Genomic DNA, 230,686 nt, shown 5'->3' on the forward strand with positions numbered 1-230,686 from the left:
CCTCTCGGCCGGCCTCGGCTTCTCCCGCGAGGACCGCAACACCAATGTGCAGCGCATCGGCCTCGTCTCCGAGGTGCTCGCCCGCAACGGCGTGCTCTCCGTCGTCCCGGTCATCGCCCCGTACGCCGACAGCCGCGAGGCCGTCCGCAAGCGCCACGAGGCGAGCGGGACGCCGTACATCGAGGTGCATGTCGCGACGCCCGTGGAGGTGTGCAGCGAGCGCGACGTCAAGGGGCTCTACGCCCGCCAGGCCGCGGGCGCGCTGACCGGTCTCACCGGCGTCGACGACCCGTACGAGCCGCCCACGGACCCGGCGCTCACGCTGCCGACGCAGACGCAGAGCCCGCAGGAGTCGGCGGACGCGGTGTACGCGGTGCTGGCCGAGCGGGGGCTGCTGTGACCTTCACGCTCTCGCACCTGGACGCTCTGGAGTCCGAGGCGGTGCACATCTTCCGTGAGGTGGCGGGTGAGTTCGAGCGGCCGGTGATTCTCTTCTCCGGCGGCAAGGACTCGATCGTCATGCTGCACCTGGCGCTGAAGGCGTTCGCTCCGGCGCCCGTTCCCTTCTCCCTGCTGCACGTGGACACCGGACACAACTTCCCCGAGGTCCTTGAGTACCGCGACCGTGTGGTCGCCGCACATGGGCTGCGCCTCCATGTGGCCTCCGTACAGGACTACATCGACCGCGGTGTGCTCCGCGAACGGCCCGACGGGACCCGCAACCCGCTCCAGACCCTGCCGTTGACGGAGAAGATCCAAGGCGAGCGCTTCGACGCGGTCTTCGGTGGTGGGCGGCGCGACGAGGAGAAGGCCAGGGCGAAGGAGCGGGTGTTCTCCCTCCGGGACGAGTTCTCCCAGTGGGACCCGCGCAGGCAGCGGCCCGAGCTGTGGAACCTCTACAACGGGCGGCACGCACCCGGCGAGCACGTCCGGGTGTTCCCGCTGTCCAACTGGACCGAGCTGGACGTCTGGCAGTACATCGCCCGCGAGGGCATCGAGCTGCCCGACATCTACTTCGCGCACTACCGCGAGGTCTTCAACCGGGGCGGTATGTGGCTGACCGCTGGTGAGTGGGGCGGGCCCAAGGCGGACGAGACCGTCGAGAAACGCCAGGTCCGGTACCGAACTGTCGGTGACATGTCGTGCACGGGTGCCGTCGATTCCGGGGCCGCCACGCTCGACGACGTGATCGCCGAGATAGCGGCCTCCCGGCTCACCGAGCGGGGCGCCACGCGTGCCGACGACAAGCTGTCCGAGGCCGCGATGGAAGACCGCAAGCGCGAGGGGTACTTCTAACCATGAGCACGACCACCATCGACACGCTGCGGTTCGCGACGGCCGGTTCGGTCGACGACGGCAAGTCCACGCTCGTAGGACGGCTGTTGCACGACTCCAAGTCGGTCCTCACCGACCAACTCGAAGCCGTACAGCGGGTGTCGGCCGACCGCGGCCAGGACGCACCCGACCTCGCCCTCCTCACCGACGGCCTGCGCGCCGAACGCGAACAGGGCATCACCATCGACGTGGCGTACCGCTACTTCGCCACCCCCCGGCGCCGGTTCATCCTCGCCGACACCCCGGGGCATGTGCAGTACACCCGCAACATGGTCACCGGTGCCTCCACCGCCGAGCTGGCGATCGTGCTGATCGACGCGCGCAACGGTGTCGTGGAACAGACGCTGCGGCATGCCGCCGTGGCCGCGCTGTTGCGGGTGCCGCACGTGGTGCTCGCCGTCAACAAGATGGACCTGGTCGGGTACGAGCAGGCGGTGTTCGAGCGGATCGTGGAGGAATTCGCGGGCCACGCGGCCGAGTTGGGGCTGCCGTCCTTCACACCGATCCCGGTGTCGGCGCTGGTCGGCGACAACGTGGTGGACCGTTCCAGGCACATGGACTGGTACGAGGGACCGGCCCTGCTGGAGTTCCTGGAGAACGTCCCGGTGGGCGCCGATCCGTCCGACGCGCCGGCCCGTTTCCCCGTGCAGTACGTGATCCGGGACGGTGAAGTCCGTTGGTACGCGGGGCAGTTGGTGTCCGGCTCGCTGCGGGTCGGGGACCGGGTGACGGTGCATCCGTCCGGTGAGACCTCCGAGATCACCGGCATCTCCGTGCTCGGTACCGGCTCCGAAGCGGCCCATGCGCCCCAGTCGGTGAGTCTGCGGCTCGCCGACCAACGAGACGTGTCGCGCGGCGACATGATCACCGCGGAGGTCGACGCGCCCGTGCTCACCCAGGACGTCCGGGCCGCCGTGTGCCATCTGGCCGACCGGCCGCTGCGGGTCGGCGACCGGGTGCTGCTGCGGCACACGACGCGGACGGTGAAGGCCGTCGTACGCGATCTCGGCGGTGCCGCCGAGCTGACCGCGAACGACCTGGGCCGGATCACCCTGCGCACCGCCGAGCCGCTCGCGCTCGACGACTACGCGGTCTCCCGCCGCACGGGTGCGTTCCTGGTGATCGACCCGGCGGACGGCGCGACGCTCACGGCGGGGATGGCCGATCTGGCCTGATCCCCTCTCGCGAAGAACGCCCTCGGGCCCCGTTTCGGACGGGGCCCGAGGGCGTTGTTGTCACGAGATGTCAATAGCGCGGTAACAAGGGGAGCTGTCGTGCGAGGGCGGGCGTTTTACCGGGTATGCCGCTCGGTACCGGGACGAAGGTCCCGTACGGCGCCCGCCGAGAGACCCTGACAAAGGGCGCCGTACCATTCATATAGTTGAAAGCAGGACAGCCTGCTCCATGAACGGACCCGCCTTGCAAGAACGCCCCTCCGCCTCCGCCTCCTGGCGCATCGCACTGCCGCACACCGCCGCGGCCGTGCCGGTGGCCCGCGCACTGGTCCGTACGGCTCTCTCCGAGGTGAAGCACGCGGCCGACAGTGACACCGCGGAGCTGCTGACGGCGGAGCTGGTCGCGAACGCGGTGGAGCACACCGCCGGTGACGCCCCCATAGAGCTCGTGGTCGAGCTGCTGCCCTCCGGCTGCCGGGTCGAGGTGCACGACCCCGACCCGGAGCCGCCCGTGAGTCTGACCAAGCCCGCCGACGAGGAGCCCGACCCCTGGCAGGAGCACGGGCGCGGCCTGCTGCTGATCCGCGCGCTCAGCTCGTCCTGCGGCCACCGCCCCACCGAGTCGGGCAAGGCGGTGTGGTTCCGGCTGCCCGTCGTACCGGCGCAGTGGCGTCCGGCGGGATAGCCGTACCGCGTTTCAAGGACTGATCAGGCGAGCGTCGCCACCAGGACCGCCTTGATCGTGTGCAGCCGGTTCTCCGCCTGGTCGAAGACGACCGAGTGGGCCGACTCGAAGACCTCGTCCGTGACCTCCAGCGAGTCCAGGCCGTGGGTCTCGTATATCTCGCGGCCGACCTTGGTGCCGAGGTCGTGGAAGGCCGGCAGGCAGTGCAGGAACTTGACGTCCGGGTTGCCGGTGGCCCGCAGGACGTCCATGGTCACGGCGTACGGCGCGAGGGCCGCGATCCGCTCGTCCCAGACCTGCTTGGGCTCGCCCATCGAGACCCACACGTCGGTGACGACGAAGTCGGCGCCCGCCACCCCGTCCTCGACCCCCTCGGTGAGCGTGAGGCGCGCTCCGCTCCGCTCGGCGAGCGCGCGGGCCGCGGTGACGATCTCCTCGGCGGGCCAGTAGGACTTCGGGGCGACGATCCGTACGTCCATGCCGAGCAGCGCGCCGGTGACCAGGTAGGAGTTGCCCATGTTGAAGCGGGCGTCGCCGAGGTAGGCGAAGGCGATCTCCTTCAGGGGCCTGTCGCTGTGCTCGGTCATGGTGAGCACGTCGGCGAGCATCTGGGTGGGGTGCCAGTCGTCGGTGAGCCCGTTGAAGACCGGGACGCCCGCGTACGCGCCCAGCTCCTCCACGGCGGCCTGGCTGTCCCCGCGGTACTCGATGCCGTCGTACATCCGGCCGAGCACGCGCGCGGTGTCCTTGACGGACTCCTTGTGCCCGATCTGCGAGCCCGACGGGTCGAGGTAGGTGGTCGAGGCGCCCTGGTCGGCCGCGGCGACCTCGAACGCGCAGCGGGTGCGCGTCGAGGTCTTCTCGAAGATCAGCGCGATGTTCTTCCCCGACAGGTACCGCGTCTCGCCCCCGGCCTTCTTGGCGGCCTTCAGCTCGGCGGCCAGCTCGATCAGGCCGCGGAACTCCTCCTCGGAGAAGTCCAGCTCCTTGAGGAAGTGGCGGCCGGCGAGGGCGGTCGGGACTGTCGCCATGGGGGCGCTCCATCGGTGCGGGTACAGGGGTACACAAGAACAGGGACTATTGGAATTCTATACGATACCTCGAATTTCTATACGGCCTCACGTTCGACCGGGCAGCTCATGCAGCGCGGCCCGCCCCGGCCCCTGCCCAGTTCGCTGCCCGGGATCTCGATCACCTCGATGCCCTGCTTGCGCAGGAACGTGTTGGTGGTGGCGTTGCGCTCGTAGGCGACGACGACTCCCGGCTCGACGGCGAGGACGTTGCAGCCGTCGTCCCACTGCTCGCGCGCGGCGGCGTGCACGTCCTGGGTGGCGGTCAGGACCCGGATCCCGTCCAGCCCGAGGGCGGCGGCGATGGCCCGGTGCATGTGCTCCGGCGGGTGGTCGGTGACCTTCAACTCCTTGTCGCCGACGCCCGGTTCGATGGTGTACGACCGCAGCATGCCGAGCCCCGCGTACTGGGTGAAGGTGTCGCCGTCGACCATCGTCATCACCGTGTCGAGGTGCATGAAGGCGCGCTGCTTGGGGATGTCGAGCGCCACGATCGTGCGTGCGGAACCCTCGGCGAACAGCTTGTGCGCGAGCATCTCGACGGCCTGCGGGGTGGTGCGCTCGCTCATGCCGATGAGCACAGCGCCGTTGCCGATGACGAGGACATCCCCGCCCTCGATGGTGGACGGGTAGTCGGCCTGCCCCTCGGACCAGACGTGGAACTTCTCGGTACGGAAGAGCGGGTGGTGCCGGTAGATCGCCTCGAAGTGGACGGTCTCGCGCTGCCGGGCCGGCCAGCGCATCGCGTTGACGGAGACGCCGTCGTAGATCCAGGCGGAGGTGTCGCGCGTGAAGAGGTGGTTGGGGAGGGGGGCGAGGAGGAAGTCGTCGAGGTCCATGACGTGGAAGCGGACGGAGGTCGGCTCCGCATGGGCCTCCAGGAACTCGCGCTTGGTCATGCCGCCGACCAGCGCCTCGGCCAGTTCGGGCGCGGGCAGCGCCTCGAAGGCGGCGCGGAGGTGGTCGGTGGCGAGGGGGCCGTACTCCTTCTCGTCGAAGACGCGGTCCAGGACCAGTGACCGGGCCGCCGGGATCGCCAGGGCCTCGGCGAGCAGGTCGCCGAAGAGGTGGACCGCGACGCCGCGGTCGCGCAGCACGTCCGCGAAGCCGTCATGCTCGGCGCGCGCCCGGCGCACCCAGAGCACGTCGTCGAAGAGGAGGGCGTCCTTGTTGCTGGGGGTGAGCCTTTTGAGCTCGAGATCCGGCCGGTGCAGGATGACGCGGCGCAGCCGCCCGGTCTCGGAGTCGACATGGAGTGCCATGTCTCCATCCTGACCATCTCCGACCGAGTTCACCCCCTACTTGTCGTACTGCCACTTGTTCTCGTCCTCTTGACGACAAGTGCGCCGGGCGATTATCGTCTTACTGACGAGATCGATGCGGGATCCCACGGGATCTTCTGACCGGATCTGAGGGACTCTGATGGCCGACATCACCCGGCGCCTGGGCTGGCGCCACCTGCGCGGGGCTCCGACGGCGCACATCCGCCACCACCGCTCGGGCAAGTTGCTGCACGACGGGCCCGGACTCAGCTTCTGGTTCCGGGCGTTGACCGCCGCGCTCTCCGAAGTACCGGTCGACGACCGGGAGTTGGCCATGACCTTCCACGCCCGTACGTCCGACTTCCAGGACGTGGCGGTCCAGGCGACCGTCACCTACCGCATCAGCGACCCGGCCCTCGCCTCCGCACGGCTCGACTTCTCGGTCGACCCGGACACGGGGGTGTGGAGAGGCGCGCCCCTGGAACAGCTGGGCACCCTGCTGACCGAGACGGCCCAGCAGCACGCGCTGGCGGTGCTGGCCCGGACGCCGTTGGCGTCCGCACTCGTCGACGGGGTGACAGCGGTACGGGAACGGATCGCGGCCGGGCTCGGCACCGAACCCAGGTTGCCCGCGACCGGCATCGAGGTGGTCGCCGTCCGCGTGATGGCGCTGCGGCCCGAGCCCGAGGTGGAGCGGGCGCTGCGCACCCCGGCCCGCGAGCAGATCCAGCAGGAGGCGGACAAGGCGACCTACGAGCGGCGCGCGGTGGCCGTCGAGCGCGAACGCGCGATCGCCGAGAACGAGCTCGACAGCCAGATCGAACTCGCCCGCCGCGAGGAGCAGTTGGTCGACCAGCGCGGCACCAACGCCCGCCGCGAGGCCGAGGAGCACGCGGCGGCCGACGGGGTCCGCGCGGAGGCGGAGGCGACCCGTACGGTACGGCTGGCCGACGCCGAGGCGGCGCGTTCCGTACGGCTGGCCCGTGCCGAGGCGGAGGGTTCGCGCGAGGTGGGCGACGCGCGGGCGTACGCCCAGGCGGCCTGGCTGCGGGTGCACGCCGACGTCGACGTCGCCACTCTTCACGCGCTCACCGGAACGCGGCTCGCGGAGAACCTGCCGAACATCGACAGCGTCACGATCTCGCCGGACGTGCTGACGGGGCTGCTCGCCAGGCTCGGTGCCGGTGGCGGCGAGGCCGGCGCGTGAGCCTCGCACCGCGGGTCGTCCTCGTCCACCGGACCACGGAGTACGAGGAGTTGGTGGCCCGGCACGGGACGCACGGCCAGGCCGCGTACTTCCTGCGGTCGCGCGGCCGGGACATCGAGGAGGTCGCCGAACGGCACCGCCGGACGCGCCGGGCGCTGGCCGAGGTCTCGTCGTCAGTACCGCTGACGTGGCGTCAGACGCAGGTGGAACGGGCCGACCTGGACCGGTTCCTCTTCGCGCCGGAGGACGTGGTGGTCGTGGTCGGGCAGGACGGGCTGGTGGCGAATGTCGCCAAGTACCTCACCGGGCAACCGGTGTTGGGCTTCGACACGGATCCCGGGCGCAACCCGGGGGTCCTGGTGCGGCACCGGCCGTCGGACGCGGGCGTCCTGCTGGCGTCCGCCGGTGCGGCCCGTACGGGGGTGGACGAACTGACCATGGTCGAGGCCGTCGCCGACGACACGCAGCGGCTGGTCGCGCTCAACGAGATCTATCTGGGAGCCGTCGGTCATCAGACGGCCCGATACCGCCTGGGTCTGGAGGGCGACGGGGGTGTCGTCGAGACCCAGGCATCCTCCGGGGTGCTCGTGGGAACGGGCACCGGGGCCACGGGGTGGCTCCGGTCGGTGTGGCAGGAGCGGGGCAGTGCCCTCGCCCTGCCACACCCCTCGGAGGACCGGCTGGTGTGGTTCGTACGGGAGGCTTGGCCTTCGCCGGCGACGGGGACGTCGCTGGTCGCCGGCGAGCTGTCCGGGTCCGCTTCGCTTCAACTCACTGTGGAGTCGGAGCAGTTGATTGTGTTCGGGGACGGGATGGAGGGGGATGCGGTGGAGTTGACGTGGGGGCAGGTGGTGGGGGTCGGGGTTTGTGGGGAGCGGTTGCGGTTGGTGGGTTGAAAGACCTTTCCCACCCACCCACCCGTTTGCTGTCTCTTAAAGAGTGACCGTCAAAACGGCCGAGTCGGGTGGGTCGGAAGCGGAGGGGCTGGGGGCGGAGCCCCCAGCGGCTACAGCCTCGGGTCCACCGGCTCCGACTCCAGCGCCAATACCCCGAACACCGCCTCATGCACCCGCCACAGCGGCTCGCCCTCCGCCAGTCGGTCGAGGGCCTCCAGACCGAGTGCGTACTCCCGGATCGCCAGCGAGCGCTTGTGGTTCAGGAAACGTCCGCGCAGGCGGGTGAGGTTGTCGGGGCGGGTGTACTCGGGGCCGTAGATGATCCGCAGGTACTCGCGGCCACGGCACTTGATGCCCGGTTGGACCAGGCGGCCCGATGCGTCGCGTACCACCGCGCCCACCGGCTTGACGACCATGCCCTCGCCGCCCCGGCCGGTCATCTCCAGCCACCAGTCGACGCCCGCCTGGATCGACTCGGGGTCGCCGGTGTCGACGTACAGGCGGCGGGTGGTCTGGAGCAGGCCGGTGCTGTCGTGTTCCACCAGCCGGTCCAGCAGGGCGAGTTGTTCGTCGTGCGGGAGTGCGGCGAGGCTGCGGCCCTGGACCGCGAGGAGCTGGAACGGGGCCAGGCGGACACCGTCGAGGCCCTCGGTCGGCCAGCAGTAGCGGCGGTACGCGTCCGTGAACGCCGATGCGTCGGCGGCCCGTTCGCGCTGCCGGGAGAGGAGGTCCGTGACGTCCACGCCCCGTCCGGCGGCACCCTCCAGCGCGGCCAGCGCGCCCGGGAACACCGCCCCGGCCGCCGCGCCGACCGCCGCGTACTGACCGCGCAGCAGCCCGGACGCCTTCAGCGACCACGGCATCAACTCCGCGTCCAGCAGCACCCAGTCGGTGTCGAGAGCCGTCCAGAGGTCTGCCGCGTCCAGCGCCGCCCGCAGTCGGCCGAGGATCTCCTCCGTGACCGTCGGGTCGTCGAAGAAGGGGCGGCCCGTGCGGGTGTGGAGCGAGCCCGTCGGGCCGCCCTCGACACCGAACCGCTTCGCCGCCGTCTCCGCGTCCCGGCACACCAGCGTCACCGCCCGCGAGCCCATGTGCTTCTCCTCGCACACGACCCGCGTCACCCCGTCCTCCGCGTACTGCGCGAACGCCTCCGCCGGGTGCTCCAAGTAGCCGTCGACACGCGAGGTCGCCGTCGGCGCCATCGTCGGCGGCAGGTACGGCAGCAGGCGCGGGTCGATCGCGAAGCGGCTCATGACCTCCAGGGCCGCCGCCGCGTTCTCCTCGCGGACCGACACCCGGCCGGCGTGCCGGGTCTCCACCACTCGTCGGCCGTGCACGTCCGCCAGGTCGAGCGGGCGGCCGTCGTGGCCGCCGGGGGCCTCCGAGCGCAGCGGGCGGGTCGGCTCGTACCAGACCTGCTCGGCCGGTACGTCGACCAGCTCCCGCTCCGGCCAGCGCAGCGCGGTGAGCTTGCCGCCGAAGACGGCGCCCGTGTCGAGGCAGATGGTGTTGTTGAGCCAGGTGGCCTCGGGGACCGGGGTGTGGCCGTAGACGACGGCCGCGCGGCCCCGGTAGTCCTCGGCCCACGGGTAGCGCACGGGCAGGCCGAACTCGTCGGTCTCGCCGGTCGTGTCGCCGTACAGCGCGTGCGAGCGGACCCGGCCGGAGGTGCGGCCGTGGTACTTCTCGGGCAGACCGGCGTGGCAGACCACCAGTCGGCCGCCGTCGAGGACGTAGTGGCTGACGAGTCCGTCGATGAACTCCCTCACCTGGGAACGGAATGCGTCGGTCTCCTCCTCCATCTGCTCGATCGTCTCGGCGAGGCCGTGGGTGTGCTGGACCTTGCGGCCCTTGAGGTGGCGGCCGTACTTGTTCTCGTGGTTGCCCGGTACGCACAGCGCGTTGCCCGACCCGACCATGGACATCACGCGGCGCAGTACGCCGGGCGAGTCGGGGCCGCGGTCGACGAGGTCGCCGACGAAGACGGCCGTACGGCCCGCCGGGTGGACGCCGTCGTCGTAGCCCAACTTGCCGAGCAGGGTCTCCAGTTCGGCGGCGCAGCCGTGGATGTCGCCGATAATGTCGAAGGGGCCGGTGAGGTGGGTCAGGTCGTTGAAGCGCTTCTCGGTGACGATCGTGGCGTTCTCGATGTCCTCGACACCGCGCAGGACGTGCACCTTGCGGAAGCCCTCGCGCTCCAAGCCCCGCAGGGAGCGGCGGAGTTCGCGGGTGTGGCGGGTGATGACGCGGCGCGGCATGTCGGCGCGGTCGGAGCGCGTGGCGTTGCGCTCGGCGCACACCTCCTCCGGCACGTCGAGCACGATGGCGATGGGCAGGACGTCGAACTGCTTTGCCAGATCGATCAGTTGGCGCCGGCTGTCCTGCTGCACGCTGGTCGCGTCGACGACCGTGCGGCGGCCGGCGGCGAGGCGCTTGCCCGCGATGTAGTGCAGGACGTCGAAGGCGTCCCGGGTGGCGCTCTGGTCGTTCTCGTCGTCGGAGACCAGGCCGCGGCAGAAGTCCGAGGAGATGATCTCGGTGGGCTTGAAGTGGCGGTGCGCGAAGGTGGACTTGCCGGAGCCGGAGGCACCGATCAGGACCACGAGGGAGAGGTCGGTGACGGGCAGGACCCGCCCCCGCTTCTCGTTCTTCGAAACCTGTGTCTCGGTCATGCCGCCTTCGCCTCCTTCGTGATCGTCTGCTGCTTGAAGACCGCCATCTGGGTGGGCGGTCCGACTTCGGGGTCGTCGGGTCCGACGGGTACGAACTCGACCTCGTAGCCGTGCCGTTGGCCCACCTTCGCCGCCCACTCCGCGAACTCCGCGCGCGTCCACTCGAAGCGGTGGTCGCCGTGCCGGACGTGTCCGGCCGGGAGGGTCTCCCAGCGGACGTTGTACTCGACGTTCGGGGTGGTGACGACGACCGTCCTGGGGCGGGCGGCGCCGAACACCGCGTACTCCAGTGCCGGCAGCCGGGGCAGGTCGAGGTGCTCGATCACCTCGCTGAGCACGGCGGCGTCGTACCCCTTGAGACGGTTGTCGGTGTAGGCGAGCGAACTCTGGAAGAGCTGGACGCGCGAGGACTGCCGCTCCCCCATGCGGTCGAGCTTGAGGCGGCGGCTCGCGATGGTGAGCGCGCGCATCGACACGTCGGTGCCGACGATCTCCGTGAACCGGGTGTCCTTGAGCAGCGCCTGCACCAACTGGCCCTGCCCGCAGCCGAGATCGAGCACGCGGCCGGCGCCGGACGCCTTGAGCGCCTCGACGATCGCGTCCCGGCGCTGCACGGCGAGCGGTGTCGGCTTCTCCTCGGTCTCGGTCTCCGGCGCGACGGCGTTGTCGATCTCCTCGACCCCGCTGTCGTCGGCCTCGGCGAGCCGTACCAGTTCCAGCCGCTCCATGGCCTCCCGGGTGAGGGACCAACGGCGGGACAGATAACGGCTGGTGATCAGCTTCTGCTCGGGGTGCGCGGGCAGCCAGCCCTCGCCGGCGCGCAGCAGTTTGTCGACCTCGTCGGGGGCCACCCAGTAGTGCTTGGCGTCGTCGAGGACCGGGAGCAGGACGTAGAGGTGGCGCAGCGCCTCGGCGAGGGTCAGCGTCTGCGACTCCAGTACGAGGCTCACGTACCGCGAGTCGCCCCACTCGGGAAACTCGGCGTCCAGCGCGACCGGTTGGGCGGTGACCGTCCAGCCGAGGGGTGCGAAGAGCTTCCGTACGAGGTCGGCTCCGCCCCTGGCGGGCAGTGCGGGTACCTCGATGCGCAGCGGCAGCGGCCGGGCGGCGCGCTCGGGGCGGGCGTTGCACACCCCGCGCATGGCGCTGGAGAAGACCGCGCTGAGGGCGACGGCGAGCAGTGAAGAGGCCGCGTACGGGCGGTCGTTGACGTACTGCGCGAGCGCCGCGTCGGGCGCTCCGCCGCGCCCCTTGCCCTTGCCGCGCCGGACCAGTGCCACCGCGTCGACCTCCAGCAACAGCGCCGCCGTGCAGCGCCCGGCATCCGCCTCGGGGTAGAGGACGTACGCCTGGCCGTAGGACGTGGAGAACGCCTGCGCCTTCTCGGGATGCTTGTGCAGCAGGAACCCGAGGTCGGTGGCGGGGAGTTCGGGGGTGCCGGTGGTACTGATCGTCAGGAACATGCGGAGGACCTCTCCGACGGGTGGATGAGTGCGGTGCCGTGCGTGCGAGAGCCCCCGGGGTCGGTGATCCCGGGGGCTCGGCAGGACGACCGTTCCACCTTCGCACAGGGTGGGCGAGCTGTGCCTTCGGTTATTGCGCGGGGTTCCCCGCCAGCCGTTCCACCGTCGTGACCGTCTGCTCGACGATCGTGTCGAAGAGGCGGGCGTGGGCGGCGGGGAGGCCGGCGAGGAGGGGGCGGAGGGCGTCCGTCGCGGGGTCGGGGGCGTCGTCGAGGAGGGCGGTCATCTCCTCGTCGGGTCTGCGGTAGCCCTCGTAGACGGCGTGGCCGGTCATCGTCGAGCAGATGAGGGTGACGGCCAGCGCCAGGTCCCCGGCGGAGAGGCCGGCCGGCGTGAGGATCTCGCGCAGGCGGGTCAGCCCGGGGATCCAGGCGGGGTGCCGGGTCGTCGTCATGTACGGCATGAGCTGGGGGTAGGGGCGGAGGTTGGCCTGCCCGGCGCGCATCCAGGCGCGGAGGCGGTCGGGCCAGGGGCCCTCGGGGATGGGGTCGCGGCGCATGGCTTCGAGGACGTGGTCGGCTGCCGCCTGGAGGAGGGCGTCGCGGTCCGGGAAGTAGCGGTAGAGGGCCATGGGGGCGGCGCCGACGGCGTCGGCGACCCGCTTGATGGTGAGGGAGACGGCCGGTTCGGCGAGCAGTACCTCGACCGCGCCCTCGACGATCCGCTCCCGTGACAGCCGGGGCGGGCGCCCCCTGCCCCGGCGGCCGGAACCCGTCGCCACCTGCGTCATCCGTTGCGCCTCTCCGTCCGCGACAGCCGTGCCCGGACAGGGGAAGGCTACCGCTCCGGCACTTTCCGGGCCTGGCTCCCATTATTTTGCGTATGGCGTACGAAAAACATGCCAGACTCGTTTCGTTCAGCCCCGTGTCTCGCACGCATCAGCCGGAGGCTTCGCCATGTCCGCGTCCGCCATCCCCACCCCGACCGCCGAGGGGGCCGGGCGCTCCGGCGCCGTCGTCTGGGTCCTGGCCCTCGGTGGGATCACCGTCTCGCTGATGCAGACGCTGATCATCCCGATCGTGCCCGAACTGCCGAAGCTGCTGAACTCCTCGCCGTCCGACGCCACTTGGGCGATCACCGCGACCCTGCTGGCCGGTGCGGTCGCCAACCCGGTGGTCGGGCGGCTCGGGGACATGTACGGCAAGCGGCGGATGCTGCTGCTCAACCTCGTGCTGCTGATAGCGGGTTCGGTGGTCGGCGCGCTCAGCGACTCGCTCGCGCCGATGATCGTCGGACGGGCGCTCCAGGGCTTCTCGATGGCGGTCATCCCGCTCGGCATCAGCATCATGCGCGACGAACTCCCGCCCGAGCGGCTGGGATCGGCGACCGCGCTGATGAGCGCCTCGCTCGGGGTGGGCGGCGCGCTGGGGCTGCCGACGGCCGCGTTCATCGCCGAGAAGGCGGACTGGCACGTGCTGTTCTGGACGGCGGCGGTGCTGGGCGCCGTCGTGACCGCGCTCGTCGTGACGCTCGTACCGGAGTCGGCGGTGCGCAGCGGCGGCCGGTTCGACGTCGTGGGCGGCGTCGGGATGTCGATCGGTCTGGTGTGTCTGCTGCTCGCCGTCTCCAAGGGGGCGGACTGGGGCTGGGGCAGCGGGACGACGACCGGCCTGTTCGTGGTGGCCGTCGTCGTGCTGCTGGTGTGGGGCTGGTGGGAGCTGCGCACCGATCGGCCGCTGGTCGATCTGCGGACCAGCGCGCGGCGCCAGGTGCTGCTGACGAACCTAGCGTCCGTGGTGTTCGGCTTCGCCATGTTCGCCATGTCGCTGGCCGTGCCGCAGCTGCTCCAACTGCCCACGCTCACCGGCTACGGCCTCGGCCAGACCGTGCTCGCGGCGGGCCTCACGCTCGGCCCCTCCGGCCTGGTCATGATGGCCACGGCACCGCTGTCCGCCCGGATCTCGGCGGCGGCCGGGCCCCGGGTCACCCTCATGCTGGGCGCGCTGATCGTGGCCGCGGGTTACGGCCTCGGCGTCGTCATGCTGGCCGCGGTCTGGCAGGTCGTCGTGGTGTGCTGCGTGATCTCCGCCGGGGTCGGTCTCGCCTACGGCGCGATGCCCGCGCTCATCATGGGGGCCGTGCCGCTGTCGGAGACGGCCGCCGCGAACAGCCTCAACAGCCTGATGCGGTCCATCGGTACGTCCGCCTCCAGCGCCGTCGCCGGAGTCGTACTGGCACACATGACGACGACGTTCGGCTCGCTGACGGTCCCCTCCCACGACGGTTTCCGCGTGATCATGGGCATCGGTTCGGCGGCGGCCCTGGCGGCCCTGGCCCTGGCCGCGTTCCTCCCGGGCCGGCGGCCGGCCGTCGGCGCGGGGGTGCCGGCGGCGGCCTCCGCCGAGGTGGGGGCGAGGTAGGGGTACTGAAAAAGTGTGTCACTTTGCCCTGAAAGTGACACACTTTTTCGGAGGTGGTACCCCCTGCCCCGCCCTCGCGGTGCTACGACAGCTGCGACTGCACCTGGGACGAGATCAGCTCCAGGTGGTCCAGGTCGTCGAGGTCGAGGACCTGGAGGTAGACGCGCCGGGAGCCGGTCTCGGCGTAGCGGCCGATCTTGTCGACGACCTCGGACGGGGAGCCCGCCAGGCCGTTGGCCTTGAGCTCGTCGACCTCGCGGCCGATCACGGCGGCGCGGCGGGCGACCTCCTGGTCGTCCTTGCCGACGCAGACGACGAGGGCGTTGGAGTAGATCAGGTCGTCCGCCTTGCGGCCGGCCGCCTCGGCGGCGGCGCGGACCCGGCCGAACTGCCGCTCGCTGTCCTCGATCGAGGCGAACGGCATGTTGAACTCGTCGGCGTACCGCGCGGCCAGCTTCGGGGTACGGCTCGCGCCGTGGCCGCCGATCAGCACGGGGATCCGGGACTGCGCGGGCTTGGGCAGCGCGGGCGAGTCGGTCAGGTCGTAGTAGGTGCCGTGGTAGTCGAAGGTGTCGCCGGGCTTGGTCTCCCAGAGGCCGGTGACGATCGCGAGCTGCTCCTCAAGGCGGGCGAACTTCTCCTTGGGGAAGGGGATGCCGTACGCCTTGTGCTCCTGCTCGAACCAGCCCGCGCCCAGGCCGAGTTCGACCCGGCCGCCCGACATCTGGTCGACCTGCGCGACCTGGATGGCGAGGACGCCGGGGAGGCGGAAGGTGCCGGCCGTCATCAGGGTGCCGAGGCGGATCCGCTTGGTCTCGCGGGCGAGGCCGGCCAGGGTGAGCCAGGCGTCGGTGGGGCCGGGGAGGCCGTCCCCCGACCCCATGCTCAGAAAATGATCAGACCGAAAAAAGGCGTCGAAGCCCAGATCCTCGGTGGCCTTGGCCACGGCGAGCAGGGTGTCGTAGGTGGCCCCCTGCTGGGGCTCGGTGAAGATACGGAGATCCATGTCTCCATCCTGCACTCCGGGGTGCCGGTCAACCCCACCGGTCCCCGCGGCCCCACTCCTGCCCGGTCGGGTGAAATTGCGTCAACCGTGCGCACGGGGACTGCCCGTGCCAGTGACCCGCCCCGGTGATGATCGTTGGCTCGGGCGGAGCCGGACCGCCCGGATTCCCGCACCGGCAAGGCGACGTCGGGGCGTCACCCGCATCGGCCTCCGCTCTCGGAGGCCACGGGCCGAGGAGGCCGTCATGTCCGAAGAAGCCGTGCCGCAGCAGGGCGGGCCCGCACAACCGAAGGGGTTGTTGCAGCAGATGGAGGAGCTGATGGCGTCACTGAACGCGGACCTGTCCGCCCTCGACGCGGATCTGCAGTCGGCCGGAAGCACGGGGTCGGTGTCCGCCGAGGAGGGCGGCGCGACCGTCTGACGCTTCTGCGGCGCCGGAGGCGGACGTCTCTCTCACCCCGCCTCCCGCTCCGGTATCTCCGCCGGCTCCGCCCGCTCCCGGTCCGCCAGTCTTCGCAGCATCTCCAGGACCCGGTCCCGCGACTCGTCGGCCGCGTCGATCGCCTCCATGCACTGCCAGTACGTGCCCTCGTCGTCCGCCGCGCAGGCGATGCCGACCAGGGCGATGCCGACCTCGCCGAGCAGGCCGCCGAGGCAGAGGAGAGCGAGCCGGGCATCGCCCAACTCGGTGAGCTGCGCCGCCCGTAAGTCCTCTATCGCCAGCACTGGCGTGTCGAGGACGCCGCAGCCCCGGCCCGCCAGCTCGGTCAACCCCAGCGCCTCACCGCGCAGTTCGGGCGGGCCGAAGACCGCGAGGCGGCTGCCGATCGCCTGGGCGAGGGCCTGCGCCTGCCACACCTCGGTCATGGTCCCCGGCACGTCCCCGCTTCCGGCCAGGGCGCGCCTGCTCGTCACGATGAGCCGCATCGCGTCCATGCACTGCCCCCGTCATATCCCGACGCGCTGTTCGCACGTCCGCCCGAACTCCCTTGTCCACTACCCAGAGTGAGAGTCACTGAGACGAAAAGCCAGAGGAAGGCGGAAATCTGTGGACAACAAATCGGTTGCGGACAGATGAATGACTCCGGAGAGTGAAAATGGACGCGCCCGCTCCCCCAACTTGTCCATTACGGCCGTCACGGCCGGGGGAACCGGTCCTCGTTCCGGTCGATCTTCGCCTCCAGCGCGGCGAGCGGGTCGATGCCGAGCACCTCGCACAACTGAAGCAAGTAGGCGAGTACGTCGGCGACTTCGTCCCGCACCCGGTGCGCGCTGTCCGGGTCGTCCATGACCCGCGCGGACTCCTCGGGGGTCAACCACTGGAAGATCTCGACCAGTTCGGAGGCCTCCACGCTGAGCGCGGCGACGAGGTTCTTGGGGGTGTGGTAGGGCTGCCAGTTCCGTGCGGCGGCGAACTCCGCCAGTCTGCGCTGCAGTTTCGCCACGTCGAGATGTTCTGTCACGGCACCAGGTGTACCACCGTGACCCCCTCGACCCGCTCGGCCCAGGACGCGTCGCTCACCGCGCCGACCAGCCGGATGTGGCCGCGCTCGCACATCCGGGCGGCGAGCCGCAGCAGTTCGGCCCGTTGCCGTACGTCCAGTGCGCGGTCGAGTCCGTCGGCGAGGACGGTGAGGGTCTGCATCGCGGCCGGGACCTCGCCGGGCGGGTCCACCTCCAGGACGCCGGGGCCGGTGAGGAGTACCAACGCGAGGGCCGCGTAACGGAGTTCACCGTCGCCGAGCCGGCCGAAGCCGGTGCGGCCGCGGTCGCCCCGGTCGAGCACGGCCCCGACCAGGCCGTCGCCCAGCGGTTCCGCGAGCACGTCCGCGACGGTTCCGGCGCATCCGGTGCGGACGGCAGCGACGAGTTGGGCGTGCCGTCGTCCGCACTCGCTCCGGGTGCGCCACAGCACGTCGGCGAGGTTGGCGCAGTCCCGCAGCAGCCGGCCGTCGCCGATCGGCACGGGTGCGCGCATCCGCTCGGGCACCGGGTCGCAGGCGAAGACGGAGCGCAGGGCGACCACCATCTGCTCGGCGGCGGCGAGGACTTGGCGCTGCCCGTCCGTCTTGCCCGCGACGCGCAAGGGCAGCAGGGCGGTACCGAGCCGGTCGTCGGGCAGCGGGGCGCGGGTGACCGGTGACGAACCCGCCGTGTGCCAGGCGGCCTGCACCGAGCGGCGGGTGGGATCACGCAGGGCGGTCTCCAGGAGGACCAGCCCGCCGGACGTCAACCGCTCGCCCACGATGCGGAGTTCGGGCTCGGCCTGGACGGCGACGTCGAGCCGTACCGGGCCCTCGGGTCCGTCCGCCGTGCAGCCGATGCGGAAGCCGCGCCGGCGCTGGGCGTCGGGCCGGGCGCGGTCCGGGACGCAGGCGACCGGGTCCGGGAACACCTCCCCCACCTCGCCTCCGCCGCCGAGCCGCGCGAGTGCCTCGTAGGCCCGCAGCGCGCTCGTCTTGCCGCAGCCGCTGGGCCCGGCGAAGAGGGTGAGGGGCCCGAGCGGGAACCCGACGCCCCGGTGCGTGGCGAACGCCGACAGGCGCAGCTCGGTGAGGTGCGGCCGGCCGGGGTGGGTCTCGGTGCGACCGGGGTCCGCCGGAGCAGGCGCGTTCGCCGACGGCGGGGCGACGCGGGCCGACGGCTTTGGCGAAGGCCGAGCCCGGGGCGAGGCCGCTTCCGGCGACCGCCCCTGCGGCGGCACGGACTCGGGCGAGCGGGAGTACTCCGGCGGCAGAGAGGACTCGGACGACTGGGGCGACTGGGGCATATCCGGACCGTAGGCCTCCGCTGCGAGGCGAACCGTTCCGTCCCGGGGACCTTCCTACGATCGGGGGACCGCCCCCACCACTCCCGCCGCCGCGCGGCTCACACGCCCGGAACCCCCGCCCCCTCCATCAGCCCCCGCACTTCCGTCCCAGGTGGTGTGAGCAGGAACACATTCCGGTCGACGCGAGTCATCCCGCTCGACAGGCCGAAGACGACGCCCGTGCTGAAGTCGAGCACCCGCTTGGCGACCTCGGTCTCCGCGCCGGTCAGGTCGAGGAGCACGGGTATGCCCGCCATCAGGGTCTCCGCGACCTCGCGGGCGTCCCCGAACACGTTCACGCGCAGGACGACGAAGCGGCGGCGCGGCTCGGTCTCGGCCTCGGGTATCGCACGGTGGCTCACGGCGGACGGCCAGGCGTCCCGGCCCCGCAGCGGCACTACCTGCGCGAGCCCCTCCCACTGTTCGTCGGTGACATCGTGGCTGTTCACCGGCATGCTCCGTCCTGGGTCGCGCTGGCAGTCTGCATCCGGCAATTGTTGCGCACTGTCACCCGTTCGGCCCAACAGCGACACACTCCGCGACAAGATCGGCCGCATCTCACACCGGCCCCGAGCCGGTTGTGCAGCGCGCGTAACCCCTCATGATCGAGCCGCGTGACATCGGCGTAACGGGCAATTCGTACGGTCTACGGCATGACGACGAGCCTCCGCACACAGCAGGTACGAACGGTCTGCTCGTACTGCGGTGTGGGCTGCGGCATGCTGCTCGACGTCGGGGCGGGTCCCGACGGCAGGCGTACGGTCCTCAAGGCATCCGGCGACAAGGCGCACCCGGCGAACGCGGGACGGCTCTGCACCAAGGGCGCGACCACGGCGGAGATGCTCGCCGCGCCGGGCCGGCTGACCGGCGCGCTGGTCCGGGACGACCGGGGCGCGGAGCCGACGCCCGCGCCCGTCGCGGACGCCGTCGCCGAGACCGCGCGCCGGCTGCGGAGCATCGTCGACGAGCACGGGCCGGACGCGGTCGCCTTCTACGTCTCCGGGCAGATGAGCCTGGAGGCGCAGTACTTGGCGAACAAGCTGGCCAAGGGGTTCGTGCGGACGAACCAGATCGAGTCCAACTCCCGGCTGTGCATGGCGAGTGCGGGTGCCGGCTACAAGTCGTCGCTGGGCGCGGACGGGCCGCCCGGCTCGTACGAGGACTTCGAGCGGGCGGATGCGTTCCTGGTCATCGGCTCGAACATGGCCGACTGTCATCCGATCCTGTTCCTGCGGATGATGGAACGGGTCAAGGCGGGCGCCAAGCTGATCGTCGTCGATCCGCGCCGGACCGCCACGGCGGCGAAGGCGGATCTCTTCCTCCAGATCGCGCCGGGCACCGATCTCGCCCTGCTCAACGGCCTGTTGCGGCTGCTGCACGAGAACGGGCACACCGACCCGGAGTTCATCGCCGCGCACACCGAGGGCTGGGAGGCGCTGCCCGAGTTCCTCGCCGACTACGCGCCGGACTCCGTCGCCGCCCTCACCGGTCTCGCCGAGGACGACATCCGTACGGCGGCCCGGCTGATCGGCGAGGCGGGCGAGTGGATGAGCTGCTGGACGATGGGGCTCAACCAGTCCACGCACGGCACCTGGAACACCAACGCCCTGGTCAACCTGCATCTCGCGACGGGCGCCATCTGCCGCCCCGGCAGCGGGCCGTTCTCCCTCACCGGCCAGCCGAACGCGATGGGCGGCCGTGAAATGGGCTACATGGGACCGGGGTTGCCCGGCCAGCGGTCCGTACTGGTCGACGCGGAACGGGAGTTCACCGAGGAGGTGTGGGGTCTGCCGCCCGACACCCTCCGCGCGGACGGCGTCGGCCGGGGCACCGTCGAGATGTTCCAGAAGATGGCCGACGGCGACATCAAGGCCTGCTGGATCATCTGCACCAACCCGGTCGCCTCCGTCGCCAACCGGCGCACCGTCATCGAGGGCCTGGAGGCAGCCGAGTTCGTCGTCACCCAGGACGTCTTCACCGACACCGAGACCAACGCCTACGCCGACGTCGTCCTCCCCGGCGCCCTGTGGACCGAGTCCGAGGGCGTCCTCGTCAACAGCGAACGCACCCTCACCCTGGCCCGCCCGGTCGTCGACCCGCCCGGCGAGGCCACGTCCGACTGGCGGCTCATCGCGGCCGTCGCGTGCGCGATGGGCTACGAGAAGGGCTTCTCCTACGACAGCGCGGAGGAGGTCTTCGAGGAGATACGGCAGTTCTACAACCCGGTGACCGGGTGGGACCTGCGCGGGGTGACCTACGAGCGGCTGCGCGCCACGCCGGTGCAGTGGCCGGCGGCGGAGGAGGACGGGCCGGACCGCAATCCCATCCGGTATGTGGGCGGCGGTGAGCTGCGCTTCCCAACTCCCAGTGGGCGTGCGGTCTTTCACGCCCGGCCGCACATGCCGGCCGCCGAACTGCCCGACGACGACTACCCGTTCGTGCTCAACACGGGACGCCTTCAGCACCAGTGGCACACGCTGACGAAGACGGGAAAGGTCGCCAAGCTCAACAAGCTGAACCCCGGGCCCTTCGTCGAGCTGCATCCGCAGGACGCACGGGAGTTGGGGATCGCGGAGGGCGACTCGGTGGAGGTCGCGTCGCGGCGGGGGCGGGCGGTGCTGCCGGCCGTGGTGACCGACCGGGTACGGCCCGGGAACTGTTTCGCGCCGTTCCACTGGAACGACCTCTTCGGCGAGTATCTGAGCGTCAACGCGGTGACGAGCGACGCGGTCGATCCGGTGTCGTTCCAGCCGGAGTTCAAGGTGTGCGCGGTGTCGCTGGCGAAGGTGGCGAGCGCGCCGCCGAGTCCGGCAGACGTACAGCCCAGGGCACTTGAGCCGACCTCCGTGGCCCCGGGCGCGAATCCCTTCGGGCTCGACCCCGCCCCGCCGCCCGTGCTCACCGCGCAGGAACGCGTCTATCTGACCGGCTTCCTCGCGGGCATCGAGTCCGGTGCCCCGGGTGTGCCGACGCTTCCGCCGGACGCGCCCTTCAGCGCCGAACACGCCTTGTGGGTCAACGGTGTTCTGGCCGGGATGTATTCGAGGTCGACGGCCGCTCCCCCGCAGGAAGGGCGGCAACAGCCGCAGGCCGGGCGGCAGATCGTCGTGCTGTGGGCCTCGCAGACCGGCAATGCCGAGGAGTTGGCGACGGCCGCCGCCGAGCGTCTCGGCTCGGCCGGACACCGGGCGAGTCTGCTGGGCATGGACCAGGCCGACGTCGGCACGCTTCCGGCCGACGCCGATCTCCTCTTCATCACCAGCACGTTCGGCGACGGCGACGCCCCCGACAACGGCTCCGGCTTCTGGGACGCGCTCGCCGGCGAGCAGGCGCCCCGGCTGGACGGAGTGCGGTTCGCGGTGCTGGCCCTGGGCGACTCGTCGTACGACGACTTCTGCGGGCACGGGCGCCGACTGGACGCGCGGCTCGACGAGTTGGGCGGGGTGCGGCTGACTCCACGCACGGACTGCGAGCCGGACTTCGAGCCGTCGGCGGACGCGTGGCTGGGCCAGGTGATCACCGCGCTCGGCAGCGAGCCTGCCGCGGAAACGGCCGTCACGGAGCCGGCCGCCCCGAAACCGCCCGCCCGCGCCCCGAAGCCCGCCCCCGCGCTCGCCCGGCTGGTCGGCAACCGGCTGCTCAGCCGGCCCGGTGCGGGCAAGGAGGTGCGGCGGTTCACCTTCGACACCAGCGGGATCGACCTCACGTACGAGGCCGGTGACGCGCTCGGTGTACGGCCGGTCAACTCGCCCGGCCTGGTGGAGGAGTGGCTGACCGTCACCGGTGCCGATGCCGGGGCGGTCGTAGAGGTGGCGGGTGTCGGCGAGTTCCCTTTCGCCGAGGCGTTGCACCGGCAGCTGGACATCACCCGCATCACCCCGGACCTGCTCCGCTTCGTGGCCGAACGGGCGCGGGACGACCGGGAGTTGCGCAGGCTGCTGCGGCCCGACAACAAGGACCGGCTGGCGCAGTGGAGTTGGGGGCGGCAGGCGGTGGACGTGCTCGCCGAGTATCCGGTGAAGGCGGGCGCCAAGGACTGGGCCGGGGTGCTCAAGAGGCTTCAGCCGCGCCTGTACTCGATCAGCTCCAGCCCGCTCGTCGACCCGCACAGTGTGTCGCTGACGGTGTCGGTGGTGCGTTACGAGAACCTCGCGGGCCGTCCGCGCGGCGGGGTCTGCTCGCCGTTCCTGGCCGATGCCGAGGCGGGCACGGAGGTACCGGTGTTCGTGCAGCGGTCGCCGCACTTCCGGCCGCCCACCGACGCGGCGACGCCGATGGTGATGGTCGGGCCGGGGACGGGGGTCGCGCCGTTCGTCGGGTTCCTCCAGGAGCGGCGCGCGCTCGGGCACCCGGCGCCGAACTGGCTGTTCTTCGGCGAGCAGCACCGGGCGACGGACTTCTACTACGCGGAGGAACTCGCCGAGTTGGTCGACGAGGGCACGCTCGCCCGGCTCGACACCGCCTTCTCCCGGGACCAGCGGGCCAAGGTGTACGTGCAGGACCGGATGCGTGAGCACGGGCCGGAGTTGTGGCACTGGTTGCAGGAGGGCGCCCACTTCTATGTGTGCGGTGACGCCTCGCGGATGGCGAAGGACGTGGACCGGGCGCTGCGTGACATCGCGGTCGCGCACGGCGGTCTCGACGAGGCCGAGGCGGCTTCGTACGTGAAGCAACTGGCGGCGGCGAAACGGTATGTGCGCGATGTTTACTGAATGAACCGTTGGCTTCGGCCAGTTGAACAATGACGTTCGCTTTTGCTGCTTTCCCGCCACAAAACCGGACTTCTTACCACCCTCACACCCGACTCTTCACGATGCGCGACACCCCGCTCACCAGGGCCGAATAGCCTCCTGTGTCGTGCACTTGGCAGAAACACCACAGGTGGCACCCGGTCGGCGGACACAGTCGGCGGTGTCCGCCCCGGAACCTCCCGCGCAGTGGCACCGCATCCTCACCCTGCTCGCCGACATCAGTCTGTTCATCGGTGTCCGCCCGGTGTGGACGCAGGCCGCCAGCCACCGGCTCGTCGTGGCCGCGGCCGTGTCCCTCTGCTACGTCTCGATCCTGGTGTGCGGGGTGCTGGCCCTGGTGGTGCGCAGGGCACGGTCGCTGGCCCGGATCGACCTCGCCGTGCTGGTGACGGCGGTCCTGCTGACGCTGGCGGCGTGGTCCGTGTTCCACAACGGCGGTGACGAGGCGGTCCTCACCACCCAGGCCGCCAAGGAACTGGTCGCCGGGCACCCGATCTACGGGCAGCCTTGGCCGTGGCTCTTCCACTCCGGTGGCGTCGCGCTGACCCCGACCGTGACCGGCGGCTACGACTACACCTACGGATATCCGCCGCTGGAAACGCTGTTGACGGCGCCCCTGCTGTGGATCGGCCACGGCGGTGCCCCCGCGACGGCCGTCGCCACCGCCGCGCTCATCGCGGGCGCGGTCCTCATGTGGCGGCTGCTGCCCACCCAGTGGCGCTCGGCGGCCACCATCGCGTGCCTGGGCCTCGGCCTGCTGCCGACCTACGGCCGGCAGGGCTATCCCGCCGTCCTGGCCATGGCGTTGCTGATCCCGGTGGTGGTCCGCTGGCCCCGGATCGGCAGGGGCGGGCGGCTCGGCCCCGCCGGTATCGCCCAGGCCGCGTGCCTGGGCGCGGCCTGCGCGGCGCAGCAACTCCCCTGGTTCCTCACGCCGTTCCTGCTCGCCGGGATCTACGCCGTGCGGCGCGGCGAACTCGGCGCCAGGCAGGCCGCGTTGGTGCTGCTGCGGATCATCGGGGTCGCGCTCACCGTGTGGCTGCTGATCAACACGTACTTCATCGTGCACGAGCCGGGCACCTGGATCGCGGGCATCGCGCTGCCGCTGACCCAGGGCGCCGTGGTGCACGGCCAGGGCCTGGTGGACATCTCGCTGTACTTCACGAACGGCAGCGACCGGCTCGACTGGTACTCCCACGCGAGCATGCTGCTGGCGGCGGGACTGCTCGCCGTGTTCGTGCTGTTCGTACGGCGGCTCGGCCCGGCGGCGACCGTCCTGCCCTGGTGCGCCTTCTATCTGGCGACCCGCTCGCAGGACGGCTACTACCTGATGATGACCCCGCTGTGGCTGGCGGCGGCAGTCACCACACCGCTCTCGGAGTTCCGGGAGGCGTGGCAGCCGCGCCCCCGGGCGCTGTCCGGCCCGAACCGGCGCCGGGCCAGGGTCGCGGCGGCCGTGCTGCTGCTCACGCCCGCGCTGGCGAGCGCCGCCGTGGCGGCGACCGGAGCGCCGCCGATGAGCATGAGGCTCGCCGGGGTGCGGCGCGCGGCGCCGACCGTCGTGACCCGGCTGACCGTCGAGGTCACCAACTCGTCCGGCAGCGCCCTCTCGCCCCACTACATGCTCACCACGGGTCAGGGCATGAGCAGGTTCTGGTCCCAGGTGGGCGGTCCGACGACGCTGCCCGCCCACAGCACCGAGCGCGTCGAACTCGAGCCGGCCGGGGGGAAGTTCGTCCTCCCCCACAAGTCGGTCCGGATCCGGGTGCGCGCGTTCACCGCGACCCCGCAGACGCTGTCCAGCTCGGACGTCCAGTTGCAGCCCGCCGGTTGACGTCGCGTCAGGCGGCGGCGCGCAGGAAGCGCAGCGTGGTGGTCACGGTGGTCAGGCCGCGCAGCATGCCCATCTGATTCCAGCCCAGGCCGAACTGGTCGCGGTCCACGGTGAATTCGGCGTCCAGGGTGAGCGCCTCGGCGCTCGCGTCCTTGAGCTTGGCGGTGAAGGTCTGCGGGCGGCTGATGCCGTGGACGGTCAGCTGGCCGACGACGTGCACGGTGTCGCCGGTCAGCTCGGCGCTGCGCACCGCGAAGGTGATCTCCGGGAACTTCTCCACGTCGAAGAGGTCGGCGGAGCGCAGGTGCTTGTCGCGCTTGGCGTTCTTGGTGTCCAGGGAGGCGGCGGCCAGGGTCAGCGTGCCGATCGCGGACCCGTCGGGCCGGACCTCGCCCTGACCGGTGACGGTGCCGAAGGTGCCCTTCACGTTGACCAGGCCCCACATCGTCCTGTGGCTGATGCCCACGGTGGAGGCGGCCTGGTCGAGCTGCCACACCCCGGTTTCGACGGCGACGGTCATGATCTCTCCCGCTGGTTCCAGTAGTCCAAATTTGAATGAGCCTCACGCTAGCCCATTATCCAAATCTGAACAACCATCTCCTCCAAAATTGGACAACAGGTAGACTCGGAGTCATGGCCGACCCTGCTGAGCACCCTGCCGACCAGCCCGGATGTCCCTCCTCACAGGACGGCGGACTGCTCCCGCCCGAGCTGCGGGCCTGGATGCTGCTGCTGGCGGCGACCGGCGCGGTGGAGCAGGAGCTGCGCTCGGTCGTGAAGGGGAACCTCGACGTCTCGCACGACGAGTTCCTGGTCCTGTGCCTGCTCGCCGAGCAGCCCGAGGGGCTGCGCATGACCCGCGTCGCCGAGCTGCTCGGCCGCCCCAAGACCCGGCTGACGTATCAGATCGCCTGCCTCCAGCACGCGGGCCTGGTCACCCGCAAGTCGGTCTGCGGTGACAAGCGCGGCGTCGAGGTCGCCCTCACGGAGAAGGCCCGCCGCCTGCTGACCGAGGCGTCGGAAACCCTCTCCGAGACGGTCAAGCGCGCCCTCACCCAGTTCGTCGGCCCGGCCCAGCGCGAGGCGATGTGCGCGCTGTTGCCGGAGCTGGCGGCGGATCCGGAGGGGTCGTCGGCGACGGCCTGAGGGGGGCGAGTCGTGAGAGGTGATGGCGTGGACGAGACGGAGAAGCCGCGGCGCCCGGTCGGAGTGGGGGCGCCGCGGCCATGGACGCGGGCTGTGCGGTGGGACGGGCAGCAGTCGTGGCGGAGCTGTCAGTCGTGTGGCGACGGCCCGTAGCGCGGAACGCGGCGCGTTCGCCATACGTCGGCCGCAGGCCGTGGAGGAGGGCGGCGAGCACCGCACAACGGACCGTCCTACTCCTCGATGACCAGGCCCTTAGCCGCCAGTACCGGGGCGAGGCCGCACATCTCGATCACCGTTCTGCCTGCGCGGTACGCGGCGATGAAGCCCGCCTCGGCGTCGATCCGTTCCTGTGAGGCGGCGGCTGCCTCGGCGGCGTCCTCGCGGCGGACGACGACCACGCCGTCGGCGTCGGCGCGCATGATGTCGCCGGGGCGGACGAGTACGCCGCCGACGGTGATCGGTTCGCACATGGGGCCGACGGTCTCCTTGACCGTGCCCTTGATGGAGACGCTGCGGGAGAAGACCGGGAAGCCCAGGGCGCGCAGGTCCTCGGTGTCGCGGACGCCCGTGTCGGTGATCAGACCGGCGAGGCCCTTGGACTGGCAGGCGTTGGCGAGGACGTCGCCGAAGGAGCCCGCCTCCTCGTAGTTGCCGGCGGACACCACCACGACGTCGCCGGGGCGGGCGTAGGCGATGGCGGTCTGGAGCATGAGGTTGTCGCGCGGGGCGCACTGGACGGTGAAGGCGGGACCGCACAGGGACATCGTGTGGTCGACCGGCTTGATGGCCGAGTCCAGTGCGCCGAGGCGGCCCTGTGCCTCGTGGATCGTGGCCGAGGAGAAGGCACTCAGCTGCTTGACCAGGGCATCGTCCGGACGGTCGAACTTCGTGCTGACGCGGATCATGACGGCCTTTCAGACGGAGGGGCGTCGGTCAGTGCGGCGCAGGCCGTCGCGATGCGTTCGCAGGCCTCGGTGAGGACGTCCGTCGACGTCGCGAAGGAGATACGGAAGTAGCCGGGCGCGCCGTACGCGGCTCCGTGGATCACCGCCACCTGCCGGCTGTCGAGGAGGTGGAGGGCGAAGTCCTCGTCGTTCTCGATCCGGGTGCCGGTGGGCGTGAACTGCCCTATCGCCGCACGGCAGTTCACCAGGAGGTAGAAGCCGCCGTCAGGGATCGTGCAGCTGAGCTGTGGCACGTCGTTGACGAGCTTCACCGTCTCGTCGCGACGCGCGCGGTAGACCCGCACGGTGTCCTGGACGAAGTCCTGCGGTCCGGTGAGCGCGGCGGCCGCGGCGGCCTGGCTCACCGAGGAGGGGCACGAAGAGGTCTGCGACTGGAGGGTGTTGATCGCGGTGACCAGGTCCGCCGGTCCGACGCCGTAGCCGATGCGCCAGCCCGTCATCGCGTACGTCTTGGAGACGCCGTTGGTGAGGAACACCCGGTCGGCCAGGGCCGGTTCGACGGCCGCGAGGGACGGGGCCTCCTGGTCGCCGTACCAGATCTCGTCGTAGATCTCGTCGGTGAGGACGCCGACGTGCGGGTGGGCCAGCAACACCTGGGCGAGGGCGCGGAGTTCGGCGGTGGTGTAAGCGGATCCGGTGGGGTTTCCCGGGGTGTTGAGGACTACCCAGCGGGTGCGTTCGGTGAGGGCCGCGGTGAGGCGCTCCGGGGTCAGCTTGAAGCCGTCCGCCTCGGGGCAGTCGACGATCACCGGGGTGCCGTCGTTGGCGCGGACCATGTCCGGGTACGACACCCAGTACGGGGCGGGGACCACGACCTCGTCGCCCTCGTCCAAAGTGGCCATCAGGGCAAGGAAGATGACCTGCTTCGCGCCGCCGCCGACGGTGATCCGGGAGTCGGTGACCTCCAGGCCGTGGCGCTCGCGCAGCTTGCCGGCGATGGCCGCGCGCAGGGCCGAAGTGCCGTTCACCGGCGTGTACTTGGTCTCGCCCGCCTCGATGGCCTTGATCGCGGCGGCCTTGACGTGGTCGGGGGTGTCGAAGTCGGGCTCGCCCACGGTGAGGTCGAGGATGGTGAGGCCCTGTGCCTTCAGTTCGCGGACGCGCTGGGCCGCCGCCGTGCTGGGTGAGGGCTTGATGCGGCGGAGTCGCTGTGCCGTCTTCATGCGATCAGCCCTCCCTGCGCTCGAAGTTGAGGCCGCCGGGCACCTGGAAGGTGGGGAGGATCTCGATGTGGCCGATGTTGACGTGCCGGGGCGCGTCGACCGCGAACTCGATGGCGTCGGCGATGTCCTCGGGCTTCAGGGACTCGTAGCCGTCGTAGAACTCGCGCTGGGCGGCCTCCATGTCGCCGAGGAGGCGGCCGAAGATCTCCGTCTCGACGCGGCCGGGGCAGATCTCGCTGACGCGGACGCGGCGGCCGTAGCCGTCGACGCGGAGCTGGCGCGAGAGGGTGTGCACGGCGGCCTTGGTGGCGTGGTAGATCGTGTTGCCGCCGAAGTTGTAGACCCCGGCTATGGAGCTGATGTTGACGATGTGGCCGAGGTCGCGCTCGACCATGCCGGGCATCAGCAGGCGGACCAGGTGCAGGACGGCCTGGATGTTGACGGCGATCTGCTCGTCGACGGCGAACTCGTCGGCGGTGAGGATGTTGCCGGTCCGGGAGACGCCCGCGTTGTTGACAAGGACGTCGATCTCCAGGCCGTCGAGGACGGCGGTGAGCGCCTCGGTGTCGGTGATGTCGACGGCGTGGGGAATGCAACCGGTCTCGTCGGCAAGGGTGTTGAGCCGGTCGGCGTTGCGGGCCACGGCGTGGACCTCCAGGCCGCGCTTGGCGAGCCGTTCGACGACCACGGCTCCGATGCCGGTCGACGCTCCGGTGACGAGGGCCGTCCTGTAGTCGGAGATGGGCATGCTGAGGTGCTCCTTGTTGTGCGGGGTGGGGGGTGAACGGGCGTGCGGGTGCCGGGAGTTCGTGGGGCTGTCAGGCGTCGCGCAGGGGCAGGTGGGCGCGGTCCTTCACCTTGGACACGGCGAGGAGCGTGCCCAGGGCCGTGAGCACGGCGTAGAAGGCCGGCATGTTGACGTTGCCCGTGCGGTCGATGAGGTAAGTCATCAGGAGCGGGGCGGTGCCGCCGAAGAGGGCGGAGGAGACGTTGTAGCCGAGGCCGTAGGCGGAGTAGCGCACCCGGGTCGGGAAGAGTTCGACCAGGAGGATGTGGATGACGCCCGTGTGGCCGGCGAACACAACCGCCATGATGCAGGCGCCGATCACGGCGAGGCCGACGTTGCCGGTGCCGATCAGCAGGTAGCAGGGGATGCCGACGACCGCCATCGCGACGGCTGCTCCGGCGAGGACCTTCTTGCGGCCGACGCGGTCGGAGAGGCGGCCCATGTAGGGGATGGCGATACAGATCGCGACCAGGCTGGAGGCGGTGACGAGGAGGCCCTGCACCTTGCTGAAGTTCAGCTCGCTGCTCATGAAGGTGGGCATGTAGCTGAACAGGACGTAGTAACCGGAGCCGTTCATCAGGGGGATGAACAGCGCCAGCAGCATCGCGCGGCGGTGCTCGGCGGACGCGAAGGCCTCCTTGAGCGGGTTCTTGGAGAGGCCGTCCTCTTCTTTCAGGCGCGTGAAGTTGGGGGTGTCGCTGATGCGCTTGCGGATGTAGATGCCGGCGATGCCGAGCGGCACGGCGAGCAGGAACGGGATGCGCCAACCCCACGACTCCATACGGTCGTTGCCGAGTCCGCTGGTCATCGCGGCGGCGACCAGGGTGCCGGTGAGGAGCGCGAGGAACGAGGCGATCTGCGCGTAGCTGGTGTAGAGCCCGCGCTTGCCCTCAGGGGCGTGCTCGGCGAGGAAGCTCATCGCGCCGGATGCCTCGCCGCCGACGGAGAAGCCCTGCGCGACGCGGAGCAGGATCAGCAGGGCGGGGGCGGCCACTCCGATGCCGGCGTAGCTCGGCAGTACGCCGATCGCCGCGGTCGCGGCGCTGATCAGGAGGATGACGAAGACCAGCATCCGCTGGCGGCCGATGCGGTCGCCGAGGTGGCCGCAGATGACCGCGCCGAGCGGGCGGAAGAAGAAGGAGACGGCGTAGCCGAGGAAGACGAGCTGGACGGCGTTGTCGGAGCCGGGGAAGAAGACGGCGGCGAGCGAGCCGGCCATGAAGCCGAAGATGCCGTTGTCGTAGAGCTCGGCGAAGATTCCTACGCAACCCGCGAGGGTTACCTTGCGGGCGGTTCTGGGGTCGACCGTGTTGGGGACGGGTTGAGCGGCCACGGTACTCATGGCGTCTCCTGATCTGTGCAGCAGGCGGGGATGAGGGGTGTTGCGGCTCCGTGCGGGTGCTTCTTCTGGGGGTTGGTCAGTGGTGCGGGTCGGTGGAGGCCAGGTGCGCGGTTCCCCGCGCCCCTTGAAGGCGGGCCAGTGTCAAGAAGGTGCGGGTGCCCTGATGCGCAAGGCCTCGAAAGCCGTGCGCACCCTGGATCTCAGGGCGTCAATCGCCTGGCGTTGGGCTCGGTGGGCGGTGATGGCCTGGTCGAGGGTGCGGTGGCGGAAGTGGATGGACTGGCCGGGGCGGACCTGGCCGAGGGCGGACAGGCCGGTGGCGGTGACTACGGCGAGGACGGGGTAGCCGGCCGTGACACCGCGGCCGCGGTGCAGGACGAGGAGTTCGTCCCCTGCGGGGACTTCTACGGCCCCGATGGGGACGCCTCGGGAGAGGACCTCGCCCTTCGTGACTCGGCGGGGTACTCGGTCGCCTTGAAGGCGCAGGCCGATGTGGTTGCTTCGCGGGGCGACCGTGAAGGGGGCGTCGAACAGGCGCCGGGCCGTGTCGCCGAACTCGGCCCGGTCGGGGCCGTCGGTGACGTCGATGGTCCAGCTGGTGGGGAACGGGGGGACCGGCGCGTTCAGACGGAACAGGGGGATGCGGGAGAACGGGTGGTCTATGGGCGGACAGGCCGTGCGCAGGGCGAGTTCGTCGCCCGCGCGGAGGGGCGGGCCGAAGCCCAGGATCGTGTCGGGGGCGCAGCTGCCCTGGAGACGCTCCGCCTCGAACGAGCCGAGTACGGCGAGGTAGACGCGGAGGCCCCGGTTGATGCCGGTGACGCGGACGGTTTCGCCGGCCCTGACCGGGAGCGGTTCCCACTGGGGGCGTACGACTCCTTCGACGCTCACCTGGGCGGGGGCGCCCGTGACCGCGATGAGGACGTCGCCGGAGGGGACGCACGCGAAGTCGAGGGCGGTGATCTCCAGCAGCGGGGCGCGGTCGTCGTTGCCGCAGAGGACGTTGGCGACGCGCGCCGAGTGCTGGTCGGCGGCTCCGTTGGCGGGCAGGCCGTAGCGGGAGCGGCCGACGCGGCCGAGGTCCTGCACGGTGACGAGGCCGGCGGTGCGGATGGCGAGGGTGTCAGCCATGGCAGTCCGCCAGGCTCAAGTCGGCATATTCGTCCCACTGTTGGGGCCCGATGGGCCGGAAGCGGAAGGTGTCGCCGGGCCGGTACGCGGTGATCGGGTCGCTGTGGAGGTCGAGGACGCGTACCGGGGTGCGGCCCAGGAGCGGCCAGCCGCCGGGCGAGGGCATCGGGCAGATGACCGCCTGTCGGCCCGCTACGGCGACCGAGCCGGGGGCGACCTTCGTGCGCGGCGAGGCAAGACGCGGTACCGGCTTCGGGAACGGCGGGCCGTCCGTCATCGGGGCTCCGGCGGGTGCGCCGAGGCAGCGGACGGTGAGGTCGGTTCCGGAGTGCAGGGCGACGATCTCGCCCTCGGACAGGCCGAGTTGGGCGGCCACCTCCGGCAGGTCCGGTCCGTACTCGCCGCCGTAGACGACGGGGACGACGAAGCGGCGCGAGGGTGTCGCGGGCGCGGGGTGCGGGCCGAGGCGGGCCGCCTCGTGGGCCAGGACGCGGCGGACGGTGGTGTGGTCGGTGGTGGCGCAGTCGAACTCGACGAGGAGGGCGTCGTAGGTGGGCACCACGTCGTGGACGCCGGTGAGTCGGACCGCGTCGAGGGCGTCGGCGAGGGCGTGGACGAGCCGCCAGGCGGGTTCGGCGTCGAGGCCGACGGCCTTGGCGACGAGGGCGGAGTCGCCGCAGTCGGCGATGGTGACGTTGGCGTTCGTGTCAAGACCCGTCATCTCAACCGTCCTTGCCGGTCAGGACTTTGTCGAGCGAGGTGATCTCGACGCCCGCGGCGAGGAGTTGCTCGCGGATGCGGCCGGCCAGGGCGATGGCGCCGGGGCTGTCGCCGTGCAACAGGACGGTGTCGCAGGCGACTTGGACGTCCGTGCCGTCGACGCTGCGGATGACGCCCTCGGTGACCATGCGCAGGGTGCGGCGGGCGACCTCGTCCGGGTCGTGGATCACCGCGCCGGGCTCGGAGCGGGGCACGAGGGTTCCGTCGGCGCGGTAGGCGCGGTCGGCGATGCCCACGATGCCGACCCGCAGGCCCCGGGCGCGGGCCGCGTCGGCCAGCTCGCCGTCCTGCGCGAGGACGATCAGCGACGCGTCGAGGGCGGCCACGGCGTCCACGACGGCGCGGGCGTAGTCGGCGCGGACGGCGACCAGGTTGCCGAGGCGGCCGTGCGGGGCGACGTGGTGCACCCGGGTGCCGTGGGCGACGGCGAAGGCCTGGAGGGCGCCGATCTGGTAGAGCACGTCGGTGCGGACCTCGTCCGGGGTGAGGTCCATCGCGCGGCGGCCGAAGCCGACCAGGTCGGGGAAGCTGGGGTGGGCGCCCACGGCGACCTGCTGCTCCACGCAGGTGCGCACGGTCGCGTCCATGATGCGGGGATCGCCGGCGTGGAATCCGCAGGCGACGTTGGCGGAGGTGAGCATCTCCAGAAGGGCCGCGTCGTCGCCCATCGTGTAGGCGCCGAATCCCTCGCCGAGATCGGCGACGAGATCAACCATGGGGGTCATGACGTCCTCCGGGAGAGAATGCGGGAGCAGGGAAAAGGGAACGCGGGAAAGGGGAACTCCGGGAAAGGGAATTCCGGGGAGGCGATGTCATCACGTCTTCGTGACACCGGACCGGAGAATGTTCCCGGCTGGATGTTCCGCACAACTTATTCCGCCCGTCGCGTGATCGCCAATATCCGTTCGGTCTGGCGTTATCGCGAACCGCTATGACTCCCCCCACACCCTCCACTCGCCGGGGCTGTGCTTCGGGGTGATCCCTCCCTACGATGAGGCTTCGCTCCACCCGGAAGGCCCCGCGCATGGACACCAGACGTCTGTACTCGTTCATCAAGATCATCGACGCGGGGAGCATCACGCGCGCGGCCGACATCCTGCACATCGCCCAGCCGGCGCTGAGCCAGCAACTGTCCGCCCTGGAGGCGCAGTTCGGGCAGCAGCTGCTGATCCGCAGCAAGCGCGGGGTCGCCCCGACAGAGGCGGGCCGCGCGCTGTACCGGCACGCCCAGCTCATCCTGCGGCAGGTGGACCTCGCGCAGGCGGCCGTCGACGTCTCCGGCCGGGCCCCCGCGGGCAGCGTGTCGGTGGGCCTCGCGCCGTACAGCCTGGGCGCGGCCCTCGCGCTGCCGCTGCTCAAGAGCGTGCGCGAGCGCTACCCGGACATCCTGCTGCACATCAACGAGAACTTCGGCGGGGTGATCAGCGAGGCGATCATGACCGGCCGGATGGACATGGCGTTCATCTACGGCGCCGGGCCGCTGCGGGGTGTGCAGTTCGAGCCGGTCCGCACCGAGGACCTCTACCTCATCGAGGCGCCCGGCGACACCGCACCGCAGGGGAAGGGCGAGGTGCGCCTGGCGGAGCTGGCGAGCCTGCCGCTGCTGCTGCCCAGCCGGATCCACACGATCCGGCAGGTGGTGGACGCGGCCTTCCAGCAGGCGTCGCTGCGGCTGAACGTGGTGGGCGAGGTGGAGTCGGCGCTGACCCTGGTCAACGCGGTGGACGCGGGCCTCGGGGCGACGGTCCTGCCGTGGTCGGCCGCGCGGGCCATTCTCGATGTCCGCGCCCTGTCCGTACGGCGGATCGTGGACCCGGTCATCCAGGTCAAACTGTCCGTGGTCACGTCGGACAATCAGCCGCTCTCGGAGCCGGCCCTCGCGGTGCACGATCTCTTCCTGGAACTGATCGCGGGCGACAAGAATAACGACGACGAATAGCGTCAGACGAATCCGCTATTTGTTTCCGGTGACCACCGCGGCTAGGTTTCTCGGAAACACCTTCGCAACCACTGCGAAATTATTCGCCCGGTCGGCAATACACGGCTCGTCACTGGAGAAGCACATGAAGAAGCGTGTCCTCGCCACCCGTGAAAACCTGCCCGGCCGAGGTCTGGACCGTCTCTCCGGGAGCGCGGAACTGGTGGCCTGGCCCGGTGCCGGCAAGCCCGGCCCGTCCGACCTCGCGGCCCTCGCCCCCGGGGTGAGCGGCGTACTGGCCCTCGGCAACGACCCGGTGGACGCCGCCCTGATGGACGCGGCGGGCCCCTCGCTGCGTGTGATCGCCCTGGCCAGCATGGGCTTCGACAACGTCGACCGCGCCGCCGCCGCGGAACGCGGCATCGTCGTCACGCACACGCCCCGCGTGCTCGCGGAGACCACCGCCGACCTCACCTTCGCGCTGATCCTCGCCGCCCGGCGCAGGCTCGGCGCGGCCGGGGCGAGCCTCGCGGAGGGCTCCTGGGAACTGTTCCGGATGCACGACTATCTCGGCCTGGACGTCCACGGCGCCACCCTCGGCCTGATCGGCTACGGCCAGATCGGCCGCGCGGTGGCCCGCCGCGCCCACGGTTTCGGCATGCGCGTGATCCACCACGACCCCTACGCCCCCGACGACGACCTCTCGACCTCGGTCGGCCTGGCCGAGCTGCTGGCCGACGCCGACGTCGTGTCGCTGCACGTACCGCTCACCGAGGAGACCCGCCATCTGATCTCGGCCCGCGAACTGGCCGCGATGAAGCCCACGGCCACGCTGGTCAGCACCTCGCGCGGCGGGGTCGTCGACGAGGCGGCCCTGCTCGACGCGGTCCGCGGGGGACGGCTGCACTCCGCCGGGCTCGACGTCTTCGAACGCGAGCCGATGGGAAGGGAGTTGTCCCCGCTGGTCGCCGAGCCGAACGTCATCGCACTCCCCCACATCGGCTCGGCCACCGAGGCGACCCGCGCCGCGATGGTCGACCTGGCCGTCGACAACATCCTCGACGTGCTGGCCGAACGGCCCGCGCGTACGCCCCTCCCGGGCAGTGCGGCGGTGGCGGGCGCGCCGGTCGGCGGCTGAACCCCCGCCGCTCACCCCGCCCGTGTGCCGGCGAGGCTCGCCCACTGCAACAGGAACCGCAGCGCCTCCCGCGAGGGCGAGTCCGGCGGCGCGGTGTAGGCGACGAGCAGCTGCTCGGGGTGGGTGTCGACGGTGAACTGCTGGACGTCGAGGGTGAGTTCACCGGCGACCGGATGGACGTAGGTCTTGGTGAGCTGCCGCGGTCCGCGCACCTGGTGGCCGGCCCACCAGGTGCGGAAGTCCGGGTCGCGGGCGCCGAGTTCGGCGACCAGGGCGGTCAGCGCGGGGTCGTGCGGGGTGCGGCCCGCCTCCATGCGCAGGACGGCGACGCACTCGCGGGCGGCCCGGGGCCAGTCGGCGTACAGGGCCCGGAAGTCGGCGTCGAGGAAGGTGAGCCGGATCAGGTTGCGCTCGGCCGGGGGCAGTGCGCCGAAGTCGGTGAGGAGTGCCGAGGCCGCGCGGTTCCAGGCGAGGACGTCCATGCCCCGGTGCAGCACCATCGCCGGGACGTCGTGCATCGTGTCCAGCAACTGCCGTAGCCGGGGCGCCACTTCGGGACGTCCGGCCGGCCGGGCGACCGGGCCGGGGGCGACCTCGGCCAGGGTGAAGAGGTAGGCGCGCTCGTCCGGTGCGAGGTGCAGCGCGTCGGCGAGCGCGTCCAGGACGGCGCGGGAGCCCCGGCGGGTGCGGCCCTGTTCCAGGCGGACCACGTAGTCGACGCTCACGTGCGCGAGCTGGGCGAGTTCCTCCCTGCGCAGCCCCGGTACGCGGCGCAGCCGGCCGTCGTCGGGGAAACCCGCCTCGTGCGGGTCGCGTTCCGCGCGGCGGGCGCGCAGGAAGTCGCCCAGTTCGTTGCCGGAGAGGGAGGCGTCGGGGTCTGTCATGCCTCCAGTGTCGTCGGGGCCGTGCGCACGTGCCTGGTACAGAACCGCATAGGCAGAGCCGTCCCTGGTGGCGGCGGGGCGGGTTGGCCGACGGTGGGGGCACGGCCGTAGAACGGCTTCCCTCTTCTCCCACCGGAGTGCTTTCCCATGCGTAGTGACGTCGTCTTTCCCAGTGCCGGCCTGAAGCTCGCCGGTCAGCTGTACCGTCCGGACGGGGTTCCGCGGGCCGCGATCGTGGTCGGTCATCCCGGGGGTGGGGTGAAGGAGCAGGCCGCCGGGCTGTACGCGCGGCGGCTGGCCGGGCGGGGGTTCGTGACGCTGGCCTTCGACGCCGCGTACCAGGGTGAGAGCGAGGGTGAGCCGCGCGGCCTGGAGGACCCCGGCCAGCGGGTCGAGGACCTGAAGGCCGCGGTCTCCTACCTCGGCGCTCTCGACGGGGTCGACGCCGAGCGCATCGGGGTGCTGGGCATCTGCGCCTCCGGCGGGTACGCCCTGGCGGCGACCGCGACCGACCCGCGTGTTCGGGCCGTGGCCACGGTGAGCGCTGTCGACATCTCGCGGCAGTTCCGGCTCGGCGCGGACGGCGCCCAGGACCCGGCCGTCGTACGGGGCCTGCTGGCCGCGGCGGCGGAGGCGCGTGGTGCGGACGTCCAGCGCTTCCCGCTCTTCCCGGCCACCGAGGAGGAGGCGCGCGGGCGGTCCGCATGTCCACGAGGGCTGGGAGTACTACCGCACTCCGCGCGCGCGGCACCCCCGCTCGGCGAAGTCCCTGACCTGGTCGAGCGTCGACCGTATCGCCGGCTTCGACGCGTTCTCCGCCCTGGAGCTGATCGCGCCGCGTCCCGTGCTGCTGATCGCCGGGCGGGCCGCCGTGACCTCCTGGATGAGTGTGGAGGCGTATCAAAAGGCTTATGGGGACAAGGAGTTGGCCTGGATCGAGGGTGCCTCGCACGTGGCTCTCTACGACCGGGACGAGTACGTCACGCCCGCCGTCGAGAAGCTGAGCGGCTTCTTCGGCACGCGGTTGGGGGTGTGAGCCGGCAGACAGCCAAAACTGCACAAGTAACTTGGCAAAGTTACTTGTGCAGTTTTACGGTGGGGTCATGAACACGAACCCCGAGCAGCCGCCGACCGTCGCCACCGCGCAGCGGCTCAGCGACGCGATCATCCGGGTGCGGGCACGGCTGCGCACCGAGTCGGGGCAGCACGCGACCGGCCTCACGCCCACGCAGCTCGCCGTGCTGGGGAGCGTCGTACGGGACGGGCCCGTCACGGCGGCGCGGCTGGCCGCTCTCCAGCGGGTCAGCGCGCAGTCCATCGCGCAGAGTCTGGCCGTGCTGAAGGCCGCCGGGCTGGTGCACAGCGAGCCCGACGCGCGGGACGGCCGCAAGAAGCTGATGAGCGCCGACCCGTCCGCCGCCGAGCTGATCGACAAGCTGCTGCGGGGCCGCGCCACCTTCCTGGCCAGGGCCATCGACCAGCTGGTCGCCCCGGAGGAGCGGAAGGACGTGGACAAGGCCATCGAGCTGCTGGAGCGTCTGGCCGGGGCCGAGCTGGACGACGGCCGCATATGAGCGCCGACGCCGCCAAGGCCGTCGCCGCGGCGCGCGACCTCGCGCGCAAGCCGTTCACCTGGACGTTCACGACCCCGCTCTATGTGGGCGCGAGCCTCAACCCGGTCAACAGTTCCATCATCGCGACCGCGCTGGTGCCGATCGCCACCGATCTGCGTGTCCCGGTCGGCAGCACCGCCGTACTGGTCTCCTCGCTGTATCTGGCCAGCGCGATAGCGCAGCCCACCGCGGGCAAGCTGGCGGAGGTGCTCGGGGCGCGCCGGATCTTCCTGGCCGGGATCGTGCTGGTGCTGCTCGGCGGGGTCGTCGGGGGGCTCGGCCAGAACCTGGCGATGCTGACCGTCGCCCGTGTCCTGGTCGGCGTCGGGACCTCGGCCGCGTTCCCCTGCGCGATGGTGCTGATCCGGCGCCGTGCCGAGGACGCCGGGCTCGACGGGCCGCCGGGCGGAGTGCTCGGCGGGATCGCGATCGCGGGCATGGCCACCGCCGCCGTCGGGCCGCCGATCGGCGGGCTGCTGGTCGGCGCGGCCGGCTGGCGCTGGGCGTTCCTGATCAACATCCCGGTCACCGCGATGGCGATGGTGATGGCGGTGCGCTGGCTGCCCAAGGACCCGGTCCTCGACCGCGCGGACCGGCGGTTCCGCAGGATCGCCGACCGGATCGACCTGACCGGCATCCTCGGTTTCGCCGTGACGATGAGCGCGCTGGTCATCTTCCTGACGGCCCTCCCCCGGCCCGACTGGATCGCCCTCGCCGTCTTCGCGCTGGCCGCCGTCCCCACCGTCCGGTGGGAGCTGCGCAGAACCGCGCCGTTCTTCGACTTCCGCGGTCTCGCCGCCAACGGCGCCCTGACCCGCACCTATCTGCGCCAGGGGCTCACCCTGCTCGGCACCTACTCGGTGATGTACGGCATGACGCAGTGGATGGAGGCCGCGCACGGGTACTCGACCGTCACGGCGGGACTCCTGCTGCTGCCGATGGGCGCCGTCTCCGCGCTGCTCTCGCGCCCGCTGGCCAGCCGCAACCTGGTGCGCGGCCCGCTGATCGCCTCGGCGGTGACCATGCTGATCGGCTCGGCCGGGATCATGCTGCTCACCTCGGACAGCCCGGCGATCGCCCTCGTGCTGGTCTCGCTGGTCTTCGGCGTCACCTCGGCCGCCACGACCGTGGGCAACCAGACCGCCCTCTACCTCGCCGCACCGCCCGACCAGATCGGCACCGCCTCCGGGCTGTTCCGCACCTTCGGCTACCTCGGCACCATCACGTCCGCCGTGATCGGCGGAATCGTCTTCCGCGACGGCGCGAGCGACCACGGCCTGCACATCCTCGGCCTCGTCCTGGTCGGGGCGGGCGTCGTGGTCCTCCTGCTGACCGTCCTGGACCGCCGGCTGATGGGCCGCGGCACGACCACCCCCATGAAGAACGCAACCAAGGAGAACGTCTCGTGAGCACCACCCCCCTCGCCACGATCGACCCCGCGCGCACCGCCCTGCTGGTCATGGACTTCCAGAACGGGATCGTCCCCGCCGTCCCCGACTCCGACGCCCTCGTCGAGCGGGTCAAGGACTCCATCGCCGACGTCCGCGCGGCCGGCGGCACCATCGGCTACGTCCGCGTGGCCTTCACCGAGGACGACTGGACAGCCGTCCCCGGGCACAACCCGACCTTCAGCGCCGTCGCCGGCGCGAAGATGCTGCACCACGAGGACGCCTCGACCCGGATCGACGAGCGCCTCACACCCGAGGACGGCGACGTCGTCGTCCGCAAGATCCGCTACGGCTCCGCCTCCACCACCGATCTCCACCAGCAGCTGGCCGACCGCGGCATCGACACCCTGGTGCTCGCCGGGATCAGCACCAGCGGTGTCGTCCTGTCCACCGTCATGGACGCCGCCGACCGCGACTACCGCGTCCTGGTCCTGTCCGACGGCGTCGCCGACCCCGACGCCGAGACCCACCGGGTCCTGGTCGAGAAGGTGTTCCCGTCCCGGTCCCAGGTCATCGACACGACGGCGCTACGAGGGCTGCTGCGCGCCGCCTGACAGGGCCCCCGGGAAGACCACCCGGAGCTTCCGCACCCACCCGTCCTGCCGGAACATCAGCCAGGCAAGACTGGGCGGGCAGGGATTGGAGATGCCGGCGGGATTGACCGCCTCCATCTCCCGGATGGCGATGTCACGGCTGGCCACGACATGGCGCGGATGCTCGGTCACGCCCTTGGTCCTGGTCCCCCGCATGGCCGGGAAGGGATGGACGCGTCCGCCCTCCTTGTTGAGGACGCCGACCAGTTCGGTCTCCGCCGGCCACAACTCCACTATCTTGCCGGGCAGTTGGCCGCGCATGGCGCCGTCCAGCGTGACCTCGGCCTCCTGCCGGCTGCCCTCGGTGATCGCGGCGGCGTCCTCGTGACCCTGCGTCCGGGTGGACAACAGCACCTTGGCCATCTTCGCCCTGGCCTGGTTGAGCCGGCTGCGCACGGTGCCGACCGGCACCTCGCAGGCCTCGGCGATCTCCTGGTACGAGGTGATCCCGCTGAAGTTCCGCAGCGTCAGCATCAGCACCAGCCGCTGCTGCTACGGCGGTTCCTCCACCGCGTCCCAGATCCAGTCCCTCATGGCGTGCTGCTCGATCACCGCTCGGGGTGCGAGGACCCGTCGTCCCGCAGCCGCAACTGCTCCGACCCGTCGCGCCCGGGCAGCTCCCGGTCGGCCCGCAGCCGCATCCGCGCGGAGTTCCGCACGATCGCCCGCAGCCACGCCCCCACGGCCGCGGGCTCCCGCACGTCACCGATGCGCCGCAGCGCGGTCAACGCGGTCAACGCGGCATCCTGTACGGCGTCCTCGGCGTCGGGGCCGTAGCCGAGCAGGCTCAACGCGACCGCGCGCATGGGCGCCTGATGGCGCGTCAGCAACAACCGCAGGGCGCCGGTGTCGCCCGCCTGGGCCCTGCGGGTGAGTTCCTCGACACCAGCGCTGATCCCGGTGAACCCGGCATCGATCAAGGCCGTGGTCCAGCCCCGCTCCTCAACCCACCGACCCGCCGACCGGGATGCCGAGTCGGGCGGCGACCGTCGTCAGGGCCGTTCCCAGCGGCAGGGTGATCCGGGTGTGGGCGTGCGGGTCGCCTCGGGTGGGGTCGCGGTTGACGATCAGTACCGGCTTGTCCTCCCGCGACGCCTGGCGGACGAAACGCAGGCCGGACATCACCGTCAGCGAGGAGCCGAGGACCAGCAGGGCGGTCGACTCATGGACCAGCCGCCGGCAGTGCTCGACGCGCTGCGGCGGAACCGTCTCGCCGAAGAACACCACGTCGGGTTTGAGGACGCCGCCGCAGTCGGCGCACGGGACGACGCGGAAGTCGCCCACCTGCGCGTCGGTGAGGTCCGCGTCGCCGTCGGGGTTGATCGCGGCGGCGATCGGGTCGAAGCCCGGGTTCTCCGCCTCCAGGCGCCGGGTGAGTTCGCCGCGCGGGCTGGCGGCGCGGCAGGAGAGGCAGACGACCCGGTCCAGGCTGCCGTGGAGTTCCACGACGCCCTCGCTGCCTGCGGCCTGGTGCAGGCCGTCGACGTTCTGGGTGATCACGCCCGAGACGCGGGCGTCCCGGGCGAAGGCGGCCACGGCCAGATGCCCCGCGTTGGGGCGGGCCCGCGCGAAGGTGCGCCGGCCGAGGTGGCTGCGCGCCCAGTATCGGCGCCGTGCCTGCGCGCTCGCGGTGAAGTCCTGGTAGGTCATCGGGGTGTGCCTGCTCAGGCTCCCGCCCTCGCCCCGGTAGTCGGGGATGCCCGACTCCGTGGAGATGCCCGCCCCGCTGAGCACCAGCACCCCGCCGGCGCTCAGCGCGTCGACGACCGGCTCCAGGTCGGTGGTGCCCGGCAGCAGGTCCGCCGCCGTGGGGGTCCAGCTCAGGGTGGGGCGCATGCGCATGCCGCAAGGGTACGGAATCGGCGGCGGCCCCCGGCGGGCACGGACGGCCGCTGAGGAACGGGCCGCCGTCCACCGCGGGCAAACCGGCGCCCGGCGCACCTGGCGGGCTCGTGGGCGCGCAGACACCCGCCGCGGTGAGCGCGAGCGCCGTTGCGGGGCGGCCGGCGGCGGAAAGCATGTCCTCAGCACTGCGAGTGAGGAGACCTGTGATGTCCAGCGAGTTCCAGCGGACCAAGCTCCAGGCCATGTTCAAGGCGTTCGACGCGGACGGCAACGGCTATCTGGAGGAAGCCGACTTCGTGGCCCTCGCGGATCGCTGGGGGCGACTGCCGCGCGACCGACCCGATGGGCACCGGCCCACATTCCCGGAGCGGCGGAGCGGCGGAGCGGCGGAGCGGATACGGACGTAAAGATCGCGTCGACCGCCCCGGCGCGGTCCGCGTGGGGGCGGTGACTCCGAGGACCGCTGTCCCAGCCCTTCACATCACGTGAGGCTCCTTCGCGCGGGACAGCTGGGGCGAGTCCCCGATCCGGTCCGGGCCGCGGTTCGACGACAGCGTCTCGCGCCGATCCCGGTCCGTCCCACTGCGACGCACCGGCACCCGGCGCCTTCGCACGGCGCCCGGTCGCGCGCCGTGCGCTCGCCGCCCCTCGGGAGGATCCTGGTCCCAGCTCCGGATGCGACGGGCACCCGGCGGGACGACGAGGCGGCGGTGCGATGGCCATCGACGGGTCCGCGCGACCGGTGATCCCCGTTCCGCCGGAACAGGTGGCGGCGGACACCATGCACTTGGCTTCCGCGTAGACGCCGAGGGCACCCGCACGGCGGACTTCCCGGGCCGATGCCCCTGCACGTCACCCACACCTGGGACTCGGGCCCACCGGCACGGAATGAGAGATTCCCATGGCATACGACGAAGGGCTGGCCGAGCGCGTGCGCGAACGGCTGGGCGTGCGTCAGGACGTCACCGAGAAGCGGATGTTCGGCGGGATCGCCTTCCTGTACCGAGGGAACATGGCCGTGGGCATCAGCGGCAGCGACCTCATGGTGCGCGTCGGGCCCGAGCACACCGACTCGGCCCTGGCCCGGCCCGGCACCCGCGTCTTCGACATGACCGGCCGCCCGATGCGCGGCTGGATCCTGGTCGACTCCTCCGTACTGACCGAGGACGACGCGCTCGGCCAATGGGTCGACGAGGGGCACGCCTTCGCCGCGACCCTGCCACCCAAGTAAGCGGACCCGGACCACCTCCGTGCCCGGCTCTGGGCGCTGGGCTCTGGGCTCTGGCACGTGCCGTACACCGGCCAACACCGAGGGCCCCTCACCAGAAACCCGCAGGTCAGGAAGGCTTGGCCACCGGCTCCAGAATCGCCACGCACTCCACATGATGAGTCATCGGAAACAGATCGAACGCCCGCAACGTCCGCACCCGATACCCCCCGTCCCGGAAGTACCCCAGGTCCCGAGCCAGCGCCGCCGGATCGCACGCCACGTACGCGATCTTCCGCGCCCCCAGTGACGACAGGTGCTCCACCGTCTTCTTGCCGGCCCCCGAGCGAGGCGGGTCGAGGACGATCAGGTCGACCTCGCTGATCCCCGTTTTCGGGAGCACGCTCTCGACCTTGCCCTGCTCGATGCGCACGCGCTCGAACCCGGCGAGATTGTGCCGCGCGTCCTCGACCGCGCGCTTGCCGGACTCGATGCCGAGGACCGCGCCCTTGTCGCCGAGGCGGTCGGCGAGGGCGCCGGCGAAGAGGCCGACGCCGCAGTACAGGTCCAACGCCATGTCGCCCTTGCGCGGGAGCAGGCCCTGCATGACGGCCTTGACGAGGGTGTCCGCGGCCATCGGGTGGACCTGCCAGAAACCGCCGCTGCCGACACGGTACGTGCGGCCGTCGGCCCGCTCGCGGACGAACGCGCGGCCGTGGACGCGGTGGATGCCGCCGTCGTGCTCCTCGACGCGCATGACGGAGACCGGGCGGTCGAGTTCGACCAGGGGCAGGCGGGCGCCCGGGCGCGGCTCCAGGATGACCATGCGGTCCTGGGACCCCGTCGCCGCGATCGCGTCGACAGACGCCATGCCGGACCAGTCGCGCTCCTCGATGCCCAGTTCGCTGACGCCCGGCGCCGCGATCATGCAGTGCTCGACCGGCTCGACCTCGTGCGAGCGATGCTTGCGCAGACCGGCGTTGCCGTCGACGTCGACCGCGTACTGGACGCGGGTGCGCCACTGCGGGACCTGCCCGGCGGGCAGCTTGTCGCCCTCGGCCGGCATGACCGTGCCGTCCCAGCCGGCCTCCTCGGGCGTGAGGCCCGCGAGCCGCTGCAACTGCTCGGCGATGACCTCGCCCTTGAGGCGGCGCTGCGCGCCGGGCTTGGCGTGCTGCCAGTCGCAGCCGCCGCAGCGGCCGGGGCCCGCGTAGGGACAGGGCGCCTCGACGCGGTCCTTGGACTCCTCCAGGATCGTCACGGCGTCGGCCCGCAGGAACCGCGCGCCCTCCTCGCCGTCGGTGACCCGCGCGATCACGCGCTCACCGGGCAGCGTGTGCCGGACGAACAGCACCTGGCCCTCGGCCGTACGGGCGATGCAGTGCCCGCCATGGGCGACGGGGCCGACCTCGACCTCGTACTCCTCCCCCACCAGCGATTTCTTCGGTTCTGCCTGCATGGCGGGGTGACTCCACAACGTCAAAGGGGGAACGGCCGGACAACAGCCCACCAGTCTACGTGGGCCCTGCCCGACCGCTCACCACAAAGCCGTCGTAGCTACAGCTTGGACTTCGAGGACTCGCTGTGCCGCTCCTCCGCCGGCCCCCGCCGCACCGCGCCCGGCGCGCTCCACTCCTGCCGCTTCCGGGCCCGGATCTTCGCCGCCTCGGAGGACTCCAGCTGGTAGGGCACCGACGTCACCATCACGCCCGGCGTGAACAGCAGCCGGCCCTTCAGCCGGAGCGCGCTCTGGTTGTGGAGCAGGTGCTCGTACCAGTGGCCGACGACGTACTCGGGGATGATCACGGAGACCGCGTCGCGCGGCGACTCCTTCCGCAGGCCCTTCACGTACTCGATGATCGGCCGCGTGATCTCGCGGTACGGCGAGTCGAGCACCTTCAGCGGTACGTCGATCCCGCGCCGCTCCCACTCCTCGCGCAGCGCCTTGGTCTCGGCCGGGTCCACGTTGACGCTGAGCGCCTCCAGGGTGTCCGAGCGCATCAGCTTGGCGTAGGCCAGGGCGCGCAGAGCCGGGCGGTGGATCTTGGAGATCAGGACGACCGAGTGGACACGGGACGGGCGGAGGCTGTCGTCGCTGGGGCCCTCGGGGGCGGCGATCTCCTCGGCGACCCGGTCGTAGTGCTTACGGATCGCGGTCATCGTGGCGTAGAAGATGCACATCCCGAGCAGCGCCACCCAGGCGCCGTGCGTGAACTTCGTGACCAGGACGACGACCAGGACGAGACCCGTGAAGAACGCGCCGAAGGCGTTGATCGCCCGCGAGCGGACCATGTGGCGGCGCTTGGCCTGGTCCTTCTCGGTGGCGAGGTGGCGGTTCCAGTGCCGGACCATGCCGGTCTGGCTGAGAGTGAAGGAGACGAACACGCCGACGATGTACAGCTGGATCAGGCGGGTCGAGTCGGCGCCGTAGATCGCGATCAGCAGGGTGGCGGTGCCGGCGAGCAGCACGATGCCGTTGGAGAAGGCCAGGCGGTCGCCGCGGGTGTGCAGCTGGCGCGGGAGGTAGCGGTCCTGGGCGAGGATCGAGCCGAGGAGCGGGAAGCCGTTGTACGCCGTGTTGGCGGCCAGGAACAGGACCAGCGCGGTGGCGGCGGCCAGGACCACGAACAGGAAGCTGCCCTTGCCGAAGACGGCCTCGGCCACCTGGGAGATCACCGGGTTCTGGACATAGCCGGAGCCAATGGCGACGCCGTTGTGGATCAGGTCGGTGGCCGGGTTCTCGGCCATGCGGACCTTGGTCGTCATGGCGAGGGCGATGATCCCGCAGAACATGGTGACGGCCAGCAGGCCCATCGCCGCGAGGGTGGTCGCCGCGTTCTTCGACTTGGGCTTGCGGAAGGCCGGGACGCCGTTGGAGATCGCCTCGACGCCGGTGAGGGCGGCGCAGCCGGAGGAGAAGGCGCGCAGCATCAGGAAGACCAGCGCGAAGCCCGCGAGCCCCTGGTGCTCGGCCTTGATGTGGTAGCTCGCGGTCGGCGCGCGCATGGTGTCGCCGAGGACCAGGCCCCTGAAGGCGCCCCACGCGATCATGACGAAGACGCCCGCGACGAAGACGTAGGTCGGGATCGCGAACAGCGAGCCGGACTCCTTCACGCCGCGCAGGTTCATCAGCGTGAGAAGGACCACGACGGCGATGGCGCAGATCACCTTGTGCTCGACCACGAACGGGATCGCGGAGCCGAGGTTCTCGATGCCGGAGGCGATCGAGACGGCGACGGTGAGGACGTAGTCGACGAGCAGGGCGCTGGCGACGGTAAGGCCGGCCTTGGGGCCGAGGTTGGTGGTGGCCACCTCGTAGTCGCCGCCGCCGCTGGGGTAGGCGTGGACGTTCTGCCGGTAGGAGGCGACCACGGTGAACATCAGCACCACGACCGCGACGGCGATCCAGGGGCTGAAGTGGTAGGCCGACACGCCCGCGATGGAGAGGACCAGCAGCACCTCGCCGGGCGCGTACGCGACGGAGGACAGCGGGTCGGAAGCGAAGACGGGGAGTGCGATGCGCTTCGGCAGGAGCGTTTCGCCCAACCGGTCGCTGCGCAGTGCGCGCCCGATGAGGATGCGCTTGGGCACGTCGGTCAGTTTGGACACAACAGAGGATCGTAGGCCTTCGAACAGGCGATCCTCTACTCGCCACCTGCCTGAGCCATGTCATCTGCCTCTCATCTGCCTCACGGGTGAAATCGGTGACGAGTGGAGTTGCGGATTCCGTCGGGAGTGGCGACTCCGTGTCTATATGACAAAACCCCGCTCCCGCCCGCCTCCTGGAGGTTCCATGCCCTCGACCGCAGAGCTGATCGGTGCCCTCGCCGCCCTGGCCGGCCTCGGAATCCTCACCCTGGCCAGTGTGCGCAGCATCGGGCGCCGCTGACGCACAGGGGTGCCCCGGAAGGGCCGGACGTGTGTACTTTGGCCTCGGTCTGAGACCCTGATGGGGCTGAGCATTGATTTCAGGACACCGGAAGGACGGTCGTGCACATCGTCATCATGGGCTGCGGCAGAGTGGGTTCCGCTCTTGCCCAGACCCTGGAGCAACAGGGGCACACGGTCGCCGTGATCGACCAGGACCCCACCGCCTTCCGTCGGCTGGGCCCGGGATTCGGCGGTCGCCGGGTCACCGGGGTCGGCTTCGACCAGGACACGCTGCGCGAAGCGGGCATCGAGGAGGCGGGCGCGTTCGCGGCCGTCTCCAGCGGTGACAACTCGAACATCATCTCCGCGCGGGTGGCCCGCGAGATGTTCGGCGTCGAGAACGTCGCGGCCCGTATCTACGACCCCCGCCGTGCCGAGGTCTACCAGCGCCTGGGCATCCCCACCGTCGCCACGGTCCGCTGGACCGCCGACCAGATGCTGCGCCGGCTGCTGCCCTCGGGCGCGGAGCCGCTGTGGCGGGACCCCACCGGCGGTGTCCAGCTCGCCGAGGTGCACGCCTCGGCGGCCTGGGTCGGCCACAAGATCAGCAAGCTGCAGGAGGAGACGGGCGTCCGCGTGGCGTTCCTCACCCGTCTCGGCGAGGCGATGCTGCCCTCTTCGCAGACCGTGCTGCAGGAGGGCGACCTCGTGCACGTGATGATGCGCACGGACGAGGTCGACAAGGTCGAGGCGGCGTTCGCCAAGGGTCCCGAAGAGGAGGGCGGTCACTGATGAGGGTCGCCATTGCCGGAGCCGGCGCGGTCGGACGTTCGATCGCCGGTGAGCTGCTGGAGAACGGTCACGAGATCCTTCTCATCGACAAGGCCCCGACCGCGATCTCGGTCGAGCGGGTCCCCCAGGCGGAGTGGCTGCTGGCCGACGCCTGCGAGATCACGTCCCTGGACGAGGCGGCGCTCCAGCGCTGCAACGTCGTGATCGCCGCGACCGGCGACGACAAGGTCAACCTGGTCGTCTCCCTCCTCGCGAAGACGGAGTACGGCGTCCCGCGCGTCGTCGCCCGCGTCAACAACCCGAAGAACGAGTGGCTCTTCAACGAGTCCTGGGGCGTCGACGTGGCCGTCTCCACCCCCCGCCTGATGTCGGCCCTGGTCGAGGAAGCGGTCTCGGTCGGCGACCTGGTCCGCCTCCTCCGCTTCAGCCACGGCGACGCGAACCTGGTGGAACTGACCCTCCCCGAGGAGTCCGCCCTCGCGGGCACCCAGGTCGGCGACGTGGAGTGGCCCGAGGACACCTCCCTGGTCACGATCATCCGAGGCACCCGCGTCCTGACCCCGTCCCGCGAGGACTCCCTGGAGGCGGGCGACGAGCTGCTGTTCGTCGCGGCCCAGGCGCGCGAGGAGCAGCTGGAGGACCTGCTGTCGGTGCGCCGGGAGGACGCGGCGAGCTAGTCCGGTGTTACGACGAAGAGGGCGCCCCGAGATGTCGGGGCGCCCTCTTCGTCGTAACGGAACCTATGCGTCTCGCCGGTGGCGGCCCTCCGCCGTGGCAGCCGCCGCCTTGCGTTCCTTCTCGGCCTGTTCCTCGGCTTCCATCTCCGCGAACACGTCGATGGGAGCGGGTGCCTTCGCCAGGAAGACCCAGGTCAGCCAGACGGCCAGCAGGAACGGCGGGATCTTCAACGCGACCAGGACCCAGCCGAGTTGGGCGGTGTTGGCCCACCAGTAGAGCGGGAAGAGGATCGCGCACTTGGCGAGCAGGATCAGGCCCCAGGCCCAACTGGCCTTGGCGTACGCCGTCTTGCGGCCGGGGTTGCGGGTGCGCCAGGAGAGGTTCTCCTTGAAGACCGGGCCGAGGATCAGGCCGATCAGCGGGACGCCCGCGAGGGTCGTGATGATGTAGGCGAGCGCCAGGCCCAGCGTGTAGAGCATGCCGGGGAGGTAGAAGTTCTTGGCGTTGCCGGTCATCATCGCGAAGACGACACCGAAGGCGACGCCGAAGACACCGCTGAAGGCGTGCTTGACGGTGTCGCGCTTCACCAGGCGGACCACGACCAGGACCAGGGACACGGCGAGGGCGGCGATCGCCGACCAGTGCAGGTCCTTGTTGATCGTGAAGATGGTGACGAAGAGGAGGCCGGGCAGGACCGTTTCGATCATGCCGCGCAGCCCGCCGAACGCCTCGAAGAGGGCCGCCTCGGTCACCGCCCGGACATCCTGCTCGCTGTCTTCGGCGTCCACGGTCTCTGTGGTCGGCTTGTCGAGCGACGTCACCGGCTACTCCCGTCCGAGGGGTCTCAGTTCGTATTTCGGGTTGAAGAGCACCCGGCGGCCTCTGCTCATGGAGATCCGGCCGGACGCGATCAGCTTGCGTCCCGGTTCTATGCCCACGATGGAACGCCTGCCGAGCCACACCACGTCCAGGGCGGCCGAGCCGTCGAACAGTTCGGCCTCCAGCGCGGGAACTCCCGCCCGGGGGCGCAGCGTGACCGTGCGCAAGGTACCAGTAACCGTCACGATCTGTCGGTCGTGGCAGTCGCCGATCCGGACACAGCCCTCGGTCTCGGAGTCCTCACGCAGCTCCTCGGACTCCAGGTCCTCCTGCGAGGAGGACAGCCGGTCGAGCATGCGCCGGAACCGGCCGGCCGGCTTTTCGGAACGGGAGACAGCGCTCATATCTGAAGCGTACCGGGGTCCACCGACAGTGACGTACCCGCGTCGTCAGCGCTCGAACCGGTAGCCCATCCCGGGCTCCGTGATGAAGTGCTTCGGGTGCGCGGGGTCCGTCTCCAGCTTGCGCCGCAGCTGAGCCATGTAGACGCGGAGGTAGTTCGTCTCGGTCCCGTAGGACGGCCCCCACACCTCCTGCAACAGCTGTTTCTGGCTGACCAGCCGCCCGGTATTGCGCACCAGCACCTCCAGCAGATGCCACTCCGTGGGGGTCAGCCGTACGTCCCTGCCGTCGCGCTGGACCTTCTTGGCGGCCAGGTCGACGGTGAACTCCTCGGTCTCGACCAGGACGTCGTCCTCGCCGCCGCCGGTGGGCTCGGCCCGGCGCACGGCGGCCCGCAGCCGGGCCAGCAGTTCGTCCATGCCGAAGGGCTTGGTGACGTAGTCGTCGGCGCCCGCGTCCAGCGCCTCGACCTTCTCGTCCGAGGAGTGCCGGGCGGACAGCACCAGGATCGGCACCCGGGTCCAGCCCCGCAGGCCCTTGATCACCTCGACGCCGTCCATGTCGGGCAGCCCCAGGTCGAGGACGACCACGTCGGGGTGGCGGGAGGCGGCGAGATCGAGCGCGGTCTTCCCGTCGGCCGCCGCGTCGACCTCGTACTTCCGCGCCTTGAGGTTGATCACGAGGGCCCGCACGATCTGCGGCTCATCCTCGACCACGAGGACCCTGGTCATGAGACCTGCCTTTCCGGTTGTACGTCGTACATGTCATGCCCGTCGTGCGCGTCTTCCACGACGCCTTTCGCCGCGCGGAGCGTGAGGACCATGGTGAGGCCGCCGCCGGGTGTGTCCTCGGCGTTCAGGGTGCCGTTCATGGCCTCGGTGAAGCCACGCGCCACGGCGAGGCCGAGCCCGACTCCGGCACCGCGCGGGGCGTCGCCGTAGCGCTGGAAGGGCTCAAAAATGCGGTCCTTGGCCTCGTCCGGGACCCCCGGGCCCCGGTCGACCACCCGGACCTCCACGCGGTCGGCGATGGCGCTGGCGGACACCAGGACGGGTCGGTCCGGCGGGCTGTACTTGACCGCGTTCTCGACCAGGTTGGCCACCGCCCGCTCCAGCAGCCCCGGGTCCACGGCCACCATGGGCAGCGTCTCCGGGATGTCGAGTTCCGCGCTGCCCTCGGGGACCCCGACCAGCGCCATGGGCACCACCTCGTCGAGGTCGATCTCCCGGACGATCGGCGTGACCGTGCCGGTCTGGAGGCGGGACATGTCGAGGAGGTTGCCCACGAGGTGGTCGAGCCGGTCGGCGCCGGCCTCGATGCCCTCCAGTAGCTCGGCCTGGTCCTCCTCGGACCACGCCACGTCGTCCGAGCGCAGACTCGAAACGGCTGCCTTGATGCCGGCCAGCGGGGTCCGCAGATCGTGGCTCACGGCCGCCAGGAGGGCCGTACGGATGCGGTTGCCCTCGGCGAGGGCGCGGGCCTGGTCGGCCTCCTCGCGCAGGCGTCTGCGGTCCAGTACGACGGCGGCCTGCGCGGCGAAGGCGGCGAGCACCCGGCGGTCGGAGGCGGGCAGCACCCGGCCGGTCAGCGCGAGGGCCATGTGGTCGCCGACCGGCATGTCCACATCGCCGTCCTCGGGCCGCTCCAGCGGCACCCCGACGCCGACCCGGCCGGCGCAGGTCCAGGGGTCGACGTCGCTCTTGCGTTCCAGCAGCGCCACGGACTCCATGCCGAAGGTCTCCCGGACCCGCTCCAGGAGCGCTTCGAGGCTGGTCTCGCCGCGCAGCACGCTCCCCGCGAGGAAGGACAGGATCTCCGACTCGGCGCGCAGTCTGGCGGCCTGCTGGGTGCGCCGCGCGGCGAGGTCGACGACGGAGGCCACGGACACGGCAACGCCTACGAAGATCGCGATGGCGACGATGTTCTTGGGGTCGGCGATGGTCAGCCGGTGCAGCGGGGGCGTGTAGTAGTAGTTCAGCAGGAACGACCCGAAGGCAGCCGACACCAGCGCCGGCAGCAGCCCGCCGAGCAGCGCCGCGGCGACGGTCAGCGACAGGAACAGCAGCATGTCGTTGGCGAGCCCGAGATGGATCGCGTTCAACAGGAGCGCGAGGCCCACCGGCCCGACGACACCGACCACCCAGCCCGAGACGATCCGGGCCCGCCCGAGCCGCGCGCCCCGGGCCACCGGCAGTCCGCGCCCCTTGGCGACCTCTCCGTGCGTGACGATGTGGACGTCCAGGTCGGGCCCGGACTCGCGGGCCACCGTGGTGCCGACGCCGGGCCCGAAGACGTACTGCCAGGTCTTGCGGCGCGAGGAGCCGAGGACGATCTGGGTGGCGTTGACCCCGCGCGCGAAGTCGAGCAGCGCGGCCGGGATGTCGTCGCCCACTACGTGGTGGAAGGTGCCGCCGAGGTCCTCGATCAGGGTGCGCTGCTGCGCCAGTTCCTTCGGGGAGGCGGAGGTCAGGCCGTCGCTGCGGGAGATGTAGACGGCCAGCACCTCACCGCCGGCCCCCTTCTCCGCGAGCCGCGCGGCCCGCCGTATCAGCGTCCGCCCTTCGGGACCGCCGGTCAGTCCTACGACGATCCGCTCGCGCGAACCCCAGATCGCCGACACCTGGTGCTCGCTGCGGTACTCCTGGAGGTATTCGTCGACCCGGTCTGCCACCCACAGGAGGGCCAGTTCCCGCAGGGCGGTGAGGTTGCCGGGGCGGAAGTAGTTGGAGAGGGCCGCGTCGACCTTGTCGGGCTGGTAGATGTTGCCGTGCGCCATCCGCCGCCGCAGCGCCTGTGGCGACATGTCGACCAGCTCGATCTGGTCGGCCCGGCGGACGACCTCGTCCGGCACGGTCTCCTGCTGGCGCACCCCGGTGATCGACTCGACGACGTCGCCGAGGGACTCCAGGTGCTGGATGTTGACGGTCGACACCACGTCGATGCCGGCCGCGAGCAGTTCCTCGATGTCCTGCCAGCGTTTGGTGTTGCGGGAGCCCGGGATGTTGGTGTGGGCGAGTTCGTCCACCAGGGCGACGGCGGGGGCCCGGCGCAGTACGGCGTCGACGTCCATCTCGGTGAAGACGGTGCCCCGGTAGGCCAGCTCCGCGCGCGGGACCTGCTCCAGGCCGTGCAGCATCACCTCGGTGCGGGCCCGGCCGTGGTGCTCCACGAAGGCGACCACGCAGTCGGTGCCCCGCTCCACCCTGCGGTGGGCCTCGGACAGCATGGCGTACGTCTTGCCGACGCCCGGTGCCGCACCGAGGTAGATCCGAAGCTTGCCGCGTCCCATGGCCCCATTGTCTTCCCGTCACACCCGTGTACGCAGCGTCGACTTTACGGCCAATAAGTCCGACAAAAGGGGTGGCGAGCCTGGTCCTGGACGTCTTTGACACAACCCTGATGCCCGTACGGCACGGTACGGGCATCAGGGCGCGACGGTACTCAGTTGGGGTTGTCGCCGTGGGTGAGGGTCTCCCAGGCCACGAAGAGGTTGTTGGTGCCGGCCGGGCGGTTGTCGAGGGTCAGTGTCTGGGTGTTGGTCATGGCGATGCCCAGGCGGTTGTGCAGCGCGTTGTAGCCGACCTCGGTGACCGGCCCGAGCCCGAGGGTCAGCGACCCGCCGCACAGCCAGCTCGGCACGGCCGTCCCCAGCTGGTACTTGGCCTGGAACCCGAGCGCCTGCCGCAGCCGCTCGCCGACGTCGGTGCCGTAGAGGTCGGCGCCCTGGATCCGGCTGGTCTCGGCGACGTGCGAGATCGAGGAGAGGCCGTACCCGGTGTGGGTGAAGTCGCGGCACGTCTCCTGGGTGAGCCCGGTGACGAAGGTCGACTGGCCCTGCCAGTAGGCGACGATCTTCGCCGTGGTGTTGAGGTTCTGGCTCGGCACGGTCTTCGGCACGCTGCCGTCCGAGGCGAGGTAGATGTACGCGGCCGTGCGCGTCCGGAAGAGCGCCATGGCCTTGTCGTACGACGTCCTGTCCTCCAGGAAGACGGAGATGCCGACGGCGGCATCCATCATCGTCAGCTCCCAGTTCCCGTTGGAATTGGAGCCGTTGATGATCTCGGGCAGGTAGACGTTGCGGAGCATGGTCGCGAAGCGGGCCGAGTTGGTCCACGTCCCGGTGTACGTGTACTTGATGATCTCGGCGGCCTTGGGCCAGGAGGCACCGGCCCAGCCGGTCTGGAGGGGCGCGTTGCTGTTGGTGTGACTGGTGATCGTGGCCGACCAGGCGTCCATGATCTCGATGGACTTCTGGGCGTAGCGCGCGTCCTTGGTGATGTACCAGGCGAGCGCGTCGGTGTAGGCCGCTATCGCGTCCTCGCGTTCGTCGGTGCAGCCGTAGTTGGGGTTGGAGTACGAGCCGCACTCGACGACGGCTCTGGGCTTGGGGGTCCGGCTCAGACTGGCGTAGGAGCTGGCCATCATCTGGTCGTAGGCGCCCTTCCAGGGCTGGGCGCCGGCGAGGACCTCTGTGCGGGCGAAGTCCAGCTGGCTTCTGGAGACGTCGACTCCGGGGTGGACGAAGGCGGCGGGGGCCGCCTCGGCGGTGACGGTGGCGCCGGGCTGAGCGAAGAAGCCCAGGACCAGCGCGGTGACGACGGAGAGCAGGGCAGCACGGCGCACGGTGACTCCGTTCTCGTATGTGAACACAGAGCACCCTGATGAACTCGGGCGTTGAGCCGAGACCATAGGTACAGACCAATACGCCGTCAAGGGTGCGCACACGCCGAAGGGCCGCACCCCCGGAGGGGTACGGCCCTTTCGTGGCTGTCTGTTCCCGCTAGCGGACCTCGGTGATCTCCGGTCCGCGCTGCAACTGGCCCATGCCGCCGGAGAAGCGGGAACCCGCCTCCTCCTGCTGGACGCCCTCGGGAACCATCTGAGCGTCGTTCGGCAGCTTCAGGACGATCGGGTCGCGGGGCGCCATCGGGCCCTCGCCGCGCACGACGACCGTGTCCCGGAAGATCTGCTCCAGCAGACCGGCCGCCTGCGGCTGCACCGCGCCCTGCCCGGAGATCACCCCGCGCAGGAACCAGCGCGAACCGTCCACACCGACGAACCGCACCACCTGGAAACCGCCCGTGCCGTCCGGCAGTTGCACCGGAACCTGCGCGCGCAGCTCCCAGCCCAGCGGCCCCTCGACCTCGTCGACGATTCCGCCCTGCTGGGTGATGCCGCTGGCGATCTCCTCGCGGACCTCACCCCAGATGCCCTCGCGCTTGGGGGCGGCGAAGGCCTGCAACTGGATGGCACTGTCCTTGAGGACCACGGTGGCGGCGACGATCGCGTCACCCGCGACCTCGACCCGCAACTCCATGCCGTCGACTCCCGGCACGAACAGACCGCCCAGGTCCACCCGGCCCTCGGCGGGATCGCCGACCTCCGAGTCGTCCCAGGGTCCGTCGGGGCGGGGCTCCGGTTCGAGCCTCACGCGCTCCACCGCGTCCGCCTCAGTGTCGACGTCGTCGACGACCTGCTCGGCCTCGCTCGCCGCGTCCTCGGCGGCAGTGCCCTTCTTGCGACGTCCGAACACGTCACTGTCCTTCCCGGTCGGATACGACCGAAGCGTATCGATTCCCACCCGTGGTGCCGCCCACGGCGGCGTGACCGCCGGTGGACCCGAAGCCCCCCTCGGCCCGCGCCGAATCGGGAAGTTCCGCGACCTCCTGGAAGCGGACCCTCTCGACCTGCTGGACGACCAGCTGGGCGATCCGGTCGAAGCGCTCGAACCGTACCGACTCGTACGGGTCGAGATTCACCACGATCACCTTGATCTCCCCACGGTACCCGGCATCAACCGTCCCCGGGGCATTCACTAGGGCGACACCGCAGCGGGCGGCGAGCCCCGAACGGGGGTGCACGAAGGCCGCGTACCCCTCCGGGAGCGCGACAGACACCCCCGTGGGCAGTACGGCCCGTTCACCCGGCTTGAGTTCCCGGCCCTCGGTGGTCCGCAGATCCGCGCCCGCGTCACCGGGGTGCTCGTACGACGGAAGCGGTACGTCGGGGTCGACGCGCCGGATCAGTACGTCCAGGGGACTGCGGTCACTGCTCACGGGTTCACCTCGAAGGCACGGGTACGCCGGACCTGGTCCGGGTCGTCCATGGCGGCCCGGATCTCCTGCGGGCGGCCGTTTTCGATGAAGTGGTCGACCTTCACCTCGACGAAGAGGGCGTCGGCGCGCACGGCGACCGGCCCGTCGGGAGCGCCGATGCGTCCCGTGGCGGTCGAGTAGATCTTCCGGCCGGCCACGGCCGTGACCTCGGCCTCCAGATACAGCACCGTGTCCACGGGCACGGGCCGTACGAAGTCGGTCTCCAGGCGGCCGGTCACCGCGATCGTCCGCAGCAGCCAGTTCAGCGAGCCGAGGGTCTCGTCCAGCGCGCTGGCGAGCACTCCGCCGTGCGCGAGGCCCGGGGCGCCCTGGTGGGCGGCCCGCACGGTGAACTCGGCGGTGATGGTCACACCCTCGCCGGCCCGCGCCGCCAGATGCAGCCCGTGCGGCTGGTCGCCGCCACACCCGAAACACTGTTCGTAGTGGGCACCCAGCAACTCACCGGGCGCGGGCGCGTCGGGGTGCCGCACCGGTTTCACGGCGTCGGACGGAGGCTTAAGAGCTGGAGAAGTACCACCCACAGCCGCAGACCTTACCCGCGCGTCCGTATGTTCCGGACACCGTGCCAAGCTTGGCTCCATGCAGCTTTCCGCCTCCCCCTACGACGAGCGCCTCACCGCCCCCCGTTCGTGGTGGTTCATCTCGTTCCTGGTGGGCGTCTCCTTCGCCCTGATCCTGCTGCCCTTCGGCACTCTGCCGCTGCTCGGCGGCCTGGTCGGCGGCACCGCGTTCGCGGCGGTCACGGCCAGCTCCTACGGCTCGCTCCGGATCCGGATCGTGGGCGGCTCGCTGATCGCCGGCGAGGCGAAGATCCCGGTGACGGCCCTGGGCGAGGCGGAGATCCTGGACCCGGAGGAGGCGCGCGCCTGGCGCACCTACAAGGCCGACACCCGGGCCTTCCTGCTGCTGCGCTCCTACATCCCCACGGCACTGCGCGTGGAGGTCACCGACCCGGCCGACCCGACGCCGTACCTGTACCTGTCGACCCGCGAGCCGGAGCGGCTGGCGGAGGCCCTGAAGGCGGCACAGGCGGCAGCGCTCTAGGACCGGCCCTAGCGGCCGAGTTCCCTGGGGATCTCGCCCATTCTGAGCGGGTCCGGCGGGGTCTCCAGGGGCGGGAGCTCGGGCAGCGCGTCCCAGGGCACCTGGGCCTTGCGCAGGTCCTTGCGGATGCGCTCGGCGAGCTTCTTGGTGTCCCGGCGGTTCATGACCGCTCCGACGGCGGCGCCGACCATGAAGGGCATCAGGTTCGGCAGGTCGCGGACCATGCGCTTCATGATCTGCTGGCGCAGTTCGCGCTTCATGTGGCCGTTCAGCGCGGCGCTCATGGTCGACGGCTTGGTCACGTCGATACCGCGCTCCCCGGACCAGGAGTTCAGATACGCGGTGCTGCGCTGCCTCAGGTCGCCGGGCGGACGGACGCCGTAGACCTCGTACAGCTCGGCGATCAGCTTCAGCTCGATCGCGGCGACGCCGGTGATCTCGGCGGCCAGTTCGGTGGGCATCGCGGGTGGCACGGGCAGCATCGCCGCGGCACCGATGCCCGCGCCGACGGTCGACGTGGCGTTCGCAGCGCCCGCCACCAGCTTGTCGGCGAGCTGCTCGGGCCCGAGGCCCGGGAACTGCCGCCGAAGCGCCTCGAGGTCCCGTACGGGGATCCTGGGGGCGATGTCGATGATTCGGTCGGCGAGGTACGCCAGACCCGCTCTGGCCCGGCTGCCGCCCTTACGGACGCCTTCCCTGGCCTTGTCCCGGATCACCGCCGCCCGTCGTTTGGCGACGGGGGCGGCTGCGGGAACGTCGGCGGGCACCAGGAGGTCAGCCCGGTCGGCCGCCGGTTCGAGCGAGGCTGATCCCTGTTCGGATGAGCCCCGCTCGTCGTCACGCGCGCCATGAGGGCCGTCGGCCGGCCCTTCGTCCGCTCCCTGCTCGAGGGAGCGGCGCTTCCAGGGTGGGGTCGAGCCAGTCACGGCCGACCCCTCCTCAGTCGCAGTCGCGGCAGATCGGCTGGCCGTTCTTCTCGCGGGCCAGCTGGCTGCGGTGGTGCACCAGGAAGCAGCTCATGCAGGTGAACTCGTCCTGCTGCTTGGGCAGCACCCGGACGGCCAGCTCTTCGTTCGAGAGGTCCGCTCCGGGCAGTTCGAGGCCCTCGGCCGCCTCGAATTCGTCGACGTCCACTGCGGAAGTCGACTTGTCGTTCCTACGCGCCTTGAGCTCTTCAAGGCTGTCCGAGTCGACGTCGTCGTCGGTCTTGCGTGGGGTGTCGTAATCCGTTGCCATGTCGCGCTCTCCCCCTCTGGGTGTCTGCGGTGTCTCCAGCGCACGTAACGCGTGAGAGGCCGGACTTGTGCCCGACCTGAGGCGGAGATTTTGCCTCACATCAAGGTCTGTTACTCAATCGACACCCAACCGGACCCCTCAAGAGTGATCGGCTTGGATGGCGAAGGGGACCGTACACGGTCCCAATGCCGCTCTTCAAAGGCACCTCACCGTGTACTTCCCGTGATCAAGACCCCTGAAAACCCGGATTTTCCCGGCTTTCCGACAGGGTGCATGATCACGGAGAGTAGATGCCCCGAAAATCGTGCTTGTGATCGATCACACACAAGAGTGCCGAAGACACGGCCAGAAAATTCCGCGCAAAGCGAACATCCTCGTGTGTCGGCGACATGATCTCAGATGGGCAGGGTGACTCGCATCACGAGCCCACCCCCCTCACGAGGCTGGGCCGAAATATGGCCACCGTGCGCCCGCGCCACAGAGCGCGCGATCGACAGACCGAGGCCCACACCCTTGTCGCTGCCCGTTCGCTCCGTACGGAGCCGTCTGAAGGGCTCGAAGAGGTTGTCGATCTCGTACGCCGGGACCACCGGACCCGTGTTCGAGACGATCAGCACCGCGTTGCCGTGCTGAACCTCGGTGGTGACCTCGACCCAGCCGTCCTCCGGCACGTTGTACCGCACCGCGTTCTGCACCAGGTTCAGGGCGATCCGCTCCAGGAGGACGCCGTTGCCCTGGACGACGGAGGGCTTGCGCTCGCCGCGGATGACCACGTTCTTCGCGCTCGCCTCCGCGTGCACCTGGTCGACCGCCTGCTCGGCGACCTCGGCGAGGTCCACAGGCTTGCGCTCGACTATCTGGTTGTCGCTGCGGGCCAGCAGCAGCAGGCCCTCCACGAGCTGCTCGCTGCGCTCGTTGGTGGCCAGCAGCGTCTTGCCGAGCTGCTGGAGCTCGACCGGGGCACCGGGATCGGACAGATGCACTTCCAGGAGCGTGCGGTTGATCGCCAGGGGGGTGCGCAGCTCGTGCGACGCGTTCCCCACGAAGCGCTGCTGGGCGGTGAAGGCCCGCTGCAGCCGGTCCAGCATCTCGTCGAAGGTGTCCGCGAGTTCCTTCAGCTCGTCGTCCGGGCCGTCCAGCTCGATCCGCCGGGACAGGTCCGAGCCGGCCACCGCGCGGGCGGTCCGGGTGATCCGGCCCAGCGGGGACAGCACCCGGCCCGCCATCGCGTACCCGAAGGCGAAGGCGATGATCGCGAGGCCGAGCAGGGTCAGCAGGGAGCGGCTGAGCAGGTCGTCCAGGGCGTGCTGACGCTGTTCGTTGACGCACTGGTTCATCGCGTTGTTCAGCTCGCTCGCCAACGGCTCGGACGGGAAGTTGCAGCTGCTGCTGCTGACCGAGCCGGAGATGACCTTGAAGGGCAGCTCACTGCCCACGTTCAGCGCGTGCGCGGCGAGCAGGTAGATGATCGACAGCAGCAGGATGCCGGCGATCAGGAACATGCCGCCGTACAGCAGCGTGAGCCTTATGCGGATCGTGGGACGCAGCCAGGGGAACGGCGGTTCGGGCCTTCTGGGGTCCCAGGTGGGCTTCGGGGGCGCCTGGGGAGGCGCGGGAGTGGTTGCCACCGTGCACTCAGATCCGGTAACCGGAGCCGGGCACGGTGACGATGACCGGCGGCTCGCCGAGCTTGCGGCGCAGCGTCATGACCGTCACCCGCACGACGTTGGTGAACGGGTCCGTGTTCTCGTCCCAGGCCTTCTCCAGGAGCTGCTCCGCGGAGACGACGGCGCCCTCGCTGCGCAGCAGCACCTCCAGGACGGCGAACTCCTTGGGCGCCAGCTGGACTTCCTTGCCGTCGCGGAACACCTCGCGGCGGTTCGGGTCGAGCTTGATGCCGGCGCGCTCCAGGACGGGCGGCAGCGGCACGCTCGTACGGCGGCCGAGGGCACGCACGCGTGCCGTCAGCTCGCTGAACGCGAAGGGCTTGGGCAGATAGTCGTCGGCGCCGATCTCCAGGCCCTCGACACGGTCGCTGACGTCGCCGGACGCCGTGAGCATCAGCACGCGGGTGGGCATGCCGAGCTCGACGATCTTGCGGCAGACGTCGTCGCCGTGCACGAGCGGGAGGTCGCGGTCGAGGACGACCACGTCGTAGTCGTTGACGCCGATGCGCTCCAGGGCGGCCGCACCGTCGTACACGACGTCGACGGCCATGGCCTCCCGGCGCAGTCCGGTGGCCACCGCATCGGCGAGCAGCTGCTCGTCCTCGACGACGAGTACGCGCACGTCGCTTGTCCTTCCTCTGTCCACCCGCGTAGCGCGTCTCGGCGCACGCGGGCAGGGTCTTCGTGGCTGTGTGACCTCCATCCTGCCCTTTTCGGCCATAAGTCGGCTGTAAGGCGGCGGGGCGCAAGATGAAGGTCGGGTATGAGGCCCGGGAATGCGGGATTTTCTCGATGGGTTGAGGTTTCCACCGGAGGGACTGCGGGGAGGACGGCTTTACACCCCGCGATCACGCTCTGCATGTGGCAAGCCACCTTGTGGTACGTCCAACGCTTCCGCAGAGCGGGCGTGGGTGTCCGGCACCGTCGCCGCCCAGCCAGGGCAGCGCTGGGCACCCGCATCCGCAGACGTGATCGCCCCTTCCGAACGGCACACCCCCGTGCCACCCGACCCACGACCCAGGACGAGGGGGCGCAGCATGGACGCATTCACCGCAGGACTTCTGCAGCGCATAAGGGCGACCGAGACCGACCTGACGCGGGCTCGCGACGAGGGCGACGACTTCCTCGTCGAGGTGGAACAGGCCGAGCTCGACGACCTGCGCCGCCTGGCCGCCGACCACGGTGTGGAGGTCAGCGCGACGAGCGTCTGATCAGCGCAAACAGCAGAAAAGCGGGACCCCGGCGAATCCAGCGCCGGGGTCCTGCTCCTTTTTTGCTCGTTCGCCTGCGGGGTGCTTCAAGCCGGTGTCGAGAGCCCGACCGTGCTCGGCGCTACGCGCCTCCGCGCGCTCGGGCTCTCGACACCGGCGCACCCCTACGGCTCTCTCGGGCCGACGCGTGGGGACAGCAGGAGTGGGTGGGCCCTCACCGTTGGCCTCCGCTTGCGCCCTTGGTTTCCTGAGCGTCAGTCGTGCCAGGCCCCAAAGTCCTCCAGCAGCCCCTGAAGCGGCTCGAACACCCCCGGGCTCCCCACCACCGCCAGATCCCGCCCCGGCCGCTCTCCGGGCCGCCCACCGCTCAGAGCGCCCGCTTCCCGGGCGATCAGGTCCCCGGCGCCGAGGTCCCACGGGTTCAGCCCCCGCTCGTAGAAACCGTCCAGCCTCCCCGCGGCCACGTCGCACAGATCAACGGCCGCCGAGCCGCCCCGCCGGATGTCCCGCAGCAGCGGGATCAACTTCTGCGCCACATCGGCCTGGTGGACCCGGACCTCGGTGACGTAGTTGAAGCCCGTCGACACCAACGCCTGCTCCAGCGGCGGCGCGGGCCGGCACGTGAGCCTGCGTTCGCCCTCCCACGCGCCCGTGGCCCACGCCCCGCCGCCGAGCACCGCGTGGAACGTCTCGCCGCGCATCGGGATAGCGACGACCCCGGCGACGGTCTCGCCGTCCAGCTCGGCCGCGATGGAGACGGACCAAGTGGGCAGTCCGTAGAGGTAGTTGACCGTGCCGTCGAGCGGGTCGACGACCCAGCGGACACCACTGGTGCCGGTGACGGAGGCGCCCTCCTCGCCCAGGAACCCGTCGTCGGGCCGCTGTTCGGAGATCAGGTCGGTGATCAGCTTCTCGGCCGCGATGTCCATCTCGGTGACGACGTCGATCGGGCTGGACTTGGTGGCGGCGACCGCGAGGTCGGCCGGACGGCCGTCCCGCAGCAGCTCGCCGGCCTTGTGGGCGGCTTCCTGGGCGAGTGCCAGCAGTTCCTGGTGCAGGGGGTCGGTCACGGCGCTCCTCATGCGTAGGGGCTGTCGGCGCCCGCGGCGGCGGGACGCGGGGCGCGGGCCGGGCAGCAGCCCACCGGGCAGAGGTTGTGGCTCGCGCCGAGCGCGCCCAGGGCGCAGGGCGTGACCTGTTGCCCGCTCTCCACGGCGGCGCGTTCCAGGACGAGTTCGCGGACGGCGGCGGCGAAGCGCGGATCGGCTCCCACGGTGGCCGACCGGCGTACGGGCAGGCCCAGTTCCTCGGCCTTGGCCGTGGCCTCCGTGTCGAGGTCGTAGAGGACTTCCATGTGGTCGGAGACGAAGCCGATGGGTGCCATGACGACCGCGGGGACACCGGCCTTGTGGCGCTCCTCCAGGTGGTCGCAGATGTCGGGCTCCAGCCAGGGGATGTGCGGGGCGCCGGAGCGGGACTGGTAGACGAGCTGCCAAGGGTGGTCGATCCCGGTGCGCTCGCGGACCGCGTCGGCGATCAGCCGGGCCACGTCCAGGTGCTCGTCGACGTACGCCCCGCCGTCTCCGTGGCCCTCGGCCGGGCCGGAGCTGTCGGCGGCGGCGGTCGGGATGGAATGGGTCGAGAAGGCGAGGTGGGCGCCGTCCCGGACGTCCTCGGGGAGGTCGGCGAGGGATTCGAGCACCCCGTCGATCATCGGCTCCAGGAAGCCGGGGTGGTTGAAGTAGTGGCGCAGTTTGTCGACCTTTGGCACCTGGAGCCCCTCGGCCTCCAAGGCCGCCAGGGAGTCGGCGAGGTTCTCCCGGTACTGGCGGCAGCCCGAGTACGAGGCGTAGGCGCTGGTGGCCAGGACGAGGACGCGGCGGCGGCCGTCGGCGACCATCTCGCGCAGGGTGTCCGTGAGGTACGGGGCCCAGTTGCGGTTGCCCCAGTAGACCGGCAGGTCCAGGCCGTGGTCCGCGAAGTCCTTGCGGAGGGCGTCCAGGAGGGCGCGGTTCTGGTCGTTGATGGGGCTGATCCCGCCGAACAGGAAGTAGTGCTGGCCCACTTCCTTGAGGCGTTCCTTGGGGATGCCTCGCCCGCGCGTCACGTTCTCCAGGAACGGAACCACCTCGTCCGGGCCCTCGGGGCCGCCGAACGAGAGCAGGAGCAGGGCGTCGTAGGGAGTGGCGTCGAGCACGTCTGGCATGTCTCCGATCCTGCCACCCGCCACTGACAGCCGGGAAACGGAGGGGTGCCGGGCCGCGAACCGGGGGCTTCCTGGGAGGTGCATCGGGCGCGGCACGGGCGGGTGCAACGGGCCCCACCTGCTCGTAAGCTGTATCAGCCGCATTCGCACCTTACTGAGCCGTCATCACATCGCCACCCCGCACCACCGAGCCGCCACCGCGCCCTTTCGACCGGAGTCACCCGTGCCCAGCCCCTATCGCGCCCTGTTCGCCGCCCCCGGCTCCAAGGGCTTCTCCGCCGCGGGGTTCCTCGGCCGGATGCCCCTGTCGATGATGGGCATCGGCGTGGTCACGATGATCTCCCAGATCAACGGGCGCTACGGCCTCGCGGGCGCGCTGTCGGCCACCATCGCGCTGGCCGCCGCCGCGATCGGGCCGCGGATCTCTCGGTGGGTCGACCAGTACGGGCAGCGGCGGGTGCTGCGTCCGGCGACGCTCGTGGCGCTGGCCGCGGCGGCCGGGCTGCTGCTGGCGGCCCGCTTCGGGTGGCCGGACTGGGTGCTGTTCGTGTGTGCCGCCGGTATCGGCTCGGTGCCGAGTCTGGGCGCGATGGTCCGGGCGCGCTGGGCGGCCGTCTACCGGGGCACCCCGCAGCTGCACACGGCGTACTCCTTCGAGTCCGTGGTAGACGAGGTGTGCTTCATCTTCGGGCCGATCATCTCGATCGGGCTGTCCACGGTGTGGTTCCCGGAGGCGGGACCCCTGCTGGCCGCCGGCTTCCTGGCGGTCGGTGTCTTCTGGCTGACGGCCCAGCGCGCCACCGAGCCCGCGCCGCACCCGCGCGTGAAGGGTGCCGAGGGCGGCGGCTCGGCGCTGCGGGCGGCCGGCCTCCAGGTGCTGGTGGCCACTTTCGTGGCGACCGGGGCGATCTTCGGGGCGGTCGACGTGGTCACCGTCGCGTTCGCCGACGAACGGGGTCACAAGAGCGGCGCCAGTGTGGTGCTCGCTCTGTACGCGGCGGGGTCCTGTGTGGCCGGAGTCGTGTTCGGGCTGCTGCGCTTCCGGGGAGCGCCCGAACGCCGGTGGCTGCTGGGCATATGCACGATGGCCGTGAGTATGATCCCCCTCCTACTGGTCGGAAACTTGCCGCTTCTGGCCGTGGCGCTGTTCCTTGCGGGACTGTCCATCGCACCCACGATGATCACGACGATGTCCCTCATAGAAGAGCACGTACCTCGCGCGAAGCTCACCGAAGGCATGACCTGGGTGAGCACCGGCCTGGCGGTCGGGGTGGCGCTCGGTTCCTCGGCCGCCGGCTGGGTGATCGACGCAGCCGACGCGCGGGCCGGGTACGGGGTTCCGGTGGTCGCCGGAGCCGTCGCGGTCGCGGTCGGTTTCCTCGGGTACCGCCGGCTCAGCAGACCGGCACCGGGTCGGGGAGGCACCGTTGTTGGGCACCACAGCGAGCGCGAAGAACGGCACGTGGCGTAACTGGGGCGGAACAGTCGCGTCCCGGCCCGCGCGGGAGGTCACACCCGCCTCCGTCGAGGAACTGGCCGCGGCCGTCCGCAGGGCCGGCGAGGACGGTCTGACGGTGAAGGCCGTCGGCAGCGGGCACTCCTTCACATCGATCGCCGCCACGGACGGTGTGTTGATCCGCCCTCAACTGTTGACCGGCATCCGCAACATTGATCGCGATGCCTTGACTGTCACGGTCGAGGCGGGCACCCCGCTCAAGAGACTCAACATGGCTCTCGCGCGCGAGGGTCTGTCGCTCACGAACATGGGCGACATCATGGAGCAGACGGTCTCCGGGGCGACCAGCACCGGCACCCACGGCACCGGACGCGAGTCGGCCTCCATAGCCGCCCAGATCAGGGGTCTTGAGCTGGTGACGGCGGACGGCTCGGTGCTCACCTGCTCCGAGAAGGAGAACCCGGACGTCTTCGCGGCGGCCCGGATCGGCCTCGGCGCCCTGGGCGTCGTCACCGCGATCACCTTCGCCGTGGAGCCCGTCTTCCTGCTCACGGCCCGCGAGGAGCCGATGACCTTCGACGAGGTCACCGGACGCTTCGACGAACTCTGGGCCGAGAACGAACACTTCGAGTTCTACTGGTTCCCGCACACCGGCAACACCAACACCAAGCGCAACAACCGCAGCGCCGGCCCGGAGAAGCCCGTGAGCCCGGTCGCCGGCTGGTTCGAGGACGAGTTCCTCTCCAACGGGGTGTTCCAGGTGGCCCAGTGGGTCGGCCGCGCGGCGCCCGGGACGGTGCCAACGATCGCTCAGGTCTCCAGCAAGGCGCTGTCCGCGCGGACCTACACCGACATCCCGTACAAGGTCTTCACCTCTCCCAGGCGGGTCCGCTTCGTGGAGATGGAGTACGCCGTACCGCGCGAGGCCCTCGTCGAGACCCTGCGCGAGTTGAAGGCCATGGTCGACCGTTCGGACCTGAGAATCAGCTTCCCCGTCGAGGTGCGCACCGCCCCGGCGGACGACATCGCCCTGTCCACCGCCTCCGGCCGGGACAGCGCCTACATCGCCGTACACATGTACAAGGGCACGCCGTATCAGGCGTACTTCACCGCCGCCGAGCGCATCCTCACCGCGCACGAGGGCCGGCCGCACTGGGGCAAGGTGCACACCCGGGACGCCGAGTACTTCGCCGGGGTCTATCCGCGCTTCGGCGAGTTCACGGCGCTGCGGGACCGGCTGGATCCTGAACGGCGGTTCCAGAACGACTACTTGCGAAGGGTGCTGGGTCAGTAGCCGACGAACCGTCGGGCGGGGAATCGGCCGGACCCGGTTCCCCGCGACGGGCGGGACGCTCGGACGGTTCCGTTTCGGGCCGTTACGTGAAGTACGCCACTTTCAAGATCGCCCGAACCCCGTTCCGGACCGTCAAGTCCCACCCCCCGCAGGAAGTTGGGTGGCGTGCCAATCCACGCACGTGGTCCAAATGGAGTACTGTTGCGAGCCCTGGGTGCGGTCTCCTGCCAGGGCGTCCGCGGCCTCATGGACCGCCCAGAGGGGGCCAGTTGCACAGGGTGATGTAGTTGGTCACTTAGCGTTGCGAATAGGTAACCGTGCCATAACGGCGAGTCCGGGCCCGTGCCCGACACGCCGGGCAACTCGGCAAGGTTGTGGCAGGCTGCACCCGGGCAGGCCACACTCGACTAGCGGAAGCAGCGACGCACGTGACGTCGGCAGGCACCACCCGGGAGGTCCCCATGCCCGAACTGCGTGTCGTGGCCGTCTCTAACGACGGCACACGGCTGGTGCTGAAGGCTGCGGACAGCACGGAGTACACGCTTCCGATTGATGAGCGTCTGCGCGCCGCCGTACGCGGCGACCGTCCCCGCCTCGGCCAGATCGAGATCGAGGTGGAGAGCCATCTCCGCCCCCGAGACATCCAGGCACGTATACGTGCCGGCGCCTCCGCGGAGGAGGTCGCGCAACTCGCAGGCATCCCCGTGGACCGGGTGCGCCGCTTCGAGGGTCCCGTGCTCGCCGAGCGTGCCTTCATGGCCGAGCGTGCCCGGAAGACCCCTGTCCGCCGCCCCGGTGAGAACGCCGGACCCCAGCTCGGCGAGGCCGTGCAGGAGCGGCTGACGCTGCGCGGTGCCGAGAAGGACACCGTGCAGTGGGACTCCTGGCGCCGCGACGACGGCACCTGGGAGGTCCTGCTGGTCTACCGGGTCGCGGGCGAACCGCACTCGGCGAGCTGGACGTACGACCCGCCCCGGCGGCTCGTCCAGGCCGTCGACGACGAGGCGCGCTCGCTGATCGGCGAGTCCGACGACCTCGCCGCTCCCGAGCCCAGCTTCCCGTTCGTCCCGCGGATCGCCCGGCTGCCCCGCGACCGTCCGCTGGACCGTGCCCTGGAGCGCCCGGAGCGTCCCGCGCTGCCGTCTCCCGAGCCGGTCGAGGAGAGCGAGCGCGACTCGCTGACCAGCCTCCTGGAGGCGGTACCGAGCTTCCGTGGCGACATGGTGGTCCCCGAGCGCCCCTCGGAGACCCCGGAGGAGCCCGTGGAGGAACCGGAGGCGGAGGAGCCCCCGGCACCCGCGGCCTCGGCCGGTTCGGCCTACGCGGACGTCCTCATGCCCCGCTCCGTCGGTGCCCACCGCGACCGGCTCATCGGCTCCACCGACCGTCAGGCCGAGGCCGACGGCGTCCGCCCGGGCCGCAGAGCGGCGGTCCCGAGCTGGGACGAGATCGTCTTCGGCACGCGGAGAAAAAAGCAGGAGTAGTCCGCCGCAAGGAAGTTCGGCCACGACGAAGAGGGCCCGCGCCGGTTTCGGCGCGGGCCCTCTTCGTCCTCCTACGGCCGCTACTGCGGGTCGGGGCCGACGGCGACCGGGCGCTCCGGGTCCGCCGACCACTCCGACCAGGAGCCGACGTACAGGGCGGCCGGGATGCCCGCCACCGCCAGGGCCAGGACCTCGTGGGCGCCCGAGACTCCGGAGCCGCAGTAGACGCCGACGCCCGTCCCCTCCGTGGCGCCCAGGGACTTGAAGCGGGCGGCCAGTTCCTCCGCCGGGAGGAAGCGGCCGTCGGTGCCCACGTTCTCGTTGGTCGGCGCGGACACGGCGCCCGGGATGTGGCCGCCGATCCGGTCGATCGGCTCCACCTCGCCCCGGTAACGCTCCCCCGCGCGGGCGTCGAACAGGACCCCGCTGCGGGCCAGCGCGGCGGCCCCGTCCGCGTCCAGGAGCTGCACGGCCCCCGGCTCGGGCGTGAAGTCGCCCTCGGCCGGCGTCGGCGTATCCGTCTCCGAAGGACCCTCCCAAGAGGGAAGGCCGCCGTCGAGGACCCGCACGTCCGGGTGACCCGCCCAGCGCAGCAGCCACCACGCGCGGGCCGCCGCCCAGCCCTGGCCGCCGTCGTACACGACGACCGCGCGGTCGTCCGATACGCCCGCCCGGCGCATCGCGGCGCCGAAGCGCGCGGTGTCGGGGAGGGGGTGCCGGCCGCGGGCGCCGGGGGCCGAGGCCAGTTCCTGGTCGAGGTCTACGTAGACAGCGCTTGGGATGTGCCCGGCCTCGTACTCGGCACGCCCGTCGAAGGGCGGTTCACCTGCGGCCTTCGCGACGCTGAGCTGCCAGCGGATGTCGAGGAGGACCGGCGGGTTCGTCCCGGCCAGATCGCTCGCCAGTTCGGGTGCGGAGATGATGGCGTTCATGGCCACCATCCTCGCGCAAGGGGTGGCCGACGCGGCCGGGTCCGACTACTCTGCCCGCCGGACAGTCTCGATCACGAGGCGTACGGGATCGAGCACATGGTGTACAACCGATGGACACCCCACGGCAATCAACCAGAAACGGACGAGGGGCCACAGACCGGGCATCCTCCGTACGTGAGCCGCCCGTCGACGGCGCGGCCGGGGCGCGCGGCGCCGCAGGGGGTGCGAGCATCGGCTCGGGGCGTGACGCGGTTGCGGCACGCGGATCCGCAGTGCGGAAGAAACGGCCACCGCGAGGGGCCGAGGAGAAGGTGACGATGACCGAGGCACGGGGGTCGGCCGGCCTGAACGGCGACACGCACACTCGGCGTACGCAGGGCACACCCTGCTGGGTGAGTCTGATGGTGCACGGCATGACCACGACTCAGGACTTCTACGGGGAGCTGTTCGGTTGGGAATTCCAACCCGGTCCCCATCAGCTCGGCCCCTACGTGCGGGCCCTGCTCGACGGGCAGGAGGTGGCCGGCATCGGCCAGCTGCCGCCGGACCGGCATCTGCCCATCGCCTGGACGCCGTATCTCGCCTCGGACGACGTGGACCAGACGGCCGAGACGGTACGGATGTGCGGCGGCACGGTGGGGGTGGGCCCCCTGGACGCGGCCGAGGCCGGCCGCCTGGCCATCGGCTCCGACCCGTCGGGGGCGGTGTTCGGCATCTGGCAGGTCGCGGAACACCTCGGTACGTCCATCACGGGCGTCCCCGGCACCCCCGCCTGGAACGAGCTGCTGACCTTCGAGACCGCGAGCGTCGCCAAGTTCTACGAGGCGGTCTTCGGCTACGAGGAGGTCCCGGTCGAGTCCGCCGACCTGGACTACGTCACCCTGCACCTGGACGGCACCCCGGTGGCCGGCGTCCACGGCGTCGGCACGGCCCTCCCCCGCGACCGGGGCCCGCACTGGATGACGTACTTCGAGGTGGCCGACACGGACGAGGCCCTCCGCCGCGTCGCAGACCTCGGCGGCCACACCCTCGAACCGCCCCACGACAGCCCCCACGGCCGCGTGGCGACGGTGGCCGACCCCGAGGGCGCGATGTTCTCGGTGATCCAGGGGCCTCGGTAGAACCCTAGGCCGACGTCATCGGCAGTACATCCGGTGACAGCGCCGCCGCCCGTGCCGTGGCCGACGTCATGCGGCGGCGGTGGTGGCGGCGGCACAGGACCTCGTAGCCGATGGCTTCCGACTGGTTGACGTCGCCGACCACGACCTGGGCGCCCTCGACGACCATCTCGCCGCCTATCGTGCGGGCGTTGTGGGTGGCGCGGGCGCCGCACCAGCAGAGTGCCTCCACCTGGAGGACCTCGACGCGGTCGGCGAGTTCGACCAGGCGCTGGGAGCCGGGGAAGAGCTTGGAGCGGAAGTCCGTCGTGATGCCGAAGGCGTAGACGTCCAGGCTCAGGTCGTCGACCACGCGGGCGAGTTGGTCGATCTGGACGGGTGCCAGGAACTGTGCCTCGTCGGCGATGACGTAGTCCGCGCGGCCGCCCTGGGACAGGTGGTCGACGAGATACGCGTACAGGTCCTGCTCGTCCTCGACCTCCACCGCGTCGGTGACCAGGCCGAGGCGTGAGGAAAGCTTTCCCTCGCCGGCGCGGTCGTCCCGCGTGAAGATCACCCCTGCCAGGCCGCGCGCCGAGCGGTTGTGCTCGATCTGGAGCGCCAGGGTCGACTTCCCGCAGTCCATCGTTCCGGAGAAGAACACCAGCTCGGGCATGGGGAGTTGAGCACCTTTCGGCAAACAGGAGGACGGTGGGGCTTCAGGAGCGTACTTCGAGCAGGGGGACCAGCTGTTCGGCAGGGGTCATGGAGCCGTGGTTGCCGACCATCGCCGACTCCTTCGGCTCCCGCTCGGACGCGATGACCAGGACGTCGTCCCGGGCCGCCACGATCACGTCGCCGAGGCGGTCGTGGACGCGCTGGTCGATCGTCGGGCCGAACCAGCCCGCCGCGATCGCCTCGTCCCGCGACGCCACCCAGAACTGTTCGCCGAGCACCTCGCGCCAGCACGTCAGTACGTCGTTCTCGGCGCCCCGTACCGCGTAGACATGGCGTGCGCGGCCCTCGCCGCCGAGCAGGGCGACCCCGGCGCGCAACTCCCAGTCCGCGTCGAAGTCGATGCGGTGCTCCTCGTCGAAGGGCACGTCGATCATGCCGTGGTCGGCGGTGACGTACAGCGCGCTGCGCGGCGGCAGTTGCTCGGCGAGGCGCTGGACGAGCCGGTCGACGTACATGAGTTGGCCGCGCCAGGTGTCGGAGGCGACGCCGTAGCGGTGGCCCGCGCCATCGAGTTCGGCGTAGTACGTGTACACCAGGGAGCGGTCCCCGGCGGCCAGTTGCTCGGCCGCGAGGTCCATGCGCTCCTCGCCGGTCAGCCGCCCGAGGAACGTTCCGCCACTGAGCGCGACCTTCGTCAGCGGGGTGTTCTGGAAGGTGGGCGACGACACCTGGGCGGCGTGCACGCCCGCGTCCTGGGCGAGTTGGAAGACCGTGGGGTACGGCTGCCAGGGCTTCGGCGACGTCCACGGCTGCCAGCGCAGCTGGTTCATCAGCGCGCCGGTGTCCGGGTTGCGCACGGTGTAGCCGGGCAGGCCGTGCGCGCCGGGCGGCAGGCCGGTGCCGACGGAGGCCAGCGAGGTCGCGGTGGTCGCCGGGTAGCCGGCCGTGAGCGGACGTCCCGTGCCGCCGCGCGAGCTGCCGAGGAGCGCGTGCAGATACGGCGCCTCGTCGGCGTGGTCCTTGATCTGCTCCCAGCCGAGGCCGTCGACCAGGAAGACGCAGTTGCGGTCGGCCGGGGTCAGTTCCGGGATCGCCGCGGCCATGCCGGGTACGCCCATGCCGGCGGCCAGCGTGGGCAGCAGGTCGGCGAGGGAGCCGGAGCCGTACTCGGGGACGGGCGCGGAGGCTACGGCGAGGGGTTCGGGGTGGTCCCAGGTTGCGGGCTGCGCCATCAGCGGGGTACGTCCGCGGTCGCCTCGGACAGCGCCTGCGCGAAGGCGAGGGTCTGCTGCACGGTCTCCGGGCCGTCCCCGGCCTCGCTGACGCGCAGGCTCAGGTCGTCCGCCGTCGAGTTGCCCGTGTAGCCGTGGTCGGCCTCGCAGTTGGGGTCGCCGCAGGCGGCCGGCTCCAGGTCGATCCGGGAGACGGCACCCCAGCCGATGGTCAGCACGACCTCGCGGGGCGGTGTGCCCGGCTTGTACGACTCCGGGTTGGCGACCACGCGGCTCAGCACCACCGACGAGATCCGGCCGATCTTCACGGACTCCGTGGACGTCGTGGCGTAGGGCGTCGGGGAGGTGCTGTCGGCGGCCTGCTCGTCGGTGTGGCTGACGATGAAGCGGTTGCCGGTGAGGACCAGCACGGTCACGTGCCGGCGCACCTCGTTCTGGTCGAACGTGGTCTCCTGGTGGACCAGGAACGACCGGATCGGCTCGCCGCCGACGGCGGCCTCCACCGCCTCGGCCACGAGGGCCGGGTAGTAGCCGCTGCGCTCGATCGCCGCACGCAGCCCCTGGGTCGTCGTACTGGTCTTGGCCATGACGTCCATCCTACGGTGGCCCACTGACTGCGAGGCACCGCAGAGCACGGTCTTGTCACAGCCGTCTCAGTACACGGGACCAGCACCCGGAAGCGGCCGTCCGCGCGCGGGAGGTCCATCAGTACACGGGAAGCGTCCTCGGGCCGAGGTCGTCGCGGACCGGCGGCGGGGCCAGGCGGACGGAGGCGCCGAGCACGCTCAGGCCGTGCGCGGCGACGACGACCGGCTCCAGGGTGACCGCGACGACCTCGGGGTGGTCGTCGACCAGTCGCGACACCCGCAGCAGCAGTTCCTCCAGGGCAGGCGTGTCGACGGGCGTCGATCCGCGCCAGCCGAACAGGAGGGGTGCCGTCCGGATCGACCGGATCAGCGAGGCGGCCTCCCGGTCCGTGACCGGAACCAGCCGGTGCGCGGTGTCCCCGAGCAGCTGCGAGGCGGCTCCGGCGAGTCCGAACGACAGCACGGCGCCCGCCGCCGGATCGATGACGGCCCGTACGACGGTGTCGACCCCGCGCGGCGCCATCCGCTGCACCACCGGCCGCAGTTCCTCCGGCCTGCCGAAGAGCTCGCCCAACTCGGCGTACGCGCGCCGCAGTTGGTCTTCGTCCGCGAGATCCAGGCGTACGCCGCCCAGGTCCGCGCGGTGGCGCAGGTGCGGGGCGGTGGCCTTGAGGGCGACCGGGTAGCCGAGGGTGCGGGCGGCCTCGGCGGCGGCATCGGGGGTGGGCGCGGGCAGCGCGCGGTGCACGTCGACGCCGTACATCCCTAGGAGTTCGCAGGTCTCGTCGACGCCGAGCGTGAGGCCCTGCCCGCGCGCGAGGAGCCCGCCGATCAGCCCGGCGGCCCCCTTCTCGTCGATGTCCTCGTACTCGGGCACCCGGCCGGGGTCGACGGCCTCGCGCCGCCACTGGGCGTACTTCACGGCTTCGGCGAGAGCGCGGACCGCGCGTTCGGCGGCGGGGTAGGCGGGGATGAGGCCGACGCCTTCGGAGGCCTGCACCGCGCTGGGCGGCCGCTCCTCGGAGCGCTGGGAGTCCTCCCGCCTCGAAACGGCCCGCGGTGCCGTACTGGTCGCGGCCGACAGCGCCGCCGCGAGCCCTCCGAGCTCCACATGGACCACCAGCACGGGCTTCCCGGGGACGGTCTCGGCCGCCGACCGCAACGCCTCGGCCAGCGCCGCGTCCTCCGCAGGACCCTCTCCCACCGCCGGTATCGCGGTCACCACGACCGCGTCGCACGCCTCGTCGGCCAGCGCGTCCGACAGCGCCCGGTGGAAGTCCGCCGCGGTGGCCGCCGTGGTGAGATCCAGCGGAGGGAGCGGGCGCAGCCCCTCGGAGAGGCACGCGTCGTACGTCAGGAGTCCCAGTGACTCGGAGTTCCCGAGGATCGCCACCCGGGCCCCGCCGGGCAGCGGCTGGCGCGCGAGCAGCAGTCCCGTGTCGACGAGTTCGGTGATCGTCTCGACGCGGATCACGCCGGCCTGCCGCAGCAGCGCGGACACCGTGGCGTGCGGCAGGCGTGTCGCGCGTACGGCGTGTCCCTGGGGGGCGGATCCCGCGCCCTGGACCACTACGAGCGGCTTCGCCGCCGCTGTGCGCCGGGCGAGGCGGGTGAACTTGCGGGGGTTGCCGATGGACTCCAGGTACATGAGGGCGACGTCGGTGTCGGGATCGTCGTACCAGTACTGGAGGACGTCGTTGCCGGAGACGTCCGCGCGATTGCCGGACGACACGAAGGTGGAAACGCCGGTGACACCGGTGACGCCGCCGCCGCGCCGGTGCAGGCGGGAGAGGAGGGCGATGCCGATGGCGCCGGACTGGGCGAACAGGCCGATGCGTCCGGGGCGGGGCATCTCGGGGGCCAGAGACGCGTTCAGGCGTACGTCGGCTGCGGTGTTGATGACCCCGAAGGCGTTCGGCCCGATGATCCGCATGCCGTACGTGCGCGCGTGCCGGACGAGTTCGCGCTGGCGCTCGCGTCCCTCGGGGCCGCTCTCGGCGTAGCCGGCGGTGACCACGACGAGTCCCTGCACCCCGTGTTCGCCGCACTCGGTGACGACCTGGGGGACGTGTTCGACAGGGACCGCGACGACCGCGAGGTCCACGGGGCCCTCGATGTCACGCACCGAGCGGTGGGCCGGTACCCCGTCGAGTTCCTTCTGCCCTTCGGGGAAGGCCTTGTTGACGGCGTACAGGTCGCCGGTGAATCCGGCGTCCCTGATGTTGTCGAGAACGCTGCGGCCCACCCCTCCGGGGGTACGTCCGACACCGATGACGGCGACCGAGCCGGGCACCAGCAGCCGTCGTACCGACCGCGCTTCGGCGCGCTGTTCCCGCGCACGCTGCACGGCGAGGGACCTGTCGGTGGGTTCGAGATCAAACTCCAGGCGTACGACGCCGTCCTCGAAGCTGCGCTTCTGGGTGTAGCCGGCGTCCGTGAACACCTTGATCATCTTGTTGTTCGCGGGCAACACCTCGGCGGCGAAGCGGCGGATGCCGCGCTCGCGGGCGACGGCCGCGATGTGCTCCAGGAGGGCGGAGGCGACGCCCCTGCCCTGGTGCGCGTCCTGCACCAGGAAGGCGACCTCGGCCTCGTCGGCGGGGGCGGAGGCCGGACGCCCGTCGGCACTAATGCGGTCATAGCGTACGGTGGCGATGAACTCGCCGCCTACGGTGGCCGCGAGTCCCACCCGGTCCACAAAGTCGTGGTGCGTGAAGCGGTGGACATCCTTGGCGGACAGGCGAGGATACGGCGCGAAGAAGCGGTAGTACTTCGACTCGTCGGAGACCTGCTCGTAGAAGCTGACCAGGCGATCGGCGTCGTCGACGGTGATGGGCCTGACGCGCGCGGTACCCCCGTCGCGCAGCACGACGTCGGCTTCCCAGTGGGCGGGGTACTCGTGCCGGTCCGACGAGGTCTGCTGCATGGGGCCCAGCGTACGGCTCGCGTCCGACAACGGCGCGAGGCAGTCTGTGGGTGAAAGCAGCGAGGAGACGAGGGGAAGTGGGGCCGAGGCCGCGGTCCGACACCCCTTTCCGGACGGTCCGCGGGGCCGCTCCGGGCTCGCTTCACGTGTGGGAAACTGGTCTAGACAACCCTGAGACTCTGAAGGGCAGCATCACATGGCTGAGCGCCGCGTCAACGTCGGCTGGGCGGAGGGCCTTCACGCCCGTCCCGCCTCCATCTTCGTCCGGGCCACCACGGCCGCAGGTATCCCCGTGACGATCGCCAAGGCCGACGGCAACCCCGTCAACGCGGCCTCCATGCTCGCGGTCCTGGGCCTGGGTGCCCAGGGCGGCGAGGAGATCGTCCTCGCGTCGGACGCCGAGGGCGCGGACGCCGCCCTCGACCGGCTGGCGAAGCTGGTCGCGGAGGGTCTCGAGGAGCTCCCCGAGACCGTCTGAGTTACCCGCAATTGATGGTTGCGGTGATTTCGCCGCAAAACCGATGCACCGCAACCTCGAAGGGCTCGCCCGAATTACCGGGCGAGCCCTTCGCAATTCCACTTGCGGGCAGCAGAAATAATCCCCCGCGAATTATCCCCTCTTTGTATACGGCGCCCGTGTTAATGCCGGAGGCCCGACATGTTTACGGGAGGTTGCGAAGTCCTCACACGGTCCGTGCCGTTCGCCCCGCCGGGAAAGCGCAGCCGGTGCGCGCTGCCCGCGCGCTCGGTGTGCAGGGCGGTGATCGCCCGCGCGCGCTCCCCGTCGCCGCGCGCCACGGCGTCCACGATGGCCCCGTGCTCCGCCCAGGACTCCACGGGGTTGGCCGGTGCCTCCACCGCGTACATCCAGGCGATCTTGTGCCGCAGTTGGGTCAGCATCGAGGTCAGGGCGGGGCTCCCGGAGGCCTGGGCCAGCGTCTCGTGGAACCAGCTGCCCAGGGAGCGCAGATCCTCGCTGTTGCCCCTCCTGGCGCGCTCCTGGCCCAGCCTGACGAGTCCGCGCAGCACCTTGAGGTGGGCCTCGGTGCGCCGCTGGGCGGCCCGCGAGGCGCCGAGCGGCTCCAGCAGCATCCGCATCTCCAGCAGGTCGGCGGCCTCCTGCTCGGTCGGTTCCGCGACGCACGCGCCCGCGTGCCGCCGGGTCACCACGAACCCCTCCGCCTCCAGCGTGCGCAGCGCCTCCCGCACGGGGACGCGCGAGACGCCGTACCGGCGCGCGAGGAGTTCCTCCGTGAGCCGGCCGCCGCGCTCGTAGACACCGGCGACGATGTCGTCCCGGATCGCCGTGCATACCGAGTGCGCCGGAATACGCATGTCCGACCTCCGCCTTAATCCCCGTGAAACGTCGACGATTGACGTGTGTTCCGTGACTCTATTGCAATCAGCGGGAATTTCCGATGGCGGACCGGAATCCATGGATATTTTTTGGACAGGAGGGGTCCGGAAACGCCGAAAGCCCCGGCCGACGGGCCGGGGCTCCGGGAAGTGCGGTGGTGCGTCGTCAGACGTTGACGCCGTGCTTGCGGAGGTAGGCGACGGGGTCGACGTCGGAGCCGTACTCGGCGGTCGTACGGGCCTCGAAGTGGAGGTGCGGTCCGGTGACGTTGCCGGTCGCCCCGGAGAGACCGATCTGCTGGCCCGGGGTGACCTTCTGGCCGACCGAGACGCCGATGGACGACAGGTGGCCGTACATGGTGTACATGCCGTCGGCCATCCTGATCACGACCTCGTTGCCGTACGAGCCGCCCCAGCCTGCCTCGACGACGGTGCCGGAGCCCACCGCGTGGACGCTGGTGCCGGTCGAGGCGTGGAAGTCGATGCCCGTGTGGGCGCCGGAGGACCACAGGGAGCCGCCGGTCTTGTAGCCGGTGGACACATAGGAGTTGGCGACCGGCGCGACGAAGGTGTTGAGCCTCTTGCGCTCGGCCTCGCGGGCGGCGCGTGCCTGGGCCTCGCGGGCCGCCTCGGCCTGGGCGGCGGCCTTGGCGCGGGCGGTCTCCTCGGCCAGCGTCTCGGCGGCGGCCTGCCGCTGGGCGACGGCCTGGGCGTCGATCTTCTCGGCCACGGAGTCGCCGATGGCGACGACGGGGGTGAGGCCGGTCTGTTCGGGGGTGGGCTCCGCGGCGAACGCCGGGGCGGCGGCCAGGGTGCCCACTACCCCGGAGGTGGCGAGAGCCGCGACGCTCGCGGCACGAACGGTGGTGCGGTGGGTCCGGCTCGGGCGACGGTGCTTCCCGGTGGCGCGGGTGAACGCCATGAAGTGGCTGGTCCTTTCCTTCCTTCTCGCCTACCGGGTTAGCTGACGGGTTCGGAGCAGGAAGGTCTCCTACGGACTCCCCCGCTGTGCGCGCGGGCGTCCGATTCACCCCAGGGACTCATGTGGGTCCCCGGCTCCCCTGGCTCGCGCCGTACGGGGACTCGGCGATGACTGTCCGGTGCCGCGAGTGCGGCGCGGTGCCTGACGGACAGCCGGACCGACGCTAAGGGGGGCCACTTTCAATCCCCAAACGGATCACGGTTTTTGTAGCGCACGCCACAGGGCAGACAGGCAACCTCTCCCCCAATTCGGACAATAGGGAGCCCTGACGGCCGTTCAGTCATCAGGGCTCCCCCACGCGCGCGTGCCGCTCTGCGTCTACTCCGCTGGAACGACGGTCACTTCGCCGATACCGAGGGCCTCGACGGGCTCCTTGATCTGCTCCGCGTCGCCCACGAGGATCGTCACCAGACGGTCCACCGGGAAGGCGTTGACGACCGCCGCGGTGGCCTCCACGGTGCCGGTCGCGGCGAGCTGCCGGTACAGCGTCGCCTGGTAGTCGTCGGGCAGGTGCTGCTCGACCTGGTCGGCCAGCGTGCTCGCCACGGCGGCGGCGGTCTCGTACTTGAGCGGCGCCACCCCGACGAGGTTCTGTACGGCGATGTCCCGCTCGGCGTCGGTGAGTCCGCCCTCGGCGAGCTTGCGGAGCACCGTCCACAGGTCGTCCAGGGCCGGACCGGTGTTCGGGGTGTCCACGGAGCCGCTGATCGCCAGCATCGAGACGCCCGTGCCGTCGGGTGCCGAACGCAGCACCTGGCCGAAGGCCCGCACACCGTAGGTGTAGCCCTTCTCCTCGCGCAGGACGCGGTCCAGGCGGGAGGTGAGGGTGCCGCCGAGGCAGTACGTGCCGAGCACCTGTGCGGGCCACACGCGGTCGTGCCGGTCGGCTCCGACGCGGCCGATGAGCAGCTGCGTCTGCACGGCGCCGGGCCGGTGCACGATCACGACCCGCCCGGTGTCGTCGGCGGTCACCGCCGGCACGGGGCGCGGCTGGCCGGCGGGCCCGGTCCACGAGCCCAGGGTGTCGGCGAGCAGCGCGTCCAGGTCGATGCCGGTCAGGTCGCCGACGACCACGGCGGTGGCGGTCGCGGGGCGGACGTGCCGGTCGTAGAAGGCGCGTACGGCCGTGGAGTCGATCTTCTGGACGGTCTCCTCGGTGCCCTGGCGCGGGCGCGACATGCGCGAGCTCGCCGGGAACAGCTCCTTGGAGAGCTCCTTGGCCGCGCGGCGGGACGGGTTGGCCGTCTCGTGCGGGATCTCGTCGAGGCGGTTGCGGACCAGCCGCTCGACCTCGCTGTCCGCGAAGGCGGGTGCCCTGAGGGCGTCCGACAGCAGGCCGAGGCCCTTGGCCAGGCGAGAGGCCGGGACCTCCAGGCTCAGGCGCAGCCCCGGGTGGTCGGCGTGCGCGTCGAGGGTGGCGCCGGAGCGCTCCAGCTCGGCGGCGAACTCCTCCGCGGAGTGCTTGTCGGTGCCCTCGGAGAAGGCCCGCGCGGTGATCGTGGCGACACCGTCCAGGCCGGCCGGTTCGGCCTCCAGGGGTGCGTCGAGGAGCACCTCGACGGCGACGACCTGCTGACCTGGGCGGTGGCAGCGCAGGACCGTCAGGCCGTTGCCGAGCGTCCCTCGCTCGGGCGCCGGGAAGGCCCACGGCCGGGCCTCGCCGGCCTGGGGCTGCGGGTGGAATTCCATCGTGGCGAGCTCGGTCACTTGGCCGCCTCCTCGTTCTCGTCGCCGGCCTCGGCCGCTGCTTCGTCGTCGGCGTCATCCTCGTCCGCGATCGGCTCGTAGACGAGCACCGCGCGGTTGTCGGGCCGCAGGCGCGCCTTGGCGACCTCCTGGACCTCCTCCGCCGTCACGTCCAGGACGCGCTGTACAGCGGTCAGGGCGAGCTGCGGGTCGCCGAACAGGACGGCGTAGCGGCACAGTTCGTCCGCGCGGCCCGCGACCGTGCCGAGCCGGTCCAGCCACTCGCGCTCCAACTGGGCCTGGGCGCGCTCCATTTCCTCGGCGGTGGGACCCTCCGCGGCGAACCGGGCGAGCTCCTCGTCGATGGCGGCCTCGATGACGGGCACCTCGACGTCACCGGACGTCTTGACGTCCAGCCACCCCAGGGAGGGCGCTCCGGCCAGCCGCAGCAGACCGAAGCCGGCCGCGACGGCCGTACGGTCGCGTCGTACGAGGCGGTTGTAGAGGAGCGAGGACTCGCCGCCGCCCAGGATGGTGAGGGCGAGGTCGGCCGCGTCGGACGCGCGCGTGCCGTCCTCCGGGAGCCGGTAGGCGCACATCAGGGCGCGCGCCGGGACCTCTTCCTCGACGACCTCGCGCAGTTCACCGCCCATGGTGTCGGGCAGTGCGCCGTCACGGGGCGCGGGCTTGCCGTCGTGCGAGGCGATGGACCCGAAGTACTTCTCGATCCAGGCGAGCGTCTGCTCGGGATCGATGTCGCCGACCACGGACAGGACGGCGTTGTTGGGCGCGTAGTAGGTGCGGAAGAACGCGCGGGCGTCCTCCAGGGTGGCCGCGTCCAGGTCCGCCATCGAGCCGATGGGCGTGTGGTGGTAGGGGTGGCCCTCCGGGTAGGCGAGGGCGGTCAGCTTCTCGAACGCCGTCCCGTAGGGCACGTTGTCGTAGCGCTGGCGGCGCTCGTTCTTGACGACGTCGCGCTGGTTCTCCATGGACTCGTCGTCAAGGGCGGCCAGCAGGGAGCCCATGCGGTCGGCTTCGAGCCAGAGGGCGAGCTCCAACTGGTGGGTGGGCATGGTCTCGAAGTAGTTGGTGCGCTCGAAACTGGTGGTGCCGTTGAGCGAACCGCCCGCGCCCTGCACCAGTTCGAAGTGGCCGTTGCCCTTCACCTGTCCGGAGCCCTGGAACATCAGGTGCTCGAAGAGGTGAGCCAGGCCGGTACGCCCCTTGACCTCGTGGCGGGAACCGACGTCGTACCAGAGGCACACCGCCGCGACCGGGGTCAGGTGGTCCTCGGAGAGCACCACACGCAGACCGTTGGCCAAACGGTGTTCGGTCGCTGTCAGACCGCCGGACCCTGCCTCGGCGGTGGCCGTGTGACCCATGGGCATGTACGTCCCTTCGATCGCGGATTATCTGGCTGGAACCGCAGAAATCCTGCTCGTCCCGCCACTGTATGCAAGCGTGCGGACCGTCGGCGAAGTTCCCGGCGGACGTACGCCGAGAGCGAGATCGCGTAGCCTGCGGGCAGTCGCACACGTGGACCCACGCGGCAGCCGTCGGTGACGGAGCCGAACGGCCAACGCCGGGTCCTGGTCCGCGTTGTCAGTGCCGCGGTCCACAATGGTTCACGTCAAGACCCCGTTCACGCTTCAGCAAGAGTGAGCCGAAGGGGAGCGACCCCCAGGCGAGCGACCAGAAAAGAGGAGCCGGCAGCGATGGCCCGCCGCAGCACGAAGACCCCGCCGCCCGACGACTCGTTCGAGGAGCGGATCCTCGACATCGACGTCGTCGACGAGATGCAGGGCTCCTACCTTGAGTACGCGTACTCGGTCATCTACTCCCGCGCCCTGCCGGACGCCCGGGACGGCCTGAAGCCGGTCCACCGCCGGATCGTCTACCAGATGGACGAGATGGGCCTGCGCCCCGACCGCGGCTATGTGAAGTGCGCGCGTGTCGTCGGCGAGGTCATGGGCAAGCTGCACCCGCACGGCGACGCGTCGATCTACGACGCCCTGGTGCGCATGGCGCAGCCCTTCTCCATGCGCGTCCCGTTGGCCGACGGCCACGGCAACTTCGGCTCGCTGGGCAACGACGACCCGCCCGCCGCCATGCGGTACACCGAGTGCCGGCCGTCCGAGGCCGCGAACCTGATGACCGAGTCGATCGACGAGGACACGGTCGACTTCGCCCCGAACTACGACGGCCAGGAGCGGGAGCCGGTGGCCCTGCCCGCCGCCTTCCCGAACCTGTTGGTGAACGGCTCGTCGGGCATCGCGGTAGGCATGGCCACCAACATGCCGCCGCACAACCTGGGCGAAGTCATCGCGGCGGCCCGCCATCTGATCCGCTATCCGAACGCGGACCTCGACACCCTGATGCGCCACGTCCCCGGCCCCGACCTGCCGACGGGCGGCCGGATCGTCGGCCTCAGCGGCATCCGCGACGCATACGAGACGGGCCGCGGCACCTTCAAGATCCGCGCCACGGTCGCCGTGGACAACGTGACGGCGCGCCGCAAGGGCCTCGTCGTCACCGAACTGCCCTTCTCCGTGGGCCCGGAGAAGGTGATCGCCAAGATCAAGGACCTGGTCGGCGCGAAGAAGCTCCAGGGCATCGCCGACGTCAAGGACCTCACCGACCGCGCGCACGGCCTGCGCCTGGTCATCGAGATCAAGAACGGCTTCGTGCCGGAAGCGGTCCTGGAGCAGCTCTACAAACTGACGCCGATGGAGGAGTCCTTCGGCATCAACAACGTCGCCCTGGTGGACGGCCAGCCCCTCACCCTGGGCCTCAAGGAACTCCTTGAGGTCTATCTCGACCACCGCTTCGACGTCGTACGGCGGCGCAGCGAGTTCCGCCGCACCAAGCGGCGCGACCGCCTGCACCTCGTAGAGGGTCTGCTCACCGCGCTCGTCGACATCGACGAGGTCATCCGGATCATCCGCTCCAGCGACAACTCCGCGCAGGCGAAGCAGAGTCTGATGGAGCGCTTCTCCCTGTCGGACATCCAGACGCAGTACATCCTGGACACGCCGCTGCGCCGCCTCACCCGGTTCGACCGGATCGAGCTGGAGTCGGAGATGGAGCGCCTTACGGCGGAGATCGCCGAGCTGAGCCGCATCCTGGAGTCGGACACCGAGCTGCGCAAGCTGGTCTCGACCGAACTGGCCGCGGTGGCAAAGAAGTTCGGCACCGACCGGCGTACGGTCCTGCTGGAGTCGGCGGGCGCCCCCGACGCCACCGTGCCGCTCCAGGTCGCCGACGACCCGTGCCGGGTGCTGCTCTCCTCGACGGGCCTGCTGGCCCGTACGGCGAACGGCGAGCCCTTCCCGGAGGACGCCGACGCCCGGCGCGTCAAGCACGACGTGATCGTCTCGGCGGTCCCGGCGACGGCCCGCGGCGAGCTGGGCGCGGTCACCTCGACCGGCCGCCTGCTGCGCATCAACGTCGTCGACCTCCCGCAGCTCCCGGAGACGGCGTCCGCGCCTAACCTCTCCGGCGGCGCGCCGGTCTCGGAGTTCGTCTCGCTGGAGGACGGCGAGACGGTCGTCTGCCTGACCACCCTCGACGAGTCCTCCCCGGGTCTGGCCATCGGCACCGAGCAGGGCGTCGTCAAGCGCGTGGTCCCCGACTACCCCACGAACAAGGAGGAGTTGGAGGTCATCACGCTCAAGGACGGTGACCGGATCGTCGGCGCGATCGAACTGCGCACCGGCGAGGAGGACCTCGTCTTCATCACGGACGACGCCCAACTCCTGCGCTACCAGGCCTCCCAGGTGCGTCCCCAGGGCCGCCCGGCCGGCGGCATGGCGGGCATCAAGCTCACCGACGGCGCGAAGGTCATCTCGTTCACGGCAGTCGACCCCGCCGTGGACGCGGTCGTCTTCACGGTCGCGGGCTCGCGCGGCACGCTGGACGACTCCGTCCAGACGACGGCCAAGCTCACCCCGTTCGACCAGTACCCCCGCAAGGGCCGCGCCACCGGCGGCGTCCGCTGCCAGCGCTTCCTGAAGGGCGAGGACTGCCTGTCCCTGGCCTGGGCAGGCGCCGTACCGGCCAGGGCCGCACAGCGCGACGGCACCCCGGCCGAACTCCCGGAGATGGACCCGCGCCGCGACGGCTCGGGCGTGTCCCTGCCGAAGACGGTGTCGGTGGTGGCGGGCCCGGTGTAGCCCCGTCAGGCTTACAGTTCCGGCTCGAACTCCGGTTCTTGGTCCGGTTCCTGTACGTAACGCAGGACGCCCCACATGCCGTGCTCGTCGGCGTGTGGGGCGTCGCCGTCCCGGCACGCCTCCAACTCCTTGCCGAGCGCGGCCGGTTCGAACCCGGTACCGATGAGCACGAGCTGCGTGAGCCGGGCGTCCCCGCCCGCCCAGGGCTCGGGATAGAACCGCAGGAAGCGTCCTACGGCGTGCACGGCGTACCGGTTGCGTGGATCGTGGACGCCGAAATCGACGTACCCCTTGATCCGGTAGAGCCCCTCGGGCCTGCTGTCCAGGAACCCCATCAGCCGGCGCGGGTCCATGGGCACGTCGGAGGCGAAGGAGAGGCTGTCGTAGGCGGTATGCAGATGGTCGGCGTGCTCGTGCTCGTCGCCGGTCCGCTCGTCCAGATCGTCCAGATCGTCCAGATCGTCGAAGGTCAGCTGCCCCACGCGCTCCTCGCTGGGCCGGCAGTCGAAGAGGAACTCCGGGTCGATACGGCCGTAGGTGGCGGGCACCACGGCGGCCCGGTCGGTGAGGGAGCCGACGAGTGCGAGAACGCGCGGGGCATCGGCTGCCGCCCGGTCGAGTTTGTTGACGACGACCAGGTCGGCGAGGGAGAGATGCCGGTCGATCTCGGGGTGCTTCGCGCGCGTGTCGTCGAACTCGGCGGCGTCGACGACCTCGACGAGTCCGCCGTAGACGATCCCCGGGTGTTCGCTGGCGAGCAGCATGCGCACCAGTTCCTCCGGTTCGGCGAGTCCGCTGGCCTCGATGACGATGACGTCGATACCGGTGGAGGGCCTGGCCAACCGCTCCAGATAGACGTCGAGTTCACTGGCGTCGACGGCACAGCACAGGCACCCGTTGCCGAGCGAGACGGTCGAGTCCCCGAGGGCCCCGGCCACGGCGAGCGCGTCGATCTCGATCGCCCCGAAGTCGTTGACGACGGCGCCGATACGGCTGCCGCCGCTGCGGTGCAGGAGGTGGTTGAGCAGGGTCGTCTTGCCGGAACCCAGGAATCCGGCGAGTACGACGACGGGGATCTGCGGGCGACTTGAAACCGGCGCCCCGCTCTCGCGCGGGCTCGGGTGTGCGCTCGGGTTCTGCGAGCTCAACGTGCGACCTCTTTCACGCCGACGCGTGCACCGGATCGCGGTCGGGTGCACGTACGGAGGTTGAATGCCGCCCCAGGATACGAGCCGGAAGAATCGCCGCGAAGTGAACGATTGTTAGCAGTCCTTGCGGGGCACACGTTGGGGAAGGCGCCGGTTCGTGCGACCCTCGCTTCCCTCCGTGCGCCTCCTCTCCGCCTCCCTGCCGATCAGAGCCGCTCGGCACTCTGGGAGACGGCAAGCGCCGCCCATCGCTCGCCGGTCCCCATCAGTCGACCCGCACCCCGACGACCGGCGGACGGCCGCCTGATTCGGGGGTTGTTGACATGGCCACACGGAACGTGGGGATACGAGGGCTCGGCTCAGCCGTCAGAGCTTGGGTCGCGGCCGTCGCCGCGCCCCTAGCCGGGCCGGTCACACGCCGTCGGCACAAAGCGGCCCTCGCCGAACAGCACCGACTCCATTTCGCCCTGCTGTGCAAAGCCATGGACGACCCCGCCCTGGCCAGCGTCCTCGACACGTACGAGACCCCGGTGCCGCCCGAGAAGCAGCGTCAGTACCTCTTCGCGAACGCCCTCTACGTGAACGCGCTGCACTACCACCGGATCGGCGCCCTGTCCCTGGCCGAGTTGCACGGCCACTTCCGAGTCATGTGCCAGAACCCGGTCTTCCGGGAGTACTGGGCAGCCACCGAGCACCATCGGAAGAGCCTGCCCGACGCCTCCGAGGAGGCCGGGCTCGGCCACGTCATGGACGAACTCATCCAGGAACTCGACGACTCGGACACCGACGAGTGGTGGGTGGTCGGGGAGACGCCGGGCGATTCACCCTGACCCCAGGCGGGCTCCGACGCCCCGAAAAGCACTCCGTCAAGAGCAGGCGGCAGAGTTCACCGGAATGCTTGCCCGTAACCGGCCCACCGCGAGTGGCGGAATGGTCTACCTTGTCGTCTGGCCCCCTCCGGGCACTCCGACGAACACCCTTCACGCTCGGAGACCTGCGGTTCCGGCGCCACACCTGCCCGGGGTGCCGCACCGCTCGGAGTCTCCATCCCTCCGAGCCACAAGGAGCCGCACTCGGAGAACACTCCGAGTAAGGTTGGTAACTCTACGTGAGAATCGTGCGACGTGTCGGGGCTTCGCCTCGCGAGCGAGGCAGCGCCACTGGCCAGACTTGCCCCGACATCTTCGAGCTCAGTGACGGCGACTTCGCCGTCATCGGGCGCGAAGCGACTGCGGAACTCGACTCCGAGCTCCCTCCTGACGCCGCACGTGCCGACTACGAGCGCATCGTCGTCATCAGTCGCGAGACCCTGGTTCGCGCGAAACGGGACATCCCTGACGCCTGACACCTCCGACCATCAAGGCACGTCTCTACTTCTGTTCACACACAGGACCTGCACATAGAGAACCCGGCACCCTGCGGTGCCGGGCCTCCGGTCACAGCCCTCTTCTTTCATCTGAGCCCTGAGCTTGTTCCGCTTTGACGGACACCATCGGTGTGGTGGTCAGGCTGCGAGTGCGGTCTCATACTCAGCGGGACTGCGGTAGCCGAGGCTGCTGTGGAGCCGGTGCAAGTTGTACCAGCCCTCGATGAAATCGAAGATCGCGGTTCGGGCCGCGGCTCTGCTGGGCCAGGAGCTCGTGGTGAGCAACTCCCTCTTGATGGTGGCGAAGAACGACTCGGCGAGCGCGTTGTCCCAGCACTGTCCGGTGCGGCCGACCGACAGGCGCACGCCCAACTGGTGCGCCAGTGTGGCGAATTGCTGGCTGGTGTACTGACAGCCGCGATCCGAGTGAAAGATCACCGGCCGGGTGGGACGGCGCTTCCGGCAGGCGGCCGTGAGGGCATCGGCGACCAGATCGGTCCGCAGGTGGTCGGCCGTCGCCCAGCCGACCACGCGACGTGAGGCGATGTCGATGACGATGGCCAGATAGAGCCAGCCCTCCTCCGTGGCGATGTAGGTGATGTCGCCGCACCACCGGGCATTCAAGTCGGCGGGGTCGGGCTGGAAGTCCCGGACGACGAGATCGGGCCGAAGAGCAGCCCGTGGATCAGGAATCGTCGTCAGGTGTCGTCGTCTGCGGTGTCGGCCCTCCAGGCCGGCAGCCCGCATCAGCCGCGCGACACGTCGGCGGCCACATCCGGCGCCTGCCCGCTTGAGCACCGCATGGACGCGCGGGGCGCCGTAGGTTCCCCGCGATCTCGTGTGGACGTCGGCGATCTGTTCCGCCAGCTCGGCGTCACGGACCGCGCGGGGACCAGGCTTGGCAGCGCGCCGGGCATAGAAGGCGGTCCGGGAGACCTTCAGCAGCTCACACGCTCGTTTGACGCTGTGACCTGCGCGCTTCTCCGCCTCGATGAACGGGTGCACCGTCACCGGGTCTCCTTCGCGAAGAAAGCCGTCGCACGCTTGAGGACCTCGACGTCCTCACGCAGACGGCGGTTCTCCCGCCGCAACGCGGCCAGCTCCTCGCGTTCACTGCTGGTCAGGCCGTCCCGCTCGCCCGCATCAACCTCGGCCTGCTTCACCCAGTCACGCACCGCGGTCTCGGTCAGATCGAAGTCCTTGGCGATCTGACCGACCGAGCGGTCACCGCGTCGGCACAGCTCGACGATCTCCGCCTTGAACTCCGGCGTGAACGAGCGACGAGGGCGAGGCTTCTTCTTCCCCATGCTCTCCATGATGGACATCCTCTCGGGGCTGAACCCCTGATCTCGGATGTCCGTCAAAGCGGATCAAGCCCAGCCCAACCCGCCAACTCGCCTCTACCCCGCCGGGGTTCACAGCAGCGTCCCTCACGTGAGGACACAGCAGTGCCTCAGCGGCGCGGGACGGCATCCCGCACACCCAGGGCCTTCCGGCCTGGAGGGAGGCGGCCTCGAAGCGCAAGCTGACGGACCGGTGGCGGATCCATGTACGGCAGCACGTCTCATCGGAGCGCGTGTGTGCGGCCTGCGAGATCTTCCTGTGATCGCATGGCTCATCCAGCACTGCCCGTGGGTCTGAAGTGCGTAGGCCCCGGCCGAGGAATCGGCCAGGTCCCACGTCCACACCACCAGGGCCTCGTCCTCAAAGTCCGTCCGTCGGGGCCTAGCCGAGGGGAGCACGGGGCCTTCGTGTGTCTCCGCTTGGATACACGCGCGACGCGACAGGAAGCAACACGGCCCACCGCCGCACCAGAGGCGAACGCAGGTCACCGAGGGAGCCGGCCGTGCCTCAAGTCATCACCGGCACCGCCACCGGCGCCCCCACCCCCACATACCGTGCCACCGGCCGGATGATCTTCGAGTCCTCCGCCTGTTCCACCACATTCGCGCTCCACCCCACCACCCGCGCGGCGGCGAACGTAGGTGTGAACATCTCCCGTGGCAGACCGCAGAGTTCCATCACCAGCCCCGCGTAGAACTCGACGTTCGTGTGCAGTTCGCGGCCCGGCTTGAGTTCGGCGAGGATTGCCTCGACCTGGCGTTCGACCTCGATCGCGAACTCGACGCGGGGGCCGCCGAACTGCTGGGCGACCTCGCGGAGCATCCGGGAGCGCGGGTCCTCCGTGCGGTAGATCGCGTGGCCGAAGCCCATGATGCGGTCGCCGGCGAGAACGCGTTCACGGATCCAGGGGTCGATACGGTCCGGGGTGCCGATCGCGTCCAGGGTGTCCAGGGCGCGGCTGGGAGCGCCGCCGTGCAACGGGCCCGAGAGCGCCCCCACAGCCCCGACCAGGCAGGCCGCCACATCCGCCCCCGTCGACGCGATGACCCGCGCGGTGAAGGTTGACGCGTTGAATCCGTGGTCAATGGTTGAGATCAAGTATTGCTCGATCGCCCTGGCCTGCTGCTTGTCCGGCTCCGAACCCGTCAGCATGTAGAGGTAGTTCGCCGCGTAGGAGAGGTCCTCGCGCGGCTCCACGGGGTCGAGGCCCTGGCCGAGGCGGTACAGCGCCGTCAGCAGCGTCGGTACGGCGGCCGCGGCCACCAGGGTGTCCCTCCGGCGCGCGTCCGCGTCGATGTCGTACACCGGCCGGAAACCCTTCGCGGCGCCGAGCAGCGACAGCGCCGTACGCATGCCGGACAGCGGTCCGGACGTCCCGCTCGCCGCTGCCACGGCGGGCAGCGCGGCCCGCACCTCGTCGGGCAGCCGGCGCAGCGCCGCGGTCTCGGCGGCGAAGGCGGCGCTCTGGTCGGCGTCCGGCAGTTCGCCGTGGGCCAGGAGATGCCAGACGTCCTCGAAGCCGCGGGTCTGCGCGAGCTCGACGGCGGAGTGCTGGCGGTAGTGGTAGAACCCCTCGGTCCCCCGGACGTCACCGATTCGGGTGTCGGTGACGACGACGCCCGCGAGTCCCCGCGGAACCTCGATACGAGTGGCAGCGGCCCTGTTGATGGACATGTTTCCTCCCTGGACTTGATTTCAATGTCCATGGTTGACTCAATCTCTGTCAATATTGATTGAATCAATGTAATGAGAGTGGATACGGTGACCTCCATGCGCGATCAAGAACCCGCTCCCGGTCACCCCGAACGATGGCTGAGCACCAAGGAGACCGCCGAGTTGCTCGGCGTGAAGCCCGAGACCGTGTACGCGTACGTGAGTCGCGGGCAGCTGAGCAGCAGGCGCGAGCCCGGCGGCCGGGGCAGCACCTTCGACGCCAAGGAGGTGGAGGCGCTCGCCCTGCGCAACAGGCGGGAGAGCAGCGGGAGTTCGGGGTCGGGAGGCGAGCTCTCCGTACGGACCCGGATCACGCTCATCGAGAAGGACCGGTACTTCTTCAGGGGCGTCGACGCGACCGAGCTGGCCGCGCGCCACTCCTACGAAGAGATCGCCGAGTGGCTGTGGACCGGGGAGTTGCGTCCCGGGATCACGTTCACCGCGCCGAAGGCGAGCGTCGCCGTCGCGCGCCGCGCGGTGGACGCGCTGCCCGAACACACCGGCCCCACCGACCGGTTGCGGGTCGCGGCCATCGCGGCGGCGACCGCGGACCCGCTGCGCTTCGACCTCTCCGAGGACGCCGTGCTCGGCACGGCGCGCACCCTCATCCCCACCCTCGTCGCCGCCCTGCCACCGGCGCGGCGCGCGCATCGCGACGAGGGTCCGCTCGCCCACCGCCTGTGGGCGCGGCTGAGCGGACAGACAGCTGACGAGGCGTCACTGCGCGCCCTGGACACGGCACTTGGTCTGCTCGTCGACCACGACCTGGCCGCGTCCACCCTTGCGGTGCGGGTCGCCGCCTCGGCCCGCGCGCACGCCTACGCGGCCGTCTCCTCCGGCCTGGGCGTCCTCGAAGGCCCCCTGCACGGCGCGGCCAGCGGCTTGGCTCACCGGATGCTGCTCGACGTGCTCGACCAGGGCAGCGCCGCCCCGGTGGTCGCCGACGAACTGCGGGCCGGCCGCCGTATCCCGGGACTCGGCCACCGGCTCTACCCGGGCGAGGACCCACGCGCGCGTGCCTTGTTCGCCCTCCTGAAGGACGTTTCCGGCGCCGGGCCGGCGCTCGCCGCGGCCCGGGACATCGTCGCCACCACGGCCCGCCACACCCCGCTGCACGCCAACGTCGACCTGGCGCTCGCCGTGCTCACGGTCTCCTCCGGGATGCCCTCCACGGCGGGCGAGACGATCTTCGCGGTCGCCCGTACGGCGGGCTGGATCGCGCACGCCCTGGAGGAGTACGGCGAGCGCCCGCTCCGTATGCGGCCCAGCGGTCACTACGTCGGTCCGAAACCGCCTCAACCACTACCGGAGTAGGACACGGGCCCGGCCGGAAGTCACCCCGGGCCAAGTCAGGTTAGGCTCACCTCTGTGAGTACGTGCGCGACCGTCTCTCGGGACCTCGACGAGCCCATTTCCGGAACCGCGGCCACGGCGACGACGTGGCTGCTGCTGGAACAGCCCGGTCCTTGGGGTGCCAAAGCGCTCACTTCGAGCCACCTGGACCCCGTGCTGGGGCGCGCCCTGGAGACGGCGGCCGTGAACACGGGCGTACGGATCGCGCTCATCCGGCGTCCCGGGCGGCACGCCGACCCCGCGCCGTCACGCGTGCGGCAGGTGTACGCGGCCCACACCGTTCCCGGAAACGCGTGGCTGCACAGCGCCACGACCACCGACCCGCAGGACCTGCTCGCCCTCGATTTCGCGGCCCTCGGCGCGGGCGACCCGCACTCGTTCGGCTCGGCGCTCGGCGGGCGGCCCCACACCGGCGATCCGCTCGCGCTCGTCTGCACCAACGGCAAGCGCGACCGCTGCTGCGCGCTCCTGGGCCGTCCGCTCGCCGCCGAACTGGCGGCCTCCGGGGTCGAGGGCGTCTGGGAGGTCACCCATCTGGGCGGCCACCGTTTCTCGCCCACGGTGCTCGTCCTGCCATACGGCTACGCGTACGGGCGCGTCGGCGCCCACACCGTCAAGGAGATCCTCCAGGGCGCCCAGGAGGGCCGTGTGGTCGTCGAGGGCTGCCGGGGCGGCTCGGCCTGGGAGCGGCCCGGACAGGCGGCGGAGCTGGCCGTGCGGACGGCGGCGCGCGAGCACGCGGCGGACGCGCTGAGTGTCGTACGGACGGACGGCGGCGCGCCCCGCTGGGAGGTGACGGTCGCGCACACCGACGGACGCCACTGGCGCGTGGTCGTCGCCCAGGGCGCCTCGCTGCCGCCCCGGCCGGAGAGCTGCGGGGCGTCGGTCCTCGGGGCGCCGGCGCGGATGGACGTGGTGGCGGTGCGTGAGCTGACGACGGCCCTGGCGGGCTGACCCGCCCGGGACCGGGCCGCCTGGCCGGCTCCAGCGGAAAATCGCCCTCTCCTGGAGGTCACTTTCCCCAAGAATTGGTCAAGAGATCCACGCCACACCCCTGGGGCGGGTCCCGTCCCGGCACGTACCTTCGTGGGTATGAGCCCCACCCCTCTCGCACGCCGCCGTCGCCTCGGGCTGCCGCGGCGGGTGTTCTCGCAGGTGCTGCTGATGCAGCTGGCGATCGCCGCGGGAGTCGCGGTCCTGGCGACCGGGCTGTTCCTCGCGCCGCTGAGCAAGCAGCTGGACCAGGAGGCCATGAACCGCGCCCTGGCCATCGCCCAGACCACCGCGCAGCAGCCGCAGATCATCAAGGACCTCCAGAACACCCCTCCGCGCGCGGACGGCCCCGTGCAGAAGGAGGCGGAGCGGATACGGAAGGCCACGAAGGCCGAGTACGTGGTGGTGATGGACTGGCGGGGCGTGCGCTGGTCGCACACCACTCCGAGCGAGATCGGCCGGTTCGTCTCGACCTCTCCCGGCCAGCCCCTGGCCGGTCAGGAGGTCAAGGAGATCGACAAGGGCACCCTGGGCCGCTCGGCCCGCGGCAAGGTGCCGATGCGCGGTGCCGACGGCACGATCATCGGGGCCGTCTCCGTGGGTATCAAGTACGACAGCGTCCGCGCACAGCTGATCAGCGCGATCCCGGGGCTGCTGGCGTACGCCGGGGGCGCGCTCGCCGTCGGCGCGCTGGCGGCCTGGCTGGTCTCCCGGAGGGTCCAGCGGCAGACCCGGGACCTGGCCTTCTCGGACATCTCGGCGCTGCTCTCGGAGCGCGAGGCGATGCTGCACGGCATCCGGGAGGGCGTCGTAGCCCTGGACCGCGCGGGCCGCATACGGCTCCTGAACGACGAGGCACGGCGGCTGCTGGGCATCGGTGACGAGGCGGTCGGCCGGTCCCTGGACGAGGCGCTCGGCGAGGGACGTACGACCGACGTGCTGGCGGGCCGGGTGACCGGCACCGACCTGCTCGCCGTCCGGGGCCAGCGGGTCCTGGTCACCAACCGGATGCCCACCGACGACGGAGGTGCCGTCGCCACCCTGCGCGACCGCACCGAACTGGAGCAGCTGGGCCGGGAGTTGGACTCGACCCACGGCCTGATCGACGCCCTGCGCGCCCAGGACCACGAGCACGCCAACCGGATGCACACCCTCCTGGGGCTGCTCGAACTGGAGATGTACGACGACGCCGTGGAATTCGTCGGCGAGGTGGTCGGCGATCACCGGGCCACGGCCGAACAGGTCACCGAGAAGATCCAGGACCCCCTCCTCGCCGCCCTGTTGGTGGGCAAGGCGACGGTCGCGGCCGAACGGGGCGTCGCCCTGTGGATCTCCGACCGGACCTGGCTGCCGGACCGGCTGATCGACCCACGGGGGTTGGTCACGGTGGTCGGCAACCTGGTGGACAACGCGCTCGACGCCGTCGGAGGCACACCGCACGCGCGCGTGGAGGTCGAATTGCGGACGGAAGGGCGGACAGCGGTGCTCCGGGTGCGGGACACGGGACCCGGAATCCCGGAGGAACAACGAGAGTTGATCTTCACCGAGGGCTGGTCCACGAAGAAGCCCCCGGCCCACGGCAAACGCGGAATCGGCCTCTCCCTGGTGCGTCGGCTCGCCGAACGGCAGGGCGGCAGCGCGCTGGTGACGGAGGCGCTCGGCGGGGGCGCGGAGTTCGTGGTCGTGCTGCCCGAGGCACTGGCCGAACCGGACCTGGAACCCGCTCTCACCGCCTCCGGGGAGACCGTCACCGAGGAGGACTCCCGATGATCGAGGTCCTGGTCGTCGACGACGACACCCGGGTCGCCCGGGTCAACGCCGCCTACGTCGAGAAGGTGCCCGGCTTCCACGTGGCCGGCGAGGCCCACAACGCGGCCGACGCGCTGCGCCAGTTGGAGACGCTGCCCCGCCTCGACCTGGTCCTCCTCGACCACTACCTGCCCGACGAGACGGGCCTGGCGGTCGTCCAGGAGATGCGCCGACGCGGCCACCAGACCGACGTGATCATGGTGACGGCGGCCCGGGACGTGACGACCGTGCAGGCGGCGATGCGGCAGGGCGCGTTGCAGTACCTGGTGAAGCCGTTCGCCTTCGCGGGGCTGCGGGCCAAGCTGGAGGCGTACGCCGAGCTGCGCCGCACCCTCGACGGCGGCGGCGAGGCCGAACAGGCCGAGGTGGACCGCATCTTCGGCGCCCTGTCCACGCCGTCGGAGCCCGGTCTGCCCAAAGGGCACTCCCCCACCACCGCGGAACTCGTGCGGCAGTCCCTGATGAACGCCGAAGGCCCCCTGTCCGCCCAGGAGATCGCCGACCGCACCGGGGTGAGCCGGCAGACCGCCCAGCGCTATCTGAAGCTCCTGGAGCGCACCGGACGGGCCAGGCTGACGCTCAAGTACGGCGACGCGGGCCGCCCGGAACACCGTTACGTGTGGGCGACCCGCGCCTGAGAGGCACGGCCGGTCAGCCGGTCGCGTTCTTCACGAACTCGGTCGTGTACGTCTTGTCGAGGTCCACGTCGGCGTTCTTGATGGTGGGGTTGAACGCCTTGAGCACCTTCTCGACGGTCTCCGGGCCGTTGGCCGGCATCACGCCGTCCTTGGTGAACATCGGCAGCGTGCTCTTGATCGCGTCGGCGTAGAGGGTCTTGTTGCCCTGGGAGTAGTCGGCGGGCATCTTGTCGGCGATCTCGGTGGCACTGTGTGTGGACATCCACTTGAGCGTCTTGACGAATGCATTGACCATCTTCTGCACAGTTGACTTGTGGCTGTTCACCCAGTCCGTCTGCATGTACAGACTTGACGACGGGTACGGCCCACCGAGCGCCGCCTGCGATCCCTCGGGCGTCCGCATGTCGACGAGGATCGTGCCGGCCTTCTTGTCCAGGATCGTCGCGACGGTCGGGTCGGTCGTCATGCCGGCGTCGATGGAGCCCTGTTGGAGGGCTGCCACGAAGGTCGGTCCCGCCCCCACGGCGACCGGGGTGAACTCGCTGACGTTGACGCCGTTCTTGACGGCGAGGTACTTGGTGAGGAAGTCGGTGGAGGAGCCGAGGCCGGTCACGCCGAGCTTCTTGCCCTTGAAGTCCTTGGCCGACTTGACCTTCCCGGCCGCCTTGGTGGACACGACCTCCACCTCGCCGGGCGCCTGCGAGAACTGCACCACGGACTCGACCGACTTGCCCTTGACCTGGAGGTCGAGCGTGTGGTCGTAGAAGCCGACGGCTCCCTGGACCTGCCCGGAGACGAGCGCGGTCTCGGCCTGGACGCCGGCCGGTTCGCTCAGCAGCTCGACGTCGAGGCCCTCGGCGTCGAAGTAACCGAGCCGCTGGGTGAGCATCGCGGGCAGGTAGATGACCTTGTCCAGGCCACCGACCATGATCTTGACCTTCTCGCCCTTGCCGTCGCCCTTGGCGCCGGAGCCGGTGGAGGCGGTGCTGGCCGCGTCGTTGGCGCAGGCGGTGAGCGAGGAGAGGGCGAGCAGGCCCGAGGCGGCCAGGGCGGCGTATCTGGCGGTCTTGCGCATGGCGGTTCACGTCCTTGTGAGGGTGCGGTGCGGGGAGGCAGCGGGGCTCTTCAACAGGGGCCCCGGGAGGGGCCGTTCAGCTGTCGGAGCCCGACGGCTTCCAGCGGAAGATGCGGTTCTCGGCGAAGGTGAGGAGCCCCTCGGCGACGAGGGCGACGACCGCGAGGATCACCATCGCGGCGTACACACCGGCCGCGTTGAAGGTGCCCTGAGACTGCGCGACGAGCAGGCCGATGCCCTTGGTCGCGCCGATGTACTCGCCGACGATCGCGCCGATGAGGGCGAAGCCGAAGCTGACGTGGAGGCTGGTGAAGATCCAGGAGGTGGCGGACGGGATGACGACCTGGAGGGTCACCCTGCGGTCGCTGGCGCCGAGGATGCGGGCGTTGGCGACCAGGTTGCGGTCGACCTCGCGGGCGCCCTGGAAGGCGTTGAAGAACACCGGGAAGAAGACGAGCACGACGGCCGAGGCGACCTTGGAGGCCGGTCCGAGTCCGAACCAGATCACGAAGATCGGGGCGAGCACGATCCTCGGTATGGAGTTGAGCACCTTGATGTATGGACCAAGGATGTCGGCGAGCAAGGTGATCCGCCCCAGCGCGATACCGAACACGACACCGGCGATCACACCGATGATCCAGCCCAGCAGCGCCTCCTGGAGCGTGAACCAGATCTGCTCCCCCAGAGAGCCGAGCGCGGTCCCGTGCATCACCCAGGTGTAGATCTGGTCCCAGATCTTCGAGGGCATCGAGAAGTTGAACGGATCGATGACCTTGGCCCGGGAGAGCGCCTCCCACAGACCGAGAACGGCGACCAGGAGCAGCACTCTCGCCGCCCCGACACCGAGCTTGCGTTTACGGGCGGCACGCGCGCGTGAATGGGCGCGGTCCGTCTTGCCGCCGGGCTCGGTGACGGCCGTGGCGACCCGGTCCTCGGGTATGACGTCAGGCGACATTGGCCGCACCCCTCTCGCGCGTGATGCGGACCTCTTCGCCGAGGGACTCCCAGATCTCGCGGTAGATCTCGATGAAGCGCGGCTCCAGGCGCACGGATTCGACCTTGCGGGGCCGAGGCAGGTCGATGTCGAAGACCTGCTTCACGGTGGCCGGCCCGGCGGTCATCACGACGACCTTGTCGGCCAGCGCGATGGACTCCTCCAGGTCGTGGGTCACGAAGACGACCGAGGCGCCGGTGCCCTCCCACAGCTCCAGGAGCTCGTCCGACATCAGGGCCCTGGTCTGCACGTCGAGCGCCGAGAACGGCTCGTCCATCAGCAGGATCTCGGGGTCGTTGACGAAGGTCGCGGCGAGCGCGACGCGCTTGCGCATACCGCCGGAGAGCTGGTGCGGATAGCGGTCCTCGAAGGCGGAGAGCCCGACCCGGGCCAGCCACTCGCGCGCCTTCGCCCTGGCCTCCGCCTTCGGTACGCCGCGGAAGCGCGGGCCCGCCATGACGTTGGAGAGGACCGTGCGCCAGGGGAAGGTGGCGTCCTGCTGGAAGACGAAGCCCACCTTGTCGCCGACGCCGGAGACCGGCTCCCCGGCCACCAGCACATCGCCCTCGGAGGGCTCTTCCAGTCCGCTGACGAGGGTCAGCGTGGTCGACTTGCCGCAGCCCGTGGGGCCCACGACCGCCACGAACTCGCCACGTCCTACGGTGAGATCAAGCCCCCGTACGGCCGTGTGCAGACCCCCCGACGGGGTCCTGAAGGTCTTGCTCGCGCCCCGCAGCTCGATGGCGGGGCTGGTGTCTACGCTCATGGCGGGGACCGTAGATGTGGCCCGGACCACGACAGGAGTCTTCTGGGCGCAAGCCGTTCTTTTGCTCGCAAGAGCCTGTTGTGCTCGTTTTGCTCGCGCTACAACTGCGGAGCCGAAACACGGGCTTAACGCTCGCCTGGCCTTGAGGAAAGAGGCCCAATGATTGACGTCATGGTCGTGGACGACGATTTCCGCGTCGCCGAGATCAACGCGAAGTACGTGGGAAAGGTTCCCGGTTTCCGGGTCGCCGCCCGCGCACACAGCGCTGCGCAGGCGCTGGCCACCGTGGAACGCGGAGCCATCGACCTCGTACTGCTCGACCACTACCTGCCCGACCAGACGGGTCTCGAACTCGTCCACCGCATGCGGCAACAGGGCCACACCACCGACGTCATCATGATCACGGCGGCCAGCGATGTGACGACCGTGCAGCGGGCGATGCGCCTCGGCGCCCTGCACTATCTGGTCAAGCCGTTCACCTTCGCCGCGCTGCGCACCCGCCTGGACTCGTACGCCGCCCTGCGCCGCACCGTCGACCGCGTCGGCGGGCGCGGCATCGCCGGCCAGGAGCAGGTCGACCGCATCTTCGGCGCCCTGCGCACGACCACCGCACCGGCCTCCCCCGGTCTGCCGAGCGGCCACTCGGAACCGACCACCGACCTGATCTGCGGCGTCCTGCACCGCGCCGGCCACCCGCTCTCGGCCCACGAGGTCGCCGCCGAGACCGGCCTGAGCCGCTCCACGGCGCAGCGCTACCTCCGCCACCTGGAACAGGCCGGCCGCCTCCGCCTCTCCCTCAAGTACGGCGACACCGGCCGCCCCGAACACCGCTACGCCTGGGTGGCGCCGTAGCCCCGCGGGGTCGGCAGCGGCTCCCGTACGACGGCGGAGGTCGCCCCGGCTACACGGCCCCCGCCCCCGTCAGCGCCCGTACCTCGGTCTCCGCGTGTTTCGCCTCGTCCGGGATCTCCGGCGAGGTGACCGTGCCCAGCCAGCCGGCCAGGAAGCCCAGCGGGATCGAGACGAGGCCGGGGTTCTGGAGCGGGAAGAACTGGAAGTCGACGCCCGGGAACAGTGAATCGGGGCTGCCCGACACGACCGGCGAGAGCAGCACGAGGGCCAGCGCGGGGATCAGTCCGCCGTATACGGCCCAGACGGCACCGCGGGTGGTGAAGCCGCGCCAGAACAGGGAGTAGAGCAGCACCGGAAGGTTCGCGGAGGCGGCGACGGCGAAGGCCAGGCCCACCAGGAAGGCCACGTTGAGGTCCCTGGCGAGCAGGCCCAGCGCGATCGCGATCACCCCGATGCCGACCGCCGCCGTCCGCGCCACCGCGACCTCGCTGTACGGCTTGGCGCGGCGGCGGCGCAGCGACGCGTAGAGGTCGTGGGCCACGGAGGCCGAGGAGGCCAGCGTGATCCCGGCGACCACCGCGAGGATCGTGGCGAAGGCCACGGCGGCGACGATCGCGAACAGGACCGTGCCGCCCGTGGAGTCGGCGCCGCCGCCGAGGTCGAGTGCCAGCAGCGGGACCGCGGTGTTCCCCGCCGCGTTCGACTTCTTGAGGGCCTCCGGTCCGACGACGGCGGCTGCGGCGAAGCCGAGCACGATCATCATCAGGTAGAAGCCGCCGACGAGCCCGATCGACCAGACCACCGAACGGCGTGCGGCCCGCGCGGTCGGCACGGTGTAGAAGCGGGACAGGATGTGCGGCAGTCCGGCCGTACCCAGCACGAGCGCCAGGCCCAGGCTGATGAAGTCGAACCGCGCGGTCCAGTCCCCGCCGTACTTGAGCCCCGGCGCCAGGAACGACAGGCCGTGGCCGCTGCGGTCGGCCGCGGTGAGCAGCAGTTGGTCGATGTTCCCGTGGAAGCGCAGCAGCACCAGCACCGTCAGCGCGACGGTGGTGCTCAGCAGCAGGATCGCCTTGACGATCTGGATCCAGGTGGTGGCCCGCATCCCTCCCAACGACACATAGATCACCATGAGCGCGCCGACGCCGATGACGGTCCACGCCCGCGCGGCCGGGCTGGTCCCGCCCAGCAGCAGTGACACCAGACTGCCCGCGCCCACCATCTGTGCCACCAGATACAGAACGGACACGGCGACCGAGGAAGTTCCCGCCGCGATCCGCACGGGCCGCTCGCTCATCCGCGCGGCGACCACGTCGGCGAGCGTGAACCGCCCACAGTTGCGCACCAGTTCGGCGACCAGGAACAGCACCACGAGCCAGGCGACGAGGAAGCCCACCACGTAGAGCATGCCGTCGTAGCCGTACAGCGCGATGAGTCCGGTGACGCCGAGGAAGGAGGCGGCCGACATGTAGTCGCCCGCGATGGCAAAACCATTCTCCATCGGGGAGAAGAGCCGCCCGCCCGCGTAGAACTCCTCCGCCGAGCCGTGCCGGTTGCGGCTCACCCAGGTCGTGATCCCCAGGGTGACGGCGACGAACCCGCTGAACAGCAGCAACGCCAGCGTCTGATGATTGCCCGTCACAGAACACCGCCTCGGACACCACGCGTCAGTTCCTGGGTGTCCCACCGCAGTTCGAGCGCGGCCCGGTCCCTGCGCAGCCGCGCATGGCGGGCGTACGCCCAGGTCAGCAGGAACGTGGTGAGGAACTGCCCGAGCCCCGCGACCATCCCCACGTTCACGGCGCCGGCCACGGGCCGAGCCATCAGTCCGGGCGCGGTCGTCGCCGCCACCACGTAGGCCACGTACCAGGTGAGGAAGACGATCACGCCCGGCACCACGAACCTCAGATACCGGCTGCGCACCTCCTGGAAGGCCGCGCTGCGCTGCACGTCGAGATACACGTCCCCGGCCCGCAGCGCCGGTCCCCCGTCCTCCCTGCGCGCGGCCGGCACCTCGGGAGCGAGCGCCCCCGTGCCGTCCAGCTCGCCCCAGCCGGACGCGAGTGCGTCGTACCACGGGTCGTGGTACCTCACCTTTCCGGATGCCTCGGCGGGGGTCGGGTCATGACCTTCGTGGTTGTCGGCCGGCCCCTCGTGACCACTCGCGCCACCGCGGGGACGGCCGTTGCTTGACTGCATGCCCAAGGATGGACAGAACGGGAAGATCCCCGACTCTTCTTCTCCCGGGTCTTCACCCCATCAGGTGACTCAACCCGCTGGTGGCCGCACCAGTCCCTTCCCGTAGGCGTAACGCACCGCCTGCGCGCGGTCCTTGAGCCCCGTCTTGGCGAACAGGTTGTTGATGTGGGTCTTCACGGTCGCCGTGGAGACATGCAGTTCGCGGGCGATCTCCTGGTTGGTCAGGCCCTCGGCGATCAGCACCAGCACCTCGGCCTCCCGCGCGGTGAGCCCGTCCGGTGGCTCGGCGGGATCCGGCGAGGGCTGCGGCTCGGGGTCCGACAGGCGTTCCAGCAGCCGCCGTTGGATGCTCGGCGACAGACCCGCGTCCCCGGAGAGCACGCTCTGCACGGCCCGTACGATCTCGTCGCCGCCCGCGTCCTTGGTGAGGTAGCCGCGTGCTCCCGCGCGCAGCGCCGGGAAGAGTGACGCGTCGTCCGCGAAGGTCGTGAGCACCACGACCTGCGTTCCGGGATGTTCCGCGCGGATCCGCCGGGTCGCCTCGACACCGTCGCAGCGGGGCATGCGCAGGTCCATCAGGACGACGTCCGGGGCGAGTTCGGCGACGAGCCGCACCGCCTCGTCCCCGTCGACCGCGGCGCCGACGACCTCGATCCCGGGCAGCAGTCCCAGCAGCATCACGATGCCTTCCCGTACGACGGTCTGGTCGTCCGCGACCACGACCCGCGCGGGTTTCTTCAAGGCCGCCTCCGTCATGCGGGCACCTTCAGCGTCACCACGAATCCCTCCTCCTCCGGCCCGGCCCGCAGTGAACCACCCAGCAACTCGGCTCGTTCCCGCATGCCCAGCAGACCGTACCCACCTCCCGCACCGGTCAGTTCACCGGGCGAACCGCCAAAGTCCCGTACATCCAGCCGCACTTCGTGCTCGCCGTACTCCAGCCGAAGCAGCACCTTGGCGCCCGGGGCATGCTTGCGGACGTTCGTCAGGGCCTCCTGGGCGACCCTGCGCACGGCCTGCGAGGCCTCGGCCGAGAGCTGCCGCCGATCACCCGTAACAGTGACCTCCGCACCGGCCGTCGTAGCGACGATCTCGGTCAGGAAGTCCTCCAGCGGGGTCATCTCGCCCCGCAGGGCGGACAGGGCCTGCCGGGTCTCGGCGAGGCCGTCCCGGGCCATTCCCCGTGCTGCCACGACCCGTTCGAGGATCGTCTGCCGGTCCGCGCCCCGCTCGATCAGCAGCCGGGCAGCCTCCAGGTGCACGAGCTGGGCCGAGAGGCTGTGTGCCAGCACGTCGTGGATCTCCCGGGCTATACGGGCCCGTTCCGCCAGCGCGGCGGACTCCGCCTCGGCCGCGCGGGCCATGCGTTCCTGTGCGAGCAGCCGCTGGGCGTTGCCCCGCGCCTCGGCGTCGAGGCGGAGCGTGTAGCCGGCGAGGGCCAGTCCGGCTGTCGTGACCGCGGTGGTCAGCCATACGTCGTTGTTGACCGCGGCGTAGGTCGCGAGGGAGACCGATGTCACGGGGAGGGCGACCGCGATGGGCAGCCGCTCCAGCGAGGTAACCGCACATCCGCACCAGACGACGAGGGCCGGGACCGTGAAGCCCGCCGCCTGTCCCGCGATCGCGATTCCGATGAGCGCGGCGATGAGGCCCAGCGACGGCCAGAGTCTGTGGGCGAGGGTGGTGCGCCAGAAGCCCCAGGCGAGGGTCGCGGTCACGAGGATCCCGGCAATGCCGCCGGCGAGGGCCCAGCCGTGGAGGTGGTGGCCGGTGTAGGCGCCCCACAAGAGCACGCCGAGCACCAGCAGCCGCACGGCCCAGGCGAGCAGGCGCCGGGGCCGTGAGACTCCCGCCCGTGTCAGCGCCTCCCGCGAGGGCCAGCGCGTCCACGCGTTCTCCGTCACGCGCGCTCCTTCCGGGCGGGCCTCGTCATGCCGAGACCGTACGCCGGGGCGGGTCCGGCCGTCCCGGTGACGGACTGGGCCCGCCAGACCAGGACGCCGGAGCGAACCAGCAGCGTGGCCGCGAGACCGAGCATCAGGGCGGAGCTGTTCTGGTGCACGCCGATCAGCGCGCCAAGGGCGATGAGGCCGACGCGCAGGGCTATGCCGACGATCCAGACGCCTCCGCTCGCCTTGGTGCTCTTGCTCCACACGGAACCGTCCGCCTCCACCCACAGGCGTGTGGTCCAGGCCCAGCCGGCGCCGGTGGCCAGCCCGATGAGCAGCTCGACACCGAGCAGGAGGGCCGACTCGGTGTGGTGGTGCGCGTCGAGTATGCCGGGCTCGCGGAGGGCGACGACGGCGAGGACGGCAGGGAGGAGCCACCAGCGCCGGTCGGTCCCGATCTGGCGGGCGCTGAACTGTCGCGCGATCACCAGGGCGGCGACGGCCACGATCACCAACGCGTTGACGAGCCCGGACATCAGAGCCTCCGTGAGCGGAAGGGGATGTCGGCGGCGAGCGCTGCCGACGCCTTCGAAGCTACGGAAATTCGCAGGTCGGCAGATCGGCGCCAGGGTGGATCGTGGGTGGATCCTCCGACCGCACCGACCTCCACCCACGGGTGGAGCGGACCGACGGCGCCGAGTTTCGGCCGGTGCCTCGGCTCCGGCCCCGGTGCGGTTCCGGGCCGGGGGCCAAGACCGGGATCGGTTTCGGCCCTGGCCCGGGGTTGGGAGCCGACCGGGGATCGGAGTCAGGACCCGCCCCGAGCCGACCCGACCTGGCCGAGACCAGAACCGGACCTCGAATCGGGACCCGAGCCGACGTCCGGCGCCACCGGGCAGACGTTGACCGCCAGGCGGCGACCGTCAGACGTCAAACGCCGGGCACCGGCCGGCCCTCGGTTCCGGGCCCGGATCGGGCTCGGAACGGGACCGGAGCCGATGCCCGGCGCCGCCGGTCAGACGTCGTCTGTCACACGTCGTCTGTCACACGTGGGCGATCACGCGTCGATGCGCGACCGGTCCAGGGTCGCGGCCGAGCTGGAGATGAACTCCTTGCGCGGTGCCACGTCGTTGCCCATCAGCAGATCGAAGACCTGCTCGGCCGCGTCCAGGTCGGAGAGGTTGATCCGGCGCAGGGTGCGGTGACGGGGGTCCATCGTGGTCTCGGCCAGCTGGTCGGCGTCCATCTCGCCGAGACCCTTGTAGCGCTGGATGGAGTCCTTGTACCGGACGCCCTTGCTCTGGAACTCCAGGAGCTTCTCGCGCAGTTCGCGGTCCGAGTACGTGTAGACGTACTTGTCCTGGCCCTTCTTGGGCTGGACGAGTTCGACCCGGTGCAGCGGCGGCACCGCGGCGAACACCCGGCCGGCCTCGACCATGGGCCGCATGTAGCGCTGGAAGAGGGTCAGGAGCAGACAGCGGATGTGGGAGCCGTCCACATCGGCGTCGGTCATCATGATGATCTTGCCGTAGCGGGCCGCGTCGATGTCGAAGGTGCGGCCCGATCCCGCTCCTATGACCTGGATGATGGCGCCGCACTCGACATTCTTCAGCATGTCGGTGACGGACGACTTCTGGACGTTGAGGATCTTGCCGCGGATCGGCAGCAGCGCCTGGAACTCGGAGTTCCGGGCGAGCTTGGCGGTACCGAGCGCGGAGTCTCCCTCGACGATGAACAGTTCGCTGCGCTCGACGTCGTCGCTGCGGCAGTCGGCGAGCTTGGCGGGCAGGGACGAGGACTCCAGGGCCGTCTTGCGGCGCTGCGCGTCCTTGTGCTGCCGGGCCGCGATACGCGTACGGGCAGCGGCGACGGCCTTCTCCATGACCACCCGGGCCTGGGCCGCCGCGTCGCGCTTCGTCGAGGTCAGGAAGTCCTTGAACTCCTTGGTGACCACGTTGGTGACGATACGGCGAGCCGCCGACGTACCGAGCACCTCCTTGGTCTGGCCCTCGAACTGGGGCTCGGCGAGTCGTACGGTGACGACCGCGGTGAGGCCCTCCAGGGCGTCGTCCTTGACGACGTCGTCCTCGGCGACACGCAGCAGCTTCTTGGCGCGCGCCACCTCGTTCATCGTCTTCACGATGGCCTGCTCGAAGCCCGCGACGTGGGTGCCGCCCTTGGGCGTGGCGATGATGTTGACGAACGACTTGAGGGTCGTGTCGTAGCCGGTCCCCCAGCGCAGCGCGATGTCGACACCGAGTTCACGGGTGACCTCGGTGGGTGTCATCTGGCCGTGGTCGTCCAGGACGGGCACCGTCTCCTTGAAGGTGCCCTGACCCGTCAGCCGGAGCACGTCGCAGACCGGCTTGTCGGTCGCCAGGTACTCGCAGAACTCGCTGATGCCGCCGTCGAAGCGGAAGGACTCCTCGCCCTTGCTGCCGCCCTCGCCGAGGCCGTACTCGTCGCGGACGACGATGGTCAGACCGGGCACCAGGAACGCGGTCTGGCGGGCCCGCTGGTGCAGGTTCTCCAGGGAGAGCTTGGCGTCCTTGAGGAAGATCTGGCGGTCCGCCCAGTAGCGCACGCGCGTGCCGGTGCGGGTCTTGGGGACCCGCTTGGTCTTGCGCAGACCACCGGGTTCGAACGCCGCGTCGGGACCGGCGGTGGCGAAGGAGCCGGGCACACCGCGCCGGAAGCTGATGGCATGGGTACTGCCGCCGCGGTCCACCTCTACGTCGAGCCGCGCGGACAGGGCGTTCACCACGGAGGCACCCACGCCGTGCAGACCGCCGGAGGCGGCGTAGGAGCCGCCGCCGAACTTGCCGCCGGCGTGCAGCTTGGTCATGACGACCTCGACACCGGAGAGACCGGTCTTGGGCTCGACGTCGACCGGGATGCCCCGGCCGTTGTCCCGCACCTCCACGGAGGCGTCGTCGTGGAGGATCACCTCGATGTGGTCGCAGTAGCCCCCGAGGGCCTCGTCCACGGAGTTGTCGATGATCTCCCACAGACAGTGCATCAGGCCACGGCTGTCGGTCGACCCGATGTACATGCCCGGGCGCTTGCGTACGGCCTCTAGCCCCTCAAGGACGAGCAGGTGCCGCGCGGTGTAGTTGGAACCGTCCCGGTCTGCTCCTGCCAGCAGCGCTGTCGACGGCACGGACGTTTCGGCGGTCACGCGGTTCGCTCCTCGCTGAATTTCAGATGAGGCCCTTTTGGGTAAGGGCTCGGCTTCGGTTGCCGCTCAGAGGGTACCGAGGCCTGGTAGAGCCGTTGTAACGCCACCCTCGTCTCCTCCTCACAGTAGTCCAGGGTCGTATACCTGTTCGATCCCTCGATGGAGTGAAGTACATATCACGTTCCCTTCGGGGCATGAACCATTTAGGCTCCGGGCACGTCCTCATGAACAACCGGCAACCCAGCCGGGAGGACCGACCCCTGACCCACAGCGCGAACCCGTACAGACACATAGACACGCAATACGGCACATTCGCCGCCAACCGGCAGCAGACAGCAGCCCCGGAAGATTTTTTCGAGGAAAAGCCCAGAGCGGGAACGTTTTCGGGCTGGTTGGATGTTGACCCTGGTACGACAGCTCGTCGAGCTAGAGAAGAGGCGACGTGACTACTGTTCTGACCCCCGCGAGCCCGCTGACGGCCGCCGACCGCTGCGACCGCTGCGGCGCCCAGGCATACCTGCGCGTCGTCCTGCTCAGCGGCGGAGAACTGCTCTTCTGCGCCCACCACGGCCGCAAGTTCGAGCCGGAACTCAAGAAGATCGCCGCTGAGATACAGGACGAGTCGGAGCGACTGACCGCCGCTCCCGCAGCAAGCACTCCTGAAGAAGAGCGCTGACACTTCGCGTCCACGACGAGCCAGCACCGGCACAGGCCGGCGACGGGCGGCCCCGCTCCTGAACCACAGGAGCAGGGCCGCCCGTCCTCGTATCCGCCGATGCCCCTCAGGGGCCGTCAGGCGCCCTTGTGCGGACCCGGTGCGCCGCGGTGGCGGCCGAGGGTCCGCAGGACGTCGGACACCCGGGTGTAGACGCCGGGGCTCCCGGCCCGCCCGCACCCGCTGCCCCACGACACGAGCCCGATCAGCCGGCCCTGCGCGACCAGCGGCCCCCCGCTGTCCCCCTGACAGGCGTCACGGCCCCCCTGGGGCTCCCCTGCGCACAGCATGGCCTCGGGGAGGTAGGTGCCGTCCGCACCGCCCGGATACGCCTCCTCGCAGCGGGCGTCGGGCAGCACGTGGACGCGCGCGGCGTGCAGGCTGCCCGCGTAGTCGCCGCCGCCGCTGAGATCGCCCCAGCCGTAGACCGTGGCGGCCGTGCCCGGCCGGTAGGCCGTGTCCCCCGTGGCCGCCATCCCGATGACCGAGCTCTGCGGCAGCGGCGCGGCGAGGGTGAGCACGGCGAAGTCGCCGGCGTTGCTGACGGTGTCGTAGTCCGGGTTGACCGACACGTCCCGTACGGCGATCGCCTGGCCGCTGCCCGAGAGCAGGTCCGTACGGCCCGCGAGGACCTTGAGGTCGCCCGCGCGGTTTGGCGGCGTACCGACGACGTCGTCGCCCATGCAGTGGGCCGCCGTCAGGACGGTGGTCCGGCCCACCGCCACACCGCCGCAGAACTGCCCCGCCCGGGTACCCCCGAACCGGTCACGGCTGGACAGCGCCACCGTCCACGGGCTCTCGGAGACATCGACCGGGAACCCGCCGACGACGATGCTGTCGGCGGCCACGGGGGCCGCGGAGACCAGCGGTATGGCGGACGCGGCGGCCGCCAGGACCAGCGGCCGGGTCAGCGCCCGGGCAAAGGGACGACGCATGCACGTTCCTCACTCTGGGATGGTGATCGGAGACCCAGAGTGATCCAGCGTGCCGCACCGCGCACCCGCGGCCGACACGAAGGCCCGGCTCCCCGAAAGGAGACCGGGCCTTCCGTGACGTACGACTACGGCCTAGTCGAGGTAGTCGCGCAGCACCTGCGAACGCGACGGGTGGCGCAGCTTCGACATGGTCTTGGACTCGATCTGGCGGATGCGCTCGCGGGTGACCCCGTACACCTTGCCGATCTCGTCGAGGGTCTTCGGCTGACCGTCGGTGAGACCGAAGCGCATCGAGACCACACCGGCCTCGCGCTCGGACAGGGTGTCCAGGACGGAGTGCAGCTGCTCCTGGAGGAGCGTGAAGCTGACCGCGTCGGCCGGGACGACGGCCTCGGAGTCCTCGATGAGGTCACCGAACTCGCTGTCGCCGTCCTCACCCAGGGGGGTGTGCAGGGAGATCGGCTCACGGCCGTACTTCTGGACCTCGATGACCTTCTCCGGGGTCATGTCGAGTTCCTTGGCCAGCTCCTCCGGGGTGGGCTCGCGGCCCAGGTCCTGGAGCATCTGGCGCTGCACGCGCGCGAGCTTGTTGATGACCTCGACCATGTGCACCGGGATACGGATGGTGCGGGCCTGGTCGGCCATCGCGCGGGTGATCGCCTGACGGATCCACCAGGTGGCGTACGTGGAGAACTTGTAGCCCTTGGTGTAGTCGAACTTCTCGACCGCGCGGATGAGACCGAGGTTGCCCTCCTGGATCAGGTCCAGGAACAGCATGCCGCGGCCGGTGTAGCGCTTGGCCAGGGAGACCACCAGACGGAGGTTCGCCTCCAGGAGGTGGTTCTTGGCGCGGCGGCCGTCCTCGGCGATGATCTCCAGCTCGCGCTTGAGCTTGGGGGCGAGCTTGTCGGCGTTGGCCAGCTTGTCCTCGGCGAACAGGCCTGCCTCGATGCGCTTGGCGAGCTCGACCTCCTGCTCCGCGTTGAGGAGCGGGACCTTGCCGATCTGCTTGAGGTAGTCCTTGACGGGGTCGGCGGTGGCACCGGCAGCGGCGACCTGCTGCGCGGGTGCGTCGTCCTCGTCCTCGTCGGAGAGTACGAAGCCGGCGCTCTCGGCGCCCTCGGGCTCGTCCCCGGTCTTGCCGGGGGTCTCCTCGACGGCCTCGTCGTCGACGAGTTCGGCGTCGTCCTTCTTGGCGCTGGTCTTCTTGGCCGCCGCAGCAGTCGTCTTCTTGGCGGCGACCTTCTTGGCCACCGCCTTCTTGGCGGGCGCCGCCTTCTTGGCAACGGCCTTCTGGGCGTCGTCCTCGGCGGGAGCGTCGGCGAGGGGCGCCGCCGGAGTCGCGGTGGCGGTGGCCTTCTTGGCGGTCACCGTCTTCGCGGCGACCGTCTTGGTGGCGGTGCGCTTGGCCGGACTCTTCGCTGCGACGCTCTTTCGGGTGCGCTTGGGCTCCGCGGCACTGACCATCAGCGTCACACCCTCTTCCTCGAGGATCTGGTTGAGGCTGCGCAGTACGTTCTTCCACTGAGTGGCCGGAATCTGGTCAGCTTCGAAGGCCCGACGCACGTCATCGCCGGCGATCTGCCCCTCAGCCTTTCCCCGCTCGATGAGCGCCATGACAGAGACGGACTCGGCGATCTCCGGCGGGAGCGTACGGGATGTGCTGGCCGACACGAACAACCTCTCGGAACGATGGAAAACGGCTTCCGGCCCCGTCCGGTACGGACAGGAACCGACGACCGCCGACTGGGGATGGGCCGACGGCGCGGGCTGGGGCCGGGAAGAATCACAGCGCCTTGAACGGCGTCCGTATTCCCTTCCGCGGCTGTCACCTCTTAGGTCATCGCGCAGTTCCCGCGAGCGTTACGCCCAATCTGCGTGGCCCGAGTCACACCCCGTAAGCGCTCAAAAACGGTCAGACGCGGGCAGAGGAGGTCACCCGGGGCCGCGAGAGGCACTTCTCGGGGCGATCCGGCGCCCGTCGCGCCGCCGGACCCCGCCGGTTCCCTGGAGGATCCTGCGGGGTCCGGCGGAAGACGGCGACCAGGCCGGGCGGCGCCACGGGAGCGCGACGCGCCTCGACCGCGCCTGCCACCCCGCGCGTCAGTGTTCGCGCGGGGCAGGCACCACGCGCTCCACCTCGGGGTGCACGATGAGCAGCTGCCGCATGGCCGCCTCGGCCGCCGCACCGTCGCCGGCCGCGAGGGCGTCGACGATCCGGGCGTGGTGCGCCAGGGAGGCGTCGTTCGGGCGGTCACAGCCCGTGACCGGGCCGCCGGAGACCTGGAGGGCAGAGGAGACGATCCCGGAGAGGTGCTCCAGCATGCGGTTGCCCGCGACCTGGATGAGCAGCGAGTGGAACTCGGCGTCCGCGCGGGAGAAGGTCAACGCGTCGCCCTGCGCCATGGCGTGACCCATGATCTCGACCATGTCGGAGAGGCGCTGCTGGACATCCTCGCGCCCGTGCCCGGCGGCGAGGCGCGCGGCGAGGGGCTCGATCGTCCAGCGCAGCTCGCTCAGCTCGCGGCGCTGGTTGTCGCGCTGCGGGCCGAAGGCGCGCCACTCGATGATGTCCGGGTCGAGGAGGTTCCAGTCGCTGACGGGACGCACGCGCGTGCCGACGTTCGGGCGGGCACTGACCAGGCCCTTGGCCTCCAGGACGCGCAGCGACTCGCGGACGACGGTGCGGGAGACCTCGAAGCGCTGGCCGATCTCCTCGGGCACCAGCGGGCGGTCGGCACCCAGGTCGCCGGAGACGATCATCTGGCCCAGCTGCTGGACGAGTTGGCCGTGCAGTCCGCGTCCGCGGCTGCCCGCGGCACGACGGCCCACGCGGCCCAGCTCGGGGTCGGAACCGTCCCAGGAAGGGGCTCCGAGGCGCTCGGTGACGGGCGCCTCGGCATAGGGGTAGCGGTCGAGTTCGCCCGGGCCGGCGAGACCGGAGTCTGCGGAGCGGGCGGCGGTCATCATGGTGTGCGCAAGGGTACTCACGGATCCTTTGTCGGCGCTGGCTCCAACTCCCTTGAGGTCTTTGGTGAAAAGCACACGAAAGGGTGATCGCTCACCCCGTCGCAATTGACGCCTTATCGGAAAGAAATGGGCTTTCTCCGGGGAGTTGTGCGCAGAGCGGGACCCGAAGGGTGCGCGCGGTCGTCATCGGACCCTGCTACGCAGGGTCGTGAGCAGATACGCGCAGAGCAGTGCGGTCAGCGACAACGCCAGTGCCCCGCCCACGGGTTGGACGACGACTCGTGCCGCCGCGGACAGATACCGCTCACCCCCGAAGGGCCACTGCAGCAGGAACACCTTCCGCAGCCGCAGCGGAAAGCCCGCCGCGGCCCGCACGGCCGGACCTTCCAGCGCCTTGTGCACGAGGGGTACGACGAGAATCGGTACGGCGACCACCGCGGCGAGCCCTGCCGTGGTGGACCGGAAGATGCCCGCGGCCAGCACCCCGGCCCAGGCGCACCCGACGACCAGCCCGGTCCAACTCGCGCTCGCCGAAAGCCAGTCGGTGGGAACCTGCGCGAGCTCCCGTCCGTATACGAGGTAGAGCACTTCGGCGTCGCAGCCCACGGTGAGAAGGCCCAGCAGCAGCGCGGTGGCCGCGGCGACGAGGAGCTTCGCGAGGAGCAGCCCCATCCGCCGGGGGACGGTGCCGCGGTCCGCCGCCAGGGCAGGGTGGCGGAACTCGTCGCCGAAGGCGAACGCCCCTAGCAGTCCCGCGCCGAGCGCCGCGGGCGGCAGAGGCAGTTCGCGTGGCCACGCGGCCAGCAGGCGCGACTGCGGGGTGTGCCCGATGCGGGCCAACAGCAGTGCGGTGAGGGCGGACACGACGAGTACGGCGGCCCCGGTCAGGAACCCGGTGCCGATACCGGTGGCCCGGCGCAGCTCGTAGCGGAGCGGACGCAGCGGGCTGGGGGCGGAGCGGACGGAGATGGGGGGCGGGAGCGGGGGCAGGGCGTCGAGGGTGGCGGCTCGCGAAGGGCGGGGGGCACGCGCGGGGGGCAGGGTGCCGGTCGTCTCTTCGGGGTCGATGAGGGGGACCAGCCGGGAGCGGGTGGGGCTCGGCGCGCGGGGGCCGGGCGTCGCAGGGGAGCTTGTGGTGGTCGGCTGAGCCGCGGGGTCAACGGCGGTGTCCCGCAAGGGGCTGACGGCAGTTGCCCGAGCCTCGTGCGGCGGGTGGACTGCTGCGGCGGGTTCCGGTCCTTCGGCGGCCTCCGAGCGCTCCGCCGAGGGGGCCGGCACGCGCGGCTCGTCACCGGTCTCCGGCCCACCCTTGGGGGACGTACCGGCCCCGGGCCCCATATCGCCGATCTCGTCGGCGAGTTGGTGCACGAGGATGTCGTGCCGGAACGCGGTCTCGCCGACGTCCGCGCACGTACTGCCGTACACGGAAAGGCGGTTTCCCTCCTCCCGTACGACTTCGACGGAGCGGTGCGCGGTGCGGGCCTCCTTGGTGAGGAGGGCGGCGAGGCGGGCGGCGTGCGGGGTGCGGACCGCGACGCGGGGGCGCAGCCGGGTGCGGGCGAAGTCTCCGGCCTCCTGGTCGGCGACGAGTCTGCCCTGTTCGAGGGTGACGACCCGGTCGGCGCTGCGGGCGGCTTCCTTGGGCTGGGCCGTGGTGAACAGGACCGTGCCGCCCTGGGCGGCGTGCGCGCGCAGCATGCCGTGGAGCCAGCGGCTTTCGCGGGCGGAGAGCTCGCCGGCGGGTTCGTCCAGCACCAGTGTGTGCGGGTCGGACAACAGCGCGCAGGCGAGGCCCAGGCGGCGGTCCATGCCGCGGGCGAGGCTGCCGAGGCGTTCGTCGCGCAGGCTCACGAGGCCGACCACTTCGAGGACCTCGTCGGCCCGCCGGGCCGGAACACCCGCCGCGGCGCACAGCATCCGCAGATGGCCGCGGACCGAGCGGGCCGGATGTCCCGGTACATCGCCCAGGAGCACGCCGACCTCGCGCGACGGGTGGGCGATGCGATGCAGGGGGCGGCCCCTGAAGTAGGTGATTCCACGCCCCTGTTGGAGTTCTAGCATGAGCCTGAGCGCGGTCGTCTTTCCCGCACCCGGTGCTCCGAGGAGTGCGGTGACACTGCCCGCACGGGCCTCGAAGGAGACGTCGTCGACGGCGGGCGGATGCTCCTTGCGGGCGTTGCTGGTCAGTCCGAAGGCCTGGATCACCCACAGCAAGATAGCGCGCTATGTCCGTTTTTTCGGGCACCGAACGGCCCGCACCGCAAGGCTTGATCGCCCCGGTCGAGGTGCTACGGCCTCACACCTCGGGGCGCAGCATCGGCGGGTTGAGCAGCGTGGCCCCGCCGGCCCGGAACAGCTGTGCCGGGCGTCCGCCCTGACGCGTCGTCGTACCGCCGGTCGGGACGAGGAAGCCGGGCGTGCCGGTCACCTTGCGGTGGAAGTTGCGCGGGTCGAGCGCCACTCCCCACACCGCCTCGTAGACGCGGCGCAGTTCACCGACGGTGAATTCGGTGGGGCAGAACGCCGTGGCCAGGGACGAGTACTCGATCTTCGAACGGGCGCGCTCCACCCCGTCGGACAGGATCTGCGCGTGGTCGAAGGCCAGCGGCGCCACCGGGTCGCCGTCGCGTCCGAAGCCGCCCTGTTGCAGCAGTTCCTCGACGGGTGCCCAGCGCGCGTTGCTGGCGTCGCCGCCGGCGCGGGGTGCGGGCAGGTCGGGGGCGAGGGCGAGGTGGGCGACGCTGACGACGCGCATCCGCGGGTCGCGCTTGGGGTCGCCGTAGGTCGCGAGCTGCTCCAGATGTGCTCCGTTGTCCTGGGCGGGGACCGCCGGGTCGTGGGCGCGCAGTCCCGTCTCCTCGGCCAGCTCGCGGGCGGCGGCCTGGGCCAGGTCCTCGTCGGCCCGCACGAAGCCGCCTGGCAGCGCCCAGCGTCCCTGAAAGGGCGGCTCACCCCTGCGTACCGCCAGCCCGCACAGAGCATGGCGGCGCACGGTCAGCACGACCAGGTCCACGGTGACGGCGAAGGGCGGATACGCTGACGGGTCGTAGGACATGCGGCGATCATAGTCGTCTGCCTGACGATAAACACTCCCTTCGTCGGTACCGCCGTGACTGATCCACTTCGGTGCGATACGCGGTTCTTCCTCCGCTTCCGGCCGTCGGCCGACAGGGACTCGTACGAGGTCACGCTCCCAATTGCAGTCCGTCGGCCGCCTCCTCGACCATGGCGACACCGAGTCGGCCGACCCGTACGGAGAAGGGGGCGCCCGCGATCCGCAGTCCCGTCAGGCCGATCTCACCCAGGGGCGCGCTGCGGACCGGGCGGAGGGTGACCGTCCCGGCGGGGGCATCGGGGCGGATGCCCGCGAGGGTGGTCAGCAGCAGTACTCCGGCGGCGGCTGCCGTGGCCGCCGGGCGGCAGGCGGCCGGGTGGGGAAGGGGAGAGCTCCCGTCGGTGCGCTGCTCCCCCGCGTACATCTCGGGGAGCCGGTGTCCGAACGCCTCGGCCGCAGCCAGGACGCCGCGCAACAGCGAGGTGGCCTCCTTCTCGTAGCCGCCGGCGGCCAGGCCCGCGACGGCGATGGCCGTCTCCTGCACCCGCACGGCGCCGCTCCGGTGGCCGAACGGGCTGAATCCCGGTTCTTTCGCGCCCAGCCCGCGCAGTCCCCAGCCCGAGTCCATCGCCGGGCTACCGAGCAGCCGGGCGAGTTGTTCCGCCCGCGCCTTGTCGAGCAGACCAGGTGCGTACTCGCCGCCGCCGAGCAGTCCGGTGTCGAGGAGATGGGCCGCGGTCGCGCCGAGGTGCGGCACGAGGCGTCCGTCCGGAAGCCGGGCCGCCGCCGGGCGACCGCCGCCCAGGTCCCCGATCCAGAAGTCCGCGCGGAAGACGGTGCGCAACTCCTGGGCCCATTCCCGGAGTTCGACACCGCCGGGTCTGCCGAACGCGTCCAGCAGATCGGCTCCGAGCAGCGCTGCCCGGTGGGCGTGGGCCTGTGTCTCGCAGCGGACGGGTCCGCCGGGCTGCGGGTCGCGCAGATAGGTACCGCCGCCCACAGTTGTCCGCAACCAGGTCAGACAGCGCTCCGCGGCCGGCAGCAACTCCTGTGTCTCCTGCTCCGGGAGCCCCCAGCGGCGGGCCTCCGCGAGCAGCACCGGGAAGAGCAGGGTCGCCTCCGTCCCCGTGCACCCCGGCGGCAGATGGGCGCCCGCATCGCGGCGCGGTCCCGGGATCATGCCGAACTGGGCTCCGGGGCGCGGGAGTTGGGTCCGGGCCAGGGTCCGCAGTGTGCCCGCGGCGAGCCGCGTGCCGAGGGGCAGCGTCATACGGGCCGCCGTGAGCGACTCCGCCGGGGCCAGACCGCACCGCCAGGGCGCCCCGGCCGCGAGATGCGTGTCGGCGGGGTGTGCGGGGTCGCGCAGCAGCAGTGCCTGGAGATCCTCGACGCTGGTGCGCAGCAGCGCCTGGACTCGGGGGTCGTCACCGGCCGCCCGTGCGGAGGCGAGTGGGCTGGTCGCCGCGTGGCCCACGGCCCGTACCGGTCCCGCGCCGTCCGGCCGCACCCGCAGTTCCACGCTCGCCGTACCGCCCGGTGGCAGTTCGAACTCCCAGCGCAGCAGCCCTGCGGAGGCCAGCGCGTCGGCGGGAGGCGGGTCGGCGGTGACCGTCGAGTTCCCGGTGGAGCCGGACCAGCGCAGCCCGGAGTCGTGCACGGTGGCGGGGAGTTCGGGTCCCGTGCCGCCTGCTGCGATCGCGCCCAGCTCCGCCAGGTCGGCGCCGAGCGCCACCTCGACCGGCAGGCGCAGCGGGCGCCAGGACACGCTGCGCAGGATGATGCGCTCCGTACCGTCGGCGTGCCGGATCCGCTCGACCACGAGGTCTGGGTCCGGGCCGCAGTCGGGGGCCACCCGTACGGTTCCCACGAAGCGGGCGCGGTCGGCCGCCGTCATCCTGGCCTGCACCGCCAGCGGTTCACGTCCGGCCACCCGCACCTGGCAGCGGGAGAGCACCCGCCGGCCCGCGCGGTAGAACCCCTCCAGTCCCCGGCCGTTCAGCTGGCCCTGCTCGGTGGAGACGGCGAGCCCCGGGAGGGCGACGCAGATCAGCGTGTTGTGGGTGGGTGGCAGTTCGACGGATCGGCGGGGCGTCGGACGAGGCGTGCGCGGCACGGGGCTCTGCGGCGGGGAGAGCGAGGAGGACCGGAGCGGGGACGGGGACGGGGATGGGGACAGGGACCGGGACGGGGGTGGCGGTGGACGGCGGATCTGACCGGGCGCCAAGCCACCCGCCGGCCGTTGCGACGGCTGCGACGGCTGCGACGGCTGCGACGGCTGCGACGGCTGCGACGGCTGCGACAAGCTTCCGCCAGGGCGGTCACCGGCATCGGAGGGCGGAGTCGGCTGATGCATGGGCGGCTTCTTCTGCGCTCTGTGCGCCTCGGACGTGTTCGGCGCCGGATGGAGAGTCCCGAGAGGACAAGGGCTGTGCGGCGACACGACCCGATCAGGCGTTCCGCCACTCAGGTGAACGGAGCCGGGCTCCTCCTGGTCACGCCCGCGGCCCGGGAAGCCGACCGAATGGCGGTGGGTCGGGTGAGACGGGCGCTTGGCACCGGTCCTCCACCTTTTGATCACCCGTCCCCCTCGATGCCGTTGCTCCCCTGCAGAGGCAGCTCCTTGCAGGTGTCACGGCGCCGCGAACCGCTCTTTCCCGAGGTGCGCGCACGCGTGCCGCCCGGACGCGCGGTGCCCTGCGCCGGTGTGCGAGGGCGGGAGCCGTCCGGTTCCGCGGAACGGGGGCGGTCCTCGGCTCCGTCGGCGGTACGCGCACGGCGTCGACGGCGTGAAGCCGTGGGCGTCGCCACCGGTGCCTGGACGTCGCCGGAACCGCTCGCTCCCTGGGCTGCGGAACCATCGGTGACCGCCGATTCACCCACCCCAGCTCGCTCCTTCCGCTCCGCCCGCAAGCAGCGGCGGATCGACTCCGGGTCCAGTCCCTCGTTGCAGGCCTGGTGCAGGAGGCGGGCGAACAAGTAGTCGGAGTCGGCGCCCAGGGCCATGGCCAGGGCTTCCCGGGCCTCCAGGTCGTCGCCGGTCGACCATGCGACCCAGCCCGCGAGTGTGAGCGGGGCCGCGGCGTGTTCGCCGTAGGGCCCGACGCAGCGGCGGGCCAGCGCGCGCCAGAGGCGCAGAGCCGGGACCGCCTCGTCGCCCTCCATCCATTCGGCCGCGCGGTCGCGGGTCGTACGGTCCTGGAGGCCGAGGATCAGGGTGGCCGCTTCGTCGTGGGCGAGCAGTTCGTCGTCGCGCAGGTCCGACCGGAGGGCGCCGGACACGGGTGGTGCCGCGACGAACCGGTTCAGGACCAACCGAGCGAGATCCAGTGTCTCGTGCGCCACGTCCGCGCGGTAGGCGTCGTCGAGGAGGCGAGGTACCAGGACCGAACCGGCGGCGTCCAGTGCGGCCTCCTGCTCCAGTGCGGCGGCCGTCTCCCACGGTTGCAGCCTGCTGCGCAACTCGCGCAGTGTGCCGCGCACTTGGAGTCCGGCGTAGGTCGCCGCGGCGGCCAGCACGGAGGTGCCGGGCAGGCCCATCGGGGATCCGTCGACCGGGCAGCATCCCTCGATCGGGCAGCAGTAGGACCAGAAGCGGCCGTCCGAGATGCAGAGTGCCTCGATGACCGTCACATCGAGACGGCCGCACTCGGTGCGCAGCTTCTGCACCAGTGGACGCAGACGCTCCATGACCTGGCGCCCCGACTCGCCGGGCGCCGGCTCCTGGCAGACGTAGGCGATCATCTGCTCGGGCCGGGTGCCCCTGCGCTCGCTGCCGGTCACCAGGCCGTGGGCCAACTGCCGTGCCACGGACGCCCAGTCGTCCGCGCCGGCGGGAATGCCCAGCCGGGCTCGGCCACCGAAGCGGCCTCGACCGCCGCGATCGTGCAGGGCGACGAGGACGATGCTGTCCTCGGGGCGGTATCCGAGAAGGTACGGCAGGGCGTCGGCGAGTTCGGCCGGGGTGCGCAGGGTGACCTGGTGGTCGGCGCCGTGTCGGTCGTACGCGGTGGGCTCGATGTCGCCGTTTTCGGAGGATCCGGTCGTTTCGCTGTGATTCGTCATGCGTTGACGATCTCGCAAATCGCCCCAATCCGCTTGAGCCTGTGGATAAGTCCGGTCAGGGGCACGTCATATGGAGTTCGATGTGGCCAAGTCGGCCCGGGCGACCGTGAGATGCGAACCGGAATCGAACGCTCGGCCGCCCGGCAAGGCGGATCCGGCCACGGAATCTCAGCCCGCCGCAGCAAGGACCAGCGGAAGAACCTGGTCGCTGCCTGCGCGGCGGAGCAGCCGTGCGGCGACCGCCAGGGTCCAGCCGGAGTCGGTGTAGTCGTCCACGAGCAGGACGGGGCCGGGATGGGCGGTCAGGGCGCCGGCCAGTTCCTCGGAGACGGCGAAGGCGTCGGACAACGCCCTGAGGCGTTGGGCGGAGTTGCTGCGGCGGGCCGCGTGCGTGCCGTCCGGGCCGGTGTGCGTCAGGGCGCCCAGGAGGGGGAGGCGGCCGATGGTCGCGATGCCCTGGGCTAGGGACCCGACCAGTTGCGGACGGGCCAGCGACGGTACGGCCACGACTCCCACGGGACGGGCGGAGGGGTCGGTGACGTCCGGCGCCCAACCCCCGGGAGAACGCGCCCAGTCGGCGAGGACCGCCACCGCGGCCTTCAGGACGTCGTCGGGGACCGGGCCGTCAGGTGCGTTCTCGGCCAGCAGCGGGCGCAGCCTGTTGCCCCAGCCGATGTCCGAGAGGCGCCCCAGGGCACGTCCTGTGGAGCACTGGTCCTTGGCGGGGATGCGTCCCTTGAGGTCGACGCCCAGTGCGGCCATCCCGGTCGGCCACATCCGGCGCGGCTCGATCTCCGTGCCCGGGCGGTCGAGTTCCTTCGTCGCCCCTGTCAGCGTCTCCGACGAGACGGAGGAGTCGATCCAGGCGCCCGCGCAGTTGTCGCAACGGCCGCAGGGCACCGCCCCTTCGTCGTCCAGCTGTTGGCGCAGGAACTCCATCCGGCACTGGGACGTACTCACGTAGTCGCGCATGGCCTGCTGTTCGGCCGCTCGCTGTTTGGCCACCCAGGTGTACCGCTCGGCGTCGTACACCCACTCGGCTCCCGTGGCCGCCCAGCCGCCCTTCACGCGCTTGACCGCTCCGTCGACGTCCAGGACCTTCAGCATCGTCTCCAGACGGCTGCGCCGGAGATCCACGGCCGTCTCCAGGGCCGGTACGGACAGCGGCCGTCCCGCGTCGGCGAGGGCCGAGAGGGTCTGGCGGACCTGTGTCTCGGGCGGGAAGGCCGTATCGGCGAAGTAGCGCCAGATGGCCTCGTCCTCCCTGCCCGGCAGGAGCAGTACGTCGGCGTGGGCCACACCGCGCCCCGCGCGGCCCACCTGCTGGTAGTACGCGATCGGTGAGGAGGGCGAGCCGAGGTGGACCACGAAGCCCAGGTCCGGCTTGTCGTAGCCCATGCCCAGGGCCGACGTGGCGACCAGTGCCTTGACCCGGTTCTCCTGGAGGTCGATCTCGGCCTGGAGCCGGTCGGCGTTCTCCGTCTTCCCGGTGTACGAGGCCACCTTGAAGCCGCGCTGCCGCAGGAAGGCGGTCGCCTCCTCGGCGGCGGCCACGGTGAGCGTGTAGATGATCCCCGAGCCCGGCAGCTCGTCCAGGTGCTCGGCGAGCCAGGCCAAGCGGTGTGCCGCGTCCGGGAGTTGGACCACCCCGAGCCGCAGGCTCTCCCGCTCCAGCGGGCCGCGCAGCACCAGGGCCTCACCGGCGCCGGTGCCCAACTGCTCGGCCACGTCGGCGGTCACGCGCGCGTTGGCGGTCGCCGTGGTGGCCAGCACCGGGACCCCTGTGGGCAGTTCGGCCAGCATCGCCCGCAACCGGCGGTAGTCCGGGCGGAAGTCGTGTCCCCAGTCGGAGATGCAGTGGGCCTCGTCGACCACCAACAGGCCGGTCGTGGCCGCCAGTTTGGGCAGCACCTGATCGCGGAAATCCACGGAGTTGAGCCGCTCCGGGCTGACGAGGAGAACGTCGGTCTCGCCCTTTTCGACCTCTCCGTAGATGCTGTCCCACTCCTCCGGGTTGGCCGAGTTGATCGTGTGCGCCCGGATGCCCGCCCGTGCCGCCGACTCGACCTGGTTGCGCATCAGGGCCAGCAGCGGCGAGATGATCACCGTGGGCCCGGAGCCGCGCCGGCGCAGCAGGGCGGTGGCGACGAAGTACACCGCCGACTTTCCCCAGCCGGTGCGCTGCACGACCAGCGCGCGCCGGCGCTCCTCCACGAGGGCGGCCACCGCCTGCCACTGGTCCTCGCGCAGCCGCGCCGTACCGCTCGGATCGCCGACCAGCTCGGCGAGGATGGCGTCGGCTTCGGCACGCAGCTCCTGGTTGCTCATGCCCCCATGCAACCTCACGCCACTGACAACGGCCCAATCCCCCGCCGCGGCGAAGAGACGCTTCCGGCCGTCCTGAGCGCCTGTCCCGGGCGCCCCACGCACCCCGGCCCACCTGCTCCCTCTGGACCTTCCGCACCTCAATGGCGTACGAAAGTGTCGTGCCCGAACGTCCCAGGCGTCGTCGGACGACGCATTGGGTAGGGATATAAGCCACAGACCATCAGATAAGGGGCTGTGGCCCCATTTGCTCGTTGCCGCATCCCAGTTCGACAGCAAGAATTGGAGTCCGCTCCCCGCACGGCTCGTCCGTGATCCGGTAGGGCTCTGCTGCGGTGTGCGCTCCCCCGAAACCGACCTCGCCCGCAGTGTGGGCGCGTAGCCGAAGGGAGGACCGTGACCTTCGGATTCGCTCCGTCCTCCGCGGCATCCACGTCGACGTCAGCCGACCTGTCCGCCGCTTCCGCCAACCCTCTGGCCCGTATGCTCGAACCCTCCGAGTGGGCCGCCGCCGGAATCCCCCTGCTGCGCAATCCCCGCGAGGTCGTCAGCGGGCTGCACTCCCGGCACCGCCCGAGACCGGCGACCGCGATCGTGGCCGTCCTCGACCCGGACGAGCGGCTGCTCGCGAGCGCCTCGTTCGTCCGCCGGTCGGCCCCGGCCGACGGCTGGATGTTCCGCAACGCGCTGCTCGCTCAGCTGCGGCGGGTCATCCCGCACGACCTGCGCCGCCGCACCCCGGTGCGCACCGCCGTGCTGCTCTACTGCCGTGAGGGCGACGCGCGTTGGACGGAGGAGGACGGGGCGTGGATGTGGGGTCTGCGTGACGCCTGCACGCTGCACGGGCTGCGCTGCGGGGCGTACATCACGCTGACCCGTGACGGCTGGCAGGTGCTCGGCGAGGGGCGCGGCGGCCGGCGCCCGAGCGCGGACTCGACGCCGGAACCTTTCGCCATGTCCGAGGCACCGCCTCTGCTGCCCCGCACCGGCGGCGCCGCCTCGGAGGTTCTGCGCCGCGCCGCGGCCCGCTGAAACCGGTCCGGGCTCCGCGCCCGGACCGCACGGCAGTACGAGACCATTACCGAAGAGTCCGTACGACGCCGGGCCGCCCCGCGTGGAGACTTCCGCCCGGCCGGGTCACCGCGCACGGGACGGAACACCGGTGGAAGGCACCCTTCGCCAACCGCGCCCGGTCTTCCGGGCACGGCGAATCGCTTACCGTGCGCAACTGGACGCGACGGCGCCCGAGGTGGCCACCGTCGGTCCCGAGAGCCTTCCGGACGTTCCGGAGACGGCTCTCAGACGCCCGCGCCGAGCACCGAGTTGATCTGCTGCGGGTCGCCGCAGACGATCAGCAGGGCGCCGGCCCGGCCGAGGGCCAGCGGCAGTGCGGTGGCGGCAACGGTGTCGAGGCCTCCGTTGACGGCGACCACGACGACGGGTCGGGACGCCGCCCGGCCCGCGACGGCGGCGTCCGCGTAGAAGACGTCGTCGCGCGCGTCGTGCTGCGCCCAGTAGGACGCTTCGCCGAAGGACAGTTCATGGGCGGCCCACGGGTGCGGTTCGCCGGTGGTGATCACCAGCACGTCACCGGGGGTACGGCCCGACTCCAGGAGCAGGTCGACGGCTTCCTCGGCGGCGTCCAGCGCACCCTCGGCCGAGGCCGGGACGAGTTGGATCTGCGGGGTCGCCACAGCGGTGCCGGAGGCGGCGGGGGCAGCCGGACCGGACGGTCCGGGCTTGACGGCGGCCACGTCGCGCGGCGTGCGTTGCGCCGGCGCCGTGGGCCGCAGAGGGCCGGGGCGACCGGGACGCAAGGGCGCCGCGGGGCGGGGGCCTGGTACGGGACGGGGGGTCGGCGCGACGCGGCCACTGGCCGGAGTGGCGACGGGACCCTGGGCACTCTCGTGAATCTGAGGCTCCTCGGGAATGAGAGGCATGAGCTGATTTTTATCAAACGTTGGCGCCGCTCGCGTCGGCGGGTGGCACATGAGTGCGAGCGGAACGGTCAGAAGTCGAAGCCGAGCTGCCCCTCGATCTCCGGAACGTTTCCCTCCGCCCAACTGCGGGCCTTCTTGAGGTGCCGCCACTGGGGCAGCGCATCAAGATAAGCCCACGACAACCGGTGGTACGGGGTGGGGCCCCGCTCCTCCAGCGCGGCCTTGTGCACGGGTGACGGATACCCGGCGTTGGCCGCAAAAGCGAAGTCTGCATGGTCGATGCCCAGTTCGGCCATCATTTTGTCGCGCTGAACCTTGGCGATCACGGAAGCGGCGGCCACCGCCACGCACGACTGGTCGCCCTTGATCACCGTACGAACCCGCCAAGGGGCCCCGAGGTAATCGTGCTTCCCGTCGAGGATGACCGCGTCGGGGCGAACCGGCAAGGCCTCAAGGGCACGTACCGCGGCGAGCCGCAGCGCGGCCGTCATCCCCAGGTCGTCGATCTCCTCCGGGGAGGAGTGTCCCAGGGCGTGCGCCGTGACCCACTTGCGGAGTTCCTCGGCGAGTTGGGTACGCCGCTTGACCGCGATGAGCTTGGAGTCGGTGAGGCCTTCGGGGGGTCGGCGCAGTCCGGTGACCGCCGCGCAGACGGTGACGGGGCCGGCCCACGCGCCGCGCCCCACCTCGTCGACGCCGGCAATGACCTTGGCTCCGGTCGTGGCGCGGAGTGAGCGCTCGACGGTGTGAGTAGGTGGTTCGTACGGCATGGCGACCTCAGGGTACGCCGCCCGGGACCACCTGCGACACCCCGGCTTCCCCGGGCCCCCTCAAGACCGTCCCGGCCCGGCTTCACGCACCGCCCGGGCGGAGCAGCGGAAGCATCAACTGGTCGAGCATTTCCTCGATCTCCTGATCGCCCCATTCGCTGCCGCATACCTTCGACCTGTACATCATCATCGCCGGGATGGCGTCGAAGACATAACTGTTGGATGCGTCGGGCCGAACCTGACCCCGCTCGATTCCGCGGTCGACGGCGTCGCGGATCAGTCGGAGCGTCGGTTCCACGACCCCTTCGACGATCACGCCGTGGAAGCGCTCCGCCTGCGCCATGTCGCATTCGTGAATCACCGAGCGGAGGGCGGATCCGGGGCGCGAGAACATCGCGTCGCGCGCCCGCGTGCACAGCGCCAGCAGATCCGCGCGCACATCACCGAGGTCGGGCAGTTCTTCCAGACTCGGCAGTCCGGCCTGCAACGCGTCCGCGACGAGGTCTTCCTTGGAGGACCAGCGGCGGTAGACCGCGGCCTTGCCCGTCTGGGCGCCGGCGGCGACGCCCTCCATCGTGAGGGCGTTCCAGCCGACCGTGCTGAGTTGTTCCAGCGCGGCGTCCAGGATCGCGCGTTCGAGCACGGCGCCGCGACGGCGGAGGGAGGTCGCCCGAGCGGGGGCGGCCGTCCAGCCCGAAGTAACCATCTGAGTCTCTCCAGCGAGCAGTGGAATGGGGAATTCCGGGGATGGGGGACACGTCGCGCGGCAGCGACGGGGGACACGTCATGCGCGGGCGAGTTAAGTGAACGCTTGCGTTCACTGTCGGGGACTCACTACCGTTGACGCGGCAGTGAACGCGGGCGTTCACTAACACACTTGTGGGGGACCCATAGTGACAACCTCTCAGTTGACCCAGAAGCCAAAACCAGGAGCGGCCCGCCGGGAGGGGCATCCCGGCATCGCGCTCGCGGTCATCGCGGCCTGCCAACTCATGGTGGTACTCGACGCGACGATTGTGAACATCGCTCTCCCGCACATTCAAGCCGCACTCAGTTTCAGCACCACCGACCTCACTTGGGTCGTCAGCGCCTACACGCTCACCTTCGGCGGCCTGCTGCTTCTCGGCGGCAGGGCGGGCGACATCCTCGGCCGGCGCCGGGTGTTCATCACCGGCATCCTGCTCTTCACCTTCGCCTCGCTGCTCGGCGGACTCGCCCAGGAACCCTGGCAGTTGCTGGCCGCGCGCGTCCTGCAGGGCGTGGGTGGCGCGATCGCGTCGCCCACCTCGCTGGCGCTCATCACCACCACGTTCCCCGAAGGCCCGGAACGCAACAGGGCATTCGGCGTCTTCGCCGCGGTCTCGGCGGGCGGCGGCGCGATCGGCCTGCTCGCGGGCGGCATGCTCACAGAGTGGCTCGACTGGCGCTGGGTGCTCTTCGTCAACGTGCCGATCGGTCTGCTGATCGCCGTACTCACACCGCTGTACATCAACGAGTCCGAACGGCACACCGGCCGGTTCGACATCGCCGGCGCGCTGACCTCGACGGCGGGCATGGCATCCCTCGTCTACGGCTTCATCCGCGCGGCGGACAAGGGGTGGCGCGACACCCTGACCATCGGGTCCTTCGGCGCGGCGGCCGTCCTGCTGGTGGCCTTCGTGATCATCGAGTCCAGGGCCAAGGAACCGATCACCCCGCTCAGGATGTTCGCCGACCGCAACCGCTCGGGCACATACGTGATCATGCTGAGCCTGGCCGCCGCGATGTTCGGCATGTTCTTCTACATCGTGCTCTTCGTGCAGAACGTGCTGGGGTACAGCCCGATCCAGGCGGGTCTCGCCTTCCTGCCGGTGACGGTCGTGATCGCGGCCGGCGCGGGACTGTCCCAGCAGTTCCTGCCGCGGTTCGGACCACGGCCGTTCATGCTCGTCGGCTCCACCCTCGCGGTGATCGGGCTGGCCTGGCAGACCCTCATCAGCTCGGACAGCTCGTACGTCGGCGGAGTGCTCGGCCCCATGCTGGTGTTCGGCTTCGGCATGGGCCTGAACTTCGTGACGCTGACGATCACCGCCGTGTCCGGTGTCGCCCCGCACGAGGCGGGTGCGGCCTCCGCGCTGCTCAACGCCATGCAGCAGGTGGGCGGTTCGCTCGGTCTGTCCATCCTGACCACGGTGTTCGGCTCGGCCAGCAGGGACGAGGCGAAGAAGCAGCTGCCGAAGTTCCTGGCCAATGGATCGGCTGAGCAGAAACAGGAGTTCGCCAAGTCTCATCAGCTGCCCGCGCCTTGGGGGCACGAGGTGCTCGCGCACGGCATCTCGACAGCCTTCATCCCTGCCGCCGCGATGGCCGTACTCGCCCTGATCACCGCCTGGTTGGTGATCAGGGTCCGCAAGAGCGACCTCGACGCCCTCGCGGGCACGGCGGGTCCGGGAATCGGCTGACCGGTCGGGCCCGGCCAGGGCCCGACCGACCGTCAACAGCACCTGCATCCAGATGAGCCAAAACCTCATGACCACCCCCACAGCCGTCGTGTCCTGCCTGTCCTGTGTGGACCCATGTGTCACACAGCGACTGCCGGGACAACGGCCGGGCGGTCACGCAGAGTTCCCGTCGGGCACAGAGAGTTTCGTCGAGTGCGGGTGGCGCTGCCGGGAGGGAAGTCGGAGGCGTCAGACGGCCGTCGGTGCCCAGCCCGGCAGCGCCTCCGTCCGCTCCACCCACTCGGCGGGCGGCGTCCCGGCCTTCCCTCCGGCGATCACGCCGCCCACGATGGCGCAGGTGGTGTCCACGTCGCCACCGACCTGCGCGGTGGTCCAGAACGCCCGCGCGTAGTCGCCGAGGCCGCGAGCGGCCGACCAGAGCGCGAAGGGGACCGTGTCGTGCGCTGTCGTACGACGTCCGCAGCCCAGTACCGCGGCGACCGTGTCGGCATCGGCGTAGTCGAGCATGTCGCGGGCGCGCCGCAGTCCCGTGCCGACCGCGCTCCTCGGAACGAGGGCGATGACGCCGTCGAGGAGCGCCTCGGCGCTGGGCGGCCCACCGGGGGCTGCGGCCAGTGCGGCTGCCGCGGCGACGGCCATGGCGCCGACGACGCCCTCACGGTGCTGGTGCGTGGGGTACGCCGAGATCTCGGCCTGGTGGGTCGCCTGCTCGGGGTCGTCCGCGTACCAGGCGCCCAGGGGTGCGATCCGCATCGCCGCGCCGTTGCCCCACGAGCCCTGTCCGTTGAAGAGCGCGGCGGACAGCTCGCGCCAGTCGCCGCCTTCACGCACGAGGCGCAGCAACCGGTTGACGGCGGGGCCGTAGCCGCGGTCGAAGTCGTGGTGCTGGGCGAAGGAGTGGGCCAGGGCGTCCTGGTCGACGCGGTGGTGGGCGGCGAGGACCGCGACCACGGAGCAGGCCATCTCTGTGTCGTCCGTCCACTGCCAGGGCTCCGGGGGCAGCTCACGGCGCTTGAGGAGCGGGTAGTTCACGGGGACGAAGAACTGGGAGCCCAGCGCGTCGCCCACGGCGAGTCCGCGCAGGCTGGCCAGGGCGCGGCCCAGGCGTCCGCCGGGAGAGTCAGGGGAATCGGAAGGGTTGGAAGGGTTGGAGGAGTCGGAAGAGTTCGAATAGGAGTCGGCTGTCATCGGTCCGTCAGCCTACCCACTGATCCCGTACGGCTCCGGATCCCGCCAGCTGTCGAACGGCCTGTCCAGCGCGTACCGGCCGTCGTCCCCCAGAACGAGCATCCGCATCTCGGCGTTCCCCGGATTGGAGAGCGACTCGAACTCGGCGACCGTCCAGTGGAACCAGCGCATGCAGAAGAGCCGCATCGCCAGGCCGTGCGTCACCAGGAGCACGTTCGGCGGGTGGTCCGGGGCCTCGAAGCTGCGGTACAGGCTCTCCAAGAAGCCACCGACCCGGTCGTAGACGTCGGCGCCGGACTCGCCCTGGGCGAAGCGGTAGAAGAAGTGCCCGTAGGCGTCCCGGTACGCCTTCTGGAGGCGTACGTCGTCCCGGTCCTGCCAGTTCCCCCAGTCCTGTTCGCGGAGCCGGGGCTCCTCGCGTACGCGTACGAGGTCGGGGTCGAGGTGGAAGGCGCGGAAGGTCTCGTGAGTGCGGCGGTAAGGGGAGACGTACACGCTGATGCGCTCGCGGCCGAACACCTCCCGCAGCCGCTTGCCGGTCTCCTCGGCCTGACGCCATCCCTGGTCGGTCAGCGCCAGGGCATGGTCGGGTTCACGCTCGTACACGGTGTCATCAACATTGCCCGTTGACTCGCCGTGCCGGACAAGGACGATGCGCCGTGGTCGTGCCATGCCAAAACCCTAGATCCAGTGGTGGCATATCGAGCACTCGTACGGGCTCCATACGGCGTAGGTCACACGAATTCTGCCCGATGGGCCACATAGGGGCGCACGATTCACACACCGGGACGTCGGTGACGGGACCCCTGTCGGTTCGACTGATGGCATTCCAGTCAGTTCGGAATTCAAACCGTCCAGCTCGGTTCCAGCTCCACGATGTCCCCCGTGAGGGACGCCACGTCCGCCTCGATCTGGGCCCTCAGGGCGAGCCGTTCCACCCGCTCGGTGCGGTATTTGCCGTGTTCGGCGGCCGAGTGCCACATCGAGAGCACCATGAACTCGTGTCCCGGGGCCTCGCCGAACAGCCCGCGGAGCATGCCCGGGGAGCCGGCCATCGCGGGGTTCCACACCTTCTCCTGCATCAGCGTGAAGTGCTCGGCGCGCTCCTCGTGGACACGGCACAGGGCCACCCGCACCAGATCGGCGTCGGTGAAGCGCGGCTCGAAGCCGGTCTTCACGTCAAAACGATGGTCGAACAGCTTGACCTGCGCGTCCTTGAACGTGCCCATCTGAGCCGACGCCAGCCGGTCGTGGGATCGGGCCATGAAGGAGTCGTAGAAGGCACGGCTTTCCCAGAACGCGAAAATGTGTGCCACTCCTGGCCGCGCTCTGCTCCAGCCTCCCCCCTGTCCCCGAAATCCCGGCTCCCCCAGAAGCCCCGCCCACTTTCGCTGCCCGCGCTCGAAGCCGCGGCGGTCCATCACGGTGCAGCGAATCCACTTGACCAGCACCGCGCCATCGTACGGCCCTGGAGCGTGGCGCCGGTCACGCTCCGGCGGAGATCGTCCGCGCATACGCCCCCGCGCGCGTGGCACGATGGACAACGAACGCTGATCGCCCGGCAGTTGGGGCGCGCGATCGAGGCGCACGGGGAAGGGGAACTGTGGTGAACGGCCTCAACAAGGGGATCCGCAAGGCGGAAGTCGGTCTCCAGTGGGATCCGAGTCCCACCGGGCAACCGCCTGTCGATCTGGACATCGTCGCCACCACGTATGTGACGAGTGATCTCTACGGCACTCCCGCGTACGCGGTGTACTTCGACAGCCGGTCCCCCGACGGCACCATCTATCTCAACCGCGACAGCAAGGACGGCAAGGGCTTCGGCTGGGACGAGGTCATGACGCTGGAACTCGACCGGCTCGCCGAGCGGTACGCGCGCGTGGTGGTCGGTGTCGTCATCCAGCAGCGGGTGGCCCACCGCACGTTCGTGAACGTCCTCAATCCGAAGCTGCGTATCCGGGAGGGCTACTCCGTCCTCACCCAGGTGGACTTCGGCGACGTCCTCGGTGCGACGGCGGCGACGGTCGGGGAGTTCACGCGCGACGAGTCCGGAAGCTGGGACTTCCATCCCGGCATCCAGGGCTTCGACGACGACCCGGCGACCTTCACCAGGACGATGGGCAGGGCACAGCAGTCCTGAGCCCTGCCCTCGGGCAGCTCGTCAGCCGGCGGTCCAGCCCGGGACCGTCGGCAGCACCTCCTCCGCGATACGGAACAGCGCCTCGTCGTCTGGCGGCACGTCGTCCTGCCGCCAGATGGATATCTCGAAGGAGTCGCCGCCGTCCTTCGCGCTCGTGGAGACCAGCAGGCTGCGGGCGATGCCTCCGGGGCCCGTGCTGGCCTTGCCGCCGCCGAGGCTGAAGCTGATGGCGACGGTCCGGTCGGAGTAGAGGACCGCCGGGTGTCCCAGGACCTGCTTCACCTGCGAGGTGGAGTCCACGTAGCGGGCCGCCTGGGCGACGGGAATGTCGTCGTAGGACGCCGACAGCCGCACGGAGTACGTCCTGAGGTCTACGTCCGCCTCGGGGCTGGCGATCTTGGTGCCGCCGGCCAGCGTCATCCAGCCCGCGCTGCCCGAGGCGGACACCGCGTGTTCGTCCGGAGTCCCCAGGAGCACCGGAAGGTCCGCGCGGTTCAGCGCGGTGCAGAGCGCTGTCGGCGAGACGTACTTCGCCGGCAGGCTCTTGTCCGTACTCGCCGAGCAGGTCGCCGGCTTGGTGTCCTGTGTCGTCTTCGGCAGGACTCCCCCGAGCCCCCACAGACCACCCACGACACCGCCGACCACCACGATCGCCGCGACTGCCTGGGCCCCCGCCCGCATACCCTTTTCGGGCTCGACGAAATCGTCGGCCATGTCCCCCACCCTCCCCTGTGCGCACGCTATGCGCGCTGAGGGAGATTAACTGCTGATCGTTCTGCTGGGAACCCGGATTCTTCCCGGGGCGGGAAACGCCGAGGGCGGCGAAGCCCGAATTCCGACTCCGCCGCCCTGACCAGCTACTTCACTTCAAGCAGCTGCCCTGGTTCAGCTGCACCCGCTCGTCGACCCGCACCCCTCGCAGATGTAGCAGGAACCGGCCCGCTGCATCTTCGTACCGCAGGAGAAGCAGAGCGGGGCGTCCGCCTGGATGCCCAGTTGCATCTCCACCAGTTCGGCGCTGGTGTGCGCCTGCTGCGGGGCGGGCTTGGCCGCCTCGGTGACGGCCTTCGGGGTGGCCACGGCCTTCAACTCCTGGGCGCGCGGCGCCGACTGGGCCAGGCCCTCGACGTCGACCTCGTCCTCGGTCGGCTCGTACGAACCGGTCTCCAGGTGACGCTGACGCTCCTCGGCGGAGTGGATGCCGAGCGCGGAACGCGTCTCGAAGGGCAGGAAGTCGAGCGCCAGGCGGCGGAAGATGTAGTCGACGATCGACTGCGCCATCCGCACGTCCGGGTCGTCCGTCATGCCGGCCGGCTCGAAGCGCATGTTGGTGAACTTCGAGACGTACGTCTCCAGAGGGACGCCGTACTGAAGGCCCACGGAGACGGCGATCGAGAAGGCGTCCATCATGCCCGCGAGGGTGGAGCCCTGCTTGGACATCTTCAGGAAGACCTCGCCGAGACCGTCGTCCGGGTAGGAGTTGGCGGTCATGTAGCCCTCGGCGCCGCCGACCGTGAAGGAGGTCGTGATGCCCGGGCGGCCCTTGGGAAGACGCTTGCGGACGGGGCGGTACTCGACGACCTTCTCGACCGCGGTGCGGATGGTGTCCTCGGCCTTGGCGGTGACCTCGGCCTTCTCCTTCTCCTTGGTCTTCGCGGAGAGGGGCTGGCCGACCTTGCAGTTGTCGCGGTAGATCGCGAGCGCCTTGACGCCCATCTTCCAGGCCTCGAAGTAGACCTCCTCGACGTCCTCGACGGTCGCCGTCTCCGGCAGGTTGACCGTCTTGGAGAGCGCGCCGGAGATCCAGGGCTGGATGGCGGCCATCATGCGGACGTGGCCCATCGCGGAGATGGAACGCTCGCCCATGGCGCAGTCGAACACCTCGTAGTGCTCGGTCTTGAGGCCCGGGGCGTCGATCACGTTGCCGTTGTCGGCGATGTGGGCGACGATCGCCTCGATCTGCTCCTCCTGGTAGCCCAGGCGGCGCAGGGCCTGCGGGACGGTGCCGTTGACGATCTGCATCGAGCCGCCGCCGACCAGCTTCTTGAACTTGACCAGGGCGAGGTCGGGCTCAAGTCCGGTGGTGTCGCAGGACATCGCGAGACCGATGGTGCCGGTCGGGGCGATGACGGACGCCTGCGAGTTACGGAAACCGTTCTTCTCGCCGAGGCGCAGTGTGTCCTGCCAGGCCTCCGTGGCGGCGGCCCAGATCGGCGTGTCCAGGTCGTCCACGCGCGGGGCCGTGGTGTTGGCGTCGGCGTGCTGCTTCATGACGCGCAGGTGCGGCTGCTCGTTACGGGCGTAGCCGTCGTACGGGCCGACGACCGCGGCGAGTTCGGCGGAGCGCTTGTACGACGTGCCGGTCATCAGGGAGGTGATGGCACCGGCGAGGGCACGGCCGCCGTCGGAGTCGTACGCGTGGCCGGTCGCCATCAGCAGGGCGCCGAGGTTGGCGTAGCCGATGCCGAGCTGGCGGAACGCGCGCGTGTTCTCGCCGATCTTCTGCGTCGGGAAGTCCGCGAAGCAGATGGAGATGTCCATCGCGGTGATGACGAGCTCGACGACCTTGGCGAAGCGCTCGACCTCGAAGGACTGGTTGCCCTTGCCGTCGTCCTTGAGGAACTTCATCAGGTTCAGCGAGGCGAGGTTGCAGGACGTGTTGTCCAGGTGCATGTACTCGCTGCACGGGTTCGAGCCGTTGATACGGCCGGACTCCGGGCACGTGTGCCACTGGTTGATGGTGTCGTCGTACTGGATGCCCGGGTCGGCACAGGCCCAGGCCGCCTCGGCCATCTTGCGGAACAGCTGCTTGGCGTCGACCTCCTCGATGACCTCGCCGGTCATGCGGGACGTCAGGCCGAACTTGTCGCCGTTCTCGACGGCCTTCATGAACGTGTCGTTCACGCGGACCGAGTTGTTGGCGTTCTGGTACTGCACCGACGTGATGTCGTCGCCGCCCAGGTCCATGTCGAAGCCCGCGTCGCGCAGGGCGCGGATCTTCTCCTCTTCCTTGACCTTGGTCTGGATGAAGTCCTCGATGTCGGGGTGGTCGACGTCCAGGATGACCATCTTGGCCGCGCGGCGGGTGGCGCCACCGGACTTGATGGTGCCCGCGGAGGCGTCGGCACCGCGCATGAAGGAGACCGGTCCCGAGGCGTTGCCGCCGGAGGAGAGCAGTTCCTTGGAGGAGCGGATGCGGGACAGGTTCAGGCCGGCGCCGGAACCGCCCTTGAAGATCATGCCCTCTTCCTTGTACCAGTCGAGGATCGACTCCATGGAGTCGTCGACGGCCAGGATGAAGCAGGCCGAGACCTGCTGGGGCTGCGGGGTCCCGACGTTGAACCACACGGGGCTGTTGAAGCTGAAGACCTGGTGCAGGAGGGCGTACGCCAGCTCGTGCTCGAAGATCTCGGCGTCGGCGGGCGAGGCGAAGTACTTGTAGTCCTCGCCGGCCTTCCGGTACGTCTTCACGATGCGGTCGATGAGCTGCTTGAGGCTCACCTCGCGCTGCGGGGTGCCCACGGCACCGCGGAAGTACTTGCTGGTGACGATGTTGACCGCGTTCACCGCCCATTCGGCGGGGAACTCGACGCCACGCTGCTCGAAATTGACCGAGCCGTCGCGCCAGTTGGTCATGACGACGTCACGACGCTCCCACTCCACCTCGTCGTACGGATGCACGCCGGGGGTGGTGTGAATACGCTCGATGCGCAGTCCCTTGGTGACCTTGGTGCCCTTCGCGCGGGAACCTCGTGCCGGACCGCTCGCCGTCTCTGTCATGCCGCCTCCCTGTACAGGCAAAAACGCCCTGAAATGCCACGATGTTCCCGTGGCAGAGTGTTTGTCTGGTGTCACGGCAGCCCACACGCTCATGGCTCCGCGACAAGTCCTGGTCCGCCGCCGTCCGGCCGGATCCGGGGTCTGTGCCCGGTTCCGGCCCGCCGGTCAGTCGGCGGAGTGGGCGGGCACCGGGACCTGAACAGTCCCTCCGGGCCCGCCGTCGTCTTCCTGGCTCCCCGATCCCGCGTCTTCGTCGTCCGCGGCGGGGCCTGGCGTCGCTTCCCTCAGTTCCACGATCGCGGCCTCGAAATCGTCCAACGAGTCGAACGCCCGGTAGACGGAGGCGAATCGCAGATAGGCGACGAGGTCGAGTTCCTGCAACGGGCCGAGTATGGCCAGCCCGACGTCATGGGTGGTCAGTTCGGCGCTTCCGGTGGCGCGCACCGCCTCTTCGACCCGCTGGCCGAGCTGGGCGAGTGCGTCCTCGGTGACAGGCCGTCCCTGGCATGCCTTGCGCACACCGTTGATGACCTTGGTACGGCTGAAAGGCTCGGTGACTCCGGACCGCTTGACCACCATGAGCGAGCACGTCTCCACGGTCGTGAAACGACGGGAGCAGTCAGGGCACTGGCGGCGCCGGCGGATCGACGTGCCGTCGTCCGTCGTACGGCTGTCGACAACACGGCTGTCGGGGTGCCTGCAGAAGGGGCAGTGCATGATCTCCAACCCTCCCTCACAGCAGACTCAATAGCCTCGTAAGACCCCTTGGGCCTCTCGAAGCAGCCCCAAGCATAGGCGATGGCCGAGACGATGGAGACCCGGGGGACCACAACTTCTGGGCTGCTGCCGCAATCCAACCACTAGATGTGGTGATTGGCTTACACAAACACGCCGCACGCGCGTGTCGCGCCCGTATTGGCATGTGCCATACGGCCATACCGTCGCCCGGAACACGCTGGCGCACACCCGTACCGCCAGGGCACTTACGGAGATACCGTGAGCGCGGCACGGAGAAGACGTGGGGCTCCCGCACAGACCCGGACCGGCCCCCGGCCGGCGGGACACCGGGTGGCAGACTGGGGCAACAACCCGCAGGTCACCAACCGGGCGGCGAAGAGTCCGACAACGGGCCCTTTGTCGGCCAGGTGACACGTCGGCCATACACCCAGACACATGATCGCGGCAGGCTATCCGCGTTTTTTCACTCGAACGTGTGTTTGGCGCAACCTTTCGAAAGCAACTACCGTTGTCCAGCAGGGAGAACATCGAGAGGGGCCGACGTGACCACCACCGCAGACAGTGCCACCATCACTGCCCAGGATCGCTCCCAGGGCCGACTCGAGCCGGTGCATGCAATGAACGAAGCCGCGAATGCCGAGGGACACAAGCGCTCCCTGCCGGGCCGACCTCCCGGCATCCGGGCGGACAGCTCGGGGCTCACGGACCGGCAGCGCCGCGTGATCGAGGTCATCAGGGACTCGGTGCAACGACGGGGCTACCCGCCGTCGATGCGCGAGATCGGGCAGGCGGTCGGCCTGTCCAGCACGTCCTCGGTCGCACACCAGCTGATGGCACTGGAGCGCAAGGGCTTCCTGCGCCGCGACCCGCACCGCCCGCGCGCGTACGAGGTCCGCGGCTCCGACCAGTCCTCGTCGGTGCAGCCCACGGACACCGCGGGCAAGCCGGCCGCGTCGTACGTCCCGCTGGTGGGCCGGATCGCCGCCGGTGGCCCGATCCTCGCCGAGGAGTCGGTCGAGGACGTCTTCCCCCTCCCCCGCCAACTGGTCGGTGACGGTGAGCTGTTCGTCCTCAAGGTCGTCGGTGACTCGATGATCGAGGCGGCGATCTGCGACGGCGACTGGGTCACCGTACGCCGCCAACCGGTCGCGGAGAACGGCGACATCGTGGCCGCCATGCTGGAGGGCGAGGCCACCGTCAAGCGTTTCAAGCGCGAGGACGGCCATGTCTGGCTCCTCCCGCACAACTCCGCGTACGAGCCGATCCCCGGCGACGACGCGACGATCCTCGGCAAGGTGGTGGCGGTGCTGCGGCGCATCTGACGCCCGCAGCGGGCGGGGCCGTATCGGCCCGGCCCCCTGACCGGACCCCGGGACCCCTGCGCCGGTTCCGGGGTCCTGTGCTGTCCCGGGTCCGGCGGGAGCCGCTGTCGATCGGCGGGTGCCCTGAGACACCAGGGCACCCGCCGGTCACTCCGTCTCCGCTTCCGCCTCCGCCTGCTTCGCCTTCGCGTCGATCGCCGCCAGCGACCTCCGGGCCTGGTTACGGTCCGTGGTGTACCAGAAGTCGGGCAGTGAAGCCTTGAGATAGCTGCCATAGCGGGCGGTCGCCAGCCGCTGATCCAGTACGGCGACCACACCCCGGTCTCCAGACGCCCGGACGAGACGGCCGGCGCCCTGGGCCATGAGGAGCGCCGCGTGTGTCGCGGCCACCGCCATGAAGCCGTTGCCCCCCGCGTCCTCGACCGCCTTCTGGCGGGCGCTCATCAGCGGGTCGTCCGGACGCGGGAACGGGATCTTGTCCATGACGACCAACTGGCAGCTGGGGCCCGGGACATCGACGCCCTGCCAGAGCGACAGCGTGCCGAAGAGACAGGTCTTCGGGTCGGCCGCGAAGTTCTTGATCAGCTCGCCGAGCGTCTCCTCGCCCTGGAGCAGGATCGGGTACTCGGGGATGCGGGAGCGCAGTTCTTCGGCGGCGAGTTGGGCACCCCGCATCGAGGAGAAGAGGCCCAGGGTGCGACCGCCCGCCGCCTGGATCAACTCGGTCAACTCGTCCAGCATGTCGGCGCGATCGCCGTCCCGCGCGGGGCGCGAGAGGTGCTTGGCGACGTACAGGATGCCCTGCTTCGGATAGTCGAACGGCGAGCCCACGTCGACGCCCTTCCACTGCGGGAGGTCGTCGCCCGCCGTGCCCTCGGGGGCGAGCCCCAGGGACGCTCCTACGCCGTTGAAGTCGCCGCCGAGCTTCAGCGTCGCGGAGGTCAGGGTGACCGAGCGGTCCGCGAAGAGCTTCTCCCGGAGCAGGCCGGACACGGACATCGGGGCGACGCGCAGGGAGGCGCCGAAGCGGTCGTGGCGTTCGTACCAGACGACGTCCCACTCGGAGCCGTTGCTGATCCGCTCCGCCACGTCGTGCACGGACTCCACGGAGGCCAGTGCCTGCTTGCGGACCGCGTCCTCGTCCTGCACGGACTTGTCGCGGGTGGCACCGATCCCGGAGATCACCGTACGGCAGGCGTCGCGCAGTGCCATGAGCGCGTATCCGAGGTCCTCCGGGATCTCCTCCAGGCGGCCCGGCAGCGCGAGCTCCATGAGCCGCTCGAAGCCCTCGGCGGCGGTCTGGAGCTGGTCGGCGGCCTTCTCGTTGACCAGCTTCGCGGCCCGGCGCACCGCTCGGTTGACCTGGCCCGGGGTGAGCTCGCCGGTGGCAACTCCGGTGACCCGCGAGACCAGTTCATGGGCCTCGTCGACAATCAGCACCTCGTGCTGCGGGAGGACGGGGGCGCCCTCGATCGCGTCGATCGCGAGCAGCGCGTGGTTCGTGACGACGACGTCGGCGAGCTTGGCGCGCTCACGGGCCGCCTCGGCGAAACACTCCGCTCCGTAGGCGCACTTCTGGGCGCCCAGGCACTCCCGGGAGGACACCGACACCTGCGCCCAGGCGCGATCAGAGACGCCGGGCGTGAGGTCGTCGCGATCGCCGGTCTCGGTCCCGTCCGTCCAGTCACGCAGCCGCAGCAGGTCCTGGCCCAGCTTGCTGGTGGGGGCCGCCGCCTCGAACTGGTCGAAGAGGCCCTCCTCCTCGTCCTGCGGCACGCCCTCGTGGAGGCGGTGCAGGCACAGGTAGTTCGACCTGCCCTTGAGCATCGCGAACTGGGGGCGGCGGCGCAGCAGGGGATGTAGTGCGTCGACCGTGCGCGGCAGGTCGCGCTCCACCAGCTGGCGCTGGAGCGCGAGGGTGGCGGTCGCGACGACCACACGCTCCCCGTGCGCGAGCGCGGGCACCAGGTAGCCGAGTGACTTTCCGGTACCGGTGCCGGCCTGGACCAGCAGATGGGAGCCGTCGTCGATCGCCTCCGCGACGGCTTCGGCCATGGTCACCTGGCCGGGGCGCTCCGAACCGCCGACGGCAGTGACGGCAGCATGCAGGAGTTCGGGGAGTGAGGGCTTCGTCATAGCGCGACCAACCCTACGGGGCGGGACTGACAACCGGGCGATCAAGGCTGAGGGAGGGGCTGGGGCAGGACCGGTGAGCTTTCGGACGGGGACGGATTTGGTTCCGGTGGGGACTGGTTTCGTTCGGGTGGGGGCGGATGGAGATCAGGTCGGAGCGGACGGGGATCGGGGTGGACCGGACAGAGATCGGGGTGGATCAGACGCGGATTGGTTTGGCTGAGGAGGAACAGGGTCGGTTGGGTTGAGGTGGAACCAGATCGGTTCGGTTGAGGTGGAACCGGATCGGTCCGAGCGGTGTACCAAAAGTGATGGCGCAACCACACGGCGCTAAAGCAGATCGCGCACGGAACGGTCTCGGAGCATGAGTGCGGCCCGCTTGGCCGGCAGGTCCACCTCGGCGGAGAACCGGAAACCGGCGCTCAGGAAGGCGGCTACGGAGGGGGTGTTGCCAATGTCCGGTTCGGCGACGACGCGGGCGCAGGCGGGGCGCTTGTCGAGTACGAGGTCGGCTACGGTCCGGACGAGAGTGCTGCCCACCCCTCGTCCTCGGTCGGCGACGTCACCGATGAGCAGGTGGATACCGGTGTCGTGCGGTCGCGCGGGGTAGTGGCGAGCCAGGGGGTCGAGGTCCGCCCGGTAGATCTCCCAGTAGCTCATCGGGGTGCCGTCCAGCACACCGAGACACGGGACGCTGCGTCCGTCGCCGGCGAGTTGGGCGCGCAGGTGGTTCTCGGTGAGCGTCCGGGGGCCGGCCAGCTCCCAGAATTCCGCGACCGCAGGGTCGTTCATCCAACCGCTGATGAGGGGGAGGTCTCGCTCGCAAAGGACAGGGACGAGGTGGAAGACACCCACGGGGGTACGGATCCGCCCCCAGTCACCGACACGGCCGAGGAGTTCGTCGCGGTCGGCCGCGTCCGCCTCAGCGCAGAGGGCGAGGAACTCCTCGGGCAGGCGAAGGTCGAGGGTGTCCTCGGCGTCCGTGCCGGAACTCCGGCCGATACCGGAGCCCGGAGTGCAGCCGAGGACTGTCGCGGTGTCGGCGCTCGCATCGGTGGGGCGCACGGTGACGCTCCTCTCAAAAGATGGGGTGGATTCAAGAGATGGGGTGGGTCATGTTCCTCAGGGGCGACGGGAGTTGGCGGCGGTCAGAAATGAAGGCGAGTTGGCGGCGATCAGGAGTGAAGGGGGTTGGCGATGGTGACGTAGACGGACTGGGTGTCGACCGGGCCGACGAGTTCGTCGAGGCCGTGCAGTCGGGTCAGCAGGTTGGCCTTGCAGCGCAGGACGGGTGAGTCGAGCAGGCGGGCCGGCAGGGAAGTGCGCAGCCGGGCGGGACCGGAGGCCACATCGCGGAGGAAACGGCGGAAGGCAGAGAGCAACAGGCGTTCGTCGGCGAGACCTTGCGAGCCGAACGCTCCGATGAGACCGAGCACGTTGTTGATCGCGAGGTAGTACGCGAAGCGTTCGTCGGTGACCTCGTCGGAGACGAAGGTGTCACTGTGTTCGCCGATGCCGGGCAAACGGGCGTCGAGTTCCGCGCGCCGGGACGCGCGGAAGTAGTAGCCCTGGTTGTCGCGGTAGCGGCCGCCCGCGGGCCAGCCCGCACCGTCCAGCAGGAGCAGCGTGTTCTGCTGGTGTGCCTCCAGGGCGATGCCTGCCTCGCCGTCCAGCCACAGCACGGGACGGACGACCTGCTCCAGGTAGCGCAGGAACCACTCGGCGGCGACTGTTTCACGGGGCCGGCAGGTCCGCTCGGCGAGGCCGGTGACGACTTCGGCCAGCCGGGACCGCAGCAGGGGCTCATCGGACGCGGGATAGCCGGAGTGGCCGGTCCCCGAAGTCGCCTGCGGTCCGTCGGCGTTGGCCCTCCGACCGGTGTATGGCCGGGGTGAGACGAGCCCGGCGACACAGGAGACGTCGTCGGACGGACTGAACGGGTTGTGCCGGATCACCACGTCGATTCCGGCCAGGGGCACACGCGTACCGCCCGCGCTCCCTTGGCCACGGTCGGCACCGCCCCCGACCGCCGGCGCGTCGACTGCCAGCCACGCCGGGTCGCGGACGATGTCGAAGCCTGGGTGGACGGCCTGCCACTGCTGGGACAGGCCGCTGCGCAGCAGGCGGTGCACTTCTACGCCGCGATGGAGTCCTTTGCGGAGGTTCTCACGACGGGAGTTGGTGATGCGGAGGCCCAGGGACAGCTTGAGCATGGCTAGGGCGCCGGATTGGTGGACGGTGCGCACGGAGGACGTGGGATGCCACGGGGTGCCGTAGGGGCCGAGGTCCTGGAGCGACCCGGTGTCGAGCAGGGCCGCGATGTCGGCACGGTGTCGGATCTCACGCCACTGCCAGGGGTGCAGGGGCAGGGCAGCGTGTCGGTCCGGCAACGGCAGCCCGGGGCCGGCGAGTCGGGCCGTGAGCTGGGCGGCGGAGACAGATCGACCGCCTTCCGTCCAGGCCGAGTCGGTGGCGAGTACGGAGGGGGCGACTGCCAGCCAGTGCAGTGCGAAGGAACCGCGCAACTCCGGTGAGTACAGACGGACTTCGGCCTCTGAGAGACCCTCGCGGCTCTTCGGGGTCGGGTGGAGCGGGTGGCCGAGGAGGAGCGCCTGTTCGGCGGAGAGGAAGAGGTCGGGGCCGTCGGCCGGGTGTGCTCGGCGGTCGGTGACGAACGTGGCGGTGCGTCGGAGGGAGTCGGCCACGCGAGCCACCAGATCGGTGCCGGTGTCGGGTGTCGTCGCACCTGCAACCGCCGCTCCCGGTCCGGAGTCGGCATCACGTGCGGCCGTCTCCCTGGCGAGCAGCGCCGCGACCGTCACCGCGTCGGCCGGTGGCGCACCGTGCGGAGCGTTGGACAAGTGCGCAAGGCCGAAGCGGTGCCAGCCCGTCGGGGACCAGTAGTGGACCTGGGCGTGCAGGGCCGTACCGCTGGCGGGTAGGGGGATGCGTAGGGTGCCGTCGTCGGGAGCGGGGAGGTTCGTTTCGCGCACCCAGCAGCGCAGCAGGTTCTCAACGGCCGCGGCCTGGGCGGCGGTTCCCGGGTCGGGATGCTCCAGGAGGCCGGCACCCGCGCCCCGGGGTCGGCTCACTTCCGGGCTGCGCGGCTGCTGTTGGGGAACCGACTCGGCCGACGCCACTGCCAAGGTGTGCGGGTGGGAGTGGCTGTCGGAGGTGGATGTGGGGTTCAAGACTGTTCCTCGGGATGTGAGATCTCGCGTCGCCCCGGGCACAGCGGACCACTCACCGAACAGCAGCCCCCTCCGCCCCTGCCGAAGCCAACCCCCGTACCGCCCAACGGGTTACGGGTTGCTTCAAGATCCTTGCCGTAGCGAAACCGTTGCCGTTCCGTCGGAAGTCCCCCACAGCGAGCGCATAGTGTGTGATGCCGTTCCCGAAGGTCGTGAGTTCGGCGTGAACTCACCATGAGTTCCGGCTGAGATCACAGCCGTGGCGCACCATCCGTTCACTCCAGGGGGAGTCAAGACCATGCGATCGATACGGCCGTCCTTCACCACCCGGCGTGGGAGGGGTGCGCGTCGCGGAACCACCCCCGTGCTGACCGCCGTTGCCCTCGCCTCGGCGCTCGCGCTCACCGCGACGGCCTGCGGTTCGAGTGACACCAAGGCGGACGGGCAGTCCACGGCGTCGGCGACCAGCGGTGACACCGGCGACGGCAAGATCAAGATCCCGGACGACATCAAGAACAAGCTCAAAGAGCACGGGATCGACATCGACAAGTGGAAGAACGGCGCCTGGAAGAACTGGGACAGGGACGACTGGCTGCGCGAGGCCAACGACTACATCAACCCGATCATCGAGGGGCTGTGGAGTTCCGGCCGGATGCGGGACGCCAACGACCCGGACAAGGGCGTCGACACCAACGACATCTCCGGTGACCAGGGCGTGACCGACCCGACGCCCGCGGTGGTGGACGCGAAGGCCGTGTCGCCTACGTACCACGCCAACGCGGCGACGGCGGGCAAGGTGTTCTTCGATGCCCCCGAGGGCACGATGGTCTGCTCGGCGACGGTCGTGGAGGACCCGGCGCACCCGGGCAAGTCCAACCTGGTGTGGACGGCGGGCCACTGCGTGCACGCCGGCAAGAACGGCGGCTGGTACCGCAACCTCGCGTTCGTGCCGTCGTACAACAACTCGGGTATGAAGACGGCCCAGTTGCAGACGGCCACCCGGGACCAGGTCGCTCCGTACGGGGTCTGGTGGGCCGACTGGGCGCAGACCTCGCAGCAGTGGATCGACCAGGGCGGCGAGACGGGCGGGCAGGGTTCGTCGTACGACTACGCAGTGATCCATGTGACGCCCGAGAAGGGCAGTGGGGGCAAGTCCCTTGAGGAGACGGTCGGTTCGGCGCTGCCGGTGAACTTCGACGCGCCTGCCGTACCGAAGGTGTCGAGCATCACGGCGACCGGCTATCCCGCGGCGAAGCCGTACGACGGTTCGACGCTGTACCAATGCGCGGACAAGCCGGGGCGGCTGTCGATCAACGCCTCGGACCCGACGATGTACCGCATCGGCTGCAGCATGACCGGCGGTTCGTCCGGCGGCGGCTGGGTGGAGACGGGCACGGACGGCAAGCCGGCGCTGGTGTCCAACACCTCGATCGGCCCGGTGACTTCGGGCTGGCTGGCGGGTCCGAGGCTGGGCGATGTGGCCAAGGGCGTGTACGACTCGGTCAGCAAGAAGTTCGCAGGGCAGTAGACACTGCTGAGGCTCGCCCCGGGGGATCCGGGGCGAGCCTCAGGACGTACTGCGCTACGGCCGTCAGGCCAGCGGTGCCGGGACGTACGGCGCGAACTCCGCCGCGAGTTCCTCGTGCACCCGCACCTTGAGCAGGGTGCCCTCCGGGGTGTGCTCCTCGGAGATCACCTCGCCCTCGGAGTGGGCGCGGGCGACCAGCTTGCCGTGGGTGTACGGCACGAGCGCCTCGATCTCGACCGAGGGGCGCGGCAGCTCGTTGTCGATGAGCGCGAGCAGTTCCTCGATGCCCTGACCGGTGCGGGCCGAGACGGCGATGGACCGCTTCTCGTTCCGCATCAGCCGCTGGAGCGTCAGCGGGTCCGCCGCGTCCGCCTTGTTGATGATCACGATCTCGGGCACCTTGGTGGCGCCGACATCCCGGATCACCTCGCGCACGGCGGCCAGCTGCTCCTCCGGGACCGGGTGCGAACCGTCCACCACGTGCAGGATCAGATCGGCGTCGCCGACCTCCTCCATCGTGGAGCGGAAGGCCTCGACCAGGTGGTGCGGCAGGTGCCGGACGAATCCGACGGTGTCGACCAGCGTGTACAGCCGCCCGCCCGGGGTCTGGGCCCGGCGCACGGTCGGGTCGAGGGTCGCGAACAGCGCGTTCTCGACCAGCACGCCCGCGCCCGTGAGGCGGTTGAGCAGGGACGACTTGCCGGCGTTGGTGTAGCCGGCGATCGCGACCGAGGGCACCTTGTGGCGACGGCGCTCCTGGCGCTTGATGTCGCGGCCTGTCTTCATGTCCGCGATCTCCCGGCGCATCTTCGCCATCTTCTCGCGGATACGACGCCGGTCCGTCTCGATCTTGGTCTCACCGGGACCGCGGGTGGCGAGGCCGCCGCCCGAGCCGCCGCCCATCTGACGGGACAGCGACTGGCCCCAGCCACGGAGCCTCGGCAGCATGTACTGCATCTGCGCGAGCGCGACCTGCGCCTTGCCCTCCCGGGACTTGGCGTGCTGGGCGAAGATGTCGAGGATCAGGGCCGTACGGTCGATGACCTTGACCTTGACGACGTCTTCGAGGTGGATCAGCTGGCCGGGGCTCAGCTCACCGTCGCAGATGACGGTGTCGGCGCCGGTCTCCAGGACGATGTCCCGCAGCTCGTTGGCCTTGCCGGAGCCGATGTACGTGGCCGCGTCCGGCTTGTCGCGGCGCTGGACGACGCCGTCGAGCACGAGCGCGCCCGCGGTCTCCGCGAGGGCGGCCAGCTCGGCGAGGGAGTTGTCCGCGTCCTGTGCCGTACCCGTGGTCCAGACGCCGACGAGTACGACGCGCTCCAGACGGAGCTGTCGGTACTCGACCTCGGTGACGTCCTCGAGTTCGGTGGAGAGGCCCGCGACGCGGCGCAGGGCCGCGCGCTCGGAGCGGTCGAACTGGTCGCCGTCCCGGTCTCCGTCGATCTCGTGGCTCCAGGCGACGTCCTCTTCCATCAGGGCATCGGCCCGAAGACCTTCGGGGTAGGTGTGCGCGAGGCGCTCAGTGTCCTGGGAAGGGGAAGAAGAGGAGGTCATTGGGTCCTTACGTCGAGAGGAGTGCTGCAAAGGTGACAACGTGCGAGTGCTCCCGGAGATTCCCGGTGACCGGAGATTCCGGGCGATCCGCGCCGCCGACCCGACGATGGTCGCACGGCACGGATCGCGCCGTCACGGCCTTATTTCACGGGTGCCTGCGACACCCAGTCCGGGTGACCCGGCATCGGCGGGGTCTTCGCGCCGTAGAGCCAGGCCTTGAAGAAGTCGCTCAGGTCGCGGCCGGAGATCGCCGAGGCGAGGTCCTCGAAGTCGGCGGTGGTGGCCGTGCCGTCCCGGTGAATGCTCACCCAGGTGCGCTCCAGGCGCTCGAAGGCGGGGCGGCCGATCTCCTGGCGCAGGGCGTAGAGGACGAGGGCGGCGCCGTCGTAGACGTTGGGGCGGAAGATGCTGATCTTCTGGCCGGGCGCGGGCGCCTTGGGGAGCGCGGGCGGTCCGCCGGCGGCGCGCCAGCCGTCGGAGGCGCCGTAAGCGGCCTTCATCCGCGTCTCCATGGGCTTGTTCGCCTTCTCCTCCGCGTACAGCTCCTCGTACCAGGTCGCGTGTCCCTCGTTGAGCCACAGATCGGACCAGGTGCGGGGGCTGACGCTGTCGCCGAACCACTGGTGCGACAGCTCGTGCACCATGATCGACTCGACGTACCACTTGGGGTAGGCGGGCTCGGTGAAGAGATCTCTCTCGAAGAGAGAGATCGTCTGGGTCTCGAGTTCGAAGCCGGTGGACGCGTCGGCCATGAGCAGGCCGTACGTCTCGAAGGGGTACCGGCCGACCTTGCTCTCCATCCAGGCGATCTGGTCGGGGGTCTTCTTGAGCCACGGTTCGAGCCGCTTGGCGTCCGCGGCGGGCACGACGTCGCGCATCGGCAGGTCGTGCGGCCCGGTGCGGTGCAGTACGGCTGAGCGGCCGATGGACACCTGGGCGAGTTCGGTGGCCATGGGGTGCTGGGTGCGGTACGTCCAGGTGGTGTTCGCGCCGACCTTGTCGACGCCGGCCGGCAGTCCGTTGGCGACGGCCGTGTAGGCGTTGGGCGCGGTGACCCTGATGGTGAACATCGCCTTGTCGGAGGGATGGTCGTTGCACGGGAACACCAGGTGCGCGGCATCGGCCTGGTTGGCCATCGCGAGCCCGTCCTTGGTGCGCACCCAGCCGCCGTCCTGGCCCTTGGCTGAGACGGGGTCGCTGGTGTGCCGCACGGTGATCCGCGTCCAACTGCCTTCGGAAAGCGGCTCCTTCGGGGTGACGACCAGGTCCTCGCCGGCGCTCTCGAAGGCGGCCGGCCGACCGTCGACCTCGACCGAGTCCACGGTGCCGTGCGCGAAGTCGAGGTTGATGCGGTCCAGGGACTCCGTGGTCCACGCGTCGATGGTGGTGACGGCCTGGAGCGGCTTGGTGTTGGTGCCGGGATAGGTGAAGGAGAGGTCGTACGACGCCACGTCGTAGCCCGGGTTGCCCAGGTCCGGGAAGAGGCGGTCCCCGACGCCGAGGGGCGTGGGCGGCGCGCCGGCGGCGACGAGGCAGACGGACGCGGCCGAGGCGAGCAGAGCCGCCTTCAGCCGTCGGGGAGCCCTGGTACCGGCCCCAGGGGTGGCGGTGCGGGGGGTGAGCAGCATGGACCACCGCTACCAGCGCACGCGTACCGTACGTCGACGACTCGCGCCCGGCCCACTCGAACGAGGTCTTCCGGGGGCCCACGGGGCGCCGGGCACGCCGGAGGCGCGCGCCCCGAGGAGACGCGGGGGCGCGGTCCTGGGCCGGGCTCAGAAGGCCGTCGTGTGGTGCTGCGCCCGGCTCACGTCGTAGACGCCCGGCACATTGCGCATCGCCCGCATGAGGGCCGGAAGGTGCGCCGCGTCCGGGAGTTGGAGGGTGTAGGTGTGGCGGACGCGCTGCTGGCTCGGGGGTTCGACCGTCGCCGAGACGATCTCGGCGCCCTCCAGAGCCATGGCCTCGGTGAGATCGGCCAGCAGATGGGGGCGGCCGAACGATTCGGCTACCAGCGTGACCCGGCACTCGGTGGTATCGCCCCAGCGCACACCCACCTCCGCGCGCCCCACGCTCTTCATGTGCGCCACCGCGCTGCACTCCACGCGGTGAACGGTCACGACCCCGCCGCGCACCGAGAATCCGGTGACCTCGTCGGGCGGTACGGGCGTGCAGCAGCCGGCGAGCCGTACGGTCGCGCCGGGCTGGTCGACGAGGGGGGTAGCGGGGTTGCTGGTGGGGGCGTCTTCGGCCGCAGGGGGCGTCGATCGGACGCTCTGCGCTCCCTCGTCCGCGTCGACGTCGGCGTCTGCTTCGTCGCCGCGCCCCGGGTGCGCCGCGAGCCAACGCTGGATGGCGATCCGGGCGGCGGGCGTGTGCGCGTGCTCCAGCCACTCCCTGGAGGGCTCGGAGGCCGGGTCCTGGCCCATGAGGGGCTGGACGGTGTCGCCGTCCCGCAGAACGGTGCTGAGGGTCGCCAGGCGGCCGTTGACGCGGGCGCCGATGCAGGCGTGGGCGTCCTCGCCGTACTGCGCGTACGCGGCGTCCACACAGGTCGCGCCGTCGGGCAGGCCCAGCGTGCCGCCGTCGGGCCGGAACACGGTGATCTCGCGGTCCTGTGCGAGGTCCTCGCGGAGCGTCGACCAGAAGGTGTCGGGGTCGGGCGCGCCCTCCTGCCAGTCGAGGAGCCGGGAGAGCCAGCCGGGCCGGGTGGGGTCGGCGCGCTCCCCGTCGCTGGTGGCCTGCTGCTCCTCCGAAGGAGGAGCGTAGGGATTGCCGAGCGCGATGACGCCGGCCTCGGCGACCTTGTGCATCTGGTGGGTGCGGATGAGGACTTCGACGACCTGGCCGTCCGTGTGGGCGACGGCGGTGTGCAGCGACTGGTAGAGGTTGAACTTCGGTACGGCGATGAAGTCCTTGAACTCCGAGACGACGGGCTTCAGGCAGGTGTGCAGTTCGCCGAGGACGCCGTAACAGTCCGCGTCCTCGTTGACGAGCACCAGGAGGCGGCCGAAGTCGGCGCCGCGCAGCCTGCCGCGCTTGCGGGCGACGCGGTGCACCGAGACGAAGTGCCGTGGCCTGATGAGGACTTCGGCCTGGATGTCGGCGTCGCGCAGGACGGTGCGCACCTCGTCGGTGACCTCGGCGAGCGGGTCGTCCGCGCGGGAGGCGTTGTCGACGATCAACTCGCGTGTGTGGTCGTACTCCTCGGGGTGGAGGATCGCGAAGACCAGGTCTTCCAGTTCGGTCTTGAGCGCCTGGACGCCGAGCCGTTCGGCGAGCGGGATGAGGACGTCCCGGGTGACCTTGGCGATGCGGGCCTGCTTCTCGGGGCGCATCACGCCCAGGGTGCGCATGTTGTGCAGCCGGTCGGCGAGTTTGATCGACATCACGCGGACGTCGCTGCCGGTGGCGACGAGCATCTTGCGGAAGGTCTCGGGCTCGGCCGCGGCGCCGTAGTCGACCTTCTCCAACTTCGTCACACCGTCGACGAGATAGCGCACCTCGGCGCCGAACTCCTCACCGACCTGATCGAGCGTCACCTCCGTGTCCTCGACGGTGTCGTGGAGCAGAGAGGCCGTCAACGTCGTGGTCTCGGCACCGAGTTCGGCGAGGATCAGGGTCACGGCGAGGGGGTGCGTGATGTACGGCTCGCCGCTCTTGCGCATCTGGCCGCGGTGCGAGGACTCGGCCAGGACCCAGGCGCGGCGCAGCGGTTCGAGGTCGGCGTCGGGGTAATGGGCGCGATGCGCCTCGGCGACATGGCCGATGGCGTCGGGCAACCGGTCGCGCGCGGTGGGACCGAGCAGGGCGGCCCGGCCGAGCCGGCGCAGGTCGATCCGGGGGCGGGCCTTCCTGCGGGGCACTGTGTTGGTCACAGGGCCTGGGCTCGCAGGGTTCGTGGCCTCCGCACTCATGGGCACCTCCGGCTGCTTGACCGGCGGACGGGTGCCCCATGGCGGACTCGGCTCAGGGGATGGTGACGATCCCCCGTCCGGGCCGGTGCTTGATGCTACCGAGCCCACCACGTGCGACTGACCGCCTCTCGCCGAGCGTGAAACGGATCACCCATTCGAGCGAAGGTCGGGAGGTTTACGGTTTTGCGCCACACTCTCCCGGGTCGGCCGTGCTTTCCGGCCGACCCGGCCGCCGGAGACTTCGGATCAGGGCCTCCAGGGCGGCCGGGACCGCGAATCACCCGTTCAGCGGATGGCGTTTTCCAGCCACTCGGCATCGATCTCGCCCTCGGCGACGATCACCGCGGGACCGGTCATCTCGATCCGGCCGTCGGGCCACTCGGTGATCACCAGCGTTCCCCCGGGTACGTCGACGGTGTAGGTCGCCCGCGTTCCTGTGACGGCCGGGTCCGCGCCGTCGCGGCGGGCGGTGGCCACGGCGACCGCGCACGCGCCCGTGCCGCACGAGCGGGTCTCGCCCGCACCGCGCTCGTGCACGCGCATCGCCACATGGCCGGGGCCCCGGTCGACCACGAACTCGACGTTGACACCCTCCGGGTAGGCGCTTGCCGGGCCGAAGGGCGGCGGGGCGTACAGGTCACCGGCGTGCGCGAGGTCGTCGACGAAGGCGACCGCGTGCGGGTTGCCCATGTTCACGTTCCGCGCGGGCCAGCTGCGCTCGCCGACGCTCACTGTGACGTCCCCTTCGGGGAGGAGCGCCTTGCCCATGCCGACGGTGACATCGCCGTCCTTGGCGAGGTGGACGGTCTTGACTCCCCCGCGCGTGGCGACCGCGATGTCCCCTGCGGCCACATGTCCGGCGCGCTGGAGATAGCGCGCGAACACACGCACTCCGTTGCCACACATCTCGGAGACCGAGCCGTCGCCGTTGCGGTAGTCCATGAACCACTCAGCCTCGGCCGCCATGTCCCGCGCCTCGGGGTGCGCGGCGGACCGTACGACATGCAGCAGTCCGTCGCCGCCGATGCCCGCGCGGCGGTCGCACAGGGCGGCCACGGCGGCCGGAGGGAGGTCGATGACGTTCTCGGGGTCCGGGACGATCACGAAGTCGTTCTCGGTGCCGTGCCCCTTGAGGAAGGCGATCCGCGTGCTCATTCCTCGATCGTACGGGGTGGCTACGACATCCCGGCGAGCAGTTGTGACCGACCTCGACAGCCGACGCGACCGACTCCTACGACCGCCGCGGCCAGCCTCGGCGCCTAGCGGAGCCTGGCCACGCGCCACATGGCGAGCACCACGACCACGGCCACCACCAGCGCGTAGGCGACGACGACCCGCCAGTCCGGACGGCGCCCGGAACCGCGCTGCGGGAAGCCGGGCCAGGTGTGGCCGACGCGGCGGGCCGCGGTCATGCCCCAGCCGGCCGCGCAGGAGCAGATGAGCAGGCCCAGCATGGCGATCACGGCCCCGCTGTCACCGAAGTCGAAGGCGAGCGGGAAGGCGAACATCAGAGAGCCGACGGCGGCCAGGGCCACGATGGGGGCGAGCTGCCAGATACGCAGACGACGCTGCGGACGCAGCTCGACCTCGACCTCGGGTCCCGCGTACATCTCGTCGGGCCCGGGACCGTCGGCGGTCACGCCGCCCTGGATCTCGTCCGGGCCGTCCGGGCTCAGTCGGCCGTCGGCCTCTTCCGGTTCACCACGGTCCGCGGTGACCTGCTCAGCGCCTTCTGCGGTGTCGCGAGGGCCGGCCTCCATCGCCACGCGCCCTCCCAACTCGGACTCCACTTGGTCGATCGAAGCTCGATGATGGCACGCCCCTGGAGGCCGCAACGGCGGCCGGAGCGTCCCGATGCCATGACGTGATCAGGCTGTGACCGGTCGTTCGACCAACGCCAGTGCCAGGTGCGGAAGTTCTGTGAGATCGGCCGCAGCCCCACTCAACCAGTGCACCCGGGGATCGCGTCTGAACCACGAATCCTGGCGGCGCGCGAAGCGCTTGGTGGCCCGCACGGTCTCCGCGCGCGCCTCTTCTTCCGTGCACTCCCCCGCGAGCGCCGCGAGCACCTGCTGATAGCCGAGCGCGCGGGACGCGGTGACCCCCTCGCGCAGGCCCCGCGCCTCCAGCTCCCGCACCTCGTCGACGAGGCCCGCGCTCCACATCCGGTCGACGCGGCGCGCGATGCGCTCGTCGAGTTCGGGGCGGGCCACGTCGACGCCGATCTGGACGGTGTCGTAGACCGAGTCGTGGCCCGGGAGGTTGGCGGTGAAGGGCTTGCCGGTGATCTCGATGACCTCCAGGGCCCGGACGATACGGCGGCCGTTGCTGGGCAGGATCGCGCGCGCGGCCTCGGGGTCGGCGGCGGCCAGGCGGGCGTGCAGGGCGCCGGAGCCGCGCAGGGCGAGCTCCTCCTCCAGGCGGGCGCGGACCTCGGGGTCGGTGCCGGGGAACTCGAGGTTGTCGACGGCCCCGCGTACGTACAGCCCGGAGCCACCGACCAGGATCGGCCAGCGGCCCGCGGCGAGCAGGGCGTCGATGTGCTCGCGGGCGAGGCGCTGGTACTCGGCGACGGACGCCGTGACGGTCACGTCCCAGATGTCCAGGAGGTGGTGCGGGACGCCGCCGCGCTCCTCGAGCGTCAGCTTGGCGGTGCCGATGTCCATCCCTCGGTAGAGCTGCATGGAGTCGGCGTTGACGACCTCGCCACCTAGACGCTGGGCCAGGAAGACGCCCAGATCGGACTTTCCGGCCGCGGTCGGTCCGACGACGGCGATGACTCGGGGGGCGGGGGGTGCGCTGCTCACGTTCACAGTCTCCCAAACGCCCGACCCGGCCTCGAACGAGTTACGTGACGGCACCCCTGTGGGGTCGTTGCCCGTTGCGAGATGTCCCGCCGCCGTTTTCTGGAGGCGGCGCCCCGGGTGACGCAAACGGACGCACCGGGCTACGCGGGATTTCGCCCACACGAGTAACGTATGGAGTTGATATGGGAGTTTTTGACCGACTTCTTCGGAGGTCGAAGGCTACGGAGGACGCGTCGACCGCCGACACGCAGGCCGGCGCGGAGTCGGCCGAGGACCTCACGGCCGAAGCGCCGGGCGAGGTGTCGGAGACCGAGACGGGGGCAGACGCCCAGGAAGCGGCGAAGACGACGGCGACGGAGGCCGTCGGGGCCGCGGAGGGCGTCGAGATCCCCAGGCAGCAGTCCGCCGAAGAGGCCGCCGACAACGAGGCCGGTGAAGGCGCTCGCACGTAACCGCCCCGCGTGGAAGGTGAACCATGGGTCTGATGGACAGTTTGAAGGCCAGACTCGCCCCGGCGAAGGACAAGGTCTCGGGCCTCGCGCAGCAGCACGGAGGCAAGATCGAGAGCGGCCTCGACAAGGCCGCGAAGATGGTCGACGAGAAGACCAAGGGCAAGTACAGCGACAAGATCCAGACGGGCACGGGCAAGGCCAAGGACGCCATGGACCGACTCGCGCACAAGGACGGCACAGGGAGCGCGGGAAGCACGGGGACGGAGCACGGCGGCACGACCGCGCCGCCGGACTCTCCCCCGCCGGCCGGCTGACCGGCACCGCACATCGATCGGCGGACGGCCGCGGAGCACTCGGCTCCCGGCCGTCCGCCGTTTCACGGCTGAGCCGTGTTCACGGCGGGCTTCGCGGCTACGGCGCTTTCACGACGACGTGCACAGCTGGACCACGTGCACGGCTGCACTGTGTCGTCCTCCGCACCGCGTTCCCTGCCCCGCCACGCTCACGGCCGCACCGCGTCTACGACCAGGCCGCGACCACGTATCCGACGCCGTACGGCGCGTCCTCGTACAGCAGCGCGCCGCCGAGGTCAGCGCCCTCCGCCGCGCCCGCGAGGACCTGCCAGGGGGCGCGGCCGGAGGCCTTCAGCTCGTACGCCAGCTCGGCGTCCAGCGCCTTGAGGGCCGGGACGTCCGCCGCTCCCAGCGCTCGCGCCACCTCGGCGTCGAAGGGTGCCGCGCGCTCGTCGAGATAGCCGGGTGCCTTCAGCGTCCGGCACGCGCTGGCGTCGCCCATCACCAGCAGCGCGACCCGCTCGGCCTGCGCGACGATGTCCCTCCCGACTTCGATACACCGCTCGGCCGCGAGAGGTTCCCCCACGCCGAGTCCCTCGATCGGGGCGTCGGACCAGCCGGTCCGCTCCAGCAGCCACGCGGCGACGGCGAGCGAGGGCGGAAGTACCCGCTCCGACACGGCGGCACCGTCCCTCCCGAGGCGTACGTCGAGGTCCACTCCGAAGCCGCGGAACGATCCCCGGGTGCCTTCCGGATGCGGCCCGCGCCCGCTCTGCTCGGCCGGTCCGACGACCACCAGACGGTCGGGCCGGGCGGCGGCGAGCACCCCGAGCGCGTCGGTGCACGCGGCACGCGCGGCGTCCATCTCGGAGGCGGCACCGGCGGCGACGTCGGGGACGAGAAGCGGAGGGCAGGGGCAGACCGCGGCGGCTACGAGCATGGCCGGAACACTAACAAGGAGCACCGCCGGTCCAGCCGGCCACGCCGTCCGGCGTCTGAACATCCGAGCGGCGCGGGAAGTCTCGCCCGCGCCTCAGCCCCTCGCCGGCGACGTGCAACCGCCCCCTCAGTCGCAGCCGCAGCCACTCCCCGTGGCGACCGGCAGCGGCGCGGGGGCGCCGATCTTCGGCAGGCCCAGCATCACACCGGCCGGCTTGGCGGTCTCGGCCGCGTTGCGCTTCTCCCAGGCGTCGCCCGCGCGCGTGGGACGCACGTCAAGAGTGGGGCCCTCGGCGAGGAGGTGGTGCGGGGCGGCGTAGGTGATCTCGACCGTCACCACGTCACCGGGGCGAACCTCCTGGTCCGGCTTGGTGAAGTGGACGAGGCGGTTGTCGGGGGCGCGTCCGGAGAGGCGGTGGGTGGCGCCGTCCTTGCGGCCCTCACCCTCGGCGACCATCAGCTCCAGGGTGCGGCCGACCTGCTTCTTGTTCTCGTCCCATGAGATCTCCTCCTGGAGTGCCACGAGACGCATGTAGCGCTCCTGGACGACCTCCTTGGGGATCTGGTTCTCCATGGTCGCGGCCGGGGTGCCGGGCCGCTTGGAGTACTGGAACGTAAACGCTTGCGCGAAGCGTGCCTCACGGACCGCGTGCATCGTCTGCTCGAAGTCCTCCTCGGTCTCCCCGGGGAAGCCGACGATGATGTCGGTGGTGATGGCGGCGTGCGGGATGGCCGCGCGCACCTTCTCGATGATCCCCAGGTACCGCTCCTGGCGGTAGGACCGGCGCATCGCCTTCAGGATCGGGTCGGAACCGGACTGCATCGGCATGTGCAGCTGCGGCATCACGTTCGGCGTCTCGGCCATCGCCGCGATGACGTCGTCGGTGAAGTCGCGCGGGTGCGGAGAGGTGAAGCGGACGCGCTCCAGGCCGTCGATGGTCCCGCAGGCCCGCAGCAGCTTGCTGAAGGCCTCGCGGTCGCCGATGTCGGAGCCGTACGCGTTGACGTTCTGGCCGAGCAGGGTGATCTCGGAGACGCCCTCGCCGACCAGGGCCTCGATCTCGGCGAGGATGTCGCCGGTGCGGCGGTCCTTCTCCTTGCCGCGCAGCGCCGGGACGATGCAGAAGGTGCATGTGTTGTTGCAGCCGACGGAGATCGACACCCAGGCCGCGTAGGCGCTCTCGCGCCGGGTCGGCAGCGTCGAGGGGAAGGCCTCCAGGGACTCCGCGATCTCGACCTGCGCCTCTTCCTGGACGCGTGCGCGTTCCAGCAGGACGGGCAGCTTGCCGATGTTGTGCGTGCCGAAGACGACGTCCACCCAGGGCGCCTTCTTCACGATGGTGTCGCGGTCCTTCTGGGCGAGGCAGCCGCCGACGGCGATCTGCATCCCGGGGCGCCTGGTCTTCATCGGGGCGAGGCGGCCGAGGTTGCCGTAGAGCCGGTTGTCGGCGTTCTCGCGGACGGCGCAGGTGTTGAAGACGACGACGTCGGCGTCGCCGTCCGAACCCTCGGGGGCGCGCACGTAACCGGCCCCCTCCAGGAGCCCGGAGAGCCGCTCGGAATCGTGGACGTTCATCTGGCACCCGTAGGTGCGCACTTCGTACGTTTTGACGTCCACTGCCTCGCTCCGGTCACCGCTGCTCATGCGACAAGGGTAGGCGGTGCCGGGAGTGACTCCTTCTGCGGCTGAGAACCGCCGTGGCTCACGTCACTCGGAGCCACGGCCGGAATCCGGAGTTCCGCCGCTCCATCCCTGCTTGCGCAGCACCCCGTGCACATCCGGCACCTCGTAGTGCTCGCCCTTGAGGACCTTGCCGTCGGCCCGGCGGGCGATCTGGCCGTCCGGGCCGATCTTGGTCATGTTGGAGCGGTGGACCTCGGCGATCACCGCGTCGAGGTCCACGCCGTGCACGAGGGCCGTGCCGTAGGCGACGTAGACGACGTCGGCCAGTTCGTGCGCCAGTCGGTCGAGGGGACCGCTCACCGAGACCTCGGCGACCTCCGCGGCCTCCTCGGCGAGCAGCTCGCCGCGGTGGGCGGCGAGGGCGGGGGCGACCTCGGTGGGTGTGGTGCGGGCGTCGAGTCCGAAGGCGAGGTGGAATTCGCGGACCAGGTCGGCGGGCGAAGAACTCATGCCAAGACCCTAACGGCCGCCACTGACACCACCGGCCCGCGAGCCCGGCCCTGGTCAGTACCGCTCAAGGGCTGGCAGGATCGCGCGCATGCTCAAGGTGTTCTCCCGTATCAGCAGGCGCCGGGCCCTGACGGGCGCGGCGGCCGGTTTCGTCGCGTTCGGGCTGCTGCTGTGGTGGCTGCTGCCCCTGGGCGACGAGCCGCCGACCGGGACGATCACCTTCAGCACCGGGACACCGCTCGGGGTCTACCAGGAGTACGGCAAGCTGCTGCGGGCCGAGCTCGACAAGGACATGCCGGGCCTGAAGGTGAAGCTGGTGAACAGCGCCGGGTCGCAGGAGAACGTCGCGCGCGTGGCGACCGGTCACGCCGACTTCACCATCGCCGCGGCCGACGCGGTGGAGACGTACGAGGCGGACGGCAAGCCCGGTGCCGCCGGGCTGCGCGGGATCGCGCGGCTGTACGACGACTACGTCCAGCTCATCGTCCCGCGCGACTCGGACATCAACTCGGTCGCCGATCTGCGGAACAAGCGGGTGGCCATAGGGCCGGACCGCTCTGGCGTGCGACTGATCGCGAACCGGGTGCTCGCGGCGGCCGGCATCGACCCGAAGAAGGGCGTCAAGCCGGTGGCGGCCGGCATCGACACCGGACCGGACCTGCTCAAGAAGGGCAAGCTCGACGCGTTCTTCTGGTCCGGCGGACTGCCGACCGACGGCCTGAAGGACCTGGCCGCCCACTACGCGTTCCGGTTCGTGCCGATCGAGGCCTCCCTCGTGGCGAAGATGCACGAGCAGGGCGACGCCACCCGCTACTACCGCGCCACCAACATGCCGGAGTCGGCCTACCCCGACATCCAGCGGGGGTCCACGGTGCCCACCATCGCCGTCTCCAACCTGCTGATGACCCGCAAGGACCTGAATCCCAGGCTCACGGAGTGGATCACCAAGACCGTGATCAAGAGCCGGGACGGCATCGGCGCGCATGTGCACTCCGCGCAGCTCGTGGACCTGCGCACGGCGATCTACACCGACCCCCTGGTCCTGCACGAGGGTGCCCGGCGCTACTACCGCTCCGTCAAACCGTAGGCGCACAACGGCCGTTGACGCCCTCTCGGGCCGTGGACGCACCAGGAGGCCCTCTGGCGCCCGTTCAGGCCGTAGGCCCGCTCCTGGGCACCGACACGGTCACCTTGAGGCCGTGCGGCTCGTGATGGTCGTACGCCAGTGAGCCGCCGCCCGCGGCCAGCAGGACCTGGGAGATGGACAGGCCGAGGCCGGAGCCCTTGATGTTCTGGTGCCTGCCGCTGCGCCAGAAGCGGTCGCCGACGCGGGCGAGTTCCTCCTCGGTGAGGCCCGGGCCCTGGTCCGTGACGACGACCGTGGAGGTCTCGCCGTTCGACGCGACCGTCACCTCGACGCACTGGTCCTCGGGCGTGAACTTCACCGCGTTGTCGATCACCGCGTCCAGGGCGCTGGACAGCGTGACCGGGTCGGCCCAGGCGGTGGTCGGCGGACAACTGCCCACCAGGCGCACGCCCTTGGCCTCTGCGGTCGGTGACCAGGCGGCGACGCGCTCGGCGGTCAGCGCGCCGATGTCGGTGATCCTGAGGTCCGCTTCCGCGTGCTCGGCCAGGGCCAGGTCGAGCAGGTCGTCCAGGACCTGGGTCAGGCGTTTGCCCTCGGTGCGGACCGAGGCGATCTCGTCGTTGTCCTCCGGCAGTTCGAGCGCGAGCAATTCGATGCGCAGCAGCAGCGCCGAGAGCGGGTTGCGCAGCTGGTGCGAGGCGTCGGCGACGAAGGCGCGCTGCTGCTCCAGCACGTCCTCGACGTTGTCCGCCATCTCGTTGAACGATCGGGCCAGGCGCTGGAGTTCCGGCGGTCCGCCGGCCGCTGCGACCCGTGACTTGAGGCGTCCGGTGGCGATGTCGTGGGTGGTGGCGTCGAGTACGCGTACGGGCCGCAGGACCCAGCCGGTCAGCCGCAGGGCCGCGCCGACGGCCAGCAGCATGGCGCCGATCTCGCCCGCGCCGATCGTCAGCCAGCCGCGCAGGGTCCGTGAACGCATCGGCCCGGTGGGCGAGTCGGTGACCACGACCGCTATGACGTCGCCGTCGCGGATGACCGGCGAGGCGACGACCAGGCGGTGGCGCTGCCAGGGCCAGACCTGTTCCGGGTCGTGGCTGCGGCGGCTGAGCAGGGCCTCGTCGAAGGCGTCGCGGACCTCGCCGGTCTTGGGGAGCAGGAAGTCGTCTGGCGCGTTCGCCATGGAGGTGTCGGTGCGGTAGAAGACGCCCGCGCGGATGCCGTAGACCTCGTAGTAGCTGGCGAGTTCGCGGTCCAGGGTCTGCTGGCGTTCGTCCGGGACCATGTCGGCGGGGCGGCTGCCCGTGGGCGCGTCGGTGACGAACTGGGCGAGCGCCGCGAACCGCGCGGTGTCGTCGATACGGTCGACGATCACCTTCTGCTGCTGGGCAGCGGCGACGCTGATGGCGAGCGGGACGCCCAGGGCGAGCAGAACGGCCGCCATCAGGACGATGAGCAGCGGGAGAAGACGTGTGCGCACCCGTGCCCGCTACGTGGCCGGGGCGACGAGCCGGTAGCCGACGCCTCGTACGGTCTCGATCAGCGCGGGCATCCGCAGTTTGGCGCGCAGGGACGCGACATGCACCTCCAGGGTGCGTCCCGTGCCCTCCCAACTGGTGCGCCACACCTCGCTGATGATCTGCTCCCGCCGGAAGACCACCCCGGGACGCTGCGCCAGCAGGGCCAGCAGGTCGAACTCCTTGCGGGTCAGCTGGACGACCGAACCGTCCACGCTGACCTGGCGGGTGGGCAGTTCGATGCGCACCGGGCCGAGCCGCAGCGCGGTGTCGCCGCCCGCGGTCGCGTCCTCGTGGACACTGCGCCGGCTGACGGCGTGGATGCGGGCCAGCAGCTCCCCGGTGTCGTAGGGCTTCACCACGTAGTCGTCGGCTCCGAGGTTGAGGCCGTGGATGCGGGAGCGGACGTCGGACCGCGCGGTCACCATGATCACCGGGGTGCTGGTGCGCTTGCGGATCTTGCCGCAGACCTCGTAGCCGTCCTGGTCGGGCAGGCCGAGGTCGAGGAGGACGACTCCGAAGACGTCGCCCTCGGGGACGAGGGCCTGAAGGGCCTCCTCGCCGCTGCGGGCATGGGTGACGTCGAAGCCGTGCCGCGCCAGGACCGCGGACAGAGCGGCGGCGACATGGTTGTCGTCCTCGACGAGGAGCAGTCTCATCCCGGCCCCCTCCGGTTCATCGTTCGTATGGTCTCGGCCTGTACGAAAGCACGTCTCACGCGCGCGTGCACCCAGGCAGTCACGCTGATGGACGAAGACGCCGTCAAGGGGGTTCCGGTTGCGGACGGTTTCCGTTACGCAGCCGGTACGCGGCCTTACGGCAAGTGCTACAACACGTGTCCGATTGCTATCCGATCGTGATGCTCAGATCTCGCTCAGATGTGATGACGCTGGTCGTAAGGCCTCACTACTGTCCTCCGCAACCGACGAGGACGGAGCCAGCAAGCGATGACCAAGGTATCGGTGGCCAAGGAAGACGCGGTCCCGGCGGGCGAACTGGTCGTCCTGAAGAGCGTCAACAAGCACTTCGGCGCGTTGCACGTACTCCAGGACATCGATCTGTCGATCGCCCGCGGTGAGGTCGTCGTGGTGATCGGCCCCTCCGGGTCCGGAAAGTCCACGCTGTGCCGCACCATCAACCGCCTGGAGACGATCGATTCGGGTGCCATCGCGATCGACGGCAAGCCCTTGCCCCAGGAGGGCAGGGAACTGGCCCGGCTGCGTGCCGACGTCGGGATGGTCTTCCAGTCCTTCAACCTCTTCGCGCACAAGACGGTGCTCGAGAACGTGATGCTGGGCCAGGTCAAGGTCCGCGGGGCCGACAAGAAGCAGGCCGAGGAGAAGGCCCGGGCCCTGCTCGACCGGGTCGGCGTGGCCACCCAGGCGGACAAGTACCCGGCGCAGCTGTCCGGCGGCCAGCAACAGCGTGTCGCCATCGCGCGGGCACTGGCCATGGACCCCAAGGTGATGCTCTTCGACGAGCCCACCTCGGCGCTCGACCCGGAGATGATCAACGAGGTCCTCGAGGTCATGCAGCAGCTGGCCCGGGACGGGATGACGATGATCGTCGTCACCCATGAGATGGGCTTCGCGCGCTCGGCGGCCAACCGCGTGGTGTTCATGGCCGACGGCCGCATCGTCGAAGAGGCCGTGCCCGACCAGTTCTTCAGCAACCCGCGAAGCGACCGGGCCAAGGACTTCCTGTCGAAGATCCTGCACCACTGACGACCACCCCGGAACGCCCAAGAGCCCCGAAGAACAGCGACAGAACCCCAGAACACCGCAGAACGGCGACAGCCGGCCGCTGACGACCCGTCGACGACGGGTGGCTGCCGACTGCCGCCGGTGATCCCGCACGCCCTCAGAGCCACCGCCACGCGCCCTGACGGGCCCTCATGTCACCACCAGCCAAAGGACGTTCATCATGAAGCTTCGCAAGGTCACCGCCGTCGCAGCCACCGCGCTGGTCCTCTCGCTCGCCGCGACGGCCTGCGGGAGCAGCGACAAGAACGACTCCGGTTCGGATTCCAGCGGCGGCGGCAAGATCAAGGTCGGCATCAAGTTCGATCAGCCGGGCATCGGCCTGAAGCAGCCGGACGGGAGCTTCGCCGGCTTCGACGTGGACGTGGCGACCTATGTGGCCGGGCAGCTCGGCTACAAGCCCGCCCAGATCGAGTGGGTCGAGACCAAGAGCGCCGACCGCGAGAACGCCCTGGCGCGCGGTGACGTCAAGTTCATCGCGGCCTCGTACTCCATCAACGACGAGCGCAAGCAGAAGGTCGACTTCGCCGGCCCCTACCTGCTGGCCCACCAGGACCTGCTGGTCAAGAAGGACTCGACGATCGCCAAGGGCACGGACCTCAACGGCAAGAAGCTGTGTTCCGTGACCGGCTCGACCTCGGCGCAGAACATCCACGACACGATCGCCCCGAAGGCCAACCTCCGTGAGTACAGCGGCTACTCGGAGTGCATCGCGGGCCTGCAGAGCGGCGCCGTGGACGCGGTGACCACCGACGACTCGATCCTCGCGGGCTTCGCCTCGCAGGACAAGTACAAGGGTCAGTTCAAGCTCGCCGGCCTCAAGCTCAGCAACGAGAACTACGGCATCGGTGTCAAGAAGGGCGACTCCGCGACCGTCACCAAGATCAACACCGCGCTGGAGAAGATGGTCAGCAGCGGCGCCTGGCAGACGGCGGTCACCAAGAACTTCGGCCCGGCCGGGTACAAGAACGAGCCCGCCCCGAAGATCGGCGTCATCGTCAAGTAACCCTGGAAATCGCCCGTAAGGCAGGCCCCATACCCGGAAGCGCGGGAGATCGTGTTCGACTTTCTTCAAGGTTATGACGTCCTAGGGGCGTTCTGGATGACGGTGAAACTCACCGTCATCTCCGCCCTCGGCTCCCTGGTCTGGGGCACTCTGCTGGCCGGAATGCGGGTCAGCCCCGTCCCCCTGATGCGTGGCTTCGCCACCTTCTACGTCAACACCGTCCGGAACATCCCCCTGACGGTCATCATCGTCTTCACCTCGCTCGGCCTCGCCGACATCTTCGGCGTGACGATGGGTGCGTCCGACGACTTCAAGGTGCAGGGTTTCCGACTCGCCCTGCTGGGTCTCGTCGCCTACCACGCGGCCTTCGTCTGCGAGGCGGTGCGCTCCGGCATCAACACCGTGCCCGTCGGACAGGCCGAGGCGGCCCGCGCCATCGGGCTGAGCTTCAGTCAGGTGCTGCGGATCGTCATCCTTCCGCAGGCGTTCCGCGCGGTCATCGCACCGCTGGCCAACGTTCTGATCGCGCTGACCAAGAACACCACGGTGGCCGCCGCGATCGGCGTCGCCGAGGCGGCCAGCCTGATGAAGTCGATGATCGAGAACGAGGCCCAGACGGTCGCCGTCGGCGCGGTCTTCGCGTTCGGCTTCGTGGTACTGACCCTGCCCACCGGCCTCTTCCTCGGCTGGCTGGGCAAGCGAATGGCGGTGAAGCGATGACCTCCGTCCTCTACGACGCGCCCGGCCCTCGCGCCAAGCGGCGCAACGTGCTCCTGACCGTCGTCTTCGTCGTCCTGCTCGCCGCGTTCCTGTGGTGGATCTGGCGGACGATGGACGACAAGGGCCAGCTGAAGTGGTCCCTGTGGCAGCCGTTCACCACCTCGGACGCCTGGACGACGTATCTGCTGCCGGGCCTCTCCGACACCCTGAAGGCCGCCGGACTCGCCATGGTGATCGCCCTTCCCCTGGGCGCGTTCTTCGGGATCGCCCGGATGTCCGACCACAGGTGGATACGCGTCCCGGCCGGAGTGGTGGTCGAGTTCTTCCGCTCGATCCCGGTCCTGCTGCTGATGCTGTTCGCGAACGAGTTCTACGTCCGCTCCACGAATGTGGGCAGCGAGGACCGGCCCCTCTACGCCGTCGTCACCGGACTGGTGCTCTACAACGCATCGGTGCTCGCCGAGATCGTCCGGGCGGGCATCCTGTCCCTTCCCAAGGGGCAGACGGAGGCCGCGTACGCGATCGGTCTGCGCAAGGGCCAGACGATGACGAGCATCCTGCTCCCGCAGTCCGTCACCGCCATGCTGCCGGCCATCGTCAGCCAGCTCGTGGTCATCGTGAAGGACACCGCGCTGGGCGGGGTGATGCTGGGCTTCACCGAGCTGCTCAACGCGCGCAGTACGCTGGCGGCCAACTACGCCAATGTGGTGGCCAGTTTCATCGTCGTCGGGATCATCTACATCCTGCTGAACCTCGCTCTCACCACCTTCGCGAGCTGGCTGGAGCGCAGGCTGCGGCGCAGCAAGAAGAGCACGGGTGCGACTGTCGCCCTCGAAGACGCCACCGGGCTCAACCCCGCGCAGGTGACGGGCGGCTTCGGGACCGGCGCGGGCGGCACGATCTGATGATCGGTCACATGTCATGAACGACACGGAGGCAGTGGCGTGATCGCCACTGCCTCCGTCACTTGACGCAAGCACCGGCAATGGGTTGCATACGTTCTGTGATCGTGCACCCTGCTCCAACTTCCTGTTCACATGCGTCCCTGAGGACACCGTCACGGGCAGGGGGCGCCGCACCGTGGACCCGGTGATCATCGTCGGCGCGGGGCCCGTGGGGCTCACGCTCGCCCTGGCGCTGGCGCGGCAGGAAGTGCCCTCCGTCGTCCTCGACGAGGGCCCGGGCAAGGACGAACCGCGCCCCGCGCGGACCGTCGTCCTGCGCGAGGACACCGCGGCGCTGCTGGAGCGGCTGACCGGTGTTCCGCTCGCCAAGGCGGGTGCGCACTGGGCCGGATGGCGGTCGATGCGGCGCAAGCAGGTGATGCGCGAGATCACGTTCGACGACACCGAGCCCGCCCCCCTGCACATCGCCCAGCACGTACTGACCGGCGCCCTGCGCCAGGCCCTCGCGGGCGAGCGGCTGGTGAAACTCACGGTGGACAACCGCCTCGACGCGGTCGAACAGGAGCCCTCGGGCGTCACCGCCCACACCCGCGGCCCCAAGGGCACCTGGTGGCGCGGTAGTTACCTGGTCGGCTGCGACGGCCCGCGCTCCACCGTGCGCAAGCTCCTGGACATCCGCTTCCCCGGCCGTACGGCGGTGGAGCGACACGCCGTGGCCGCGCTGCGCACGGAACTTCCGTGGCCCGACCAGGCGTTGTTGCACCGGGTGCCGCCGTGGCGGACGTCCGGACCCTCGGCCGGGGAGGTCACCGGACGCCCCCTTCCGGACGGTGTGTGGCGCCTGGACTGGCTGCTGCCGCCGGGCAAGGACCTGGTCACGCCCGAGCTGCTGCTCACCCGTATCCGGGAGACCCTCGCGGGCTGGACCGAGGGGCCGACACCGCCGTACGAACTGCTCGACACCGGTGTGCACACCGTGCACCACCGGCTTGCGCGCAGGTGGCGGGTGGGGCGGGTGTTTCTCGCCGGGGACGCGGCGCATCTGCTGGGGGCGCTGGGCACGCAAGGGCTGGACGAGGGGCTGCGGGACGCCGACAACCTCGCCTGGAAGCTGGCGACGGCCTGGCACCACGGGCCGCACGAGGCGCTGCTCGACAGCTATCAGGCGGAGCGGCGGGCGGTCGTCGCGGCCCGGCTGCGCGCCGCCGACCAGGCGCTGCCGTTGGTGCGCGGCGGTGCGGGACTGCGCGCGGTCGTGCCCGGCTCGGCCCGCGGCCACGACTCGCTGCTCACGGACGGTCACTTGGGGCGCGGCCCGCTCGGTGCGCCGGGGGCGTACGCCGACTCACCGCTCACGCCCCGGCACATCGAGGGCGAGGTCGACGTCGACACTCCGCCCGGCGCTCCGGTCACCGATGTCCGGGTCACCGCGGAGGACGGCTCCTTCGTACGGCTGCGGGACCGCCTCGGGCGCGGTGCACTGCTCGTCGTACTGGTCGCACCGGGTACGGGCGTGTGGGAGCGCAAGCACTGGGTGACCGCCGGGGTCATGCCACGCCTGGCAGCGGCAGTGACGGCGCTGCCGCACCCTGCCGAGCTGCTGGTCGCCGAGAGCTACCCGGGCGCCGCCGCCCACACGGTCCTGCTCGTGCGGCCCGACGGGCACCTGGTGACCGCGCTGAGCGGGGTGCGGCCGGCCGATCTGTACGCGGCGGCCGAGGCGACCCTGGGCGGTCCGGCGAAGACGGAGGCCACGGCCGGCTCGCGCTGAGGCCTCCGTATCCGAACTGTCCACATAGTGACGCTGAGTTGACCGGCCTGCACCGTCGTGCTGTACTCCGGATCATGACCGACACCTCTGTCCACCTCTGGCGGAAGGTCCATCTGGACCTCGTCCGCTACGTGGGCTGCGTCTGTCACGTCTCCTGCTGAATTCGCATCTCTCTCACTCGCGCGCGCCCTTTCTGTGGGCCCGTGCGCGCCCTCGCGAACACTCATCAGGACGGTGCACGTGTCTGTATCCCCCTCTGCCTCCGTGTCCCCCGCCGCGCCCGCCCAGGCTCCGACGCAGGCGGACCTGCTCGACTTCGCACGGCGTACGGCCGCCGACACCGAGCTCATCGCCTCGCTCCCCCTCGACCCCGAGGGCCGTACCTGGGTGCGGCTCGAAGGGCCCGGCGGCAGCGAGGCCTGGCTGATCGGCTGGCCGCCCGGCAGCGGCACGGGCTGGCACGACCACGCCGACTCGGTGGGCGCCTTCCTCACCGCCGCAGGCGAACTCAAGGAGAACTCGCTCGCCGCGCGACTCCCGAGCCACGGCTGGAAGACCCTCGAACTGGAGGAGGGCGTGGACCGCGAGCGGCGGCTGCCGACCGGCAAGGGCCGCGCCTTCGGTCATCACCACGTCCACGAAGTGCTCAACGAGTCCACCCAGGAGCACGCGATCTCCGTCCACGCCTACTACCCGCCGCTGCCGCAGATCCGCCGCTACAGCCGCACCGGCCCGGTACTGCGCCTGGAGCAGGTCGAGCGCCCGGAGGACTGGCAGTGAGTGCCGTGCGCGAACAGCCGCCCGGTATGGACGAGTTGCTGGAGCGGGTCCGCGCGGACTATCGGCGGGTCGAGGCCGGGGAGGCGTACGACGCCGCCCGCGACGGTACGGCCCTCCTGGTCGACATCCGCTACGCCGCCCTGCGCGACCGCGACGGCCTCATCCCCGGCGCCCTGGTCGTCGAGCGCAACGAACTGGAGTGGCGCCTCGACCCCCGGGGCAGCCACCGCGTCCCCGAGGCCACCGGCCACGACCTGCGCGTCGTGGTGATCTGCAACGAGGGCTACGCCTCCAGCCTGGCAGCCGAGTCCCTGCACAGACTGGGCCTGCACCGCGCGACGGACCTGGTCGGCGGCTTCCAGGCCTGGAAGGCGGCGGGACTGCCTGTCACGTCGTAGACACAGTGTCCACGACGTGACAGTGCGGCCCCGTCTCCGCTCACAGTCCGTCGGAGGGGCAGTAGAGCGGGGCGGTGTCCGCGTTGGCCTTCGTGACCAGGCGGGCCGGGGTCGTGGCGATCTTCTCCACCTTCTCCTTACGGAGAAGGCTGATGACGTTGGTGACGGCCAGTTCGCCGGTGTCCTTGGCCGAGTTGGAGACGGTGGCGGCGAAACGGCCGTCCTTGAGGGCGGCCAGAGCCTCGTCGGTGCCGTTGACCGTCACGATCTTGACCTTCTTGCCGCCGTCCGCGTCGAACGCCTTGCGGGCGGCGAACGCCATCTCCTCGTTGGCCACAAAGGCGTAGTCCAGACCGGGATGCGCCTTGATCATGTCCGCGGCGACGATCTTCGCCTTCGCGGCGGCGAACATGGCGGGCTGGTTCGCGACCACCTTCGCGTTCGCCGGCAGGCCCTTGGTGAATCCGCCGACCAGCAGGTCGGAGGCGGCGCCCGGCGCACCCGCGATGACGGCCACCTGCACCTGGCGGCCTGCCGCGTCGTCCTCGATCCAGTCGGCGTCGAGCTTGCCCACCGCCTTGAGGTCGACGACGACGGCTCCGAGGATGTCGGACGGATCGGCACTCACCGAGGTCAGGAAGATCGGAATGTGCGCCTTCTTGGCCTTCGCGATGTCGCTCTTGAGCGCATCGGTGTCGACGGTCTGGACGATGATCGCGTCGACATGGCGCGCGATCATGGACTGGATGTTGGAGAGTTCCTGCGCGGCGTCCTGATGCGAGTCGGCCGTGACGAGCCTCGCGAAGTTGCTCTTGGCCGTGTTCGCAATCGACTCCTGAAGACAGGTGTGGAACTCGGTACTGCCACCGTTGACGAACCCGAGCGTGATCGGCCCGTCGTCGGCGGGCGCGGCACTCGACTCGAGTCCGCAGCCACTCAGCAGGAGGCCGACACCGACCAGGGAGGCCACCAGCGGTCTTCGGTGGTGCGCGCGCGGGAACACGTGCGGGAACAAGGGGGCCGCCTTTCATGGCATGCGAAGGATCGGCCGGTGGAACGGCCTGAGGACGCTCAGGCGGGCCTGACTGCGGCTCAGCAGGCGGGAGGGCCGGGGAGTGACGGCAGCAGAAGCTACTCCCGCACCAAACATGCGAACCCTTCACGGAACGCACACTAAGCGTGCGGAACGCGCCCCCCGGTGACCGGGAACCAGTGAGTGGCACCCAGTGGCTACTCCCTCGCCGTCGCCACCGTCACCGCCCGTACCCGGAGCGCGGCCCGTCCCGGCAGGGCCGTGGCGCCGAGCGCGAGCACCGCGCCGACCGCCACCACCGTGACGTACACGAGAGGGGTGACCGACGGTGCGGCCCGGCCGGTCATCCCGACGCTGAACGCGGTCAGGACGGCGAGGGCGACACCGCTGCCGAGCGCCGTGGCGAGCAGCACCACCGACAGCGCCTCGATCCGCAGCATCCGCAGCACCTGACGGCGGGTCGCCCCCGCGAGCCGCAGCAGCGCGAACTCCCGGACCCGCTCGGCGACCGACATGGCGAGCGTGTTGACCACGGCGATGGCCGTGAAGGCCAGGACAAGGCCCATGGCCAGGTAGTTGACCTCGGCGTCCGCCTGCTGCCGCCGCGCCTGGAGCGAGTCGGCGGCGGCCGGCGCGAGAACACGGACGCCCGGGAACTCACGGAGGGTAGTCGCGAGTTGTGTCTGTGTACGGGGCGTGCTGACGAGGACGGAGGAGGCGAGCGGGTTGTCGACGTGCCGGGCGACGAGATCGTGCGCGAGGGTGAGATCGCCGAAGCCGAGACCCCTGGCGTAGACGGCGACGACGGTGAGCGTGGCGGGCGTGCCGTCGCCGAGCGTGAGCTTCAGGGTGCCACCGGGCTTCAAGTGCAGCTGGTCCGCGGCCAGTTCGCTTACGGCCGCGGTGCGCTCGGTGAGTCCGTCGAGCGATCCGGCGGTGACGTCGGGATCCCAGGTGCGGGTGAGTCCGGCGGGTGTGACGCCTTGGGCCGCGTATTTGTCGAGGCCCACACGGACGGTCGTACGGACGACCTCGGTGACGATGTCGTGCCGCGCGCGGAGTTGCCGTGCGGCCTCGGCCGGGACACCGGGCCCCTGGGAGGCGACGACCCAGTCGGCACGGACACCTTCACGGGCCTGGGCACGGGCGGCGTCGCCGAGGGTGGGCTGGACGAACAGGACGGTGCAGGTCATGCCGATCAGCAGGGTGAGAGGGGTGACGACGGAGGCCATACGAGCGGCGTTGCCCCGGAGGTTGGCGGTGGCCAGCCGACCGGTCGGGCCGCTGCGCCGGAGCGGACCACGAAGGACGAGGACGGCCGCCTTGACGAGGAGCGGCCCAAGGAGGGCGACGGAGGTGGACAGGACCACAACGGCCAGGAAGGTCACGGGTGTTGAGGCGGGCTCGGTGCGCAGCTTGCTGAGCACGGCGACCAGCACGACACCGCCCACGAGGAGGACGAGCCCGGCGAGGAAGCGGCCTCGTGTGAGTCCGGCGCGGGTGGTGAGAGGGGTGCGCGTGGACTTGGCCCCGGCTTCGGCCCCGGCTTCAGTTCCTGCTCCTGCTCCTGTTTCGGCCTCGGCGAGTGCCTGGGCCGGGCGGATCCGGGAGATACGGCGGGAGGCGACCCGGGCGGCGGTCCAGGCACCGAGAGCGGTCGCGACGAGGGCTGCCAGCGGCGGGACGACACCGGTGGTGTGCTGGAGAGTGGCGGGGACCGCGCCCAGGTCGACGAACCTGCCGTAGAGCCAGCCGCTCAGCGGAAGTCCGAGCAGAGCTCCCGCGACGCCGGCGACCGTGCCGACGATCAGAGCCTCGCGACCGAGCAGTCGGCGGATCTGGCCGGAGGTTGCGGCCACGGCACGGAGCAGGGCGAGTTCGCGATGCCGCTGCTGGACGGAGAGCACGAAGGTGCCGACCACCACGAGAACCGCCACGAGCAGTGAGGTACCGCCCATCGCACCGCCGATGCTGACCAGCCTGGTCCTTGCCGTGGCGGCGTCCAGGAACTCGACGGGGCCGCGGGCGTCGCCGGTGGTGACCTGAGCGGTGGAGCCGAGTGAGGTGGTGGGGCTGAGCGAGGTGGCGGTGCCGGGGCGCGCGGTGGGCTGGTGGAGTGCTGTCGTGACGGCCTGCCGCAGCCGGTCCGCGCTTGTGCCCTTGGTCGGGAGCACTCCGAACGCGGTGACCTGCCCGGGGTGCGCGGCCAGACGGCGGGCCTCGGCTGTGGAGAAGAAGAGTGACGTCTGGTGGCGTACGGGCGTGGTGGGAGCGGCGATTCCGGTGATCCGGTAGACGCGCGGGGCTTGCGTGGACTGGACGGTGAGCCGGTCGCCGGGTCGGAGCCTGGCCCGTCCGGCGAAGTCGCGGTCGATGACGAGATCGGTGGCGGTTCGCGGAACGCTGCCGGTGACGAGCCGGTACGGCGTCAACGCGGCGGAGTCCCAGGCGTGCCCGTAGGCGGTCCGGCCGCCGGTGCCGGCGGGGGTCAACGGCTGGGCGAGGAAGGTCAGTTCGGGGATGACGCGGGCGACGCCCGGGGTCCGTGCGAGCGTGGTTTCCAGGCTCTCGGGGAGCCAGGCACGCTCGGCGATCGGTTTCGCCTTGTGCTTGACCTTGGTCTTGCCCTTCTTGTGTTTGACGGTGGTCCGGTGGACGTTCTGGTCGGCGGAGACCACGACGGGGCTCGCCGCGTAGCGCTCGGTGCGGATGGTGCCGCGCAGACCGGTGTCGAGGAGAGTGCCGCAGGCCGTGATGAGGGCAGCCGCGCACATCAGGGAGAGAAAGGCGCCGAGGAAACCGGCCTTGCGGGCGCGGACGGAACGGAGGGCGTAGCGCAGCATCATGAGGGCTCGGTCTCTTTTCCATTGCGCGCCGGGGCGGCTTCGGGCTCGGGCTCAGCCAGAGGGGCCGGGAAGGCGAGGAATCGGGTGAGTACGGTGCGGGCGTCGGCCGGCGTCTCGGCTTCGGGGCGCTTGTAGCGGTTGAGGAGGGCGATGTACTCCTCGAAGAACGCGCCGAGTTCGGGCACCGTCAGCCGGATCGTGCCGCGTGAGTACGGGAAGGCGTCCGCCCACGGCCCGGTCTCGGCGGCGTCGCGCTGGAACTGCTCGAAGAGCTCCAGATCGGCGGCGTACGCATGGTGGTTGAGCTCGTCCATGACGTGCCGCATCTCGGCGCTCTGGCGACTGCGCGGCGGGAAGCGACGGTCACCGGGAACGGCCCGCCACCAGCGCTCGCGGCCGTGGCCGTGGTCGGGTGCCCACTCCGGTTCCATCTCCTCGACGAAGCCGTAGCGGGCGAGTTCACGCAGGTGGTAGCTGGTGGAGCCGGTGTTCAGGCCCAGTGCGCGGGCGAGTGTCGCCGAGGTCGCTGGGCCGTGCAGGGTGAGGTGCTGGAGCATGCGCTGTCGGCGGGGCTGTGCGAGCGCCTTCAGCGTGGCGAGGTCGGAGAGTTCGACCGGTGCGGGTGTCGCCGAGGTGGGCTGGGTGGGCGTCTCCGCGCCAGGTGGGCAGGGTTCCTGTGCCATGCGTACACAGTCGTTTGTGCACAGGTGTCTGTGCACTGCGGCAATCCGGCGTCTTCGACAGGGGGTTAGCCCTACCCGAAGCCTCGGCCGGTGCTCGCCTGAACGCGGTCGGCGCCCCCGCGCGTCCACCGTGTTCAGGCCGTCTGCACCACCGAGAAGCCGGAACCGGACAGGAACCGGAACCGGACGGGCACCCGGGCAAGAACCCGGATCAGTACCCTTCGTCCCCGAGGAACTCCGTGTCCTCGCCCTCTTCTTCCAGCGCCTGCCGGACCACTCTGAGGGCCATGCCCTGGGAGTAGCCCTTGCGGGCCAGCATGCCCGCGAGGCGCCGTAGCCTCTTGTCGCGGTCGAGGCCTTGGGTGGACCGCAGTTTGCGGTCGACCAGTTCGCGTGCCGTCGCCTCTTCCTGCTCGGAGTCGAGCTGGGAGACGGCCTCGTCGATCAGCGTGGAGTCGACGCCCTTGGTGCGCAGCTCCTGGGCGAGCGCGCGTCGCGCCAGTCCCCGGCCGTGGTGCCGGGACTCCACCCAGGCGTCCGCGAACGCACCGTCGTTGATCAGTCCGACCTCCTCGAACCGCGACAGCACCTCGTCCGCCACCTCGTCCGGGATCTCCCGCTTGCGCAGGGCGTCCGCGAGTTGCTTGCGGGTGCGCGGGTTCCCGGTGAGCAGGCGCAGACAGATGCCCCGCGCCCGCTCAGCCGGGTCCGCCGGCGGCTCCTCCTTCTCGGCCCTCGACGAGGAGAAGTCACCCCCGTCCTCTCCGGACGACTCCCCGAAGCCACGACCACGGCGCCCACGCCTCCCGCGTGCGCCGTCACCACGAGCCGTACCCCCGCGTGTGCCACCCTCACGCGAGCCGCCTTCCCATGAACCGCCCGCGCCGCGCGCTCCGCGGCTGCGGCGTGAACCGCGGCCGGGTGCGCCGTCGTCGGTCGGTCCCCCGTCGGGCGAAGTGCCGTCGGGTGCCGAGCTTCTGAAAGGCCGACCGCTGCCCACCGAACCATCGCCGGACTCCAGGCCGCCGAACGGCGGACCGGACCCACCGGCGAAGCCGAAGCCACCGGCCGACCACTCACCGCCCGGCTCGTCGCCGTACGGCCCGTCCGTGCCGTACGGCTCCTCGGGTGCGCCGTCCGCACCGTAGGCCAGGCCGTCGCCGCCTCCCCCGCGCCCCTGCGGGGCGCCGGGATACGCGTACTCGGCCCAGTCCGTTCGTCGTGTCACCGGTCAGCTCTTGGCTGCCGTGGCCTTGGCCTTGGTGGTCTTGGCCGCGGCCGCCGGAGCGGGCACCGCCTTGGCGGCGTCGTCCGTGGCGGTGGTGACCGCCGCGTCCGCGGCCGGCTCGGCGGTGGGCTTCTCCGGACGGACGCCCACGCCCAGCTTCTCCAGGATCTTCTTCTCGATCTCGTTGGCCAGGTCGGGGTTGTCCTTCAGGAAGTTGCGCGCGTTCTCCTTGCCCTGACCGAGCTGGTCGCCCTCGTACGTGTACCAGGCGCCGGCCTTGCGGACGAAGCCGTTCTCCACGCCCATGTCGATCAGGCCGCCCTCGCGGCTGATGCCGTGGCCGTAGAGGATGTCGAACTCGGCCTGCTTGAAGGGCGGGGCGACCTTGTTCTTGACGACCTTGACGCGGGTGCGGTTGCCGACCGCGTCCGTGCCGTCCTTCAGGGTCTCGATACGGCGGATGTCGAGTCGCACCGAGGCGTAGAACTTCAGCGCGCGGCCACCGGTCGTGGTCTCCGGAGAGCCGAACATCACGCCGATCTTCTCGCGGAGCTGGTTGATGAAGATGGCGGTGGTCTTGGACTGGTTGAGCGCGCTGGTGATCTTCCGCAGGGCCTGGCTCATCAGACGGGCCTGCAGACCGACGTGGCTGTCACCCATCTCGCCCTCGATCTCCGCGCGCGGGACGAGTGCCGCGACGGAGTCGATGACGATGAGGTCGAGGGCGCCGGAGCGGACCAGCATGTCCACGATCTCCAGGGCCTGCTCGCCGTTGTCCGGCTGGGACAGGATCAGGTTGTCGATGTCGACGCCGAGCTTCTTCGCGTACTCGGGGTCGAGGGCGTGCTCCGCGTCCACGAACGCGACCTGGCCGCCGGCCCGCTGGGCGTTGGCCACCGCGTGCAGGGTCAGGGTCGTCTTGCCGGAGGACTCCGGGCCGTAGACCTCCACCACTCGGCCGCGCGGCAGGCCGCCGACACCGAGGGCGACGTCGAGTGCGGTCGACCCGGTGGGGATGACCTCGATGGGCTCGTTCGGCCGCTCGCCCAGGCGCATCACCGCGCCCTTGCCGAATTGCCGTTCAATCTGTGCGAGTGCGGCGTCCAACGCCTTCTCGCGGTCGGTTCCTGCCATGGGTTCCACCCGGTTTGCTTGAGTCGATCGCTTCACGTCAAAGACGCTAACGCCTGCCACTGACAATGCGCCCCGACGCCCGTCCGGCCTGTGGATAACTCGGGCACTTCGCCATCAAAAGCCTGCCGAAATGCCCGTCATGGCCTCGCCGGAGCTTCCATAAGAATGGATGTTCGATTTTCGTGTCAAGCGCACCACGCGGCACTCACGTCATCTACGCCGTCCGGCAACACGGCCGCTACCGACAGCCGGGGTTGACCTTGCCTCAGGGGCAGGCCCGACCCTTCCGGCCATGAGCAGTGATGACGATGCCCTCCTCACGGAGCAGCTGGCCTACTACCGCGCGGGGGCGGCCGAGTACGACCGCCCTTACACGGAGCGGGAGGAGCTGCGACAGCTGCCGGCCGTGGTCGACGACCTTCCGGTCGGCGAAGACGTGCTGGAGCTGGCCTGCGGAACGGGGCAGTGGACCGTGAGACTCGCCGCCCGGGCCCGGTCGGTGACGGCCGTCGACGCGGCGGCCGAGGTGCTGGCCGTCGCTCGTGCGCGCGCTCCCTTCCCCAACGTCCGGTTCCTTCAGGCCGACCTGTTCACGTGGCGGCCCTCGCGGCGCTACGACACGGTCTTCTTCGCCTTCTGGCTCTCCCACGTTCCGCCGACGCGGTTGCCCGAGTTCTGGAGCGCCGTCGCCGCCATGCTCGCGCCGGGCGGCAAAGCGGTCTTCGTCGACGACGGACCGGCCGCCGCCGCGGACGAGCACGGCGTAACGGACGGGCCTGTCCCCACGGTGCTGCGCCGACTCCACGACGGCCGTCAGTACCGCGTCGTGAAGGTGTTCCACGACGCCCGGACCCTCGCGGAAGACCTCACAGCCCTGGGCTGGACGGTCCACGTCCGGTACCTGGAGGGAAGCATCGTCGGCATCGCGGAACCACCGGCCGGCCCCGTCTGACCCGGCGCATTCCTCAGGGAGCCGTACTTCCGTCGTCGTACGGCCGGTGTCTTCGGTCGTACGACGACTGTGCGGCGGGTTCCCGCGAGGCTCGGGCCATGATTCGGGTCCTGAAGAGCCGCGTACGTCCCGCCGAGCGTCTCTGCCATGCGACCGGTGCCTTGCTGATCCTCTCCGGGTTGACGCACCTGATGGTGTTCGCGGTGGACGGCGGCCCCTGGCACGGGCCCGTCTCCTGGCGCAAGCCCGTCACGTTCGGGCTCTCTTTCGGGGCGACGCTGATCGCGGTCACCTGGGTGACGTCGTATCTGCGTGTCGGGGCCAGGCTGCGCACCGTGCTGCTCGTCGTGTTCGCCGCCGACTGTGTGGTGGAGGTCGGCGGCATCACCCTTCAGGCGTGGCGCCGGGTGCCGTCGCACCTGGACATGGAGACGCCCTTCGACACGGCGGTGTCCATGACGCTCGCGGTGGGCGGCGCGGTCCTCGTGGCGCTGCTCACCGTGTTCGCGGTGGCGTCCTTCCGGCACCGGCCGACGGGTCCCACGGGGATGGCGCTCGCGGTGCGTTCCGGGTTCGCGATCCTGCTCGTCGCGCTGGCCTCGGGCGCCGCGATGATCGCGCGCGGGGTGGTCCTCGCACGAACCGGTCACCAGGAGGCGGCCTACCACTCGACGGCCCCGCTCAAGCCGTTGCACGGGGTGAGCCTGCACGCCGTCCTGGTCCTGCCGGCCCTGGCCTGGCTGCTGTCCCGCACGTCCTGGAGCGAGACGGCACGGCTGCGGACCGTGGCGGTGGCCGTCGGCTGCTACGCCGCCGCGGTGGCCGGGGCGGCAGTGTGGGCGGTGTTCACGTACTGACCGCGACACCCCGGTGTTCTCGCCGGATCATCCCTCAGGAGGAGCCGTCTCCCGAGTCTCTCGGCTCGGAGTCGGTCGACCCGGAGTTCCTTCGGCCGGAGTCGGTCAACCCGGAATCAGCCGGTCCGGGGTCGGTCGGTCCGGAGCCGGTGGCCCCGGAATCGGCTGTCCCTGAAGGGTCGGTCGCCGTGTGCTCCGCAGCTCCCGACCGCCGCTCCCACAAGCCCCGCGCGCGAGTGAGCAGACCTGACCCACCGGACCCTCGGGTGGTCCGGTGCCCATGCACCCGGGGATCGTCCGTGACGGCGTACCGCTTCACGTACGCCCCGAGGAACGCCTGCAGCGTGGCCACGGCCGGGATCGAGATCAGCGCGCCCACGGCGCCCAGGAGCGCGGTGCCCGCGATGACCGAGCCGAAGGCGACCGCGGGGTGGATGTCGACGGTCTTCGCGGTCAGCTTGGGCTGGAGCATGTAGTTCTCGAACTGCTGGTAGACCACGACGAAGATCAGCACCCACAGGGCGTACCAGGGGTCCACGGTGAAGGCGATCAGCATGGGCAGGGCGCCCGCGAGATAGGTGCCGATGGTCGGGATGAACTGGGAGACCAGGCCCACCCAGACGGCCAGCACGGGCGCGTAAGGGATGCCCAGCGCCTGCAGCAGGATGTAGTGCGCCACTCCGGAGACCAGCGCCATCAGACCGCGGGAGTATATGTAGCCGCCGGTCTTGTCGACCGCGATCTCCCACGCGCGCAGCACCTCGACCTGTCGGGCGGGCGGCAGTACGGAGCACAGCGCGCGCCGCAGGCGCGGCCCGTCGGCGGCGAAGTAGAACGAGAACAGACCGATCGTCAGCAGCTGGAAGAGGCCGCCGAGGACCTGGGTGGACACGTCCAGCACGCCGGTGGCGCTGTTCTGCACGTACTTGCGCAGCCAGTCGGAGTGGAGCAGCCCCTCCTGGATGTCGACCCGTCTCAGGTCGGTCTGGAAGTGCGTGTTGATCCAGTTGATGACGGAGTCGAGGTAGTCCGGGAAGTCCTCGATCATCTTGATGATCTGGCCGGCCAGCATCGACCCGAGGAGAGTGACGAACCCGGCGCTCACGATCAGCAGGCCGAGGAAGACCAGGAAGGTGGCCAGCCCCCGGCGCATGCCGTAGGCGGACATCCGGCTCACCGCGGGCTCGATGGCGAGGGCCAGGAAGAACGCGATGAGGATGTTGATCAGCAGTCCGATGAGCTGGTGGAAGGCCCAACTGCCCAGCTGGAACACGGCGACGAGGGCGAGCGCCAGCACCATGGCGCGCGGCAGCCAGCGCGGCATACCGGTGCCCGGCGCGGCGCCGTCGGCCGGGGACCGGGTCGGCGGCGTCGTACCGGACGGGGATGCCTGCGGGGCGTCGTGCCCGCTCTCGTCAGTGGAGGCCACGGAGCAAGTCTCGCCTACGTCACTGACAACCGGTCACCGCCGTCGATCTTCGTGACCGATCAGCGACTTTCCTGCGGAACGTTCATGACGGCGCAGACCACGCGCCACACGTCCTTGGCCTCCCAGCCCGCGTCCAGCGCCTCGTGCACCGTCCGCCCGCCGAGCTCCGTCATCACGTGATCGCGCGCGAAGCTCTCGGCGTATCCCGCGCCGAAGTGCTCCGTCATCCGCTGCCAGAAGACCGTCAACCGCATGACACCAGTATCCCGCCCCTGAGAGTGGGCCCGGGCCGGGACCGCCTGCCGAGACCGCTTTCCGTCCTACGGTCTGACGCATGGCCGAAACAGGAGCATCCCCACTCCCCCCGACGCCCCCGGCGCACTCCCCGCTCTTCCGCGCCGAGCACTTCGTCTGGCTCACCGCGCGCGTGCTGGAGCAGCGCCTCTTCGCGTACCACTTCCTCAACGGCGAAGCCGATCCGGTGGAGATCTCGCTGGACGCGTACCGCAACGAGGACGGCGGTTACGGGCACGCGCTGGAACCCGATCTGCGCGGCCCGGTGAGCCAGCCGCTGCACACCGGTCACGCACTGCGCGTCCTGGACTCCATCGGGCGCTGCGGCGGGCAGCGGGTGGAACGCGTGTGCCGCTATCTGACCTCGGTCTCCACGGCCGACGGCGCCCTGCCGGCGATCCTTCCCGGCCAGCGCGGCTATCCGACGGCGCCGTTCGTGCCGATCGTGGACGACCCGCCGAGCGAACTCCTCGCCACCGGGCCGGTGGTGGGCCTGCTGCACCGCAACGAGGTGTGGCACGCCTGGCTGTTCCGGGCCACCGACTTCTGCTGGCAGGCCGTCGACTCGCTGGAGAAGTCGCACCCCTACGAGATCGAGGCCGCCGTCGCCTTCCTGGACTCGGCGCCCGACCGCCCGCGCGCGGAGGCCGCCGCCGACCGGCTCGGCCGCCTGGTGCGCGAACACCGCCTCGCCGCCCTGGACCCGGAGCACCTGGAGGCCTACCCGGTCGCCCCCGGGTACGCGCCGGGCGAGCACCACTTCCCGTACGACTACGCGAAGACGCCGAGTTCCCTCGCGCGCGCGTGGTTCACGGACGACGAGATGGCCCGCACCCTGGACCATCTGTCGGCCGGCCAGCAGGAGGACGGCGGCTGGCCGATCCGCTGGCGCCAGTGGGCGCCGGGCATCGCCCTGGAGGCACGCCCCATGGTGACGATCCAGGCCCTGCGCACCCTGAAGGCGTACGGCCGCTCCATCGGCTGACTTGGGGGCCGTCTCAGCCGCCCATGGCCCGGACACCCGCCGTCACCAGCACGGCCGCCGCGACGACGAGCAGGAAGGGTGCCCGCAGCACCAGCGCCACGGCGGCCGCCGTGAGCCCCGCGGCCCGGGCGTCGAGTACGAGCGCATGCCCGTCGGCGAAGGTCTGCTGGGCCGTGAGCGCGGCGAGGAGGGCGACCGGCAGCAGGGCGGCGAGCCGCCTCACCAGCGGCCGCTCCAGCGCGCCCGCGGGCACCAGCAGTCCGGCGAGCTTGACGACGTAGCACCCCAGGGCGGTCGCCGCGATCGCGATCCAGATGCTCAACAGTCTTCCTCCTGTGCGTCGTTACGGGTGCCGGTCTGCCGACGGCCCGCTACGTAGAGGGCGATCGGCGCCGCGAGAGCGGCCGCCAGGACCGGCACACCGGCCGGCAGCACGGGCAGCAGCCCCAGTCCCAGCAGGACCGCGAGGGCGGCGACGGCCCGCTCGATGGTGGTCCTGAGCATGGGCGCGAGCAGCGCCAGGAAGACGGCGGGCCCGGCCGCGTCGAGACCCCACGCGTCGGTGTCCCCGATGGCTTTGGCGCCGAGCGCGCCCAGCAGCGTGGTGAGGTTCCACAACAGGTAGAGGCTGAGCCCGGTGACGGTGAACCCGATCCGCGCGGCCCGGCGCGTCGGCTGCGCGAGGGTGACGGCCGTCGTCTCGTCGATGACCCACTGGGCGGCGAAAGGACGCACCGCGCGCGGGAGGGCCAACAGCTGCGAGAGGCGCAGCCCGTAGAAGGTGTTGCGCACTCCCAGGAAGAAGGCTCCCGCCGCTGCGGTGAGCGGGTTGCCGCCGGCCGCGAGTGCTCCCACGAGGGCGAACTGGGAGGCGCCGGTGAACACCAGGAGACTGAGGGCGCAGGTCTGCAACAGGGTGAGCCCGCCACCGGCCGAGGTCACCCCGAAGGCGAACCCCGACAGCCCTACGGCGACCCCGACTCCGAGGGCGTCCCGTACGACGGCGGAGTCCGGCTTTCCGCCGGCGTCGGAGTGCGGTTCTCCTCCCGTTCCGGCGTAGATGTCTTCTGAAGCGATCCGTTCTGCCACCTGTCGGACGGTAGGAGCGGTCGCGGCCCCGCGTCTTGTACGTTCTTGCGCTCCCGCTGGTACGCGCCCGGGGGCACACCGACGATCCGGGCGAAGTGCCGGTTGAGGTGCGGCTGGTCCGTGAACCCGACGGCGACGGCGGCCTCCGCGGGCGCCGTACCCGCGTCCAGGAGCCGCCGTGCCCGGCGCACCCGGGCATCGGTCAGCCAGGTGTGGGGCGGCATCCCGTAGGCACCCCGGAACGCGCGCAGCAGCGCGAACGGACTGGTCCCCAGGTCACCGGCCAGCTTCTCCAGGGTGGGCGGATCCACCATCCGCTCCTCCAGCACGGCACGCGCGCGTGCGGCGACCCGGCCACCCGCCGTGGGCACCGCACGCTGCGGCAGTGATCCGCCGTTCAGCCGGAGCAGCCTGGTGACGGCGACCCGCAGCAGGGTGTCGGCGGCGAGCGCGTTGCCCTCGTCTGCCGCGCGGAGGACCTGGTGGACGAGCCCGACGGTGTAAGGGTCGTCGAGGACGGGACTGGCGAACCCGGGGGTGCCGCGGATGGAGGTGGTCTCGGCGGCTATCGCGGCCACCACCTCGGGCGACGGGTAGACGGCCGCGTACCGCCAGCCCTCGGGAACGCCCGCCCGGCCGGTGTGCGGAGTGTCCGGGTTCACCAGCGCGAGCGCTCCCGCCCCGGCGGACACCTCTCCACCGCCGTGCTGGAACACGTCGACGCCGTCCGCGATGGCGGCGATGACGAAGTGCTCGTGCGTGTGCCGTACGAACGTCTTGCTGATGTACCGGGCGCGAAGCAGGTCGACCCCGGGCAGCTCCGTGTACTGCCAGTGCCTCGCCAACTCGCCCGAACCCGCCATGCGACCATTCTCCGCCACGGCGGGCACAGGCACCGAAACGGTCCTGCAAACCATCGCCCGACAATTCCCGCAGGTCAGACGCATTGTCAGTGGTCGGGTGCAGGATGGACGCATGGTCAGCTCCGCACACCGAGCCCTCGACGGCTTCTCCCCCGCGACCCGCGGCTGGTTCACGGGGGCGTTCTCCGCGCCCACCGCGGCCCAGGCGGGCGCGTGGCGAGCCATCGGCGAGGGCTCGGACGTGCTGGTGGTGGCCCCGACCGGTTCCGGCAAGACCCTGGCCGCCTTCCTCGCCGCGCTGGACCAGCTCGCCGCGACACCCCCGCCCGCCGACCCGAAGAAGCGTTGTCGCGTCCTGTACGTGTCTCCGCTGAAGGCCCTCGCGGTCGACGTGGAGCGCAACCTCCGCTCCCCGCTCACCGGCATCCGCCAGGAATCCGTCCGCCTGGGTCTGCCGGAGCCCGAGATCAAGGTCGGCATCCGCTCCGGCGACACCCCGCCCGCCGAGCGCCGCGCCCTGTCCACGCGCCCGCCGGACATCCTGATCACCACCCCGGAGTCCCTGTTCCTGATGCTGACGTCGGCCACGCGCGACGCGCTGACCGGCATCGAGACGGTGATCCTGGACGAGGTGCACGCGGTCGCCGGCACCAAGCGGGGCGCGCATCTCGCGCTGTCCCTGGAGCGGCTGGACGAGCTGCTGCCGAGGCCGGCCCGCCGTATCGGTCTCTCGGCGACCGTGCGCCCGGTGGACGAGGTCGCCCGCTATCTCGCCCCGCGCGGCAAGGTGGAGATCGTCCAGCCGAAGTCGGGCAAGGAGTTCGACCTCTCCGTGGTCGTCCCGGTCGAGGATCTGGGCGAGCTGGGCGGCTCCCCGGTGGCCGACGGCAGTGAGGGCGCGGAGAAGCCGTCGATCTGGCCGCATGTCGAGGAGCGCATCACCGACCTCGTCCAGGCCCATCGTTCAACGATCGTGTTCGCCAACTCCCGCCGCCTGGCGGAGCGTCTGTGCAACCGGCTCAACGAGATCGCCTACGAGCGCGCGACCGGCGAGCCCCTGGACGAACACCACGCACCGGCCGAGCTGATGGGCGGCTCCGGCGCCGCTCAGGGCGCACCCCCGGTCATCGCGCGCGCCCACCACGGCTCGGTCTCCAAGGAGCAGCGCGCCCAGGTCGAGGAGGACCTCAAGGCGGGCCGACTGCCTGCCGTGGTCGCCACGTCAAGCCTGGAGCTGGGCATCGACATGGGTGCCGTCGATCTCGTCATCCAGGTGGAGTCCCCGCCCTCGGTGGCCTCCGGCCTCCAGCGCGTGGGCCGCGCCGGACACCAGGTCGGCGCGGTCTCCACGGGCGTGGTCTTCCCGAAGTACCGGGGCGACCTGGTCCAGGCCGCCGTGGTCACCGAGCGGATGCGCACGGGCTCCATCGAGTCCCTGAAGGTCCCCGCCAACCCCCTGGACGTCCTCGCCCAGCAGCTCGTCGCGATGACGGCGCTGGACACCTGGCAGGTCGACGACCTGCTCGCCACGGTCCGCCGCGCCGCGCCCTTCGCCTCGCTCCCGGAATCGGCGTTCACCGCCGTGCTGGACATGCTCGCGGGCCGCTATCCGTCCGACGCATTCGCCGAGTTGCGCCCGCGCGTGGTGTGGGACCGCATCGCCGGCACGATCACCGGCCGCCCGGGCGCGCAGCGTCTCGCCGTCACCTCCGGGGGCACGATCCCCGACCGCGGTCTCTTCGGGGTCTTCCTCGCGGGCGCCGATCCGAAGAAGGGCGGCGGCCGGGTCGGCGAGCTGGACGAGGAGATGGTCTACGAGTCCCGGGTGGGCGATGTCTTCACCCTGGGCACCAGCTCCTGGCGGATCGAGGACATCACCCGCGACCGCGTCCTGGTCTCCCCCGCGCCGGGCGTTCCAGGTCGGCTCCCCTTCTGGAAGGGCGACCAGCTGGGCCGCCCGCTCGAACTGGGCCGCGCGGTGGGCGCGTTCCTCCGCGAGGTCGGCTCCCAGCCCAAGGAGGACGCCCGCCTGCGCCTCCTCGCCGCGGGCCTCGACGCCTGGGCCGCGGAGAACGTGCTGTCGTACCTGGCCGAACAGCGCGAGGCCTGCGGCCACATCCCGGACGACCGCACGATCGTCGTGGAGCGCTTCCGCGACGAGCTCGGCGACTGGCGCGTGGTCATCCACTCCCCCTTCGGCGCCCAGGTACACGCCCCCTGGGCGCTCGCCCTCGGCGCCCGTCTCTCCGAGCGCTACGGCATGGACGCCCAGGTGATGCACGCCGACGACGGCATCGTCCTGCGCCTGCCCGACGCCGACATGATGGGCCTGGACCTGCTCGACCAGGAACCCATGAAGGCCGGCACGGAGTACGACGCCGACCAGGCCCCCGTGGGCGCGGCGGACGTCGCCTTCGACAAGGGCGAGGTCGACCAGATCGTCACCGACCAGGTCGGCGGCTCGGCCCTGTTCGCGGCCCGCTTCCGCGAGTGCGCAGCTCGCGCGCTGCTGCTGCCGCGCCGCAACCCCGGCAAGCGCACCCCGTTGTGGCAGCAGCGCCAGCGGGCGGCTCAACTGCTCCAGGTGGCAAGCGAGTTCGGCTCGTTCCCGATCGTCCTTGAGGCGGTCCGTGAATGCCTCCAGGACGTCTTCGACGTCCCGGGCCTCACCGAGCTGATGGGCGACCTGGAGTCCCGCAAGGTGCGCCTCGTCGAGGTCACCACCCCCGAGCCGTCCCCCTTCGCCCGCTCCCTCCTCTTCGGGTACGTCGCCCAGTTCCTGTACGAGGGAGACTCACCGCTCGCCGAGCGCCGCGCTGCCGCCCTCTCGCTGGACTCCCGGCTACTGGCCGAGCTGCTCGGCCAGGCGGAGCTGCGCGAACTCCTCGACGCCGAAGTGCTCACCGAGCTGGAGCGCGAGCTCCAGTGGCTCACCGAGGACCGCCGCATCAAGGACGTCGAGGGCGTCGCCGACCTGCTGCGGATGCTCGGCCCGCTCACCGACGCCGAGTTGGCCGAGCGCGGCGCAGCATCGCAGTGGGCCCACGACCTCGCCTCCGCGCGGCGCGCGATCCGGGTCCGGATCGGCGGTGCCGACCACTGGGCGGCGATCGAGGACGCGGGCCGCCTGCGCGACGCGCTCGGCACGGCGCTGCCGGTCGGTGTCCCGGAGGCGTTCACCGAACCGGTCAAGGACCCGCTCGGCGACCTCCTGGCACGTCACGCCCGCACCCACGGCCCGTTCACATCGGCCACGGCCGCCGCCCGCTTCGGGCTCGGTGTGGCCGTCACCGAGGGCGCGTTGCAGCGGCTCGCGGCGAACGGCCGTGTCGTACAAGGGGAGTTCCACCCGGCCGGCATCGGTCAGGAGTGGTGTGACGCGACGGTGCTGCGTCGGCTGCGCCGCCGCTCCCTGGCCGCGCTGCGGCACGAGTTGGAGCCGGTGCCGCCGGCCGCGCTCGCGCAGTTCCTCCCCCAGTGGCAGCACATCGGCAAGGGCCATGGACTGCGTGGCGTCGACGGACTGGTGCGCGCCGTCGAGCAGTTGCAGGGCGCCTCCGTGCCCGCGTCCGCCCTGGAGAAGCTCGTCCTGCCGTCCCGCGTGGCGAACTACGCGCCCGCCATGCTCGACGAACTCACCGCATCCGGCGAACTGGTGTGGGCCGGCGCGGGCTCGCTCCCCGGCAAGGACGGCTGGATCTCCCTCTACCTGGCGGACGCGGCACCCCTGCTCCTCCCGCCCCCGCACCCGCTCGAACTCACGGCACTGCACCAGTCCGTCCTGGACACCCTTTCCGGGGGCTACGGCCTCTTCTTCCGCCAGATCGCCGACCAGGTCCGCGCGACCACCCACCCCGACGCCACCGATCCCCAACTGGCCGACGCCGTCTGGGACCTGGCCTGGTCCGGCCGCCTCACGAACGACACGCTCACCCCGATGCGCTCCCTGCTGGGCTCCGGCCGTACGGCTGGTTCCACGGCCCACCGCGCCAAACGCACGGTCCCGCGCGGGCGCTACGGCTCGCTCACCGCCGCCGCGCGCCCCGCCTCCCGCACCGGCCCGCCGACCGTCGCGGGCCGTTGGTCCCTGCTCCCCGCCCACGAGCCGGACCCCACGTTGCGCGCCCACGCCCTGGCCCGGACCCTGCTCGACCGGCACGGTGTGGTGACCCGGGGAGCGGTCGCCGCGGAGGGAGTCGAGGGCGGCTTCTCGGCGACGTACCGAGTCCTGTCCGTCTTCGAGGACAGCGGTCAGGCACGGCGCGGCTATGTCGTGGAGGGGCTCGGCGCCGCCCAGTTCGCGATGGACGGCGCGGTGGACCGCCTCCGCGCGGTCGCCAACGCCCGCGACCGGGGCGACGGCCTGCCCACACCGGACAGCACGGACAACGACCCCTACGGCTTCGGAACCCTCGGCGGCTCCGGCGGACCGCCCTCCGGTTCCGTCGACCGCTTCACGACCCCGGCCACCTACGACTCCCCCACCCCGCACGGCCGGCACAACACACCCGGCTTCCCCGGAGTCCACGACTTCGCCGACGCCTTCGGCCCGTTCACCGACTTCGACGACCTCGACGACACGGGGGCACCGACGGGACCCACCTCACGGCTCCAGGGCTCCCCGGCCTCCCACCCCCCGTCCCCGGGCGACTACATCTCGCCCCGCGACTTCCCCGCCCCGGCACCCCGAACCAACAGCACGTCCTCCTACCGCCGCCCCTCCCTCGCCGGCCGGGCCGTGGTCCTGGCCGCCGCCGACCCGGCGAACGCGTACGGCGCCGCCCTCCCCTGGCCCGAACCCCCGACAGGCGCAGGACACAAGCCTGGGCGGAAGGCCGGCTCGCTCGTCGTACTCGTGGACGGTGAGCTGACGCTGTACATGGAGCGCGGCGGCAAGACCCTGCTCGCGTGGCCCTCCGCACCGGACACCGCGGCCACCGAGGACCCGCGCCTCCAAGGGGCCGCCGAAGCCCTCGCGGCAGCGGCCCGAGCCGGTTCCCTCGGCACGGTCACGGTGGAGCGGGTCAACGGCGCCTCGGCCCTGACCTCCCCCATCGGCACCCTTCTGGAAGGAGCGGGCTTCATCGCGACACCGCGCGGCCTGCGCCTGCGCGCATGAACCGGACCGACCCCCACCACCGCATGCCACCCTTGACCCATGCCTGAAGGCGACACCGTCTGGCAGACCGCGAAGCGCCTCCACACGGCCCTCGCGGGCAAGGTGCTGACCCGCAGCGACCTCAGGGTGCCCAAGTACGCCACGGCGGACCTCACCGGCCGCACCGTCCTGGACGTCACGCCCCGGGGCAAACACCTGCTGACCCGTGTCGAGGGCGGCCTCACCCTCCACTCGCACCTGCGCATGGACGGCACCTGGCGGGTGTACGCCAACGGTCAGCGCTGGAGCGGTGGCGGCCCGGCCCACCAGATCCGCGCGATCCTCGGCACCGCCGACCGCACGGCCGTCGGCTACCGCCTCCCCGTCCTGGAACTCCTCCGCACCATCGACGAGCACCGCGCCGTGGGCCACCTCGGCCCCGACCTCCTGGGCCCCGACTGGAACCCCGAGCAGGCGCTCGCCAACCTCCTCGCCGACCCCACCCGCCCCCTCGGCGAGGCCCTCCTCGACCAGCGCAACCTCGCGGGCATCGGCAACATCTACAAAAGCGAACTCTGCTTCCTCCTCGGCGCCACCCCCTGGCTCCCCATCGGCGGCCTCCCGGCCGACCGTGCAGCAAAACTCCCCGCCATCGCCAAGCGCCTCCTGGAGACCAACCGCGACCGCCCGGTCCGCAACACCACGAGCAACATCACGAACGGCTCCGCGCACCGCGCCGCAGGCGGCCCCCACACCCCCGACCTGTTCGTCTACGGCCGCGCACCCCGCCCCTGTCTGCGCTGCGGCACCCCGATCCGCACGGCCGACCAGGGCGACGGCTCGCGCGAGCGCCCCACCTACTGGTGCCCGACCTGCCAGGTGGGACCGGCGCCCGGCACCTCCTCACCTCGCGGAACTCAACGCCGTACGACTAATTGACGATCCGTCAGAAACCCTCGTACCGTCGCTGCATGCCCGTCAAGGCGTACGACCTCACCGGACGCACCGCTTTCGTCACCGGCGCCGCCAGCGGTATCGGCCGCGCGTCGGCCGCGCTGCTCGCCGGGGCGGGTGCCACCGTGCACTGCGCCGACCGTGACACACAGGGTCTGCACGAGACGGCGACCCTGATCAAGGACCAGGGCGGCACCGCCCGCACCCACCACCTCGACGTCACCGATCGCGCGCAGGTCCGGCAGGCCGTCGAGTCCTGCGAGACGCTGCATGTGATGGCCGCGGTGGCCGGGATCATGCACAGCAGCACGGTTCTGGAGACCCGCGACGAGGATCTCGACCGGGTGCTGAGCGTCAACTTCAAGGGGGTGCTGTACGCCTGCCAGGAAGCGGCCCGGCTGATGCTCGACCGGGGCACCGGGGGCAGCATCGTCACCATGGCCTCGGGCGCGATCGACACCGGAGGGTCCGGGCTGCTCTGCTACAGCGCCGCGAAGGCGGCGGTCGTCCAGCTGACGAAGACGCTGGCGACGGAGGTCGGCCGACACGGCATCCGCGTCAACGCCGTCGCGCCGGGCTGGATCCGCACGCCCATGACCGATCACCACGAGGGCGAGGCGCAGGCCCGTACCGAGGCGATGATGGCCCGGCTGTCGCCGCTGGGCCGGGTAGGTGAGCCGGAGGACATCGCCCACGCCGTGCTGTATCTGGCGTCCGACGCATCGTCGTTCACGACGGGTCAGATCCTCCGTCCGAACGGGGGCGTGGCGATGCCGTGGTGACGGACACCGCCCCAGCGGCCGACGTCCGCCATGCTTGCCTCCACCGCCCCGCGGCCACTGCTCCCGCCGCCCGCGCCTTGGGCATGCAGTGCACCGGGAGCAGACTCAGCCCCCATCCCCCGGCCGCGACCGCCCCCTCCAGCGCACCCGCGTGCGGCGTCAGGGCGAGACGGAGCACGGCCCACCACCACAGCGCGCCGAACCCCAGCGCAGCCCCCCAGCGCACTGTCCGCCCCGCCATGGCCGCCACCTCCAGCCGGACGCTAGACCGCCGCGGTCATCCGCGAGGAGGGCGCATCGACGGCACACGGACGCACCACCCGCCTCAACCATGACCGCACTGGGCCACACCGGCAAACGGACCGCAGCGGACCAACAAGGCGCCCGGCCGTACATGGCGCCCGGAACACGAAAGACCCCGACCGCACCTCTCCAGCTCTCACTGGAGAAGCCCCGGCCGGGGCCCTCAGCACATCTTCAGTGCCGGTCGGCGCCGCATCGGCTCAGACCGGCGTCAGCGTCACGCGGCGACCACGTCCACCGCTTCGGCGGGGGCCTTGATGGTCACCCGTTCCGGTGGCACACCGGTCACCGACACGGAACCCAGCATCGGGCGTACCGACGTGGGCACGGAATCGGTGGCCGCAGCAGACTGGGCCAGCTCGGCGAGAGCGAGCTCGTCGCTCACTTCCCGCATGAGCTCGGACATCCGTACGTCCAACGCGTCGCAGATGGCGGAGAGCAGTTCAGAGGAAGCCTCCTTCTGCCCCCGCTCCACCTCGGAGAGATAGCCGAGTGAGACTCGGGCGGACGAGGAGACTTCGCGCAGAGTACGGCCCTGGCGCTGGCGCTGCCGACGCAGCACGTCACCCAGCAGGCGACGGAGCAGAATCATCGGTGGCTCCCTCCTCGGACCGCGTAGCCGCATCCTTCTCGCCCCACCGTACCGCCTTGCGCCGCGGCCGTGCGGGGAGCGATGTCGTGTTCACTCAGGGCTGCAAACATCAAAACCCCCCGTTCTGTTCCGTATCCTGTGCCCGCTCATTCCCGGTCTGTTCGCTCACGAGCCGCTCCAGAAGCAGCGCGAGTACGCTCCGTACACTCTCTCTACGAATTTCCGCCCGGCCGCCGTTCAACCGCAGCGCGGCCACTTTCCCGCCACCGGCTCCATCCGAATCCGGGCCAAAGGGCCCGTCCACGGCCACGAAAACGGTGCCCACGGGCTGCCCGTCCTGCGGCTCCGGGCCCGCCACACCGGTCGTCGCGATGCCCCAGTCGGCGCCCAGCGCCTTCCGTACACCGGCCGCCATCTGGGCCGCGACCTGCGCGTCTACGGCCCCGCGCTCGGCCAGCAGGGCGGCGTCGACACCGAGCAGCTGGTGCTTCAGTTCGGTGGCATAGGCGGTGACCGAACCGCGGAAGGCCTTGGAGGCTCCGGGCACCGATGTGATCTCCGCCGCAACCAGACCACCAGTGAGCGACTCGGCGACAGCGAGCGTCGCACCGCTCACGTTCAGTAGTCGCACCACTTCAGTGGCCGTGGAACTCACGCTTCCGTCTCCTCCGACGCCGCCATGCGCTCGGCGATTCCCTGCCTGCGCAGCACAATGGCCTGTCTCACATAGTCGAGCCCGGTCAGCACGGTCAAAATGACCGCCGCGGCCATCACCCAGAACCTCAGGGTGGCCAGCCATCCCGTGAGCGCCAGCACATACATGCCTACAGCCACGCCCTGCGTGAGCGTCTTCAGCTTGCCGCCGCGCGACGCGGGAATCACGCCGTACCGGATGACGAGAAAACGCAGCAGCGTGATCCCGAGTTCCCGGCCGAGGATGACGACGGTCACCCACCACGGCAGGTCGCCGAGCGAGGACAGACAGATCAGTGCCGCGCCCATGATCGCCTTGTCGGCGATGGGGTCGGCGATCTTCCCGAAGTCGGTGACGAGGTCGTAGGTGCGCGCCAGATGGCCGTCGAACAGGTCGGTGATCATGGCGATGGCGAATGCCGCCCAGGCGAACGAGCGCATCGCCGGGTCGTACCCGCCGTCGGCCAGCATCAGGGCGACGAAGCCGGGGACGAGCAGCAGCCGGAGCATGGTCAGGAAGTTGGCGATGTTCCAGACGCTCGCCTGGTTGACGGCGGCGGCGACGACCTTCGCGCCACGCGCCGGCTTAGGGCCGCCCGGCACGCCCGATTCGACCACACCGGAGGCACCGCCGGGCGAGACTCCCCCGGAGGGGACATCGCCGGAGACACTGCCCGACATCGCGCCGGAAGGGGCGCCACCGGAGGCCGCACCGGAACCCGCGCTCGCGGGCGCGCCGTTCGCGCTGGAGGTGCCGCCCGCCGCCGATGCCGGGACTCCGGTCATCTGCCCGCCTCCTCACTACACGCGAGCGAGCCCTGGAGCGGCTCGGCCACCAGGTCGACACCTTCCGTACCGACCACCTTCGCCTCGACCATACGGCCGACGCTCAGGCCTTCGCCGCTCGTGAGGAGCACCTGGCCGTCCGTCTCCGGCGCCTGGTGCTCGCCGCGGCCGTAGGCGCCGTCCTCGGAGTCCACCGATTCCACCAGCACGTGCACGGTCTCGCCGACGCGCTCCTCGGCGCGCTGCGAGACGAGTTCCTCGGCGAGCCGCGAGATGTGCGCGAGCCGCGCGTCGACGACGTCCTGGTCGAGCTTCTTGTCGTACGTCGCCGCCTCGGTGCCCTCCTCGTCGGAGTAGCCGAAGACACCGATGGCGTCCAGGCGGGCGCCGTTCAGGAAGCGCTCCAGTTCGGCGAGGTCGGACTCGGTCTCGCCGGGGAAGCCGACGATGAAGTTCGAGCGCACGCCGGCCTGCGGGGCCTTGGAGCGGATGGTGTCGAGCAGTTCGAGGAAGCGGTCGGTGTCGCCGAAGCGGCGCATGGAGCGCAGCACGTCGGGCGCGGAGTGCTGGAAGGACAGGTCGAAGTAGGGCGCGATCTTCGGTGTCGAGGTCAGCACGTCGATGAGCCCGGGGCGCATCTCGGCCGGCTGGAGGTAGCTGACGCGCACGCGCTCCAGGCCGTCGATGTCGGCCAGTTCGGGCAGCAGCGACTCCAGGAGGCGGATGTCGCCCAGGTCCTTGCCGTAGGACGTGTTGTTCTCGGAGACCAGCATGATCTCCTTGACGCCCTGTTCGGCCAGCCAGCGCGTCTCGTTGAGGACGTCGCTGGGGCGGCGGGAGATGAAGGAGCCGCGGAAGGACGGGATGGCGCAGAAGGAGCAGCGCCGGTCGCAGCCGGAGGCGAGCTTCACCGAGGCGACCGGGGAACCGTCCAGGCGGCGGCGCAGGGGCGCGCGGGGGCCCGAGGCGGGCGCGAGGCCGTCCGGGAGGTCGGCCGGGCCGTGGCCGGGCAGCGCCACGTCGGCGGCGGACTCCTGCCGCTCGGCGGGGCTGATCGGCAGCAGCTTGCGGCGGTCGCGCGGGGTGTGCGAGGCGTGGATGCCGCCGTTCAGGATGGTCTGGAGGCGGTCGGAGATGTCGGCGTAGTCGTCGAAGCCGAGCACTCCGTCGGCCTCGGGCAGCGCCTCGGCGAGTTCCTTGCCGTACCGCTCGGCCATGCAGCCCACCGCCACGACGGCCTGCGTTCTGCCATGGCCCTTGAGGTCGTTGGCTTCCAGGAGGGCGTCTACGGAGTCCTTCTTGGCGGCCTCGACGAAGCCACAGGTGTTGACGACGGCGACGTCCGCGTCCTCGGCGTCCTCCACGAGTTGCCAGCCGTCCGCCTCCAAGCGGCCTGCGAGCTCCTCCGAGTCCACCTCGTTACGGGCGCAGCCAAGAGTGACGAGTGCGACGGTACGGCGTTCAGGCATGGGCTCAAGACTACTTCGTCCCACTGACACCCCACGTCGAAGGGGTTGGCCGATCTTGGCCAACCCCTTGAGCAACCACTCCGTCGGACCGCTTATCCGACCTCGGGGTCGCCCTTCGTGTACGTGAGGCGCTCCACCGCTCCGGGCTGGAAGTCGTCCTCGATCTTCTTGCCGTTGACGTAGAGCTGGATCGCACCGGCGTCGCCGAGGATCAGGTTGACCTTCGAGCTGTCCTGGAAGGTCTTGGACTCGCCCTTCTTGAGGAGTCCGTCGAAGAGCATCCGGCCGTTGTGGTCCTTGGCGGAGATCCAGCTGCGGCCGTCGACCGCGGTCACCTGGACCGTCACCTTGTCCTGCGGAGCGGCGGCGATGGCGCTGTCGGAGGGGTCGGACTTCGGGGTGGCGGAGTCGGTGTTCGAGGGTGTCGGCTTGGCGGGTTTGCTGGCGCTGGGCGTGGCTCCCTGGGCGACCTGCGACTTGGCGTCGGCGTCGCTGTCGCCGCCCTTGAAGGCGGTGAATCCGACGAAGCCGACCACCGCGACGATCGCGGCGACCATGGCGGCGGTCCAGTTGGGCCCGCGCCGCTCGGGACGGATGCGTTCCGCCTCGAACAGAGGTGCCGCCGGCGTCGGGGCCGGGCGTCCGCCGTGATCGTCGTCGTAGCGGGCGAGAAGCGGGGCGGGATCGATGTGGACGGCCCTGGCGAGGGTCCTGATGTGCCCGCGCGCGTAGACGTCACCGCCGCAGGGCGTGAAGTCGTCGGCCTCGATGGCGTGCACGATGGCGATGCGGACCCGGGTGACACTGCTGACGTCGTCGACGGTCAGCCCGGCGGCGATACGTGCCTGCTGCAGGGCTCGGCCGACGGAAGGGCGGGCTGCTTCCTCATGACCGTCTTCGGAGCGACCGTCTTCGAACGGACGCTCGTCTTGAGGGGAGTTGCCGATGGACACGGGGGCGCCTTTCGAGCGTGTAGCCGCCTGTGCTGGAGGTTCAGTCTAGGGGGGGTATGAAAGGGTGGGGCAACCGGGCGGTGGGACTTTGTACGCCATCGGTATGGCCGGACAGACCGATGGCGGGCCAGACACGGACCCCATGGTGGGAGCCCTGTCTGTCCTCTCGCTCAACTTGACGTACGGCAAAGGGAAACGGTTGCCCGACGATCTCTAACGGGTGAGTCACGGCCGGTCGCGCCCCTTCGGGGAAACGCCTACCCGTTCCTAGCCCTCGGACTCCCCGCGGATCACCGCGAGCACACCGTCCAGCTCGTCGCCCTTCAGCAGAACGTCACGCGCCTTGGACCCCTCACTGGGCCCGACGATGCCCCGGGACTCCATGAGGTCCATGAGCCGCCCGGCCTTGGCGAAGCCGACGCGCAGCTTGCGCTGGAGCATCGAGGTGGACCCGAACTGCGTGGACACGACCAGCTCGGCCGCCTGGCACAGCAGATCGAGGTCGTCGCCGATGTCCTCGTCGATCTCCTTCTTCTGCTTGGTGCCGACGGTGACGTCCTCCCGGAAGACCGGGGTCATCTGGTCCTTGCAGTGCTGCACGACGGCGTGGATCTCGTCCTCGGTGACGAAGGCGCCCTGCATACGGGTGGGCTTGTTCTGACCCATCGGCAGGTACAGCCCGTCGCCCTTGCCGATCAGCTTCTCGGCGCCGGGCTGGTCGAGGATGACCCGGGAGTCGGCGAGCGAGGAGGTGGCGAACGCGAGCCTGGAGGGCACGTTCGCCTTGATCAGACCGGTGACGACGTCCACGGAGGGGCGCTGTGTCGCGAGCACCAGGTGGATGCCGGCCGCGCGCGCGAGCTGCGTGATGCGCACGATCGAGTCCTCGACGTCCCTCGGGGCGACCATCATCAGGTCGGCCAGCTCGTCGACGATCACCAGGAGGTACGGATAGGTCTTGAGCTCGCGCTCGCTGCCCTCCGGAGTCTTCAGCTTGCCGTCGCGGATCGCCTGGTTGAAGTCGTCGATGTGCCGATACCCGAAGGCAGCGAGGTCGTCATACCTGAGGTCCATCTCGCGTACGACCCACTGGAGCGCCTCTGCGGCCCGCTTCGGGTTGGTGATGATCGGCGTGATCAGGTGCGGGATGCCTTCGTAGGCGGTCAGTTCGACGCGCTTGGGGTCGACGAGGACCATACGGACGTCCTCGGGAGTCGCGCGGCACATGATCGACGTGATCAGACAGTTGATGCAGGACGACTTGCCGGAGCCGGTGGCACCGGCCACCAGGATGTGCGGCATCTTCGCCATGTTGGCCATGACGTAGCCGCCCTCGACGTCCTTGCCGAGCGCCACGAGCATCGGGTGGTCGTCCTCGGCCGCGTCCGCCAGGCGCAGGACGTCTCCTACGTTGACCATCTCCCGGTCCGTGTTCGGGATCTCGATGCCGACCGCGGACTTGCCGGGGATCGGGCTGATGATCCGTACATCGGGGCTGGCGACGGCGTAGGCGATGTTCTTCGTGAGAGCGGTGATCCGCTCCACCTTGACGGCCGGGCCGAGCTCGACCTCGTAGCGGGTGACCGTGGGCCCGCGCGTGAAGCCGGTGACGGCGGCATCGACCTTGAACTCGGAGAAGACGTTCGTCAGGGAGGCGACCACGGCGTCGTTCGCGGCGCTGCGCGCCTTGCCGGGGCCCCCGCGCGTGAGGAGGTCGAGCGAGGGCAGCGAATACGTGATGTCGCCGGAGAGCTGGAGCTGCTCGGCACGCGGCGGGAGGTCGCGGACCTCCTCCGGGGGCGCCTTGGTGAGGTCCATGACCTCGGCCTTGAGCTTCTCCTGCTTGGGGCGCGCGGCGGGGGCCGGCACGGGCGTCGGCGTGGTGTCCTCGCGGTCGCCTCCGACCCGTACGCCCTGGGTGAGGTCGGCGACGATCGGCGAGGGCGGCATGCCGTGCAGGACCGCCCCGTCGAGCGCCGCTGCGGCGGCCGCTGCGACGTCCACGGCGTCCATGGGGCGGTGCATCTCGGGCTGGGGCACCGCGGAGCGCCTGGGGCGGCTCCGGCGCCTGGTGAGGGCCTCCTGCTCGGCGCTGTCGGGGTCGTACACCTCGGGGTCGCCGTCGCGCTTGCGGGGGCGCGCGGGCAGCGCCTCGCGCCACTGCTCGTCGTAGCGCTCGTCGTCCTCGCCGAACTCGTCCTCGTCCTCCGGTTCGTGGACGATGCCGAGCTTCACCCCGAGCAGCCGCAGGCGCTGTGGGATGGCGTTGACGGGTGTGGCCGTCACGACCAGCAGCCCGAAGATCGTGAGCAGCACGAGCAGGGGTACGGCGAGCACCTCGCCCATGGTGTACGTCAGCGGGGTCGCCACCCCCCAGCCGATGAGGCCGCCGGCGTCTCTTATCGCCTGCATGCCGTCGCTGCGGGCGGGTGCGCCGCAGGCGATGTGGACCTGACCGAGGACGCCGATGACGAGCGCGGACAGGCCGATCACGATGCGGCCGTTGGCCTCGGGCTTCTCCGGGTGGCGGATGAAGCGCACGGCGATCACCGCGAGCAGTATCGGCACGAGCAGGTCGAGGCGGCCGAAGGCGCCCGTCACGAGGATCTCGACGAGGTCGCCGACCGGGCCGCGCAGATCGGCCCAGGTGCCGGCGGCGACGATCAGTGCGAGGCCGAACAGGAGCAGAGCCACGCCGTCCTTGCGGTGCGCCGGGTCGAGGTTCTTCGCGCCCTGCCCTATGCCGCGGAACACGGCGCCGACGGCGTGCGCGGTGCCGAGCCAGATGGCGCGCACGAGCTTGACGATGCCACCGGTGGGGCTGGGCGCGGGCTTGGGCGCCGGGCGGGCGGTCTTCTTGGCGACCGCCTTCTTCGCCGGAGCCCTTTTCGCGGCGGCCTTCTTCGCCGGAGCCTTCGCCGGAGCAGCCCTCTTGGCGGGCTGCTTCTTGGCTGCGGAGGGACGTGAGGCCATAGGTGTGAGGTTACCTGTGGAGAGCGCAGGGGACACGTGTGCCCACTGCTTCACCCGTTCGTGTCGCCCGTACGGGACGGGGAACTGACGCTCGCTCACGCACAACTGCGCCCGCGGCGGACGTCAGTTCTGGGACGGGAGCGAAGGTGCTCCGGTGCCGGTGCCCGGCTCCAGGGCGTCGAGTGCCCTGCGCAGTCCGGTGAGTTTGCGTTCGAGATGGGCCGCGGTGGCCACGGCGGCCGCGTCCGCCGACTCGTCGTCGAGTTGCTTGGACAGCGCCTCGGCCTGTTCCTCGACGGCCGCGAGCCGCGCGGACAGCTCGGCGAGCAGTCCGGCCGGCTCCTTGGCCGCGCCGACCGCGGGCTTGCCGCCGCCCTCCAGCTGGAGCCGCAACAGGGCCGCCTGCTCCCGCAGTTGGCAGTTCTTCATGTACAGCTCGACGAAGACCGAGACCTTCGCGCGCAGCACCCACGGGTCGAACGGCTTGGAGATGTAGTCGACCGCGCCCGCCGCGTACCCCCGGAAGGTGTGGTGCGGGCCGTGGTTGATCGCGGTGAGGAAGATGATCGGGATGTCCCGGGTCCGCTCCCGTCGCTTGATGTGCGCGGCGGTTTCGAAACCGTCCATGCCCGGCATCTGAACGTCCAGCAGAATGACCGCGAAGTCGTCCGTGAGCAGTGCTTTGAGCGCTTCCTCCCCGGACGATGCCCGAACCAGTGTCTGATCGAGCGCAGAGAGGATGGCCTCCAGCGCAAGCAGATTCTCCGGCCGGTCATCGACCAGAAGGATCTTGGCCTTCTGCACCATGGCCCGCCCTCCTCGCCCCGGATGTGCACCGGGCGCCGCCCCAGAGGACGGCTCTCTTGCGCCGCCCGTCCTTGTGCCGGTCATGGTAGCCGCACCCCGCCTGTCGCCACACCCTGTCACCGCGATGTCACTGTGCACGAAGCAGAAACGTAGCGGGAGACCAGAAGGTTCCCCGAATCCCGCGCTTCTACACGGCTTCGGACACACTGAGTCAGCAACTCCGAGTGCACACCGGACGTTCCCCGCACCGTTCCCACCGCTTTCCCGTCAGGCCCGGTCGTTTCCCTCACTCCGGACGCATCCACTGCTCCATCACCGACAGCAGGTGATCGGGATCGACCGGCTTGGTGACGTAGTCCGAGGCGCCGGACTCGATCGCCTTCTCCCGGTCGCCCTTCATCGCCTTCGCGGTCAGCGCGATGATCGGCAGCCCGGCGAACTGCGGCATCCTGCGGATCGCGGTCGTCGTCGCGTATCCGTCCATCTCGGGCATCATGATGTCCATCAGAACGACCGTCACATCGTCGTGCTGCTCCAGGACTTCGATGCCCTCACGGCCGTTCTCCGCGTACAGCACGGACAGCCCGTGCTGCTCCAGGACGCTCGTCAACGCGAAGACGTTGCGGATGTCGTCGTCGACGATCAGCACCTTCTCCCCGTTGAACCGGATCCCACGGCGCGACGGGGGCGCAGTCTCCTCGGACGCCCACTGGTCCCGAACGGTCTGCCCCAGCAGGGCGGACTGCTCCACGGCCCTGCGGCGCCTCCTGAAGAGCGCGGCGGCACCGTTCTGCGTCTCGTGGTACGACTTCACCTCGGCCGGCGTCTCGATGTCCACCTCGCTGCGCTCCGACAGCTCGGCGAGCTCCGCGGCGGAGGACGCCAAGAGGTCGCCCGCCTCCAGCGCGGGCAGCTGCTGGTAGCCCTGCGGGGGCAGTTCGCTCGGGTGCAGCGGCAAATACAGCGTGAACGTCGAACCGCGTCCCGGTTCGCTCTGCGCGAAGATCTCACCACCGAGCAGCTGCGCGATCTCCCGGGAGATCGACAGCCCGAGGCCCGTACCGCCGTACTTGCGGCTGGTCGTACCGTCCGCCTGCTTGAACGCCTCGAAGATGACCCGCATCTTGCTGCCCGCGATCCCGATCCCGGTGTCGGTCACCGAGAACGCGATCAGGTCGGCGTCCGCGTCCCGCAGCGAACCGGCCTCCAGGAGCTGCTCCCTGATGGCCACCGGCACATCGGCGCCGGCCGGCCGGATGACCAGTTCGACCGCTCCGGAGTCGGTGAACTTCACCGCGTTGGACAGCAGGTTGCGCAACACCTGGAGCAGCCGTTGCTCGTCGGTGTGGAGTGTGGCGGGCAGTTCCGGCGAGACCCGGACGGACAGGTCAAGGCCCTTCTCCGCGGTCAGCGGGCGGAAAGTGGCCTCTACGTAGTCGACGAGTTGGACGAGCGCGATGCGTGTCGGGGAGACGTCCATCTTGCCCGCCTCGACCTTCGACAGGTCCAGGATGTCGTTGATCAGCTGGAGCAGGTCGGAGCCGGCCCCGTGGATCGTCTCGGCGAACTCGACCTGCTTCGGGGAGAGGTTCCCCTCCGCGTTGTCGGCGAGCAGCTTGGCCAGGATCAGCAGCGAGTTGAGCGGGGTGCGCAGCTCGTGCGACATGTTGGCGAGGAACTCGCTCTTGTAGCGCATCGACACGGCGAGCTGCTCGGCGCGCTCCTCCAGGACCTGCCGGGCCTCCTCGATCTCGGTGTTCTTCACCTCGATGTCCCGGTTCTGCTGGGCCAGCAGCTCGGCCTTCTCCTCCAGTTCGGCGTTGGACGACTGGAGGGCCTTCTGCCGGTTCTCCAACTCGGCCGACCGCTCCTGGAGTTGCTCGGTCAGCTCCTGGGACTGCTTCAGCAGCAGCTCCGTCTTGGTGTTGACGGAGATGGTGTTGACGCTGGTCGCGATCATCTCGGCGATCTGGTTGAGGAAGTCCTTCTGGATCTGTGTGAAGGGCGTGAAGGAGGCCAGCTCGATGACGCCGAGCACCTTCGCCTCGAACAGCACCGGCAACACGATCACCTGCGCCGGCGGCGCCTCCCCGAGCCCCGAGGAGATCTTCAGATAGCCGCTGGGCGCGTTCTCCACGAGGATCGTGCGCCGCTCCTGGGCGGCCGTCCCGATCAGCGCCTCACCGGGCCTGAACGACGTCGGCATGGAGCCCATCGAGTAGCCGTAGGAGCCGAGCATGCGCAGTTCGTACGCGTCCTCGCCCTCCGCGTCCGCCAGGGGCAGCGCGAGGAAGAACGCGCCGTGCTGGGCGGAGACCACCGGGGTCAGCTCGCTCATGATCAGCGAGGCGACGTCGTCCAGGTCGCGGCGGCCCTGCATCAGCGCGGAGATGCGGGCGAGGTTGCCCTTGAGCCAGTCCTGCTCCTTGTTGGCGATCGTGGTGTCGCGCAGGTTGGCGATCATCTTGTTGATGTAGTCCTGGAGTTCCTGGATCTCCCCGGACGCGTCCACGTCGATCTTCAGGTTCAGGTCGCCCCGGGTCACCGCGGTCGCCACGCGCGCGATGGCGCGCACCTGGCGGGTCAGGTTCCCGGCCATCTCGTTCACGGACTCGGTGAGGTCGCGCCAGGTGCCGTCGACGTCACGCACGCGTGCCTGACCGCCCAACTGGCCTTCCGTGCCCACCTCGCGGGCCACCCGGGTGACCTCCTCGGCGAAACTGGACAGCTGATCAACCATGGTGTTGATCGTCGTCTTGAGTTCCAGGATCTCGCCGCGGGCGTCAATGTCGATCTTCTTGGTCAAGTCGCCCTTGGCGATGGCCGTGGTGACCATCGCGATGTTGCGCACCTGGCCGGTCAGGTTGGACGCCATGCCGTTCACCGAGTCGGTGAGGTCCTTCCAGGTGCCCGCCACACCCGGCACGTGCGCCTGGCCGCCCAGGATGCCGTCCGTGCCCACCTCGCGGGCCACCTTGGTCACCTGGTCGGCGAACGAACTCAGCGTCTTCACCATGGTGTTGAAGGTGTCGGCGAGCTGCTGGACCTCGCCGCGCGCCTCGATCGTCACCGTCCGGGTCAGGTCGCCGTTGGCGACGGCCGCCGCGACCTGGGAGATGTTCCGCACCTGCATGGTCAGGTTGTTGGCCATCAGGTTGACGTTGCCGCTGAGGTCCTTCCAGATGCCCGTGATGCCCGGCACATGGGCCTGGCCGCCCAGGATGCCCTCGGTGCCCACCTCACGGGCCACCCGGGTCACCTGCTCGGCGAACGACGAGAGTTGATCAACCATGGTGTTGACCGTCGTGACGAGCTCAAGGATCTCGCCCTTCGCGTCAACAGTGATCTTCTTGGACAGGTCGCCCTTGGCGACGGCGGTCGTGACCTCGGCGATCTGGCGCACCTGGATGGTCAGGTTGTTCGCCATGAAGTTCACCGACTGCGTGAGGTCCTTCCAGGTGCCGGAGACACCCTGCACCTCGGCCTGACCGCCCAACTGCCCCTCGGTGCCCACCTCGCGGGCCACGCGCGTGACCTCCTCCGCGAACGAGGACAGCTGGTCGACCATCGTGTTCAGGGTGTTCTTCAGCTCCAGGATCTCCCCGCGCGCGTCCACGGTGATCTTCTGGGACAGGTCACCCCGGGCCACCGCGGTAGCGACCTGCGCGATGTTGCGCACCTGGGCGGTGAGGTTGCCGGCCATGCCGTTCACCGAGTCGGTCAGGTCGCGCCACACACCGGCGACACCCGGCACCTGCGCCTGCCCGCCGAGCCGGCCCTCGGTACCCACATCGCGGGCCACCCGGGTCACCTGGTCGGCGAACGCGGACAGCTGGTCCACCATCGTGTTGATGGTGTTCTTCAGCTCCAGGATCTCGCCGCGCGCGTCCACGTCGATCTTCTGGGACAGGTCTCCCTGGGCCACCGCCGTGGTCACCTGGGCGATGTTGCGCACCTGGGAGGTCAGGTTCCCGGCCATCGAGTTGACGGAGTCGGTGAGTTCCTTCCAGGTGCCCGAGACGCCGTCCACGCGCGCCTGACCGCCGAGACGGCCCTCGGTGCCCACGTCCCGGGCCATGCGGGTCACCTGGTCCGCGAACGACGACAGTTGGTCGACCATCGTGTTGACGGTGTTCTTCAACTGAAGCATCTCACCGGAGACATCGACGGTGACCTTCTGGGAGAGGTCGCCGTTGGCCACGGCCGTCGTCACCTGGGCGATGTTGCGCACCTGGCCGGTGAGGTTGCGGAATGCGGTGTTGACCGAGTCGGTCAAGTCCTTCCACGTACCGGCCGCGCCGGGCACCTGCGCCTGGCCGCCCAGTTCACCCTCGACACCGATCTCGCGCGCCACGCGCGTGACCTCGGCACCGAACGAGGACAGTTGATCGACCATCCCGTTGACGGTGTTCTTCAGCTCCAGCATCTCGCCGGCGACGTTCACCGTGACCTTCTGGGACAGGTCACCGCTCGCCACCGCGGTCGTCACGGCGGCGATGTCCCGCACCTGGATCGTCAGGTTCCGGAAGACCGTGTTCACCGAGTCGGTGAGGTCCTTCCACGTCCCCGCCGCACCCGGCACGTTCGCCTGCCCGCCGAGCTGCCCCTCGGCACCGACCTCGTTGGCCACGCGCGTGACCTCGTCGGCGAACGTACGCAGCGTCTCGGTCATCTGGTTGATCGTCTCGGCGAGCTGGGCGACCTCGCCCCGCGCCGACACGGTCACCTTCTGCGACAGGTCACCGTTGGCGACAGCCGTCGTCACCTGGGCGATCCCGCGCACCTGGGCCGTCAGGTTGCCGGCCATGATGTTCACCGAGTCGGTGAGGTCCTTCCACACCCCGGCCACACCCGGCACCTGCGCCTGGCCGCCCAACTCGCCCTCGGTGCCCACCTCGCGCGCGACTCGCGTCACCTCGGAGGAGAACGAGGACAGCTGGTCCACCATCGTGTTGACGGTGTTCTTCAGCTCCAGCATCTCGCCGGCGACATGAACGGTGACCTTCCGCGACAGGTCGCCCTTCGCGACCGCCGTGGTCACCAGCGCGATGTCCCGCACCTGGGCCGTCAGCCGGTACGCCATCGTGTTGACGGACTCCGTGAGGTCCTTCCAGGAGCCGGACATGCCTCGCACGCGTGCCTGACCGCCGAGCTTGCCCTCGGTGCCCACCTCGCTGGCCACGCGCGTGACCTCGTCGGTGAACGTCGACAGCTGGTCGACCAGATTGTTGACGGTCCGCCCGACCTTCAGGAACTCCCCGCGCAGCGGATGCCCGTTCCCGTCGTCCTGCGCCTGCGTCCGCAGCTCCATGCGCGGCGACAGATCACCCTCGGCCACCGCGGAGAGCACCCGTCCGACCTCTGAGACGGGCCGTACGAGGTCGTCCACGAGGGCGTTGGAGGCATCGATGGCCGAGGCCCAGGAACCCTCGCAGGCGCCCGTCTCGAGCCGCTCCGTGAGCTTTCCCTCACGGCCGACCATGCGCCGTACCCGCGACAGCTCACCCGTGAGGTGCAGATTGCGGTCGGCCACCTCGTTGAACACGGCGGCGATCTCCGACATCACGCCGTCGCCGGACACCGTGAGCCGCTTGCGGAAGTTCCCGTCCCGCATGGCGACCAGAGCGGTCAGCAGCCGGTCCAAGGAGGCCGCGTCCACTTCCGTGGTCCCATTGCGCGGTTTGCGCTGGTTCTTCAGGGACTGTCCGCCTTTCGCGCGCGTCTTGGTGGCCCGCGTCGCTGCGCCAGACTCCACTGTGTCCCTCCCGCAGGGGTCGACCATTGCTGCTACTGCTGTGCTGGGTGCTGCTGCTCGGCGTTTCGGTCACTGCCGCGTATCTCTGCCCGGATTACCGGCCTTCAACAAGGCCTGCCGCCCGCAGTACACAGAAGACACCCGGCCTGCCCGGACCTTCACCAGAATCCTGCCCAGTGTTTCACCCTGCCTGAACCAGGCCATAACAGTTCGGCAGCTTCGCACATCGTCCGCACACCCTCCGGACGGAAACACCGCGACCGGCATCCGCATGGACGGTGAAGGTAAGTAACCTTGCATGCGGCTGTCCAGCCGCGCCGGTTCCGTCCGGCCTGGGCGGTGGCACGAGCACGAGCGGGCAGGCATCGGAGGGGCACCGCACCATGACCACCGGACTGCATCCTGGAGGAACGCCCCAGGATCCCCCGCCGACCGGGAACCAGCCGTTGCCCCGGCAGGCGCCGATCGGCCATGGGCCCCTGCCCGCCGACAACAGGCCGAGGAGTTCTGTGATCACCGCGCGCGCGGCAGCCAGCTTCGAGCCCGTCGGACGATCGGTCGCCACCGCGCGGTCCTTCGTCCGCGACACCCTGCAGGGCTGGGGCTTCGCCGACATCGTCGACGACGCCGTGGTCCTCACCAGCGAGCTGGTGACCAACGCCGTGGTCCACGCGGGCACGGCCGCGGATGTTCTGTGTCTACGGAGTGACGACGGCGTGCGGATCGAGGTCGCCGACCACTATCCGGAACGCGAAATCCCCCTCCAGGGGGCCGCGATCACCATGAGCAGCCCCGACCGCGAGGGCGGCCGCGGCCTCCAGCTGTGCGCGGCCCTCGCCAGCCGTTGGGGCGTCGACTACACGCCCACACAGAAGCTGGTCTGGTTCCAACTCGACCTCCCCGCCCGCCCGGTGGGCACCCGCGCGGCCGGCCCGTCCCTGCCCGCCGCCCTGCTCCCGCTCGCCGACGGCAGGGTCCGCGTCGCGGTCGTCCAGATCGACCGTACGGGCTCCATCGCGTCCTGGAACGAGGACGCCGAGGAACTCTTCGGCTACGCCCCCGAGCAGGTCACCGGCAAGCCCCTGACCGACCTCGCGGCCTGGCCGCACACCCCGGGGACCAGCACCGGCATCGCCGAGGCACTGCGCCTCTCCCGCTGGGAGGGCAGCTACGGCATCCGCGGCGCCGACGGCCGCGTGATCCCGGTGTACGCCTCCCACCTCCGCGTCCGCGACACCGGCGGCGAGCCGTCAACCGTGTGCCTCCTGGTGAGGGACCACGAACGCGCGGTTCTGCAGACCCCGTTGCGCGGCCCCGCCCCCGACGCCGCGTCCACCCCGGACGGCCAGAACACCGACCCCTTCGAGGTGTTCATCGGCTCCCCCGCACCGGACGACCTCGACGGTCTCCTCCAGCGCACGGTGGAGCGCGCCCGCGACATGCTCGACGGGGACTCCGCCTTCCTCCTCCTCGCGACGGACGACGAAACGGAGTTGGAGGTCCGCGCCTCCACCGGCCTGCCCTCCGCCCGCCAGCGCTTCGCGCGCGTGCCCGTCGAAGCGGGCCCCGGGCGCTACGGCTCCGCCCGCATGCCGGCCGTCCACGAGGACCTCCAGGCCGTCCCGGGCGCCGTACCGCTCCTCAGCGGCACCGGAATGCGCTCGGTCGTCACCGTCCCCCTGAAGGTGGAAGGCCGCCTCACCGGCTCCCTGGGAGTCGCCGCCGAGGGCCCCAACAAGTACTCGAACGAAGAAGCCCTCCGCCTCCAATTCGCCGCCGACCGCATCGCGTTGGCGGTCGAGTCGGCCCGCCTGGGCGAACTGGAACGCCTGCGCCGCGGCTCCCTCAGCTTCCTGGTCGAGGCCTCCGACCTCCTCGCCGGCACCCTGGACCGCGACCAGACCCTGGCCCTGATGGCCCAGATGACGGTCCCGACCCTCGCCACCTGGTGCGCGGTCTACACGATCGCCGACCAGGCCTCCGACCCGTACCTCTCGTACGTCCTGCACGAGGACGAGGAACTCATCGACGGCATCAAGTCGTTGCTTTCGAAGATCGCCCCTCCGGACCCGGTACCCACCCCCGGCGCCCGCGTCTGGGCCGCCCCCGCCGAAGCCGCCCACCAGGCGGCCCTCCGCACCTCCATGCGCAGCCTCGGCCTCGGCGAACCCACCCGCCGCGTCAGCTCCGGCATCGGCCCAACTCTCGCTACGGCCTCGGCAGTCGGCGGCGAAACAGTCGTCCTCCCCCTGGTCGCCCGCAACCGCGTCATCGGCATGCTGACCCTCGGCAAGCCCACCGACGAACACTTCCGCCAGGAAATCCTGGAACTGGCCGAGGACTTGAGCCGCCGAGCCGCCCTCGCCCTCGACAACGCCCGCCTGTACTCGGAGCGCACGGCCATCAGCCAGTCCCTCCAGCGCAGCCTCCTGCCCCCCGACCTCCCCCACATCGAGGGCGTCGAAGTCGAGGTCATCTACCGCGCGGCCGGCGAGGGCAACGAAGTAGGCGGCGACTTCTACGACCTCTTCCCCATCCGCGACGGCGTCTACGGCTTCGCCATCGGCGACGTCTGCGGCACAGGACCCGAGGCGGCCGCGGTCACCGGCCTGGCCCGCCACGCCCTCCGCCTGCTCGCCAGAGAGGGTTTCGGCGGCCCGGCGGTCCTGGAGCGCCTCAACTCCGCGATCCTCGACGAGGGCGCCCGCAGCCGCTTCCTGACCCTCCTCTACGGCGAGTTGTGGCCCCAGGAGGACGGCAGCGCCAAGCTGAAGGTGGTCTGCGCCGGCCATCCACTCCCGCTCCGCCTGCGCCAGGACGGCACGGTCGAACCGGCCGCCGAACCCCAGCCGCTCCTCGGCGTCATGGACGACCTGGAGCTCTACGAGCAGACGGTCACCCTCGACCCGGGCGACGTCCTCCTGTGCGTCACGGACGGCGTCACCGAGCGCCGCGAAGGCACCCGCATGCTGGGCGACGACGGCCTCACGGATGTCCTCACGACCTGTACGGGCCTCACGGCCGGCGCGGTCGCGGCCCGCATCATGCGCGCGGTCGAACGCTTCGCGTCGGACGCCCCGTCCGACGACATGGCCATCCTCGCCATGCGCGTCCCGGGCCTCCAGAAGGACTGACGCCCGAACATGCAAAAGGCCCCGCCCAATTGGGCGGGGCCTTTCAGTTACTGGAGCCCTCTAACGGAATCGAACCGTTGACCTTCTCCTTACCATGGAGACGCTCTACCGACTGAGCTAAGAGGGCCTGTCGCTTTCCCGAGGTTTCCCTCGCGGCGACGAAAAGAATCATACCCCGAACAGGCCCGTGCGCCCAACCACCGCCACCCGACCCCGACTCGATCAGAAAGCGGGCTGCAGCAGTCCCCCGAGCGCGTTGCACGCAGAAACGATCCGCTGCATCTCTCGCTTCGTCAACGACGCGTCGACCGGCAGCGCGAGCGTCTCGTCCGCGGCCCGCTCGGTCTCCGGCAGCGACACACACCGCCGGAACTCCGGCAGTCGATGCACAGGAGTCTTCACCGGCACCCGGCACTCAACTCCCCTGCCCCGCACGGCGCGAGCGAAGGCATCACGGTCCGGCCGCCCGTTCCCCGGCACGCGCACGATGTACTGCTGGTAGGTGTGCCCGTCCCCACCATCGGGCGTCCGCACCCCACGCAACTTGGCATCCAGATAGGAAGCCCGCTCCCGCCGCTGAGCCACCTCGTCGTACGGCGCCTCGGACTCCCCCTGCTGCAACACCAGCAGCCCATGCCGCTGCCCGACCCCGAGCAACCGCGCCATATCAGCCGACCGACCGAATCGATGTACGACAACTATCGCCGCCGTACGCGGAGTTACGGCCGCCTCGACAGCAGACGCGTCAAGGCAGTACGTCACCGGATCTATGTCGGCGAACACCGGCAGCCCACCCGCGAGAGTGACAGCCTCGGCGACTTCCACGTTCCCGAACGCCGGCACGACGACCTCGTCACCGAGTCCGACGCCTGCGGCCCTGAGCATTGCAGCAGTACCCATGCTCGGATGGTGATTGTGCAATGTGAACTTCAAGTGACGCCCAACAAAAAAGGGTTGGACCCCGAACCGAAGTTCAGGATCCAACCCTTTCAATACTTGTTCGGCGGCGTCCTACTCTCCCACAGGGTCCCCCCTGCAGTACCATCGGCGCTGTAAGGCTTAGCTTCCGGGTTCGGAATGTAACCGGGCGTTTCCCTCACGCTATGACCACCGAAACACTATGAAACACATCAACCGCACCGCACGTGACCTGTACGGGGTTGTTCGTGGTTTCAGAACCAACACAGTGGACGCGAGCAACTGAGGACAAGCCCTCGGCCTATTAGTACCGGTCACCTCCACCCCTTACGGGGCTTCCAGATCCGGCCTATCAACCCAGTCGTCTACTGGGAGCCTTAACCCATCAAGTGGGTGGGAACACTCATCTCGAAGCAGGCTTCCCGCTTAGATGCTTTCAGCGGTTATCCCTCCCGAACGTAGCCAACCAGCCATGCCCTTGGCAGAACAACTGGCACACCAGAGGTTCGTCCGTCCCGGTCCTCTCGTACTAGGGACAGCCCTTCTCAATGTTCCTGCGCGCGCAGCGGATAGGGACCGAACTGTCTCACGACGTTCTAAACCCAGCTCGCGTACCGCTTTAATGGGCGAACAGCCCAACCCTTGGGACCGACTCCAGCCCCAGGATGCGACGAGCCGACATCGAGGTGCCAAACCATCCCGTCGATATGGACTCTTGGGGAAGATCAGCCTGTTATCCCCGGGGTACCTTTTATCCGTTGAGCGACGGCGCTTCCACAAGCCACCGCCGGATCACTAGTCCCGACTTTCGTCCCTGCTCGACCCGTCGGTCTCACAGTCAAGCTCCCTTGTGCACTTACACTCAACACCTGATTGCCAACCAGGCTGAGGGAACCTTTGGGCGCCTCCGTTACTCTTTAGGAGGCAACCGCCCCAGTTAAACTACCCATCAGACACTGTCCCTGATCCGGATCACGGACCCAGGTTAGACATCCAGCACGACCAGACTGGTATTTCAACGACGACTCCCACCATACTGGCGTATGGCTTTCACAGTCTCCCAGCTATCCTACACAAGCCGAACCGAACACCAATATCAAACTGTAGTAAAGGTCCCGGGGTCTTTCCGTCCTGCTGCGCGAAACGAGCATCTTTACTCGTAGTGCAATTTCACCGGGCCTATGGTTGAGACAGTCGAGAAGTCGTTACGCCATTCGTGCAGGTCGGAACTTACCCGACAAGGAATTTCGCTACCTTAGGATGGTTATAGTTACCACCGCCGTTTACTGGCGCTTAAGTTCTCAGCTTCGCCAAGACGAATCTTGACTAACCGGTCCCCTTAACGTTCCAGCACCGGGCAGGCGTCAGTCCGTATACATCGCCTTACGGCTTCGCACGGACCTGTGTTTTTAGTAAACAGTCGCTTCTCGCTGGTCTCTGCGGCCACCCCCAGCTCACCGTGTAAAACGGATCACCGGTGATGGCCCCCCTTCTCCCGAAGTTACGGGGGCATTTTGCCGAGTTCCTTAACCATAGTTCACCCGAACGCCTCGGTATTCTCTACCTGACCACCTGAGTCGGTTTAGGGTACGGGCCGCCATGAAACTCGCTAGAGGCTTTTCTCGACAGCATAGGATCATCCACTTCACCACAATCGGCTCGGCATCAGGTCTCAGACTATGTGTGATCCGGATTTACCTGGACCACGTCCTACACCCTTACCCCGGGACAACCACCGCCCGGGATGGACTACCTTCCTGCGTCACCCCATCACTCACCTACTAACCGCTTGGACCGGCGGCTCCACCACTTTCCATTCCCCGAAGGGTCCGGAACGGCTTCACGGCCTTAGCATCACGATGCTCGATGTTTGACGCTTCACAGCGGGTACCGGAATATCAACCGGTTATCCATCGACTACGCCTGTCGGCCTCGCCTTAGGTCCCGACTTACCCTGGGCAGATCAGCTTGACCCAGGAACCCTTAGTCAATCGGCGCACACGTTTCTCACGTGTGTATCGCTACTCATGCCTGCATTCTCACTCGTGAACCGTCCACCACTAGCTTCCGCTGCGGCTTCACCCGGCACACGACGCTCCCCTACCCATCCCAGCCGCCGTTGGGCGTATATGCTGGAATGACACGACTTCGGCGGTACGCTTGAGCCCCGCTACATTGTCGGCGCGGAATCACTAGACCAGTGAGCTATTACGCACTCTTTCAAGGGTGGCTGCTTCTAAGCCAACCTCCTGGTTGTCTCTGCGACTCCACATCCTTTCCCACTTAGCGTACGCTTAGGGGCCTTAGTCGATGCTCTGGGCTGTTTCCCTCTCGACCATGAAGCTTATCCCCCACAGTCTCACTGCCGTGCTCTCACTTACCGGCATTCGGAGTTTGGCTAAGGTCAGTAACCCGGTAGGGCCCATCGCCTATCCAGTGCTCTACCTCCGGCAAGAAACACACGACGCTGCACCTAAATGCATTTCGGGGAGAACCAGCTATCACGGAGTTTGATTGGCCTTTCACCCCTAACCACAGGTCATCCCCCAGGTTTTCAACCCTGGTGGGTTCGGTCCTCCACGAAGTCTTACCTCCGCTTCAACCTGCCCATGGCTAGATCACTCCGCTTCGGGTCTTGAGCGCGCTACTGTATCGCCCTGTTCGGACTCGCTTTCGCTACGGCTTCCCCACACGGGTTAACCTCGCAACACACCGCAAACTCGCAGGCTCATTCTTCAAAAGGCACGCAGTCACGACGCACTGAGTAAACTCAATGCGCGACGCTCCCACGGCTTGTAGGCACACGGTTTCAGGTACTATTTCACTCCGCTCCCGCGGTACTTTTCACCATTCCCTCACGGTACTATCCGCTATCGGTCACCAGGGAATATTTAGGCTTAGCGGGTGGTCCCGCCAGATTCACACGGGATTTCTCGGGCCCCGTGCTACTTGGGTGTCTCTCAAACGAGCCGCTGATGTTTCGACTACGGGGGTCTTACCCTCTACGCCGGACCTTTCGCATGTCCTTCGCCTACATCAACGGTTTCTGACTCGTCCTGTCGCCGGCAGACGACAGAAGAGAGATCCCACAACCCCGTATACGCAACCCCTGCCGGGTCTCACACGCATACGGTTTGGCCTCATCCGGTTTCGCTCGCCACTACTCCCGGAATCACGGTTGTTTTCTCTTCCTGCGGGTACTGAGATGTTTCACTTCCCCGCGTTCCCTCCACATACCCTATGTGTTCAGGTATGGGTGACAGCCCATGACGACTGCCGGGTTTCCCCATTCGGAAACCCCCGGATCAAAGCCTGGTTGACGACTCCCCGGGGACTATCGTGGCCTCCCACGTCCTTCATCGGTTCCTGGTGCCAAGGCATCCACCGTGCGCCCTTAAAAACTTGGCCACAGATGCTCGCGTCCACTGTGCAGTTCTCAAACAACGACCAACCACCCATCACCCCCGGCTACCACCGGAGTTCACTGGGGCCGGCACTGAAGGAAGTTCATTCCCTCAGACACCCAACAGCGTGCCCGACACTCTTGCCGCTTCCCTCGACGTTCCACGCCCCGAAGAGCAGTACTGGAAGGAGAAGACAGTCACGAGTGCCGAATAATCAACGTTCCACCCTTGAGCAACCACCGTCGGACATGCGCCGACGTAATGGCCCTGGACCACCAAACAACGTTTGGCGGCCTAGATGCTCCTTAGAAAGGAGGTGATCCAGCCGCACCTTCCGGTACGGCTACCTTGTTACGACTTCGTCCCAATCGCCAGTCCCACCTTCGACAGCTCCCTCCCACAAGGGGTTGGGCCACCGGCTTCGGGTGTTACCGACTTTCGTGACGTGACGGGCGGTGTGTACAAGGCCCGGGAACGTATTCACCGCAGCAATGCTGATCTGCGATTACTAGCAACTCCGACTTCATGGGGTCGAGTTGCAGACCCCAATCCGAACTGAGACCGGCTTTTTGAGATTCGCTCCACCTCACGGTATCGCAGCTCATTGTACCGGCCATTGTAGCACGTGTGCAGCCCAAGACATAAGGGGCATGATGACTTGACGTCGTCCCCACCTTCCTCCGAGTTGACCCCGGCGGTCTCCTGTGAGTCCCCGTCACCCCGAAGGGCACGCTGGCAACACAGGACAAGGGTTGCGCTCGTTGCGGGACTTAACCCAACATCTCACGACACGAGCTGACGACAGCCATGCACCACCTGTACACCGACCACAAGGGGGGCACTATCTCTAATGCTTTCCGGTGTATGTCAAGCCTTGGTAAGGTTCTTCGCGTTGCGTCGAATTAAGCCACATGCTCCGCTGCTTGTGCGGGCCCCCGTCAATTCCTTTGAGTTTTAGCCTTGCGGCCGTACTCCCCAGGCGGGGAACTTAATGCGTTAGCTGCGGCACCGACGACGTGGAATGTCGCCAACACCTAGTTCCCACCGTTTACGGCGTGGACTACCAGGGTATCTAATCCTGTTCGCTCCCCACGCTTTCGCTCCTCAGCGTCAGTAATGGCCCAGAGATCCGCCTTCGCCACCGGTGTTCCTCCTGATATCTGCGCATTTCACCGCTACACCAGGAATTCCGATCTCCCCTACCACACTCTAGCTAGCCCGTATCGAATGCAGACCCGGGGTTAAGCCCCGGGCTTTCACACCCGACGTGACAAGCCGCCTACGAGCTCTTTACGCCCAATAATTCCGGACAACGCTTGCGCCCTACGTATTACCGCGGCTGCTGGCACGTAGTTAGCCGGCGCTTCTTCTGCAGGTACCGTCACTTGCGCTTCTTCCCTGCTGAAAGAGGTTTACAACCCGAAGGCCGTCATCCCTCACGCGGCGTCGCTGCATCAGGCTTCCGCCCATTGTGCAATATTCCCCACTGCTGCCTCCCGTAGGAGTCTGGGCCGTGTCTCAGTCCCAGTGTGGCCGGTCGCCCTCTCAGGCCGGCTACCCGTCGTCGCCTTGGTGAGCCATTACCTCACCAACAAGCTGATAGGCCGCGGGCTCATCCTGCACCGCCGGAGCTTTCAACACCCGCACATGAGTACGGGAGTATTATCCGGTATTAGACCCCGTTTCCAGGGCTTGTCCCAGAGTGCAGGGCAGATTGCCCACGTGTTACTCACCCGTTCGCCACTAATCCCCACCGAAGTGGTTCATCGTTCGACTTGCATGTGTTAAGCACGCCGCCAGCGTTCGTCCTGAGCCAGGATCAAACTCTCCGTGAATGTTTACCCGTAATCGGGTGCACACACACGAGAGCGGAACCCCCGGGCGGAATAGGCCCGACGGTTCACAGCGTCCTCGCTGTATGTTTTCTTCAAAGGAACCTCGCCCCAACCATCAAACTTGACGGCCGGAGACGGGGTATCAACATATCTGGCGTTGATTTTTGGCACGCTGTTGAGTTCTCAAGGAACGGACGCTTCCTTTGTACTCACCCTCTCGGGCTTTCCTCCGGGCTTTTCCCTTCGGTCTTGCGTTTCCGACTCTATCAGACCGTTTCCGGTTCCGATTTACTCGGTGCTTTCCAGGTTTCCGCTTCCGCGTTTCCCTTTCCGGCGACTCCGACTTTATCAGAGGTTCTGAGTCGGAATTTCCGGCCCTCCGGGAGTGGCTCCCGTACACACGAAGTGTCCGGGTTCCCCCTCAGGCGGAGCCGTAAACGTACTGGAGCGGGCCGCCTCGATGCAAATCGAGGCGGCCCGCTCCAGGTTCACGCGTACGAGGGGGTCGTACGACCGTCAGACCTCCACCACGACCGGGAGGATCATCGGCCTGCGTCGGTAGTTGTCCGAGACCCACTTGCCCAGCGTGCGGCGGACCAGTTGCTGCAGCTGGTGGGGCTCGACGACGCCGTCCTGGGCCGAGCGTTCCAGGACCTCCGTGATCCTCGGGACCACGTCCACGAAGGCGGAGTCGTCGATGCCGGAGCCGCGGGCCTGGATGTGCGGGCCTCCCGTGATCTTGCCGGTGGAGGAGTCCACGACGACGAAGACCGAGATGATGCCCTCGTCTCCGAGGATCCTGCGGTCCTTCAGCGCGGGCTCGCCGACGTCGCCGACCGAGAGGCCGTCGACGTACACATAACCGGCCTGGACCTTGCCCGAGATCTTGGCCTTGCCCTCGATGAGGTCGACGACCACGCCGTCCTCGGCGATGACGATCCGGTCGTGCGGGACACCGGTCAGGGCGCCCAGCTCGGCGTTGGCCCGTAGGTGGCGCCATTCGCCGTGGACCGGCATCAGGTTCTTCGGCTTGCAGATGTTGTAGAAGTACAGCAGCTCGCCGGCCGAGGCGTGTCCGGAGACGTGGACCTTGGCGTTGCCCTTGTGGACGACGTTGGCGCCCCAGCGGGTGAGGCCGTTGATCACGCGGTAGACGGCGTTCTCGTTGCCCGGGATGAGCGACGACGCCAGGATCACCGTGTCACCGGCGACGATGCGGATCTGGTGGTCGCGGTTGGCCATGCGGGACAGCGCGGCCATCGGTTCGCCCTGCGAGCCCGTGCAGACGAGGACGACCTCGCTGTCCGGGAGGTCGTCGAGCGTCTTGACGTCGACGACCAGGCCCGGCGGGACCTTGAGGTAGCCGAGGTCACGCGCGATGCCCATGTTCCGGACCATCGAGCGGCCGACGAAGGCGACCCGGCGGCCGTACTCGTGGGCCGTGTCCAGGATCTGCTGGATGCGGTGCACATGGCTGGCGAAGCTCGCCACGATGATGCGCTTGCGGGCGCCCGCGAAGACTTGGCGCAGGACGTTGGAGATGTCCCGCTCGGGCGGGACGAATCCCGGGACCTCGGCGTTCGTCGAGTCGGCGAGGAGGAGGTCGATGCCCTCCTCGCTGAGACGTGCGAACGCGTGTAGATCTGTCAGCCGACCGTCCAGCGGAAGCTGGTCCATCTTGAAGTCGCCGGTGTGGACGACCATGCCCGCGGGGGTGCGGATGGCGACCGCGAGGGCGTCCGGGATGGAGTGGTTGACCGCGACGAACTCGCAGTCGAACGGGCCGATGCGCTCGCGGTGCCCTTCGGCGACCTCGAGCGTGTACGGGCGGATGCGGTGCTCCTGGAGCTTCGCCTCGATGAGGGCGAGGGTCAGCTTGGAGCCGATCAGCGGGATGTCCGCCTTCTCGCGAAGGAGGTACGGGACTCCGCCGATGTGGTCCTCGTGGCCGTGCGTGAGGACGATGCCGTCGATGTCGTCGAGGCGGTCCCTGATGGACGTGAAGTCCGGCAGGATCAGATCGATGCCCGGCTGCTCCTCCTCGGGGAAGAGCACGCCGCAGTCGACGATCAGCAGACGGCCGCCGTATTCGAAGACCGTCATGTTTCGGCCGATTTCCCCGAGGCCGCCGAGTGGGGTGACCCTCAGGCCGCCTTCGGGGAGCTTCGACGGAGGGGCGAGTTCAGGATGCGGATGGCTCAAAAGACTCTCCTACCCATGCGCGCCACGTACCGGTGGGCACGTGGCGCGCATGACGTTCGTGCAAATGCAGTTATTGGATGTGGGGTGCAGGCGCCGAAGCCCTGCGTATTCAGTTGTGAAGTCTGTTGTCAGAGCTGTACCCCGCCGGCGGCAAGATCGATCTTGAGCTGGGCGATCTCCTCGGGCGAGCACTCGACCATCGGTGAGCGCAGCGGTCCGGCGGGCAGTCCCTGGAGGGTGAGCGCGGCCTTGGTGGTCATGACGCCCTGGGTGCGGAACATGCCGGTGTAGACGGGGAGCAGCTTCTGGTGGATCTCGGTGGCCTTCTGGACGTCACCGGAGACGTAGGCCTCCACCAGGGTGCGCAGTTCGGGTGTGACCACATGGCCGACGACCGAGACGAAGCCGACCGCGCCCACGGAGAGCAGCGGCAGGTTCAGCATGTCGTCGCCGGAGTACCAGGCCAGGCCGGTCCGCGCGATGGCCCAGCTGGCGCGGCCGAGGTCGCCCTTGGCGTCCTTGTTGGCGACGATCCTGGGGTGCTCGGCGAGTCGGACCAACGTCTCGGTGCCGATCGGGACACCGCTGCGCCCGGGGATGTCGTAGAGCATGACCGGCAGTCCGGTGGCGTCGGCGACCGTCGTGAAGTGGCGGTACAGGCCCTCCTGCGGGGGCTTGTTGTAGTACGGCGTGACGACGAGCAGGCCGTGTGCGCCGGTGCGTTCGGCCGTGCGGGCGAGTTCGACGCTGTGGTGGGTGTCGTTGGTGCCGACGCCGGCGATGACGTGGGCGCGGTCGCCGACCGCTTCCAGTACGGCTCGTACGAGATCCGCTTTCTCCGCGTCGCCGGTGGTCGGGGACTCACCGGTGGTGCCGTTGACGACCAGGCCGTCGTTGCCTGCGTCCACCAGGTGGGTGGCGAGCCGCTGCGCGCCGTCGAGGTCGAGCGCGCCGTCCGCCGTGAAGGGCGTGACCATGGCGGTGAGGACCCTCCCGAAGGGGGTCTGCGGAGTGGAGGTCGGAGCCATGGGGAACACGCTACTCGCTGCTCAATGCGGGGTCTGCCCTCGGGGCAGGCGACAAGTCATGACAAATATGGAGCCCGGCACTGCCTGCTCGGGGGTTCAAGCAGTGCCGGGTCCGTTTGATCAGGCTAGATGAACTTCTCTAAATGCCGCAATACGGACACTTCGCGCGGCTGATCCGTACATGTGTGCCCGCGCGGCAAACAGAGGTGCGCTACGGGGCAACACGACCGTTGGCATTGAAGGCGGAGTACGTGAGCGGCATGAGCTTGGCCCACTGCTCCTCCATCTTCTCGCCGACCATCTCGATCTCCCGCTGCGGGAAGGACGGCACCTTCGCCAGCTCGTGCTGCGTGCGCAGGCCGAGGAAGTGCATCAGCGAGCGTGCGTTGCACGTGGCGTACATCGAGGAGAAGAGGCCCACGGGGAGGACCGCGCGGGCGACTTCGCGGGCCACGCCGGCGGCGAGCATCTCCTGGTAGGCCTCGTACGCCTGGCGGTACGAGTCCTCCATGGTGCGGCCGACCAGCTCCTGCTGGGCCTGAGTGCCCTCCACGAACACGTACTTGCCCGGGCGGCCCTCCTGGACCAGCTTGCGGGACTCGCCGGGGACGTAGAAGGTCGGCTGGAGCTCCCTGTACCTTCCCGATTCCTCGTTGTACGACCAGCCCACCCGGTGCCGCATGAACTCGCGGAAGACGAAGATCGGGGCGCTGATGAAGAAGGTCATCGAGTTGTGCTCGAAGGGGCTGCCGTGGCGGTCCCGCATCAGATAGTTGATCAGGCCCTTGGAGCGCTCGGGGTCCTTGCCCATCTCCTCCAGGGACTGTTCGCCGATCGTCGAGACGCGGGCGGCGAAGAGCACGTCCGCGTCGGACGCGGTGTGCTTGACCAGCTCGACGGTGACATCGCTGCGGAAACTGGGCTTGAGGTCGTCGGCGGGAGTGTCGGTCACGGCTCGGAGGGTCCTTCCATCACGTCTCTCGGGCGGCGCCCACTCTACGGCCCGGCACTGACATCGGGGCGTTCGGTGCCGTGCCGCGACATTCGTTGGCGAACTTCTGCGAATTCGGCGAAACGGGGCACCTTTTGGTGCGTTCGCTCGTCTGTCTTGGTGAGAGCCACCCGTTCGATCCCGATTCGATCCCCGAGGGGAGATGCACCACCGATGCTCCGTCGGCGCGAACCCGTCCCGTTCGCCTTCATCGCCGAGACCGACCGCTTCCGCAGCAATGTCACCCCGCCGCCCCGTGAGCGCGCGTCCGCCGGTCAGATAGCCGGGCGCTGGCTTCTGGGGCTCACCATCATCGCCGGCATCGTGGGCTCCCTGGTCCTCGGTATGCCAGCGCTGTCCCAGGACAACCTCTCGACACAGAATCAACAGTCGCAGGCCGCCGACAACCGCTGACCTGCGATGCAGCTGACACTGACTCATCCGGACCCCCAATGGTGGTGACCGGGAACACGGCCGGATAGCCTCACCGGGCACAGCCCACGCATGGAATTCAGTGAGGACACCAGCCGTGCCCCTGCCCTTCCTTACGGCCGACCGCGCATTCGAGGCCGCGGACGAGCTCGCGCTGCCGTTCGATGACCGCGACCGCTGGCGGCGCCCCTACCGGCCCGGACCGTGGCGGGTGGCGGCGTCGGCGCTCGTGCTGCTGCTCGCGTCGTACGTGCTGTTCGCCGCCGTCATCATCGCGTTGACCGGCTCGCGGTCCGAGGCCGGAGTGATCCTCGGTATCGCGGTGGCCGTCATCCTCTGTGCCCTGCGGCTGCTGCGTATGGGCGTGTGGGTGAGCGCGCGCGGGCTGCGCCGGGTGCGGTTCTTCTACACCGTCACGGTGCGGTGGGACCGGGTCGCCGCCGTGCGCACGGTGCAGCAGCCGGTGCGCTGGCTCGGGCTGCCGCGGACCGTGCAGGGACAGGCGCTGCTCCTCGTACGGAAGGACCGGGCCCCCGAGGATGTGGCCGCGCTGCTGACCACGCACGACATCGACTTCCTGGGGCGTGCCTCCGCCTTCGACCGGGCCGCGGACTCCGTCGAGGTGTGGTCCGACGAGTACCGGCGGAGCTGACCGGCCGAGAGCGACGCGAAGGGGCCGGTCCGCAGCGAGTGCGGGCCGGCCCCTTCGGCGTTCCGGCGTACGGCCGTGTTTCGTCCTGGGCGTCAGGCCTGGACGGGGCGGCCTGCGTGCAGGGCGATCGCGCGTTGCATGGCCTTGCGGGCGCGGGGGGTGTCGCGGGCGTCGTGGTAGGCGACGGCGAGGCGGAACCAGCTGCGCCAGTCGTCGGGGGCCGCCTCCGTCTCGGCCTTGCGCTTGGCGAAGACCTCGTCGGCGGAGTCACGGTCGATACGGCCGCCGGGCGTGCGCCTCAACTCGTCGACGGGCAGGCCGCCTTCGGCGTCGAGGAGGGCGGCGAGGCGGTTGGCGTTGCGGACGAACTGGGTGTTCTTCCAGAGGAACCACAGGCCGATCACCGGCAGGATCAGGACCGCGATCCCGAAGGTGACGGTGATGACCGTGCCCGACTGTATGAGCATGACGCCGCGGCTGCCGACCAGGACGAAGTAGAAGACCAGGACGGCGGCCGTGACGGCGTAGGTGAGTTTGGCGCGCATGTCGTGAGCCTCAGCCCAGGTCCAGGAAGTGTTCCAGGCCGAAGGTGAGGCCCGGAGTGGTCACCACGCGGCGGGCGCCGAGCAGGATGCCCGGCATGAAGCTGCTGTGGTGGAGCGAATCGTGGCGGACGGTCAACGTCTCGCCCTCGCCGCCGAGCAGGACCTCCTGGTGGGCCAGCAGACCGCGCAGCCGGACGGAGTGGACGGGGATCCCGTCGACTTCCGCGCCCCGTGCGCCGTCCAGGGCCGTCTCCGTGGCGTCCGGTGCCGCGGCCGTGCCCGCCTTCGCGCGCGCCTCGGCGATGAGCTGGGCCGTGCGCGTGGCCGTACCGCTCGGGGCGTCGACCTTCTTTGGGTGGTGCAGTTCGATGACCTCCACCGACTCGAAGTAGGGCGCGGCGATCTGCGCGAACTTCATGGTCAGTACGGCCCCGATGGAGAAGTTGGGCGCGATGAGGACGCCCGTCTCCGGGGATTCCGCCAGCCAGTCGTTCAGTTGCGCGAGGCGTTCCTCGGTCCAGCCGGTGGTGCCGACGACCGCGTGGATGCCGTTGCGGACGCAGAAGTCGAGGTTGTCCATCACCGAGGCGGGGGTGGTCAGTTCGACCGCCACCTGGGCGCCCGCGGCCGTGAGCGCCTCCAGGGTGTCGCCCCGGCCCAGGGCGGCCACCAGTTCCATGTCCTCGGCGGCCTCGACGGCTCGTACCGCCTCGGCGCCGATCCGGCCCTTGGCACCGAGGACCGCCACGCGCAGCTTGCTCATCGTTCTTGCTTCCTTACGACGGGTGTTAGGCGACGGCGTCGTTCAGTCGGGCCGCCTGCTTGTCCTTGAGCGGGCCGATGACCGCCAGCGAGGGTCGCTGTCCCAGGATCTCGCGGGCGACCTCGCGGACCTCGTCCGGGGTGACCGAGGCGATCCTGGCCAGCAGGTCGTCGACGGACATCTGCTCGCCCCAGCACAGCTCGCTCTTGCCGATGCGGTTCATCAGTGCGCCCGTGTCCTCCAGGCCCAGGACGGTGGAGCCCTGGAGCTGGCCGACGGCTCGGCCGATCTCGTCGTCGGACAGGCCGTGTTCGGCGACCTGGTCGAGTTCGTCGCGGCAGATCTTCAGCACGTCGTGGACCTGCGAGGGCCGGCAGCCGGCGTAGACCCCGAAGAGGCCGCAGTCGGCGAAGCCGGACGTGTACGAGTACACGCTGTAGGCCAGGCCGCGCTTCTCCCGGACCTCCTGGAAGAGGCGGGACGACATGCCGCCGCCGAGGGCCGTGTTGAGGACCCCGAGGGCCCAGCGGCGCTCGTCGGTGCGGGCCAGGCCCGGCATGCCCAGGACGACGTGCGCCTGCTCGGTCTTGCGGCCGATCAGCTCGACGCGGCCCGCGGTGCGCAGGGTGCGGCGGCCGTCGCGCGGGGCGATGGGCGCGGCCTGCGCGTTCTTGAAGGCGCCGGCCTTGTCGAAGGCGGCCCGGACCTGCCGTACGACCTTGTCGTGGTCGATGTTGCCGGCCGCCGCGACCACGAGGTGGGTCGGGTCGTAGTGCTTCTTGTAGAAGCGGCGGATGCGGTCCGCGGTCAGGGCGTTGACGGTGTCGACCGTGCCGAGGACGGGGCGGCCGAGGGGGTTGTCGCCGAACATCGTGCGCGCGAACAGGTCGTGCACGCAGTCGCCCGGGTCGTCCTCCGTCATGGCGATCTCTTCGAGGATGGCGCCGCGTTCTACGTTGACGTCCTCCTCGCGGATCAGGGAGCCCGTCAGCATGTCGCAGACCACGTCGATGGCGAGCGGCAGGTCGGTGTCGAGCACGCGCGCGTAGTAGCACGTGTACTCCTTCGCCGTGAACGCGTTCATCTCGCCGCCGACCGCGTCGATCGCGGAGGAGATGTCCAGCGCGCTGCGCCGGTGCGTGCCTTTGAAGAGGAGGTGCTCCAGGTAGTGCGTGGCGCCGTTCAGCGACGGCGTCTCGTCGCGGGAGCCCACGTGTGCCCAGATGCCGAAGGTGGCGGAGCGGACCGAGGGCAGCGTCTCGGTGACGATGCGCAGGCCGCCCGGGAGGGTGGTCTTGCGGACCGTGCCGATGCCGTTGGTGCCCTGGATGAGGGTTTGCGTACGGGCGACGGCCCGCGCCTCCGAGGAGGTGCGGGCCGTCGTCGTGGTGCTGGTCGACGTCACTTGTCGCCGTCGTCCTTCTTGTCGTCCTCGGTGTTCTCTTCACCCTCGATGACGGGGATCAGGGAGAGCTTGCCGCGGGAGTCGATCTCGGCGATCTCGACCTGGACCTTCTGGCCCACGCCGACGACGTCCTCGACGTTCTCCACGCGCTTGCCGCCGGCGAGCTTGCGGATCTGCGAGATGTGCAGCAGACCGTCCTTGCCCGGGAGCAGCGACACGAACGCGCCGAAGGTGGTGGTCTTGACGACCGTACCCAGGTAGCGCTCGCCGACCTCCGGCATGGTCGGGTTGGCGATGCCGTTGATCGTGGCGCGGGCGGCCTCGGCCTGCGAGCCGACCTGGGCACCGATGTAGATGGTGCCGTCGTCCTCGATCGTGATCTCGGCGCCGGTGTCCTCCTGGATCTGGTTGATCATCTTGCCCTTCGGGCCGATGACCTCGCCGATCTTGTCCACGGGGATCTTGACGGTGATGATCCGCGGGGCGTTCGGGGACATCTCGTCCGGCGTGTCGATCGCTTCCATCATCACGTCGAGGATGTGGAGGCGGGCGTCACGGGCCTGCTTGAGGGCGGCGGCCAGGACGGAGGCGGGGATGCCGTCCAGCTTGGTGTCGAGCTGGAGGGCGGTGACGAACTCCTTGGTGCCGGCGACCTTGAAGTCCATGTCGCCGAAGGCGTCCTCCGCACCGAGGATGTCGGTGAGGGCGACGTAGTGCGTCTCGCCGTTGATCTCCTGGGAGATCAGGCCCATGGCGATACCGGCGACGGGGGCCTTGAGGGGCACACCGGCGTTCAGCAGCGACATGGTGGAGGCGCAGACCGAGCCCATGGACGTCGAGCCGTTGGACCCGAGGGCCTCGGAGACCTGACGGATCGCGTAGGGGAACTCCTCGCGCGTCGGCAGGACCGGGACCAGGGCGCGCTCGGCGAGCGCTCCGTGGCCGATCTCGCGGCGCTTGGGGGAGCCGACGCGGCCGGTCTCGCCGACGGAGTACGGCGGGAAGTTGTAGTTGTGCATGTAGCGCTTGCGGGTCACCGGGGAGAGGGTGTCCAGCTGCTGCTCCATGCGGAGCATGTTGAGGGTGGTGACGCCCAGGATCTGGGTCTCGCCACGCTCGAACAGCGCCGAGCCGTGCACGCGCGGGATGGCCTCGACCTCGGCGGCGAGGGTACGGATGTCCGTCACCCCACGGCCGTCGATGCGCTTCTTCTCCTTGATGACGCGCTCACGGACCAGGGCCTTGGTCAGCGAGCGGTACGCGGCGGAGATCTCCTTCTCGCGGCCCTCGAACTCCGGGAGGAGCTTCTCGGCGGCGAGACCCTTGACGCGGTCGAGCTCGGCCTCGCGGTCCTGCTTGCCGGGGATGGTCAGCGCGGAGGCGAGCTCCGGGCGGACGGCGGCGGTGAGGGCCTCCAGGACGTCGTCCTGGTAGTCGAGGAAGATCGGGAACTCGCCGGTCGGCTTGGCGGCCTTGGCGGCGAGGTCGGCCTGCGCGCGGCAGAGCACCTTGATGAAGGGCTTCGCGGCGTCCAGACCGGCGGCGACGACCTCCTCGGTGGGCGCCTCGGCGCCGCCCTGCACGAGCTGGATGGTCTTCTCGGTGGCCTCGGCCTCGACCATCATGATCGCGACGTCGCCGTCCTCCAGGACGCGACCGGCGACGACCATGTCGAAGACGGCGTCCTCGAGCTCGGTGTGCGTCGGGAACGCGACCCACTGGCCGTTGATCAGCGCGACGCGGACGCCGCCGACCGGGCCGGAGAAGGGCAGACCGGCCAGCTGCGTGGACGCGGAGGCCGCGTTGATCGCGACGACGTCGTACAGGTGGTCGGGGTTGAGCGCCATGATCGTGGCGACGACCTGGATCTCGTTGCGCAGGCCCTTCTTGAAGGACGGGCGCAGCGGGCGGTCGATCAGGCGGCAGGTGAGGATGGCGTCCTCGGAGGGACGGCCCTCACGGCGGAAGAAGCTGCCGGGGATCTTGCCGGCGGCGTACATCCGCTCCTCGACGTCCACCGTGAGGGGGAAGAAGTCGAGCTGGTCCTTGGGGTTCTTGGAGGCGGTGGTGGCCGACAGCACCATGGTGTCGTCGTCCAGGTACGCCACGGCGGAGCCGGCGGCCTGCTTGGCCAGGCGGCCCGTCTCGAAGCGGATGGTGCGGGTGCCGAAGGAGCCGTTGTCAATGACGGCCTCGGCGTAGTGGGTCTCGTTCTCCACTAGCGTTTTCTCCGTTACTTGTCGTCTTTCGTCCCTCCCCGCCCGTGTGGCGGGGGGACGGTGGCGGAGAAGCGCTGTCTGGTGCGGGCCGGTCTTCGATCGAAGCACCCGGGTTTTCCTGCCCGGGGGCCACTACCGAGGACCGGCGGCTGCGAGGCGCGCTTCTCCTCATTCGTTTTCGTGTCGTGCGTATTGCGTTGTGCTACCACACTACAAAGCGGCAGTGACACTCCGCACGTTTCCGCACGTACGGGCAATCCGCACATACGGCAAAGGGAGCGGCTCCCGATCGTTTCGGGACCCGCTCCCTTCACGGCGTCTTACTTGGCGCCCGCCGCACCGCGGCGGATGCCCAGGCGGTCGACCAGCGCACGGAAGCGCTGGATGTCCTTCTTGGCCAGGTACTGCAGCAGCCGGCGGCGCTGACCGACCAGGATCAGCAGACCACGACGGGAGTGGTGGTCGTGCTTGTGGGTCTTGAGGTGCTCGGTCAGGTCCGAGATACGGCGCGAGAGCATGGCGACCTGGACCTCGGGGGAGCCGGTGTCGCCCTCCTTCTGGCCGAACTCGGTGATGAGCTGCTTCTTCGTAGCGGCGTCGAGCGACACGCGTACTCCTCGTAGTCTTTGATGTGCCACCGAGTGCCCCTGGTCCACTTCTCAGGGGAGCTTCCGTGACTCGGGAGGCGGGATCCGCTGGGCGCGGCCTCCGGAGCGGTGAGCTCCAGGGGTGCGTACACAAACGGCCGCTACACAGCGTACCAGCCTGGGGGGACGCCGCAGTCCAGCTCCGCGAAGGGCCCTGACCGGGGCGGATACGGCCACTAGGGTGATCTGCATCTACGCATGGACCGTAGATCACGTCGGCTCGTCGGGAAGGGGTCGCTTCGCCATGGCGGAGACGGAGCAGGAGATCAAGGCACGCAAGGAGCGGGAGCGGGACGAGTTGTACGCCCTCGACATCTCGGGCGTCGAGTGGCGCAGCGCGCCGGGCACGGAGGAGCACGAGGAGCGCGTCGAGATCGCCGACCTGCCCGACGGAGGGATGGCCATGCGCTCGTCGCTCGACCCGGACACCGTGCTGCGCTACACAGAAGCGGAGTGGACGGCCTTCGTGCTGGGCGCCCGGGACGGCGAGTTCGATCTGGAGCCGGCTCCGGAGGAGCTGCAGTAGTAGTCGTAGGCGTGGAAAAGGGGCGGCACGCGTGTGTGCCGCCCCTTTCGCATGCCTGCGGCTCCTAGCTGGTCATCGCCCGTGCCTGCGCGTACACGTCGAAGACGGCCAGGGAGAGCGGGATCAGGGTGAGCAGGACGAAGCTCTCGGCGATCTCCAGGAAGCGTCCCCAGAAGGGGGTGACTCCGCGCTTCGGGGTGATCAGGCCGACCGCGGTGACGAGCGCGGTCGACGCGGCTACGGCCGCGGCGAGCCAGACGCTGCGGATGTCGAGGGAGTTCGGGTCGCCGAGGAACGCGTCCCGCACGTACGCGTGCGGCGGGTTCAGGGCGAGGCCGAGGCCCAGGAAGACGAGGGCGGCCAGGCCCGCGGCGAGGGTGGCGCCGACCTGGGCGGTGTAGCGGAACAGGTGGGCGCGCATCAGCATCGCGATGCCGGTGGCGAGGGCGAGGAGCTGGGCCCACACGTCGCTGGAGAAGCCGAGGACGATCGAGGCGCCCACGGAGACGAGGGCACAGCCGCCGACCAGGCCGACGAGGAGTTCGTGACCGCGCCGGGCGCGGGCGGCGATGCGCTCGGCGTCGACGGGCTCCTGGGCCACGGGTTCGCCGTCGCCGTAGCCGCGGGTGGGGTTGGGCGGTTCGAAGCCGATGGGGAGGCGGGCGAAGCGCATGGACAGGCCCGGGAGGAAGGCGAGCGCGCACACGGATAGCGGGGCGCAGATCGCGGCCGTCTCGATGGGCTTCAGGTGGGCGAGCGTCGCGACGAACGTCGTCAACAGGCCGATGGCGGAGGCGAAGACGAAGGCCACGAAGGGGCCGTCGCCGCCGGGTGACACCAGGGTGAGGACGACGGCCGCGACGAGGACGGCGGCGCAGGCCAGCAGGAACTGGAGCCGCCCCATACCTTCTCCTTCGGAGAAGGGGAGCAGTCCGGAGCCCGCGACGGCGATGTTCGGGAGCGCCCCCAGGCCCAGGGCGACCGCCGAGCCCCGGTCGTCGTACACGCGCGCGCGTACGCAGGCGATGGTGACGAGGAGGATGCCGGCGAGGCCGGCGACGATGCCCTGGAGGCCGTTCATGTCGTGGTGGATCTGGGAGCTCCAGGCCACGAACGCGAGCAGTGCGGGCAGGATGCCGCCCGCGACGAGACCGGCGGCGCGCGTCAACTCGCCGTTCCACAGGGCACGGTCACGGGTGACGGCGGCGGCGACCGCCTCGGAGACGTCGTCGTAGACGGCGGGCGGCAGCGAGTCGGCGAAGGGGCGCAGGGTGAGCAGTTCGCCGTCGAGGATGCGCTGGGCGGCGAAGGAGCGGGCGCCGTCGAGGACGGTGCCGTCGCGGCGTACGAGGTGGTAGCCGACGGGGGCGCCCTCGGCGAGGCTCTGCTGGGACAGCCGCAGGATCTCGGGGTACAGGTCGGCGACCGGTACGTCGTCGGGCAGGGCCACGTCGATCCGGCTGTCGGGCGCCACGATGGTGACCCGGCAGAAACCGAAGCCCGTGCCCGCCCCGGATGAGGGTCCGGTGCCCGTTCCGCCGGCCGCGCCGGCCGGCGCGGAGGCCGTGATGCTCACCTGCTGTTCCCCCTTGTCAGTGACGGACGGTCCGCGAAGGTGCCGCGCGCGTCCACCGTGAAGTTCCGCCGTAAAGATCCTGTGCAGGTCGCGCCGTACTGTCCGTCCCGCTGGTCGGCCGCGCCGTAGCGCCCGGCACCCAATGGGATCCGCCCGCCGCGAACACTGCGGTTTTGCCCGGTTTTCCCGGAACGATTCGCAACTGCTCACACGTCTCACGGGCACCCTACCGCCCGCCGTTGTCAGTGGTTGTCAGTAGGATCGCGCAGTGCGGATCGGCGTCCGCCCGACACGGGGCGGCGGACGAAACAACTCGGTCCGGCAAGGGAATTGGTGCGTAGTGAGCCAGATCGTCGTCAAGCGCCCGCCGAGGTCGCTGCCGAAGGAAGTGCCCACGGACGAGGTCGTGCTGCAGGCTCCGCCGGAGCTGCCGCGCGGCCAGCAGGAGGGCGCCCTGATGCAGCTTCTGCCCATGCTCGGCATGGGCGGGTCGGTGGTGTTCTTCTTCAACTCCAGCGCCGGGCCCTTCATGAAGATCATGGGCATGGTGATGATCGCGTCCACGGTCGCGATGGGCGTCTCGATGCTGGTGCGCTACCGCCGGGGCACCCAGGGGCAGATGGCCGACATGCGCCGTGACTATCTGCGCTATCTGTCGCAGACCCGGCGTACGGCCCTGGAGACCGCGCGGGCCCAGCGCGACGCCCAGTACTACCTGCACCCTTCGCCGGAGCAACTGTGGGCGCTGGTCGCCGAGGGCAGCCGGGTGTGGGAACGCCGCACGAACGACGAGGACTTCGGACAGGTGCGGGTGGGCCTCGGCCCGCAGGGTCTGGCCACTCCGCTGATCCCGCCGGAGACCGCGCCGGTCGACCAGTTGGAGCCGCTGACCGCGGGCGCGATGCAGCGCTTCCTGGCCACGCACGGCACCCTTGAGGACCTGCCGATGGCGGTCTCGCTGCGCGCCTTCTACCACGTGACGATCAGCGGCGAACCGGCCACCGTGCGCGGCACCGCCCGCGCCCTCGCCGCCTCCCTCGCCTCGATGCACTCCCCCGAGGACCTCGTCATCGCCGTCGCCACCGGGCGCGAGTCGGTGCCCGAGTGGGAGTGGGCCAAGTGGCTCCCGCACGCGCAGGCGCCGGGTCTCGCGGACGGCGCGGGCAGCCTGCGGCTGATCTCGACCGACCCGACGGAGCTGGAGGAGATGCTCACGGACCGCCTCCAAGGCCGCCCGCGTTTCCACCCGGCCGGAGCGCCGGTGCCCGAACAGCCGCATCTGGTGGTCGTGTTGGACGGCGTCTCCCTGCCGCCCACCTCCTTCCTCGCCAGCCCCGAGGGCCTCCAGGGGGTGACGATCGTCGAGGTCGTCCCCGGCGACCTCAACAGCGGACGCGGTGACCTCTCGGTCGTCGTACACCCGAAGGAGCTCCGCCTGGAGTCGGGCCACGGCATGGTCTACGAGGGCACGCCGGACGTGCTGTCGTACGAGGCCGCCGAGGCCCTGGCCCGTCAACTGGCGCCGCTGCGCATGGTGTCGGGCGGTGACGACGACGAACCGCTGCTCGCCAACCTGGAGTTCACGGATCTGCTGAACCTGGGCGACGCGGCCTCCGTGGACCCGAAGCGGACCTGGCGCCCACGCTCGACGGCGGAGCGGCTGCGGGTGCCGATCGGGCTCGGTGAGGACGGCCGGCCCGTGATGCTCGACCTCAAGGAGGCGGCCCAGGAGGGCATGGGTCCGCACGGGCTGTGTGTCGGCGCGACCGGTTCCGGCAAGTCGGAGCTGCTGCGCACCCTGGTCCTCGGCCTCGCGGTGACGCACTCCTCGGAGACGCTGAACTTCGTCCTCGCGGACTTCAAGGGCGGTGCCACCTTCGCCGGCATGGCGCAGATGCCGCACGTGGCGGCCGTCATCACCAACCTGGCGGACGACCTGACGCTCGTCGACCGTATGGGTGACTCGATCCGCGGCGAGTTGAACCGCCGCCAGGAGATGCTCCGCGACGCGGGCAACTACGCCAACATCCACGACTACGAGAAGGCGCGCGCCGCGGGCGCTCCCTTGCAGCCCGTCCCGTCACTCGTCCTGGTGATCGACGAGTTCAGCGAACTCCTCACCGCCAAGCCGGACTTCATCGAGATGTTCGTGCAGATCGGCCGCATCGGCCGCTCCCTGGGCGTGCATCTGCTGCTGGCCTCGCAGCGCCTGGAGGAGGGCCGACTGCGCGGCCTGGAGACCTACCTCTCGTACCGGATCGGTCTGCGCACGTTCTCGGCGGCCGAGTCGCGGGCCGCGCTCGGGGTGCCGGACGCGTACGAGCTGCCGAACGTGCCGGGTTCCGGCTTCCTGAAGTACGGCACCGACGAGATGGTCCGCTTCAAGGCGGCGTACGTCTCCGGGGTGTACCGGACCGGTTCGCAGCAGGCCGCCGCGCTCGGCGGGCCGCTCCCGGTGGACCGCAGGCCGGTGCTGTTCACGGCGGCGCAGGTGCCGGTGCAGTACGCGCCCGTGCCGCGGCAGCGCCAGGAGGCGACAGCGGACGAGAAGGACGACGCGCTCGCCGACACCGTCCTCGACGTGATCGTGCGGCGACTTGAGGCGCAGGGTCCGGCCGCCCACCAGGTGTGGCTGCCCCCGCTGGACAGCCCGCCGTCGCTCGACTCCCTGCTGCCCGGACTCGCCGCCGTACCGGGACGGGGCATGACGCAGCCCGGCTATGAGGGCGCGGGCCGGCTCGTCGTCCCGGTCGGCCTGGTCGACAAGCCGTACGAGCAGCGGCGCGACCCGCTGTGGACCGACTTCGGCGGCGCGGCCGGCCATATGCAGATCCTCGGCGGCCCGCAGTCCGGCAAGTCGACGCTGCTGCGCTCGCTCATCGCGTCGTTCGCGCTCACCCACACCCCGCGCGAAGTGCAGTTCTACGCACTGGACTTCGGCGGTGGCGGCCTGTCGGCGGTGGCCGGTCTGCCGCACGTGGGCGGGGTGGCCTCGCGCCTCGACCCGGAGAAGGTCCGGCGTACGGCGGCCGAGGTCTACGGCGTGATGACCCGCCGCGAGGAGTACTTCCGTACGGCCGGGATCTCCTCGATCGCCGAGTTCCGCGCCCGCCGCGCGCGGGGCGACATCTCCGTGACGGACCAGCCCTGGGGAGACGTCTTCCTCGTCATCGACGGCTGGGGCAACTTCCGTACGGACTACGAGGCGTTGGAGCCGCTGGTGCTGGACATCGCGGCCCGCGGCCTCGGTTACGGCATCCATGTGATCCTCACCGCTTCGCGCTCCATGGAGGTTCGCGCGAACATGAAGGACCACCTGATGAACCGGCTGGAGCTGCGGCTCGGCGACCCGATGGACTCCGAGTTCGACCGCAAGGTCGCGGCCAACGTGCCGACGGGCGTGCCCGGGCGCGGCCAGACCCCGCAGAAGCAGCACTTCATGGCGGCGGTCCCGCGCATCGACGGGCTGTCCTCCGACACGGACCTCGCGGAGGCGACGACGGCCCTCACGGCCGAGGTCGCCCGGCACTGGCAGGAGCCCGGAGCCCCCGAAGTGCGCCTGCTGCCGAGGGAGTTCCCGGCGACCCAGCTTCCTCCGGGCGACCGTTTCCCCAACCGGGGCATCTCCTTCGCCCTCGACGAGGACAACCTGGAGCCGGTGTTCGTCGACTTCGACCAGGACCCGTTCTTCCTGGTCTTCGGCGAGAGCGAGTCCGGCAAGTCGAACCTGCTCAAGCTGCTGATCAAGCGCCTCGGCGAGCGCTACGACGGCACCGAGTGCAAGCTCTTCGTGGTCGACAACCGGCGTTCCCTGCTGGGCGTGACCCCGCCCTCGCACCTCGCCGAGTACATCCCGATGTCGAACCAGATGCAGCATCACATGGACGCGCTGGCCGACCTGATGCAGCGCCGGACGCCGACGTCGGACGTCACTCCGCAGCAGCTACGGGACCGGAGTTGGTGGCGGGGCCCGCAGGTCTTCGTGATCATCGACGACTACGACCTGGTGTCCACGTCGAGCGGCAACCCGCTGTCGGGTCTGACCGAACTCCTGCCGTTCGCGCGGGACGTGGGCGTGCGCTTCATCATCGCCCGCTCCACGGCGGGTGCGGGGCGCGCCGGTTACGAGTCGTTCATGCAGCGTATGAAGGAACTCGGCGCCCAGGGCGTGGTGTTGGCGGGCGATCCGGCCGAGGGCGACCTGCTGGGCGGGGTCAGACCACGGCCGATGCCTGCCGGGCGGGGTGTGTTCGTGTCCCGGAAGCGGGGGAAGCCGCTGGTTCAGGTCGGACGGGTGGCGGACGCGGACGAGTAACGCCCCCTGTGGGCCGACTGGTTCGTCAGAACGTGCTGAGGGCGACGACCTTGCTCGCGTGCATCAGGAAGACACGGTTTCCGTCGGCGGCGAGGCGGGTGTAGTCGGTCCGGGGGAACTCGTACCGCCACAGCCACCCGCCGTCGACCGCCTTCGCGGCGTCGAGCTCCATGGGCTCGGTGTCCACCACGCTTCTGCCGATCGACCAGACCGCGTGCCCCTGCGGCAGCGTCCGGCCCGCGTAGAAAGCCGTGCCCGCGGATTCGGAGTAGCCGGACCACAACTGGCTGCCGTCGCACGGGTCCAGGCGTCCGGGATAGACGCCCTCCGTGGCGTAGAGCCTGTTCCCGGAGACCGTCACAGGTCCCCAGCGCTCCCGGTAGAGGTCCCCGTGGGGCTTGACGCTCCAGATCCGTTCCCCGTCGGCGATCCGCACCGCCTCCAGGGTGTAGTCGCCGAGATAGCCGGTGTCGCCGCGGACGGCCGGCCGGAGCCCGATGGGGACATGGTCGAGGCGATTCCACGCCATACGGCCGTTGCTCGTGTCGACCGCCAGGAAGTTTCAGTCGGTCGTCCTCATGACCAGCCGGCCCGGACCGACGGCGGTGGCGGGGGCGGGGGCGAACACCTTCCTGCGGAAGTCGGCCGGGACCGTCGCCGTTCACCCGACCCTCGCGTCCGCGCGGCGCACACTGCGCAGCCGGTCGTCCTTGGTGATGACGTACACCGACTCCGCGTCGGCGCCGAGGAGTTGGGTTGCCTCGGCCGCCGGGCAGGTCCACTTGGGTCCGCTGGTGGAGGGGACCTACGTACGCAGCGCGCCCTGGCTGTCCGTACCGACGACCAGACCGCCGGAGAGCGACAGATAGCCGCTCTTCGTCACGACGCGGGGCGCGCTCCAGCGGTGTCTGCCGTCCTTGACGCCGTAGGCCACGATCCCGCCGTTCGCGGCGCCGAGGACGAGGACGTCCCGCACCGGCAGCAGATACGGCGAGTAGACGTCGGCGGCGTTCTCCAGTGTCGAGAGGGTGCCGGGCCGGCCCAGGGAACCGGAGACCTTGTCGTCGACGACGGTCATGTTCTGCGTGAAGGTCGCCACCACCGACGGAACGGTGAAGGGGCTGCTCTTCGAGCCGCCACCGCTCGTGCCGCCGCCCGTCGTGGCGAGCAGCCAGGCCGTCGTACCGCCCCCGGCGGCGACCACGACACCCGTGGTGGAGAGTCCGGTGAGCAGCCGCCTCCGGGTCAACGCCCGTCCACCGGCCGCCTGCTCGGGCGGAAGACTCCCGGCGTCCAGCCCGGCGCTCCCCAGCGCGGCACACCGTCCGGCGCGGCGGCCGCACCGCCCCCCGAAGGAACCGAGCCGGAGCCCGTCGGCGGCAAGCGGTACGGCCGCCGGACACACCCCCGCGCGCCAACTCCTGCCCGTGCAGCACGGCGAGCGTCTCGGCCAGCGCTACGGCGAGCGCGCGCACGGTCCGCTCGGGCAGCGGACCGCCGTTCGCCGCGAGGGCGTCGGGGAGGGGCAGCGCGGGCACGTAGGGCCGGGCATGCCACGCTTCGCCGCCCGGCGCGGCGAGCTCGGTGGCTGGCAGCACCCAGGGCCCGAGCAGTTACCGCGAGGTGCCGACCTCCGCCATGAACCGCCCTGGGTCGGCCTTCGGCAGGGGCGCACTCAGCAGGACGGTGCGGTCACCGTAGGGGTTGCGGGCGATGAAACGGCGTTCGGGGGTGGGGGGTTGAGGGCGGGGGGGGTGAGGGGTTGAGGGCGGGGGGGGTGAGGGCGGCGGTGTTGCTGTCGAGCCGGGTGACGATCGTGCAGGGGCCGATCCGCCGAGTCGTTGCACTGGCCATAGCCATGTGTGCTGCACTCCCCTCCCTCCGGCACGGGCGCGTGCTCACCCTCTTGTGCGGGGGCCAGGTACGGCAACAGGGTGGGCGCCTCCCGCGCGCGCCCACCCTGCGTTGCTGTTGTTGCTGCGTGCCTCGTCCTACTGGAAGTAGCTGGCGGCCTTCTTGTCGCCTTCCATGTAGGTACCGCCCGACGTGTACACGACGTGACCGATGCCGGTCAGCGCGGTGTGGATGTCGTTGGCTTCCTTGTCCCACCGGTGCAGCTTCTCGTTGAACGTGCCCTGGGCGTCACCCTCCCAGTACTGCTGGCTCTTCACGACCAGCGCGCGAAGCTCCTGGAGGTCCTGCTCCAGCTGCTTCGCCTCGTTGCCGATCTTCGTGGCCGCGAAGTCCAGCCCGTCATAAGTGACGGAAAGGCCGTCGGAGTTACGGCTCATGCGTGTGTACCTCGTCTCGTTCGTATGGGGCTGTGGGCGTCGTGGCTCAGTGGGAGTTCAGTGAGAACTCAGTAGGAGCTGAGCGAGGACGTGGGCACGGTCGGGGCGCCGTCCTGAAGGTCGATCTTGTTGACCGCCGCGCGGACCTCGTCTTCCTTGCTGTCCTTGATGTTGCGCGTCGCGGTCATCGCCTCGATGACGTCACCGAGAATGGTGCCGATCTTCTGCAGCGACTCGTTGATCTCGTACTGCTTCTTGTCGAACGCGGCACGACCAATTCCGTGCCACTGACCCTCGAGCCCGTCGATCACACCCTGAAGCCCGTGCACGCGCTTGGCGATGCCGTCGTACTTGTCGAGCATCTGCTTCTGAATATCGACTACTGCGGCATCTTCGAGCTTCTGCTTGTTGGACATGGTCAGCTCACCCTTCTTGTGTTGACTGATGCGTGGTCTGGCTGGAAATCCCGGTCACCTGGCACGCCGTGCGCGCAGTACGGCTACGCCCGCACCGCCGATGACGAGCACGGCGGCAGCACCGCCGAGTGCGATCCAGAGTGTGTTGCTGTCGTTGGACGAATCGGCGCTTGATCCTGCGGCTGAGGTGCCGCCGGTAGAACCCTTGCCCGGATTCTCTGACGTGGCCGACGCGGACGGGGTCGATGGGGCCGACGAGGAGGAACTCGCCGACTTGGCCAGCAGGTTGCCGCCGTTCTCCTTCGCGAGCGGGTCGACGTTGGCGGCGCCCGCGTCGTACTTGGCGTTCTCCAACACCATGCGAGGACGGACGAACCCGTAACCGGCGTACTTACTCGGGTCGTTCTCCGGCCATGTCCGGCTCGCGGTGTCGATCAGGGAGCGGGTGACCTGGTTGACCGTCCAGTCGGGGTGGGCGGACCAGATGAGGGCGGCGGAGGCGGAGGCGATGGCGGTCGCCGCACTCGTGCCAGCCGTGTCGCAGTACGTACGGAAGGCGGTATCGCACCACCCCGGAATTCCCTCACCGGGTGCCACGAGGTCGACGAAATTTCCGTACGAGGAAAACTTCGTCACAGTGAACGACGAGTTGACCGCAGCGATGCCGACTACATAAGGGTACGCAGCTGGATAGTCGATATTGCCAGTCCCTTTCCCCGTACCCGAATTACCCACTGCGGCGACCATCAACTTCCCTTTTGAAGCGGCATATTTGACCGCTTCCTCCAACTCCGGGCTGACAAACCCTCCGAAGGACATGCTGATGATCTTTGCATCGGTGTCTGCTGCGGCCCTGATCGCCTGCCACGGCTGGGGAGTCTTCTTCTCCTCCACTGCACCGGCCTTAAACCCTTGAAAGACGGCGCGATAGGGGACGATCTTCGCGCCCGGCGCCAACCCCTGCAGGCTACCGTTAGATCCGGTACCCGCAATCAACTCGGCCATGGTTGTCCCATGGCCGTTGTAGTCGACCGTCGAGCGGTACGCGACCGCCTTGGGTACCTCGTCGACGAGGACCTGGCCCTTCAGTGAAGGTGTATTCGGATTTACTCCGCTGTCGATGACAGCGACCTTTACACCCTTGCCGGTGCTGACCTTCCACATCTGGTGCACCTGCATCTCATCCAGGTACCACTGCTTCGACTGAACGTCGTCAGCGCCGGCATTCGGCGCGAATCCCATGCTCACTACGGCCAGGGCGCCGAGGATCGCACCTACGGCACGTACTCGTCCGGCACGACGTGTCCTGAGCAGCACAGCCCTCCGGGCTGGACGGCTGTTCCCTGACTTCATGACGTTGACTGTCCTCGCTCGTGCTCAGTTGACGGCCGGCGGCACGTCGCGCCGCGGCTGGGTGGGCAGATGTGTCTCTTCGTCCTCTACGAGGTGGTCTGGGCACGGAGCTCCGTCCGCTCGTCCCTTGTCGCCAGGCTTCCCCTGCTTGCCAGGTCCACGTACGAGGCCGGAGCCACCACGCGTCATGCCGTTCCGTTCGGCTCGGGCAACGGATGTACGTTCGGTGGGCACCCCCGTAACGGTCTCAGACGCGCCCGTACCGCCACGTGCCCTCGATGTCGGCCGCGCAGCAGCATCGGGCGTTCCGAAGACGCCACGCTGCCCCGGCCGACCAGGCGCGGACCGAGAACCGGCCGCTTCCTCGGCTCCGATGACGTTGCCGCGAGGGATCCTGGACCCGCCCTTCGCCGAATTGCCGGTACCGGATGTGGGCCGTCCGCCCACCACCCCGTTCGAACGACCGGCACCGGTGGCCGAACCACCGTTGGCGCGCGGAGTCGCCGTACCGTTCGCTCTCGGGGTACCGCCGGTGACACCACGACCCATCGGGGACGACTTGGCTCCAGCGGCGGAGCCCTTGGCCAGCGACCGGCCGGTCTCGGTGGCGCGGCCCATTTGACTCGTGGGCCCGCGGTTCGCCGACCGCCCCGTGTTTGAATTCCTCAGGTCCGATGCACCACTGCGCCCTTGCGTAGAGACCGGGTTCCGAAAGCCTCCGGAACCGCCCGTGCTCCTGCCCATGGGACCGTTGGGCAGGGGGGTTCCGAAGGCGCTGTCGAAGGCGTTGGCCTGACCGCCCCCAGGGACTGGGGTACCTGTGACCGGCGGATTGTGGACCGTCGTAGGTGTAGTGGTTGCCGGTGGCAATGTGCCCACGCTGTCGATATTCGTATGCGTGGGAACGCCAGGAGGTGCGACGTGACTGGTGACGTGCTTGACAGGCGGCGTGACGTCGCTCACGACGTGCTTGCCTGAATCACCCGTGGCCGACACGACCGGGGTGTGATGTCCCGCGGCACTGACCGTACTTGTCCCCTGCACGTGGTCCCCACCTGACTTCGGGGAGTCGTCGACGCGCCTTAGCGTCGTAACAGGTCGCGGCACGCCCACATCCGGCATATCCGTGAACTCAGGCGCCTTGCTGTTCAAAGCCGCCAGCTCGTCCTTGGACACCACGTAGTACGACGACAGCCGGTTCATCTGGTTGATCGCCTCTTGGCGATCCTTCTCCACGCGTACGGCCGCCGCGTACTCGTCCTTGTTCGCGACCTTCTCGGCCGCCGTGAACGTCGTGGGGTGTTTCCGCTCCGCCTCCGTGTCGCGAGAGGGCATGGCACTGCGCACGGACGCCAGTCCCATGGCAGCGGCGGTGATCTGATCGCCCGCTCCCCCGGCGAAAGTACTCAGACTATGCGTCTGGGTGACGAGCTCACTCCCCCACTTACGGAACGCGTCGCCCGACTTCCCGGCCCACTGGACCTTGTCGATGTGACCGCTGAGCTCGTCGGCCGCCGCCTTGATCGCGTCGCGCGCGTCCCACAGCGCCTTGCCGGAGGACTCCAGGTCCTCCGGGTTCGTCCGCTCCACGAGGTCGATCATCTCGTTGAGCGGGCGGTTCTCGAAGTTCGTACGACGGTCGTCGGACGGCCCGTGCACGGAGTCATGGACTGCCTGGCCCTGCGACGTGGTCTCGACCACCGCGCGCAGAGGGTTGTAGAAGAGGCCGGCCAGGAGGCCGTTCTCTCTCGGGCGCTCCTCGACACCCCGAGCCAGGTCGGTGAACTGATTCTGGCGCTTGACCCTGCTCAGGTCCCACTTGTGCTGATCGTCAGTCATCGTCACCCACTCATCCCGGAGTTGGCGGTGTTGGTGCGCTCGGGACCCGGGTCGGTGTTGATCCTCGTGATCTCCGTCTGGATCTCCCAGAACCGCCGACGCTGATCCTCTTCCACCCCGTCGAAGGTGCCCCGGGCACCCTGCACGGCGATACAGATCGCCTCGATCTGCAGATGCAGCGTCTTGGACAGGGCAGTGAGCTTGTTGTGGACCGCGTGGTACTCGTCGTACAGGCCGTCCGCCTCGTGGAATGCACCTCGCCCACCCCTGTGGAGCGACCCCGCGCTGACCGTCTGCGCACCCACCCGTTTCGGATTCCCCGCCGAACTCTCAAGATCACGCAGGACCTTGTCCACGCGGTTCACGAAGTCCGTCAACGCTTCGCTGCTCGCCTCCAGGTCCTTCGCCCTGGTAGCCGACACGCCCCCCACCATGTCTGCCGGAAGCACGACGCTCCTCCCCGTTTCCCCGTACATCCATCGGCCGCCGTCGAACCGAGGACGATCAACCGCTCACCCTACGATCGCAAAGCGAGCCACTCCTGACAACGCGTTTACCACTCTAGTCAACCTGTACATCGGGGCCAACCGGCCTGTGTGTTAACTCAGTTACGGGACGTGGCCAGACGCCACGGTCTGCCGGTTTTGTCACTTTACGACTTATGGATCACGCGTCCGGGATACCGACGCCCCGCCGGAGGTCCGAGCCCGCGCGACCACGCCGGATGCCGCCGGACGGGCCCTCGTTGCGATCTTCATGGAATTCCCACACGCGACCGGTCGCCCCGGATCACCACGGCTCCCACGCGCCACTCGGGGCGCATCGGTGCCGAAAGGGGGCGCCCGGTCGAGTCACACGCCGGCAGCGGCCCGGTTTCGGCGACCGGAGCCTTCCGATGCCGACCAGAAAGCACGTATCAAGCACGTATGCAGCCACCATCCGTCGGCCCATCACTCGCTGGGCACCCGCCCGAACCTTCACGATCAACAATCCGCACACATCGGACACGGCTCCAATTTTCCTCGGCATGGGTTGCTAACTTGACCAATCATCGTGAACAGGAGACGGCATCGCCTGCCGACCGGTGCACCGAAGGCAGAGCACGGGGGAAGGTGACCACCGGTGGGCTGGGACTGGGAGCAGCTCAAAGGCGACGCGCTGGCGCGCCGGCAGAGCTCCACGCACATGCAACTCAACTCGATCCCGGCCAATCCCGGCGGCGGCAATCCGCAAGGTGACCTGCGGGTCAGCCAGAGCGACCTCGCCGCGGTCGGCGACGCGGCGTACGAGTTGCACCAGGCCTTCCAGCACGACAGCGACCTCGCCCGGATGAGTTCCATCAAGGCCGGCGACGGCCTCAAGAGCGAGGGCTACGGGATCGGTTCGGCGCTGGACCGCGTCGCCGAGCACTGGGTGGACCAGGTCCAGTCGCTCCTCGACGCGACGGCCCACATCTCCAACCACCTCGACCACCTCGACTACACCAAGGGCGCGCACGCGGGCGACGAGACGTACATCGCGGGCACGCTCAGCAGCATCGCCACGCTCGACCAGGGCTTCGACGAGCGGAAGGGCAGCCGAACCGATGGATCTCGACGCGCTCCGCCACGGCAACTTCCACCAGCTCGACGAGGCGATCACCGACTGGCAGAACATGGCGAAGAAGCTCAAGACGCTCGCCACCGACGCCGACAAGAACCTCAAGGGCAAGGCCGACAAGGCGGATTGGGCCGGCGTCAACGCCACTGTCACCCGTGAGTTCATCGACAAGACGGCGGGCGAGTTCGCGGACGCCCACACCCAGGCGGACACCGTCGCCAACATCCTCAGTGATACCCGGGGCGAACTCGTCGGCTACCGCGACCGGTTGAACGAAGCCGTCGCGGGCGGCCAGAAGAAGAGCCTGACGGTACTGGACACCGGCCAGGGCACTTTCGTCGTCACCCGGACCACCCGCCCCGGCTGGGCCTCCGATCCCAGCGGCCGGTCCGACGCCGTAGACCAGCAGGAAGTCGACGCCCTACGCGACGAGATCCAGCGGATCCTCACCAAGGCCGCCGAGAGCGACTCCACCGCGGCCAAGGCACTGCGCCTCATCGTCGATCAGGCCAAGTACGGCTTCTCCGAAGCCAGTTACGAGAACCGGGACGCCGCGGCCAAGGCGATCGCCGACGCCGACGCGATGGCCAAGATCCTCGCCAAGAACCCGCACGACGTGACGAACACGGAACTCGCGAGCCTCAACGCCGCCCTGGCCAAGTACAAGAACGACCCTCTCTTCGCAGAGGAGTTCGCCGAGCAGGTGGGCCCCAAGAAGCTCCTCACCTTCTATGCCGGCATCGCCGACCCGTACCAAGGGGGCTACGACCACGCCCGCGGCGAGCAGGCCAAGCAGCTCCAGAAGAACCTGGGCATCACCATCGGCCGGGCCACGCTCTCCGACAGCGACAGGATGCAGAGCTGGGAGAGCAGAGCCAGATGACCAAGCTCGGCCCGGACCAGCTCGGCATCGACGACGCGAGCAATCCGACGGGCTATGCCGTCATGAGCAATCTCATGCGCTTCGGCGACTACGACGA

General features: G+C 70.0%; 190 protein-coding genes, 1 tRNA gene, 3 rRNA genes, 2 pseudogenes and 1 riboswitch (2 of these 197 cut by a window edge). Of the genes and pseudogenes, 65 read left to right on the forward strand and 131 right to left on the reverse strand.

Annotated elements, in window-relative coordinates; all coding sequences use genetic code 11:
* The 4 genes from cysC to ACQHII_RS13180 all read left to right on the forward strand — a co-directional run.
* A protein-coding gene (gene cysC / locus ACQHII_RS13165; RefSeq protein WP_200716405.1) for an adenylyl-sulfate kinase crosses the window boundary here: on the forward strand, window positions 1-400 show its 3' portion. Its footprint begins 152 nt before the window's first position; only the last 400 of its 552 coding nucleotides appear in the window; its start codon lies off the left edge, out of view; its stop codon occupies window positions 398-400.
* Window positions 397-1,296: a sulfate adenylyltransferase subunit CysD gene (gene cysD, locus ACQHII_RS13170; RefSeq protein ID WP_427919496.1), complete on the forward strand. Its 900-nt coding sequence runs from the start codon at window positions 397-399 to the stop codon at window positions 1,294-1,296. Before cysC ends, cysD begins: the two co-directional genes overlap by 4 nt.
* Window positions 1,297-1,298: 2 nt before the next feature.
* Entirely contained in the window at window positions 1,299-2,510 is a 1,212-nt protein-coding gene (locus ACQHII_RS13175; protein WP_427919497.1) for a sulfate adenylyltransferase subunit 1, read from the forward strand.
* 229 nt (window positions 2,511-2,739) lie between these two features.
* On the forward strand, window positions 2,740-3,195 hold the full coding sequence (locus tag ACQHII_RS13180) for an ATP-binding protein (RefSeq protein ID WP_427919498.1): 456 nt from the start codon (window positions 2,740-2,742) through the stop codon (window positions 3,193-3,195).
* Between the two features lie 23 nt (window positions 3,196-3,218).
* Here the strand turns inward: ACQHII_RS13180 and argF are convergent, their stop codons facing one another.
* Together argF and ACQHII_RS13190 are read right to left on the reverse strand one after the other, a co-directional pair.
* Window positions 3,219-4,226, reverse strand: a complete 1,008-nt coding sequence (argF, locus tag ACQHII_RS13185) for an ornithine carbamoyltransferase (RefSeq protein ID WP_427919499.1) — start codon at window positions 4,224-4,226, stop codon at window positions 3,219-3,221.
* Between the two features lie 77 nt (window positions 4,227-4,303).
* Window positions 4,304-5,527 (reverse strand): arginine deiminase, encoded by a 1,224-nt coding sequence (locus ACQHII_RS13190; protein ID WP_427919500.1) that lies wholly within the window; start codon window positions 5,525-5,527, stop codon window positions 4,304-4,306.
* A gap of 160 nt (window positions 5,528-5,687) precedes the next feature.
* Between ACQHII_RS13190 and ACQHII_RS13195 the strand changes: the two genes are divergently transcribed.
* Window positions 5,688-6,734, forward strand: a complete 1,047-nt coding sequence (locus ACQHII_RS13195) for an SPFH domain-containing protein (RefSeq protein WP_427919501.1) — start codon at window positions 5,688-5,690, stop codon at window positions 6,732-6,734.
* Window positions 6,731-7,630: a hypothetical protein gene (locus ACQHII_RS13200; protein ID WP_427919502.1), complete on the forward strand. Its 900-nt coding sequence runs from the start codon at window positions 6,731-6,733 to the stop codon at window positions 7,628-7,630. The genes ACQHII_RS13195 and ACQHII_RS13200 overlap by 4 nt, the downstream gene beginning before the upstream one ends.
* Before the next feature lie 110 nt (window positions 7,631-7,740).
* Here ACQHII_RS13200 and ACQHII_RS13205 read toward each other — a convergent pair whose 3' ends face one another.
* From ACQHII_RS13205 to ACQHII_RS13215, 3 genes are all read right to left on the reverse strand, one after another.
* On the reverse strand, window positions 7,741-10,302 hold the full coding sequence (locus ACQHII_RS13205) for a polynucleotide kinase-phosphatase (RefSeq protein ID WP_427919503.1): 2,562 nt from the start codon (window positions 10,300-10,302) through the stop codon (window positions 7,741-7,743).
* A complete protein-coding gene (locus ACQHII_RS13210) occupies window positions 10,299-11,765 on the reverse strand; it encodes a 3' terminal RNA ribose 2'-O-methyltransferase Hen1 (RefSeq protein ID WP_427919504.1) in 1,467 nt (488 codons plus the stop codon). Before ACQHII_RS13210 ends, ACQHII_RS13205 begins: the two co-directional genes overlap by 4 nt.
* Before the next feature lie 130 nt (window positions 11,766-11,895).
* Window positions 11,896-12,555 carry a TetR/AcrR family transcriptional regulator gene (locus tag ACQHII_RS13215; RefSeq protein ID WP_427919505.1) on the reverse strand — a complete coding sequence of 220 codons (660 nt, stop codon included), beginning with the start codon at window positions 12,553-12,555 and terminating at the stop codon, window positions 11,896-11,898.
* A gap of 166 nt (window positions 12,556-12,721) precedes the next feature.
* On the opposite strand from ACQHII_RS13215, the gene ACQHII_RS13220 reads away from it, so the two are divergent.
* Window positions 12,722-14,185, forward strand: coding sequence for an MFS transporter (locus ACQHII_RS13220; protein WP_427919506.1), 1,464 nt, complete (start codon window positions 12,722-12,724; stop codon window positions 14,183-14,185).
* An 82-nt stretch (window positions 14,186-14,267) separates the two neighbouring features.
* On the opposite strand, the gene ACQHII_RS13225 is transcribed toward ACQHII_RS13220, so the two are convergent.
* The gene (locus ACQHII_RS13225) at window positions 14,268-15,191 is read right to left on the reverse strand and encodes an LLM class F420-dependent oxidoreductase (protein ID WP_427919507.1); all 924 of its coding nucleotides are present in this window, start codon (window positions 15,189-15,191) and stop codon (window positions 14,268-14,270) included.
* Between the two features lie 244 nt (window positions 15,192-15,435).
* Between ACQHII_RS13225 and ACQHII_RS13230 the strand changes: the two genes are divergently transcribed.
* Window positions 15,436-15,612 carry a hypothetical protein gene (locus tag ACQHII_RS13230; RefSeq protein ID WP_200812174.1) on the forward strand — a complete coding sequence of 59 codons (177 nt, stop codon included), beginning with the start codon at window positions 15,436-15,438 and terminating at the stop codon, window positions 15,610-15,612.
* A 32-nt stretch (window positions 15,613-15,644) separates the two neighbouring features.
* Here ACQHII_RS13230 and ACQHII_RS13235 read toward each other — a convergent pair whose 3' ends face one another.
* The 4 genes from ACQHII_RS13235 to ACQHII_RS13250 all read right to left on the reverse strand — a co-directional run bounded on the left by ACQHII_RS13235 (window position 15,645) and on the right by ACQHII_RS13250 (window position 18,455).
* Window positions 15,645-16,127 (reverse strand): DUF6099 family protein, encoded by a 483-nt coding sequence (locus tag ACQHII_RS13235; protein WP_427919508.1) that lies wholly within the window; start codon window positions 16,125-16,127, stop codon window positions 15,645-15,647.
* 200 nt (window positions 16,128-16,327) lie between these two features.
* Complete coding sequence (locus ACQHII_RS13240) at window positions 16,328-16,654, reverse strand: nucleotide pyrophosphohydrolase (RefSeq protein ID WP_262063276.1); 327 nt, start codon at window positions 16,652-16,654, stop codon at window positions 16,328-16,330.
* Window positions 16,651-17,961: an AAA family ATPase gene (locus ACQHII_RS13245; RefSeq protein WP_427919509.1), complete on the reverse strand. Its 1,311-nt coding sequence runs from the start codon at window positions 17,959-17,961 to the stop codon at window positions 16,651-16,653. Before ACQHII_RS13245 ends, ACQHII_RS13240 begins: the two co-directional genes overlap by 4 nt.
* 98 nt (window positions 17,962-18,059) lie before the next feature.
* Window positions 18,060-18,455, reverse strand: a complete 396-nt coding sequence (locus ACQHII_RS13250) for a cell division protein SepF (protein ID WP_427919510.1) — start codon at window positions 18,453-18,455, stop codon at window positions 18,060-18,062.
* 198 nt (window positions 18,456-18,653) lie between these two features.
* Here ACQHII_RS13250 and ACQHII_RS13255 point away from each other — a divergent pair, with 198 nt between their 5' ends.
* Window positions 18,654-22,712, forward strand: a complete 4,059-nt coding sequence (locus tag ACQHII_RS13255; protein WP_427919511.1) for a molybdopterin-dependent oxidoreductase — start codon at window positions 18,654-18,656, stop codon at window positions 22,710-22,712.
* 199 nt (window positions 22,713-22,911) lie between these two features.
* Window positions 22,912-24,585, forward strand: coding sequence for a hypothetical protein (locus ACQHII_RS13260; RefSeq protein WP_427919512.1), 1,674 nt, complete (start codon window positions 22,912-22,914; stop codon window positions 24,583-24,585).
* A 7-nt stretch (window positions 24,586-24,592) separates the two neighbouring features.
* Here ACQHII_RS13260 and ACQHII_RS13265 read toward each other — a convergent pair whose 3' ends face one another.
* Window positions 24,593-25,105: a YceI family protein gene (locus ACQHII_RS13265; RefSeq protein ID WP_427919513.1), complete on the reverse strand. Its 513-nt coding sequence runs from the start codon at window positions 25,103-25,105 to the stop codon at window positions 24,593-24,595.
* A 113-nt stretch (window positions 25,106-25,218) separates the two neighbouring features.
* On the opposite strand from ACQHII_RS13265, the gene ACQHII_RS13270 reads away from it, so the two are divergent.
* On the forward strand, window positions 25,219-25,731 hold the full coding sequence (locus ACQHII_RS13270; RefSeq protein ID WP_427919514.1) for a MarR family winged helix-turn-helix transcriptional regulator: 513 nt from the start codon (window positions 25,219-25,221) through the stop codon (window positions 25,729-25,731).
* A gap of 230 nt (window positions 25,732-25,961) precedes the next feature.
* Here ACQHII_RS13270 and ACQHII_RS13275 read toward each other — a convergent pair whose 3' ends face one another.
* The 7 genes from ACQHII_RS13275 to ACQHII_RS13305 all read right to left on the reverse strand — a co-directional run bounded on the left by ACQHII_RS13275 (window position 25,962) and on the right by ACQHII_RS13305 (window position 32,624).
* Window positions 25,962-26,636: a 4-carboxy-4-hydroxy-2-oxoadipate aldolase/oxaloacetate decarboxylase gene (locus tag ACQHII_RS13275; RefSeq protein WP_427919515.1), complete on the reverse strand. Its 675-nt coding sequence runs from the start codon at window positions 26,634-26,636 to the stop codon at window positions 25,962-25,964.
* The gene (locus ACQHII_RS13280; protein WP_427919516.1) at window positions 26,633-27,859 is read right to left on the reverse strand and encodes an aspartate transaminase; all 1,227 of its coding nucleotides are present in this window, start codon (window positions 27,857-27,859) and stop codon (window positions 26,633-26,635) included. The genes ACQHII_RS13275 and ACQHII_RS13280 overlap by 4 nt, the downstream gene beginning before the upstream one ends.
* 4 nt (window positions 27,860-27,863) lie before the next feature.
* Entirely contained in the window at window positions 27,864-28,607 is a 744-nt protein-coding gene (locus ACQHII_RS13285; RefSeq protein WP_200713645.1) for an SDR family oxidoreductase, read from the reverse strand.
* Window positions 28,608-28,677: 70 nt separating this feature from the next.
* Window positions 28,678-29,988, reverse strand: a complete 1,311-nt coding sequence (locus tag ACQHII_RS13290; protein ID WP_427919517.1) for an MFS transporter — start codon at window positions 29,986-29,988, stop codon at window positions 28,678-28,680.
* A gap of 141 nt (window positions 29,989-30,129) precedes the next feature.
* Window positions 30,130-31,119, reverse strand: a complete 990-nt coding sequence (locus ACQHII_RS13295; RefSeq protein ID WP_427919518.1) for a biotin-dependent carboxyltransferase family protein — start codon at window positions 31,117-31,119, stop codon at window positions 30,130-30,132.
* On the reverse strand, window positions 31,112-31,840 hold the full coding sequence (locus ACQHII_RS13300) for a 5-oxoprolinase subunit B family protein (RefSeq protein WP_427919519.1): 729 nt from the start codon (window positions 31,838-31,840) through the stop codon (window positions 31,112-31,114). The genes ACQHII_RS13295 and ACQHII_RS13300 overlap by 8 nt, the downstream gene beginning before the upstream one ends.
* 1 nt (window position 31,841) lies before the next feature.
* Window positions 31,842-32,624 (reverse strand): LamB/YcsF family protein, encoded by a 783-nt coding sequence (locus ACQHII_RS13305; protein WP_427919520.1) that lies wholly within the window; start codon window positions 32,622-32,624, stop codon window positions 31,842-31,844.
* Between the two features lie 299 nt (window positions 32,625-32,923).
* On the opposite strand from ACQHII_RS13305, the gene nac reads away from it, so the two are divergent.
* Both nac and ACQHII_RS13315 read left to right on the forward strand, forming a co-directional pair.
* Window positions 32,924-33,838, forward strand: coding sequence for a nitrogen assimilation transcriptional regulator NAC (gene nac / locus ACQHII_RS13310; RefSeq protein ID WP_427919521.1), 915 nt, complete (start codon window positions 32,924-32,926; stop codon window positions 33,836-33,838).
* Between the two features lie 124 nt (window positions 33,839-33,962).
* Window positions 33,963-34,955: a 2-hydroxyacid dehydrogenase gene (locus ACQHII_RS13315; protein ID WP_427919522.1), complete on the forward strand. Its 993-nt coding sequence runs from the start codon at window positions 33,963-33,965 to the stop codon at window positions 34,953-34,955.
* Window positions 34,956-34,966: 11 nt separating this feature from the next.
* Here the strand turns inward: ACQHII_RS13315 and ACQHII_RS13320 are convergent, their stop codons facing one another.
* On the reverse strand, window positions 34,967-35,839 hold the full coding sequence (locus ACQHII_RS13320) for a helix-turn-helix transcriptional regulator (RefSeq protein ID WP_427919523.1): 873 nt from the start codon (window positions 35,837-35,839) through the stop codon (window positions 34,967-34,969).
* Window positions 35,840-35,986: 147 nt separating this feature from the next.
* Between ACQHII_RS13320 and ACQHII_RS13325 the strand changes: the two are divergent.
* From ACQHII_RS13325 to ACQHII_RS13340, 4 genes and pseudogenes are all read left to right on the forward strand, one after another.
* A pseudogene (locus ACQHII_RS13325) lies at window positions 35,987-36,875 on the forward strand (alpha/beta hydrolase).
* Between the two features lie 67 nt (window positions 36,876-36,942).
* A complete protein-coding gene (locus ACQHII_RS13330) occupies window positions 36,943-37,413 on the forward strand; it encodes a MarR family winged helix-turn-helix transcriptional regulator (protein WP_427919524.1) in 471 nt (156 codons plus the stop codon).
* A complete protein-coding gene (locus tag ACQHII_RS13335) occupies window positions 37,410-38,861 on the forward strand; it encodes an MFS transporter (protein WP_427919525.1) in 1,452 nt (483 codons plus the stop codon). The genes ACQHII_RS13330 and ACQHII_RS13335 overlap by 4 nt, the downstream gene beginning before the upstream one ends.
* Window positions 38,858-39,454 carry a cysteine hydrolase family protein gene (locus tag ACQHII_RS13340; protein WP_427919526.1) on the forward strand — a complete coding sequence of 199 codons (597 nt, stop codon included), beginning with the start codon at window positions 38,858-38,860 and terminating at the stop codon, window positions 39,452-39,454. Before ACQHII_RS13335 ends, ACQHII_RS13340 begins: the two co-directional genes overlap by 4 nt.
* Here the strand turns inward: ACQHII_RS13340 and ACQHII_RS13345 are convergent.
* From ACQHII_RS13345 to ACQHII_RS13355, 3 genes are all read right to left on the reverse strand, one after another.
* Complete coding sequence (locus ACQHII_RS13345; RefSeq protein WP_427925299.1) at window positions 39,428-39,967, reverse strand: sigma factor-like helix-turn-helix DNA-binding protein; 540 nt, start codon at window positions 39,965-39,967, stop codon at window positions 39,428-39,430. The genes ACQHII_RS13340 and ACQHII_RS13345 overlap by 27 nt on opposite strands.
* Before the next feature lie 74 nt (window positions 39,968-40,041).
* Entirely contained in the window at window positions 40,042-40,413 is a 372-nt protein-coding gene (locus ACQHII_RS13350) for an RNA polymerase sigma factor (RefSeq protein WP_427919527.1), read from the reverse strand.
* Between the two features lie 22 nt (window positions 40,414-40,435).
* Complete coding sequence (locus tag ACQHII_RS13355; RefSeq protein WP_427919528.1) at window positions 40,436-41,335, reverse strand: NAD-dependent protein deacetylase; 900 nt, start codon at window positions 41,333-41,335, stop codon at window positions 40,436-40,438.
* A 209-nt stretch (window positions 41,336-41,544) separates the two neighbouring features.
* On the opposite strand from ACQHII_RS13355, the pseudogene ACQHII_RS13360 reads away from it, so the two are divergent.
* Both ACQHII_RS13360 and ACQHII_RS13365 read left to right on the forward strand, forming a co-directional pair.
* Window positions 41,545-41,676 (forward strand): annotated as a pseudogene (locus ACQHII_RS13360) (EF-hand domain-containing protein); the annotation flags it as partial.
* 563 nt (window positions 41,677-42,239) lie between these two features.
* Window positions 42,240-42,569, forward strand: coding sequence for a TfoX/Sxy family protein (locus tag ACQHII_RS13365; RefSeq protein WP_427919529.1), 330 nt, complete (start codon window positions 42,240-42,242; stop codon window positions 42,567-42,569).
* A gap of 106 nt (window positions 42,570-42,675) precedes the next feature.
* Here ACQHII_RS13365 and ACQHII_RS13370 read toward each other — a convergent pair whose 3' ends face one another.
* Complete coding sequence (locus tag ACQHII_RS13370) at window positions 42,676-44,004, reverse strand: class I SAM-dependent RNA methyltransferase (protein WP_427919530.1); 1,329 nt, start codon at window positions 44,002-44,004, stop codon at window positions 42,676-42,678.
* 98 nt (window positions 44,005-44,102) lie between these two features.
* Entirely contained in the window at window positions 44,103-46,154 is a 2,052-nt protein-coding gene (locus tag ACQHII_RS13375) for an APC family permease (protein ID WP_427919531.1), read from the reverse strand.
* Window positions 46,155-46,535: 381 nt separating this feature from the next.
* Between ACQHII_RS13375 and ACQHII_RS13380 the strand changes: the two genes are divergently transcribed.
* On the forward strand, window positions 46,536-47,207 hold the full coding sequence (locus ACQHII_RS13380) for a potassium channel family protein (protein ID WP_200716253.1): 672 nt from the start codon (window positions 46,536-46,538) through the stop codon (window positions 47,205-47,207).
* Window positions 47,207-47,884, forward strand: coding sequence for a potassium channel family protein (locus ACQHII_RS13385; RefSeq protein ID WP_019061074.1), 678 nt, complete (start codon window positions 47,207-47,209; stop codon window positions 47,882-47,884). The genes ACQHII_RS13380 and ACQHII_RS13385 overlap by 1 nt, the downstream gene beginning before the upstream one ends.
* Before the next feature lie 63 nt (window positions 47,885-47,947).
* Here ACQHII_RS13385 and ACQHII_RS13390 read toward each other — a convergent pair whose 3' ends face one another.
* From ACQHII_RS13390 to ACQHII_RS13425, 8 genes are all read right to left on the reverse strand, one after another.
* A complete protein-coding gene (locus tag ACQHII_RS13390) occupies window positions 47,948-48,706 on the reverse strand; it encodes a DUF3159 domain-containing protein (protein ID WP_427919532.1) in 759 nt (252 codons plus the stop codon).
* A 3-nt stretch (window positions 48,707-48,709) separates the two neighbouring features.
* The gene (locus ACQHII_RS13395) at window positions 48,710-49,108 is read right to left on the reverse strand and encodes an OB-fold nucleic acid binding domain-containing protein (protein ID WP_019072967.1); all 399 of its coding nucleotides are present in this window, start codon (window positions 49,106-49,108) and stop codon (window positions 48,710-48,712) included.
* Between the two features lie 45 nt (window positions 49,109-49,153).
* On the reverse strand, window positions 49,154-49,837 hold the full coding sequence (locus tag ACQHII_RS13400; RefSeq protein WP_019072966.1) for a response regulator: 684 nt from the start codon (window positions 49,835-49,837) through the stop codon (window positions 49,154-49,156).
* Window positions 49,834-52,395, reverse strand: coding sequence for an ATP-binding protein (locus ACQHII_RS13405; RefSeq protein WP_427919533.1), 2,562 nt, complete (start codon window positions 52,393-52,395; stop codon window positions 49,834-49,836). Before ACQHII_RS13405 ends, ACQHII_RS13400 begins: the two co-directional genes overlap by 4 nt.
* Before the next feature lie 152 nt (window positions 52,396-52,547).
* Window positions 52,548-53,729 (reverse strand): alginate lyase family protein, encoded by a 1,182-nt coding sequence (locus ACQHII_RS13410; protein ID WP_427919534.1) that lies wholly within the window; start codon window positions 53,727-53,729, stop codon window positions 52,548-52,550.
* A gap of 157 nt (window positions 53,730-53,886) precedes the next feature.
* On the reverse strand, window positions 53,887-54,639 hold the full coding sequence (locus ACQHII_RS13415; RefSeq protein ID WP_019072963.1) for a DUF3710 domain-containing protein: 753 nt from the start codon (window positions 54,637-54,639) through the stop codon (window positions 53,887-53,889).
* Window position 54,640: 1 nt separating this feature from the next.
* Window positions 54,641-55,162, reverse strand: a complete 522-nt coding sequence (gene dut, locus ACQHII_RS13420; RefSeq protein ID WP_427919535.1) for a dUTP diphosphatase — start codon at window positions 55,160-55,162, stop codon at window positions 54,641-54,643.
* Window positions 55,159-55,743 carry a PaaI family thioesterase gene (locus ACQHII_RS13425; protein ID WP_427919536.1) on the reverse strand — a complete coding sequence of 195 codons (585 nt, stop codon included), beginning with the start codon at window positions 55,741-55,743 and terminating at the stop codon, window positions 55,159-55,161. The genes dut and ACQHII_RS13425 overlap by 4 nt, the downstream gene beginning before the upstream one ends.
* Window positions 55,744-55,801: 58 nt before the next feature.
* Here ACQHII_RS13425 and ACQHII_RS13430 point away from each other — a divergent pair, with 58 nt between their 5' ends.
* Window positions 55,802-56,266 carry a DUF3093 domain-containing protein gene (locus tag ACQHII_RS13430; RefSeq protein ID WP_427919537.1) on the forward strand — a complete coding sequence of 155 codons (465 nt, stop codon included), beginning with the start codon at window positions 55,802-55,804 and terminating at the stop codon, window positions 56,264-56,266.
* A gap of 8 nt (window positions 56,267-56,274) precedes the next feature.
* On the opposite strand, the gene ACQHII_RS13435 is transcribed toward ACQHII_RS13430, so the two are convergent.
* The 4 genes from ACQHII_RS13435 to ACQHII_RS13450 all read right to left on the reverse strand — a co-directional run bounded on the left by ACQHII_RS13435 (window position 56,275) and on the right by ACQHII_RS13450 (window position 59,791).
* Window positions 56,275-57,192, reverse strand: a complete 918-nt coding sequence (locus ACQHII_RS13435; protein ID WP_427919538.1) for a hypothetical protein — start codon at window positions 57,190-57,192, stop codon at window positions 56,275-56,277.
* 13 nt (window positions 57,193-57,205) lie between these two features.
* Entirely contained in the window at window positions 57,206-57,502 is a 297-nt protein-coding gene (locus ACQHII_RS13440) for a DUF4193 domain-containing protein (RefSeq protein WP_005481602.1), read from the reverse strand.
* A 395-nt stretch (window positions 57,503-57,897) separates the two neighbouring features.
* On the reverse strand, window positions 57,898-59,130 hold the full coding sequence (locus ACQHII_RS13445) for a sensor histidine kinase (RefSeq protein WP_427919539.1): 1,233 nt from the start codon (window positions 59,128-59,130) through the stop codon (window positions 57,898-57,900).
* 7 nt (window positions 59,131-59,137) lie between these two features.
* Window positions 59,138-59,791 (reverse strand): response regulator transcription factor, encoded by a 654-nt coding sequence (locus ACQHII_RS13450; RefSeq protein WP_010983842.1) that lies wholly within the window; start codon window positions 59,789-59,791, stop codon window positions 59,138-59,140.
* A 415-nt stretch (window positions 59,792-60,206) separates the two neighbouring features.
* Between ACQHII_RS13450 and ACQHII_RS13455 the strand changes: the two genes are divergently transcribed.
* On the forward strand, window positions 60,207-60,380 hold the full coding sequence (locus ACQHII_RS13455) for a hypothetical protein (protein ID WP_019072956.1): 174 nt from the start codon (window positions 60,207-60,209) through the stop codon (window positions 60,378-60,380).
* Between the two features lie 254 nt (window positions 60,381-60,634).
* Here ACQHII_RS13455 and ACQHII_RS13460 read toward each other — a convergent pair whose 3' ends face one another.
* Together ACQHII_RS13460 and ACQHII_RS13465 are read right to left on the reverse strand one after the other, a co-directional pair.
* Window positions 60,635-61,450: an inositol monophosphatase family protein gene (locus tag ACQHII_RS13460; RefSeq protein WP_427919540.1), complete on the reverse strand. Its 816-nt coding sequence runs from the start codon at window positions 61,448-61,450 to the stop codon at window positions 60,635-60,637.
* 8 nt (window positions 61,451-61,458) lie between these two features.
* Window positions 61,459-62,586, reverse strand: coding sequence for a ferrochelatase (locus tag ACQHII_RS13465; RefSeq protein WP_427919541.1), 1,128 nt, complete (start codon window positions 62,584-62,586; stop codon window positions 61,459-61,461).
* Between the two features lie 223 nt (window positions 62,587-62,809).
* Here ACQHII_RS13465 and ACQHII_RS13470 point away from each other — a divergent pair, with 223 nt between their 5' ends.
* From ACQHII_RS13470 to sepH, 3 genes are all read left to right on the forward strand, one after another.
* Window positions 62,810-64,057: an MFS transporter gene (locus tag ACQHII_RS13470; RefSeq protein WP_427919542.1), complete on the forward strand. Its 1,248-nt coding sequence runs from the start codon at window positions 62,810-62,812 to the stop codon at window positions 64,055-64,057.
* On the forward strand, window positions 64,017-65,336 hold the full coding sequence (locus ACQHII_RS13475) for a D-arabinono-1,4-lactone oxidase (protein ID WP_427925300.1): 1,320 nt from the start codon (window positions 64,017-64,019) through the stop codon (window positions 65,334-65,336). Before ACQHII_RS13470 ends, ACQHII_RS13475 begins: the two co-directional genes overlap by 41 nt.
* A gap of 461 nt (window positions 65,337-65,797) precedes the next feature.
* Window positions 65,798-66,820 carry a septation protein SepH gene (sepH, locus tag ACQHII_RS13480; protein ID WP_427919543.1) on the forward strand — a complete coding sequence of 341 codons (1,023 nt, stop codon included), beginning with the start codon at window positions 65,798-65,800 and terminating at the stop codon, window positions 66,818-66,820.
* An 80-nt stretch (window positions 66,821-66,900) separates the two neighbouring features.
* Here sepH and ACQHII_RS13485 read toward each other — a convergent pair whose 3' ends face one another.
* Complete coding sequence (locus ACQHII_RS13485) at window positions 66,901-67,752, reverse strand: sulfurtransferase (RefSeq protein WP_427919544.1); 852 nt, start codon at window positions 67,750-67,752, stop codon at window positions 66,901-66,903.
* A 317-nt stretch (window positions 67,753-68,069) separates the two neighbouring features.
* On the opposite strand from ACQHII_RS13485, the gene ACQHII_RS13490 reads away from it, so the two are divergent.
* Window positions 68,070-68,873 carry a VOC family protein gene (locus ACQHII_RS13490; RefSeq protein WP_427919545.1) on the forward strand — a complete coding sequence of 268 codons (804 nt, stop codon included), beginning with the start codon at window positions 68,070-68,072 and terminating at the stop codon, window positions 68,871-68,873.
* Between the two features lie 4 nt (window positions 68,874-68,877).
* Here the strand turns inward: ACQHII_RS13490 and ACQHII_RS13495 are convergent, their stop codons facing one another.
* The 4 genes from ACQHII_RS13495 to ACQHII_RS13510 all read right to left on the reverse strand — a co-directional run bounded on the left by ACQHII_RS13495 (window position 68,878) and on the right by ACQHII_RS13510 (window position 74,272).
* The gene (locus ACQHII_RS13495) at window positions 68,878-69,525 is read right to left on the reverse strand and encodes a thymidine kinase (protein WP_427919546.1); all 648 of its coding nucleotides are present in this window, start codon (window positions 69,523-69,525) and stop codon (window positions 68,878-68,880) included.
* A gap of 43 nt (window positions 69,526-69,568) precedes the next feature.
* On the reverse strand, window positions 69,569-70,759 hold the full coding sequence (locus tag ACQHII_RS13500; RefSeq protein ID WP_427919547.1) for an alkaline phosphatase family protein: 1,191 nt from the start codon (window positions 70,757-70,759) through the stop codon (window positions 69,569-69,571).
* On the reverse strand, window positions 70,759-71,346 hold the full coding sequence (locus ACQHII_RS13505; protein ID WP_403659943.1) for a DUF5998 family protein: 588 nt from the start codon (window positions 71,344-71,346) through the stop codon (window positions 70,759-70,761). Before ACQHII_RS13505 ends, ACQHII_RS13500 begins: the two co-directional genes overlap by 1 nt.
* 118 nt (window positions 71,347-71,464) lie before the next feature.
* Window positions 71,465-74,272, reverse strand: a complete 2,808-nt coding sequence (locus tag ACQHII_RS13510; RefSeq protein WP_427919548.1) for a GNAT family N-acetyltransferase — start codon at window positions 74,270-74,272, stop codon at window positions 71,465-71,467.
* A gap of 196 nt (window positions 74,273-74,468) precedes the next feature.
* On the opposite strand from ACQHII_RS13510, the gene ACQHII_RS13515 reads away from it, so the two are divergent.
* Entirely contained in the window at window positions 74,469-74,750 is a 282-nt protein-coding gene (locus ACQHII_RS13515) for an HPr family phosphocarrier protein (protein ID WP_019072943.1), read from the forward strand.
* A 161-nt stretch (window positions 74,751-74,911) separates the two neighbouring features.
* On the opposite strand, the gene ACQHII_RS13520 is transcribed toward ACQHII_RS13515, so the two are convergent.
* The 4 genes from ACQHII_RS13520 to ACQHII_RS13535 all read right to left on the reverse strand — a co-directional run bounded on the left by ACQHII_RS13520 (window position 74,912) and on the right by ACQHII_RS13535 (window position 79,684).
* On the reverse strand, window positions 74,912-75,607 hold the full coding sequence (locus ACQHII_RS13520; RefSeq protein WP_427919549.1) for a GntR family transcriptional regulator: 696 nt from the start codon (window positions 75,605-75,607) through the stop codon (window positions 74,912-74,914).
* A 187-nt stretch (window positions 75,608-75,794) separates the two neighbouring features.
* Complete coding sequence (locus tag ACQHII_RS13525; protein WP_093629572.1) at window positions 75,795-76,550, reverse strand: M23 family metallopeptidase; 756 nt, start codon at window positions 76,548-76,550, stop codon at window positions 75,795-75,797.
* A gap of 13 nt (window positions 76,551-76,563) precedes the next feature.
* Window positions 76,564-76,727: riboswitch (cyclic di-AMP (ydaO/yuaA leader) on the reverse strand.
* 201 nt (window positions 76,728-76,928) lie between these two features.
* Window positions 76,929-78,317: a M16 family metallopeptidase gene (locus ACQHII_RS13530; protein WP_427919550.1), complete on the reverse strand. Its 1,389-nt coding sequence runs from the start codon at window positions 78,315-78,317 to the stop codon at window positions 76,929-76,931.
* Window positions 78,314-79,684: a M16 family metallopeptidase gene (locus ACQHII_RS13535; protein ID WP_427919551.1), complete on the reverse strand. Its 1,371-nt coding sequence runs from the start codon at window positions 79,682-79,684 to the stop codon at window positions 78,314-78,316. Before ACQHII_RS13535 ends, ACQHII_RS13530 begins: the two co-directional genes overlap by 4 nt.
* 327 nt (window positions 79,685-80,011) lie before the next feature.
* On the opposite strand from ACQHII_RS13535, the gene ACQHII_RS13540 reads away from it, so the two are divergent.
* A complete protein-coding gene (locus tag ACQHII_RS13540; protein ID WP_427919552.1) occupies window positions 80,012-82,468 on the forward strand; it encodes a DNA gyrase/topoisomerase IV subunit A in 2,457 nt (818 codons plus the stop codon).
* A gap of 11 nt (window positions 82,469-82,479) precedes the next feature.
* Here ACQHII_RS13540 and ACQHII_RS13545 read toward each other — a convergent pair whose 3' ends face one another.
* Entirely contained in the window at window positions 82,480-83,616 is a 1,137-nt protein-coding gene (locus tag ACQHII_RS13545) for a CobW family GTP-binding protein (protein ID WP_427919553.1), read from the reverse strand.
* 323 nt (window positions 83,617-83,939) lie between these two features.
* Between ACQHII_RS13545 and ACQHII_RS13550 the strand changes: the two genes are divergently transcribed.
* Together ACQHII_RS13550 and ACQHII_RS13555 are read left to right on the forward strand one after the other, a co-directional pair.
* Window positions 83,940-84,446, forward strand: coding sequence for a DUF6082 family protein (locus ACQHII_RS13550; protein WP_427919554.1), 507 nt, complete (start codon window positions 83,940-83,942; stop codon window positions 84,444-84,446).
* A gap of 278 nt (window positions 84,447-84,724) precedes the next feature.
* On the forward strand, window positions 84,725-84,961 hold the full coding sequence (locus ACQHII_RS13555; RefSeq protein ID WP_427919555.1) for a hypothetical protein: 237 nt from the start codon (window positions 84,725-84,727) through the stop codon (window positions 84,959-84,961).
* A 159-nt stretch (window positions 84,962-85,120) separates the two neighbouring features.
* Here ACQHII_RS13555 and ACQHII_RS13560 read toward each other — a convergent pair whose 3' ends face one another.
* The 3 genes from ACQHII_RS13560 to ACQHII_RS13570 all read right to left on the reverse strand — a co-directional run bounded on the left by ACQHII_RS13560 (window position 85,121) and on the right by ACQHII_RS13570 (window position 88,000).
* Window positions 85,121-85,993, reverse strand: coding sequence for an IS3 family transposase (locus ACQHII_RS13560; RefSeq protein WP_427919556.1), 873 nt, complete (start codon window positions 85,991-85,993; stop codon window positions 85,121-85,123).
* Window positions 85,990-86,298: an IS3 family transposase gene (locus ACQHII_RS13565; RefSeq protein ID WP_046584010.1), complete on the reverse strand. Its 309-nt coding sequence runs from the start codon at window positions 86,296-86,298 to the stop codon at window positions 85,990-85,992. Before ACQHII_RS13565 ends, ACQHII_RS13560 begins: the two co-directional genes overlap by 4 nt.
* 535 nt (window positions 86,299-86,833) lie before the next feature.
* Window positions 86,834-88,000 (reverse strand): citrate synthase/methylcitrate synthase, encoded by a 1,167-nt coding sequence (locus ACQHII_RS13570; protein ID WP_427919557.1) that lies wholly within the window; start codon window positions 87,998-88,000, stop codon window positions 86,834-86,836.
* 96 nt (window positions 88,001-88,096) lie between these two features.
* Between ACQHII_RS13570 and ACQHII_RS13575 the strand changes: the two genes are divergently transcribed.
* The 4 genes from ACQHII_RS13575 to ACQHII_RS13590 all read left to right on the forward strand — a co-directional run bounded on the left by ACQHII_RS13575 (window position 88,097) and on the right by ACQHII_RS13590 (window position 92,832).
* On the forward strand, window positions 88,097-89,353 hold the full coding sequence (locus ACQHII_RS13575; RefSeq protein WP_427919558.1) for a citrate/2-methylcitrate synthase: 1,257 nt from the start codon (window positions 88,097-88,099) through the stop codon (window positions 89,351-89,353).
* 54 nt (window positions 89,354-89,407) lie between these two features.
* On the forward strand, window positions 89,408-90,346 hold the full coding sequence (locus ACQHII_RS13580) for a sucrase ferredoxin (RefSeq protein WP_427919559.1): 939 nt from the start codon (window positions 89,408-89,410) through the stop codon (window positions 90,344-90,346).
* Between the two features lie 138 nt (window positions 90,347-90,484).
* Window positions 90,485-92,155, forward strand: coding sequence for an ATP-binding protein (locus ACQHII_RS13585; protein ID WP_427919560.1), 1,671 nt, complete (start codon window positions 90,485-90,487; stop codon window positions 92,153-92,155).
* Window positions 92,152-92,832, forward strand: coding sequence for a response regulator (locus ACQHII_RS13590; RefSeq protein ID WP_019072930.1), 681 nt, complete (start codon window positions 92,152-92,154; stop codon window positions 92,830-92,832). The genes ACQHII_RS13585 and ACQHII_RS13590 overlap by 4 nt, the downstream gene beginning before the upstream one ends.
* A gap of 13 nt (window positions 92,833-92,845) precedes the next feature.
* Here the strand turns inward: ACQHII_RS13590 and ACQHII_RS13595 are convergent, their stop codons facing one another.
* The 3 genes from ACQHII_RS13595 to ACQHII_RS13605 form a co-directional block, all read right to left on the reverse strand.
* The gene (locus ACQHII_RS13595; protein ID WP_019072929.1) at window positions 92,846-93,907 is read right to left on the reverse strand and encodes an ABC transporter substrate-binding protein; all 1,062 of its coding nucleotides are present in this window, start codon (window positions 93,905-93,907) and stop codon (window positions 92,846-92,848) included.
* 76 nt (window positions 93,908-93,983) lie between these two features.
* Window positions 93,984-94,862 carry an ABC transporter permease gene (locus tag ACQHII_RS13600; RefSeq protein ID WP_427919561.1) on the reverse strand — a complete coding sequence of 293 codons (879 nt, stop codon included), beginning with the start codon at window positions 94,860-94,862 and terminating at the stop codon, window positions 93,984-93,986.
* Window positions 94,852-95,667, reverse strand: a complete 816-nt coding sequence (locus tag ACQHII_RS13605; protein ID WP_427919562.1) for an ABC transporter ATP-binding protein — start codon at window positions 95,665-95,667, stop codon at window positions 94,852-94,854. Before ACQHII_RS13605 ends, ACQHII_RS13600 begins: the two co-directional genes overlap by 11 nt.
* Before the next feature lie 159 nt (window positions 95,668-95,826).
* On the opposite strand from ACQHII_RS13605, the gene ACQHII_RS13610 reads away from it, so the two are divergent.
* The gene (locus ACQHII_RS13610; RefSeq protein WP_019072926.1) at window positions 95,827-96,519 is read left to right on the forward strand and encodes a response regulator; all 693 of its coding nucleotides are present in this window, start codon (window positions 95,827-95,829) and stop codon (window positions 96,517-96,519) included.
* A 49-nt stretch (window positions 96,520-96,568) separates the two neighbouring features.
* On the opposite strand, the gene ACQHII_RS13615 is transcribed toward ACQHII_RS13610, so the two are convergent.
* The 6 genes from ACQHII_RS13615 to ACQHII_RS13640 all read right to left on the reverse strand — a co-directional run bounded on the left by ACQHII_RS13615 (window position 96,569) and on the right by ACQHII_RS13640 (window position 103,785).
* Window positions 96,569-98,161 (reverse strand): solute symporter family protein, encoded by a 1,593-nt coding sequence (locus tag ACQHII_RS13615; RefSeq protein ID WP_427919563.1) that lies wholly within the window; start codon window positions 98,159-98,161, stop codon window positions 96,569-96,571.
* Window positions 98,158-98,718 carry a DUF485 domain-containing protein gene (locus ACQHII_RS13620; protein WP_427919564.1) on the reverse strand — a complete coding sequence of 187 codons (561 nt, stop codon included), beginning with the start codon at window positions 98,716-98,718 and terminating at the stop codon, window positions 98,158-98,160. Before ACQHII_RS13620 ends, ACQHII_RS13615 begins: the two co-directional genes overlap by 4 nt.
* Before the next feature lie 69 nt (window positions 98,719-98,787).
* On the reverse strand, window positions 98,788-99,474 hold the full coding sequence (locus ACQHII_RS13625; RefSeq protein WP_427919565.1) for a response regulator transcription factor: 687 nt from the start codon (window positions 99,472-99,474) through the stop codon (window positions 98,788-98,790).
* Entirely contained in the window at window positions 99,471-100,622 is a 1,152-nt protein-coding gene (locus tag ACQHII_RS13630) for a sensor histidine kinase (RefSeq protein ID WP_427919566.1), read from the reverse strand. The genes ACQHII_RS13625 and ACQHII_RS13630 overlap by 4 nt, the downstream gene beginning before the upstream one ends.
* A complete protein-coding gene (locus ACQHII_RS13635) occupies window positions 100,619-101,143 on the reverse strand; it encodes a DUF1453 domain-containing protein (RefSeq protein WP_427919567.1) in 525 nt (174 codons plus the stop codon). The genes ACQHII_RS13630 and ACQHII_RS13635 overlap by 4 nt, the downstream gene beginning before the upstream one ends.
* Before the next feature lie 521 nt (window positions 101,144-101,664).
* Window positions 101,665-103,785, reverse strand: coding sequence for a DNA gyrase/topoisomerase IV subunit B (locus ACQHII_RS13640; RefSeq protein WP_427919568.1), 2,121 nt, complete (start codon window positions 103,783-103,785; stop codon window positions 101,665-101,667).
* Between the two features lie 442 nt (window positions 103,786-104,227).
* Between ACQHII_RS13640 and ACQHII_RS13645 the strand changes: the two genes are divergently transcribed.
* The gene (locus tag ACQHII_RS13645) at window positions 104,228-104,461 is read left to right on the forward strand and encodes a DUF7455 domain-containing protein (protein ID WP_019072919.1); all 234 of its coding nucleotides are present in this window, start codon (window positions 104,228-104,230) and stop codon (window positions 104,459-104,461) included.
* Between the two features lie 116 nt (window positions 104,462-104,577).
* On the opposite strand, the gene ACQHII_RS13650 is transcribed toward ACQHII_RS13645, so the two are convergent.
* The 8 genes from ACQHII_RS13650 to ACQHII_RS13685 form a co-directional block, all read right to left on the reverse strand.
* Window positions 104,578-105,435 carry a S1 family peptidase gene (locus tag ACQHII_RS13650; protein ID WP_427919569.1) on the reverse strand — a complete coding sequence of 286 codons (858 nt, stop codon included), beginning with the start codon at window positions 105,433-105,435 and terminating at the stop codon, window positions 104,578-104,580.
* A gap of 132 nt (window positions 105,436-105,567) precedes the next feature.
* Window positions 105,568-107,109: an RNA polymerase sigma factor gene (locus ACQHII_RS13655; RefSeq protein WP_427919570.1), complete on the reverse strand. Its 1,542-nt coding sequence runs from the start codon at window positions 107,107-107,109 to the stop codon at window positions 105,568-105,570.
* 429 nt (window positions 107,110-107,538) lie between these two features.
* Window positions 107,539-108,426, reverse strand: a complete 888-nt coding sequence (locus tag ACQHII_RS13660) for a FadR/GntR family transcriptional regulator (RefSeq protein WP_086022045.1) — start codon at window positions 108,424-108,426, stop codon at window positions 107,539-107,541.
* A 162-nt stretch (window positions 108,427-108,588) separates the two neighbouring features.
* Window positions 108,589-110,610, reverse strand: coding sequence for an ATP-binding cassette domain-containing protein (locus tag ACQHII_RS13665; protein WP_427919571.1), 2,022 nt, complete (start codon window positions 110,608-110,610; stop codon window positions 108,589-108,591).
* A 91-nt stretch (window positions 110,611-110,701) separates the two neighbouring features.
* Window positions 110,702-111,460 carry an NUDIX hydrolase gene (locus ACQHII_RS13670; protein WP_019072914.1) on the reverse strand — a complete coding sequence of 253 codons (759 nt, stop codon included), beginning with the start codon at window positions 111,458-111,460 and terminating at the stop codon, window positions 110,702-110,704.
* A 130-nt stretch (window positions 111,461-111,590) separates the two neighbouring features.
* Window positions 111,591-113,573 (reverse strand): glycogen debranching N-terminal domain-containing protein, encoded by a 1,983-nt coding sequence (locus tag ACQHII_RS13675; RefSeq protein ID WP_427919572.1) that lies wholly within the window; start codon window positions 113,571-113,573, stop codon window positions 111,591-111,593.
* 461 nt (window positions 113,574-114,034) lie between these two features.
* On the reverse strand, window positions 114,035-115,522 hold the full coding sequence (locus ACQHII_RS13680) for a DUF4192 domain-containing protein (RefSeq protein ID WP_427919573.1): 1,488 nt from the start codon (window positions 115,520-115,522) through the stop codon (window positions 114,035-114,037).
* 168 nt (window positions 115,523-115,690) lie between these two features.
* Entirely contained in the window at window positions 115,691-117,850 is a 2,160-nt protein-coding gene (locus ACQHII_RS13685) for a RecQ family ATP-dependent DNA helicase (protein ID WP_427919574.1), read from the reverse strand.
* 393 nt (window positions 117,851-118,243) lie between these two features.
* Here ACQHII_RS13685 and ACQHII_RS13690 point away from each other — a divergent pair, with 393 nt between their 5' ends.
* On the forward strand, window positions 118,244-118,879 hold the full coding sequence (locus ACQHII_RS13690; RefSeq protein WP_427919575.1) for a hypothetical protein: 636 nt from the start codon (window positions 118,244-118,246) through the stop codon (window positions 118,877-118,879).
* Window positions 118,880-119,145: 266 nt separating this feature from the next.
* Here ACQHII_RS13690 and ACQHII_RS13695 read toward each other — a convergent pair whose 3' ends face one another.
* From ACQHII_RS13695 to ACQHII_RS13705, 3 genes are all read right to left on the reverse strand, one after another.
* Window positions 119,146-119,787, reverse strand: a complete 642-nt coding sequence (locus tag ACQHII_RS13695) for a hypothetical protein (protein ID WP_427919576.1) — start codon at window positions 119,785-119,787, stop codon at window positions 119,146-119,148.
* 68 nt (window positions 119,788-119,855) lie between these two features.
* Window positions 119,856-120,557: a ribonuclease HII gene (locus ACQHII_RS13700; RefSeq protein ID WP_427919577.1), complete on the reverse strand. Its 702-nt coding sequence runs from the start codon at window positions 120,555-120,557 to the stop codon at window positions 119,856-119,858.
* 82 nt (window positions 120,558-120,639) lie between these two features.
* Window positions 120,640-121,263, reverse strand: coding sequence for a TetR/AcrR family transcriptional regulator (locus ACQHII_RS13705; protein ID WP_427919578.1), 624 nt, complete (start codon window positions 121,261-121,263; stop codon window positions 120,640-120,642).
* A gap of 187 nt (window positions 121,264-121,450) precedes the next feature.
* On the opposite strand from ACQHII_RS13705, the gene ACQHII_RS13710 reads away from it, so the two are divergent.
* A complete protein-coding gene (locus ACQHII_RS13710) occupies window positions 121,451-122,998 on the forward strand; it encodes an MFS transporter (RefSeq protein ID WP_427919579.1) in 1,548 nt (515 codons plus the stop codon).
* A gap of 228 nt (window positions 122,999-123,226) precedes the next feature.
* Here ACQHII_RS13710 and ACQHII_RS13715 read toward each other — a convergent pair whose 3' ends face one another.
* The 3 genes from ACQHII_RS13715 to ACQHII_RS13725 all read right to left on the reverse strand — a co-directional run bounded on the left by ACQHII_RS13715 (window position 123,227) and on the right by ACQHII_RS13725 (window position 125,637).
* Complete coding sequence (locus ACQHII_RS13715) at window positions 123,227-124,186, reverse strand: ADP-ribosylglycohydrolase family protein (protein WP_427919580.1); 960 nt, start codon at window positions 124,184-124,186, stop codon at window positions 123,227-123,229.
* A gap of 12 nt (window positions 124,187-124,198) precedes the next feature.
* Window positions 124,199-124,858, reverse strand: a complete 660-nt coding sequence (locus ACQHII_RS13720; RefSeq protein ID WP_026179190.1) for a histidine phosphatase family protein — start codon at window positions 124,856-124,858, stop codon at window positions 124,199-124,201.
* A 173-nt stretch (window positions 124,859-125,031) separates the two neighbouring features.
* Complete coding sequence (locus ACQHII_RS13725) at window positions 125,032-125,637, reverse strand: YdbC family protein (RefSeq protein WP_427925301.1); 606 nt, start codon at window positions 125,635-125,637, stop codon at window positions 125,032-125,034.
* A gap of 155 nt (window positions 125,638-125,792) precedes the next feature.
* Here ACQHII_RS13725 and ACQHII_RS13730 point away from each other — a divergent pair, with 155 nt between their 5' ends.
* On the forward strand, window positions 125,793-126,326 hold the full coding sequence (locus tag ACQHII_RS13730; RefSeq protein ID WP_427919581.1) for a TerD family protein: 534 nt from the start codon (window positions 125,793-125,795) through the stop codon (window positions 126,324-126,326).
* 21 nt (window positions 126,327-126,347) lie between these two features.
* On the opposite strand, the gene ACQHII_RS13735 is transcribed toward ACQHII_RS13730, so the two are convergent.
* The 3 genes from ACQHII_RS13735 to nrdR all read right to left on the reverse strand — a co-directional run bounded on the left by ACQHII_RS13735 (window position 126,348) and on the right by nrdR (window position 130,823).
* Window positions 126,348-127,040: a DUF6215 domain-containing protein gene (locus ACQHII_RS13735; RefSeq protein ID WP_427919582.1), complete on the reverse strand. Its 693-nt coding sequence runs from the start codon at window positions 127,038-127,040 to the stop codon at window positions 126,348-126,350.
* 171 nt (window positions 127,041-127,211) lie between these two features.
* On the reverse strand, window positions 127,212-130,106 hold the full coding sequence (locus ACQHII_RS13740; protein ID WP_427919583.1) for a vitamin B12-dependent ribonucleotide reductase: 2,895 nt from the start codon (window positions 130,104-130,106) through the stop codon (window positions 127,212-127,214).
* A gap of 165 nt (window positions 130,107-130,271) precedes the next feature.
* Window positions 130,272-130,823: a transcriptional regulator NrdR gene (gene nrdR / locus ACQHII_RS13745; RefSeq protein ID WP_019072899.1), complete on the reverse strand. Its 552-nt coding sequence runs from the start codon at window positions 130,821-130,823 to the stop codon at window positions 130,272-130,274.
* 563 nt (window positions 130,824-131,386) lie between these two features.
* Here nrdR and lexA point away from each other — a divergent pair.
* Window positions 131,387-132,166: a transcriptional repressor LexA gene (gene lexA, locus ACQHII_RS13750; RefSeq protein ID WP_427919584.1), complete on the forward strand. Its 780-nt coding sequence runs from the start codon at window positions 131,387-131,389 to the stop codon at window positions 132,164-132,166.
* 147 nt (window positions 132,167-132,313) lie between these two features.
* On the opposite strand, the gene ACQHII_RS13755 is transcribed toward lexA, so the two are convergent.
* The 3 genes from ACQHII_RS13755 to ACQHII_RS13765 all read right to left on the reverse strand — a co-directional run bounded on the left by ACQHII_RS13755 (window position 132,314) and on the right by ACQHII_RS13765 (window position 137,490).
* Window positions 132,314-134,302 (reverse strand): ATP-dependent DNA helicase, encoded by a 1,989-nt coding sequence (locus tag ACQHII_RS13755; protein WP_427919585.1) that lies wholly within the window; start codon window positions 134,300-134,302, stop codon window positions 132,314-132,316.
* 327 nt (window positions 134,303-134,629) lie between these two features.
* Window positions 134,630-135,364, reverse strand: coding sequence for a GNAT family N-acetyltransferase (locus ACQHII_RS13760; protein ID WP_427919586.1), 735 nt, complete (start codon window positions 135,362-135,364; stop codon window positions 134,630-134,632).
* Window positions 135,365-135,474: 110 nt separating this feature from the next.
* Window positions 135,475-137,490 (reverse strand): IucA/IucC family protein, encoded by a 2,016-nt coding sequence (locus ACQHII_RS13765; RefSeq protein ID WP_427919587.1) that lies wholly within the window; start codon window positions 137,488-137,490, stop codon window positions 135,475-135,477.
* A 298-nt stretch (window positions 137,491-137,788) separates the two neighbouring features.
* Here ACQHII_RS13765 and ACQHII_RS13770 point away from each other — a divergent pair, with 298 nt between their 5' ends.
* Window positions 137,789-139,018, forward strand: coding sequence for a trypsin-like serine peptidase (locus tag ACQHII_RS13770; protein ID WP_427919588.1), 1,230 nt, complete (start codon window positions 137,789-137,791; stop codon window positions 139,016-139,018).
* A 63-nt stretch (window positions 139,019-139,081) separates the two neighbouring features.
* Here the strand turns inward: ACQHII_RS13770 and hflX are convergent, their stop codons facing one another.
* The 6 genes from hflX to miaA form a co-directional block, all read right to left on the reverse strand.
* Window positions 139,082-140,575: a GTPase HflX gene (hflX, locus tag ACQHII_RS13775; RefSeq protein WP_427919589.1), complete on the reverse strand. Its 1,494-nt coding sequence runs from the start codon at window positions 140,573-140,575 to the stop codon at window positions 139,082-139,084.
* Between the two features lie 140 nt (window positions 140,576-140,715).
* Window positions 140,716-142,203: a M1 family metallopeptidase gene (locus ACQHII_RS13780; protein WP_427919590.1), complete on the reverse strand. Its 1,488-nt coding sequence runs from the start codon at window positions 142,201-142,203 to the stop codon at window positions 140,716-140,718.
* 147 nt (window positions 142,204-142,350) lie between these two features.
* On the reverse strand, window positions 142,351-144,492 hold the full coding sequence (locus ACQHII_RS13785) for a RelA/SpoT family protein (protein WP_427919591.1): 2,142 nt from the start codon (window positions 144,490-144,492) through the stop codon (window positions 142,351-142,353).
* A gap of 285 nt (window positions 144,493-144,777) precedes the next feature.
* Window positions 144,778-145,647, reverse strand: a complete 870-nt coding sequence (dapF, locus tag ACQHII_RS13790) for a diaminopimelate epimerase (protein WP_427919592.1) — start codon at window positions 145,645-145,647, stop codon at window positions 144,778-144,780.
* 104 nt (window positions 145,648-145,751) lie between these two features.
* Window positions 145,752-146,252 carry a hypothetical protein gene (locus ACQHII_RS13795; protein ID WP_427925302.1) on the reverse strand — a complete coding sequence of 167 codons (501 nt, stop codon included), beginning with the start codon at window positions 146,250-146,252 and terminating at the stop codon, window positions 145,752-145,754.
* 108 nt (window positions 146,253-146,360) lie between these two features.
* Window positions 146,361-147,299, reverse strand: coding sequence for a tRNA (adenosine(37)-N6)-dimethylallyltransferase MiaA (miaA, locus tag ACQHII_RS13800; protein WP_427919593.1), 939 nt, complete (start codon window positions 147,297-147,299; stop codon window positions 146,361-146,363).
* A gap of 182 nt (window positions 147,300-147,481) precedes the next feature.
* Between miaA and ACQHII_RS13805 the strand changes: the two genes are divergently transcribed.
* Together ACQHII_RS13805 and ACQHII_RS13810 are read left to right on the forward strand one after the other, a co-directional pair.
* Window positions 147,482-147,751, forward strand: coding sequence for a hypothetical protein (locus ACQHII_RS13805; RefSeq protein WP_427919594.1), 270 nt, complete (start codon window positions 147,482-147,484; stop codon window positions 147,749-147,751).
* A gap of 23 nt (window positions 147,752-147,774) precedes the next feature.
* Entirely contained in the window at window positions 147,775-148,065 is a 291-nt protein-coding gene (locus ACQHII_RS13810; protein WP_427919595.1) for an antitoxin, read from the forward strand.
* A 205-nt stretch (window positions 148,066-148,270) separates the two neighbouring features.
* Here the strand turns inward: ACQHII_RS13810 and ACQHII_RS13815 are convergent, their stop codons facing one another.
* From ACQHII_RS13815 to ACQHII_RS13825, 3 genes are all read right to left on the reverse strand, one after another.
* Entirely contained in the window at window positions 148,271-148,984 is a 714-nt protein-coding gene (locus tag ACQHII_RS13815) for a class III extradiol dioxygenase subunit B-like domain-containing protein (protein ID WP_427919596.1), read from the reverse strand.
* Window positions 148,985-149,110: 126 nt separating this feature from the next.
* Complete coding sequence (miaB, locus tag ACQHII_RS13820) at window positions 149,111-150,628, reverse strand: tRNA (N6-isopentenyl adenosine(37)-C2)-methylthiotransferase MiaB (protein WP_427919597.1); 1,518 nt, start codon at window positions 150,626-150,628, stop codon at window positions 149,111-149,113.
* Window positions 150,629-150,691: 63 nt separating this feature from the next.
* Window positions 150,692-151,117: a MazG nucleotide pyrophosphohydrolase domain-containing protein gene (locus ACQHII_RS13825; RefSeq protein ID WP_427919598.1), complete on the reverse strand. Its 426-nt coding sequence runs from the start codon at window positions 151,115-151,117 to the stop codon at window positions 150,692-150,694.
* An 88-nt stretch (window positions 151,118-151,205) separates the two neighbouring features.
* Here ACQHII_RS13825 and ACQHII_RS13830 point away from each other — a divergent pair, with 88 nt between their 5' ends.
* Window positions 151,206-152,204, forward strand: a complete 999-nt coding sequence (locus ACQHII_RS13830) for a TAXI family TRAP transporter solute-binding subunit (RefSeq protein ID WP_427919599.1) — start codon at window positions 151,206-151,208, stop codon at window positions 152,202-152,204.
* Between the two features lie 64 nt (window positions 152,205-152,268).
* On the opposite strand, the gene ACQHII_RS13835 is transcribed toward ACQHII_RS13830, so the two are convergent.
* Window positions 152,269-153,681 carry an ATP-binding protein gene (locus ACQHII_RS13835; protein WP_427919600.1) on the reverse strand — a complete coding sequence of 471 codons (1,413 nt, stop codon included), beginning with the start codon at window positions 153,679-153,681 and terminating at the stop codon, window positions 152,269-152,271.
* Between the two features lie 9 nt (window positions 153,682-153,690).
* Window positions 153,691-154,377: a response regulator transcription factor gene (locus ACQHII_RS13840; RefSeq protein ID WP_427919601.1), complete on the reverse strand. Its 687-nt coding sequence runs from the start codon at window positions 154,375-154,377 to the stop codon at window positions 153,691-153,693.
* 288 nt (window positions 154,378-154,665) lie between these two features.
* On the opposite strand from ACQHII_RS13840, the gene ACQHII_RS13845 reads away from it, so the two are divergent.
* The 7 genes from ACQHII_RS13845 (at window position 154,666) to ACQHII_RS13875 (ending at window position 161,058) form a co-directional block, all read left to right on the forward strand.
* Window positions 154,666-155,442 carry an amino acid ABC transporter ATP-binding protein gene (locus tag ACQHII_RS13845; RefSeq protein ID WP_427919602.1) on the forward strand — a complete coding sequence of 259 codons (777 nt, stop codon included), beginning with the start codon at window positions 154,666-154,668 and terminating at the stop codon, window positions 155,440-155,442.
* Between the two features lie 199 nt (window positions 155,443-155,641).
* Window positions 155,642-156,484 carry a glutamate ABC transporter substrate-binding protein gene (locus ACQHII_RS13850; RefSeq protein ID WP_427919603.1) on the forward strand — a complete coding sequence of 281 codons (843 nt, stop codon included), beginning with the start codon at window positions 155,642-155,644 and terminating at the stop codon, window positions 156,482-156,484.
* A gap of 51 nt (window positions 156,485-156,535) precedes the next feature.
* Window positions 156,536-157,204 (forward strand): amino acid ABC transporter permease, encoded by a 669-nt coding sequence (locus tag ACQHII_RS13855; protein WP_427919604.1) that lies wholly within the window; start codon window positions 156,536-156,538, stop codon window positions 157,202-157,204.
* Complete coding sequence (locus ACQHII_RS13860) at window positions 157,201-158,109, forward strand: amino acid ABC transporter permease (protein WP_427919605.1); 909 nt, start codon at window positions 157,201-157,203, stop codon at window positions 158,107-158,109. Before ACQHII_RS13855 ends, ACQHII_RS13860 begins: the two co-directional genes overlap by 4 nt.
* A gap of 175 nt (window positions 158,110-158,284) precedes the next feature.
* On the forward strand, window positions 158,285-159,880 hold the full coding sequence (locus ACQHII_RS13865; protein ID WP_427919606.1) for an FAD-dependent monooxygenase: 1,596 nt from the start codon (window positions 158,285-158,287) through the stop codon (window positions 159,878-159,880).
* A 240-nt stretch (window positions 159,881-160,120) separates the two neighbouring features.
* Window positions 160,121-160,660, forward strand: coding sequence for a cysteine dioxygenase (locus ACQHII_RS13870; protein WP_427919607.1), 540 nt, complete (start codon window positions 160,121-160,123; stop codon window positions 160,658-160,660).
* A gap of 26 nt (window positions 160,661-160,686) precedes the next feature.
* Window positions 160,687-161,058 carry a rhodanese-like domain-containing protein gene (locus ACQHII_RS13875; protein WP_427925303.1) on the forward strand — a complete coding sequence of 124 codons (372 nt, stop codon included), beginning with the start codon at window positions 160,687-160,689 and terminating at the stop codon, window positions 161,056-161,058.
* A 40-nt stretch (window positions 161,059-161,098) separates the two neighbouring features.
* Here the strand turns inward: ACQHII_RS13875 and ACQHII_RS13880 are convergent, their stop codons facing one another.
* The 5 genes from ACQHII_RS13880 to recA all read right to left on the reverse strand — a co-directional run bounded on the left by ACQHII_RS13880 (window position 161,099) and on the right by recA (window position 167,982).
* On the reverse strand, window positions 161,099-162,028 hold the full coding sequence (locus tag ACQHII_RS13880; protein WP_427925304.1) for a sugar ABC transporter substrate-binding protein: 930 nt from the start codon (window positions 162,026-162,028) through the stop codon (window positions 161,099-161,101).
* A 260-nt stretch (window positions 162,029-162,288) separates the two neighbouring features.
* Window positions 162,289-164,937, reverse strand: coding sequence for an FtsX-like permease family protein (locus tag ACQHII_RS13885; protein WP_427919608.1), 2,649 nt, complete (start codon window positions 164,935-164,937; stop codon window positions 162,289-162,291).
* Complete coding sequence (locus ACQHII_RS13890; RefSeq protein ID WP_427919609.1) at window positions 164,934-165,620, reverse strand: ArsR/SmtB family transcription factor; 687 nt, start codon at window positions 165,618-165,620, stop codon at window positions 164,934-164,936. The genes ACQHII_RS13885 and ACQHII_RS13890 overlap by 4 nt, the downstream gene beginning before the upstream one ends.
* A 211-nt stretch (window positions 165,621-165,831) precedes the next feature.
* Complete coding sequence (gene recX / locus ACQHII_RS13895) at window positions 165,832-166,848, reverse strand: recombination regulator RecX (protein WP_427919610.1); 1,017 nt, start codon at window positions 166,846-166,848, stop codon at window positions 165,832-165,834.
* Window positions 166,849-166,851: 3 nt separating this feature from the next.
* Window positions 166,852-167,982 carry a recombinase RecA gene (gene recA / locus ACQHII_RS13900; RefSeq protein WP_427919611.1) on the reverse strand — a complete coding sequence of 377 codons (1,131 nt, stop codon included), beginning with the start codon at window positions 167,980-167,982 and terminating at the stop codon, window positions 166,852-166,854.
* Between the two features lie 292 nt (window positions 167,983-168,274).
* Here recA and ACQHII_RS13905 point away from each other — a divergent pair, with 292 nt between their 5' ends.
* Window positions 168,275-168,934, forward strand: a complete 660-nt coding sequence (locus ACQHII_RS13905) for a class I SAM-dependent methyltransferase (protein ID WP_427919612.1) — start codon at window positions 168,275-168,277, stop codon at window positions 168,932-168,934.
* Window positions 168,935-169,032: 98 nt separating this feature from the next.
* Entirely contained in the window at window positions 169,033-169,791 is a 759-nt protein-coding gene (locus ACQHII_RS13910) for a hypothetical protein (RefSeq protein ID WP_427919613.1), read from the forward strand.
* 34 nt (window positions 169,792-169,825) lie between these two features.
* Here the strand turns inward: ACQHII_RS13910 and ACQHII_RS13915 are convergent, their stop codons facing one another.
* Window positions 169,826-171,220, reverse strand: coding sequence for an AI-2E family transporter (locus ACQHII_RS13915; RefSeq protein ID WP_427919614.1), 1,395 nt, complete (start codon window positions 171,218-171,220; stop codon window positions 169,826-169,828).
* Window positions 171,221-171,279: 59 nt separating this feature from the next.
* Window positions 171,280-171,474, reverse strand: coding sequence for a DUF3046 domain-containing protein (locus ACQHII_RS13920; RefSeq protein WP_019075591.1), 195 nt, complete (start codon window positions 171,472-171,474; stop codon window positions 171,280-171,282).
* An 80-nt stretch (window positions 171,475-171,554) separates the two neighbouring features.
* On the opposite strand from ACQHII_RS13920, the gene ACQHII_RS13925 reads away from it, so the two are divergent.
* Entirely contained in the window at window positions 171,555-172,499 is a 945-nt protein-coding gene (locus tag ACQHII_RS13925; protein WP_427919615.1) for a hypothetical protein, read from the forward strand.
* A 13-nt stretch (window positions 172,500-172,512) separates the two neighbouring features.
* Here ACQHII_RS13925 and ACQHII_RS13930 read toward each other — a convergent pair whose 3' ends face one another.
* From ACQHII_RS13930 to ACQHII_RS13940, 3 genes are read right to left on the reverse strand one after another with little or no spacing between them, the layout of a single operon-like run.
* On the reverse strand, window positions 172,513-172,821 hold the full coding sequence (locus ACQHII_RS13930) for an AzlD domain-containing protein (protein WP_427919616.1): 309 nt from the start codon (window positions 172,819-172,821) through the stop codon (window positions 172,513-172,515).
* Window positions 172,818-173,561, reverse strand: coding sequence for an AzlC family ABC transporter permease (locus tag ACQHII_RS13935; RefSeq protein WP_427925305.1), 744 nt, complete (start codon window positions 173,559-173,561; stop codon window positions 172,818-172,820). Before ACQHII_RS13935 ends, ACQHII_RS13930 begins: the two co-directional genes overlap by 4 nt.
* Window positions 173,465-174,451, reverse strand: coding sequence for an AraC family transcriptional regulator (locus tag ACQHII_RS13940; RefSeq protein ID WP_427919617.1), 987 nt, complete (start codon window positions 174,449-174,451; stop codon window positions 173,465-173,467). Before ACQHII_RS13940 ends, ACQHII_RS13935 begins: the two co-directional genes overlap by 97 nt.
* A 112-nt stretch (window positions 174,452-174,563) precedes the next feature.
* Between ACQHII_RS13940 and ACQHII_RS13945 the strand changes: the two genes are divergently transcribed.
* Genes ACQHII_RS13945 through ACQHII_RS13955 form a run of 3 tightly spaced genes read left to right on the forward strand, consistent with a single transcriptional unit; the run spans window position 174,564 to window position 181,285 of the window.
* Window positions 174,564-179,570, forward strand: a complete 5,007-nt coding sequence (locus ACQHII_RS13945; protein ID WP_427919618.1) for an ATP-dependent helicase — start codon at window positions 174,564-174,566, stop codon at window positions 179,568-179,570.
* A gap of 39 nt (window positions 179,571-179,609) precedes the next feature.
* Complete coding sequence (locus tag ACQHII_RS13950) at window positions 179,610-180,488, forward strand: Fpg/Nei family DNA glycosylase (RefSeq protein ID WP_427919619.1); 879 nt, start codon at window positions 179,610-179,612, stop codon at window positions 180,486-180,488.
* Window positions 180,489-180,520: 32 nt separating this feature from the next.
* Window positions 180,521-181,285, forward strand: coding sequence for an SDR family NAD(P)-dependent oxidoreductase (locus ACQHII_RS13955; protein WP_427919620.1), 765 nt, complete (start codon window positions 180,521-180,523; stop codon window positions 181,283-181,285).
* Here ACQHII_RS13955 and ACQHII_RS13960 read toward each other — a convergent pair.
* The 9 genes from ACQHII_RS13960 to ACQHII_RS14000 all read right to left on the reverse strand — a co-directional run bounded on the left by ACQHII_RS13960 (window position 181,233) and on the right by ACQHII_RS14000 (window position 195,616).
* Window positions 181,233-181,526 carry a hypothetical protein gene (locus tag ACQHII_RS13960; protein ID WP_427919621.1) on the reverse strand — a complete coding sequence of 98 codons (294 nt, stop codon included), beginning with the start codon at window positions 181,524-181,526 and terminating at the stop codon, window positions 181,233-181,235. The two genes, ACQHII_RS13955 and ACQHII_RS13960, sit on opposite strands and share 53 nt — an antisense overlap.
* Before the next feature lie 279 nt (window positions 181,527-181,805).
* Window positions 181,806-182,180, reverse strand: coding sequence for a helix-turn-helix domain-containing protein (locus tag ACQHII_RS13965; protein ID WP_019075583.1), 375 nt, complete (start codon window positions 182,178-182,180; stop codon window positions 181,806-181,808).
* 109 nt (window positions 182,181-182,289) lie between these two features.
* Window positions 182,290-182,835, reverse strand: a complete 546-nt coding sequence (locus ACQHII_RS13970; protein ID WP_427919622.1) for a CinA family protein — start codon at window positions 182,833-182,835, stop codon at window positions 182,290-182,292.
* Window positions 182,832-183,659 (reverse strand): CDP-diacylglycerol--glycerol-3-phosphate 3-phosphatidyltransferase, encoded by an 828-nt coding sequence (pgsA, locus tag ACQHII_RS13975; RefSeq protein ID WP_427919623.1) that lies wholly within the window; start codon window positions 183,657-183,659, stop codon window positions 182,832-182,834. The genes ACQHII_RS13970 and pgsA overlap by 4 nt, the downstream gene beginning before the upstream one ends.
* Complete coding sequence (gene rimO, locus ACQHII_RS13980; protein WP_427919624.1) at window positions 183,656-185,128, reverse strand: 30S ribosomal protein S12 methylthiotransferase RimO; 1,473 nt, start codon at window positions 185,126-185,128, stop codon at window positions 183,656-183,658. The genes pgsA and rimO overlap by 4 nt, the downstream gene beginning before the upstream one ends.
* Before the next feature lie 92 nt (window positions 185,129-185,220).
* Window positions 185,221-186,081, reverse strand: a complete 861-nt coding sequence (locus tag ACQHII_RS13985) for a helix-turn-helix domain-containing protein (RefSeq protein WP_427919625.1) — start codon at window positions 186,079-186,081, stop codon at window positions 185,221-185,223.
* A 267-nt stretch (window positions 186,082-186,348) separates the two neighbouring features.
* Entirely contained in the window at window positions 186,349-189,054 is a 2,706-nt protein-coding gene (locus tag ACQHII_RS13990) for a DNA translocase FtsK (RefSeq protein ID WP_427919626.1), read from the reverse strand.
* 123 nt (window positions 189,055-189,177) lie between these two features.
* Complete coding sequence (locus ACQHII_RS13995) at window positions 189,178-189,861, reverse strand: response regulator (protein ID WP_200714639.1); 684 nt, start codon at window positions 189,859-189,861, stop codon at window positions 189,178-189,180.
* Between the two features lie 286 nt (window positions 189,862-190,147).
* Window positions 190,148-195,616 carry a HAMP domain-containing protein gene (locus ACQHII_RS14000; RefSeq protein WP_427919627.1) on the reverse strand — a complete coding sequence of 1,823 codons (5,469 nt, stop codon included), beginning with the start codon at window positions 195,614-195,616 and terminating at the stop codon, window positions 190,148-190,150.
* Between the two features lie 383 nt (window positions 195,617-195,999).
* On the opposite strand from ACQHII_RS14000, the gene ACQHII_RS14005 reads away from it, so the two are divergent.
* The gene (locus ACQHII_RS14005; RefSeq protein ID WP_427919628.1) at window positions 196,000-198,750 is read left to right on the forward strand and encodes a SpoIIE family protein phosphatase; all 2,751 of its coding nucleotides are present in this window, start codon (window positions 196,000-196,002) and stop codon (window positions 198,748-198,750) included.
* 51 nt (window positions 198,751-198,801) lie between these two features.
* Here the strand turns inward: ACQHII_RS14005 and ACQHII_RS14010 are convergent.
* The 8 genes from ACQHII_RS14010 to thyX all read right to left on the reverse strand — a co-directional run bounded on the left by ACQHII_RS14010 (window position 198,802) and on the right by thyX (window position 209,089).
* Window positions 198,802-198,877: transfer RNA gene (locus ACQHII_RS14010), tRNA-Thr, on the reverse strand.
* A 95-nt stretch (window positions 198,878-198,972) separates the two neighbouring features.
* Window positions 198,973-199,635: a DegT/DnrJ/EryC1/StrS family aminotransferase gene (locus tag ACQHII_RS14015; protein WP_381251305.1), complete on the reverse strand. Its 663-nt coding sequence runs from the start codon at window positions 199,633-199,635 to the stop codon at window positions 198,973-198,975.
* Between the two features lie 113 nt (window positions 199,636-199,748).
* Window positions 199,749-199,865 (reverse strand): 5S ribosomal RNA (rrf, locus tag ACQHII_RS14020).
* Window positions 199,866-199,952: 87 nt separating this feature from the next.
* Window positions 199,953-203,076 (reverse strand): 23S ribosomal RNA (locus ACQHII_RS14025).
* A gap of 305 nt (window positions 203,077-203,381) precedes the next feature.
* Window positions 203,382-204,907 (reverse strand): 16S ribosomal RNA (locus ACQHII_RS14030).
* The 16S, 23S and 5S rRNA genes sit together here, the layout of an rRNA operon.
* A gap of 516 nt (window positions 204,908-205,423) precedes the next feature.
* Entirely contained in the window at window positions 205,424-207,109 is a 1,686-nt protein-coding gene (locus tag ACQHII_RS14035) for a ribonuclease J (protein ID WP_093629507.1), read from the reverse strand.
* A 128-nt stretch (window positions 207,110-207,237) separates the two neighbouring features.
* Entirely contained in the window at window positions 207,238-208,137 is a 900-nt protein-coding gene (gene dapA, locus ACQHII_RS14040) for a 4-hydroxy-tetrahydrodipicolinate synthase (RefSeq protein WP_427919629.1), read from the reverse strand.
* Between the two features lie 211 nt (window positions 208,138-208,348).
* Window positions 208,349-209,089 (reverse strand): FAD-dependent thymidylate synthase, encoded by a 741-nt coding sequence (gene thyX, locus ACQHII_RS14045; RefSeq protein ID WP_427919630.1) that lies wholly within the window; start codon window positions 209,087-209,089, stop codon window positions 208,349-208,351.
* 213 nt (window positions 209,090-209,302) lie between these two features.
* Here thyX and ACQHII_RS14050 point away from each other — a divergent pair, with 213 nt between their 5' ends.
* The gene (locus ACQHII_RS14050) at window positions 209,303-209,542 is read left to right on the forward strand and encodes a hypothetical protein (RefSeq protein ID WP_427919631.1); all 240 of its coding nucleotides are present in this window, start codon (window positions 209,303-209,305) and stop codon (window positions 209,540-209,542) included.
* Between the two features lie 115 nt (window positions 209,543-209,657).
* Entirely contained in the window at window positions 209,658-210,212 is a 555-nt protein-coding gene (locus ACQHII_RS14055) for a hypothetical protein (protein WP_427919632.1), read from the forward strand.
* 92 nt (window positions 210,213-210,304) lie between these two features.
* Here ACQHII_RS14055 and ACQHII_RS14060 read toward each other — a convergent pair whose 3' ends face one another.
* From ACQHII_RS14060 to rpsO, 5 genes are all read right to left on the reverse strand, one after another.
* Window positions 210,305-210,757 carry a hypothetical protein gene (locus ACQHII_RS14060; protein ID WP_427919633.1) on the reverse strand — a complete coding sequence of 151 codons (453 nt, stop codon included), beginning with the start codon at window positions 210,755-210,757 and terminating at the stop codon, window positions 210,305-210,307.
* A gap of 10 nt (window positions 210,758-210,767) precedes the next feature.
* Entirely contained in the window at window positions 210,768-211,520 is a 753-nt protein-coding gene (gene dapB, locus ACQHII_RS14065; RefSeq protein WP_427919634.1) for a 4-hydroxy-tetrahydrodipicolinate reductase, read from the reverse strand.
* Window positions 211,521-211,545: 25 nt separating this feature from the next.
* Window positions 211,546-212,925 (reverse strand): M16 family metallopeptidase, encoded by a 1,380-nt coding sequence (locus ACQHII_RS14070; protein ID WP_019075414.1) that lies wholly within the window; start codon window positions 212,923-212,925, stop codon window positions 211,546-211,548.
* Complete coding sequence (locus ACQHII_RS14075) at window positions 212,922-215,144, reverse strand: polyribonucleotide nucleotidyltransferase (protein ID WP_427919635.1); 2,223 nt, start codon at window positions 215,142-215,144, stop codon at window positions 212,922-212,924. The genes ACQHII_RS14070 and ACQHII_RS14075 overlap by 4 nt, the downstream gene beginning before the upstream one ends.
* A 320-nt stretch (window positions 215,145-215,464) precedes the next feature.
* The gene (gene rpsO, locus ACQHII_RS14080) at window positions 215,465-215,752 is read right to left on the reverse strand and encodes a 30S ribosomal protein S15 (protein WP_019075416.1); all 288 of its coding nucleotides are present in this window, start codon (window positions 215,750-215,752) and stop codon (window positions 215,465-215,467) included.
* A 283-nt stretch (window positions 215,753-216,035) separates the two neighbouring features.
* Between rpsO and ACQHII_RS14085 the strand changes: the two genes are divergently transcribed.
* Window positions 216,036-216,317 carry a DUF397 domain-containing protein gene (locus ACQHII_RS14085; RefSeq protein ID WP_427919636.1) on the forward strand — a complete coding sequence of 94 codons (282 nt, stop codon included), beginning with the start codon at window positions 216,036-216,038 and terminating at the stop codon, window positions 216,315-216,317.
* Between the two features lie 64 nt (window positions 216,318-216,381).
* Here ACQHII_RS14085 and eccD read toward each other — a convergent pair whose 3' ends face one another.
* A complete protein-coding gene (eccD, locus tag ACQHII_RS14090; protein WP_427919637.1) occupies window positions 216,382-217,893 on the reverse strand; it encodes a type VII secretion integral membrane protein EccD in 1,512 nt (503 codons plus the stop codon).
* A gap of 340 nt (window positions 217,894-218,233) precedes the next feature.
* Here eccD and eccCa point away from each other — a divergent pair, with 340 nt between their 5' ends.
* Window positions 218,234-222,208: a type VII secretion protein EccCa gene (eccCa, locus tag ACQHII_RS14095; protein WP_427919638.1), complete on the forward strand. Its 3,975-nt coding sequence runs from the start codon at window positions 218,234-218,236 to the stop codon at window positions 222,206-222,208.
* Between the two features lie 25 nt (window positions 222,209-222,233).
* Here the strand turns inward: eccCa and ACQHII_RS14100 are convergent, their stop codons facing one another.
* From ACQHII_RS14100 to ACQHII_RS14130, 7 genes are all read right to left on the reverse strand, one after another.
* The gene (locus ACQHII_RS14100) at window positions 222,234-222,737 is read right to left on the reverse strand and encodes a PQQ-binding-like beta-propeller repeat protein (protein WP_427919639.1); all 504 of its coding nucleotides are present in this window, start codon (window positions 222,735-222,737) and stop codon (window positions 222,234-222,236) included.
* A gap of 276 nt (window positions 222,738-223,013) precedes the next feature.
* Window positions 223,014-223,457: a hypothetical protein gene (locus ACQHII_RS14105; protein WP_427919640.1), complete on the reverse strand. Its 444-nt coding sequence runs from the start codon at window positions 223,455-223,457 to the stop codon at window positions 223,014-223,016.
* A 742-nt stretch (window positions 223,458-224,199) separates the two neighbouring features.
* Window positions 224,200-224,499 carry a WXG100 family type VII secretion target gene (locus ACQHII_RS14110; protein WP_019075424.1) on the reverse strand — a complete coding sequence of 100 codons (300 nt, stop codon included), beginning with the start codon at window positions 224,497-224,499 and terminating at the stop codon, window positions 224,200-224,202.
* 68 nt (window positions 224,500-224,567) lie between these two features.
* On the reverse strand, window positions 224,568-224,915 hold the full coding sequence (locus ACQHII_RS14115) for a WXG100 family type VII secretion target (protein WP_200683897.1): 348 nt from the start codon (window positions 224,913-224,915) through the stop codon (window positions 224,568-224,570).
* A 54-nt stretch (window positions 224,916-224,969) separates the two neighbouring features.
* The gene (locus tag ACQHII_RS14120; RefSeq protein ID WP_427919641.1) at window positions 224,970-226,157 is read right to left on the reverse strand and encodes a S8 family serine peptidase; all 1,188 of its coding nucleotides are present in this window, start codon (window positions 226,155-226,157) and stop codon (window positions 224,970-224,972) included.
* Window positions 226,158-226,292: 135 nt separating this feature from the next.
* Complete coding sequence (locus ACQHII_RS14125) at window positions 226,293-228,107, reverse strand: hypothetical protein (RefSeq protein ID WP_427919642.1); 1,815 nt, start codon at window positions 228,105-228,107, stop codon at window positions 226,293-226,295.
* A 2-nt stretch (window positions 228,108-228,109) separates the two neighbouring features.
* Complete coding sequence (locus tag ACQHII_RS14130; RefSeq protein WP_427919643.1) at window positions 228,110-228,529, reverse strand: hypothetical protein; 420 nt, start codon at window positions 228,527-228,529, stop codon at window positions 228,110-228,112.
* 1,163 nt (window positions 228,530-229,692) lie between these two features.
* Here ACQHII_RS14130 and ACQHII_RS14135 point away from each other — a divergent pair.
* Both ACQHII_RS14135 and ACQHII_RS14140 read left to right on the forward strand, forming a co-directional pair.
* Window positions 229,693-230,589, forward strand: coding sequence for a hypothetical protein (locus ACQHII_RS14135; protein WP_427919644.1), 897 nt, complete (start codon window positions 229,693-229,695; stop codon window positions 230,587-230,589).
* A protein-coding gene (locus ACQHII_RS14140) for a hypothetical protein (RefSeq protein ID WP_427919645.1) crosses the window boundary here: on the forward strand, window positions 230,586-230,686 show its 5' end (the start). It continues 109 nt past the right edge of the window; the window shows 101 of its 210 coding nt (coding positions 1-101); the start codon lies at window positions 230,586-230,588; the stop codon falls past the right edge of the window. Before ACQHII_RS14135 ends, ACQHII_RS14140 begins: the two co-directional genes overlap by 4 nt.

This window comes from Streptomyces sp. cg40, from assembly GCF_050320165.1.
GTDB classification, from domain to species: Bacteria; Actinomycetota; Actinomycetes; order Streptomycetales; family Streptomycetaceae; genus Streptomyces; species Streptomyces hokutonensis.

Coding starts and splice junctions, on each gene's coding strand:
- ACQHII_RS13215 (WP_427919505.1), bottom strand. CDS start 12,555: ATGACGCAGGTGGCGACGGGTTCCGGCCGCCGGGGCAGGGGGCGCCCG.
- ACQHII_RS14085 (WP_427919636.1), top strand. CDS start 216,036: ATGGCGGAGACGGAGCAGGAGATCAAGGCACGCAAGGAGCGGGAGCGG.
- ACQHII_RS13590 (WP_019072930.1), top strand. CDS start 92,152: ATGATCGAGGTCCTGGTCGTCGACGACGACACCCGGGTCGCCCGGGTC.
- ACQHII_RS13510 (WP_427919548.1), bottom strand. CDS start 74,272: ATGCAGCAGACCTCGTCGGACCGGCACGAGTACCCCGCCCACTGGGAA.
- ACQHII_RS13495 (WP_427919546.1), bottom strand. CDS start 69,525: ATGCCCGAGCTGGTGTTCTTCTCCGGAACGATGGACTGCGGGAAGTCG.
- ACQHII_RS13455 (WP_019072956.1), top strand. CDS start 60,207: ATGGACGCATTCACCGCAGGACTTCTGCAGCGCATAAGGGCGACCGAG.
- ACQHII_RS14115 (WP_200683897.1), bottom strand. CDS start 224,915: ATGTCCAACAAGCAGAAGCTCGAAGATGCCGCAGTAGTCGATATTCAG.
- ACQHII_RS13955 (WP_427919620.1), top strand. CDS start 180,521: ATGCCCGTCAAGGCGTACGACCTCACCGGACGCACCGCTTTCGTCACC.
- ACQHII_RS13910 (WP_427919613.1), top strand. CDS start 169,033: ATGATTCGGGTCCTGAAGAGCCGCGTACGTCCCGCCGAGCGTCTCTGC.
- ACQHII_RS13370 (WP_427919530.1), bottom strand. CDS start 44,004: ATGCAGGCAGAACCGAAGAAATCGCTGGTGGGGGAGGAGTACGAGGTC.
- ACQHII_RS13705 (WP_427919578.1), bottom strand. CDS start 121,263: ATGGTTACTTCGGGCTGGACGGCCGCCCCCGCTCGGGCGACCTCCCTC.
- ACQHII_RS13780 (WP_427919590.1), bottom strand. CDS start 142,203: ATGCTGCTCACCCCCCGCACCGCCACCCCTGGGGCCGGTACCAGGGCT.
- sepH (WP_427919543.1), top strand. CDS start 65,798: ATGCCCGAACTGCGTGTCGTGGCCGTCTCTAACGACGGCACACGGCTG.
- ACQHII_RS13500 (WP_427919547.1), bottom strand. CDS start 70,759: ATGGCGCAGCCCGCAACCTGGGACCACCCCGAACCCCTCGCCGTAGCC.
- ACQHII_RS13805 (WP_427919594.1), top strand. CDS start 147,482: ATGGGAGTTTTTGACCGACTTCTTCGGAGGTCGAAGGCTACGGAGGAC.
- ACQHII_RS13875 (WP_427925303.1), top strand. CDS start 160,687: ATGGACGAGTTGCTGGAGCGGGTCCGCGCGGACTATCGGCGGGTCGAG.
- recA (WP_427919611.1), bottom strand. CDS start 167,982: ATGGCAGGAACCGACCGCGAGAAGGCGTTGGACGCCGCACTCGCACAG.
- dapB (WP_427919634.1), bottom strand. CDS start 211,520: ATGAGCAAGCTGCGCGTGGCGGTCCTCGGTGCCAAGGGCCGGATCGGC.
- ACQHII_RS13755 (WP_427919585.1), bottom strand. CDS start 134,302: ATGACGAAGCCCTCACTCCCCGAACTCCTGCATGCTGCCGTCACTGCC.
- ACQHII_RS13950 (WP_427919619.1), top strand. CDS start 179,610: ATGCCTGAAGGCGACACCGTCTGGCAGACCGCGAAGCGCCTCCACACG.
- ACQHII_RS13365 (WP_427919529.1), top strand. CDS start 42,240: ATGGCATACGACGAAGGGCTGGCCGAGCGCGTGCGCGAACGGCTGGGC.
- miaB (WP_427919597.1), bottom strand. CDS start 150,628: ATGAGCAGCGGTGACCGGAGCGAGGCAGTGGACGTCAAAACGTACGAA.
- ACQHII_RS13995 (WP_200714639.1), bottom strand. CDS start 189,861: ATGGTGCAGAAGGCCAAGATCCTTCTGGTCGATGACCGGCCGGAGAAT.
- ACQHII_RS13285 (WP_200713645.1), bottom strand. CDS start 28,607: ATGCCCATCTCCGACTACAGGACGGCCCTCGTCACCGGAGCGTCGACC.
- ACQHII_RS13335 (WP_427919525.1), top strand. CDS start 37,410: ATGAGCGCCGACGCCGCCAAGGCCGTCGCCGCGGCGCGCGACCTCGCG.
- ACQHII_RS13700 (WP_427919577.1), bottom strand. CDS start 120,557: ATGCCGTACGAACCACCTACTCACACCGTCGAGCGCTCACTCCGCGCC.
- ACQHII_RS13830 (WP_427919599.1), top strand. CDS start 151,206: ATGCTCAAGGTGTTCTCCCGTATCAGCAGGCGCCGGGCCCTGACGGGC.
- ACQHII_RS13890 (WP_427919609.1), bottom strand. CDS start 165,620: ATGGCACAGGAACCCTGCCCACCTGGCGCGGAGACGCCCACCCAGCCC.
- ACQHII_RS13740 (WP_427919583.1), bottom strand. CDS start 130,106: ATGACAGAGACGGCGAGCGGTCCGGCACGAGGTTCCCGCGCGAAGGGC.
- ACQHII_RS13815 (WP_427919596.1), bottom strand. CDS start 148,984: ATGCTCGTAGCCGCCGCGGTCTGCCCCTGCCCTCCGCTTCTCGTCCCC.
- ACQHII_RS13945 (WP_427919618.1), top strand. CDS start 174,564: ATGGTCAGCTCCGCACACCGAGCCCTCGACGGCTTCTCCCCCGCGACC.
- ACQHII_RS13290 (WP_427919517.1), bottom strand. CDS start 29,988: ATGAGTACCGTGGCCGCTCAACCCGTCCCCAACACGGTCGACCCCAGA.
- ACQHII_RS13280 (WP_427919516.1), bottom strand. CDS start 27,859: ATGAAGACGGCACAGCGACTCCGCCGCATCAAGCCCTCACCCAGCACG.
- ACQHII_RS13295 (WP_427919518.1), bottom strand. CDS start 31,119: ATGGCTGACACCCTCGCCATCCGCACCGCCGGCCTCGTCACCGTGCAG.
- ACQHII_RS13885 (WP_427919608.1), bottom strand. CDS start 164,937: ATGATGCTGCGCTACGCCCTCCGTTCCGTCCGCGCCCGCAAGGCCGGT.
- ACQHII_RS13270 (WP_427919514.1), top strand. CDS start 25,219: ATGGCCGACCCTGCTGAGCACCCTGCCGACCAGCCCGGATGTCCCTCC.
- ACQHII_RS13860 (WP_427919605.1), top strand. CDS start 157,201: ATGACCTCCGTCCTCTACGACGCGCCCGGCCCTCGCGCCAAGCGGCGC.
- ACQHII_RS14100 (WP_427919639.1), bottom strand. CDS start 222,737: ATGGCGTGGAATCGCCTCGACCATGTCCCCATCGGGCTCCGGCCGGCC.
- nrdR (WP_019072899.1), bottom strand. CDS start 130,823: ATGCACTGCCCCTTCTGCAGGCACCCCGACAGCCGTGTTGTCGACAGC.
- ACQHII_RS13515 (WP_019072943.1), top strand. CDS start 74,469: ATGGCTGAGCGCCGCGTCAACGTCGGCTGGGCGGAGGGCCTTCACGCC.
- ACQHII_RS13255 (WP_427919511.1), top strand. CDS start 18,654: ATGACGACGAGCCTCCGCACACAGCAGGTACGAACGGTCTGCTCGTAC.
- pgsA (WP_427919623.1), bottom strand. CDS start 183,659: ATGACCGGAGTCCCGGCATCGGCGGCGGGCGGCACCTCCAGCGCGAAC.
- ACQHII_RS13195 (WP_427919501.1), top strand. CDS start 5,688: ATGGCCGACATCACCCGGCGCCTGGGCTGGCGCCACCTGCGCGGGGCT.
- ACQHII_RS14005 (WP_427919628.1), top strand. CDS start 196,000: ATGACCACCGGACTGCATCCTGGAGGAACGCCCCAGGATCCCCCGCCG.
- ACQHII_RS13235 (WP_427919508.1), bottom strand. CDS start 16,127: ATGGACGCGATGCGGCTCATCGTGACGAGCAGGCGCGCCCTGGCCGGA.
- ACQHII_RS13960 (WP_427919621.1), bottom strand. CDS start 181,526: ATGGCGGGGCGGACAGTGCGCTGGGGGGCTGCGCTGGGGTTCGGCGCG.
- ACQHII_RS13810 (WP_427919595.1), top strand. CDS start 147,775: ATGGGTCTGATGGACAGTTTGAAGGCCAGACTCGCCCCGGCGAAGGAC.
- ACQHII_RS14125 (WP_427919642.1), bottom strand. CDS start 228,107: ATGACTGACGATCAGCACAAGTGGGACCTGAGCAGGGTCAAGCGCCAG.
- ACQHII_RS14060 (WP_427919633.1), bottom strand. CDS start 210,757: ATGCGCGCCAAACTCACCTACGCCGTCACGGCCGCCGTCCTGGTCTTC.
- ACQHII_RS13825 (WP_427919598.1), bottom strand. CDS start 151,117: ATGAGTTCTTCGCCCGCCGACCTGGTCCGCGAATTCCACCTCGCCTTC.
- nac (WP_427919521.1), top strand. CDS start 32,924: ATGGACACCAGACGTCTGTACTCGTTCATCAAGATCATCGACGCGGGG.
- ACQHII_RS13720 (WP_026179190.1), bottom strand. CDS start 124,858: ATGGCACGACCACGGCGCATCGTCCTTGTCCGGCACGGCGAGTCAACG.
- ACQHII_RS13845 (WP_427919602.1), top strand. CDS start 154,666: ATGACCAAGGTATCGGTGGCCAAGGAAGACGCGGTCCCGGCGGGCGAA.
- ACQHII_RS13925 (WP_427919615.1), top strand. CDS start 171,555: ATGGCCGAAACAGGAGCATCCCCACTCCCCCCGACGCCCCCGGCGCAC.
- ACQHII_RS13190 (WP_427919500.1), bottom strand. CDS start 5,527: ATGGCACTCCATGTCGACTCCGAGACCGGGCGGCTGCGCCGCGTCATC.
- ACQHII_RS13520 (WP_427919549.1), bottom strand. CDS start 75,607: ATGCGTATTCCGGCGCACTCGGTATGCACGGCGATCCGGGACGACATC.
- ACQHII_RS13850 (WP_427919603.1), top strand. CDS start 155,642: ATGAAGCTTCGCAAGGTCACCGCCGTCGCAGCCACCGCGCTGGTCCTC.
- ACQHII_RS13585 (WP_427919560.1), top strand. CDS start 90,485: ATGAGCCCCACCCCTCTCGCACGCCGCCGTCGCCTCGGGCTGCCGCGG.
- ACQHII_RS13940 (WP_427919617.1), bottom strand. CDS start 174,451: ATGGCGGGTTCGGGCGAGTTGGCGAGGCACTGGCAGTACACGGAGCTG.
- ACQHII_RS13635 (WP_427919567.1), bottom strand. CDS start 101,143: ATGTCCGGGCTCGTCAACGCGTTGGTGATCGTGGCCGTCGCCGCCCTG.
- ACQHII_RS13385 (WP_019061074.1), top strand. CDS start 47,207: ATGAGGGTCGCCATTGCCGGAGCCGGCGCGGTCGGACGTTCGATCGCC.
- ACQHII_RS13395 (WP_019072967.1), bottom strand. CDS start 49,108: ATGAGCGCTGTCTCCCGTTCCGAAAAGCCGGCCGGCCGGTTCCGGCGC.
- ACQHII_RS13265 (WP_427919513.1), bottom strand. CDS start 25,105: ATGACCGTCGCCGTCGAAACCGGGGTGTGGCAGCTCGACCAGGCCGCC.
- ACQHII_RS13490 (WP_427919545.1), top strand. CDS start 68,070: ATGACCGAGGCACGGGGGTCGGCCGGCCTGAACGGCGACACGCACACT.
- ACQHII_RS13695 (WP_427919576.1), bottom strand. CDS start 119,787: ATGCCTCTCATTCCCGAGGAGCCTCAGATTCACGAGAGTGCCCAGGGT.
- ACQHII_RS14110 (WP_019075424.1), bottom strand. CDS start 224,499: ATGAGCCGTAACTCCGACGGCCTTTCCGTCACTTATGACGGGCTGGAC.
- ACQHII_RS13405 (WP_427919533.1), bottom strand. CDS start 52,395: ATGGGACGCGGCAAGCTTCGGATCTACCTCGGTGCGGCACCGGGCGTC.
- ACQHII_RS13220 (WP_427919506.1), top strand. CDS start 12,722: ATGTCCGCGTCCGCCATCCCCACCCCGACCGCCGAGGGGGCCGGGCGC.
- ACQHII_RS13610 (WP_019072926.1), top strand. CDS start 95,827: ATGATTGACGTCATGGTCGTGGACGACGATTTCCGCGTCGCCGAGATC.
- ACQHII_RS13305 (WP_427919520.1), bottom strand. CDS start 32,624: ATGACCCCCATGGTTGATCTCGTCGCCGATCTCGGCGAGGGATTCGGC.
- ACQHII_RS13595 (WP_019072929.1), bottom strand. CDS start 93,907: ATGCGCAAGACCGCCAGATACGCCGCCCTGGCCGCCTCGGGCCTGCTC.
- ACQHII_RS13905 (WP_427919612.1), top strand. CDS start 168,275: ATGAGCAGTGATGACGATGCCCTCCTCACGGAGCAGCTGGCCTACTAC.
- ACQHII_RS13770 (WP_427919588.1), top strand. CDS start 137,789: ATGCGATCGATACGGCCGTCCTTCACCACCCGGCGTGGGAGGGGTGCG.
- ACQHII_RS13300 (WP_427919519.1), bottom strand. CDS start 31,840: ATGACGGGTCTTGACACGAACGCCAACGTCACCATCGCCGACTGCGGC.
- ACQHII_RS14015 (WP_381251305.1), bottom strand. CDS start 199,635: ATGCTCAGGGCCGCAGGCGTCGGACTCGGTGACGAGGTCGTCGTGCCG.
- ACQHII_RS13315 (WP_427919522.1), top strand. CDS start 33,963: ATGAAGAAGCGTGTCCTCGCCACCCGTGAAAACCTGCCCGGCCGAGGT.
- ACQHII_RS13440 (WP_005481602.1), bottom strand. CDS start 57,502: ATGGCAACGGATTACGACACCCCACGCAAGACCGACGACGACGTCGAC.
- ACQHII_RS13485 (WP_427919544.1), bottom strand. CDS start 67,752: ATGAACGCCATCATCTCCGCACCCGAACTGGCGAGCGATCTGGCCGGG.
- argF (WP_427919499.1), bottom strand. CDS start 4,226: ATGGCGACAGTCCCGACCGCCCTCGCCGGCCGCCACTTCCTCAAGGAG.
- ACQHII_RS13680 (WP_427919573.1), bottom strand. CDS start 115,522: ATGACGAATCACAGCGAAACGACCGGATCCTCCGAAAACGGCGACATC.
- ACQHII_RS13250 (WP_427919510.1), bottom strand. CDS start 18,455: ATGCCGGTGAACAGCCACGATGTCACCGACGAACAGTGGGAGGGGCTC.
- ACQHII_RS13540 (WP_427919552.1), top strand. CDS start 80,012: ATGGCCCGCCGCAGCACGAAGACCCCGCCGCCCGACGACTCGTTCGAG.
- ACQHII_RS13465 (WP_427919541.1), bottom strand. CDS start 62,586: ATGCCAGACGTGCTCGACGCCACTCCCTACGACGCCCTGCTCCTGCTC.
- ACQHII_RS13525 (WP_093629572.1), bottom strand. CDS start 76,550: ATGGCGTTCACCCGCGCCACCGGGAAGCACCGTCGCCCGAGCCGGACC.
- ACQHII_RS14120 (WP_427919641.1), bottom strand. CDS start 226,157: ATGGGATTCGCGCCGAATGCCGGCGCTGACGACGTTCAGTCGAAGCAG.
- ACQHII_RS13400 (WP_019072966.1), bottom strand. CDS start 49,837: ATGACCAGGGTCCTCGTGGTCGAGGATGAGCCGCAGATCGTGCGGGCC.
- ACQHII_RS13965 (WP_019075583.1), bottom strand. CDS start 182,180: ATGATTCTGCTCCGTCGCCTGCTGGGTGACGTGCTGCGTCGGCAGCGC.
- ACQHII_RS13320 (WP_427919523.1), bottom strand. CDS start 35,839: ATGACAGACCCCGACGCCTCCCTCTCCGGCAACGAACTGGGCGACTTC.
- ACQHII_RS13330 (WP_427919524.1), top strand. CDS start 36,943: ATGAACACGAACCCCGAGCAGCCGCCGACCGTCGCCACCGCGCAGCGG.
- ACQHII_RS13550 (WP_427919554.1), top strand. CDS start 83,940: ATGGCCACACGGAACGTGGGGATACGAGGGCTCGGCTCAGCCGTCAGA.
- ACQHII_RS13795 (WP_427925302.1), bottom strand. CDS start 146,252: ATGGAGGCCGGCCCTCGCGACACCGCAGAAGGCGCTGAGCAGGTCACC.
- ACQHII_RS13230 (WP_200812174.1), top strand. CDS start 15,436: ATGTCCGAAGAAGCCGTGCCGCAGCAGGGCGGGCCCGCACAACCGAAG.
- ACQHII_RS13175 (WP_427919497.1), top strand. CDS start 1,299: ATGAGCACGACCACCATCGACACGCTGCGGTTCGCGACGGCCGGTTCG.
- ACQHII_RS13650 (WP_427919569.1), bottom strand. CDS start 105,435: ATGCGTCGTCCCTTTGCCCGGGCGCTGACCCGGCCGCTGGTCCTGGCG.
- ACQHII_RS13570 (WP_427919557.1), bottom strand. CDS start 88,000: ATGTCCATCAACAGGGCCGCTGCCACTCGTATCGAGGTTCCGCGGGGA.
- ACQHII_RS13625 (WP_427919565.1), bottom strand. CDS start 99,474: ATGACGGAGGCGGCCTTGAAGAAACCCGCGCGGGTCGTGGTCGCGGAC.
- ACQHII_RS13210 (WP_427919504.1), bottom strand. CDS start 11,765: ATGTTCCTGACGATCAGTACCACCGGCACCCCCGAACTCCCCGCCACC.
- ACQHII_RS13685 (WP_427919574.1), bottom strand. CDS start 117,850: ATGAGCAACCAGGAGCTGCGTGCCGAAGCCGACGCCATCCTCGCCGAG.
- ACQHII_RS13205 (WP_427919503.1), bottom strand. CDS start 10,302: ATGACCGAGACACAGGTTTCGAAGAACGAGAAGCGGGGGCGGGTCCTG.
- rimO (WP_427919624.1), bottom strand. CDS start 185,128: ATGCCTGAACGCCGTACCGTCGCACTCGTCACTCTTGGCTGCGCCCGT.
- ACQHII_RS13245 (WP_427919509.1), bottom strand. CDS start 17,961: ATGCCCCAGTCGCCCCAGTCGTCCGAGTCCTCTCTGCCGCCGGAGTAC.
- ACQHII_RS13840 (WP_427919601.1), bottom strand. CDS start 154,377: ATGAGACTGCTCCTCGTCGAGGACGACAACCATGTCGCCGCCGCTCTG.
- ACQHII_RS13620 (WP_427919564.1), bottom strand. CDS start 98,718: ATGCAGTCAAGCAACGGCCGTCCCCGCGGTGGCGCGAGTGGTCACGAG.
- ACQHII_RS13225 (WP_427919507.1), bottom strand. CDS start 15,191: ATGGATCTCCGTATCTTCACCGAGCCCCAGCAGGGGGCCACCTACGAC.
- ACQHII_RS13670 (WP_019072914.1), bottom strand. CDS start 111,460: ATGTCCTACGACCCGTCAGCGTATCCGCCCTTCGCCGTCACCGTGGAC.
- ACQHII_RS13715 (WP_427919580.1), bottom strand. CDS start 124,186: ATGACAGCCGACTCCTATTCGAACTCTTCCGACTCCTCCAACCCTTCC.
- ACQHII_RS13180 (WP_427919498.1), top strand. CDS start 2,740: ATGAACGGACCCGCCTTGCAAGAACGCCCCTCCGCCTCCGCCTCCTGG.
- ACQHII_RS13600 (WP_427919561.1), bottom strand. CDS start 94,862: ATGTCGCCTGACGTCATACCCGAGGACCGGGTCGCCACGGCCGTCACC.
- ACQHII_RS13275 (WP_427919515.1), bottom strand. CDS start 26,636: ATGATCCGCGTCAGCACGAAGTTCGACCGTCCGGACGATGCCCTGGTC.
- ACQHII_RS13345 (WP_427925299.1), bottom strand. CDS start 39,967: ATGCTGACGCTGCGGAACTTCAGCGGGATCACCTCGTACCAGGAGATC.
- ACQHII_RS14135 (WP_427919644.1), top strand. CDS start 229,693: ATGGATCTCGACGCGCTCCGCCACGGCAACTTCCACCAGCTCGACGAG.
- ACQHII_RS13565 (WP_046584010.1), bottom strand. CDS start 86,298: ATGGAGAGCATGGGGAAGAAGAAGCCTCGCCCTCGTCGCTCGTTCACG.
- ACQHII_RS13505 (WP_403659943.1), bottom strand. CDS start 71,346: ATGGCCAAGACCAGTACGACGACCCAGGGGCTGCGTGCGGCGATCGAG.
- ACQHII_RS13535 (WP_427919551.1), bottom strand. CDS start 79,684: ATGCCCATGGGTCACACGGCCACCGCCGAGGCAGGGTCCGGCGGTCTG.
- ACQHII_RS13605 (WP_427919562.1), bottom strand. CDS start 95,667: ATGAGCGTAGACACCAGCCCCGCCATCGAGCTGCGGGGCGCGAGCAAG.
- dapF (WP_427919592.1), bottom strand. CDS start 145,647: ATGAGCACGCGGATCGCCTTCCTCAAGGGGCACGGCACCGAGAACGAC.
- ACQHII_RS13355 (WP_427919528.1), bottom strand. CDS start 41,335: ATGCGCATGCGCCCCACCCTGAGCTGGACCCCCACGGCGGCGGACCTG.
- dapA (WP_427919629.1), bottom strand. CDS start 208,137: ATGGCTCCGACCTCCACTCCGCAGACCCCCTTCGGGAGGGTCCTCACC.
- ACQHII_RS13990 (WP_427919626.1), bottom strand. CDS start 189,054: ATGGCCTCACGTCCCTCCGCAGCCAAGAAGCAGCCCGCCAAGAGGGCT.
- ACQHII_RS13430 (WP_427919537.1), top strand. CDS start 55,802: ATGCAGCTTTCCGCCTCCCCCTACGACGAGCGCCTCACCGCCCCCCGT.
- ACQHII_RS14050 (WP_427919631.1), top strand. CDS start 209,303: ATGCTCCGTCGGCGCGAACCCGTCCCGTTCGCCTTCATCGCCGAGACC.
- ACQHII_RS13785 (WP_427919591.1), bottom strand. CDS start 144,492: ATGAGTGCGGAGGCCACGAACCCTGCGAGCCCAGGCCCTGTGACCAAC.
- ACQHII_RS13575 (WP_427919558.1), top strand. CDS start 88,097: ATGCGCGATCAAGAACCCGCTCCCGGTCACCCCGAACGATGGCTGAGC.
- ACQHII_RS13735 (WP_427919582.1), bottom strand. CDS start 127,040: ATGGCCGACGATTTCGTCGAGCCCGAAAAGGGTATGCGGGCGGGGGCC.
- ACQHII_RS13920 (WP_019075591.1), bottom strand. CDS start 171,474: ATGCGGTTGACGGTCTTCTGGCAGCGGATGACGGAGCACTTCGGCGCG.
- hflX (WP_427919589.1), bottom strand. CDS start 140,575: ATGACCTCCTCTTCTTCCCCTTCCCAGGACACTGAGCGCCTCGCGCAC.